The sequence below is a fragment of the Streptomyces sp. NBC_00690 genome, assembly GCF_036226685.1.
Lineage (GTDB): Bacteria > Actinomycetota > Actinomycetes > Streptomycetales > Streptomycetaceae > Streptomyces.
Genome location: NZ_CP109009.1, coordinates 5390910 through 5615588, shown reverse-complemented (window position 1 = coordinate 5615588; position 224679 = coordinate 5390910). Strand labels below are relative to the sequence as shown.

At 69.0% G+C, this 224679-nt stretch carries 230 protein-coding genes and 2 pseudogenes (1 of these 232 cut by a window edge); 103 read left to right on the top strand and 129 right to left on the bottom strand.

The window, feature by feature from the left end:
- Positions 1-24 precede the first annotated feature (24 nt).
- The 3 genes from OID54_RS24795 to OID54_RS24785 are packed head-to-tail and all read left to right on the top strand — an operon-like array spanning position 25 to position 3720.
- Positions 25-549 (top strand): PadR family transcriptional regulator, encoded by a 525-nt coding sequence (locus OID54_RS24795; RefSeq protein ID WP_329022894.1) that lies wholly within the window; start codon positions 25-27, stop codon positions 547-549.
- Positions 546-1232 carry an ABC transporter ATP-binding protein gene (locus OID54_RS24790; protein WP_329022892.1) on the top strand — a complete coding sequence of 229 codons (687 nt, stop codon included), beginning with the start codon at positions 546-548 and terminating at the stop codon, positions 1230-1232. Before OID54_RS24795 ends, OID54_RS24790 begins: the two co-directional genes overlap by 4 nt.
- A 58-nt stretch (positions 1233-1290) precedes the next feature.
- A complete protein-coding gene (locus OID54_RS24785; protein WP_329022891.1) occupies positions 1291-3720 on the top strand; it encodes an FtsX-like permease family protein in 2430 nt (809 codons plus the stop codon).
- A 30-nt stretch (positions 3721-3750) separates the two neighbouring features.
- On the opposite strand, the gene OID54_RS24780 is transcribed toward OID54_RS24785, so the two are convergent.
- A complete protein-coding gene (locus tag OID54_RS24780; RefSeq protein WP_329022889.1) occupies positions 3751-4692 on the bottom strand; it encodes a LysR substrate-binding domain-containing protein in 942 nt (313 codons plus the stop codon).
- A 150-nt stretch (positions 4693-4842) separates the two neighbouring features.
- Positions 4843-5823: a GlxA family transcriptional regulator gene (locus OID54_RS24775; RefSeq protein ID WP_329022888.1), complete on the bottom strand. Its 981-nt coding sequence runs from the start codon at positions 5821-5823 to the stop codon at positions 4843-4845.
- Positions 5824-6023: 200 nt separating this feature from the next.
- On the opposite strand from OID54_RS24775, the gene OID54_RS24770 reads away from it, so the two are divergent.
- A complete protein-coding gene (locus OID54_RS24770) occupies positions 6024-6440 on the top strand; it encodes a nuclear transport factor 2 family protein (RefSeq protein ID WP_329022886.1) in 417 nt (138 codons plus the stop codon).
- A gap of 120 nt (positions 6441-6560) precedes the next feature.
- Here OID54_RS24770 and OID54_RS24765 read toward each other — a convergent pair whose 3' ends face one another.
- Positions 6561-7382: an SDR family NAD(P)-dependent oxidoreductase gene (locus tag OID54_RS24765; protein WP_329022884.1), complete on the bottom strand. Its 822-nt coding sequence runs from the start codon at positions 7380-7382 to the stop codon at positions 6561-6563.
- Between the two features lie 89 nt (positions 7383-7471).
- On the opposite strand from OID54_RS24765, the gene OID54_RS24760 reads away from it, so the two are divergent.
- Together OID54_RS24760 and OID54_RS24755 are read left to right on the top strand one after the other, a co-directional pair.
- On the top strand, positions 7472-8032 hold the full coding sequence (locus OID54_RS24760; RefSeq protein ID WP_329022882.1) for a TetR/AcrR family transcriptional regulator: 561 nt from the start codon (positions 7472-7474) through the stop codon (positions 8030-8032).
- A 495-nt stretch (positions 8033-8527) separates the two neighbouring features.
- Positions 8528-9541 carry an EcsC family protein gene (locus OID54_RS24755; protein ID WP_329022881.1) on the top strand — a complete coding sequence of 338 codons (1014 nt, stop codon included), beginning with the start codon at positions 8528-8530 and terminating at the stop codon, positions 9539-9541.
- 70 nt (positions 9542-9611) lie between these two features.
- Here the strand turns inward: OID54_RS24755 and OID54_RS24750 are convergent, their stop codons facing one another.
- Positions 9612-10466, bottom strand: a complete 855-nt coding sequence (locus OID54_RS24750) for a phosphotransferase (protein WP_329022879.1) — start codon at positions 10464-10466, stop codon at positions 9612-9614.
- Positions 10467-11248: 782 nt separating this feature from the next.
- Entirely contained in the window at positions 11249-11503 is a 255-nt protein-coding gene (locus OID54_RS24745) for a hypothetical protein (protein WP_329022877.1), read from the bottom strand.
- Between the two features lie 185 nt (positions 11504-11688).
- Between OID54_RS24745 and OID54_RS24740 the strand changes: the two genes are divergently transcribed.
- Positions 11689-13008, top strand: coding sequence for a tetratricopeptide repeat protein (locus OID54_RS24740; RefSeq protein WP_329022875.1), 1320 nt, complete (start codon positions 11689-11691; stop codon positions 13006-13008).
- Between the two features lie 87 nt (positions 13009-13095).
- Here the strand turns inward: OID54_RS24740 and OID54_RS24735 are convergent, their stop codons facing one another.
- From OID54_RS24735 to OID54_RS24720, 3 genes are all read right to left on the bottom strand, one after another.
- Positions 13096-13416, bottom strand: coding sequence for a hypothetical protein (locus tag OID54_RS24735; RefSeq protein WP_329022873.1), 321 nt, complete (start codon positions 13414-13416; stop codon positions 13096-13098).
- Between the two features lie 364 nt (positions 13417-13780).
- On the bottom strand, positions 13781-14074 hold the full coding sequence (locus OID54_RS24725; protein ID WP_329027760.1) for a hypothetical protein: 294 nt from the start codon (positions 14072-14074) through the stop codon (positions 13781-13783).
- On the bottom strand, positions 14067-14291 hold the full coding sequence (locus tag OID54_RS24720) for a hypothetical protein (protein WP_329022868.1): 225 nt from the start codon (positions 14289-14291) through the stop codon (positions 14067-14069). The genes OID54_RS24725 and OID54_RS24720 overlap by 8 nt, the downstream gene beginning before the upstream one ends.
- Positions 14292-14490: 199 nt before the next feature.
- On the opposite strand from OID54_RS24720, the gene OID54_RS24715 reads away from it, so the two are divergent.
- Together OID54_RS24715 and OID54_RS24710 are read left to right on the top strand one after the other, a co-directional pair.
- Entirely contained in the window at positions 14491-15045 is a 555-nt protein-coding gene (locus OID54_RS24715; protein WP_329022866.1) for a peroxiredoxin, read from the top strand.
- 3 nt (positions 15046-15048) lie between these two features.
- The gene (locus tag OID54_RS24710) at positions 15049-15585 is read left to right on the top strand and encodes an alkyl hydroperoxide reductase (RefSeq protein ID WP_329022864.1); all 537 of its coding nucleotides are present in this window, start codon (positions 15049-15051) and stop codon (positions 15583-15585) included.
- A gap of 101 nt (positions 15586-15686) precedes the next feature.
- Here the strand turns inward: OID54_RS24710 and OID54_RS24705 are convergent, their stop codons facing one another.
- From OID54_RS24705 to OID54_RS24685, 5 genes are all read right to left on the bottom strand, one after another.
- Complete coding sequence (locus OID54_RS24705) at positions 15687-16409, bottom strand: hypothetical protein (protein WP_329022862.1); 723 nt, start codon at positions 16407-16409, stop codon at positions 15687-15689.
- Positions 16406-17764 carry an AI-2E family transporter gene (locus tag OID54_RS24700; RefSeq protein ID WP_329022860.1) on the bottom strand — a complete coding sequence of 453 codons (1359 nt, stop codon included), beginning with the start codon at positions 17762-17764 and terminating at the stop codon, positions 16406-16408. The genes OID54_RS24705 and OID54_RS24700 overlap by 4 nt, the downstream gene beginning before the upstream one ends.
- Positions 17765-17907: 143 nt before the next feature.
- Positions 17908-18645: a transglycosylase SLT domain-containing protein gene (locus tag OID54_RS24695; RefSeq protein ID WP_329022858.1), complete on the bottom strand. Its 738-nt coding sequence runs from the start codon at positions 18643-18645 to the stop codon at positions 17908-17910.
- Between the two features lie 357 nt (positions 18646-19002).
- Complete coding sequence (locus OID54_RS24690; RefSeq protein ID WP_329022856.1) at positions 19003-20325, bottom strand: PhoH family protein; 1323 nt, start codon at positions 20323-20325, stop codon at positions 19003-19005.
- 641 nt (positions 20326-20966) lie between these two features.
- Positions 20967-21731 carry an isoprenyl transferase gene (locus OID54_RS24685; RefSeq protein WP_329022855.1) on the bottom strand — a complete coding sequence of 255 codons (765 nt, stop codon included), beginning with the start codon at positions 21729-21731 and terminating at the stop codon, positions 20967-20969.
- A 223-nt stretch (positions 21732-21954) separates the two neighbouring features.
- Here OID54_RS24685 and mgrA point away from each other — a divergent pair, with 223 nt between their 5' ends.
- On the top strand, positions 21955-23010 hold the full coding sequence (gene mgrA, locus OID54_RS24680; RefSeq protein ID WP_329022853.1) for an L-glyceraldehyde 3-phosphate reductase: 1056 nt from the start codon (positions 21955-21957) through the stop codon (positions 23008-23010).
- A 622-nt stretch (positions 23011-23632) separates the two neighbouring features.
- Here the strand turns inward: mgrA and OID54_RS24675 are convergent.
- Positions 23633-23986 (bottom strand): winged helix-turn-helix transcriptional regulator, encoded by a 354-nt coding sequence (locus OID54_RS24675; RefSeq protein WP_329022851.1) that lies wholly within the window; start codon positions 23984-23986, stop codon positions 23633-23635.
- Positions 23987-24099: 113 nt separating this feature from the next.
- On the opposite strand from OID54_RS24675, the gene OID54_RS24670 reads away from it, so the two are divergent.
- Entirely contained in the window at positions 24100-25254 is a 1155-nt protein-coding gene (locus tag OID54_RS24670) for a winged helix DNA-binding domain-containing protein (protein WP_329022849.1), read from the top strand.
- Between the two features lie 42 nt (positions 25255-25296).
- Here the strand turns inward: OID54_RS24670 and OID54_RS24665 are convergent, their stop codons facing one another.
- Together OID54_RS24665 and OID54_RS24660 are read right to left on the bottom strand one after the other, a co-directional pair.
- Positions 25297-26868, bottom strand: coding sequence for a DUF2079 domain-containing protein (locus OID54_RS24665; RefSeq protein WP_329022847.1), 1572 nt, complete (start codon positions 26866-26868; stop codon positions 25297-25299).
- Between the two features lie 108 nt (positions 26869-26976).
- The gene (locus OID54_RS24660; protein WP_329022845.1) at positions 26977-27912 is read right to left on the bottom strand and encodes a prepilin peptidase; all 936 of its coding nucleotides are present in this window, start codon (positions 27910-27912) and stop codon (positions 26977-26979) included.
- Between the two features lie 246 nt (positions 27913-28158).
- On the opposite strand from OID54_RS24660, the gene OID54_RS24655 reads away from it, so the two are divergent.
- On the top strand, positions 28159-28524 hold the full coding sequence (locus tag OID54_RS24655; RefSeq protein WP_329022843.1) for a DUF192 domain-containing protein: 366 nt from the start codon (positions 28159-28161) through the stop codon (positions 28522-28524).
- A gap of 100 nt (positions 28525-28624) precedes the next feature.
- Here OID54_RS24655 and OID54_RS24650 read toward each other — a convergent pair whose 3' ends face one another.
- The 15 genes from OID54_RS24650 to OID54_RS24580 form a co-directional block, all read right to left on the bottom strand.
- Positions 28625-29953: a hypothetical protein gene (locus tag OID54_RS24650; RefSeq protein ID WP_329022841.1), complete on the bottom strand. Its 1329-nt coding sequence runs from the start codon at positions 29951-29953 to the stop codon at positions 28625-28627.
- 121 nt (positions 29954-30074) lie between these two features.
- Complete coding sequence (locus OID54_RS24645; RefSeq protein WP_329022839.1) at positions 30075-30731, bottom strand: OmpA family protein; 657 nt, start codon at positions 30729-30731, stop codon at positions 30075-30077.
- Positions 30731-31330 (bottom strand): hypothetical protein, encoded by a 600-nt coding sequence (locus OID54_RS24640; protein WP_329022837.1) that lies wholly within the window; start codon positions 31328-31330, stop codon positions 30731-30733. Before OID54_RS24640 ends, OID54_RS24645 begins: the two co-directional genes overlap by 1 nt.
- Positions 31331-31359: 29 nt before the next feature.
- Positions 31360-32034, bottom strand: a complete 675-nt coding sequence (locus tag OID54_RS24635; RefSeq protein ID WP_329027758.1) for a pilus assembly protein TadG-related protein — start codon at positions 32032-32034, stop codon at positions 31360-31362.
- 8 nt (positions 32035-32042) lie between these two features.
- Positions 32043-32336 carry a hypothetical protein gene (locus tag OID54_RS24630; protein ID WP_329022836.1) on the bottom strand — a complete coding sequence of 98 codons (294 nt, stop codon included), beginning with the start codon at positions 32334-32336 and terminating at the stop codon, positions 32043-32045.
- A gap of 174 nt (positions 32337-32510) precedes the next feature.
- Positions 32511-33449 carry a response regulator transcription factor gene (locus OID54_RS24625; protein ID WP_329022834.1) on the bottom strand — a complete coding sequence of 313 codons (939 nt, stop codon included), beginning with the start codon at positions 33447-33449 and terminating at the stop codon, positions 32511-32513.
- A 153-nt stretch (positions 33450-33602) separates the two neighbouring features.
- Positions 33603-35081: a sensor histidine kinase gene (locus OID54_RS24620; protein WP_329022832.1), complete on the bottom strand. Its 1479-nt coding sequence runs from the start codon at positions 35079-35081 to the stop codon at positions 33603-33605.
- Positions 35082-35145: 64 nt separating this feature from the next.
- Positions 35146-36033: a DUF5936 domain-containing protein gene (locus OID54_RS24615; protein WP_329022830.1), complete on the bottom strand. Its 888-nt coding sequence runs from the start codon at positions 36031-36033 to the stop codon at positions 35146-35148.
- A 10-nt stretch (positions 36034-36043) separates the two neighbouring features.
- Positions 36044-36985: a type II secretion system F family protein gene (locus tag OID54_RS24610; protein ID WP_329022828.1), complete on the bottom strand. Its 942-nt coding sequence runs from the start codon at positions 36983-36985 to the stop codon at positions 36044-36046.
- 127 nt (positions 36986-37112) lie between these two features.
- A complete protein-coding gene (locus tag OID54_RS24605) occupies positions 37113-38453 on the bottom strand; it encodes a CpaF family protein (protein ID WP_329022827.1) in 1341 nt (446 codons plus the stop codon).
- A 71-nt stretch (positions 38454-38524) separates the two neighbouring features.
- Positions 38525-38884, bottom strand: coding sequence for a TadE/TadG family type IV pilus assembly protein (locus OID54_RS24600; protein WP_329022825.1), 360 nt, complete (start codon positions 38882-38884; stop codon positions 38525-38527).
- On the bottom strand, positions 38881-39384 hold the full coding sequence (locus OID54_RS24595; protein ID WP_329022823.1) for a TadE/TadG family type IV pilus assembly protein: 504 nt from the start codon (positions 39382-39384) through the stop codon (positions 38881-38883). The genes OID54_RS24600 and OID54_RS24595 overlap by 4 nt, the downstream gene beginning before the upstream one ends.
- Entirely contained in the window at positions 39381-40628 is a 1248-nt protein-coding gene (locus OID54_RS24590; protein WP_329022821.1) for an AAA family ATPase, read from the bottom strand. Before OID54_RS24590 ends, OID54_RS24595 begins: the two co-directional genes overlap by 4 nt.
- A gap of 7 nt (positions 40629-40635) precedes the next feature.
- Positions 40636-41349, bottom strand: a complete 714-nt coding sequence (cpaB, locus tag OID54_RS24585) for a Flp pilus assembly protein CpaB (protein WP_329022819.1) — start codon at positions 41347-41349, stop codon at positions 40636-40638.
- Between the two features lie 339 nt (positions 41350-41688).
- The gene (locus OID54_RS24580) at positions 41689-42567 is read right to left on the bottom strand and encodes a hypothetical protein (protein WP_443055670.1); all 879 of its coding nucleotides are present in this window, start codon (positions 42565-42567) and stop codon (positions 41689-41691) included.
- A 378-nt stretch (positions 42568-42945) separates the two neighbouring features.
- Here OID54_RS24580 and OID54_RS24575 point away from each other — a divergent pair, with 378 nt between their 5' ends.
- Together OID54_RS24575 and OID54_RS24570 are read left to right on the top strand one after the other, a co-directional pair.
- Complete coding sequence (locus OID54_RS24575; RefSeq protein ID WP_329022818.1) at positions 42946-44640, top strand: chitinase; 1695 nt, start codon at positions 42946-42948, stop codon at positions 44638-44640.
- Positions 44641-45037: 397 nt separating this feature from the next.
- The gene (locus OID54_RS24570; protein WP_329022816.1) at positions 45038-46981 is read left to right on the top strand and encodes a serine/threonine-protein kinase; all 1944 of its coding nucleotides are present in this window, start codon (positions 45038-45040) and stop codon (positions 46979-46981) included.
- Positions 46982-47113: 132 nt separating this feature from the next.
- On the opposite strand, the gene OID54_RS24565 is transcribed toward OID54_RS24570, so the two are convergent.
- From OID54_RS24565 to OID54_RS24555, 3 genes are all read right to left on the bottom strand, one after another.
- On the bottom strand, positions 47114-47524 hold the full coding sequence (locus tag OID54_RS24565) for a RidA family protein (RefSeq protein WP_329022815.1): 411 nt from the start codon (positions 47522-47524) through the stop codon (positions 47114-47116).
- A 63-nt stretch (positions 47525-47587) separates the two neighbouring features.
- Complete coding sequence (locus OID54_RS24560; RefSeq protein ID WP_329022814.1) at positions 47588-48340, bottom strand: IclR family transcriptional regulator; 753 nt, start codon at positions 48338-48340, stop codon at positions 47588-47590.
- Positions 48337-49488, bottom strand: coding sequence for a sugar kinase (locus tag OID54_RS24555; RefSeq protein ID WP_329022813.1), 1152 nt, complete (start codon positions 49486-49488; stop codon positions 48337-48339). The genes OID54_RS24560 and OID54_RS24555 overlap by 4 nt, the downstream gene beginning before the upstream one ends.
- Before the next feature lie 131 nt (positions 49489-49619).
- Between OID54_RS24555 and OID54_RS24550 the strand changes: the two genes are divergently transcribed.
- Positions 49620-50894, top strand: a complete 1275-nt coding sequence (locus OID54_RS24550) for an amino acid deaminase (RefSeq protein WP_329022811.1) — start codon at positions 49620-49622, stop codon at positions 50892-50894.
- Between the two features lie 19 nt (positions 50895-50913).
- Entirely contained in the window at positions 50914-52527 is a 1614-nt protein-coding gene (locus tag OID54_RS24545; protein WP_329022809.1) for an N-acyl-D-amino-acid deacylase family protein, read from the top strand.
- Here the strand turns inward: OID54_RS24545 and OID54_RS24540 are convergent, their stop codons facing one another.
- Positions 52528-52728, bottom strand: a complete 201-nt coding sequence (locus OID54_RS24540) for a hypothetical protein (protein WP_329022808.1) — start codon at positions 52726-52728, stop codon at positions 52528-52530. It lies immediately after the preceding gene.
- Between the two features lie 263 nt (positions 52729-52991).
- On the opposite strand from OID54_RS24540, the gene OID54_RS24535 reads away from it, so the two are divergent.
- Positions 52992-53255: a chaplin gene (locus tag OID54_RS24535; RefSeq protein ID WP_329022807.1), complete on the top strand. Its 264-nt coding sequence runs from the start codon at positions 52992-52994 to the stop codon at positions 53253-53255.
- Between the two features lie 95 nt (positions 53256-53350).
- Here the strand turns inward: OID54_RS24535 and OID54_RS24530 are convergent, their stop codons facing one another.
- Entirely contained in the window at positions 53351-54229 is an 879-nt protein-coding gene (locus OID54_RS24530) for a tyrosinase family protein (protein ID WP_329022804.1), read from the bottom strand.
- Between the two features lie 19 nt (positions 54230-54248).
- A complete protein-coding gene (locus OID54_RS24525; protein WP_329022802.1) occupies positions 54249-54725 on the bottom strand; it encodes a tyrosinase family oxidase copper chaperone in 477 nt (158 codons plus the stop codon).
- A gap of 443 nt (positions 54726-55168) precedes the next feature.
- Here OID54_RS24525 and OID54_RS24520 point away from each other — a divergent pair, with 443 nt between their 5' ends.
- Entirely contained in the window at positions 55169-56569 is a 1401-nt protein-coding gene (locus OID54_RS24520) for a cytochrome P450 (RefSeq protein ID WP_443055790.1), read from the top strand.
- Positions 56570-56696: 127 nt separating this feature from the next.
- Here OID54_RS24520 and OID54_RS24515 read toward each other — a convergent pair whose 3' ends face one another.
- Both OID54_RS24515 and OID54_RS24510 read right to left on the bottom strand, forming a co-directional pair.
- Positions 56697-57200 (bottom strand): DUF5949 family protein, encoded by a 504-nt coding sequence (locus OID54_RS24515; RefSeq protein WP_329022800.1) that lies wholly within the window; start codon positions 57198-57200, stop codon positions 56697-56699.
- Between the two features lie 45 nt (positions 57201-57245).
- A complete protein-coding gene (locus OID54_RS24510) occupies positions 57246-57836 on the bottom strand; it encodes a DUF4352 domain-containing protein (RefSeq protein ID WP_329022798.1) in 591 nt (196 codons plus the stop codon).
- Between the two features lie 494 nt (positions 57837-58330).
- On the opposite strand from OID54_RS24510, the gene OID54_RS24505 reads away from it, so the two are divergent.
- On the top strand, positions 58331-58531 hold the full coding sequence (locus OID54_RS24505; RefSeq protein WP_329022796.1) for a hypothetical protein: 201 nt from the start codon (positions 58331-58333) through the stop codon (positions 58529-58531).
- Between the two features lie 42 nt (positions 58532-58573).
- On the opposite strand, the gene OID54_RS24500 is transcribed toward OID54_RS24505, so the two are convergent.
- On the bottom strand, positions 58574-59845 hold the full coding sequence (locus tag OID54_RS24500) for an NAD(P)-binding domain-containing protein (protein WP_329022794.1): 1272 nt from the start codon (positions 59843-59845) through the stop codon (positions 58574-58576).
- A gap of 33 nt (positions 59846-59878) precedes the next feature.
- Positions 59879-61396, bottom strand: coding sequence for a carboxylate--amine ligase (locus tag OID54_RS24495; protein ID WP_329022792.1), 1518 nt, complete (start codon positions 61394-61396; stop codon positions 59879-59881).
- A gap of 179 nt (positions 61397-61575) precedes the next feature.
- Between OID54_RS24495 and OID54_RS39255 the strand changes: the two genes are divergently transcribed.
- Complete coding sequence (locus OID54_RS39255; RefSeq protein ID WP_443055669.1) at positions 61576-63402, top strand: hypothetical protein; 1827 nt, start codon at positions 61576-61578, stop codon at positions 63400-63402.
- A gap of 18 nt (positions 63403-63420) precedes the next feature.
- Here OID54_RS39255 and OID54_RS24485 read toward each other — a convergent pair whose 3' ends face one another.
- The 9 genes from OID54_RS24485 to OID54_RS24445 form a co-directional block, all read right to left on the bottom strand.
- Positions 63421-64572, bottom strand: a complete 1152-nt coding sequence (locus tag OID54_RS24485) for a GNAT family N-acetyltransferase (protein WP_329022790.1) — start codon at positions 64570-64572, stop codon at positions 63421-63423.
- Positions 64572-65276 carry a lipopolysaccharide biosynthesis protein gene (locus OID54_RS24480; RefSeq protein WP_329022788.1) on the bottom strand — a complete coding sequence of 235 codons (705 nt, stop codon included), beginning with the start codon at positions 65274-65276 and terminating at the stop codon, positions 64572-64574. Before OID54_RS24480 ends, OID54_RS24485 begins: the two co-directional genes overlap by 1 nt.
- The gene (locus tag OID54_RS24475; RefSeq protein ID WP_329022786.1) at positions 65273-66454 is read right to left on the bottom strand and encodes a glycosyltransferase; all 1182 of its coding nucleotides are present in this window, start codon (positions 66452-66454) and stop codon (positions 65273-65275) included. The genes OID54_RS24480 and OID54_RS24475 overlap by 4 nt, the downstream gene beginning before the upstream one ends.
- Before the next feature lie 5 nt (positions 66455-66459).
- Positions 66460-67212, bottom strand: a complete 753-nt coding sequence (locus OID54_RS24470) for a polysaccharide deacetylase family protein (protein ID WP_329022785.1) — start codon at positions 67210-67212, stop codon at positions 66460-66462.
- Positions 67202-68941 carry a lipid II flippase MurJ gene (locus OID54_RS24465; RefSeq protein ID WP_329022783.1) on the bottom strand — a complete coding sequence of 580 codons (1740 nt, stop codon included), beginning with the start codon at positions 68939-68941 and terminating at the stop codon, positions 67202-67204. Before OID54_RS24465 ends, OID54_RS24470 begins: the two co-directional genes overlap by 11 nt.
- On the bottom strand, positions 68938-69741 hold the full coding sequence (locus OID54_RS39250) for an O-antigen ligase family protein (RefSeq protein WP_443055789.1): 804 nt from the start codon (positions 69739-69741) through the stop codon (positions 68938-68940). The genes OID54_RS24465 and OID54_RS39250 overlap by 4 nt, the downstream gene beginning before the upstream one ends.
- Before the next feature lie 575 nt (positions 69742-70316).
- Positions 70317-71825 carry a sugar transferase gene (locus OID54_RS24455; RefSeq protein ID WP_329022781.1) on the bottom strand — a complete coding sequence of 503 codons (1509 nt, stop codon included), beginning with the start codon at positions 71823-71825 and terminating at the stop codon, positions 70317-70319.
- Entirely contained in the window at positions 71822-73057 is a 1236-nt protein-coding gene (locus OID54_RS24450; RefSeq protein ID WP_329022780.1) for a glycosyltransferase, read from the bottom strand. The genes OID54_RS24455 and OID54_RS24450 overlap by 4 nt, the downstream gene beginning before the upstream one ends.
- Before the next feature lie 62 nt (positions 73058-73119).
- Positions 73120-74214 (bottom strand): DUF3344 domain-containing protein, encoded by a 1095-nt coding sequence (locus tag OID54_RS24445; RefSeq protein WP_329022778.1) that lies wholly within the window; start codon positions 74212-74214, stop codon positions 73120-73122.
- 534 nt (positions 74215-74748) lie between these two features.
- Between OID54_RS24445 and OID54_RS24440 the strand changes: the two genes are divergently transcribed.
- A complete protein-coding gene (locus tag OID54_RS24440; protein ID WP_329022776.1) occupies positions 74749-75039 on the top strand; it encodes a hypothetical protein in 291 nt (96 codons plus the stop codon).
- Between the two features lie 238 nt (positions 75040-75277).
- On the opposite strand, the gene OID54_RS24435 is transcribed toward OID54_RS24440, so the two are convergent.
- Complete coding sequence (locus tag OID54_RS24435; RefSeq protein WP_329022775.1) at positions 75278-75517, bottom strand: chaplin; 240 nt, start codon at positions 75515-75517, stop codon at positions 75278-75280.
- A 242-nt stretch (positions 75518-75759) separates the two neighbouring features.
- On the opposite strand from OID54_RS24435, the gene OID54_RS24430 reads away from it, so the two are divergent.
- From OID54_RS24430 to OID54_RS24405, 6 genes are all read left to right on the top strand, one after another.
- Positions 75760-76170, top strand: coding sequence for a rodlin (locus tag OID54_RS24430; protein ID WP_329022774.1), 411 nt, complete (start codon positions 75760-75762; stop codon positions 76168-76170).
- 503 nt (positions 76171-76673) lie between these two features.
- Complete coding sequence (locus OID54_RS24425; protein ID WP_329022773.1) at positions 76674-77084, top strand: rodlin; 411 nt, start codon at positions 76674-76676, stop codon at positions 77082-77084.
- A 323-nt stretch (positions 77085-77407) separates the two neighbouring features.
- The gene (locus OID54_RS24420; RefSeq protein ID WP_329022771.1) at positions 77408-77641 is read left to right on the top strand and encodes a chaplin; all 234 of its coding nucleotides are present in this window, start codon (positions 77408-77410) and stop codon (positions 77639-77641) included.
- Positions 77642-77932: 291 nt separating this feature from the next.
- Entirely contained in the window at positions 77933-78586 is a 654-nt protein-coding gene (locus OID54_RS24415; RefSeq protein WP_329022769.1) for a DUF4360 domain-containing protein, read from the top strand.
- 346 nt (positions 78587-78932) lie between these two features.
- Positions 78933-80144 (top strand): pyridoxal phosphate-dependent aminotransferase, encoded by a 1212-nt coding sequence (locus tag OID54_RS24410; RefSeq protein ID WP_329022767.1) that lies wholly within the window; start codon positions 78933-78935, stop codon positions 80142-80144.
- Positions 80145-80425: 281 nt separating this feature from the next.
- Positions 80426-80812, top strand: coding sequence for an SCO4983 family protein (locus OID54_RS24405; RefSeq protein WP_329022764.1), 387 nt, complete (start codon positions 80426-80428; stop codon positions 80810-80812).
- Positions 80813-81176: 364 nt separating this feature from the next.
- On the opposite strand, the gene OID54_RS24400 is transcribed toward OID54_RS24405, so the two are convergent.
- On the bottom strand, positions 81177-82997 hold the full coding sequence (locus tag OID54_RS24400; RefSeq protein ID WP_329022762.1) for a phosphoenolpyruvate carboxykinase (GTP): 1821 nt from the start codon (positions 82995-82997) through the stop codon (positions 81177-81179).
- A 305-nt stretch (positions 82998-83302) separates the two neighbouring features.
- Between OID54_RS24400 and trhA the strand changes: the two genes are divergently transcribed.
- Together trhA and OID54_RS24390 are read left to right on the top strand one after the other, a co-directional pair.
- Entirely contained in the window at positions 83303-83989 is a 687-nt protein-coding gene (gene trhA / locus OID54_RS24395; protein WP_329022760.1) for a PAQR family membrane homeostasis protein TrhA, read from the top strand.
- A gap of 137 nt (positions 83990-84126) precedes the next feature.
- On the top strand, positions 84127-84786 hold the full coding sequence (locus tag OID54_RS24390; RefSeq protein WP_329022758.1) for a TetR/AcrR family transcriptional regulator: 660 nt from the start codon (positions 84127-84129) through the stop codon (positions 84784-84786).
- Positions 84787-84908: 122 nt separating this feature from the next.
- Here the strand turns inward: OID54_RS24390 and OID54_RS24385 are convergent, their stop codons facing one another.
- A complete protein-coding gene (locus tag OID54_RS24385; protein WP_329022756.1) occupies positions 84909-86918 on the bottom strand; it encodes a thioredoxin domain-containing protein in 2010 nt (669 codons plus the stop codon).
- A 231-nt stretch (positions 86919-87149) separates the two neighbouring features.
- Here OID54_RS24385 and OID54_RS24380 point away from each other — a divergent pair, with 231 nt between their 5' ends.
- From OID54_RS24380 to OID54_RS24355, 6 genes are all read left to right on the top strand, one after another.
- Complete coding sequence (locus OID54_RS24380) at positions 87150-87716, top strand: Uma2 family endonuclease (RefSeq protein WP_329022754.1); 567 nt, start codon at positions 87150-87152, stop codon at positions 87714-87716.
- A 292-nt stretch (positions 87717-88008) separates the two neighbouring features.
- Positions 88009-88308, top strand: coding sequence for a hypothetical protein (locus tag OID54_RS24375; protein WP_329022752.1), 300 nt, complete (start codon positions 88009-88011; stop codon positions 88306-88308).
- A 76-nt stretch (positions 88309-88384) separates the two neighbouring features.
- Positions 88385-91594 carry a tetratricopeptide repeat protein gene (locus tag OID54_RS24370; protein WP_329022751.1) on the top strand — a complete coding sequence of 1070 codons (3210 nt, stop codon included), beginning with the start codon at positions 88385-88387 and terminating at the stop codon, positions 91592-91594.
- Between the two features lie 31 nt (positions 91595-91625).
- Complete coding sequence (locus OID54_RS24365) at positions 91626-94232, top strand: hypothetical protein (RefSeq protein WP_329022749.1); 2607 nt, start codon at positions 91626-91628, stop codon at positions 94230-94232.
- Between the two features lie 5 nt (positions 94233-94237).
- A complete protein-coding gene (locus OID54_RS24360; protein WP_329022747.1) occupies positions 94238-95515 on the top strand; it encodes a CHAT domain-containing protein in 1278 nt (425 codons plus the stop codon).
- Positions 95516-95627: 112 nt separating this feature from the next.
- Entirely contained in the window at positions 95628-96605 is a 978-nt protein-coding gene (locus tag OID54_RS24355; RefSeq protein ID WP_329022746.1) for a hypothetical protein, read from the top strand.
- Between the two features lie 79 nt (positions 96606-96684).
- Here OID54_RS24355 and OID54_RS24350 read toward each other — a convergent pair whose 3' ends face one another.
- Positions 96685-97389: a TetR/AcrR family transcriptional regulator gene (locus OID54_RS24350; RefSeq protein WP_329022744.1), complete on the bottom strand. Its 705-nt coding sequence runs from the start codon at positions 97387-97389 to the stop codon at positions 96685-96687.
- Positions 97390-97631: 242 nt separating this feature from the next.
- Between OID54_RS24350 and OID54_RS24345 the strand changes: the two genes are divergently transcribed.
- Positions 97632-98852, top strand: a complete 1221-nt coding sequence (locus tag OID54_RS24345; RefSeq protein WP_329027752.1) for a saccharopine dehydrogenase family protein — start codon at positions 97632-97634, stop codon at positions 98850-98852.
- A 22-nt stretch (positions 98853-98874) separates the two neighbouring features.
- Here the strand turns inward: OID54_RS24345 and OID54_RS24340 are convergent, their stop codons facing one another.
- Positions 98875-99594 (bottom strand): TetR/AcrR family transcriptional regulator, encoded by a 720-nt coding sequence (locus tag OID54_RS24340; protein ID WP_329022743.1) that lies wholly within the window; start codon positions 99592-99594, stop codon positions 98875-98877.
- 185 nt (positions 99595-99779) lie between these two features.
- On the opposite strand from OID54_RS24340, the gene OID54_RS24335 reads away from it, so the two are divergent.
- From OID54_RS24335 to OID54_RS24290, 10 genes are all read left to right on the top strand, one after another.
- On the top strand, positions 99780-101519 hold the full coding sequence (locus tag OID54_RS24335) for an amidohydrolase (protein ID WP_329022742.1): 1740 nt from the start codon (positions 99780-99782) through the stop codon (positions 101517-101519).
- Positions 101516-102502 (top strand): PDR/VanB family oxidoreductase, encoded by a 987-nt coding sequence (locus OID54_RS24330; protein ID WP_329022740.1) that lies wholly within the window; start codon positions 101516-101518, stop codon positions 102500-102502. The genes OID54_RS24335 and OID54_RS24330 overlap by 4 nt, the downstream gene beginning before the upstream one ends.
- Positions 102499-103137 (top strand): MSMEG_1061 family FMN-dependent PPOX-type flavoprotein, encoded by a 639-nt coding sequence (locus OID54_RS24325; RefSeq protein WP_329022738.1) that lies wholly within the window; start codon positions 102499-102501, stop codon positions 103135-103137. Before OID54_RS24330 ends, OID54_RS24325 begins: the two co-directional genes overlap by 4 nt.
- Before the next feature lie 36 nt (positions 103138-103173).
- Positions 103174-104847, top strand: coding sequence for a CocE/NonD family hydrolase (locus OID54_RS24320; RefSeq protein WP_329022736.1), 1674 nt, complete (start codon positions 103174-103176; stop codon positions 104845-104847).
- A 31-nt stretch (positions 104848-104878) separates the two neighbouring features.
- On the top strand, positions 104879-106549 hold the full coding sequence (locus tag OID54_RS24315) for an ABC transporter substrate-binding protein (RefSeq protein WP_329022735.1): 1671 nt from the start codon (positions 104879-104881) through the stop codon (positions 106547-106549).
- Between the two features lie 13 nt (positions 106550-106562).
- On the top strand, positions 106563-107510 hold the full coding sequence (locus OID54_RS24310; RefSeq protein WP_329022734.1) for an ABC transporter permease: 948 nt from the start codon (positions 106563-106565) through the stop codon (positions 107508-107510).
- Positions 107507-108433 (top strand): ABC transporter permease, encoded by a 927-nt coding sequence (locus OID54_RS24305; protein ID WP_329022732.1) that lies wholly within the window; start codon positions 107507-107509, stop codon positions 108431-108433. Before OID54_RS24310 ends, OID54_RS24305 begins: the two co-directional genes overlap by 4 nt.
- Positions 108430-109422, top strand: coding sequence for an ABC transporter ATP-binding protein (locus OID54_RS24300; protein WP_329022730.1), 993 nt, complete (start codon positions 108430-108432; stop codon positions 109420-109422). The genes OID54_RS24305 and OID54_RS24300 overlap by 4 nt, the downstream gene beginning before the upstream one ends.
- Positions 109419-110234, top strand: coding sequence for an ABC transporter ATP-binding protein (locus OID54_RS24295; RefSeq protein ID WP_329022728.1), 816 nt, complete (start codon positions 109419-109421; stop codon positions 110232-110234). The genes OID54_RS24300 and OID54_RS24295 overlap by 4 nt, the downstream gene beginning before the upstream one ends.
- A 127-nt stretch (positions 110235-110361) precedes the next feature.
- Positions 110362-111879: a class I adenylate-forming enzyme family protein gene (locus tag OID54_RS24290; RefSeq protein WP_329022726.1), complete on the top strand. Its 1518-nt coding sequence runs from the start codon at positions 110362-110364 to the stop codon at positions 111877-111879.
- A 309-nt stretch (positions 111880-112188) separates the two neighbouring features.
- On the opposite strand, the gene OID54_RS24285 is transcribed toward OID54_RS24290, so the two are convergent.
- Positions 112189-112422, bottom strand: a complete 234-nt coding sequence (locus tag OID54_RS24285; protein WP_329022724.1) for a hypothetical protein — start codon at positions 112420-112422, stop codon at positions 112189-112191.
- Positions 112415-113296, bottom strand: coding sequence for a mycothiol conjugate amidase Mca (gene mca, locus OID54_RS24280; protein WP_329022722.1), 882 nt, complete (start codon positions 113294-113296; stop codon positions 112415-112417). The genes OID54_RS24285 and mca overlap by 8 nt, the downstream gene beginning before the upstream one ends.
- A 174-nt stretch (positions 113297-113470) precedes the next feature.
- Between mca and OID54_RS24275 the strand changes: the two genes are divergently transcribed.
- A complete protein-coding gene (locus OID54_RS24275) occupies positions 113471-113872 on the top strand; it encodes a DUF4307 domain-containing protein (RefSeq protein ID WP_329022720.1) in 402 nt (133 codons plus the stop codon).
- Between the two features lie 351 nt (positions 113873-114223).
- Positions 114224-114721 carry a transcription elongation factor GreA gene (gene greA / locus OID54_RS24270; protein ID WP_329022719.1) on the top strand — a complete coding sequence of 166 codons (498 nt, stop codon included), beginning with the start codon at positions 114224-114226 and terminating at the stop codon, positions 114719-114721.
- 136 nt (positions 114722-114857) lie between these two features.
- Here the strand turns inward: greA and OID54_RS24265 are convergent, their stop codons facing one another.
- The 4 genes from OID54_RS24265 to OID54_RS24250 all read right to left on the bottom strand — a co-directional run bounded on the left by OID54_RS24265 (position 114858) and on the right by OID54_RS24250 (position 118571).
- Positions 114858-115709: an ABC transporter permease gene (locus OID54_RS24265; protein ID WP_329022718.1), complete on the bottom strand. Its 852-nt coding sequence runs from the start codon at positions 115707-115709 to the stop codon at positions 114858-114860.
- The gene (locus tag OID54_RS24260) at positions 115706-116725 is read right to left on the bottom strand and encodes an ATP-binding cassette domain-containing protein (protein WP_329022717.1); all 1020 of its coding nucleotides are present in this window, start codon (positions 116723-116725) and stop codon (positions 115706-115708) included. Before OID54_RS24260 ends, OID54_RS24265 begins: the two co-directional genes overlap by 4 nt.
- 326 nt (positions 116726-117051) lie before the next feature.
- Positions 117052-117855: a phosphotransferase gene (locus tag OID54_RS24255; RefSeq protein WP_329022716.1), complete on the bottom strand. Its 804-nt coding sequence runs from the start codon at positions 117853-117855 to the stop codon at positions 117052-117054.
- A 548-nt stretch (positions 117856-118403) separates the two neighbouring features.
- Complete coding sequence (locus OID54_RS24250) at positions 118404-118571, bottom strand: hypothetical protein (RefSeq protein WP_329022715.1); 168 nt, start codon at positions 118569-118571, stop codon at positions 118404-118406.
- Positions 118572-118633: 62 nt separating this feature from the next.
- Here OID54_RS24250 and OID54_RS24245 point away from each other — a divergent pair, with 62 nt between their 5' ends.
- The gene (locus tag OID54_RS24245) at positions 118634-119404 is read left to right on the top strand and encodes a helix-turn-helix domain-containing protein (protein WP_329027751.1); all 771 of its coding nucleotides are present in this window, start codon (positions 118634-118636) and stop codon (positions 119402-119404) included.
- Positions 119401-119601, top strand: coding sequence for a DUF397 domain-containing protein (locus OID54_RS24240; RefSeq protein WP_329022714.1), 201 nt, complete (start codon positions 119401-119403; stop codon positions 119599-119601). Before OID54_RS24245 ends, OID54_RS24240 begins: the two co-directional genes overlap by 4 nt.
- Before the next feature lie 109 nt (positions 119602-119710).
- Here OID54_RS24240 and ilvA read toward each other — a convergent pair whose 3' ends face one another.
- Positions 119711-120946: a threonine ammonia-lyase gene (gene ilvA, locus OID54_RS24235; RefSeq protein WP_329022713.1), complete on the bottom strand. Its 1236-nt coding sequence runs from the start codon at positions 120944-120946 to the stop codon at positions 119711-119713.
- Positions 120947-121104: 158 nt separating this feature from the next.
- Here ilvA and OID54_RS24230 point away from each other — a divergent pair, with 158 nt between their 5' ends.
- From OID54_RS24230 to OID54_RS24215, 4 genes are all read left to right on the top strand, one after another.
- Positions 121105-121650 carry a MarR family winged helix-turn-helix transcriptional regulator gene (locus tag OID54_RS24230; protein ID WP_329022712.1) on the top strand — a complete coding sequence of 182 codons (546 nt, stop codon included), beginning with the start codon at positions 121105-121107 and terminating at the stop codon, positions 121648-121650.
- 326 nt (positions 121651-121976) lie between these two features.
- Positions 121977-122495, top strand: coding sequence for a sigma factor-like helix-turn-helix DNA-binding protein (locus tag OID54_RS24225; protein ID WP_329022710.1), 519 nt, complete (start codon positions 121977-121979; stop codon positions 122493-122495).
- The gene (locus OID54_RS24220) at positions 122492-122764 is read left to right on the top strand and encodes a hypothetical protein (RefSeq protein ID WP_329022709.1); all 273 of its coding nucleotides are present in this window, start codon (positions 122492-122494) and stop codon (positions 122762-122764) included. Before OID54_RS24225 ends, OID54_RS24220 begins: the two co-directional genes overlap by 4 nt.
- Positions 122765-122852: 88 nt before the next feature.
- Positions 122853-123044 carry a DUF1059 domain-containing protein gene (locus OID54_RS24215; RefSeq protein ID WP_329022708.1) on the top strand — a complete coding sequence of 64 codons (192 nt, stop codon included), beginning with the start codon at positions 122853-122855 and terminating at the stop codon, positions 123042-123044.
- A 206-nt stretch (positions 123045-123250) separates the two neighbouring features.
- Here the strand turns inward: OID54_RS24215 and OID54_RS24210 are convergent, their stop codons facing one another.
- Entirely contained in the window at positions 123251-124408 is a 1158-nt protein-coding gene (locus tag OID54_RS24210) for a cystathionine gamma-synthase (RefSeq protein WP_329022707.1), read from the bottom strand.
- A gap of 155 nt (positions 124409-124563) precedes the next feature.
- Between OID54_RS24210 and OID54_RS24205 the strand changes: the two genes are divergently transcribed.
- Both OID54_RS24205 and msrA read left to right on the top strand, forming a co-directional pair.
- Positions 124564-125670 carry a hypothetical protein gene (locus tag OID54_RS24205; protein WP_329022706.1) on the top strand — a complete coding sequence of 369 codons (1107 nt, stop codon included), beginning with the start codon at positions 124564-124566 and terminating at the stop codon, positions 125668-125670.
- Positions 125671-125805: 135 nt separating this feature from the next.
- Positions 125806-126471, top strand: coding sequence for a peptide-methionine (S)-S-oxide reductase MsrA (msrA, locus tag OID54_RS24200; RefSeq protein WP_329022705.1), 666 nt, complete (start codon positions 125806-125808; stop codon positions 126469-126471).
- A gap of 135 nt (positions 126472-126606) precedes the next feature.
- On the opposite strand, the gene OID54_RS24195 is transcribed toward msrA, so the two are convergent.
- Complete coding sequence (locus OID54_RS24195) at positions 126607-126891, bottom strand: hypothetical protein (RefSeq protein ID WP_329022703.1); 285 nt, start codon at positions 126889-126891, stop codon at positions 126607-126609.
- 305 nt (positions 126892-127196) lie between these two features.
- Here OID54_RS24195 and OID54_RS24190 point away from each other — a divergent pair, with 305 nt between their 5' ends.
- Together OID54_RS24190 and OID54_RS24185 are read left to right on the top strand one after the other, a co-directional pair.
- On the top strand, positions 127197-127880 hold the full coding sequence (locus OID54_RS24190; RefSeq protein ID WP_329022702.1) for a ClpP family protease: 684 nt from the start codon (positions 127197-127199) through the stop codon (positions 127878-127880).
- 1 nt (position 127881) lies between these two features.
- On the top strand, positions 127882-128484 hold the full coding sequence (locus tag OID54_RS24185; RefSeq protein WP_329022700.1) for a ClpP family protease: 603 nt from the start codon (positions 127882-127884) through the stop codon (positions 128482-128484).
- A gap of 54 nt (positions 128485-128538) precedes the next feature.
- Here the strand turns inward: OID54_RS24185 and OID54_RS24180 are convergent, their stop codons facing one another.
- A complete protein-coding gene (locus OID54_RS24180; protein WP_329022699.1) occupies positions 128539-128991 on the bottom strand; it encodes a helix-turn-helix domain-containing protein in 453 nt (150 codons plus the stop codon).
- Positions 128992-129374: 383 nt separating this feature from the next.
- Between OID54_RS24180 and abc-f the strand changes: the two genes are divergently transcribed.
- The gene (gene abc-f, locus OID54_RS24175) at positions 129375-131045 is read left to right on the top strand and encodes a ribosomal protection-like ABC-F family protein (protein WP_329022697.1); all 1671 of its coding nucleotides are present in this window, start codon (positions 129375-129377) and stop codon (positions 131043-131045) included.
- On the opposite strand, the gene OID54_RS24170 is transcribed toward abc-f, so the two are convergent.
- Positions 131042-131170, bottom strand: coding sequence for a hypothetical protein (locus tag OID54_RS24170; RefSeq protein ID WP_329022695.1), 129 nt, complete (start codon positions 131168-131170; stop codon positions 131042-131044). The two genes, abc-f and OID54_RS24170, sit on opposite strands and share 4 nt — an antisense overlap.
- A gap of 72 nt (positions 131171-131242) precedes the next feature.
- Here OID54_RS24170 and OID54_RS24165 point away from each other — a divergent pair, with 72 nt between their 5' ends.
- Positions 131243-132874: a hypothetical protein gene (locus OID54_RS24165; RefSeq protein WP_443055668.1), complete on the top strand. Its 1632-nt coding sequence runs from the start codon at positions 131243-131245 to the stop codon at positions 132872-132874.
- 138 nt (positions 132875-133012) lie between these two features.
- Here the strand turns inward: OID54_RS24165 and OID54_RS24160 are convergent, their stop codons facing one another.
- Positions 133013-134284, bottom strand: a complete 1272-nt coding sequence (locus tag OID54_RS24160) for a L,D-transpeptidase (protein ID WP_329022693.1) — start codon at positions 134282-134284, stop codon at positions 133013-133015.
- A 259-nt stretch (positions 134285-134543) separates the two neighbouring features.
- Here OID54_RS24160 and OID54_RS24155 point away from each other — a divergent pair, with 259 nt between their 5' ends.
- On the top strand, positions 134544-134816 hold the full coding sequence (locus OID54_RS24155) for a hypothetical protein (RefSeq protein WP_329022692.1): 273 nt from the start codon (positions 134544-134546) through the stop codon (positions 134814-134816).
- A 262-nt stretch (positions 134817-135078) separates the two neighbouring features.
- On the opposite strand, the gene hutH is transcribed toward OID54_RS24155, so the two are convergent.
- The 6 genes and pseudogenes from hutH to OID54_RS24125 all read right to left on the bottom strand — a co-directional run bounded on the left by hutH (position 135079) and on the right by OID54_RS24125 (position 141595).
- Positions 135079-136632 (bottom strand): histidine ammonia-lyase, encoded by a 1554-nt coding sequence (gene hutH, locus OID54_RS24150; protein ID WP_329027748.1) that lies wholly within the window; start codon positions 136630-136632, stop codon positions 135079-135081.
- Between the two features lie 113 nt (positions 136633-136745).
- Positions 136746-137561 (bottom strand): annotated as a pseudogene (locus OID54_RS24145) (diguanylate cyclase domain-containing protein); the annotation flags it as partial.
- A gap of 465 nt (positions 137562-138026) precedes the next feature.
- Positions 138027-138371, bottom strand: a pseudogene (locus tag OID54_RS24140) (diguanylate cyclase); the annotation flags it as partial.
- 72 nt (positions 138372-138443) lie between these two features.
- The gene (locus tag OID54_RS24135; protein ID WP_329022690.1) at positions 138444-139238 is read right to left on the bottom strand and encodes an enoyl-CoA hydratase/isomerase family protein; all 795 of its coding nucleotides are present in this window, start codon (positions 139236-139238) and stop codon (positions 138444-138446) included.
- A 195-nt stretch (positions 139239-139433) separates the two neighbouring features.
- Positions 139434-140606, bottom strand: a complete 1173-nt coding sequence (locus tag OID54_RS24130; protein ID WP_329022688.1) for an adenylate/guanylate cyclase domain-containing protein — start codon at positions 140604-140606, stop codon at positions 139434-139436.
- A gap of 128 nt (positions 140607-140734) precedes the next feature.
- Positions 140735-141595: a biotin--[acetyl-CoA-carboxylase] ligase gene (locus OID54_RS24125; protein ID WP_329022687.1), complete on the bottom strand. Its 861-nt coding sequence runs from the start codon at positions 141593-141595 to the stop codon at positions 140735-140737.
- Between the two features lie 131 nt (positions 141596-141726).
- On the opposite strand from OID54_RS24125, the gene OID54_RS24120 reads away from it, so the two are divergent.
- The 4 genes from OID54_RS24120 (at position 141727) to OID54_RS24105 (ending at position 144640) form a co-directional block, all read left to right on the top strand.
- A complete protein-coding gene (locus OID54_RS24120) occupies positions 141727-143319 on the top strand; it encodes an acyl-CoA carboxylase subunit beta (RefSeq protein ID WP_329022685.1) in 1593 nt (530 codons plus the stop codon).
- A 37-nt stretch (positions 143320-143356) separates the two neighbouring features.
- Positions 143357-143563: an acyl-CoA carboxylase epsilon subunit gene (locus tag OID54_RS24115; RefSeq protein ID WP_329022683.1), complete on the top strand. Its 207-nt coding sequence runs from the start codon at positions 143357-143359 to the stop codon at positions 143561-143563.
- Between the two features lie 316 nt (positions 143564-143879).
- Positions 143880-144008, top strand: a complete 129-nt coding sequence (gene mmpB, locus OID54_RS24110; RefSeq protein WP_383535877.1) for a morphogenic membrane protein MmpB — start codon at positions 143880-143882, stop codon at positions 144006-144008.
- A 20-nt stretch (positions 144009-144028) separates the two neighbouring features.
- Positions 144029-144640 carry a nucleoside triphosphate pyrophosphatase gene (locus OID54_RS24105; RefSeq protein WP_329022680.1) on the top strand — a complete coding sequence of 204 codons (612 nt, stop codon included), beginning with the start codon at positions 144029-144031 and terminating at the stop codon, positions 144638-144640.
- A 137-nt stretch (positions 144641-144777) separates the two neighbouring features.
- On the opposite strand, the gene OID54_RS24100 is transcribed toward OID54_RS24105, so the two are convergent.
- Complete coding sequence (locus OID54_RS24100; RefSeq protein WP_329022679.1) at positions 144778-145230, bottom strand: hypothetical protein; 453 nt, start codon at positions 145228-145230, stop codon at positions 144778-144780.
- 468 nt (positions 145231-145698) lie between these two features.
- On the opposite strand from OID54_RS24100, the gene OID54_RS24095 reads away from it, so the two are divergent.
- Both OID54_RS24095 and OID54_RS24090 read left to right on the top strand, forming a co-directional pair.
- On the top strand, positions 145699-147453 hold the full coding sequence (locus OID54_RS24095; protein ID WP_329022678.1) for an acetyl/propionyl/methylcrotonyl-CoA carboxylase subunit alpha: 1755 nt from the start codon (positions 145699-145701) through the stop codon (positions 147451-147453).
- 323 nt (positions 147454-147776) lie between these two features.
- Positions 147777-148361 (top strand): TetR/AcrR family transcriptional regulator, encoded by a 585-nt coding sequence (locus tag OID54_RS24090; RefSeq protein ID WP_329027747.1) that lies wholly within the window; start codon positions 147777-147779, stop codon positions 148359-148361.
- Between the two features lie 87 nt (positions 148362-148448).
- Here the strand turns inward: OID54_RS24090 and OID54_RS24085 are convergent, their stop codons facing one another.
- Together OID54_RS24085 and OID54_RS24080 are read right to left on the bottom strand one after the other, a co-directional pair.
- Positions 148449-149387, bottom strand: a complete 939-nt coding sequence (locus tag OID54_RS24085; protein WP_383535904.1) for a DeoR/GlpR family DNA-binding transcription regulator — start codon at positions 149385-149387, stop codon at positions 148449-148451.
- A 204-nt stretch (positions 149388-149591) separates the two neighbouring features.
- Positions 149592-151031, bottom strand: a complete 1440-nt coding sequence (locus OID54_RS24080; protein WP_329022675.1) for an NAD(P)H-quinone dehydrogenase — start codon at positions 151029-151031, stop codon at positions 149592-149594.
- Between the two features lie 179 nt (positions 151032-151210).
- Here OID54_RS24080 and OID54_RS24075 point away from each other — a divergent pair, with 179 nt between their 5' ends.
- Positions 151211-151648, top strand: a complete 438-nt coding sequence (locus OID54_RS24075; RefSeq protein ID WP_329022672.1) for a gamma-glutamylcyclotransferase — start codon at positions 151211-151213, stop codon at positions 151646-151648.
- A gap of 459 nt (positions 151649-152107) precedes the next feature.
- Here OID54_RS24075 and OID54_RS24070 read toward each other — a convergent pair whose 3' ends face one another.
- Both OID54_RS24070 and OID54_RS24065 read right to left on the bottom strand, forming a co-directional pair.
- The gene (locus tag OID54_RS24070) at positions 152108-152455 is read right to left on the bottom strand and encodes a hypothetical protein (protein ID WP_329022671.1); all 348 of its coding nucleotides are present in this window, start codon (positions 152453-152455) and stop codon (positions 152108-152110) included.
- Positions 152455-152850: a hypothetical protein gene (locus OID54_RS24065; RefSeq protein WP_329022669.1), complete on the bottom strand. Its 396-nt coding sequence runs from the start codon at positions 152848-152850 to the stop codon at positions 152455-152457. Before OID54_RS24065 ends, OID54_RS24070 begins: the two co-directional genes overlap by 1 nt.
- A 265-nt stretch (positions 152851-153115) precedes the next feature.
- On the opposite strand from OID54_RS24065, the gene OID54_RS24060 reads away from it, so the two are divergent.
- The 4 genes from OID54_RS24060 (at position 153116) to OID54_RS24045 (ending at position 157852) form a co-directional block, all read left to right on the top strand.
- Positions 153116-153892 (top strand): purine-nucleoside phosphorylase, encoded by a 777-nt coding sequence (locus OID54_RS24060; protein ID WP_329027745.1) that lies wholly within the window; start codon positions 153116-153118, stop codon positions 153890-153892.
- 423 nt (positions 153893-154315) lie between these two features.
- The gene (locus tag OID54_RS24055) at positions 154316-155992 is read left to right on the top strand and encodes a phospho-sugar mutase (RefSeq protein WP_329022667.1); all 1677 of its coding nucleotides are present in this window, start codon (positions 154316-154318) and stop codon (positions 155990-155992) included.
- A gap of 62 nt (positions 155993-156054) precedes the next feature.
- The gene (locus OID54_RS24050; RefSeq protein ID WP_329022665.1) at positions 156055-156423 is read left to right on the top strand and encodes a hypothetical protein; all 369 of its coding nucleotides are present in this window, start codon (positions 156055-156057) and stop codon (positions 156421-156423) included.
- Positions 156424-156643: 220 nt separating this feature from the next.
- Entirely contained in the window at positions 156644-157852 is a 1209-nt protein-coding gene (locus OID54_RS24045) for a hypothetical protein (protein ID WP_329022663.1), read from the top strand.
- A gap of 41 nt (positions 157853-157893) precedes the next feature.
- Here the strand turns inward: OID54_RS24045 and OID54_RS24040 are convergent, their stop codons facing one another.
- The 3 genes from OID54_RS24040 to OID54_RS24030 are packed head-to-tail and all read right to left on the bottom strand — an operon-like array spanning position 157894 to position 160040.
- Positions 157894-158523 (bottom strand): PH domain-containing protein, encoded by a 630-nt coding sequence (locus OID54_RS24040; RefSeq protein WP_329022661.1) that lies wholly within the window; start codon positions 158521-158523, stop codon positions 157894-157896.
- Positions 158520-159065, bottom strand: coding sequence for a hypothetical protein (locus tag OID54_RS24035; protein WP_329022659.1), 546 nt, complete (start codon positions 159063-159065; stop codon positions 158520-158522). The genes OID54_RS24040 and OID54_RS24035 overlap by 4 nt, the downstream gene beginning before the upstream one ends.
- A complete protein-coding gene (locus OID54_RS24030) occupies positions 159066-160040 on the bottom strand; it encodes a helix-turn-helix transcriptional regulator (RefSeq protein ID WP_329022657.1) in 975 nt (324 codons plus the stop codon).
- A gap of 79 nt (positions 160041-160119) precedes the next feature.
- On the opposite strand from OID54_RS24030, the gene OID54_RS24025 reads away from it, so the two are divergent.
- Positions 160120-160854, top strand: a complete 735-nt coding sequence (locus OID54_RS24025) for an alpha/beta fold hydrolase (protein WP_329022655.1) — start codon at positions 160120-160122, stop codon at positions 160852-160854.
- Positions 160855-160880: 26 nt separating this feature from the next.
- Positions 160881-161957 (top strand): winged helix DNA-binding domain-containing protein, encoded by a 1077-nt coding sequence (locus OID54_RS24020; protein ID WP_329022653.1) that lies wholly within the window; start codon positions 160881-160883, stop codon positions 161955-161957.
- A gap of 93 nt (positions 161958-162050) precedes the next feature.
- On the opposite strand, the gene OID54_RS24015 is transcribed toward OID54_RS24020, so the two are convergent.
- On the bottom strand, positions 162051-162488 hold the full coding sequence (locus OID54_RS24015) for a hypothetical protein (protein ID WP_329022651.1): 438 nt from the start codon (positions 162486-162488) through the stop codon (positions 162051-162053).
- Positions 162489-162691: 203 nt separating this feature from the next.
- Complete coding sequence (locus tag OID54_RS24010) at positions 162692-164182, bottom strand: FG-GAP and VCBS repeat-containing protein (RefSeq protein WP_329022649.1); 1491 nt, start codon at positions 164180-164182, stop codon at positions 162692-162694.
- 256 nt (positions 164183-164438) lie between these two features.
- On the opposite strand from OID54_RS24010, the gene deoC reads away from it, so the two are divergent.
- Genes deoC through OID54_RS23995 form a run of 3 tightly spaced genes read left to right on the top strand, consistent with a single transcriptional unit; the run spans position 164439 to position 167757 of the window.
- Positions 164439-165386, top strand: coding sequence for a deoxyribose-phosphate aldolase (deoC, locus tag OID54_RS24005; RefSeq protein ID WP_329027743.1), 948 nt, complete (start codon positions 164439-164441; stop codon positions 165384-165386).
- Positions 165387-165392: 6 nt separating this feature from the next.
- Positions 165393-166829 (top strand): aldehyde dehydrogenase family protein, encoded by a 1437-nt coding sequence (locus OID54_RS24000; protein ID WP_329022646.1) that lies wholly within the window; start codon positions 165393-165395, stop codon positions 166827-166829.
- Complete coding sequence (locus OID54_RS23995; RefSeq protein ID WP_329022644.1) at positions 166822-167757, top strand: aldehyde dehydrogenase family protein; 936 nt, start codon at positions 166822-166824, stop codon at positions 167755-167757. Before OID54_RS24000 ends, OID54_RS23995 begins: the two co-directional genes overlap by 8 nt.
- Before the next feature lie 127 nt (positions 167758-167884).
- On the opposite strand, the gene OID54_RS23990 is transcribed toward OID54_RS23995, so the two are convergent.
- Positions 167885-168286 (bottom strand): hypothetical protein, encoded by a 402-nt coding sequence (locus OID54_RS23990; protein ID WP_329022642.1) that lies wholly within the window; start codon positions 168284-168286, stop codon positions 167885-167887.
- 118 nt (positions 168287-168404) lie between these two features.
- On the opposite strand from OID54_RS23990, the gene OID54_RS23985 reads away from it, so the two are divergent.
- Entirely contained in the window at positions 168405-169109 is a 705-nt protein-coding gene (locus OID54_RS23985; protein WP_329022640.1) for a uridine kinase family protein, read from the top strand.
- Positions 169110-169347: 238 nt separating this feature from the next.
- On the opposite strand, the gene OID54_RS23980 is transcribed toward OID54_RS23985, so the two are convergent.
- A complete protein-coding gene (locus OID54_RS23980; protein ID WP_329022639.1) occupies positions 169348-170094 on the bottom strand; it encodes a SigE family RNA polymerase sigma factor in 747 nt (248 codons plus the stop codon).
- A gap of 194 nt (positions 170095-170288) precedes the next feature.
- On the opposite strand from OID54_RS23980, the gene afsQ1 reads away from it, so the two are divergent.
- From afsQ1 to OID54_RS23955, 5 genes are all read left to right on the top strand, one after another.
- Positions 170289-170966 carry a two-component system response regulator AfsQ1 gene (gene afsQ1 / locus OID54_RS23975; RefSeq protein WP_175257369.1) on the top strand — a complete coding sequence of 226 codons (678 nt, stop codon included), beginning with the start codon at positions 170289-170291 and terminating at the stop codon, positions 170964-170966.
- 64 nt (positions 170967-171030) lie between these two features.
- The gene (locus OID54_RS23970; RefSeq protein ID WP_329022637.1) at positions 171031-172632 is read left to right on the top strand and encodes a HAMP domain-containing sensor histidine kinase; all 1602 of its coding nucleotides are present in this window, start codon (positions 171031-171033) and stop codon (positions 172630-172632) included.
- Positions 172629-173360: a hypothetical protein gene (locus OID54_RS23965; protein WP_329022635.1), complete on the top strand. Its 732-nt coding sequence runs from the start codon at positions 172629-172631 to the stop codon at positions 173358-173360. The genes OID54_RS23970 and OID54_RS23965 overlap by 4 nt, the downstream gene beginning before the upstream one ends.
- A gap of 168 nt (positions 173361-173528) precedes the next feature.
- Positions 173529-174110 (top strand): VanZ family protein, encoded by a 582-nt coding sequence (locus OID54_RS23960; RefSeq protein ID WP_329022633.1) that lies wholly within the window; start codon positions 173529-173531, stop codon positions 174108-174110.
- Between the two features lie 102 nt (positions 174111-174212).
- A complete protein-coding gene (locus OID54_RS23955) occupies positions 174213-174422 on the top strand; it encodes a PspC domain-containing protein (RefSeq protein WP_329022631.1) in 210 nt (69 codons plus the stop codon).
- Positions 174423-174516: 94 nt separating this feature from the next.
- On the opposite strand, the gene OID54_RS23950 is transcribed toward OID54_RS23955, so the two are convergent.
- Positions 174517-174888: an ATP-binding protein gene (locus OID54_RS23950; protein WP_329022629.1), complete on the bottom strand. Its 372-nt coding sequence runs from the start codon at positions 174886-174888 to the stop codon at positions 174517-174519.
- A 125-nt stretch (positions 174889-175013) separates the two neighbouring features.
- Complete coding sequence (locus OID54_RS23945; protein WP_329022627.1) at positions 175014-176168, bottom strand: adenosine deaminase; 1155 nt, start codon at positions 176166-176168, stop codon at positions 175014-175016.
- Between the two features lie 253 nt (positions 176169-176421).
- On the opposite strand from OID54_RS23945, the gene OID54_RS23940 reads away from it, so the two are divergent.
- Positions 176422-177111 carry an alpha/beta hydrolase gene (locus tag OID54_RS23940; RefSeq protein ID WP_443055667.1) on the top strand — a complete coding sequence of 230 codons (690 nt, stop codon included), beginning with the start codon at positions 176422-176424 and terminating at the stop codon, positions 177109-177111.
- Between the two features lie 57 nt (positions 177112-177168).
- Here OID54_RS23940 and OID54_RS23935 read toward each other — a convergent pair whose 3' ends face one another.
- Positions 177169-178122 carry a LysR family transcriptional regulator gene (locus OID54_RS23935; protein ID WP_329022624.1) on the bottom strand — a complete coding sequence of 318 codons (954 nt, stop codon included), beginning with the start codon at positions 178120-178122 and terminating at the stop codon, positions 177169-177171.
- Positions 178123-178185: 63 nt separating this feature from the next.
- Here OID54_RS23935 and OID54_RS23930 point away from each other — a divergent pair, with 63 nt between their 5' ends.
- From OID54_RS23930 to OID54_RS23920, 3 genes are all read left to right on the top strand, one after another.
- The gene (locus OID54_RS23930) at positions 178186-179472 is read left to right on the top strand and encodes an MFS transporter (RefSeq protein ID WP_329022622.1); all 1287 of its coding nucleotides are present in this window, start codon (positions 178186-178188) and stop codon (positions 179470-179472) included.
- A 234-nt stretch (positions 179473-179706) separates the two neighbouring features.
- The gene (locus OID54_RS23925; protein ID WP_329022620.1) at positions 179707-180432 is read left to right on the top strand and encodes a L,D-transpeptidase family protein; all 726 of its coding nucleotides are present in this window, start codon (positions 179707-179709) and stop codon (positions 180430-180432) included.
- A gap of 68 nt (positions 180433-180500) precedes the next feature.
- Positions 180501-181535, top strand: a complete 1035-nt coding sequence (locus OID54_RS23920) for a sigma-70 family RNA polymerase sigma factor (protein ID WP_329022618.1) — start codon at positions 180501-180503, stop codon at positions 181533-181535.
- 45 nt (positions 181536-181580) lie between these two features.
- On the opposite strand, the gene OID54_RS23915 is transcribed toward OID54_RS23920, so the two are convergent.
- The 8 genes from OID54_RS23915 to OID54_RS23880 all read right to left on the bottom strand — a co-directional run bounded on the left by OID54_RS23915 (position 181581) and on the right by OID54_RS23880 (position 190953).
- Complete coding sequence (locus OID54_RS23915) at positions 181581-181904, bottom strand: STAS domain-containing protein (RefSeq protein WP_329022616.1); 324 nt, start codon at positions 181902-181904, stop codon at positions 181581-181583.
- A gap of 123 nt (positions 181905-182027) precedes the next feature.
- On the bottom strand, positions 182028-183305 hold the full coding sequence (locus OID54_RS23910) for a thymidine phosphorylase (RefSeq protein ID WP_329022614.1): 1278 nt from the start codon (positions 183303-183305) through the stop codon (positions 182028-182030).
- 97 nt (positions 183306-183402) lie between these two features.
- A complete protein-coding gene (locus tag OID54_RS23905; RefSeq protein WP_329022612.1) occupies positions 183403-183801 on the bottom strand; it encodes a cytidine deaminase in 399 nt (132 codons plus the stop codon).
- Positions 183798-185087, bottom strand: coding sequence for an ABC transporter permease (locus OID54_RS23900; RefSeq protein ID WP_329022610.1), 1290 nt, complete (start codon positions 185085-185087; stop codon positions 183798-183800). The genes OID54_RS23905 and OID54_RS23900 overlap by 4 nt, the downstream gene beginning before the upstream one ends.
- The gene (locus OID54_RS23895) at positions 185084-186196 is read right to left on the bottom strand and encodes an ABC transporter permease (protein WP_329022607.1); all 1113 of its coding nucleotides are present in this window, start codon (positions 186194-186196) and stop codon (positions 185084-185086) included. The genes OID54_RS23900 and OID54_RS23895 overlap by 4 nt, the downstream gene beginning before the upstream one ends.
- On the bottom strand, positions 186193-187953 hold the full coding sequence (locus OID54_RS23890) for an ABC transporter ATP-binding protein (protein WP_329027739.1): 1761 nt from the start codon (positions 187951-187953) through the stop codon (positions 186193-186195). Before OID54_RS23890 ends, OID54_RS23895 begins: the two co-directional genes overlap by 4 nt.
- Before the next feature lie 238 nt (positions 187954-188191).
- On the bottom strand, positions 188192-189235 hold the full coding sequence (locus tag OID54_RS23885) for a BMP family lipoprotein (protein ID WP_329022605.1): 1044 nt from the start codon (positions 189233-189235) through the stop codon (positions 188192-188194).
- Positions 189236-189699: 464 nt separating this feature from the next.
- The gene (locus OID54_RS23880; RefSeq protein WP_329027738.1) at positions 189700-190953 is read right to left on the bottom strand and encodes an amidohydrolase; all 1254 of its coding nucleotides are present in this window, start codon (positions 190951-190953) and stop codon (positions 189700-189702) included.
- Positions 190954-191426: 473 nt separating this feature from the next.
- On the opposite strand from OID54_RS23880, the gene OID54_RS23875 reads away from it, so the two are divergent.
- From OID54_RS23875 to OID54_RS23865, 3 genes are all read left to right on the top strand, one after another.
- On the top strand, positions 191427-192113 hold the full coding sequence (locus OID54_RS23875; protein WP_329022603.1) for a CBS domain-containing protein: 687 nt from the start codon (positions 191427-191429) through the stop codon (positions 192111-192113).
- Positions 192110-193045 carry a universal stress protein gene (locus OID54_RS23870; RefSeq protein WP_329022601.1) on the top strand — a complete coding sequence of 312 codons (936 nt, stop codon included), beginning with the start codon at positions 192110-192112 and terminating at the stop codon, positions 193043-193045. Before OID54_RS23875 ends, OID54_RS23870 begins: the two co-directional genes overlap by 4 nt.
- A gap of 158 nt (positions 193046-193203) precedes the next feature.
- Positions 193204-194211, top strand: a complete 1008-nt coding sequence (locus OID54_RS23865; protein WP_329022599.1) for an Acg family FMN-binding oxidoreductase — start codon at positions 193204-193206, stop codon at positions 194209-194211.
- A 133-nt stretch (positions 194212-194344) separates the two neighbouring features.
- Here the strand turns inward: OID54_RS23865 and OID54_RS23860 are convergent, their stop codons facing one another.
- The 3 genes from OID54_RS23860 to OID54_RS23850 form a co-directional block, all read right to left on the bottom strand.
- Positions 194345-194644: a DUF1876 domain-containing protein gene (locus OID54_RS23860; protein ID WP_329022597.1), complete on the bottom strand. Its 300-nt coding sequence runs from the start codon at positions 194642-194644 to the stop codon at positions 194345-194347.
- An 80-nt stretch (positions 194645-194724) separates the two neighbouring features.
- Positions 194725-195387, bottom strand: coding sequence for a leucine efflux protein LeuE (gene leuE, locus OID54_RS23855; RefSeq protein ID WP_329022595.1), 663 nt, complete (start codon positions 195385-195387; stop codon positions 194725-194727).
- A gap of 92 nt (positions 195388-195479) precedes the next feature.
- Positions 195480-197060, bottom strand: coding sequence for an acyl-CoA mutase large subunit family protein (locus OID54_RS23850; RefSeq protein ID WP_329022593.1), 1581 nt, complete (start codon positions 197058-197060; stop codon positions 195480-195482).
- A 173-nt stretch (positions 197061-197233) separates the two neighbouring features.
- Here OID54_RS23850 and OID54_RS23845 point away from each other — a divergent pair, with 173 nt between their 5' ends.
- Positions 197234-198133: a L,D-transpeptidase family protein gene (locus tag OID54_RS23845; RefSeq protein WP_329022591.1), complete on the top strand. Its 900-nt coding sequence runs from the start codon at positions 197234-197236 to the stop codon at positions 198131-198133.
- 245 nt (positions 198134-198378) lie between these two features.
- On the opposite strand, the gene OID54_RS23840 is transcribed toward OID54_RS23845, so the two are convergent.
- The 28 genes from OID54_RS23840 to OID54_RS23705 form a co-directional block, all read right to left on the bottom strand.
- Positions 198379-199545, bottom strand: a complete 1167-nt coding sequence (locus tag OID54_RS23840) for a hypothetical protein (RefSeq protein WP_329022589.1) — start codon at positions 199543-199545, stop codon at positions 198379-198381.
- Positions 199545-200351 carry an RNA polymerase sigma factor gene (locus OID54_RS23835; RefSeq protein ID WP_329022587.1) on the bottom strand — a complete coding sequence of 269 codons (807 nt, stop codon included), beginning with the start codon at positions 200349-200351 and terminating at the stop codon, positions 199545-199547. The genes OID54_RS23840 and OID54_RS23835 overlap by 1 nt, the downstream gene beginning before the upstream one ends.
- 345 nt (positions 200352-200696) lie before the next feature.
- The gene (locus OID54_RS23830; protein WP_329022585.1) at positions 200697-201971 is read right to left on the bottom strand and encodes a tyrosine-type recombinase/integrase; all 1275 of its coding nucleotides are present in this window, start codon (positions 201969-201971) and stop codon (positions 200697-200699) included.
- Positions 201972-202037: 66 nt separating this feature from the next.
- Positions 202038-202193, bottom strand: coding sequence for a helix-turn-helix domain-containing protein (locus OID54_RS23825; RefSeq protein ID WP_329027736.1), 156 nt, complete (start codon positions 202191-202193; stop codon positions 202038-202040).
- Positions 202194-202216: 23 nt separating this feature from the next.
- Positions 202217-202486 carry a hypothetical protein gene (locus OID54_RS23820; RefSeq protein ID WP_329022583.1) on the bottom strand — a complete coding sequence of 90 codons (270 nt, stop codon included), beginning with the start codon at positions 202484-202486 and terminating at the stop codon, positions 202217-202219.
- Positions 202483-202710: a hypothetical protein gene (locus OID54_RS23815; RefSeq protein ID WP_329022581.1), complete on the bottom strand. Its 228-nt coding sequence runs from the start codon at positions 202708-202710 to the stop codon at positions 202483-202485. Before OID54_RS23815 ends, OID54_RS23820 begins: the two co-directional genes overlap by 4 nt.
- Positions 202711-202726: 16 nt before the next feature.
- Complete coding sequence (locus OID54_RS23810) at positions 202727-203161, bottom strand: hypothetical protein (protein WP_329022579.1); 435 nt, start codon at positions 203159-203161, stop codon at positions 202727-202729.
- A gap of 139 nt (positions 203162-203300) precedes the next feature.
- Positions 203301-203891, bottom strand: a complete 591-nt coding sequence (locus OID54_RS23805; RefSeq protein ID WP_329022577.1) for a deoxynucleotide monophosphate kinase family protein — start codon at positions 203889-203891, stop codon at positions 203301-203303.
- Between the two features lie 5 nt (positions 203892-203896).
- A complete protein-coding gene (locus OID54_RS23800; protein WP_329022575.1) occupies positions 203897-204148 on the bottom strand; it encodes a hypothetical protein in 252 nt (83 codons plus the stop codon).
- 17 nt (positions 204149-204165) lie between these two features.
- The gene (locus OID54_RS23795; RefSeq protein ID WP_329022573.1) at positions 204166-204522 is read right to left on the bottom strand and encodes a hypothetical protein; all 357 of its coding nucleotides are present in this window, start codon (positions 204520-204522) and stop codon (positions 204166-204168) included.
- Positions 204519-204728: a hypothetical protein gene (locus OID54_RS23790; protein ID WP_329022570.1), complete on the bottom strand. Its 210-nt coding sequence runs from the start codon at positions 204726-204728 to the stop codon at positions 204519-204521. The genes OID54_RS23795 and OID54_RS23790 overlap by 4 nt, the downstream gene beginning before the upstream one ends.
- A gap of 52 nt (positions 204729-204780) precedes the next feature.
- Entirely contained in the window at positions 204781-205143 is a 363-nt protein-coding gene (locus tag OID54_RS23785) for a hypothetical protein (RefSeq protein ID WP_329022568.1), read from the bottom strand.
- 16 nt (positions 205144-205159) lie between these two features.
- Positions 205160-205666 carry a hypothetical protein gene (locus OID54_RS23780; RefSeq protein WP_329022566.1) on the bottom strand — a complete coding sequence of 169 codons (507 nt, stop codon included), beginning with the start codon at positions 205664-205666 and terminating at the stop codon, positions 205160-205162.
- Positions 205663-206232 (bottom strand): hypothetical protein, encoded by a 570-nt coding sequence (locus OID54_RS23775; protein ID WP_329022564.1) that lies wholly within the window; start codon positions 206230-206232, stop codon positions 205663-205665. Before OID54_RS23775 ends, OID54_RS23780 begins: the two co-directional genes overlap by 4 nt.
- Before the next feature lie 14 nt (positions 206233-206246).
- Positions 206247-206666, bottom strand: a complete 420-nt coding sequence (locus OID54_RS23770) for a hypothetical protein (RefSeq protein ID WP_329022562.1) — start codon at positions 206664-206666, stop codon at positions 206247-206249.
- 13 nt (positions 206667-206679) lie between these two features.
- Positions 206680-207933 carry a hypothetical protein gene (locus OID54_RS23765; RefSeq protein WP_329022560.1) on the bottom strand — a complete coding sequence of 418 codons (1254 nt, stop codon included), beginning with the start codon at positions 207931-207933 and terminating at the stop codon, positions 206680-206682.
- A gap of 72 nt (positions 207934-208005) precedes the next feature.
- Positions 208006-208554 carry a hypothetical protein gene (locus OID54_RS23760; protein WP_329022558.1) on the bottom strand — a complete coding sequence of 183 codons (549 nt, stop codon included), beginning with the start codon at positions 208552-208554 and terminating at the stop codon, positions 208006-208008.
- On the bottom strand, positions 208547-208891 hold the full coding sequence (locus OID54_RS23755) for a hypothetical protein (protein ID WP_329022556.1): 345 nt from the start codon (positions 208889-208891) through the stop codon (positions 208547-208549). Before OID54_RS23755 ends, OID54_RS23760 begins: the two co-directional genes overlap by 8 nt.
- Positions 208892-208956: 65 nt before the next feature.
- Positions 208957-209271 (bottom strand): hypothetical protein, encoded by a 315-nt coding sequence (locus OID54_RS23750; RefSeq protein ID WP_329022555.1) that lies wholly within the window; start codon positions 209269-209271, stop codon positions 208957-208959.
- Positions 209271-209492 carry a hypothetical protein gene (locus OID54_RS23745; RefSeq protein ID WP_329022553.1) on the bottom strand — a complete coding sequence of 74 codons (222 nt, stop codon included), beginning with the start codon at positions 209490-209492 and terminating at the stop codon, positions 209271-209273. Before OID54_RS23745 ends, OID54_RS23750 begins: the two co-directional genes overlap by 1 nt.
- A 101-nt stretch (positions 209493-209593) precedes the next feature.
- Complete coding sequence (locus OID54_RS23740) at positions 209594-210130, bottom strand: antirestriction protein ArdA (RefSeq protein ID WP_329022551.1); 537 nt, start codon at positions 210128-210130, stop codon at positions 209594-209596.
- Positions 210131-210250: 120 nt separating this feature from the next.
- Positions 210251-210592: a hypothetical protein gene (locus tag OID54_RS23735; protein ID WP_329022550.1), complete on the bottom strand. Its 342-nt coding sequence runs from the start codon at positions 210590-210592 to the stop codon at positions 210251-210253.
- 82 nt (positions 210593-210674) lie between these two features.
- Complete coding sequence (locus OID54_RS23730; RefSeq protein ID WP_329022548.1) at positions 210675-210995, bottom strand: hypothetical protein; 321 nt, start codon at positions 210993-210995, stop codon at positions 210675-210677.
- 1 nt (position 210996) lies between these two features.
- Complete coding sequence (locus OID54_RS23725) at positions 210997-211425, bottom strand: hypothetical protein (protein ID WP_329022546.1); 429 nt, start codon at positions 211423-211425, stop codon at positions 210997-210999.
- A 25-nt stretch (positions 211426-211450) separates the two neighbouring features.
- A complete protein-coding gene (locus tag OID54_RS23720; RefSeq protein WP_329022545.1) occupies positions 211451-211768 on the bottom strand; it encodes a hypothetical protein in 318 nt (105 codons plus the stop codon).
- A gap of 69 nt (positions 211769-211837) precedes the next feature.
- Positions 211838-212641: a hypothetical protein gene (locus OID54_RS23715; RefSeq protein ID WP_329022543.1), complete on the bottom strand. Its 804-nt coding sequence runs from the start codon at positions 212639-212641 to the stop codon at positions 211838-211840.
- A 65-nt stretch (positions 212642-212706) separates the two neighbouring features.
- Positions 212707-213102, bottom strand: a complete 396-nt coding sequence (locus tag OID54_RS23710) for a hypothetical protein (protein WP_329022541.1) — start codon at positions 213100-213102, stop codon at positions 212707-212709.
- Positions 213103-214576: 1474 nt separating this feature from the next.
- Complete coding sequence (locus OID54_RS23705) at positions 214577-214807, bottom strand: hypothetical protein (protein ID WP_329022539.1); 231 nt, start codon at positions 214805-214807, stop codon at positions 214577-214579.
- Between the two features lie 690 nt (positions 214808-215497).
- On the opposite strand from OID54_RS23705, the gene OID54_RS23700 reads away from it, so the two are divergent.
- The gene (locus tag OID54_RS23700) at positions 215498-215722 is read left to right on the top strand and encodes a hypothetical protein (RefSeq protein ID WP_329022537.1); all 225 of its coding nucleotides are present in this window, start codon (positions 215498-215500) and stop codon (positions 215720-215722) included.
- A 2-nt stretch (positions 215723-215724) separates the two neighbouring features.
- Here OID54_RS23700 and OID54_RS23695 read toward each other — a convergent pair whose 3' ends face one another.
- The gene (locus OID54_RS23695; RefSeq protein WP_329022535.1) at positions 215725-216258 is read right to left on the bottom strand and encodes an HNH endonuclease; all 534 of its coding nucleotides are present in this window, start codon (positions 216256-216258) and stop codon (positions 215725-215727) included.
- 73 nt (positions 216259-216331) lie between these two features.
- On the opposite strand from OID54_RS23695, the gene OID54_RS23690 reads away from it, so the two are divergent.
- Entirely contained in the window at positions 216332-216760 is a 429-nt protein-coding gene (locus OID54_RS23690; RefSeq protein ID WP_329022533.1) for a phage terminase small subunit, read from the top strand.
- A gap of 9 nt (positions 216761-216769) precedes the next feature.
- Here OID54_RS23690 and OID54_RS39245 read toward each other — a convergent pair whose 3' ends face one another.
- A complete protein-coding gene (locus tag OID54_RS39245) occupies positions 216770-216931 on the bottom strand; it encodes a transposase (RefSeq protein ID WP_329559514.1) in 162 nt (53 codons plus the stop codon).
- 193 nt (positions 216932-217124) lie between these two features.
- Between OID54_RS39245 and OID54_RS23685 the strand changes: the two genes are divergently transcribed.
- The 10 genes from OID54_RS23685 to OID54_RS23640 form a co-directional block, all read left to right on the top strand.
- Positions 217125-218684 carry a terminase gene (locus tag OID54_RS23685; protein ID WP_329022531.1) on the top strand — a complete coding sequence of 520 codons (1560 nt, stop codon included), beginning with the start codon at positions 217125-217127 and terminating at the stop codon, positions 218682-218684.
- A gap of 35 nt (positions 218685-218719) precedes the next feature.
- Positions 218720-220141 (top strand): phage portal protein, encoded by a 1422-nt coding sequence (locus OID54_RS23680; RefSeq protein WP_329022529.1) that lies wholly within the window; start codon positions 218720-218722, stop codon positions 220139-220141.
- Positions 220138-221190 carry a VG15 protein gene (locus tag OID54_RS23675; RefSeq protein ID WP_329022528.1) on the top strand — a complete coding sequence of 351 codons (1053 nt, stop codon included), beginning with the start codon at positions 220138-220140 and terminating at the stop codon, positions 221188-221190. Before OID54_RS23680 ends, OID54_RS23675 begins: the two co-directional genes overlap by 4 nt.
- 288 nt (positions 221191-221478) lie before the next feature.
- Positions 221479-221694, top strand: a complete 216-nt coding sequence (locus OID54_RS23670) for a hypothetical protein (RefSeq protein WP_329022526.1) — start codon at positions 221479-221481, stop codon at positions 221692-221694.
- 66 nt (positions 221695-221760) lie between these two features.
- Positions 221761-222843: a hypothetical protein gene (locus OID54_RS23665; RefSeq protein ID WP_329022525.1), complete on the top strand. Its 1083-nt coding sequence runs from the start codon at positions 221761-221763 to the stop codon at positions 222841-222843.
- A gap of 66 nt (positions 222844-222909) precedes the next feature.
- A complete protein-coding gene (locus OID54_RS23660; protein ID WP_329022523.1) occupies positions 222910-223368 on the top strand; it encodes a hypothetical protein in 459 nt (152 codons plus the stop codon).
- Positions 223369-223400: 32 nt separating this feature from the next.
- Entirely contained in the window at positions 223401-223700 is a 300-nt protein-coding gene (locus tag OID54_RS23655) for a phage head completion protein (RefSeq protein WP_329022521.1), read from the top strand.
- Complete coding sequence (locus OID54_RS23650; RefSeq protein WP_329022519.1) at positions 223700-224080, top strand: DUF5403 family protein; 381 nt, start codon at positions 223700-223702, stop codon at positions 224078-224080. The genes OID54_RS23655 and OID54_RS23650 overlap by 1 nt, the downstream gene beginning before the upstream one ends.
- Entirely contained in the window at positions 224080-224577 is a 498-nt protein-coding gene (locus tag OID54_RS23645; RefSeq protein ID WP_329022517.1) for a hypothetical protein, read from the top strand. Before OID54_RS23650 ends, OID54_RS23645 begins: the two co-directional genes overlap by 1 nt.
- A gap of 58 nt (positions 224578-224635) precedes the next feature.
- Positions 224636-224679 carry the start of a phage tail tube protein gene (locus tag OID54_RS23640; RefSeq protein WP_443055665.1) on the top strand. Its footprint extends 715 nt past the window's final position, so 44 of the gene's 759 nt are visible here — the first part of the coding sequence; it begins with the start codon at positions 224636-224638; the stop codon falls past the right edge of the window.

Genomic DNA, 224679 nt, shown 5'->3' with positions numbered 1-224679 from the left:
TACTCACCACGTACAGTGCTGGACATGTCGATAGGTCACACCCTCCTCGCGCTCCTGGAATCCGGGCCGCGCCACGGTTACGACCTCAAGCGCGCCTTCGACGAAAAGTTCGGGCAGGACCGTCCTCTGCACTACGGGCAGGTCTACTCGACGATGTCGCGGCTGCTCAAGAACGGGCTGGTCGAAGTCGACGGCATGGAGGCCGGCGGAGGGCCGGAGCGCAAGCGCTACGCCATCACCGAAGCCGGGATCACCGATGTGTCCCTCTGGCTCACCCAGCCGGAGAAGCCGGAGCCCTACCTCCAGTCCACTCTGTACACCAAGGTCGTCATCGCCCTGCTCACCGGCCGGAGCGCCGCGGCCCTGCTGGACACCCAGCGCGCCGAGCACCTACGGCTGATGCGCGTGCTCACCGACCGCAAGCGGCACGGCGACCTGGCGGACCAACTGATCTGCGATCACGCGCTGTTCCATCTCGAAGCCGATCTGCGCTGGCTGGAGCTGACCTCCACCCGGCTGGACCGGCTCGCTGCGGAGGTCGGCGCATGATCCCCGAGGGATCCCTCCTGGTCGCCGAGGACATCCACAAGTCCTACGCCCACACCCCGGCGCTGGCCGGTGCCTCCTTCTCCATCCACCCCGGCGAGGTGGTGGCGGTGCTGGGCCCGTCCGGCTCGGGGAAGTCGACGCTGTTGCACTGTCTCGCGGGGATCGTCCCGCCGGACGCCGGCAAGATCCGCTACGCCGGACAGGACCTGTGCGCGCTCTCAGACGCCGAGCGCAGCGCCCTGCGACGTACCGAATTCGGGTTCGTCTTCCAGTTCGGGCAACTCGTCCCGGAGTTGAGCTGTACGGAGAACGTGGCCCTGCCGCTGCGGCTGGCCGGGGTCCGTCGCAAGGCGGCCGAGGCGACCGCCGCGGAGTGGCTGGAGCGTCTGGAGGTCGCGGACGTGGGCGCCAAGCGGCCCGGGGAGATCTCCGGTGGGCAGGGGCAACGCGTGGCCGTCGCCCGTGCCCTGGTGACCTCGCCGCGGGTTGTGTTCGCCGACGAGCCGACCGGAGCCCTGGATTCCTACAGCGGTGAGCGGGTCATGGAGTTGCTGACCGAGGCGGCGCGGTCCACGAACGCCGCCGTCGTCCTTGTCACCCACGAGACCCGGGTGGCCGCCTACTCGGACCGGGAGATCGTCGTCCGCGACGGCAGGACCCGGGACCCCGACCACACCCTGTGACACTCCGCCGCCCGAAGCTCCCCACCCCCACAGATCACATGATCCGGACCCCCACGCAATGATCCTCACGGAAGAGCGCAGCGACCGCGCCCCCGCTCGGTACCACCGCCCCGGTCGTATCCGGAGTTGGCTTCGGGACCTGGCGTACGGCCTGCGCTTCGGGGCCTTCGGCGGGCGCGAGGGGTGGTTGCGCAACGCTTTGACCGCCGCGGGTGTCGGACTCGGCGTCGCACTGCTGCTGATCGCGGCGTCGGTGCCGCAGATCATGGACAACCGGGATCGACGGGCCGAGGCCCGTACCCCGTCCGGGGCCATGGTCGTAGACCCCGTGACGTCGGCAGCGTCGGGGGCGTCGGGGGCGTCCACGCCAAAGTCAACGGCCACGGCCACGGCCACATCGATGGTTTGGGCCGATGCGTCGACCGAGTACCGCGAAGAGGTCGTCGAGGGCGTGCTCCTGCGCGCGGAGGGCGCGCGGCCGACGCTTCCTCCCGGCATCGGGGAACTGCCCGGGCCCGGCGAGATGTTGGTCTCCCCCGCCCTCCGGGAACTGCTCGCGTCCGACGAGGGACGGCTGCTGGCCCACCGGTTGGACCACCGGGTGATCGGCACCATCGGGGACACGGGACTCCTCGACCCCGGCGAGCTCTTCTTCTACGCGGGAAGTTCCAGCCTGGCGCCGGGCGACGGGGCCGAAAGGACCGACGGCTGGGGCGGCCCGACGGCGGAGTCCCTGCCCTACGATCCGCTCCTCGTGGTCGTGATCACGCTCGCCTGCGTTGTGCTGTTGGTGCCGGTGGCCGTGTTCATCGCCACCGCCGTGCGGTTCGGTGGCGATCGACGCGATCGAAGGCTGGCCGCACTACGCCTGGTGGGAGCCGACGCACCCACCACCCGAAGGATCGCCGCGGGCGAGGCCCTGTTCGGCTCGGTGCTGGGGGTGCTCTGCGGCGTCGCCCTGTTCGCACTGGTCCGGCAGTTCGCCGGATGGATACGCATCTGGGAGCTGAGCGCCTTCCCATCGGACGTGGTGCCGCTGCCTGAACTCACCGCGGCGCTGCTGGTGTCCGTACCCGCCGCCTCGATCCTGGTCACCCTGGTCGCACTGCGTTCGGTGGTGATCGAACCGCTCGGTGTGGTGCGCCGTTCCACCCCACCGCGCCGCCGGTTCTGGTGGCGCCCGTTGCTGCCGGCCGTGGGGCTGTTGCTGCTGCTCAACGTAGACGGCGTCGGTGACGTCGAATCGCCCCGGGTGGTCGATCCGCTCCCCATCGCCCTGGGCTCGATCCTGATGCTCCTCGGTGTGGCCGCCCTGCTGCCGTGGCTGGTCGAGGCCGTGGTGGGGCGGATGCGGGGCGGTCCGCTCCCTTGGCAACTGGCGACCCGCAGACTCCAGCTGAGCAGCGGCCCGCCGACCCGCGCGGTGAGCGGGATCATGGTCGCGGTGGCGGGGGCGATCGCCCTCCAGATGCTGTTCGCCGGAATGCACGACGAGTTCAACAGGACGCTGAGCAAGAATCCCGGCTGGAACCAGCTCAATGTCTCATCGGACCTTCCCAGCCGGCCGCTGGCGGACCGCATGGCCCGGGAACTGGAGCGGACCGAGGGGGTCCGGAAGGTGATCACCACCGTTCGGGCGGCGGTGCAGCACCCCGAGGGGAACACGGTGACCTCGCTGACCATGGGCAACTGCGCCACGTTGCAGCAGTTGGCCACGATCGATTCCTGCGCGGACGGGGACACCTTCGTCATCCACAGCGCCCACAGCCGCGAGCAGAACAAATGGGTGGACGTCACCGCCAGGAAGGGAACGGCCCTGCTCCTGAGCGACGGCGAGGGCAAACGCTCACCCCTGTGGACCCTGCCGCGCGACACACGGACCGTCGTCGCCAAGGACCCTGAGGACTGGGAGACCATCGGCGTCTTCGCCACCTTCGGCGCACTGGACGTCGCACTGCTGCCCAGCGGTACGACGACGGCCCAGGTGAGCCTGGACGGGGGCCTCCCCGACGCCCGGGAACACGTCCGCAACACGGCAGCGGCCATCGACCCCGCGATGCGGATCTGGTCGATCCGGATGATCGAGCGCGATGCCCGGTACGAGAGCCTCCAGACCGGCCTGCTCGCAGCCGCCACCGCCACCCTGGGACTGATCGCCGCCTCGATGCTGGTGTCCCAGCTCGAACAGCTCACGGAACGGCGACGGCTGCTGGCATCGCTGGTCGCCTTCGGCACCCGCCGTACGACCCTGGCCTGGTCGGTGCTGTGGCAGACGGCGGTGCCGGTGGTACTGGGTACCGCGGTGGCCATCGCCGGCGGCCTGGCGCTGGGGGCCGCCATGCTGGCCCTGACCGGCAAGGAGGTCACCCGCTGGTGGCTGTTCCTCCCCGTGGCCGGGGTGGGGGCCGCGGTCATCCTGCTCGTGACACTGCTCAGCCTGCCGCCGCTGTGGCGGATGATGCGTCCGGACGGCCTGCGCACGGAGTGACCGCGGGCGGCGGCTCGCTCCGTGCGCGCCTCAGGATGCGATCCGTACCGGCAGTGGGCGCAGCGCCTCACGCAGTGCCCCGGCGAACTCGGCGAACTCGGCGTGCCGTGCGGCTCCGGGGCGGGCGACCAGGGCGATCCTGCGGGTGGGAGCGGGCTCGGCGAAGGACGCGGTCTTGAGCCCGCCGCGACCGGCTTCGACCTCGACGGCCGTACGGGGAAGCAGGGTGACCCCGAGGCCGCCGGCCACCAGTTGGACCAGGGTGGAGAGCCCGGCAGCCGTGGTGGTCACCGAGGCGTCGTCGCCCCGGCCCGCTTCCCGGCAGATGTCGAGGGCCTGACCGCGCAGACAGTGCCCCTCGTCGAGGAGGAGCATCGGCAGTTCTCTGAGCGCCCCCGGCGCTATGTCCGGACGGCCGCCGAGTGGATGGCTTTCGGGGGTGACCAGGACGAAGTCCTCGTCGAAGAGCGGGAACTCCGCCAGTCCTGGCAGCCCCAGCGGCAGCGCGAGGAGCAGGAGGTCGAGCCGTCCCGCGGTCAGTCCGTCCAGCAGCGAGGCGGTCTGCTCCTCGTGGACCTGGAGCTCCAGATCCGGATAGGCGTCCTGGACCAGGCGCAGGACCGTCGGCAGCAGATAGGGCGCGACGGTGGGGATCACCCCCAGCCGCAGTACGCCGGTGAAGGGCGCCCGTGCCGCCTCGGCCTCCTCCATCAGCGCACCGACGGCCCGTAGGACGGCATGGGCCCGGGCGGCGAGCCGCTCGCCCGCAGGGGAGAGCAGCACCTTGCGGGTCGTACGCTCGACCAGCTGCACCCCGAGGGCGTCCTCCAGGGCGGAGACGGCACCGGAAAGGGCGGGCTGGCTCATGCCGATGGCCGCGGCGGCATCCCGGAAGTGCAGATGCTCGGCGACGGCGGCGAAGGCACGCAACTGGGTGAGGCTGGGCTGCTTGCCCCGGTTCACTACGCCCACTGATCAGCCCTTTCGATCATTCCCCAGGAGTTTAATCGACTTCTCGACATCGCTTTCCCACTCCCCTCCCCTTGATCCACATCGGGCGAACATGCCCCACCGGCCACGCGGCGGTCCCGTGGGCAAAACAGAGCGACGAATTGCCCGCCGCTAGCGGGCCGACCCGGCTGCGGGCGCAGGACGGAAGGTGCGGCGGTATGCCTGAGGTGTGACGCCGATGGCGGCATGAAGGTGCTGGCGCAGGGAGACACCGGTGCCGAACCCAGCACGGTCGGCGACCAGGTCGACGGGCCAGTCGGTGCTCTCCAGCAGGTGCCGGGCGAGATCGACCCGCTGACGGATGAGCCATCGACCGGGGCTGGTGCCGACCTCGTCACGGAAACGGCGGGTGAAGGTACGCACACTGACGCCTGCATGGACGGCCATGTCGACCAAGGCGATGGGTTCGGAGAGTCGTTCCATGACCCACGCCTGTGTGGGGGCGGTGCCGGGTGCGGTGGGGTCGGGGACGGGGCGCCGGATGTACTGGGCCTGGCCGCCGTCGCGCCAAGGCGGTACGACGCAGGAGCGGGCGACCTCATTGGCGATATCGCTGCCGTGGTCACGGCGGACGATGTGCAGGCATAGATCGATTCCTGCGGCCACCCCCGCCGAGGTGAGGATTTCACCGTCGTCGACGAAGAGGACGTCGGGGTCGATGCGCACGGTGGTGAACATGCGCTGGAGACGGTCGGCTTCGCGCCAGTGCGTGGTGGCGGGGCGGCCGTCGAGCAGTCCCGCGGCGGCCAGTACATAGGTGCCGGTGCAGATCGCCACGATCCGGGCGCCCGGACGAATGGCGGCCAGGGCCTCGCGCAGGGCGTCGGGCAGCCGGCCCTCCTCACGGATGGGGCCCAGCGCGTGGGAGGGCGGGATGACGACGGTGTCGACGGTGGCCAGCAGGGATGCGTCGTGGGAGACGGTGAGTTGGTAGTCGGCCTCTGCACGGACGGGCCGGCCGTCCAAGCTGCACGTGGTCACGGAGTAGAGCCGCTTGCCCGTGCTGTCGCGGGCGGCGCCGAAGATCCGCGCGGGGATTCCGAGTTCAAAGGGGACCACGCCATCCAGGGCCAGAACGCCAACGCGGTGCATGACCCGATCCTTTCACTCCTTGACCATCGGGCCACTACTGGGGCGCTCTCCGCCCGGGCAGTCTGGGGACACACCCGAGGGAACTCGCACAAATCCCAAGAAACTCCCGCGGCACAGCCTCACCGCCGACTCCACCCATCACCCATCACCCATCACCCATCACCCATCACCCATCACCCATCACCCAGAACGGAACCACCATGAGCACCAGCACCGCCCCGACCAGCACCCGTGATGTCGTCGACGCATTCTTCGCGCGCTTCGGCGAAGGCGACGTGCCCGCCCTGCTGGACCTCTTCGACGACGGCGTCGACTTCCAGGTCGCCGGCGCCCCCAACATCCCGTGGGCCGGCAGCCGCACCAGCAAGGACGACATCGCCGCGTTCTTCGCCTCCTTCGGACAGCATCTGACTCCCGCCGAGGAGTACGTCGTCGCTACCACCGTCGTCGACGGCAACCACGCCGTGGTCATCGGCCACAACCGCTTCGGAGTCCTGGCCACCGGCAAGTCCTTCACCAACCACTTCGCCCTCCACATCACCGCGGCCGACGGCAAGATCACCGGCTACCGCATGCACGAGGACAGTCACGCCATCAGCGAAGCCTTCACCTCCTAGATGAGTGCTTCCGCCCTGCCCCTGCCTCCTTGGTCACCTACGGGCGGGGACTCGGGCTCGTAGATGATCGGCGGTGGTTCCGTCGGGCTTCCGTCCGACGGCAGCCGTAGCCCCGAGCCGTCACAGGCCCTCCTCGACCGCCGCAGCCAGCCGTACGGCGTCCGTCCCGTCCTGGCGGCCGACGTTGAGGGCGCGCTCGGTTGCGCCGCGGTAGGCGGCTCGTCCCGGGCTCGGATCATCGATGATGCGGATGATCGGGCCTACCGCGGCTTCCGGGCGCTGGCCCAGTAGGCGCCCGAGGACGGCGGCGGTGATGCGCATGACCCCTCCGACCTCGCCCGCGAAGCTGGAACGCACCAGCCGGGCCGGGCCCCAGGTGATGTAGGCGAGGTTGGGAATGCCGTCGGCGGCGAGGACCCCGAGGAGTTCGTTGGCGCGACGCTGCTGGGCATTGGAGCGTCTGAAGGTGAACTCATGGACCATCTCCAGGTCCTCGAAGTTCACCGCATCCACTCGCGCACCCGGGACGGCGGTGTTCACGATCACCGGCCGTTCGGCGACACGAAGCAGCGGAGCGAGTCCGGTGACGAAGAGGTACTTGCTGAGGAAGAACAGCGCCCAGGACGCCTCATGTCCTTCGGTCGTGGTCTGCCTGCGCTGCCGGATGAAGGAGGCGGCCAGCACCAGGGAGTCGATGCGCTCATGGTGCGCCAGGAGGTGATCGACCACCCGCCGGCTGTCGGCGACCAGGGACAGGTCAGCTGGGACGAACTCAGCCCGCGCCGCTGCCGACGGATCCACGCAGGACACGGCCGTCACCAGCGCATCGAACTTGCTGCGGCTCCTTCCGATCACCGTGACGCGCTCCCCGGCCGCGAGGTAGTGGCGGGCCAGGGCCGCGCCCATACCGTCGGTGCCTCCTGTGATCACCATCGTGTGCATCGCGCCCACTCCCCTCCGTAACGGAACATGTGTTCCGAATCAAGATAGCATCAAACGGAACACGTGTTCCGAATCGCTATAGTGGAGGGATGTCACAGGATCGCAAGCAGCGCCGAGACGCCGCAGCCAACAGGGAACGCATCCTCACCGCGGCGGGCGAGGCGTTCCGACGGTCCGGCATGGCCGTTGACATGCGGGCCGTCGCCACGGCGGCCGGCGTCGGCATCGGGACCCTCTACCGGCACTTCCCCACCCGCGAACACCTCGTGCAGGCCGTGACCGGGACCGATCTCGCCGCACTCGCACGGGCCCCCCTGCCAACGGGGTCTTCCGCAGTGGACGGCCTCCGCGAGTTCTTCACCGCCACGATCACCGGCCTGGTCGCCAACCAGGCGATGATCGATGTACTGGCAGGCGGATCGCCGTCGGATGCAGACCTCCAGCGCTGCCTGGCGCATCTCACCAAGATCGGCCAAGAGGCCGTTGACCGCTCCCAAGGCGATCGGACCCTTGCTCGCGATGTGACAGCGGACGACATCGCCTATCAACTCCTCGGACTCATCCGCATCGCGCAGTTGCTGCCCGACGATGAGCCAGCCGCTATCGCCCACCAGGTAGAACTCGCGCTCCGCGCGCTCGCCGCACACTGACCGCTCCCGTACGCCGGTGTGCGAACCGCTCACGAGGCCAGCTCCCAGTTGATGTGACGCCGTGCTCTCCAGCCGGGTCCGAACCAGATACAGCTGGCCCTGGGCAGAGTTCTTCCGCATCCAGATCCGCGGGGAAATGCATCTGGTCTCGGCGGGCGGATCCCAGCGCGGGCAGCCGCCGTCCTGACGTTGGGTGTGTGGGCAGACAGCTCGCGGACGCCCGGCAGATGAACGTGGGGGCTCGTCGCCAGGCGCCCCCAACCACCCTGGTCGACGGGTACAGAGATCTCAACAAGGCCAAAGCCCTGCCCCAACCTCCCAAAAGAGGCCAGAATCATGGATCCTGACCGCTACTTCGCGGCAGAGATGAGTTGCCAACCCACAGGTGCGCGGCGCAGTCGGCTCTGGACATCGCCACCCTCACCGCGGTGTCACCCGTGTGTTGGCTGGTAAGGCATCGCGCACCAGCAGCAACGGTCACCATGGAGAACCTCGATGAGCTCTTACACCGCCCCACTCGCCCTCGGTGCAGTCCCGATGAGTGCGTACGACAAGCAGGTGTGGGACACCCTCAACGAACACTGGCAGCGCCGCAACAACCGCCGTGGTCTGCCGAACTGGGCGAGCACTGCACTCGGTCGCACCGGTGAAGTTGCGGGGATGGCCGCGAGACGGGTGAAGGACGCCGTGCCGGAGACGGTCACGGAACCGATCCGTCGCGCAGGCGACGCGGTCGCCGACAAGGCCATGCGCCCGGCGCTCGCAGGCGCGGCGGCGCTGCTCGAACTGGTCAACGACTGGGCGATGGACCTCAACGACCCGAAGAACGTCGAGAAGCTCGCCCGCAAACGAGGAGTCGAACTCGACAGCTTCACCGAACTGCGACAGCAGGACCTCAAGGTCTGCGACCGGCTGCTGACCTCCAACACCCTCAGATGGCGGACCGCCGGCGCGTTCGAGGGTGGCGCCATGGGCCTGCTGGCGATGGTTCCCGTCGCCGGGATACCCGTCGCGATGACGGCGGACATCCTCGTCGTCCAGGTCCTGAGCACATCGATCGCAACGCGCGTCGCGTACTCCTACGGCTACGACGCCAAAGACCCCGACGAGCAGTTGTTCATCCAGCGCCTGGTACGCCGGTCCTTCATGGCCCAGGCGGCAAAGGCCGAGCCGTTGCGTGATACCGCACGGGCGGCGAATGCGATCAAGGGGCGCATAAGGTGGTCCGACAAGCTTCGCCAGGACCATCGTCTGCTGGCCGCCCTGGAGAAGTTGATGCAGCAGTTGGGCCCGGCCGGCTCCAGGGTGCCGGTGCAGAACGTCGCCAAGGTGGTCCCGTTCGTGGGTGTCCTCATCGGTGCCGGTATGAATGCCGCGATCCTCGGCAGGGTGGCCGCCGACGCCCAGCGGTACTGCCAGACCCGATTCCTGTGCGACAAGTACGGGCTACCACTGCCGGCCGCACTGACCACCGACCAGGACGACGACCTCCAGACCGACGCCACGTAGATGATGGCCGTTGAAGGCCACGATGTCGCCGCTGCGGGTCCCACCTTGGGGCGGGCACCCGTAGCGCCGACTACGACCGGTCGATCCGATGCGACGCCAATGGAACGCCCTGCAAGGAGCCGGAACCCAACGACCATTCATGGGGAAAGCCCAGGAGCCGCGTAAAGCGCTCGTTTCGTTCCTTCGCGTCGGCCTCCCCCACCTGGTCCGTCCACTGCCGGCACGAGGCGGCCACGAACGCCTCCACGGCTCTCGGGTCCGCCTGTCGCCAACTGGTGAAGTTCGACAGCCACTTGAGGGCATCCCCCGGAGGGCACCCGTACGTCATCAACCAGGTCGCCATGTACACGGGGTCCACCCATGCCGGCCCGAGGGCCGCCCTCGCCCAGTCCACGAAGTGGGCTCGTCGGGGTGTGACGAGCACGTTGTGAGGGTTGGAATCCATGTGGAGCAGACACGACCCCGTCAGCAGCTCGGCCTCTGCGGGAGAAAGGAACCCCTTGAACTTCCCGGCAAGGCTTTCCACAGGTGTCCTCAGGTTGCGGAGAGTCCCCATTCGCCGAAGTGTGAGCGTGATGGACGGCAGGTCCTCCGTACCAGGGGTGAAGTCCGCGTGGCGCCCGTCGATGTAGGCGAAGGCGAGGCAGTACCACCCCGCGGCCTCAACCTGGAAGTTGATGGGCGGGCAGACTCCGGTCAGGATGCCATTGATCTCCTGTTCGAACTTGAGACCCGCGAGCCCGGGCCCATCGGTGAGCCGCACCCCCTTGAGGAACAGGGATTCCCGTTCCGTACGGAGCTTCAGCGCAGCGGTGCAGTGCAGGCCCTCGGGAACGACGTGAGCAGAAGTGACCTCCCCCGCTCGTGCCGTGATTGCCGCGCGTAGGTCTGAGGGCAACTCGTCCCAGCGGACTCTTTCCATCATGATCACTCCCATGAGCGAGGAAGGGCACCCGTCCCGACACCCCTCCCCTCCTGACTATCGCTGAGTTGCGCCACACTTCGCACAGCGCCGTTCGCCACTCCACGGCACCCAGCGGTGTTCACAGTCGTCCGCATCAGTCACCCAAGACTTCATGCTGAGTCTTCCGTTCGTTTCATGTTTCGCGGATTCCCCAGGTGCACTCCTCGGGGAGCGATGACTAGGGTCTTGTAGGTCCGCGCCCTCACCACCTGCAACGGCATGGTGGGGGCGTCGAGACGTACGTACCTCTTGGCGAGAGGGAGGTCATCTCCGCAGAAGGGAGAGTGACGCTCCAAGACGTGTTCAGGTGTAGGTGTGGGCCACGGCTTCGCCCAGACCCCCAGCTCCGCCTGAATCCGTTGGGTTCGGGGAATGCCGTGTCGGCGTTGTGTTCGGTCCAGGAGGTCCAGCACACGCACAACGGCACGGCGAATGACATCACGCATTCGTGGTTCGCTTCCTCAGCGGTTGTACGCCGTTCCCAACCAAGGCGATGTAGATGCGCCTCACGGGGACACCCGCGCGCTCGTTCCATGCGCCGTACGACAGGGACCCTCAGCCCTGCCGTACGGCGCCTTCACCGCTCTCAGGATGTGCAGTCCTGAGCAGCGGGAGTCTCGGGGATGATCAGAAGACCCGCTGGAGCAGGGCCCACAGAAGGCAGGCCGGTGGCGGAACCACCAGGAGCCAGCAAGCCCAGGAGTGCCAAAGCCGGCGCAGGCCACTGACCAGGGTGCAGTGACTCACTGACCTCTGCTCCGGGCGTTGACCTGGGACAGTTCATCTGACATAGCGTCAGACTGCCGGGCCGGCACCAGGTACTCGGGTTCCACCTCCCACTCCACTCCCCCCTTGAGGGGGCGGAGGTAGCAGAAGGGCTCCACATGCCCCATCACCCGACCCACGCGGCTCGTACGGGTGTCACGCACCACGTCGCCTTCCCTGGGCACATAGCTCTCCCCTGGGGGTTCAAAGCCTTGAGCGGTACGGTGGGTCATGTCGACGCTCCTCAAGCGTTGTCCACACCCCCGGACCGTTCGCGCGGTCGCGGGGGCCTCTTGCGTCTGTGCTGCATTCCGTGCTCGCTCTAGGCAACAGCTTGACTACGCTCGGGGGTACCTTTGGATCGGAGCCCAGGGGTAAAAGTGGTAAATGGGCTATGGGTGCGAGGAGTTGAGGTCGCATGTCTACGCGCAAGCCGAACGAACGGTTGGCCCGACTACACCGCGAGGCGGGTTGGACCCATCGACAGTTCGCCCAACTGGTCAACCGCCTGGGAACGGAGCGCGGCACCCCGACGGCGTACCAACGACCGTCCATCAGCCAGTGGCTGAGCGGCCAGGCACCCAAGGAGGAGACACGACCCTTGATTGTCGAGGCCCTCTCCCGTCGCCTCAGGAGGCCAGTCACCTACGCGGACGCCGGCTTCCCCACACCGCCAGAGGATTCGGCCACTCGTACGGTGGACGGCCTGATCGACTTGGGCAGCCAAGATATGTCGCCATCCCGCCGCGGCATCGTGGGTGCGGGCTTGTTCTCAGTGGCGCTCACCGTTCCCAACTGGCCGGACATTGTTGGGCGAATGGAGGCTACCCAAGCCGGCACCAGTCAGCGTGTGGGCATGTCCGACGTCCGCATGGTCACCAGCATGACGGAACGGATTTCCGAACTTGATGACCAGTTCGGCGGTCGGCACGCCCGCCCGATGGCCGCCGCGTTCCTGGTGAACACCGTGGCCCCCTACCTTCGAGCTGAAGCCTCAGAAGAGGTACGCAAGGCGATGCTGTCAGCTGCGGCCTTCCTCAGCTATCTGACCGGCTATATGGCGGTCGATGAAGGCTTGCAGGGACTGGCCCAGCGCTACTACGTCAAGGCTCTGGAGCTGGCCGGAGCCAGCGCCGATCATATGACTTACTGTCACGTGCTGCGGGGAATGTCAGTGCAGGCCGCAGACCTAGGCCATGGGACCACCGCTGCCCGGCTCGCCGATGCCGCAACCGTTGCCGCCCCCTCCCCCACCCCGCGCATGACTGCCTTTCTGGCGGCGCAGCAGGCCCATGCCTACGCCGTGGCTGGAGAGCGTGTTCATGCCATGCGTAGCCTCAGGGACACGGAGGCGGCCATGGACAAGGCCGAAAGCGCCGCGGGAGCATTCGGTGGCTTCAGCCCTGCCACCGTCGCCTACACGGTCTCCCAAGTCCGCTATGCATTGGGTGACGTCCCGGGCAGCATCTCGTCCCTGAAGCTGCACTTTCGCTTGCGGGATTCCCACGACAGCCAGAGGTCGCGGCTGCGCTTCGGCGCCATGCTGGCGGAGAGGCAACTGGAAATGGGACACCTCGAAGAGGCGTGCAGTGCCTGGTCGCAGGTCCTGGATCAACACCCGGCGATGCACTCAGGCAGAGTGGACCGGCATGTCGCGAGCATCAGCCCACTCCTCAAGCCCTACCGCGCGAACCCCATGGCCAGGGCGATTTACGATCGTGCCGTCCAGGCCGCATAGGGCCACCGCCCACATGCCCTCGGGCCATAGAGGCCAACAATCCAGGGCCCGCTTCACAGGCTGTGCATCCGGACTTTGGCGACAGCTCTATTCGGGCACCCGCACGACGGCCGGCGTCGCCATCCCGTTGTACTCAAGGGCGATCGGGTCCAGCTCAACGCTTTGGACCAGGACGCTCGGGAGGTCTTTGAATCGCGCCAGGGCATCAGCGATGGCCTGCGTCATCGTCTCCGCCTCGAACGAGCAGGTGAACCAGGAGCGCTCGGGAGACTCGACCAGCGAGATCCTTCCGTCGTGAAAGCTGGCCAACTGTGCCAGCGCATCGGACTGCTCCTCGGTCATGACATCCTGCAGAACCAGATTGAAGTACCAGTTACGCGCAAGCGCGGTGCTGCCTGACGAATCCATCGATATACCTCGCTTCTTCGCTCGGGTTCTGCGGAGTGCACGACACCGTGCGCCGCTGGTTGCACGGACAGCACAGCACGTATCCCCACCTGTGCCCGCCTCCCGTGCGAGTCACCTTGAGCCCAGCAGCCTCCGCCCTCTTGAGCGCCGCCTCAACATCCTTCTTCTGATGCCGGTCGCCGAGTGCCATAGCCCTGGTACTACTCGCCGACCGCAAGGAAGATACGAAGCACAATGCGAAACCGCCCGATCGGGCTACCTGGCACTAGTCGTGGTCCTCGACTTCAGACAGGTGGCCCGTGCGATCTCCAGTCCGGAGTACGCGGGCCAGGTCGCGGCTGCGCTTCGGCGCCAGGCGACAGCTCTATTCGGGCACCCGCACAACGGCCGGCGTCGTCATCCCGTTGTCCTCCAGCTCCCGTGGCCCCAGTTCCACACTACGAACCAGGACACCAGGAAGCTGCTCAAAGAGGCTCAGCGCCTCCGCGATGGCTGCGGTCAGCGCCTCGGCCTCGAAGGTGCACCAGAACTCGGCCGTGCCCGGCCCTTCGACGAGGCTCATGCGCCCGTCATTGAAGTCGTAGAGACCGTCCACAGTGTCCGACTGCGCGGGGGTCAGCGGCTCCTGAAGATGCAGGACGAAGTCCCACTCACGCACAGCCACGGTGGTCCTTGATGAAGCCATCGATCTTCTTCGCCTCGCTTCCTTGACTCTGGGGCGTGCAGTGAACGCGGAACTTCATAGCGCACGGACAGCAGATCACCCACCCCCATCGATGTCGATTCTTGTCATGTGTCACCTTGAGCCCAGCAGCCTCCGCCCTCTTGAGCGCCGCCTCAACATCCTTCTTCTGATGCCGGTCGCCGAGTGCCATAGCCCTGGTACTACTCGCCGACCGCGGGGAAGACACGAGGCTCAAGGCGAAACCGCCCGATCGAGCTACCTGAACCCAGTGCGGCCCCGAGCATTGATCGGCCCACCGGATCACACTGACCACATTGATCAATTTCATCCGCGATCAAGGGTATGACAGGGTGCATTTGTCCAACACCCTCATGTACATGGAGTAACACGTGCTCACTGTCGGCGACCAGTTCCCCACCTATGAGCTCACTGCCTGCGTCTCCCTGGAGACCGGTAAGGAGTTCGAGGTCATCAACCACAAGTCCTACGAGGGCAAGTGGAAGGTCGTCTTCGCGTGGCCGAAGGACTTCACCTTCGTCTGCCCCACCGAGATCGCGGCCTTCGGCAAGCTGAACGACGAGTTCGCCGACCGTGACGCCCAGGTCCTCGGGTTCTCCGGCGACTCGGAGTTCGTCCACCACGCCTGGCGCAAGGACCACGCCGACCTGCGTGACCTGCCCTTCCCGATGCTGGCCGACTCCAAGCACGAGCTGATGCGCGACCTCGGCATCGAGGGTGCCGACGGTTTCGCCCAGCGTGCCGTCTTCATCGTCGACCCGAACAACGAGATCCAGTTCACCATGGTGACCGCCGGCTCCGTCGGCCGTAACCCCAAGGAGGTCCTGCGGGTGCTGGACGCCCTCCAGACCGACGAGCTGTGCCCGTGCAACTGGACCAAGGGCGAGACCACCCTGGACCCCGTCGCCCTGCTGGCCGGTGAGTGACCGATGTCCCTCGACGCGCTGAAGTCCGCCATACCGGACTACGCCAAGGACCTCAAGCTCAACCTCGGCTCGGTGATCGGCAACAACGACAAGCTCTCGCAGCAGCAGCTGTGGGGAACCGTCCTCGCCACCGCCATCGCCTCCCGTAGCCCCATCGCCCTGCGCGAACTGGAGCCCGAGGCCAAGGCCAACCTCTCCCCCGAGGCGTACACCGCCGCCAAGTCCGCCGCCGCGGTCATGGCGATGAACAACGTCTTCTACCGGACCCGGCACCTGCTGTCGGACCCGGAGTACGGCACCCTGCGCGCCGGTCTGCGGATGAACGTCATCGGCAACCCGGGCGTGGAGAAGGTCGACTTCGAGCTGTGGTCGCTCGCGGTCTCGGCCGTCAACGGCTGTGGACAGTGCCTCGACTCCCACGAGCAGGTGCTGCGCAAGGCCGGTCTGGACCGCGAGACGATCCAGGAAGCCTTCAAGATCGCGGCGGTCGTCCAGGCCGTCGGCGCCACGCTGGACTCCGAAGCGGTCCTGGCCCAGTAGCCGACCCCGTTGTTCCACCACGAAGAAGGACCCCGCCGATGTGCGAACGGCGGGGTCCTTCGTCGTCCGTCCGGGCCCGTGCACCAGCGGTCCGGACGTTCTCAGCGCTGGAGCTCGACCATCAGCGCCTTGGTGTCGGCGATCATGGACGCCTTGATCCCGGAGAGGTTCGTGGGCGGGCGGGCGCCCGTCTTGGCGTACAGGTCCATCTGGACGGTCAGACCGAGCACGGCCTGACCGTCGAGCACATGGATCGTCAGTTCCTCTCCACCGCTCACGGTGACGAATGCTTTCTCCCCGAGCCGTTCGACGCGCCTCAAGGTGGCGGGCCGTTCATCGGCGCTGAGGGTCGGCATGAGCTCCGCCTCGAACTCCGGTCCGGGGTCGATCTTCTTGTGCAGGGTGTACGTGAGGCTGACCGTGGCCGGATATCGGCCCTTCGACTCGTCCCCCTCGAAGGCGAGGAAGCAACTCGCCCGATGCTGGTCCGGATGGACCCGGGTCAAGGGGCTGGGAGCGGACGGCGGGGCGCCGAGTTCTGTCGTCAACGCATTGAGTTTCGCGTCGGCGCAGAGGTTGCGGCTGGCCCGCCAGTCGCCGGTGTCGGGTACTGGCGTCGGCTCGTCGTGGAGGGAGAGGCCACCGGCCCAGACCGCCGAAGCGGCGATCGCTCCGCCGAGCGCCCAGAGCCAGGGCCGCCGACGTACACCCTCGTCCGAAGCACCGGGTTCAACGGGTACGGGTGCCTCGGTGCGCTGTTCTGGAATCGTCCGCGCGTCGGTGTAGGGCTCGTCCCCGTCGAATAGTTCCGGCTCGGATATCACGGCACTTCCCTCGTCGGCGCCTCAGGCGACACGGTGGGCGAGGAGCCCAGTGCCGTGGCGCCGTGCGGCGGTGACGTGCCTTTCAGCGCCTCTTCCCTGCTGTACGCGCGAAGATAGCCCACCACCGTGTTCGTCACGGCGACGAGGGGCACCGCGACCACGGCGCCGCCGATTCCCGCCGTCAGCCCGCCGACCGCGACCGCGAGCACCACGGCCAGCGGATGGACGCGTACGGCACGGCCGAGAATGAACGGCTGGAGCACATGGCCTTCGATCTGCTGTACCGCCAGCACCACGATCAACACCATCAGGGCGCTGAACACGCCCTGGGTGACCAGTGCGACGACGACGGCCAACGCCCCCGAGATCACCGCTCCGACCAGGGGGATGAAGGCAAACAGGAAGATGAAGACGGCGAGCGGCACGGCCATCGGCACATCGAGAATGTAGATGCCGAGACCGATGAAGATCGCATCGATCAGGGCCACCACCACCGTGCCCCGCACATAGGCGGTCAGCGTGCGCCAGGCCCGGGGACCTGCGCCGGCGACACCGGCACGGGCCTGGGCCGGGACCAGTTTGAGGCTCCAGTTCCAGATCCGCTTCCCGTCGTAGAGCAGGAAGAGCGTCGAGAACATCGCCAGCAGTATCCCGGTGAGGATCTCCACCATCACGGTCACACCCTGAAGCCCCGCCGAGGTGATCTCCTCGGTGTTGGTGCCGATGGTGTCGCTCAGATTGGCGGCGATGTCGTTGATCTGGCTTTCCGTCACATGGAAGGGGCTGTCGAGGAGCCAGCGCTTCAACTCGTCGATGCCGTCCCTGACCCGGTCGGAGAGGTCGCCGAGGTTCTCCAGGACCTGCCAGACGACGAACCAGCCGACCAGCCCCATGATGACGAATCCGGCCACGGCAGTGACCGCTGTGGCCAGCCCGCGCGGTAGTCCGAGCCTGCGCAGCCGGGCGACGGTGGGCTGGAGCAGTGCGGTGATGAGCAACGCGGCGACGAAGGCCAGGACCACGAGTTGTACGGCACTGATCACCCGCATCAGCACCCACAGGGTCCCCGCCAGTACCAACAGCCGCCATCCCGCCTCGGCCGCCACCCTCATCCCCCATGGAATGGCGGCCACCGGATCGGGGCGGGGCTGCACGGCAGGCGCGTACGGAGGTGGCGCGGGCACGCTCCGCGGTCCGTCCGCAGGGGCCGTGAGGTCCTCGTCCACGGGGAGCTTCTCGACGTTCACGTCCAGGTCAGCTGGGTCGCGGGAGCGCTCCTGGCGTTCGCCCATGCGCTCGGACATCCGGTTGAGTGCATCGCCCCAACCGGCGAGCCACCCTGGCACTTTCGACATGATGGTCCTTCTTCCCCCCATAACTCCTCCCGAGACCCCGGGATCGACGACGCTACACGCAACGGAGCCCCTCACCGTAGGGACGGTGAGGGGCATGCCGAAGTTGAGCGGGAGTCATGGCGGACCTCAAGGCCCGGCGAACTCTAGTACCAGCGGTTGGCCTGCCAGAAGCTCCAAGCGCCACAAGGGCTGTCGTACCGCTCGTTCATGTACTTCAGGCCCCACTTGATCTGGGTCGCGGGGTTCGTCCGCCAGTCGGCACCGGCCGAGGACATCTTCGAGCCGGGCAGTGCCTGGACCAGTCCATATGCGCCGGAGGACGGGTTCTGCGCCAGATAGTTCCAGGTGGACTCTTTCTGGACGATGTTGCTGAAGCACTGGAACTGGTCGCCCGGAATCATCTGTCGGGCCATCGCCTTGACTTCGGCGACGCTGTACGAGCCCTTGGCGGTGAAGCTGGAGGCGTCGCGGACCGAGTCCCGGCTGGCGCGCTCGGCTGCCTTGGCCTTCTCCTTGGCCTTGGCAGCGGCCTCCGCCTCCTTCTTCGCCTTGGTGTCCGCGGCGTCCTTCTTGGACTTCGCGAGCTGGGCCGCCTGGATGCGGGCGGATTCCTCGGCGGACTTGCGCGCCGAAGCCTCGGCGGCTGCCGCCTGGGCATCGGCCTGCTCGGTCAGCGAGGAGACCTGGACCTGGGCCTGCTGACCCATGGGTATTTCAGCGAGGAGGGTCGTGTCGGCAGCCGCCGCCTCGAAGTTGTCACTTGAGGACTGGGGGTCGCCCGAGGCCACGCCCACGACTGCTCCGACGGTGGTGACCGCAGTGGCAGACGCCACCGCGAACCCCCGGACCGAGATCCGGCTCACACGGTTTCCTTCCAGCATCGCCTGAGGTGACCCCGCGGGCGAATCGTGCCCCTGACGCTGGCCTCCACTGTCTTGGTCACAGGAGGCGCGGGCCCGTGGTCAACTCCCAGCGGGAGAGCCGGTGAAACTTGCGGGCGGCATACGACGGCAGGTGTTGAGTTGTGTGTTGCTAGCACCACGAGTGGTGCCGGTGCCGTATGCGGGGCCTGACGGAAGCAAGACTCTGCCCCAACGTCACGCCGCAAGGCAATTATTCATTACGTGGGATAGCTCACACGCCGTTTGGCGCAGAACCTTCCCGGAAAGAACCGCGCAGCACAGCGCCGCCCCGCTACGCTGCTGCGCTTGCGGGGCGGCGCCGAGGACCAATTCCTCCTAGATCTGGCCTTCCTCCAGCATTTCGGTCACCAGTGCGGCGATCTGCGAACGCTCGGAGCGCGTGAGGGTGACGTGGGCGAAGAGCGGATGCCCCTTCAGTTTCTCGACCACGGCGACGACTCCGTCGTACCGGCCGACCCTGAGGTTGTCCCGCTGGGCCACGTCGTGGGTGAGCACGACCCGGGAGTTCGCCCCGATCCGGGACAACACCGTGAGCAGGACGTTCCGCTCCAGTGACTGGGCCTCGTCCACGATGACGAACGCATCGTGGAGCGAACGGCCACGGATGTGTGTCAGCGGAAGGACTTCCAGCATGCCGCGTCCCAGGACCTCCTCGATGACCTCTCGCCCGGCGACGGCCGAGAGGGTGTCGAAGACGGCTTGCGCCCAGGGGCTCATCTTCTCGGCCTCGGTACCGGGCAGATAGCCCAGTTCCTGCCCGCCCACCGCGTACAGCGGACGGAAGACCATCACCTTCTGGTGCTGTTGCCGCTCCAGGACCGCTTCCAGACCTGCGCAGAGCGCGAGCGCCGACTTTCCGGTACCGGCCCGGCCGCCGAGGGAGACGATGCCGACGTCCGGGTCGAGCAGCAGATCGAGCGCGATGCGCTGTTCGGCGCTGCGGCCGTGGATGCCGAACGCCTCCCGATCGCCCCGCACCAACCGGACGTTCCCTTCCGCCGTGACCCGGCCGAGTGCCTTGCCCCGTTCGGACTGGAGGACCAGTCCGGTGTGGACGGGCAGTTCGGCGGCCTCGGGAACGTAGAGCGTCTCCTCCCCGTAGAGCAGGTCCACTTGATCGGCGGAGAGGGATAGCTCCGACATTCCGGTCCAGCCGGAGTCGGTGATGGCCAACTCCGCGCGGTACTCCTCGGCGAGGAGCCCGACCGAAGACGCCTTGATCCGTAGGGGTAGATCCTTGGAGACGACCGTGACGTCATACCCCTCCGCCTGGAGGTTCCTCGCCACCGCCAGAATCCTTGAGTCGTTGTCACCGAGCCGAAAACCGGCCGGGAGGACCCCTGGATCGGAGTGGTTGAGCTCGACCCGGATCGTGCCGCCGAGGTCGCCCAGCGGAATGGGGGCGTCGAGACGTCCGAACCGGATGCGGAAGTCGTCCAACAGGCGTAGTGCCTGCCGAGCGAAGTAACCCAGTTCTGGATGGTGCCTCTTGGCCTCCAACTCCGTGATGACCACGATCGGGAGCACGACTTCATGCTCCTCGAAACGGGTCGGGGCGCTTGGATCGGCCAGCAGGACGCTGGTGTCGAGAACGTAAGTGCGCCTATCGGGCATCCGGCGCTTTGTGCTGTTCACCACGGAAGGACGTACCCCCTCGGATGAGGTCGGCGGTGCGACGCCGTCGCGGGCCTTGGTGTCTGCCGCCGGAGGACAGCAGACAGATCTCCCCGCCCGAGGCGGGGAAGGGACCGGGTCATCGGCCACGATGCACGGGCCGAGCACCGGCCCCTGTCCAGGTCCGCACGAGGAGTGCGATCCATCGAGTGCAAAGGGCCTCCCGGGTGAGCGGTCACGGCCACTCACTGAGATACGACGTTCGTGGTTCGGACGTCGACCTGCAAGGGGTATTCCCTCGAACACACGTGACCATGCCCGATGTGCCACGACACCTGGATGAACGCGGGGTTATCAGCTCTGGTGGGGGCATCGGTTCGGGTGTGTCGAGCAACCCTCGGCGGGAGGTGCATGGGCGGCGCGGGGCCCACCCCGGTCAGCCGGTCGGCGAAACGATCCGGGCCGCCCCGGTTGCCGTCCGTGACGACGGTGGACACGGGGCCGGACGCAGGGAAGGACCCGGGAGACCGGGTGGGACGACACCGTGGGCGGTCGGCCGCACAGGGGGGCGCATGAATCGGCGGGACGCGCGCCTCGGCGGTCCCGCGGCAATCGGCTGCCCGCCCGGATGCGAGGGCGCACCACCCCTCGGGCCGACCGCGGTGTCAGCTGCCGTAGCGGCGGTGCCGCGCCGCGTAGTCACGCAGCGCGCGCAGGAAGTCCACCTTGCGGAAGGCGGGCCAGAAGACTTCGCAGAAGTAGTACTCGGAGTGGGCGCTCTGCCAGAGCATGAAGCCCGACAGCCGCTGCTCCCCGCTGGTGCGGATGACGAGATCCGGGTCGGGCTGACCACGTGTGTAGAGGTGCTCGGAGATGTGTTCGACGTCGACGGTCTCGGCGAGTTCCTCGACGCTGGTGCCCTTCTCGGCGTGTTCCAGCAGGAGCGAGCGGACCGCGTCGGCGATCTCCTGGCGCCCCCCGTACCCAACGGCGACGTTGACGAGTATTCCGCCGCGGATGCCGAGCGTGGCCTGCTCGGCTTCCTTCAGCACCGACTGCGTACGGGCGGGGAGCAGGTCGAGGGTCCCGACGTGGTGGACCCGCCAGCGGCCGTCCGCGGCCAGGGCCCGCACGGCGTCCTCGATGATCCCGAGGAGAGGAATGAGTTCGTTGTCCGGGCGGTCGAGGTTGTCCGTGGAGAGCATCCAGAGCGTGACGACCTCGACATCGGTCTCCGCACACCAGCCCAACAGTTCTTGGATCTTGCTGGCGCCCGCTTTGTGACCCGATTCGGGGGTGTTGCCGGACGCCTTGGCCCAGCGACGGTTGCCGTCGAGGATGACTCCGATGTGCTTGGGCACCTGGGCGTGGTCCAGTCGGCCTTCCACCCGGCGTGCGTAGAGCCTGTACACCAGGTCACGCAAGTTCACAGAGTTCACCTCTCGGTTCTGGCGGGCGCATCAGCCCTGGGTGCCGGGGGTCGGGGGTCCGCTGCCGGGGCCCGTTGCGTTGAACGGCGCGATGGCCGGTACAGCCATCGCCATGCGGCAATTCGCCCGCGCCGTGCGGCATCCCCTGAAGCGGCCACATTACTGCGCATGGGGCACAGTGACCCAACCCGGTCTGTCACAAGTCCGTGATAAGCAGACAGGTGTGACTGATTCCAACGCGGTTCCTTCGCCGTCCCTCTATCTCGCCTCCACCGACCGCTACGACTCCATGGAGTACAGGCGCAGTGGTCGCTCGGGGCTCAAGCTGCCCGCGATCTCCCTCGGTCTCTGGCACAACTTCGGTGACGATCGGACCCTCGATTCCCAGCGCGCCATCCTGCGTCGGGCCTTCGACCTGGGAGTGACCCACTTCGACCTCGCGAACAACTACGGCCCGCCGCCGGGTTCCGCAGAACTGAACTTCGGCAAGATCTTCGCCCGGGACTTCGCCCCGTACCGCGACGAGCTGATCATTTCCACCAAAGCGGGCTATCTCATGCACCCCGGACCCTACGGGGAATGGGGCTCGCGGAAGTACCTCCTGTCCTCGCTCGACGCGTCGCTGCGCCGAATGGGTCTGGAGTACGTGGACATCTTCTACTCCCACCGCTTCGATCCGGACACTCCGCTGGAAGAGACCATGGGTGCGCTGGCGTCCGCGGTGCGTCAGGGCAAGGCCCTCTACGCGGGCGTCTCCTCCTATAACGCGGAGCAGACGGCCGAGGCCGCCCGGTTGCTTCGCGAGATGGGGGTCCCCGCACTGATCCACCAGCCCTCCTACTCGATGATCAACCGCTGGATCGAGGACGACGGGCTCCTCGGCACGCTGGAGGCGGAGGGCATGGGCTGCATCTCCTTCGTCCCCCTCGCCCAGGGCCTGCTCACCGGGAAGTACCTCAAGGGCATTCCGGCGGGCTCACGGGCCACCCAGGGCAAGTCGCTGGACCCGGATCTGCTCTCGGACGAGGTGGTGCGCCGGCTCAACGGGTTGAACGACATCGCGGCGCGCCGGGGGCAGAGCCTGGCGCAGTTGGCGTTGGCCTGGGTCCTGCGGGACGAGCGGATGACATCGGCGCTGATCGGTGCGTCGAGCGTGGCGCAACTGGAGGAGAACGTCGGTGCGCTCGCCGGAGAGCCACTGACCGATGCCGAGCTGGCGGAGATCGATGCCTTCGCCGTGGACACCCAGGGCACGAACATCTGGGCGGACCGGGGCTGAGGGGCGGGAGCCCTCCCCGTCCATCGGTGCTTCCGGGGCCGTAGAGAGGCCCGGCGAACGGCGCCGACCGAGCTGCGGGGCGGGGTTTCACCCCCGGGCCGGAAAAGAAACCGGGCCGGTCCGTGGGGGGGGATACGGACCGGCCCGAGGGGGGGCTTCCACCATAACGCTTCGCCGGTCGTGCTGCTCGCCACCGCCGCGCCGGTGGCTTTGACCAGGTTGTGAGGCAAGGATCGCGCCCCTTGCCATGAGGTCACGGGACGGGCGGGGAGCACAGTCCCGAGGGTGCTCACGGGCTGCTCAGGGCGTACGCGAAGGGTGTCCAGGGGGTGCCGTTCCCGCGTTTTCGTCGTTCTCGGAGTGCTGCCGTCCCGATGGCCGTAGGTGGTGAGGTGGCCCCTCGCTCGGCTGGTTTCCGCACCGCATCCGGATGGGCTAACCCGCACGGGTGACCCGGGGAAGTGGCGTCGGATTGACCGGTCGATCCGGTCCGGCAGCGGAGGCGAAGAGGACGTACGGGATCGCGCTCGGCTGTGCGGCTGTGAGTCCGGGCAGCTGTGAGTCCGGGCAGCCGGATGGGCGCCCCTGTGCGGGGACGCCCGGCTCAAGGCGGCGCGATCGTTCAGACCGCGCACTCCTTCGTCTTGTGCTCGATGATCTCCTGCATGAAGGTCTCGCCCCAGGCGCCCAAGGGCTCCAGCGCCCGATTGAGCGCCTCTCCCAACTCGGTCAGCGAGTACTCGACGCGCGGCGGCACCTCGCGGTACACCTCGCGATGGACGATCCCGTCCGCCTCCAGTTCTCTGAGCTGCTGGATCAGTACCTTCTCGGTGACCCCGACCACCTCGCGCCGCAGTTCGCCGAAGCGATAGGTGCGCTCATGGAGAGCCCACAGGATCAGGGGCTTCCACTTTCCGCCGACGACATCGACCGCGGCGTCGAGGCCACACTGGTAGACGGGCTTGGCCTTGGGCACGGCAACTCCTCGGATGTCCCTGACACTTACCGTCCGGGAAGTACACCATTTCCCTTCGAACGCCTGCATTAACTAGGCCAGAAGCTGTCCTATATGGACCCTAAAGTCGAGCCATGACGACACGCACCGTGACCTGGACACAGTCCAATGCCCGCACCCTGTCGCGTCAGGGGCTGGACACACCCCTCCGGGCAACCCCGGCCGCGGTCACCTCGGCCATGCTGGCCGCACAGGCACAGGTGCTGTCGGCAGCCGAGCTCTCGGTGGCGCTCAGGCTCGGTGGTGGGGCGACACGCACCACCGTTCGCGATGCGCTGTGGACCGACGGCTCCCTGGTGAAGACCTACGGTCCCCGCGGCACCATTCATCTGCTGGCCAGGGACGACCTACCGATGTGGACCGGTGCGCTGACGGCGATCCCGGGCACCGCGAGCCGTGCACCGGAGGCCGTGGGCCTGACCGCGGCCCAGACCGAGCAGGTCATCGACGCGATCGCCGACGCCCTGACGGACGCCCAACTGACCACCGACGAACTCACCGAGGCGATCGTCGCGCGCACCGGCCCCTGGGCCGGCGACCCGGTGCTGGAGGCGTTCCAGGGCAAGTGGGCGCGCTGGCGGCAGGTGACGCACCTCGCCGCCCATAGGGGCGTGCTCGCGTTCGCGCCGAACAAGGGCCGCCGAGTCGCCCACACCAATCCCCAAGCCGTACCCCTAGAGCAGGGCGAGGCACTGGGTCGACTGGTCGTGCGGTACCTCCGCGCCTACGGTCCCGCCACCTCAGCGCACTTCGCCAAGTGGCTGGCAGCCCCGCAGGGCTGGGCGAAGGAGGTGTTCCGGTCCTCGGCGGCCGAGGGCCGCATCGAACCCGTGCGGTACGAGGGGGATACGGCCTTCGTGGCGGCCGGTGACGGCGAGTTCCCGGCCGCCGAACCGCGGGGCGTTCGACTGCTCCCGTATTTCGACGCTTATACCATCGCCTCACAGCCGCGGGAACTGCTCTTTCCCGGGCCGGCCCGCGAAAGGGCGCTGGCGGGCGGGCAGGCGGGGAACTACCCGGTCGTCCTGGTCGATGGAACGGTGGCGGGCGTATGGCATCAGAAACGGTCCGGAAGGCGGATCGCGGTGACCGTCGAACCGATCGGGGAGTCCCTTGACCGGCCGGCCGCCCGCGAGGAGTTGGCGGAGCAGGTGGAGCGCGTCGCGGAGGTGCTGGAGGCACAGTCGACGCTGACGGTCGGGAAGGTCCTGGTGGGGGCGCACGCCTAGGGAACGTCATCGCTCAGTGGTCGCTGGTGATCCGTAGTCGGTTCAGCGGGTGCGCCGGAGCAGGGTGATGCCGTCCCGCTCCGCCACGAGCCGATAGCCGTGGACCTTCCGGGCGGCGGCGAGCTCCGCGGCCTGCTGCTCCGGCGGGTAGGGCCAGTGCCCCGTGCGGTAGGGCCATGCCTCGGGCGCCCTGGCGTCATGGATGATCCACTGCGCCGTGGGGCGCGGCAGCTTTCCCTTGTTGTACTCGTACAGCCGGGCGTCGACCGGGAAGGTGGGGAAGAGCACCACATCGCAGCGGGAGGTGAGTTGCGGCACCAGCCGGTTGGATGCGGCGACCGACGCACCGTCCGGGATCTCGTCCAGCAGCGCCCGGGCCGCTTCGATGTGCGCGGTGGTCCGCCAGGTGGCGCGGTGGGCGAGTTGGGCGAGCGGGAAGGACGGCAGCAGGACGGCGGTCACCGCAAGGACGGTGGCGAGCGAGGCGCGGACGTGGCGGGCGCCGAGCGGATGCCCGCTGCCGCGCCACCTCCGCAGGGAGTCGATCAGCCCGGCGCACACGATCGGCATCAGCACGGCGCTGTAGTGGAAGGAAGTGCCCCAGTGGAAGCCGTTCTGCGACAACATCCGCCAAGCCAGGGTGGGCACGGCGAGTAGGGCGAGCGGTGAGCGCAGGGCCAGCAGGGCGGACGGGGCGAAGACGAGGACCAGGGTCATGGCCTTGATGTCCGGCCGCAGTGCGTCGAGGGGCGCGAAGGCGATGGTGGCCAGCCAGGAGGAGTGGAGGTCGGCACCCAGGTTCTCGCCGTGCGCATAGCCGCCCGCCGGGTTGAAGGCGGGCAGGAGATAGGTGATCTCGATCAGCGATGCGCCGACGCCGACCGCCGCGGTGACCAGACCGAGCCGGCGCGGCCCCTGGAAGGCGATGAGGCAGCCGAGTGCGGCCAGGGTGAGCCCCAGGTCCTCCTTGATCAGTACGAGGGGCGCGGCCCAGGCGACGGCAGCGCGCCAGCGCTGCCGTCCCACTGCGGCGAGCGCGTGGGCGAGCAGGGGAACGGCGAGCGCCACCTCATGGAAGTCGAAGGCGGCGGCGGATGCGATGCCCCAGCTCAGGCCGTAGGAGAGGGCGATGACATGGGCGGACCTGCGTCCGAGCGCACGGGCCGCCCAGGCGACCAACGGCACGGCGGCGACGGCGAGGAGCGCTGACTGTACGAGCAGGAGACAGAGCGGGGAGGGCCAGAGCCGGTAGAGCGGTGCGAGGACGGCGAGTGCGGGGTGGAAGTGGTCGCCGAGCAGGTTGAAGCCCTCGCCGCGCAGCGGGACGATCGGGGGCCGGAGTTGGGCATAGGCGCGAACTGCCTGTTCGAAGATGCCGAGGTCGTACCCGGTGGTGCGCATCAGCTGATGGCGACGGACGGCGACGGTGGCGTAGAGGGCGAAGAGGACGGCCGCCCAACTCCACGGCAGCGACACCCGACGGCCGGTGCGGAACGTCGTCGGGCGGGGCGTCCCGGTGCGGGCGGGCGGGTGCGGGGTGCGGGCCCGGATGGGAGTGACGGCCCTCAGCAGTCCCTCACGCCACACAGTTGAGTTGTCCAAGAACGTCCGCATACATCCGGATGCTAGACGGGGGCGAACGGTCGGCCGTACACCTCAGAGGGGGGCGTGTCCTCGCGCCTTCCGACCGGAGTCGGCGGCAGGAGCCGATCCGACCTGATGTCAGCGCAGGGCGGCGAATGCTCCCCACACGACTCCGAAGAGTGCGCCGAGGATCATGAAGGGACCGAACGGGATCGCGCTCTTGCGATGGGCGCGGCCAAGGGCGATCAGCCCGAATCCGTACAGCGAACCGAACAGGAACCCGGCGAACGCACCGGTGATCAGCACCCCCCAGCCGTACCAGCCGAGTACCACCCCCAGCGAGAGCGCAAGTTTGACGTCGCCGAACCCCATGCCGCCGGGGTGGATCACGAACAGCAGACAGTAGAAGGCGCCCAGGGCGAGCCCGCCGAGGAGGGCTGTGGTCCAAGAACCCCCGTCCGACGGCAGCACGGAAGCGAGGCCGAGCAGGACGACCGCGGCGGCGGCCAGCGGGAGGGTGAGGTGGTCGGGCAGCCGGTGGACCCGGGCGTCGACGACGGCGAGCAGGGTGGCGACGGGCGTGAGCACCAGCCATACGGCGAGTTCCGGCCGGCAGCCGGTGGCGACCGCGAGCACCGCACAGACCGCGGCCGTCAGGAGGGGAATGACACCGGGCGTGATCCGGCCGGAGGCACCCCGCCAAGGACCGCCGCCATCCGCTGTGGACTTCCGGCCGGAGGCCGGGGCCGCACGCAGCACGGGCGGCGGGTCCGACGGTGTCGCGTTCGCCGCGGCTGACCGCACATCGGATGCCGTGCGCCCGCCCGTCCCGCTGCTTCCGTACGATCCGTCGCCCGGACCGGGCGGGAGCGAACCGCCCCCCGCAGCCGCGCAGTCGGGGCACCGCGCCGGGCCCAACCAGCCTCCGAGGGGACCGTGGAACGGATGGCCGGCGGGGCATCCGTTCCGCCAGGGGTCCGTCGCCGGGACGGCCAGCCGGTACGCGGCCCGGGGTATGAGGAGTCCGGTGGCGAGGCCCCACAGGACGGAGGCGGCGATGAGCGTGGCGTACACGGCTCAGAGACTATTTGCTCGGGTGAGTCGGGTCATGGGCCTTCGCTGATCCGGTTCGGGACAGGCCCGTGGGCCCGGTGGGACCCAGGGCCTGGGCCGGATCCCTGGCACCGGCACTGTGGGACCGGCACTGTGGGACCGGCTCTCTGGCACTCGGGACCTGGGGCGTGCGGGGGTGCGCCCGTGGCACGGTTCCGTACACCGGCACGGCCCATACAGTGACCCGGGCGGGCTACGGTCTCGACCATGCGACGAGGACACCAATGGCAGGACGGCAGGGGCGTGTTGTGGGTACCGGAGAACGAAGCCCTGCCCCTGGAGATCGCGGCGAGCCGGGGAACCCGACGCCGGGGCCTGCTGGGGCGGCCCGGAATCGACGGGGCCCTGCTGATCACCCGATGCAGCGGAGTGCACACCTTCCAGATGCAGTTCACCATCGACGTGGCCTATCTCGACCGGGATCTGAAGGTGGTGGACGTTCACACGCTGAAACCCGGACGGCTGGGCAGGCCGCGGCTGCGCGCCCGTCATGTGCTGGAGGCCGAGGGCGGGGCGATGGCGGCTTGGGGCGTGAGCAAGGGGGTGCGATTGAGGGTCGACGGCAGCGACTGAGGACCGTGTCGCAACCTCTGCCGGTCCCGCCGGGCTCGTCTGCGCGCCGGCCGAGTGCCCCCGTACCGCCGTCTGTCCGACGACGCCATCGGGTAGCCGATCAGTGGGCGCTCGGCCTGAACGGCGTACGGGCTGTGGTGCGTCTGCGTCGGCCGCGGCGGCTCAACACCGCCCATACGACGAGCCAGAGCACCAGGAGCGTCCCCATGACGAGCCCCACGACACCAATGATCAACAGCATTTCCGCACGATCGTCGTCATCGTCGAGGAAGGCGTTCTGCTGGGCAGCCGCGCGTTCGAGTTCGGAGATGCCGAACCCCGCGTCCGTCGCATCGCCCTCGTACTCGGGTCCGTCCTGCGGCTCGCCGGATATTCCCACCCGTAGGGTCACCGGCAGGGGGCTGGAGATGCGTTGGGCGAGCGATATCCGGAGGTAGTACCAGCCGGAGAAGCGCATGGCGCTCCGGTCGTCCTGGTCGGATATCCGGTTGGCGAAGGCGGCCGGTGCCGTGCTCATCGACAAGGTGGTGGGGGTGCCGCGGTAGTCGCCTCCGGTGTCGTCGACGAAGCCGCGCGCCGTGTTGAACACCGTCATGCGCAGACCAGCCGCGACCGACGAGGCTTCGGACGTCGCGTCCCCGAAGTCACCGTCGACGAAGAGTTGCTGGCCCCAGTCGATCGGCACCCGGTAGAAGCGGCTCTCGCCGGGGTTGAGCCGGTCGCGCCACACACCGTGGCCCACGGGGGTCGCATCGTAGAAGCCGGATCCGCCGCTGGCGCCCTTCGCCTCCCCCTTCACCCGCTGGGGCAGTCGGGTGTTCCAGGACGCGGGCGCGGACGGCATGACGGCCCCGGCCTTCAGCCCGGGCTCCTTCATGTACTTCAGTTCGACGGGCCACCGGCTCGCCGTGGACGCACCCGAAGAGCCGATCCACTCCACCGAGTAGACGTAGTCCCCCGCGGTCTGGCACTCACGGCCCTTGCCGATGCGACGGGTGGAGTAGTCGGCGACGGGCAGCGGGGTCGTACCGCCGAAGGTGATGTCGTTGCTGACGCTGCAATGCGCACCCTCGGCCGAACGCAGGGAGACCCTGATGCCGTCGGTCGCGCTGACCGTTCCATCGCGCGGTGGTGCGAGGACGGCCGAAACATACGCATTGGATGTGCCGTCGAGCGCCACTCGGTAGAACTTCCGCTCACCGCCCGAAATGGTGTCGACGTATGTGCCGGGCGTGAGCCGGGGCCCGCCGGCCGAGGCCGAGGAAGCGCCCTTCACCGGCTGCGCGTCGGGCGCCGTCTCATAGGAGCTGAGCCAGTCGGGATTGGCCGCCGCGGCGGGAAGGGGCGCCTGGCCAAGGGCGAGTATCAGCCCGCAGGCGATCCCCGCTCCCGTGGTCCTGACCCCTGCCGCCGTGCCGCCCCGTCCCATTGCATGCTCCTCAGCCCATCAGTCGATCAGCTCACGCATCGACAGTCGGCCCGCAGCGTACTGCGGCTCCCACCTGCCTCGTATAGCTGGCCTCACATACGACTGACGGGATATGGCGTACTCAACCGGCCCCGCCCGTGGGGAAGGAGACCTCGACGCGGCGGTTCTTCCTGCGCCCTTCCTCATCGGAATTGTCCGCGATCGGGTAGTCCTCGCTGTAGCCGCGGACCACATAGGTGATGGAGGCGTCGTTGAGTTGCTGACTGAGCACTCCATGGACGGCGTCGGCGCGCTTCTTGGACAGCACCTTGCCGTGCTCATAGGTGCCGAGGTCATCGGTGAAGCCGAAGACGCGCAGACTCTGGGCCTTGTGCCGACGGATCTCCGCCACGATCGCAGAGATCCGGCCACCCGCCTGAGGGGTGAGCTTCGCACTGTCCTTGCCGAACAGAACCTCGGCCTGAAGGGCGAACTTCAGTGAGGTGGGGGTCTCCTCACGGCGCTCCTCGCCCCCCTCGGTCTCCACGATGGAGACGATGTCCAGCACCCGCGACGAGGCGAGCTTGGCTCCTTCGCGCATCCTGAGACCGGGGCTGCTGCTGTCGATCGCCGGTGCCGCGGACGTGGGCACGCTGTCGGGCGGCGCGCTCGGATCGTCCTTGGCCGCGGCCCCGGAGGCGCCGCCGAGTTGGAGCCCGGTGAACAGCAGCACCACGGCGACGGACACCGCCACCGAGGGACGTGGGTCTCTCCGCCTCCGGGCGGCCTCCGCACCCATCAGGAGAGCTCAATCGTGGCGGTGGGCATCAACGGGATCTGGACCTCGACCGTGTCCGTCTCTGCGGGAGGAGAGGGGAACTGGGCGAAGAAGTCCACGCTCTGGCCGGAGGTGAACATGCTCAACCCCGTGGTGGTCAGTGGGTAGTCATCGGTGTCCCGCAGGACGTAGTAGCGCTTCTTGGCCTTCTTGTCGACCAGGGTCATGCCCGCCAACGAAGGCCCCGTCATCGTGACTTCGTTCTCCGTGCCGTTCCACTGGACCGGAGTGGTCAGCCCCTTTCCTGTGGTGTTCTTCAGCACCCCGGAGATCGTGAGGAATCCGCCCTCGTCCCGTACGGCGCTGTTGATGGTGAACTGGAACCCGTTGCTCCCGTTGATCGTCGCCAATACCTTGCCGGGCTCCGACTCACCACCTCCGTCGCCCTGGTCCGGCTGCTGCGGCTGCTCCGGGGCGCCCGCGGTGGACGATGGGGACTTGGCGTTCTTCTTGTCCGAACCGTCGTCACCACCGCCGCAGGCCGTCAGAGAGAGCGACAGTGCCGCGGCCAGCACGGCCCCGACGGCCCTGCGGTTCTTCGCTCTGTGCCGAATGCTCATCAGTGCTGTTCCTTTGCGTTCGGTCGCGGTCAGTCCTCGGCCAACCGGACAGTGAAGAGTTCAGACATGTCAGGAAGAGGGTCCGGACTGTCCGGGTCGAGCGGGAACTCCTCACCGTCGCAGAAAAACACGCCCGCCAGGATCGGTTCGTCCGACGTCGAGGGGGTCGGTGGGGTCGGTTCTGCTTCCTCACCCTCGCCGCTGTCCGGCGGGGGCTCCTCATCAGGAGCCTCGAAAGTGCACCGGGGCGTCACGATGGCGGTTGCGGTGGCCTTGGCCGTCTCGCTCTCGGTGCCGGGCAGGATCGTGTCACCGACCGGCTCCTGGGTCCTGACGGTCACGGTGTAGCCCCAGCGATCGCCGCCGAGGGCCTGGCAACTGCCCGGGACCACCACGGTGCCGTTGGATTCCGCAAAGGCGTGCGCCGCGGGGCATCCATCACCGGGGTCGCCGAAGATCTCGCCGTCGAAGAGCTGCTCAAGGAAGTCGGCATCGGAGAGTCGGCCCGCGAGTTCGACGCCGAACTGATCGCGGGAGTCCATGGCCGCGGCGAGGGCCGCGGCATCGGCGCCTGACTGGGCACCGTTGCGCGTGGCGCCCGCCTGCCCCACCGCGAAGAACGCGAGCGCCAGGGCCAGGATGCCGACCACCACGGCCACGTAGAGCGGAGCAGCCTGCCCCGCGTCACCGTCGCGGGGAGGCAGGAGATCGGCTACTCGCCGCCGCCTCCGCCGCCCAGGATCTTCGACACCTGGCTTTTCAGACCATTGGCGATATCGCCGGCCACGCCCGAACCCACGAGGGCCGCGATGATCGCCGCCACCAGGACGATCACGCCGACGTACTCGACGGAGTCCTGGCCCGCGTCGCGACGCCTGCGCATCGCCTCGGTGACTGCTGCCGTCCGGGCCGAAATGAACAGACGGGCCTTGACCGCGGCCTTCAGCGTCACGTTCTGCATGGTGTTCCCCTCCGGCGCCGACGGCCCGATCACCGGCCGGCTCATACGACTCCATGGCACCGCCCGCCATATCGCTACTCTCCGTATCGACATAGATGGCAGCGTGAGAAATGTACGCCGGGACGGCTCTGTCGTGAATGGGCCCGAGGGCCCAACTCCGGGCCCAATGGCGGATTCGACGTCTTTCGCTAAACGTGCCGGTGGTATCCGTATCCCTGCTCACTGTGGACCGGCCTCCCTCCGGACGGCACCGCGCCACACTTCGATGGCCTCGCCCCTACCTTGGGCGTTCAGCTTGCCGAAGATGCGGTTGATGTGATTCTTGACCGTCTTCATGCTGATGAAGCAGGAAGCGGCGATCTGTTGATTCGTCAGCCCGGATGCGATCAACTCCATCACCTCCACCTCCCGACGACTCAACTCGCCCAGCACGCCCTGCGGTCGGCCCGGGAGCGCGTCCATCGACCCCACCGCAGACGAATGTCCCACATTCGCTTGCTTAAGCGAAGACTGTTGCGAAAACTTTCCCCAATTCGCGCTGTACGCCAGTCGACTCCAACCGGGTTGAGCAGCGCGGTATCGAGGATGCGAGGGAGAATCTGCACCGGCAGGAATCGATTCCAATTGCGAAGGGTCGATGCGGCTCATGGAAGGAGGGCGGGTGCCGAGTCCATCCGGAAGCGGTCCCGCGATCCGATCCGCCAACTGATCTCCACGGATCCCGGCCAGCAGCGCACAGGAAACGGAAGGGGAGAAAACAGCCCGCCCCGCAGTGATGTCATGGATGGCCGAAACTAGCTGTTCCACGGTGAACTCACCATGGACGAGATAGCCGCCGGCCCCTCGACGAAGGGCCTCGTGGACGACCCGGCTCTCACTGCTGTACGTCAGCATGAGGACCGGGGCGAGGTCCACCAGATGGGGCAGGACCGAGATGCCGTCCACTCCGGGCATCCGGACGTCCAACAGGACCAGATCAGGTCGATGGTTGATCACCGCCTCGTACGCCTGGACACCGTCCACCGCCTCCGCGACGACCTCCAGGCCCTCGTGTCCCCGCAACAGGGCGGCAAGACCGGCTCGTACGACCGGATTGTCGTCGGCGATCACGATCCGCACGGCGGCGGACGGCGGTCGGGAGACGCCTGGTTCGGCCACCGATCCTCCCTGAACTCGCGGTATCTCCTGCGCTCCCTGCGCTTCCTGTCTCGTCTGTGTGCTCTGTACTCCCCTTGCTCCCCTTGCTCCTTGCGAGGCATGAGGGCGCTCGGGGTGCGGGGGGTGGGTGTCCCACATGATCCGGACCTCCTCTCAGTGGACGACGGGGGACGAGAAGGGCGACGCCGAACGGGACGGTCCGGCCGGAAGGGGCAGTTCAAGACGGACCTCCGTGCCCCGGGTCGCCTCGCCCTTGCCTATCCGGATGCGCGCGCCGATCGCGGCGGCCCGCTCGACCATGCCGACGAGCCCGAAATGGCCGTTCCTGCGGAGCGCTGTCAGGGAGGTGCCCGCTGGCAGCCCCGTACCGTCGTCGTACACGCTGATGCGCAGTACGCCGTGCACGACGCCGGCCGATACCTCCACCCGTGCCGGGTTGCCGTGGCGGCGGGCGTTCTCCAGTGCCTCGGAGACGATGGTCAGCACCTGACGGGCCACCGTCGGCGCCAGGAGGACCACCGTCGGCCGGCCGAGGGGACGGAACTCCCAGCGCACGGTACTGTGACGGCCGAAGTCAGCGGCCCTCGCCCGCAGTTCGGCCAACACGTCCACCGCATCGCCGCCGGGTGCGCTGTCCACTCCGGTGGAACGACGCAGGTCGGCCAGGATCTCGCGGGACTCGGCCGCCGCTCGGCGGGCGGAGCGGGCCACCAGTTCGGCCTCGCCCCGCACCGTGTCCGGGTCCGAGCGGGCTGCGGAGCGGGCGAGGCCGTCCGCTGCGAGGGCGAGCCCGTGCAGTGTCTTGGTCACCGAGTCATGCATCTCCCGGGCCAGTCGGGCGCGTTCCTCCTCGACCGCTCCGCTGGCCGCCAGCCGGGACCGCGCCTCGGTCAGGGCCTGGCTTGCCGTTCCGAAACCGAGCACCAGATTGCGCAGGGTCGTCCCGAGGACCCCGGCCAGGGCACAGAGCCCGGGCAGGAACAGGGCGGTGAAGCGGGCTTCCGTCCCGTCGTTGAGGGCGTACGCACCGGCGACGATCAGGGACTGGAATACGGCGAAGACCACAGCGCCCCGCCAACCGGAGATCAGTCCGGCCAACAGGGGCGTGCAGATGGTGACGTACGCCAGGGTCGAGTCGGGCGACGCGGTCACCAGCAGCAGTGCCCCGAACGCCATGTCGGCGCCGAGGAGCCAGGGGTGTCGCAGCAGGACGGGCCCGAAGCGCTCCCAGTCACGCAGCAGGGCGTACGAGGTCATGAAGGTGACGAGGACCGCCGCGCCTATCAGCCAACTGGCCGGGCCCGATGCGGCACCGGCGAGCGCGAAGGGCGCGGCCAGCGCGATCATGGCGAGTCGGAAGCCGAAGACCTGACGGCACAGCGCTTGCAGGGCGTTGACCTGGAGCGGCAGCGAGGGCGCCGGGGCGTTCGGGTCGCCTAACAGGGCCCTGCGGATCCGGGCCGACGCGGTGGCTGCTGGCGGTCGGTCATCGGAGGGCGGGTCGGTCGGCGGTGTTCTGCGGCCCGTGGGGACCAGGGCGCTGCCGCTTCCCGTCGGACGGGGCAGAGGTCCCTGGGCGCTGCCCGCGGAGGGCAGGGCCTTGGCCACGAGTGCTCGGCGGGCCGAGGGCATCGTGTGTCACCTCCTGTCTGGGGCTTTCCATGACTGTCTGGGGAGCGTGCGCTGGGCGGTCGGATCAGCCGCCCAGGACTTCGGCGAGGTCCACTCCGGAGCCGTAGTAGAAGCTCATCACGATCAGGATCATCGTGGCCGGCAGCATGATCAGGGTGACGACGAGGGTGGATTTGGGTACCGCACGGGCCGCGTTGCGGCGGGCGTTCTGGGCGTCCGTGCGGCGCATGTCGGTCGCGATCTGGATGAGGGTCTCGACGATCGGCGCACCGAGTTCCTCGCCCTGCTGGAGCGCGGTGACGAACTTGGACACCTGGTCGGAGTCATTGCGCTTCCTCAGTTGGTCGAAGGCGTCACGACGGCTGACGCCCATGTCCATCTGGCGCAGGGTGATGCGCAGTTCATCGGCCCAGGGCCCCTGGTACTTCTCCGCGACGCGCTCCAGGGCCTGCCGGAAGCCGAGTCCGGCCGAGACGACGACGGCCAGGACGTCGAGGAAGTCGGGCAGCGTGCGCTCGATATCGGCGCGGCGGCGCCGGATGGCCGCCTTGATGATGACGTCCGTCCAGAACAGCCCGTAGACGAAGAGCAGGGTCGCCAGGACGAACTGGCCGCGCGCCAGCATGGAGAGGGCGGCCAGCACACCGAGGAATCCATAGACGGCGCGGCGGGCGGCATACCGGTCGACGGTCATGCCGCCCGGGTTTCCGGCCATGTCCAGGCGTCGGCGCAGGGCGTCGACGCGCGTGGGGCCCATCGTGCGGAGGATCGCGGGCGCGTACCGGATACCGAGCCTGTCGATGACCGAGCCGACCGCGGTGGTGCGGGTGGCGCCGACTTCCAGGGCGAGTTGGAGGTCGCCTGGAAGCTTGGCGTCCGCGCGGTACATGCGGATGCCGTGGAAGACCCCGTACACCGAGAGGGCGAGCAGCAGAGCGAGCAGCAGTCCCATGTGTGTCCTCTCAGACCTGGATCCGCGAGACGCGGCGGATCAGGAAGGCGCCCAGTACATAGAGCCCGACGGCGAGCAGGGTGGCTGCCTGGCCGGTCACCGAGCTGGTCATCTTGTCGAGTGCGCCCGGTGTCATGCTGTTGATCATCAGCAGGAAGCCCAGCCCGAGGAGGGGGACGGCGATGGCGGTGACCTTGATCTGGGAGAGCACGGTGGTGACCTCCCGTCGGGTCTCCTTGCGCTCCTCCAGTGACTCGGTCAGGTTCCGCAGCGAGGTGACGACCTGGCCGCCCGCCCGGTTGGCCAGGATCAGGGTGGTGACGAGGACCATCAGTTCGCGGGACGGGAGCCGGTCGGCGAGTTCCCCGAGGGCGTCGTCCAGGCTCTGGCCCACGGCGAGTTGGTCGGCGACGATGCCCAGTTCATGGCCCGCGGGCTCGTCGAGTTCCTCGGCGGCCATGGCGAGCGCGGTGCGCAGGGCGAGGCCCGCCTGGGTGGCGTTGGCGAGTACGCGGGTGAACTCGGGCAGCTGACCGATGAACGCCTCGGTGCGCTTGGTGCGCTGCCAGTTGAGGAAGGCGTTGGCGCCCCAGATGCTGGCGACGGCGGCGATCAGGCCGAAGAAGGGGGCCAGGATCGCGCCGATGACGAAGTAGACGGCCAGCAGTACGGCGATCACGTAGACCATGTACTCGCCGGTGGTCAGGTCCAGTCCGGTCGCCGCGATCTTGCGTTCGATGCGACGGCCGAGTCCGGTGGTGCGCAGTCGGCGGTCGAAGCCGCCGAAGCGGCGTTTGCGGCCCGACCGGCCGAGAGCACCACCGGTCTGGGTCATGCGTTCGACCAGCGCCTGTTGTTGGGCCCTGCCCGAGGAGTAGGCGTGTACGCCGATGACTCCGAGCACACCGGCGAGCAGGGCCACTCCGGTCGTCAGTAGCGGGAGGTTGTCCATGTCGGGCGGGCCTTTTCGGTGGGCTGGCGGTGGGCGGGCCTGGTGCTTTCGGTGGTACGGCGGGTGTGCGGGCCGTACCACCGGGATTGGGGGGCGGTCGGGGTGGACGGCGGCGGTCAGGGGCCGGTCATAGGACGGTTCTCCGTACGGCGAGTTGGTCGTCGCGGTCGGCGACACCGAAGACCGCGGGGAGCGTCTCGTTCTTCATGTAGAGGCGTTCGGCGATCCGACGGGGCACGGGGTAGTAGCCGAACTCGCCGTGGATCCGACCGTCGGCGGCCATGGGGCGGGCGTGGAAGCGACAGACGGAGACGATGCGGTAGTCCTCGCGCCCGTGGGAGTCGACGACGGCGACCTCGGTGACGCGTCGGGAGCCGTCGGCGTGCCGGGTGAGTTGGACGATGACGTCCACGGCACTGTTGATCTGGTCCTTGATCGCCGCGAAGGGGATCTCCACCTCGGCCATGGACGCCAGGGTCTGGAGCCGCATCAGCGCGTCCTCGGCGCTGTTGGCGTGGACGGTGGCGAGTGAGCCGTCGTGGCCGGTGGACATGGCCTGGAGCATGTCGAGGGTCTCACCGCCGCGGACCTCACCCACGATGATCCGGTCGGGTCGCATGCGCAGGGAGTTGCGGACGAGGTCACGGATGGTGATCCGTCCCTTGCCCTCCACATTGGGGGGCCGGCTCTCCAGCGTGATCACGTGCGGCTGCTGGAGTTGCAGTTCGGCGGAGTCCTCGATGGTGACGATGCGCTCGCCCTCGGGGATGAGACCGGAGAGGGAGTTGAGGAGGGTGGTCTTGCCGGTACCGGTGGCCCCGGAGACGATCACATTGAACTTGGCGCGCACCAGTCCGGCGAGCAGCAGGGTCATCTGCTCGTCGAGGGAGCCGATGGCGATCATCTCTTGCAGGGTGAAGGCGCGCGGGAAGCGTCGGATGGTGAGGATGGGGCCGCTGAGGGAGAGCGGCGGAATGATGACGTTCACCCGTTCGCCCGAGGGGAGGCGGGCGTCGACCATGGGATTCGCCTCGTCGACCCGTCGGTTGACGGTGGAAACGATCCGCTCGATGGTCTGCATCAGCTGTTCGTTGGACGAGAAGCGCAGCGGCAGCATCTCCAACCGCCCGGCGCGCTCGACATAGACCTGGTCATGGCCGTTGACCATGATTTCGCTGATGGAGGCGTCTTCGAGGAGCGGTTCGAGGATGCCGAGGCCCAGCGCCTCGTCCACGACGCGTCGGATCAGCTGGGAGCGCTCAGCGGTGGAGAGCACGGGGCCCTCGCGGCTGATGATGTGACCGAGGACCCGCTCCAGCCGTATCCGCCGGTCGGCTGCGGCGAGCGAGGACATTTCGGCGAGGTCTATCTCCTCCAGGAGCTTGGCCCGGTAGACGCCGACGAGTCGGTTCTCCTCCCCGTGGCCGTTGACCGGCTCGGGACTGTTGATGCGTGCCCGCAGACTCATGTCGCCATCTCCCCAACTCCCCGCTTGGTGCTGTGTCCCCCGGTGTGTGCGTGGCCGGCCCGGCCCTCCCTTCAGTCGCAGGGCATGGTGACGCTCCGGTGGGCGCTGCCGAAGTCGAAGATCGGCAGGACCTGGGGGATGTCGACCGTCACCTCGACGGTGACCTCCACACCGCAGCTGCCCGATTCGGTTCTCGGCCTGAGCCATTCGCTGACGGCCGCAGTCGCCGCGCGACCTGCTTGACCGTCTCCGTCAGGCATGGAGGCCGCACGGGCTCCGGCGCGGGCGGCGGTGCCCGCCTGCTGGGCGGCGTAGGCGGCGACGCCGAGTTGGATGGCGGCGAGGGCGACGAACAGCAGCAGGGCTATCACGCCCGCGTACTCGACCGCGGCCTGTCCGCGCTCCCGTCGGCGCTGGCGCTGTCGGCTCATGGCTCGTCCTCCCGGGGGGCTGCGGCTTCGCCGGGAACGGTGACCGAGAAGCTCACTCCGGGGAAGAGCAGGGGGACGTCGAGGTCCACGGTGGCCCGGTAGTAGTCCCCCGAATCGCCACAGGAGAAGCCGGAGCCCTGCCAGGCCGACGGTAGATGGGCTTCCCCCGCCGCCTGGCACGCGCCGTCCCCGCCGACGACCCCGGCACGGACGGCTTCGTCCGCCGCGTTCCCGGCGAGGACGAAGGTGTAGCCCGTCAGGGCGGCCTGCCACATCAGGACGATGGTGACCAGGATGAGCGGGATCGTGCCGGTGAACTCGACCGCGGCCTGCCCCCGGTCGTCACCGAGGCGTCGTCGGACGTTCCATGTGCGGGCGTCGGTGGTCTGCGGGCAGCCTTCGTCGGTCCCATCGACGCGGGGGGACTCCACGGTCCGCCCAGAGCCCGACCTGTCCGCCGCCGATGGGCCTCCCGGCAGCGCTGCCCGGCCGCCGGTCATCGTGATCGTGTCCTTCGCAGCCCGATCGAGCCCCGATCGCCGCGGAACTTCCCCTGACGCTGCTCCCCCTCCGCCACCGCGACGAGCGAGAGTTCGGCCGCGAGTTGCCACAGGGCCTGCTTCACCGCGGACTTGGCCTCCAGGTCCTGCATCCGGCCGGCGTCGACGACGGGCTGGAGTTCCTTGAAGCCGGCGGGGACGGTCGTCCGGGCGATGCGGGTGCCGGTGATCTTCTCGATCAGCGGGGGTTGGATCTCGGTGGAACGGCTGTACCGGTTGACCACCGCCACCGTCTCCTCGGCCTTGCGGATCTGAAGCCGGTCCCAGAGCCTGATCATGCGCTTGGCCGCGCGGACGGCGATCACGTCGGGCGTGGTCACCAGCAAGGTGGTATCGGCCATTTCGATGGCGGCGGCGTTCGCGCTGTTCATCTGCGTACCGCAGTCGACGATGACCACGTCGTAGCGGTGGCGCAGGACGCTGACGATCTGGCGTACGGCCCGGTCGTCCACCTCCTCGCCGCGTTCGCCGTCGGTGGGCGCGAGGAGCAGCCCCAGCCCGGTGTGGTGGGCGAAGACCGCGTCCTGGAGCACCCGGGGCGAGATGTCCTGGATGCCCGCGAGGTCGACGATGGAGCGCCGGAACTGGACGTCGAGGTAGGAGGCGATGTCGCCGGCCTGGAGATCGAGGTCGGCCAGGGCCACGGACCGGCCGGACGCCTGGGCGGCCAGGGCGAGCTGGACCGCGGTCACGGTCGCGCCGACCCCGCCCTTGGCTCCGCTGACGGTGACGACCGTGCCGCCGGGTCCGGTGAACACATCAGCGCCGTGTCCCAGGTGGCGTCGCACCCCGGTGGACCAGCCCGCCGCCGCTTGGACCCGCTGGGCCAGTTCCTCGTACGAGAGGGGGAAGCCGATCAGTCCGCGGGCTCCGGAGTCCATGGCCGCCGAGTACAGGCCGGGGGTCGCGTCGACCGTGACCAGGATGACGCCGACGGCGGGGAAGCGCAGTGCCACCTCCCGGATCAGTTCCAGTGCGGGCACGGGTCCGATCCGCTCATGGACCAGGACGACCTCGGGCAGTTCGTCGATCGACTCGGCGGCGAGCCGGGCCAGCAGATCGAGCAGTGAGGTCGAGTCCGCTACCGGATTTGCTGGTTCCGTCTCCGGTAGCTGGCCGAGCAGGGTGGTGATGGACCGGGCCGCGTCGAGATCACCGACGGCCGGGAGGATGCGTATGGTCATACAGCCCTCACCTGTTCTTGTCTTCGCCGAGGGTGTACGTGCTGTCCCCGGGGCGCAAGGTGGCCGGGCTGCCCTTGGCAAGGAGGGCGAGCCGCACGTTTTCGGCGAAGGACTCCGCGTACGCCAGACGCTGGGCGTCCGTGGTGTTGAGCGCGAAGGTGATGGGCACGGCCTCACGGGCGGTGCTGCCGCGATCGCCTTCCTTGCGCTCCAGCGGGGTCAGCCTGCCGACGTCGATGACCTTGGCGTTGGGAACGATGATCCGGGACTGGTCCGGATCGCCCTTCTCCTTGCCGGCGAAGGTCGCGAAGATATTGACCAGATCACCGGGGGTGATCTTGCCCGCGACCCCGGTGGCCGCGTCGATCATGATGGCGATCTCCTGTTCGCCCGCGGCCAGTTCGGGCCGCTTGACGATCATGTCCTCCTGGAGCAGGGACCCCTTGCGCAGCTGGGTGACGGCGATCTTTCCGCGCAGCACCGACAGTTCCGATACCGCGCTGCTCGGCAGCCAACGCTGCGGTATCCGCACCTTGGTGAACTGAGCGGGCTTCAGAGCCGTATAGGGAGACACATCCGTCTTCAGCTCGTACGCCGTGGCCTCTGGACCGACCTTCGAATTCACATTGTTGATCACGGAGATCACGCCGGCGAACGCGGCGAGGGCGCACAGCACCGAAAGGAGCAGGAGGAGAACGCCACGGCGTTGGCGTGAATTCATTGGTTGGACGACCTCGTTCGCAGATCATGGGCTGACGGAGCGGACAGAGTGGGACGTACGACAGGAAGCGGGTTGCGCGCCGCAGTGGGGCGGATGCGCGATCCCTTGCGACCCGGATCGGTGGGTGTGGATCGCAGGCCCGTCGGACGTCCCACCGTCGGCGGTCGCGGTCCTACGGGTGGCCACCCGAGGGGTACGAACCGCCGTGGCGAAGGCGAACGGACGGGTCTTTGGTCACGGTGGGAGCGCCGCTGGGCCCTGCGCACCGAGCCGCACGGGACGGCCGCACCCGGTGGGGGCGGCTCGGCCGGGGCGTGGGCGAACCCGCCGGCACCCGACTCACGAACCGCGGTGCGCGACTGTTCCATGGTTCAGTACCCGGGAATCCCGACCCTGACCTTCGGCGACGGCGAGCAACGCCGAACAGAATCCGCAGCGATCGCCGATGATGTCAATTCCGCACCAGGTGCACACCTCTCTCCGTACGGACGAGACCAGTTGGTAGAGGATGGAGATGTCCGGCAGGAAGGCCGCGAATTCAATGAGCTTGCCGGTGCCCCACCAACCGGGCGAGTCCGCCGGCAAGTCGTTCTCCTCCAAACTCTGCGTGCGCCATTGCGGGATCAGCGTCTCGCTGATCCATTCAGACTGCAACTGTCCTTTGGCGACGACCAGCCGGGTGGCGAAGTCTGGACCGGAAAGCTCCCCCGTCCCGATCCTGATCAATTCCGGACGAGGATTGGCCAGTACCCCGAACTGCGAGCCGGGAACCCAGGACTTCGCATGGGACTTCAGACTGACCGGCACCCGGTCGAGCCTGGCCACCGAGTTCAACTGGGCGCCCGCGTAGATGTAGTGCGACAGCAGCCGGGCCGCGGATGCGACGATCCCCGCGCCGAAGTCGCAGATCGACAACTGCCTCAGTTGGCGCACGAGGACGCCGATCGCCAGCGGCGGGAGATCCAGCTTCAGCAGGGCGATGCGATTGCTCTCCAGCACGGACCGCACGGTGTGCAGTCGCCGCTCGTGGGCGAGGCCGATCGTCGACGGATAGATCGCGATCACCGAACCGTGCTGCTCCAGCAGTACGGTCATGTCGGCGAGTGCCGCGTCGAGCGGCTGGTCCTGCGGCGCGGCGAGGAGAGCCGCCGTGGGCGTGTGCTGGTCCATCGCCGGTAGCACCAGATCTGCGCTGGTGACAGCTATTGCGGTCGGCACGCTGGTTCCCCGTTCGGCTCCGGCCGCCGGGGGCTCCCGTGACCGCAGATACGTACTCGCTGCTCCTGCACCAGCACTTTATCTGCGACTTTGACGGCAGAGAACACCTTCTTGAACTCACAGCCCCAGTCCGTGCACGCTCCGCACACACCAAAGGGGGCGAAAAGCTGACGATCCACCATCCCGCCCCATCAGACCCGTCAGGGGGTCTACGCTCCGCTGTGGCCGAAAAGCGATGACCACGTCGTAGGACGAATCAGCGTCAGAGGACTTGACAAGCCTATTGGTCTGGACCAGCTTTACGGGCAACAACGGTGGCCACCGTACGTACCTCTTTTCTTCCTCCATCCCCCCAACTCCCCCACCTGGAGGCAGCAAGTGGAACCCTTCACGCGCAAAAAAAGATGGCTTGGCGGTGTGCTGGCGCTCGCCGTCGGCGCCGGCGTGGCCATCGTGGGCACCACGGGAACCGCACAGGCAGCCGACGTCAACGTCGCCAAGAACGCCGGCTTTGAGTCAGGACTCTCCAACTGGACCTGCTCCGGCGCCTCCGGCGCCAATGTGTCGACGCCGGTGCGCACCGGGGCCTCCGCCCTCAAGGCGACGCCTGCCGGGCACGACAATGCCAAGTGCACCCAGACCGTCACGGTGAAGCCCAACTCGACCTATGCGCTCAGCGCCTGGGTCCAGGGCGGGCACACCTACCTGGGAGCCAGCGGCACCGGCACCACCGACGTGTCGACGTGGAGCCCCGGCTCCACCGGTTGGACCCAGTTGAACACCACCTTCCGTACGGGTGCGAGCACCACGTCCGTCACGGTGTACACCCACGGCTGGTACGGCACTCCCGCCTACCAGGTGGACGATGTGAACGTGTACGGCCCCGACGGCGGTGGCGGTACCGAGGAGCCCGTGGTTCCCCCCACGCCCACCGGGCTCGCAGTCGGCGCCGTGACCCCCTCGTCCGTGGCCCTGAACTGGACCGCGACCGCCGGTGCCACCGGCTACAACGTCTACCGCGACGGCACCAAGGTCCAGTCGGCGACCGGCACATCGGCCAATGTGACCGGGCTCACCCAGGACACGCTGTACCAGTTCCAGGTGACGGCGACCAACGGCGCCGGCGAGTCCGGCCGCACGGCCAACGTCGCCGGACGTACGTCCAAGGGTTCGGTGGAGCCCAACCCGAACGTGCCCAAGCACGCGGTGACCGGCTACTGGCAGAACTTCAACAACGGCGCGACCGTGCAGAAGCTCCGCGACGTGCAGTCCGAGTACGACATCATCGCCGTGGCCTTCGCCGATGCCACCACAACGCCGGGTGAGATCGTCTTCAACCTGAGCCCGGCCGTCGGCTACGCATCGCCCGCCGACTTCAAGGCGGACATCGCCGCGAAGAAGGCCGCGGGCAAGTCGGTCATCATCTCCGTCGGCGGCGAGATCGGCAACGTCACCGTCAACAGCGATGCCTCGGCGACCGCCTTCGCCAACAGCACCTACGCGCTGATGCAGGAGTACGGCTTCAACGGTGTCGACATCGACCTCGAACACGGCATCAACTCCACGTACCTGACGAAGGCACTGCGGCAGCTCTCCGCCAAGGCGGGCCCGGGCATGGTCCTGACCATGGCCCCGCAGACGCTGGACATGCAGTCCACCGCCTCCGAGTACTTCAAGCTGGCGCTGAACGTGAAGGACATCCTCACCGTCGTCAACACGCAGTACTACAACAGCGGAGCGATGCTCGGCTGTGACGGCAAGGTGTACTCGCAGGGCTCGGTGGACTTCCTCACCGGTCTGGCCTGCATCATGCTGGAAGGCGGCCTCGACGCCTCCCAGGTCGGCCTCGGCACCCCCGCCTCCACCCGCGGTGCGGGCAGCGGCTACGTCAGCCCGACCATCGTGAAGAACGCGCTGGACTGCCTGGCCCGCGGCACCAACTGCGGCACCTTCAAGCCGGCCAAGACCTACCCGGGCCTGCGCGGTGCGATGACCTGGTCCACCAACTGGGACGCCACCGCCGGGAACGCCTGGTCGAGCGTGGTCGGCCCGCACGTCCACGGACTGCCGTAGCACCTGGAGACTCTGATTTCGGATCAAGTCGGTCCCTAGCCGGCCCGATCCGGATGAGGAGCCCAAGGGCCTTGCTCTCCGGCGCGGGCCGGGTGAACCCGACCCGATCCGGAAGAGGGGCCAGCGGCGGAACCTGTCGTACGCACCGTCCAACCCCACGCCCAGGTCGTACGACGTAAACAGCAGCGCCACCGTCTCCGGTGGCGCTGCTGTCCGTTGTGGGGGCGGCCCCAGGCGTCCGGGCGCGGCGGCGTACGGCGAGGTGCCCGCTCCCCCGCGGTGTCCGCACCGCCTCAACCGACCGGCACAAAAGCGGCCCGGTCCGTGACACAACGGGCGCTGCCCCGAACCCCGTTGGTCGGTACGCTGCACTCCGGCATCACGGCAGGGGGAGAGGATGACCGGCACGGGGGCGCGGCTGTTGCCGCTCAGCGGGGAAGATCCGGCGGAACTGGGGCCCTATCGGCTGCTCGTACGGCTCGCAGCGGGTGGGATGGGCCGGGTCTATCTGGCCCGCTCGACGGCGGACGACGGACTGGTGGCCGTGAAGTCGCTCCTGGCCGAGGGGGTCATCAGCGACATCGACCGTCGCAGGTTCGCCCGCGAGGTCCTGCTCGCCCGGCGGATCAACAGCGCTCACACCGCCCGGGTCCGGGCGGCCGACGCTTCGGCCGAGCGGCCCTGGATGGCCATCGACTACATTCCGGCGCCCTCGCTCGCCGAACTGGTACGGGTGGCGGGCGTCCTGCCGGCGCGTGCGGCGTGCTGGGTGGCGGCCGGGATCGCGGCGGCGCTGTTCACGCTGCACCGGGAGGGCATAGTCCACCGGGACGTGAAGCCGCAGAACATCCTGCTGCCCGGGTCCGGGGCCCGGGTCATCGACTTCGGCATCTCGCACGCCACCGATCTCACCCGCACCAGTCTGACCCTGGGCACGATCGCCTTCACCTCGCCTGAGCAGGCGCGCGGCGAGCCGTCCACCGCCGCGTCCGACGTCTACTCCTTCGGTGCCACCCTGTTCCACCTCGCCGTGGGTCGATCGCCCTACCCGGAGGGCGAGGACACGCTGCAACTCCTGGCCAGGGTCGGCCGTGGGGAGATCGACGCCACCGGTCTGCCGGCCGCCCTGGAGGAGGTCGTCCATCACTGTCTGTCCCTGGAGCCGACGCAGCGCCCCGGCCCGGACGAACTACTGGCCCGGTTCACGACCGAGTTGGCCGCGCCCTCGGCCTCCCAGCCGGGACGGCACTGGCTGCCGGGGAGCTGGGCACAGCTGATGGCGGCGTACGAGCGGCAGGGGGCGGAACTCTCGGCGACGCTGGGCAGGGAGGCGAAGGGCACGCCCCCGCGCCCCACCAGGGCTCCCAGCGCACCGGTGCGGTCCACATCGCCTGCTCCGTCCACGGCCGTCGCCCAAGAAGCGGTGGCACAAGAGGTCCTCGCGCAGCCAGCCGTCGTGCAGGTCGAGAAGCCCGTGGACGTGCAGCAGGCGAATGCCGGCCCGGCGCCCGTACCACCGGCGCAGACACCACCCGCACCTGCGGTGGACGCCCGTCCCGCGCCGAGGCCCGCCCCGCGCGCCCCGCGCCGGGCGCGGGCCACCACGCGAACGCCTGGCTCGACGCCCCCGACCGCCTCGACGCCCCCGACCGCCTCAGCTCCCCCGGTACCGCCCGCAGTCGGTGCCGGTGCGCTTTCCCCCCGGACGGCAGAGCACCGAGCCCTCGTGGACCGCGCCCCTTCGCCCGCAGTGAAGGCACCCACCAAAGCGCCGCCCGCCGAAGCACCCGTCGAAGCGCCGCCCGCCGAAGCACCCACGGCAGACCCCGTCCGGGGCGAACAGCCCGAGCCGGAAGCCCGGCCGCGGCCCCGTCGGCCAGTGGAGCTGCACCACTATCCGGCGCCACCGCCCGCGCCGATCCGTCGCTATCCCGTCGTACCCGCCGCGTCTCGGTACACCGAGCTGAATCCCAGGACCCGTTGGCTGCTCGGCTGCGCGGTGGCGCTCGTACTGGTGCTCGTCGGCGTCTTGTTGGTGACCCTGTCCGACGACGCCGACGGCAAGGCCGACGATCGCAGCAACAGCTCGGCCACCTCCTCCGCCCGCCCCATCGACCGGGCCAGGCACACGGACGTCGGCGACTGCCTTGCGGCGTCGTTCCAGTCCGTCGAGGCCGTCTCGTGCGACTCGGAGCGTGCGAGTTGGCGCGTCGTCCTGGCCCGGACGGAGAAGTACAGCGGTGCGCCGATCACGATGTGTCCCCCGGGCCCGGGCCGGCAGTCGTCCGAGTACATCGACGCGACACGGCTGCGGACCCTGTTGTGTCTGCAATCCCTCTGATCGACGGCTGGGTGTGTACGTACGAGCGGGCCGGCCCGGAGGGTGTCCGAACCGGCCCGCTGACATCCGACCCACCTCGGGCACGCCCCTGCACGGCCAGTGGTGTGATCAGGGGTGCGACCAGCGGTGTGATCAGCTCAGCACGGCGAGCGCATCGATCTCGATGAGGAGCCCCGCGGGCAGCCCGACGTACACCGTGGTCCGGGCCGAGGCGGGCGCCTTGAGGCCCTGCTCCTCGAAGTACGCGTTGTAGATCTCGTTCATCTCGGCGAAGTGGTCCACGTCGGTCAGGTAGACGCGCGTCATCATCACGTCGTCCCAACTGGCGCCGCCCTCCTCCAGGATCGCCTTGACGTTGGCGAAGGTCTGGAGGGTCTGCTCACGCAGGGTGGGGCCCGCGGGCGTCGGCGCCTGGCCCTCGACGGCGGGCAGGAATCCGACCTGGCCGGCGACCTGGAGGATGTTGCCCTTCTTCACGCCGTGGGAGAACTTGGCGGGCGGGGTGGTGTGGGTGGCGGGGGTGAGCGCGATCTTCTCGGTCATGGAACTACCTTCGGGACCTTTCGTACGGGGTGCCGGGACTCGGCTGGGACTCGGGGCTGGGACTCATTGGGGCGTGACGGAGCCGGAGTACTCGCGGCTGATGGTGTCGGCGGTGCGGCGCACCAGCGGGAGGAGCGTGAGGAGTTCCTCGGCGGTGACGACCACATTGGGCGCGGACACGGACATCGCGGCGACGACCCGGCCGGCGGCGCCGCGGATGGGCGCGCCGATGCAGTTGATGGACTCCTCGTGGCCGCCGAGGTCGGTGGCCCACCCCTGCTCGCGCACGGCGGCGAGTTCCTTGAGGAAGGCCGCGGCGTTCGGCGTCGAACGGGAGGTGTACATCGGGTAGTCGAGCTTCTCGGCGATGATGCGCCGCTCCGACTCGGGGAGGTCGGAGAGGAGGAGTTTCGCGACGGCCGCGACGGTGATCGCGACGGGCTTCCCGATGCGGGAGTACATCCGTACGGGATAGCGGCTCTCGACCTTGTCGATGTAGAGGACTTCACTCTCCTCGTAGACGGCGAGGTGGACGGTGTGCCCGATCTGCTCGTTGAGAGTGATGAGATGGGGATGGGCGATCTCGCGTACATCGAGATTCTCCACCGCTTCCTGGGCCAGGGCGAGGAGCCGTGCTCCGAGGCGGTAGCGCTGGTCCTGCTGGCGGTAGACGAGCCCATGGTCGTGGAGGGTACGCAGCAGTCGCAGTGCGGTGGACTTGTGTACGCCGAGGCTCGTCGCGACCTGTCCGAGGTCAGCGGGCCCCTGTGCGAGCAGCGGCAGGATGCTCAGGGCGCGGTCAACGGTCTGGCTCATGGTGTGCGTACCTCCTCATCCACGGCTGAGGTCCAGCCGGGGCCGAGACGAAGTCTCTCCCAGTCGGCGTCGTCGAGTGCCACGAGAGCGTCCGCACGGGCGGTGGCGGGCGGCTGCCCGACGTCTCCGGGGACGGTGAGCGCTGCGGCGGCCATCAGATGGCCGTGGCGGATGCGGTCCTTGATCGGCAGTCCGCGCAGGGTGGCGGAGAGGAAGCCGGCGGCGAAGGCGTCCCCCGCGCCGACCGCGGCGACGATCTCCACCCGGGGGGCGGGGACGAAGGTGACCGAGTCCACCGGGCTGCCGCGGCCCTGCTCGGCCGTGGTGCCGTCGAAAGCGAGCACGGTCGGGTTCTTCCTGCCGGGCTCGGGTCCCGTCGCGGGGATGGTCGCGAGCCGCTCGTCCCCCTCGGCGGCGAAGACGACAGCGCCCTTGCCGCCCTGTTTCACCACCAGGAGCGCGGGCTGCGGCAGCGCGTCCCGGATGGCGCGGGCCCCCCGCAGGCCCCAGGCGTGCTCGGCCTCGTCCTCCCCGACGAAGACGAGATCGGCGCCGCGGGCGAGTTCCAGGAGCACCTCGGCGCCCCGGTCGTCCGCCCACAGCCCGGGGCGGTGGTTGATGTCGAAGGAGATGAGGGGGCGGCCCGGGCGCGGCGCGGTGAGTTCCCGCATCAGGGCCAGGCAGTCGTCGGAGAGCGCGGCGGTGATGCCGGACAGATGCAGTACGCGGGCGCCGCTGAGGTCCGCGGCGGGCACGGTCGCGGGGGACATCGCGGAGGCGGCGGAGCCGGCGCGGTAGTAGACGACCTCATGGGTGGCGGCGGAGCGGTCGGTGGCGGTGCGGAAGTAGATGCCGGTGGGTCGGCGCGGATCGCGGCCGACGGCGGAGGTGTCCACTCCGTAGGAGGAGATCGCCTCGATCAGATGGTCTCCGAAGCCATCCCTGCCGACCCTGCTGACCCATCGCACGCGGTGGCCGGCCGCCGCGAGGGCGCAGGCGACATTGGATTCGGCGCCCCCGATGGCGCGGGCGAAGGAGGGGACGTCGGCGAGGCGTCCTGGCCGTGATGGCAGGAAGGTGACCATGGACTCGCCGAGGCAGATGACGTCAGTCGTGGCCACGGTTGCCGTTCCGGTCGGGCTGCTCACCCTGGGCTCCTCGCGGGATGGGGGCGGTCGAGTCCATTGACCCGGCACTGTGCCGGATGTTAGACAACATCGAGCAATATGCGCAATGACTGTTGCAAGTAGTGCAACGGCCGTCTCAATGAGGAGGCTCTATGCCCGCCGACCAGCTCGCCCTGCTCCGGCACGAGCGCGTCGACCACCGGTTCAAGGCGCTACCGCCGGACGCCGTGGGCCTGACGGTCGGCGAACTGGCGTCCGAGCGCCTCAACCTCTTCACCGGCGGCTTCACCACCCCCGTGCTCGCACTCTCCGCAGAGTCCCTCGAACACAATCTCACCCTCCTCCAGACCTACTCCGAGCGCCACGGCCTGGCCTTCGCGCCGCACGGCAAGACCTCGATGGCCCCGCAGCTCTTCGCCCGGCAACTGGAGCACGGCGCCTGGGGCATCACGGTCGCCCAGCCCCACCAGGCCCGCGTCTGCCGGGCCCACGGCATCCAGCGCATCTTCCTCGCCAACGAGGTCGTCGACGCCGCCGCCCTGTGCTGGCTCGCCGACGAGCTCGCCGACCCCGACTTCACGTTCATCTGCTACGTCGACTCCGTACGGGGCGTGGAACTGATGGACGAAGCGCTCACCAGGGCAGGCGCCGCCCGCCCCCTGGGAGTGGTGGTCGAACTCGGCGCCGGCGAGGGTGCACGCACCGGCGTGCGCACGGAGGCCGAATGCGCGGCCGTCGCGGACGCCGTCGCCGCCGCGCCGAGCCTGCGGCTGGTCGGGGTCGCCGGATACGAGGGCGAAGTACCGGCCGCCGACGGCACGAGCGTCCGCGCCTGGCTGCGGCGCATGATCGCGCTCGCCGTCGACTTCGACAAGGCCGGGCGGTTCGCCGACACCGAGGAGATCGTGATCAGTGCGGGCGGCAGCGCCTGGTTCGACGCCGTCGCGGACGTGTTCGCCGAGATCCCGGAACTGTCCCGCCCGGTGCTGAAGCTGCTCCGCTCCGGTGCGTACGTCTCCCACGACGACGGCCACTACCGCCATCTGACGCCGTTCAACCGAGTCCCCGAGGAGGGCGCGCTCCAGCCGGCTTTCCGGCTCTGGGCACAGGTGGTCTCCCGCCCCTCCCCCGAGCAGGCGTTCATCAACGCGGGCAAGCGGGACGCGGCGTACGACCTGGACCTGCCCGAGGCGCAGGTGGTGCGCGACGGGCGCACGGGTACGATCCGACCGGCGGACGGCATCACCGTCAGCGGACTGTCCGACCAGCACGGCTGGCTGCGCACCACGGCGGAGGCCCGCTTGGAGGTCGGCGACTGGATCGGTCTCGGTCTGTCCCACCCCTGCACCGCCTTCGACAAGTGGCAGCTGATCCCGCTGGTCGAAGCGGACGGAACGGTCAGCGACTACATCCGCACATTCTTCTAGGCCCGGGGAGTCCGGAACCATGGATCTCGTCATCCGTGACACACGTGTCATCGACGGCACAGGCGGCCCCTCCTACCGCGCCGACGTCGGTGTGCACGAGGGGCGGATCGCCGGGATCCGCCGCGAGGGCGACCCGGCCCTCTCCGCGCCCCGCACGCTCGACGCCGCCGGGCTCGCCCTCGCCCCCGGCTTCATCGACATGCACGCCCACAGCGACCTCGCGCTCCTGCGCGACCCGGCCCACGAGGCGAAGGCGGCCCAGGGCGTCACCCTGGAGGTCCTCGGCCAGGACGGGCTGTCCTACGCACCGGTCGACGACCGCACCCTGACGGCCGTGCGCCAGGCCATCAACGGCTGGAACGGCGGCGGACCGGGCGATGCGTCCGTGGACTTCGACTGGCGCACGGTCGGCGAGTACCTCGACCGGCTCGACCGCGGCATCGCCGTCAACGCCGCCTACCTGGTCCCCCAGGGAACGGTCCGGATGCACGTCGTGGGCTGGGACGACCGCCCCGCGACCCCCGCCGAGCTGAAGCGGATGAAGCAACTCGTCGCCGAAGGGCTCCAGCAGGGCGCGGTCGGCATGTCCTCGGGACTGACCTACACCCCCGGCATGTACGCGCCCGACGCGGAACTCACCGAACTGTGTCGCGTCCTCGCCCAGTACGACGGCTACTACTGCCCCCACCACCGCTCGTACGGGGCCGGAGCACTGCGCGCCTATGAGGAGATGGTCACCCTCACCCGGGACGCCGGCTGCGCCCTCCATCTGGCGCACGCCACCATGAACTTCGGAGTGAACAAGGGCAAGGCCGCCGAACTGCTCGCACTGCTCGACGGGGCCATCGACGCCGGGGCTGACATCTCGCTCGACACCTATCCGTACACCCCAGGTTCCACCACGCTCGTCGCCGTCCTCCCCAGTTGGGCGAGCGAGGGCGGTCCGGACGCGACGCTGGCGCGGCTCATGGACGACGAGATTGCCGAGCGGATCCGGCACCATCTGGAGGAGATCGGCTCCGACGGCTGCCACGGGGTGCCGATCGAATGGGAGACGATCGAGATCTCCGGCGTCAGCGACCCGGCGTTCGCCTCCCACGTGGGCCGCACGATCGAGCAGAGCGCCCGGGACCACGGGGAGAGCCCCTGGGCCACGGCACGGCGGCTGCTGATCGGCGACCGGCTCGGCTCCACCATCCTCCAGCACGTCGGCCATGAGGAGAACGTCCGCGCGATCATGCGCCACCGGGTGCACACCGGTGGCAGCGACGGCATCCTCCAGGGCAGCAAGCCTCATCCGCGCGCCTACGGCACCTTCCCGCACTACCTCGGTCGGTACGTGCGCGAACTCGGCGTCCTCGGTCTGGAGGAGGCCGTCGCCCATCTGACCTCGCGCCCCGCGGCCCGGCTTCGGCTGCCGGACCGCGGGCTGGTGCGCGAGGGTTACCGCGCCGACCTCGTCCTGTTCGATCCGCTGACGGTCGCCGCGGGATCGACCTTCGAAGCCCCGCGGACCCTGCCCGTCGGCATTCCGCACGTACTGATCGACGGCCGGTTCGTGATCGAGGACGGGGTGCGCACGGACGCACTGGCGGGCCGTTCGGTACGCCGGGTCCCGGGCCCGAAGGGTTGATCAGCGGCGGGGTAGGAGCTTCGCGGCTGCGTCGGTGACGGGAGCGAGCACACCGCCGGGCGGCGGCTTGATGAGATTGCGGTCGACTTCCCCGGCCGACTGCACGGTGGTCCGGGGAGCTGCATGGGCGGTGGTGACCGCCGGAACGGCGAGCGCACAGGCGAGGACGGCCACTGCGGTGGCCTTCTTGTAGAGGGTCATGTGTTGTGCAACGCCCGTGCGGGCGAGTGGTCACCGTGTACGCGTCGACAGCGCCGGTCCGCGCCCCGGCGCACCCGCCGGGGCGCGGTTCGGCGTCCTCCGTTGTGACACCTCGCCCACCTGGGCGGACCCGCTCATGACCGTTCGTTACGGCCAAGGGCGGGCACTTTGCCTTCGATCCGTTACCGCCCAAGGGTTCGGGCGTTGTAGCAGCGTGAAGGCCGCAAGTCCTGCGGCCGAGTTCAGATCTGCAAGGAGAACTGATGTCGCGTATCGCGAAGGCCGCTGCCGTCGTCGCCGGCTCGGGCGCCATCCTGGCCGGTGGCGCCGGCCTGGCTGTTGCCGACGCCGGAGCGCACGGTGCCGCTACCCACTCCCCCGGTGTGATCTCCGGCAACGCCATCCAGGTGCCGGTCAACATCCCGGTCAACCTGTGCGGCAACACCGTGAACATCATCGCTCTGCTGAACCCCGCGTTCGGCAACACCTGCGTGAACGCCTCCGAGGGCAACGCCTACGGCCACTGAGCCGTTTCACACCCCGAGCACCGAGGCCCCCCTTCCGCGGAAGGGGGGCCTCGGTCTTGCTCCGTCTTGCTCCGTCCTGCTGTGGACGCGGCCGGCTACGCGTAGCGGTACCAGCGGGTGTGGTCCAGGAGATCCGCCGTGGTGGTCCCCCACGGCGGCAGCGGCTCATCGCGCGCGAAGACCCGACCGCCCTGGGGGTCGGACGCCGGCAGCGGGGTCCGTGGCAGGTACTCCGCGTCCGGGTGTGCCTTCTGCCAGCGGTGCCAGAGCAGATCGATGAACGAGTGGTGCAGCCAGAACACCGGATCGTTGGGTGAGGTGGCACCCAACATCAGTCCGCCCACCCAGCGGTGGACCCGGTTGTGGTTGCGCCAGCGCACCGGGGCGTCCATGCCGTCCATGCCGTCGGTGGACCACCCCTCGATGCGGTTGCGGAAGCCGCTCGACACGGTCGAGTCCCAGGGAGCCTCGTCGTAGACGGACTCCTTGAGCGCGTCGGCCACGTCCTGCTTGGTGGGCAGGGTGACGGGGTCGGATGGACGGCCGAGATTGCGGGTGAGGTACCTGCCGTCGGTCACTCGGGAATTGATGGGCCAGTTCCCGTTGCCGTAGGCGAAGGGGCCCGTCATCACCTGCCGGTCGCCGACCCGGCCTGTGCCCCCGAGGAAGTCGTCCGCCCACAGCGACGAGGCGGGCGAGTTATCGACCGTCCAGTCCCAATAGGGGATGGTGACGTCCGCATCGACCTTCTGGAGGGCGCGTTCGAAGTCCAGGAGGAAGGCGCGGTGCCAGGGGAAGAACGAGGGCGTCATATGGGCCGCCCGGGGGGCCTCCTCCGCATCGGTGACGTAGAAGTCCCCGTGCATCCGTACGAACTCGTCGTACCGTCCCGACCGTTTGAGTGCCAGCAGCGCGTCGACCAGCCGCCGCTTCTCCGTACGGGTCAGGTTCCGCTGGTTCTTGCGGGTGTACACCGGTGCCGGACCTCCGGGCTCAGTGGGTCTGCGGGACGGTGGAGTGGCCCCGGGACGAAGTGGACGACAACTGTGCGGGGCCCAGATCGTCGACCGCGGCCCGTGCCACGTCACGCAGCGTCGGAAAGGACTCGTAGTGGTTGACCAGGCTGAGGTAGCTGCCGTCGGCCCGGCGCATCACATGCAGGGGGCGGCCGTCGATCCGCACCTCGACGCTCGGCACGGCGACGGGCACCGCACGCGCCCGACCGTCTGCGCCGACGGGGACCATCACGGTCGCGGTGCCCTCGATGTGCCGGCCCCGGTACACCTCGGCGAACCGTTCGAGACCGGGCGGCCTGGCGACGCCCCGCCGCGGGGGCCGTACCGGCCGGTTGCGGGCGATGATCGGCGCAAGCGCTCCGGCCGTACCCGCGACGACCCCGATGGTGAAGGCGGTGCGCAGCAGTGTGCGGCGGGTCAGGAAGCGCGCGGTCGGGCGGTCGAGCAATGGCATGGACGAGCTCTTTCGCTGGGGTTGTGCGTCGGTCTGTCAACGAGGTCGCCGCGAAAGGGTTGCTCGTCCGAGTGGCGGGACCGGTGCGTTGTGGTGTGCCGGGTTCGGTGGGGTGCCCCATGCCGGGCGGGGGCGGGGGCGGGGGCGGAAGGCGGGGTCCCGGCTGTGTCTGCGCGTGTCTGCGCGTGTCTGCGCGTGTCTGCGCGTGTCTGCGCGTGTCTGCGCGTGTCTGCGCCTGTTGACAGCTAAGGAGTGGTCGGCACGGTGGCGGCGCTGGCGCGGAGGGCCGGACGCCACGGGAAGTTCCCCTGTCCGCAGCAACGCCCGTCGTGGCGTGCACGCCCGTCCCGGGGCGGTAAACCAGCATGTTGCCCGTCGTGTTGGACCGTGCGGCTGTCACGTCGTGGTTCGGCGCGGTCGCCCTACTCCAGGAGGTGGTGACCATGACGGTCCCGATGCAGCCGTCCCCGTCGATGTCGTCGAGCTCGACGGGATCAGCAGCGGGATTGACGGTCGACGATGTCGATCTCGCCGATCCGTCGTTCTGGCGGCTGCCGCGTCGCCAGCGGCTGCGGTCGTTCGCCCTGCTGCGGCAGTTGGATGCGCCGCGGCACTTCGGGTCGGAGCCGGGCTTCTTCGCGCTGGTGAAGCACGCCGATGTGCAGGAGGCGAGCCGCACCCCGGGGAACTTCGCCAGCGCCCCCGGGGTGACCACGCCCGAACCGGCCGCCTGGGCGAAGGCCGTGTTCGGGAACTCGATGGTGAACATGGACGGCGCCGAGCACGCGGCCCTGCGGAAGATCGTCGCCCGGGCGTTCACTCCCCGGCTGCTGGCCGCCGCCGAGGACAATGTGCGCGAGGTGGCCCACCGCATCGTCGCCGAGGTGGTCCGGGACCGACCGGGGGACTTCGTGGCTTCCGTGGCCTCCCGGATGCCGTTCGAGGTCATCTGCGATCTGATGGGCATTCCACCGCTGTACCGCCGACAGATCGCCCGACGGGTCGACGAGGCGTCGCAGAACGTCGGAGTACGGCGCTCACGGCTGCGCGTCCCCGGTCGCGGGCTGCGGGCGCTGGCCCATATGCAGTGGATGATGGCGCGGTTGGCGAGGGAACGCCGTCGACAGCCCGCCGACGACCTCGTGTCCGCACTGGTCTGTGCTGACATCGACGGCCAGGCGCTGACCGCTCGCCAACTGGGGGCGTTCTTCTCCCTGCTGCTGGTCGCGGGCGTGGAGACCACCCGCAACGCCATCGCCCACGGGCTGGTGCTGTTGAGCGAGCACCCGGAGCAGCGCGAGCTGCTGGCATCCGACTTCGACCGGTACGCCGATGGCGCGATGGAGGAGGTCGTACGCCATTCCACGCCCATCATCCAGTTCCGTCGCACGGTGAGCACCGCATGTGAACTGGGCGGTAGGGAATTCGCACCGGGCGAGAAGGTGGTGCTCTTCTATGCCTCGGCCAATCGCGATGAAAGGGTGTTCGAAGATCCCGATGCGTTCGACATCACCCGGAATCCCAATCCCCATCTGGGATACGGGGGCGGCGGACCGCACTACTGTCTGGGAGCCCATCTGGCCCGGCAGGAAATGAAGGCGATCTTCCAGGAGCTGTTGACGGTTCCACCGGCGCTCAGGGCCGTGGGGGCGGCGGAACTGGTGGATTCCAGCTTTGACAATCGAGTCAGATCCCTGCCGTTCGCATTCGGTCCCACTCACACCGGTGGTGACGCCGGTGCGGATCTTCGTGCGGATCTCGGTGCGGATCTCGGTGCGATCGACTTCGGGCCGGTCGACGGTCGAGGTGCCGTACCGAAGCGGGCCGTCGACCGTCCATGTTGAGTGGGGTTTCCCGGCCCGGATCGGGATTTCCCGGCCCGGTCCGCGAGAACTGCCCGATCCCGGCACCGGGCCCGTTCCACGGCGGTTCCGTGCTTCGGCTCTCGGGCCGGGAAATCAGCCGTTGCCGTCAGCGGCGGAGTTGACTCACCGGCAGCAGGACATGACCGGATGCGAGCAACGTCTCCTCGTCGCCCAGGAACGCCTGGAGGGTCTCCTCGCTGATGGGCTCCCCGGGGGTGGCAGCGGCCCACGGGCGGGCCGCGATGATGAGGTGGACGTGTCCCCGCTGGTCGACCGCGGCCAGCCACTCCTTCGGGGCGGGGCACTGGGCGCTCAGGTACGGCATGGTGAGGACGGCGTGGCCGCCCTCGACGAGCAGTCTGATCGGTGAGTTGACGGAGCCCGCAGTCACATCGGTCATCGCCGATCCGACTTTCAGTCCCACCTTTTCGATGAGCGCACGCAAGGCCGTTTCACTTCCGCCGTTCGCGCCCTCACCGTCGCCCAGGGAATAGACGAGCAGATACGGCATGTCGTATCCGGCTTCGGGGTCACCGGTCCAGGCGAGTACGGAAAGGGTGCCCAACTGGCTTCGCTGGACGGATGGTTGGGTGGGGTTCGCAGTGGTCATGGATGGGCACCTTAGTGCCCGATCCGCCGTGGTCGGGCCTTGCGTTCACCTGGATGGTGGAAAGTGGAGTTGCCAGGAGACGGTCGTGGTCCCCAAAGTGCAGAAGAACTGCGTGATGCGGGCATTCTCCGGGACTTCGAACACCAACCAACCCTGTGTTTGTTCACCCGCCGCAACCGTGTTCCATTTCAAGGGAATCCCGGTGGTGATCCTTTCCGTTTGGCTCGCCGCATGGCGCTTGCCCTGCTCGTCCACGACCCATGCCGTGGCCTTGGATGCGTCATAGGACTTGCCACCGACATTGGCGAGCGTGACGTCCACGCCGAGTCGACGGTTTCCCGCGGCCGGCTCCTTCGCGGCTTTGCCGGTGGCGACGGCCGGATCGACGAAGCCGAGTACGGAGATGCGCAGGTGTTCGCCGAACGCCCGTCCTCCGATGTTCACTGAGTCGCCGATCCAGGAGGTCCCGGCGCGATTCCCCTTGGCATCGGTCGCGGGCGGAGCGGGAGCGGTGGCGGGTTCGCGCTCGCCTCGGGTGGTCGTTGCGTCCTGGTCGCTCCAGATGCTCTGGCAGGCGGTGGCGGTCCCCATCACGAGCGCCGAAGCCAACAGCGCGGAAGTGATGTGTCGTCGCATCGGTCCCCTTAGGACGGGCGTGGGCGAGCCGTCGGGCGGCCCGGGGCTCTGAGTGGCGATCCGTGGGGTGCCCCCGCTGGGGCCCCGACGGCGCGGCCCGCTGGATGATGGGCCGTTTTCCGTATCTTCTCGGCCCTCCGGTCCGAAATCCCCTACCGGCGGGCCGTGTCGTGGGACGTGTCACCCGCAGGGGGCACACCACGGGCCGGGGCGCACATGATCGGCGCGCATCTCCGGGGCACGCTCGGGGGGCGCACTCCGAGTGGTCTTGCGGGCGTGAAGTCCGATCAACGGGAGGGGCAGTGGCCACGGGCTCGAATTATCGTTCCTTCGGTACTCCGTCGTCGGCCTTCCTCAGTGACTTCCCGGACGGGCCGGGCGTTGGCCGACATATGGCGAGGACAACCGGGCCTGCCCGATGGCAGCGCGTTCAGACGCTTCAGCACCCTCCACGGGCGCATTCCCAACCGCACCCCCAGCCGTCCCCCCGGCCGATGGGCCCACCCCCCGAGGAGATCCCGATCTACGAGCAGCTCTCCCAGGAGTGGACGGCGGCAGGACGTACCCTCCCCGGGGTTCCCGACTTGGAGTGGGCGCGTCTGATCCAGTTCCCGGTGCACCAGCCCCTGCCACCCGACCGTGGCGCCGCCCCCGCCCCGCACCTCGGCTGGTTCCAGGGCAGACCTCCGTACTGAGTCCGGGGCTGCGGAGCGTGCGGACCCACAGCCCCGGCGCGGTCAGCCCTCGCGCAGCGCAGCGGCCCCGTCCACCGAGGAGACGGGCGCCGCAGGGCGGGGCAACAGCTGGGTACGTCGGCCCCGTAGCCGCCCACGGGCTGCCGCCACCAACCGACCGGCGGTGTACGTGGCCCCGTAGACGAAGCGCATCGAGGGCCCGAACGAAGGGGCGCTCAGCAGCCCGGTGAAGAAGAGTCCCGGCCAGGAGGACTCGAAGCCGGCGTTGAGATCGGGGGCACGGCCGGCACCGAGGGTGGTGATCGCCCTGCGCAGCGGGGCGTCCAGGAGGGCGAGCCGATCGAGGTCGGGCGTGAAACCCGTGGCGGCGATGACATGGTCGGCCTCGACCACGGACGTCGTGGTGTCCGGTTCGACGAGCGTCAGCCGCACCCGTCCGTCGTGCACTTCGGCACCGTGCAGCCGATGCCCCAGCAGGGCGGGCACCTGTCGTTCGTAGCGTTCCTTCAGCCACCACGCGCCCGCCGGGCCCAGTGCGGTGCGCGCGATGTGCTCGCGGGTCGTCGCGGGCAACGTCCGTACCGCCCAGGGCAGCTGTGCGTAGGCCCAGCTGGTCCAGCCGCTGCCGAGGCCGCTGATCGGGGTTCGCGCCGAGCGCAGGGCGCCGCGGTCCAACGGCAGCGGAACGGTGTTCCAGCGGACCCGATCGGCACGGGCGACCAGCCGTGGGCGCGCGCCCTGTTCGGCGAGGAGGGTCGCGGTCTCCAGCGCTGCCTGGCCCGCACCGATGACCGTGACCTCGCGCCCCCGGAAGGCGGAGAGGTCGTGGTGCGCGCTGCTGTGGGTGGCGTGCTCGGGACCCAGGTCGGCCAGTGGCTGTGGCACCCGGACGAAGGGCAGTACGCCAACGGCGACGACGACCGTACGGGCGCCGATGCTGTCCCCGTCGGCGGTTCGCACCGCGAAGCCGTTCTCGGCGGAGGTGACCAGGGTGACCGTTCGCTCGTCGACCTCGGGGACCGCCCGCCGGGCGAACCACAGTCCGTACTCGGTGAATGCGCCGATCGGCAGTGGGCTGCCGTGCACCGCCTCAAAGCCTCGCTCGGCGCTGAAGCGGCCGAGCGTGTGGCGGCCGGCCGGGTCGCAGAGGTTCGACGCCCATGGCTCGGACTTGAGGAACATGCCGCTGGGCATGTGGTCCCGCCAGGACTCCATGCTTCGGCCGAAGATGCGGATGCTCATTCCGGCAGCCGCCGCGTGCGCGGCGACGGACAGGCCGTAGGGTCCGGCGCCGATCACTGCCATGTCGTACATCGTGGTTCCTTAACGGGGGTTCGGGTGAGCGGATCAGGGAAGCGGGGGCACATGGTCCGGCTCGCGGGGGCGTGGCGCCGGGCGCCGGGTGCGATAAGGGAGGAGCGGCGGTGGGCGCAGTCGCCGGCCGGCCTTGACCGCACCCCGGCCGAACCAGGCGCGGAGCATGGCGAGGAAGGGCCTCGGGTCGTCGCCGGCGAACCAGGCGACCTCCCAGTCGCGTCCCCCGGCTCCTCCGCGCTCGACGAGGGTCCTCCTCCTGCCGACCGCACTGGCCGCGGTGACCGCGCCTGCCTGCCGCGGCCCCTCGACACGCGCCGTGGAGCGGTCGTCGTCCCGAGGTCGTTCGTCCGTTGGCCCGGCGGCGGTTCCGGGGTTCTGCTGGAAGCCTGCGCCGGGGCCGGTCGCCCGCATCCGCCGTACTTCCCCGGGCCGGTTCCGCACCCCCAGTGACATCGCCGCGGAGAGCAGCGCATAGTTCTCGGCCATGAACACCCGCCCCGGCCGACCGACCGAGTGCGGCACCCGCTGACCGGTCAGATCGAGGTACTGCGCCCTGACGACATCGACACCGCCGACGTCGGTGAAGAGTCGGAACTGCGCCCCGGGACGCGGGTTGACGTCCAGGAGTTGATAGGAGCCGGTGCCCTCGTCCCGACGGAAGTCGAGATCGAGGATGCCCCGGTAGCCGACCTGGTGGACAAGCCGCCGGGCCGCTTCCTCGACCTCCTCGTTGGGTTGCCAGCGGCCCTTGGCGGTGAGCCCCGTCCGAGCGGGCCAGGACAGTTCCTTGATCCCGCTGCCGCCCACCAGACAGCGGGGCCCTTCCGGTGCGCCCGTGTCACCGGTGGCGGCCTGTGTGTCGGTGAAGTAGCCGTGGAAGAACCAGTCCGTGCGCGGTGCGTCGGGCACATAGCGCTGAAGGAGCAGTCGGCTGCCGGCGCACTCGGCACGTGCGTAGAGGGCTCGGGCAGCGGCGGTCGATCGCACCAGGGTCGTACTGCGCAGTCCGCTCACCGGGGTGAGCAGCCACGGTCGACTCCACTTCGCCACCAGCGGCAACCCCAGCGCGCCCGCTGCCTCGGCGGCTTCGTCGGCGCTTCGCGGGACCACGCTCGGTGGATGGCCGATCCCGGCGCGGGCGCAGACCGCCGCGAGTTCCGCCTTGTCAGCGAGGAGACCGGGAAGCCCTACGGGTTGGTTCGGCAGGAGGTAGCGGTCCTTCAGCAGGGCCCCGTGTGCGGCGACGTGGATGGCGCTTGCGTCGTCCATGGCGATGAGCACGGCGGTCGTGCCGATCCGATCGGAGACCCGCAGGAGCAGTTCGGTGAACTGTCGTGCCCCGAGCGGGCCGGGCGGGACGAGGTGGGCACCCCGCAGAAAGCGGGAGCGCACCACGGGGCTGTCGGCAGCCTCCACCACGGCATGGACCTCGACACCGGCGCGCCCCAGCGATCGGACGGCGCCGAGGGTGCCGTGGTGAAAGGGGTTGCGGTCGAGGCGGAGCACCAATGCGGGCACTTCTGCGTCGAACGTTCGAATCAGCGTCATGACGTTCACCTGGATGGTCCTGAATATCGCTAGGACTTATCGCGAATGGGTTACTGACGTGTCGTCAATAAGCTCACTAGTAGGACTTTCTGTCTACGGTCTGGTACGCCGTTAAATCAGCGGCGGGTTCGCCTCCGCAGAATGTTTTCGGAGGCGAACGGCCTTCCTAAGGAGGAGCTATGAACCGTCGGCGCCGCCTCACGGGTACCTCTATCGGGACGATCGCCGTCAGCCTCCTCGCCTCAACGGGCGTATGGGGCCTACAGGCGGCAGGCGTGGCCCGCGCCGCGGAGGTCGACCCCGTCCCGCCCGCGGCCTCGTCCACCGCCATGGGCGCCTATCTCACCTATGGGGCCGACGGCGTGCGACGCATCGAGCAGTTCTCGCGCTGGCTCGGCGGTGCACAACTTCGGGTGGGGCACACCTATCTGCCCGGCGATCGCTGGAGCAACATCGAGGGAGCCCCTCAGTTCCTGCAGGACTGGGCGCACTGGCGGCGCGGTGCGGCCGATCGGATGCTGGTGCTCAACGTGCCCATGCTGGAACGGAACGAGGCGCGGCTCAGCGACTGGGAGGTCGCCCGTCTGCTCAGGGCCGGTGCGGCGGGCCACTTCGATCACCATTTCCGGACGCTGGCCGAACGACTGGTCAATCTGGGGGTTCCGGACACGGTGCTCGTGCTCGGCTGGGAGATGAACGGCACGACGTACAGCCACCGCTGCGGTCCCGACCCCCGCTCGTGGCGAACGTACTGGAACCGCATCGTCACGACGATGCGCTCTGTTCCGGGGCAGTCATTCCGCTTTGATTTCGCCCCGAACAGGGGTACGGACGCGATTCCCTGGACCGATTGCTACCCCGGTGACGACGTGGTGGACATCATCGGGATGGATTCCTACGACCAGGCCCCCGGAAAGACATTCGAGGAGCAGGCGTCGGCACCGTACGGACTCTACAAGCAGGTGGAATTCGCAGCGGCCCACAACAAGCAGATCTCATACCCGGAGTGGGGACTTTTCCGGAACGGCGACAACGCCGACTATATGCGGGGCATGCTGGAATGGATTGCGCGGCACAAGCCGCTGTACCAGACCATCACGGACTACTGCCCGCACGGCGTCTGGCAGTGCGGCAACAACCCCGAGTCGTCCAAGATCTACCGCTCCATGCTGCTGGGGCAGCCGGGCACGGTACCGCCGATCCCGCCCGTACCGACCGTGCCGCCCGTGCCGCCCATGCCCACCCTGCCGACGCCGTTCCCCACACCGTCGATTCCCACGCCTCCCGTGCCGACGGTTCCCACGGTTCCGACGCCAGCCGTTCCCGCACCAGTAGTTCCGTCGCCCGCCGTCCCCACGCAGGCAGGTCCGACTCCGGCTGTTCCGCCCGTAGCCGTGCCCTCCACACCGACGCCCTCCGCTCCGACCCCGCAGGTGCCCGCTCCTCCGGTGGCCACCCCCACCGCAGCGACCCCGCAGGTACCGGCCCCCAGCGCACCGGCGCCCGTGTCGAGCGGAACGCCCACACCCACCCCGACGCCGACACCGAACCCGGTGGACCCGACTCCTGTCCCGAGCACACCGACTGCTCCCACCCCCGCAACACCGACACCGACATCCACACCGACACCGACACCGACCAGCGCGCCACAGGAGCCGACTTCACCGCCCGCTCCCACGCCCACTCCCACTCCCACTCCCACACCGACTCAGCCTCCGACCGTCCAGCCCAGCCCGCTGCTGCCCGTACCGCTCGGACCCGTACTTCCGCTCAACCCCAGGAAGTGGTGCGTCCCGCTCAACGTCGCGGACTGGATCAAGAGATGGGTCGCCGAGGACACCTTGTGCGTCACGGTCCCCTGGCCTGCGACCTGGCCCTTCGGACCGAGCAGCCCGAGCAGCCCCAGCACTCCGGAACCCGCAGCCGGGGCGGAAGCCCCACCAGCAAGCACGGCCAACACGGGCAACACGCTCAGCACAGCCAGCACGATCAGCACGGACGACTGACACCAGACCGGGCATCGATCAGCGCGAACGTAGGTCCGCCCGCCAGTCGTTGAGCCGGGCCCGCCACTCCTGCGCGGCGGGGAACCGTGACACCACGGTCTCCGCCGCGCGCCTGCGCGCCTGAGCCCGCGCCGCGTGCAGCCGAAGGACCGGCTCCCACGAGGCCGGGGCCATCAGCAGCCGCAGATTGGTCACGGCCCGTGGACGCCAGTGGTTCTTGTAGGACTCCTGGCCGCGCAACAGGCTCACCACCCGGCGGTCCGTCGCGGCGGCGAAGTCCGCGTCATGGCGCAGCAGCATCGTCGCCACGTCGACCTTCTGCTCCCGCAGTCCCGGATGGGCGCCGTACAGATACCCCCCGGAGAGGTTCGCGGAGAGCAGGGTCACGCTGGCGGCGACCACTTCGCCGTCCTGTCGGTACTCGATGAGCGAGGCGTTCCCCTCACGGATCATGCGGCGGGTGGCCCGCACCAGATGCTCGGCGAAGCGGGGACGCAGATGTTCGAGGGTGACTCCGCGGCCTCGCCACTGGAGTTCATGGAGCCGCAGCAGATGCCCGATGGCGTCCGGCACCTCGTCCTCGCCGACCCCGTAATCGTCGATCTTCAAGGAGTCGATCTTGCGGAGTTTGGCGCGCACCCGTTGGGCGCGGTGCGCGGGCAGTCGTTTGACCAGGTCGTCCATGGGTTCGGCAGGCAGTTCCAGACAGATCGAGTCCGCCAGTTGTCGCTTGGCACCGCGCCAGTGGTCGTAGAGGCCCTCGGCAGCGGCCCCCGGGCGCACTTCCCTGAGGTCGATGACGGCATGCCGGGCGGCGTTTCGCAGTCCGCGTTCCAGGGCCGCGAGTGCCCCCTCTGCGTGATCGTCGTCGACGAGGACGTCACCGTAGTCGGAGATCGTTCCGCCGAGCGGTACTAGGACCGGCATGGGCCGGTGGACCAGCATCAGCGGCGCCGCGGCGATGAGTCGGCCGTTCCGTCGTACGAGGACCACACGCAGTCGCCCGGAGGTTCCGTACGAGAGCCACCATGAGTCCAGCCAGGCGTGGCTCTGGAAGGGTGTGGCGCTGGCGCAGCGGCGTTGGAGGTCGTCCCACTCCTCCCGGAGTCGGGTGAAGGCCCGTGGGTCCCGGCAGAGGGTGACGGCCGCCGGGGTGTGCTGCGAGGTCATCAGACGCGCCCGCGCTGCTTGCCGGTGGCTTCCCCGGCGGGTGCCGGTACCACGGTGGCCGCGACCGGTTGACCGGCCTCGGGGCCGGGTGCGCTGTCCGATCGGTCGGTGCGCCGGGGGCGTACCAGCAGGACGAGACCGCCGAGCAGTCCACCCGTGCAGCCGCCGACCGCGGTGGCCACCCGCGCCGACGGGGAGGTGGGTGACGCCGGGGGGATGGCCTGGGAGAAGCTGAGCAGCCGTACCCCGGTGTTCTTGGCGACCTGGTTGCTGCTCACGAAGAGGGCGTCGGCGACGGCGTTGGCGATGTCGGCGGCCTCGCCGGGTCGGTTCGAGGTACCGGTGATCGCGATCATGGGCGAGTCGGGCGAGGTCTCGGTACGCACCTGGCTGCGGAGCTTCCGTACGGGCATGGCGGCGGCGACCCGGGCGTAGGCGAGGGTGGAGTCGCTGGTGGCGATGCGGCCGTACGCCTGGGCGAAGCCGAGCGCCGCTCCAGGTTGGGCGTCCTTGGCGGGTACGGCGATGGCGTAGCTGGTGGCCGTGTACTGGCGGGGGGCGAGGAGCCCGTACGCGGCTCCGCCGACCGCGCCGACCAGTACCCAGACGGGCAGTGTCCACCAGCGGAGCAGACGGGCGAATCGAGCTCGGACCCGTCCCTTTCGCCGGTGGGGCGCGGGCTCTTGTTCGGGCGAATCGGTCATGGGCGTGCTCTCTCGGTCGGGGTGGGGTGGGGATGGTCGGCGGGGTACCGGTCGGCTGACCGGGCGAGGGCACCCGCATAGACCTCCATCAGGAGTTCGCCGCTGCGGGTGATGTCGTAGTGGCCCACGGCGGCCGGTGGCGGCTGCCGGCGCTGCCCGGCCGCGAGTTGTCTGCGCAGTGCGGCGGTGAGTTGTTCCGGGGTGCCGTCGCAGCGCAGCGCGCCGGGTGATTGGTGGGCGGGCAGGTCGTCGATGGCGGGGCAGGGGCCGTGCAGTACGGGGAGTCCGGCGGCGAGCGCTTCGACCACGGCCAGCCCGAACGCCTCTTCTCTGGAGGCGGAGACGAAGACGTCGACGGCGGACAGCAACTGCGGGACGGTGGGTGCGTGCGACGGGCCCTGGGCGTCCGCGTCCCCGGCGCACTCGCCGAGCAGCCGTACGCGATCCGCCACACCCAGCCGGGCGGCGAGGGCGGCGAGGGCGGTGCGCTCGGGGCCGTCGCCGGCGAGGACCAGTTGGACACCGGGGAGCGCGGCCACCGCCCGTACGAGTGCGTCGAAGCGCTTCCCGGGCACCAGTCGTCCCACCCCGCCCACCACGAATGTGTCCGGTGCGATGCCGAGTCGGGCCCGCACCGCCAGCCTGGCCTTCGGGTCGTAGCGGAAGTGTGCGGCGTCGATCCCGTTGGGGACGACATGGATGCGACCCGCTGGTACGCCCCAGTCCCGCAGTCGGCGGGCGACCGTCTCGGACACGGCGACCGTCGCCGAGCCGATCCGTTCCGAGCCGAGGTAGAGGGCGCGCGTGGGGCGGGTCAGCGGCCGGCCTTCGATCTCGGCGGTGCCCAGGGAGTGTTCGGTGGCGACGGTGGTGCGCACCCCGGCGAGCCGGGCCGCGAGGCGCCCGTACACACAGGCCCGGTAGAGGTGGGTGTGGACCAGGTCGTACTGGCCGTGCCGGATCAGTCGGGTGAGCCGGGGCAACGCTCCGAGGTCTCGGTTGCCGCGCATGCCCAGATGCGTGACGTGGACGCCATCCGCGCGCAGTCCTTCCGCGACGGCCCCCGGATTGGTCAGGGTGACCACGTCGCAGCGCACGGGCAGTCGGCGCAGCAGGAGCCGCAGTTGTTGTTCCGCACCGCCCGCTCCCAGCCCGGTGATGACATGGAGGACACGCATCCGGTTCACCTGCCGAGCCGGTGCCGCAGGCGCTTGACCCCGAGGCGTACGGCCCGGTCGGCCTGGCTGATGTGGGTGCGGGCGAGGGCGTAGGTGCCGGCGACGGCGGTGGGTGGGCGGATGGCGCAGGCGTAGGTGTATCCGGCGTCCCGCACCGCGCCGGCGACCCGGGCGTCGACCGTGCCGTAGGGGTAGCAGAAGCCTTCGGGCGCCCTTCCGGTGAGTTCGGCCAGCCATCGGCGGCTGAGCCAGGTCTCCCGGCGCAGTTCCTCGTCGTCGGCGCGGGTCAGATCGGTGTGGGCGAGTCCATGGGAGGCGATCTCGGTACCGGCCGCGACGGCGGTACGGATGCCGTCCTCGCCGATGAGCGGGCGGCGCGGCCCATCGGGATCCCACTCGTTGGTGCCGCCGATGCGTCCGGGCAGGACGAAGAGCGTGGCGGTGCAACCGTGGTGGCGCAGTACGGGCAGGGCGGCGTCGATGAAATCGGCGTACCCGTCGTCGAAGGTCAGCCCGACGAGTTTGGCGGCGTTGCCGTGGGCATGGGCGCGCAGGAGGGTGCCCACGCCCACGCCGATCAGACCTCGGCGGCGCAGCCACCGCAGTTGGAGGTCGAGGCGGTCGCGGGCGACCGTGATGCCGTACGGGTCGTCGGTGGGGTCGGCGACCGAGTGGTACATCAGGATCCAGGGCCGGGTGAGGGGTTCGCGGGTGGTGGTGTCGGCGGCGCTGTGGGCCGTCGCCGTGTCAGCGGACATGACGGATCCTCTGTCGGGTGAGTGCCAGCAGATGGACGACTTCCGGGGCCCGGACGGCGAGTCCGGTGACAGTGAAGACCGCGGGTACCAGGAGGCACCCGACGGCCAGGGCGGTCAGGGGGTGGGGGGTGAGGGTGGAGGCGAGTCGGCCGGCCAGGGCGGCGGCGACGGCTGCGACGGCCAGTCGGGCGAGGGCCAGACTGATGGCGGGTACGTGGATGGAGACCACGCGGGTGCCCAGACCGTGGAGGAGCAGCAGGGCGGTGGTGGTGATGCCGGCGGCGTTCGCGGCGGCGATTCCGTAGACGCCCCACGGGCCGACCGCGATGGTGCCGGCGGCGACGGTGACGAGGAGCCCGGCGGCCATGGCGGCTGCGGGGTACCAGGTGGGGCGTCCGGAGGAGAAGAACGGTCGGCCCAGTGCACCGACCAGGGTGTGTCCCAGCAGACCGGCCGCGTACACACGCATGACGGTGGCCGTGGTCGCGGTGTCCGCCGCGTCGAACTGACCCCTTTGGAAGAGAACTTCGATGATCTGGGGTGCGTATCCCAGGATGAGCGCGGTGCCGAGGAGGACAACGAGGCCCGCGAGGGCGAGGTCGTTCTCCACCCGACGGCGGGCCCGCTCGCGGTCTCCTTCCGCCATGGCCTTGGCGACGGCGGGGAACGTCACCGTGCAGAACATCAGCGACAGCACCATCGGCATCTGTGCGACCTTCTGCGCATAGTTCAGATGCGAGATCGCCCCGCCCGGGAGGGAGGAGGCGAGGAACCGCTCGACGAGCACCTGTGACTGACGGCTGATGGCGAACAGCACGATCGGCGCGACGACGGCGAAGCCGATGAGGGGGGCGTGCTCGCGCTGGCGCGGGACGCGCCGACGGCGGGGGGCCGGGGCCGGGTGGTTCACCTGGCGCAGGAAGGCGGGTAGTTGGGCAAGGACCATCAGCAGCCCGCCGACGGCGACCCCCGCCGCGGCGGCCCGCACACCCCACACGGTGTGGAGGGCGAGGATGGTGGCGATGATGCCGGTGTTGTAGGCGACGTACACCCCGGCGGGGGGCAGGAAGCGGCCGTGGGCGCGCAGCACGGCGCTGAAGTACCCGGTGATGCCGAAGGTCAGGACGGTCAGGGCGGTGAGCCGGGTGCAGTCGACGGCGAGGTCCGGATCGGCGAAACCGGGGGCGAGGACGCGGACGAACTGCGGGGCGAGTGCGATGAGCAGCACGGTGGCGAGGGCGAGCCCGGTGAACAACCGCGGCAAGGTGGCGGCGACGAGGTCCCGCACCGCGTCCCGGGTGGGGTCGGCCCCGGGCGCTGCGTCGCGCGAACGGTCGGCGGCTCGGCGGGCGATGGCGTGGCTGAAGGCGGGGACGAGGAGGAGGGCCATCGCGTCCTCGATGAGGAGGGTGGCGGCCATCTCGGGGACGGTCCAGGCGATGAGGAAGGCGTCGCTGTCGGTGCTGGCGCCGTAGAACTGGGCGATGGCCTGGTCCCGGACGAGCCCGAGGAGGGCGCCGGCGACGGTGAGGGACGCGGTGACTGCGGCGGCGCGGGCGAGGAAGTTTCCCAGCCGGGGGGTGGTGTCCGCGGTGGCCTCGCCGACCGGCACGGTCGCCTTCGGTGGCGGGGCCTGCCATTCGGTGGGTCCGTCGGCCTGCTGCGGGTCCTCCGCGGGGCGTGCCGGGGCCTGCGGTGCCCCTTCGGCCTGTGCGTCCCGATCCTTCACGCGGTCTTCGCCCCGTCGGGTGCGGCCGGGGCCAGCGCCCACCAGGCGGCGAGCCCGAGGACCACACCGGTGAGGACCGTGGACGGCCCGCCGATGTCGGCGTACAGGAAGTCCACTGTCTGCCAGATCATCAGGGCGACGGCGGCGAGACCGCAGTCGGCCGCCCCGCGGCGTTCGCGCAGTCGCCGGAGCGAACCGAGGAGGATGGCTCCCCAACTGCCGATGAATGCGGTCGCGCCGATGAGGCCCTGCTCGCTGAGGATCAACAGGTACATGTTGTGCGGCGAGAGCAGCGGCTGGCGTTGGAAGGCGCGGCCGGCGCCCGCGGTGTCGCTGCCCGATGACAGACCGATGGAGGCGTGGCCGTCCCGATGGGTGGGGAATCCCTTGAGGCCGACCCCGTGGACCGGTTCCTCACGCCACATGCTCGCGGCGGCGGACCACATGGTGTAGCGGTCGGTGACGGACCGGTCGGGGGCGTCGGTGACCTGGGTGATGCTGGTCAGTCGCTGTGCGACCAACTCGGAGCCGACGCCCAGACCGCCGACGAGCACCACGGACACGGCGGTCAGCACCAGCAGGACCCGTACGGCGCGTGCCACCCCGGTGAGCACGATGACGGCGAACGCGGCCAGTGCGGTCGCGATCCAGGTGCCCCGGCTGAACGAGAGCGCGAGCGGTAGGACCAGCGCGGCCGTCGTCGCGACCGCGAGGGGGCGCAGCCAGCGGGGTGCGCCGTCGGGCGGACGCAGTGCCACGGCGGCGGCGGCGAGCAGCCCGTACGCGACGACCGTCGCCATTCCCATGACGTCGGTAGGCCCGAAGGTGCCGACGGCCCGGATGTCCTCGCCCATGTAGGAGGCCCCGGTGCCGGTGGCGTACTGCTGGACGCCGATCGCCCCCTGGGCGAGGGCGAGGAGGGCGAGGGCGCCGGTGACAACGCGGAAGTCGCGGGTGTCGCGCAGCAGGAGGACCACAGCGGTCGGTACGAGGACGAAGACCTGGAGGTAGCGGACGTACCCGGTGAGGCCGGCCATCGGATCGGCGGCGGTGACCGTGGCGACGGTCACCGCGAGGGCGGGCAGCGCGAAGACGACGGCGCTGACCGCGGTCAGCGGACGGGCACGCTGTCGCAGCGTGCGCACCAGGGCGAAGCCGACCAGTCCCACGGATGCGACGTCGGCCGGGGCGAGACCGCCGGCGCCCGCCTCACTGCCGGCGGGCAGGGGCGCGGCGAGCAGCAGCACCGTCACGACCAGCGGCAGCAGCGGCCACCAGCGGGCGATCGAGCGCGGCATGCCCTGCCGGCCGGGTGATGGCCATGCGAGCGGGAGGGCGGGCACGGCGGACTGCACCGTGGACTGCACCGTCATGGTCAACTGCCTCCGAGCCGGAACAGCGCGGTGGCCGTGCGCGCCAGGATGCACACGTCCCGCCAGGGCGACCAGGTGGCGATGTAGTGGTTGTCGAAGCGGGCCCGCTCCTCGATGGAGGTGTCTCCGCGCAGACCGTTGACCTGCGCGAGTCCGGTGATCCCGACCGGCATGCGGTGGCGGTCGCGGTAGCCGGGGTGGGTGTGGCTGAACTGGGAGACGAAGTAGGGCCGTTCGGGTCTCGGTCCGACCAGGCTCATATCGCCGCGCAGTACGTTCCACAACTGGGGCAGTTCATCGAGCGAGGTGCGCCGCAGCAGATTCCCGGTGCTGCTCATCCGTCGGTCGAGTGCGATGCTCCAGCGGGTGGCGGACTCCTGTTCGTCGGCCGGGCGCAGGGTGCGGAACTTCAGGAGGGTGAAGGGCCGCCCGCCCAGGCCGATGCGTTCTTGCCGGAACAGGACACCGGGCCCGTCGGCGATGCGTACGGCCAGCGCGCACACGGCGAGGACCGGTGCGGCGCAGACCAGGACGAGCGCGGCAACGAGGGTGTCGATGGCCCGCTTCACCGCCCGGGCGAGCGGGCGGTGCAGTCCACTGTGCAACGGGGTCACGGAGAACCCCCAGAGGTGGTCGTGACCGGCTGCCCGCCGCCAGGTCTGCCCCACGGCCGCACCGCCGTCGACCAGCCACAGCGCACAACGATGCTCGGCGAAGAGGGCGAGCAGTGCCTCGGATTCGACATCCGATGCGGGTGGTTGGGTGAAGACCGCATGGCGTACGGCGTTTTGGATCACGGCCCGGCTGACGTCCTGGATGGAGGTGAGCAGGGGTGGTGAGCCGGGGTCGGACGCGGGCGCGGGCACGGTGTGCGCCTTGCCGATGTCGACGTGCCCGACGGGACGCATCCCGTACTCGGGGTGGTCGTACAGGGCGGTGGTGACCTGTTGGGTGAGCGCGGTGCGACCGACGACGAGGACCGACTGCGGGGAGCGTTGTGCCGACCAGCGTCGGACGCGGTGGACGAGCGCACGGGCGGCACAGCACAGCACGGTCTGGGCGGCGACGGCCAGCACGAGGTGTCGCCAACCGGCGGTGTAGCGGGGGTCGTAGGCGGCGAAGCCCTCGGCGATGGCGAGCCACTGCAGCAGCGCGAGACCGCTGATCGCGGGCGCGTCGAACAGGGGGGACGGGGAGAGAGCGGGCCGGTACAGCCCGCGGCAGGCGTGCAGCGCGGGCGGTACGAGGGCCAGGAGCGCAAGGAGGGGACCGGGCCAGTTCCGCGGGGCCAGCAGGGCTGTGGTCACCGCGAACGCCAGCACATCGGCGGCGAGCAGTCCGGCCAACTGGCCGTGGCGGCGCAGACCGGGGGCTCCCCACGCATCGAACGTGCCGTGTGGGACGGGCGGGCGGCGGACTCCGCGTCGCGGAGGATGGACGGTGGTCTTGACGGCCGTGGTGACCGCCATCGTGCGGGCGGTGTGGTGCGCTGGAACACTCTCCGTCGTCATCGTGTGGCGCTCTTCCTCGTCAGGGTGTGGGGCGAGTTCAGAAGGTCCTGGTAGAGGCCGGACACGGCGGCGGCGGTCGCCCTGAAGTCACGGGTGGTCCGGGTGTGGCCGTGCGCCTGGCGCCCGAGGGCGGTGCGCAGGACCGGGTCCCTGAGCAGGGCGATCACGGCGTCTGCGAGCGCTCGGGGGTCATCGGGCGGTACGAGGCCGTGGGTCTCCTGGCCCGGGGGCAGGCTCTCGCGGGCCCCGCTGACATCGGTGACCACCACCGGCAGCCCACAGGCCATGGCCTCCAGCGGAGCCAGGGCCATGCCCTCCCAACGGGACGGGAGCACCATGAGGTCCGCCGTGTGCAGCCAGGGCCGGACGTCGGGGCTGGCACCGGCGAAGGTGACGTGCGGTGGGGCGGCGCGGGTGAGTCGTTCGCGTTCGGGACCGTCGCCGAGCAGCACCAGGTGTGCCGAGGGCACGGCGGCCGTGATCCGGGGCCAGGCGGCCAACAGCACGTCCTGGCCCTTCTGCCGACAGAGCCGTCCCACGCACAGGACCAACGGAGCATCGGCGGGGATGCCGCTCAAGTCGCGCGGTTCGGGTCGCAGCTGACTCTTGCCGCCCTGACTCTTACCGCCCTCCCCTGCGTCGGAAAGGTCGGCGCGATCCGGGCGATCTGTGTGATCGGTGTTGAAGCGATCCAGGTCGATGCCGTTGTGGATGACGGCCCAACGGGCGTCGATGCCGGCGGCCTGCCCGGCGCGGCGTTCGGACTCGCTGACGCACAGGGTGCGGGTGCTCCAGCGGGCACCGTGCCGCTCCCAGGCCAGCGCGAGACGGGCTCCGGTCGGGCCGACGGCGTCGAAGGACCAGGCGTGCGGCTGGAACACGGTGGGGATGCGTCCACGGACCGCGAGGCGCGCGACCAGTCCGGCCTTGGCGCTGTGGGCGTGCACCAGGTCGGGTGCGAGTCTGCGGATCAACCGGGCCGCGGTGAAGACTTCCCGGGCGAGCCGCGGGCCGGGCGCGCGTCCGGCTTGCCAGCGGTGGACGGGGACGCCCATCGACTCGGCCGCGGCGGCGAGTTCACCACCGCCGGGGCAGGCCACGACGGCCCGTAGCCCTTCCTCGGTCTGCGCCTTGACCAGATCGATGACGACGCGGGCGACACCCCCCTCCACCGGCTGCACGAGATGGAGGATGGTCGGTGGGCTCGGCTCAGTCCGGCTTCGTTGCGGCACGTGCGGCTCTCTTGGTACGTGGGCTGGGGACCTGCTCGGGTGAGCAGCGCCGCGGTCGGGACTCAGCGGCGCGTATCTGCCTGCACGAAGAGAACGCCGAGGAAGTATCCGAGGTTTTCGGCGGAGAACGTGAAATTCAAACGACTACCGCCGGATGCCAGCGCGGGAGAGATGTCAAACACGTCCGAGTCATAGCCCAGGGTGTTCACATGAGCAGGCTGTCGTTTCATCGGATTACCGGGACCGGTGATGGTGGAGTTCATGACATCGGTCGCCGGATTGGTCGAACTGGTGAGCCCGAACGTCTTTCCTTGGTCAGCCACCACGTTCACCGCATCGCCGCTGACGCCTCGGTCGCCGTCATAGGAGACGAATCCGGCGCGACCGGTGGCGCGGACGGGAATGCGCAATCCGGAGAGCGTGAGGTCATGGCTCTTGCGTGCGGAGTCCAGGGTCTCGAAGCCGTCCCAGATCGAGATGTGGCGCAGAGGCTCCGCGCTGTTCTCATAGGCGACAACGAGAGTCCAGCCACCCCAGGAGCCGACACGGGAATGCCCCATCGCCACATTGATCTGGGTCACGGTGTAGAGGCCCGAACCGCTCTGACTGACCAGGGGCGTGACATCCGCTGAGGCTTGGAACGCATCGCTGCCGTCCGTGTCGCGGTGCGCGATCTGCGTATCGGCGAGGACTTCCTTGTACTTGCCGCCGGGTTCGGTGATCAGAATGCGGCCGTTGTCCTTGGGCGGCTTCTGTTCGCCGACCCTCAGGTTTCCGCCCCAGTAGAGCCGGGCGTACGTCACCCGGGAGTTCTTGGGCAGGGCGAGTTCCGCCCGGCTGGAGTTGTACGTGTTCGCGTCGTCGTCCTCGTCGATGTAGAACATGTCGAAGTCGCCGTTCGTCCCGTCCGCGCCCGTCTTGACGGAGGAACAGGAGGCGGGAGCGGTGGACTTGGCGGTCCGGCAGGTGATCGAGGAGTTCGCGGCGCGCACGACGCCGCCGTGGTGAACCGCCTGGTACCGCTGGGTGAAGGGAATTCTCGAAGATTCCTCCACGGCCGACGGGGCGCCGGCGGCCGACAGCGGAGTGCCCGAGAATGCAAGAAGGATCAGCGCACCCAGGATGCCTCGCGCGGCGAAGCCCGTCGATGTCTTCATGAGGCTGGCTCTCCATGCTTGGTCAACATGCTTGGTCAACAATGACAAAAGCAGGAGTGCACTTTGTCAGAAAGCTAGTTGGAAATCACGCAGACTCGCTTGTAGGGCCATCTGGAGGTTATCCGAGCTGTAGGTACTATGACCGGCAGCTCAGCAACATAAAAGGCGACCGGGATTGCCTGAGGGATACCGAGAAGAAATATCCCTTCGAGTGATTCCGCACATCCCTTTCAGACGACGCTCGTTGAGGACCCTCCGGGAGTCTCCGTCGACCGACCGAACTCGGCGGGCAGGCAGCGGAAAGCAGACAGCCGCCGGCCCTGCGTCCTGGCATTCCCCCCGCGTCCACCGGGCGAGTCAGCTTCTCGCACTCCCTCAACGCCCGGCGTTCACCACACCAGTGGACGATCCGGCATACGGAAGAACACATGAGCCTTTGATACGAGAAACTCCGCAAGGGTTTCTCCGTCGTCCGCATCTCGTTACCCAGGAGAAGGCGGCGACGACCGTCGCCGGAGAAGGGGATGCGAAGAGATGAAGTACACGAGGGTTGCCGCGATCATCGCCGGCTCGGTGGCCGCGCTCGGCGCGGCGTCTCCGGCCATGGCCGCCACGTCGGGCATGCCTCCCATGAGCCTGAACGGCGGCCTCGCCCACGCGGTGAGCGAGACGCCGCTCCTCAACGGCGGTAGTGGTGACGCCGTGAAGGACGTCGCCGACACCGCGACCGGACTGAACCAGATCAAGGGCGACGCTCCCCAGCACGTGCTCCGGACCGCGAGCGAGCTCACACCGCTGCTCGGCGGAGTCGAACTGGGCGGCTGACGTACGGGCCCCGCCCGAGCACCACGATGAGGGGGTGCGGCAGTTGCTGCCGCACCCCCTCATCGTGCGCCCGTACGCCCGTCCCCACGTGTGCTCGTATTCCTCGTGCGCCCGTGCCGAGTGCGCGGCGGGCCCGATTCACACTGATCACCTGCACAGCCCTGAGCCCGGACGACGACAGTGGCGCCACCAGCTGGTGCCGGTGACGCCACTGTCGATGTGTGACGCGGGTGGAACGTCAGGCGTTCACACCGGTGTTGCCGAACGCCGGGTTCAGCAGGCCGATCACGTTGATCGTGTTGCCAACGACGTTCACCGGCACATTCACCGGGACCTGGATCAGGTTGCCGGAGAGGACACCCGGGGAACCGACGGCGGCACCGTGGGCCGAGCTGTCCGCGAACGCGGAGCCCGCGGCGGCACCAGCGGCCATACCGGCAGTGGCCAGGACCACGGCGACCTTCTTGGCAGTCTTCATGGGAGATAGCACCTTCTGTTCGATGTTCTGCCCAGCGATGGGCTCACACAGATCGAAACGGACGACCGGGCAAGACGACACGGGCGACATCCCCGCTACCCCCTGTTCGGCGGATTGTTCCGATGAACGGCCCGCAAAAGGCCAAGAAGGCCCATTGGAGTGAACCGGGAGAACCAAACGACCGACGACGTAGTTGCTCAGGGCGCTCCAGCAGTGGGCATCCACGAACAGAAGGACGGAACATGTTCAAGAAGGTTATGGCGACCGCGGCGGTCACCCTCTCCGTGGCGGGCGCGGGCGCAGCAATGGCGCCGCAGGCTATGGCCATCGGGGACCACCAGGGCACGACCTCGGTCAGCGGCAACGGCTCCTCCCAGACGTACGGCAACTCCGAGACCTACGGCGACCTGAGCCCGCAGCTCGGCCTCGTCCAGGGCTCGCTGAACAAGCCCTGCATCGGTCTTCCGCTCAAGGCCAACGTCGGCTCCCTGATCGGTGCCATCCCGATCGCCGTCCAGGACATCCCGATCCTCTCGGCCCCGCAGAACCAGCAGTGCACCGAGAACTCCACCCAGGCCAAGGGTGACGAGCCCCTCTCGCACATCCTCAGCAACATCCCGGTCCTCTCCGGCAACGGCGTCGCCAACAGCTGACCCCGTTCTGTTTCCGATCGGCCCCTGGCGCTCCCGGCCATCGGAGACAGCGGTTACGACAGCAGCACGAGTACCTCGACTCCCTTTGGGCGTCGAGGTGCTCGTGTTGTTCGGGCACCTCTGGCAATTCCCGGAAAAAAGCCGTTCTGGATTCGTTCCGGATTCATTCTGCAGACGGGTGAAGTCCACCCTGCGGGCGCCGTGCGCGCTGGTTGAATGGGATGGGCGGATCGCCCATGGATCCTTTCCTGCGCAAGCCTCCAGCCGGCGGCGCATTGCGTCGTGGGGCAGTCGTGCTTCCTGTTGGCATGGCGCGCGGGGAGACGCGCGGCGGTCCGCCCCATCCTGTCGGGGTCCTTTTATATGACCCTCCGCTGATCTTCCGTTCGTCATCGCCATCGAGGGCCGTGCCGCATTCGAGTGAACGGGCGGAACCAAACGGGTCGAGGGCAGTTGATCAGTCTGCTCCACGATCGATCGTTCATAGCGAAAAGGGACATCAAGTGATCAAGAAGATTCTGGCTACCGCAGCGGTCACCGCTTCGATGGTGGGCGCCGGTGCGGCCGTGGCCTCCCCGGCCCTGGCCATCGGCAACGACAACGGCACCACCTCCTTCAGCGGCAACGGCGCCTCGCAGACCTACGGCAACTCCGCCACCCACGGCAACATGAGCCCGCAGTTCGCCCTCGTCCAGGGGTCGCTGAACAAGCCCTGCATCGCCCTGCCCGCGAAGGCCAACGTCGGTTCGCTGATCGGTCTCATCCCGGTCGCCGTCCAGGACGTCTCGATCCTCTCCGCGCCGCAGAACCAGCAGTGCACCGAGAACTCGACGCAGGCCAAGGGTGACGAGCCGCTGTCGCACATCCTCAGCAACATCCCGATCCTGTCGGGCAACGGCGCGGGCAACAACTAAGCGCCGAACTGCGTGTGCCCCTGAGCGCAAGGCGTTCGGGGGCACACGCATTCCTCCCCGCCATGGGCGGCTCCGGCCCTCGCGAAATTTGAACGACGTCACCCCATCGCTTTACGTTGAGTTATCACCTAAAGCAATTTGCTGCCGATCTGAAGAAATATAGTGCGGCATACGAGTGACATTTCGAACGATTAGCCATATGGCGGTTTCCTCGCGGGAATCCACTCGTTACTAGATCTGCGGGGGTGCGAATGCACAGAAAACTGTCGACGCAGCGCGAAGGCCGTGGCTGCGTACCGCACCGCCACTGAAAGGATCACAAGATGAAGCACAAGAAGGCTGCTGCCGTCATCGCTGGTGTCATCATGGCGCTGGGCTCTGCCGCCCCGGCCATGGCCGACGCCGACGCCACTGGTGCCGCGATCGGTTCGCCCGGCGTTCTGTCCGGCAACCTGATTCAGATCCCCGTTCACGTGCCCATCAACGTCTGTGGCAACTCGATCAACGTGATCGGACTTCTCAACCCCGCCTTCGGCAACACCTGTGTGAACGCCTGACTACTTTCTGTCTTCGCTACCGAAAATTCGTCAGTAGCGAATAACTGACAATGAGTCAGAGAATCACAGCCCCGGGGCATGCGAAAGCGTGCCCCGGGGCTGTTTCACGCCAACTCATTGCCGATAACGACCAGAGTTGCTAACCCTCTGGCAACAGCACCTCCCGGTATCTAGCATTCCGCTATCCGCTCCTTCAGGAAACTGTTTCATTTCCTGAAGGATTGTCATGACCCTGCCCGGTCATGGGCTTTCCCGGATGAAAGAATTCTCATTCCCATCGAACGGAGAATCATGTCCCGTGCACTTTTCGCGAGTGGTGCTGCGGCGGCCATATTGGCGTCACTGCTCGGCGCTTCGAACGCCTCCGCGAAGACGGTGACTTTTGCCGCACCGCCAGAGAAAATCACCATCGACATCGCAACCATCAATGGATCGGGCTGTCACCCCGGCACCGCGGCCGTGGCCGTCTCCGAGGACAACACCGCCTTCACCGTGACCTACAGCGACTACCTCGCCAAGGTGGGAGTCGGCGCCTCACCGACCGACTTCCGGAAGAACTGCCAGCTCAGTCTGGTGCTCCATGTACCGCAGGGCTTCACCTACGCGATCGCCAGCACGGACTACCGCGGCTTCGCCAGCCTGGAGCCCACCGCGGTCGGCACCCAGAAGGCGTCGTACTACTTCCAGGGCTCACCGGTCACGGCCTCCCGCACCCACAACTTCCGCGGCCCTCTGAACGACAACTGGCAGGCCACCAACAGCACGGAGTGGGGCCAGATGGTCTGGGCGCCCTGCGGCGTGAAGCGCAACTTCAACGTGAACACCGAATTGCGGGTGAGCCCCGGACTCTCCGACCGGACGAAGACCACCAGCTTCATGACGATGGACTCCACCGATGGCGCCATCGACACCGTCTACCGCCTTGCGTGGAAGGAATGCCCCTGAACCGCTGATCACCCCGCGCTGACCTAACGAGCAATCCCGCCCCGGCCGCTTCCTTCCAACGGTCGGGGCGGTGGCTTTCCGCCCCTTTCATGGACTTCGACCTCGTGGCGCACCCCTCATTGGGGCCCTTACGGGCGAGGTGACGAGCGCAACATTCACCCGTCGCTCTCGGTCACCCAAGGGGCGAACCGCAGGTGTCGAGCTCATCCGGGGAACGTTTTCCAAGGACGTGAGGCACTCTCGCCAAATGAAGCACTAAAGAGGACATTCCCCTACCGGGACCCCTTGTCGCGAGCCACGGAAAAACGAACAGCACACGCCGATACGCGGCCGTAAGCTCACCGTCATGCAGGTGATCCAGTCGACGAAGCTCGCGAATGTCTGTTACGAGATCCGGGGTCCGGTCCTTGAGGAAGCGATGCGGCTGGAAGCAGCAGGGCACCGCATCCTCAAACTCAACACCGGCAACCCGGCAGCCTTCGGGTTCGAATGCCCACCCGAGATCCTGGAGGACATCCTCCGCAATCTCGGCAGCGCACATGGATACGGCGACGCCAAGGGGTTGCTGTCCGCACGGCGCGCGGTGATGCAGCACTACCAGACCAAGGGCATCGAGTTGGACGTCGAGGACGTCTACCTCGGCAACGGCGTCTCGGAGCTCATCCAGATGTCGATGCAGGCACTGCTCGACGACGGTGACGAGGTGCTCGTACCCGCCCCGGACTACCCGCTGTGGACCGCATCGGTTTCGTTGGCCGGCGGCACCGCCGTGCACTACCGGTGCGACGAGCAGTCCGACTGGATGCCGGACCTCGCCGACATCGAACGGAAGATCACGGACCGCACCCGAGCGATCGTGATCATCAACCCCAACAACCCCACCGGCGCGGTCTACGACGACGAGATGCTGCGCGGGTTGACCGAAATCGCCCGGCGCCATCAGTTGGTCGTCTGCTCCGATGAGATCTACGACAAGATCCTCTACGACGGCACCACCCACACGCCGACCGCCGCGATCGCACCGGACCTCCTCGTCCTCACCTTCAACGGCCTCTCGAAGAACTATCGGGTGGCCGGATATCGCACCGGATGGATGGCGGTCTGCGGACCCAAGGAGCATGCCGCCTCCTACATCGAGGGGCTGACCGTCCTCGCCAACATGCGGCTGTGCGCCAACATGCCCTCCCAGCACGCGGTGGCCACGGCGCTCGGCGGCCGACAGTCGATCGAGGACCTCGTACTCCCGGGCGGACGCATCCTGGAGCAGCGGAACGTCGCGTACGACCTGGTCACCCAGATCCCCGGGGTGACCTGCGTCAAGCCGAAGGGTGCGCTCTACCTCTTCCCCCGGCTCGATCCACAGGTCTACAAGATCAAGGACGATCGACAGATGGTCCTCGACCTCCTGCGCGCCGAGAAGATCATGGTGGTGCACGGAACCGGGTTCAACTGGCCGGAGCCGGATCACTTCCGGATCGTGACCCTGCCAGCCGCGCCGGAGCTCGCGGATGCGATCACCCGGATCGGATCGTTCCTGGATGGCTACGGCCAGCCCTGAGGCCCTTGGCCCGCGCCCGTCGCCGCTGACGTGCGGAAGGGCAACACACCTGAAGGCCGCCCTCCTGGCCCGGCGCTCAGCCGTATGTCGTGCCCCCTCCTGGGGCGTACGCCGGCGCTGAGACTGGCCCTGGGAGGCGGCCTTCCGGTGCATTCAGATGCCTTGGGGCGATTTACGGGCGAAGTGTGGCCCGTAAATCGCCAGCATCTCCGACCGAGCTCAAGTTTAGACTTGATCTAAGCTAGGATGGTCTCCTGGAAGTGAGCAGGAGGCTATCCCCCATGTACGAGCCGATCCGCACCAAATCCGTCCACTCCGCTACCCCGTCCGACGGCTATCCGCACCGGACGCGCGAGGAGGAGTTGGACATCCAGCTGGCGGGCCATCTCTGCGCGCTGCTGACCGTCACCGATGAGCTGGCCCTGAGTGAGCCGGCCGAGCGCATCGCCGCCCAGATCACCCGACTGCGGGGCGCCGCCCCCGTGCGCCGTACGGCGGTGGGCACCGGCGATCCGCACGTTCTGCACCGTAGGGCTCATGCCCTGGCCGGCCGGGCTCTGGTCGTCGCGGCCTCCCGCGCCGACACCACGGTCGCCATCCTCGCCGCCGAGCGCATGGACGCCCACGCGGCGGCCCTCGACGCGCCTCGACTGGTCGGGGCCCACTGACGGCCCCGGTCCACGGGCCGCTCAGGCGCGTGGACCGGGCGCCACGCACGGTTGCCTTCCGATGGTCACCCTCGCGCGGCTGACCTCCCGTGGCCGTCCGCACGGGAATGTCCGCACGGGATGTCCGGAGGAAATGAGCGACCCCCGGAAGCCGTGAGGGGGCTTCCGGGGGCCTGGGGCCCGTCATGGATCGTGTCTGCTGATGCAGCCCGACCGCTGTTCAGCCCGACCATGGGTCAGGCCCCTGTCACGGCAGACCGTGGCGACCCCACGGGTCAGGGCGGATGTCGAGATGTCCTGCCGCGACGTCTTGGGACGCCGGACCGCTGCCGCCCGTGGCCCCGGACGGCAGCGGAGTGCGGCGTCAGCCCAGTCGGGCCACCAGTGCGCGGTACTCGTCCCACAGCTCCTTCGGCGTGTGGTCGCCGAAGGTGTTGAGGTGCTCCGGCACGAGGGCCGCTTCTTCGCGCCAGACCTCGGTGTCCACCTTCAGCAGGAAGTCGAGGTCGTCCGCGCCCAGCTTCAGACCGTCGGTGTCCAGCGCCTGCGCGGTCGGCAGGATGCCGATGGGGGTCTCGACGCCGTCGGCCTTGCCTTCGAGCCGCTCGACGATCCACTTCAGCACCCGGCTGTTCTCGCCGAAGCCGGGCCAGACGAACTTGCCGGCGTCGTTCTTGCGGAACCAGTTGACGTAGTAGATCTTGGGCAGCTTGGCCGGGTCGGCGCTCTCGCCGACCTTGAGCCAGTGAGCCATGTAGTCGCCCATGTTGTAGCCGCAGAAGGGGAGCATCGCGAACGGGTCGCGGCGCAGCTCGCCCACCTTGCCCTCGGCCGCCGCGGTCTTCTCACTCGCCACATTGGCGCCCAGGAACACGCCGTGCTGCCAGCTGAAGGACTCGGTGACCAGGGGAACCGCGCTGGCGCGACGGCCGCCGAAGAGGATCGCCGAGATCGGTACGCCCTTCGGGTCCTCCCACTCGGGGGCCACGGTCGGGCACTGTGCGGCGGGCACCGTGAAGCGGGCGTTGGGGTGGGCGGCCGGGGTGGTGGACTCGGGGGTCCAGTCGTTGCCCTTCCAGTCCGTGAGGTGCGCAGGAGTCTCCTCCGTCATGCCCTCCCACCAGATGTCGTTGTCGTCGGTGAGCGCGACATTGGTGAAGACCGCATTGCCCCACAGGGTCTTCATGGCGTTGGCGTTGGTGTGTTCGCCGGTGCCGGGCGCGACGCCGAAGAAGCCCGCCTCGGGGTTGATCGCGTACAGCCTGCCGTCCTCGCCGAACCGCATCCAGGCGATGTCGTCGCCGATGGTCTCCACGGTCCAGCCGGGGATTGTGGGCTCCAGCATGGCCAGGTTGGTCTTGCCGCAGGCGGAGGGGAAGGCGGCGGCGATGTACTGGGACTGGCCCTTGGGCGGGGTGAGCTTGAGGATCAGCATGTGCTCGGCGAGCCAGCCCTCGTCGCGGGCCATGACGGAGGCGATCCGCAGGGCGTAGCACTTCTTGCCGAGCAGGGCGTTGCCGCCGTACCCGGAGCCGTACGACCAGATCTCACGGCTCTCGGGGAAGTGGGAGATGTACTTGGTGGAGTTGCAGGGCCACGGGACGTCCTGCTGGCCCTCCGCGAGGGGTGCGCCCAGGGTGTGGACGGCCTTGACGAAGAATCCGTCGGAGCCGAGTTCGTCCAGGACTGCCTTGCCCATGCGGGTCATGGTGCGCATGGAGACGGCGACATAGGCGGAGTCGGTGATCTCGACGCCGATCGCGGACAGCGGCGAACCGACCGGTCCCATGCAGAAGGGCACCACGTACATCGTGCGTCCGCGCATCGCACCGCGGAAGATGCCCTGCTCACCGGTGAAGATGTCCCGCATCTCGGCGGGGGCCTTCCAGTGGTTGGTCGGGCCGGCGTCCGCCTCCTTCTCGGAGCAGATGAAGGTGCGGTCCTCCACCCGGGCGACGTCGGAGGGGTCGGACGCGGCGTAGTACGAGTTCGGGCGCTTGATCGGGTCGAGTTTTTTGAAGGTGCCCTTGGCCACGAGCTCCTCGCACAGGCGCTCGTACTCGGCCTCGGAACCATCACACCAGACGACGCTGTCCGGCTCGGTGATGGCTGCGATCTCGTCGACCCAGGAGATCAGCTCCCGGTGGTGAGTGGGGACGGTGGGAGCCGCGATGTCGCGCGCCACGATCGCTCCTAAATGAGGTGTTTGAGGGTTGTTGCCCCGTGGGGGCTGCGACCCGGATGCTTCGTAGCCGCTCATCCGGTGCCGACCGCACTCATCTGATCATCCGTGGCTCGCGCCCATATGTCCAGAGGGCATCTCACGTGAGCATCACCACTCGTGTCGCCACCCTGCCACGCCCCGAAGGGCCACTACCCCAGGCGAACGGCCATCTTCATAAAGGTCGTATAAGCGCTGGTCACATCGATCTGGGCGGTTAGGCCCGGTAGCTGTGTGGGACCTACGGTTCCGTAGGTACCATCCAGAGCATGACCTCTGCCGCGAGCTCCGCCGCGCCCGAAGTGACCGAGATAGAGCCAGTGCCCGTCAAGCCGAGGATGCGCGGCTGGATTCACGCCGGGATGTTCCCGGCGGTGCTCGTCGCGGGTCTGGTGCTCACGGCGTCCGCCGGCACCTCACGGGCCCGGCTGGCGTGCGCGATCTACGTCCTGACCGCCTGCCTGCTGTTCGGCGTGAGCGCGCTGTACCACCGCGGGAACTGGGGACCGCGCGGCGAAGCCATCCTGCGCAGACTCGACCACGCGAATATCTTTCTGATCATCGCGGGCACCTATACCCCGCTCACGATGCTTCTGCTCCCCGATTCCACCGCACGGCCCCTTCTGTGGGCGGTCTGGGCGGCGGCCGCCGCCGGTATCGCCTTCCGGGTGCTGTGGGTCGGCGCGCCGCGATGGCTCTACACCCCCTGCTACATCGCGATGGGCTGGGCGGCGGTCTTCTTCCTGCCCGACTTCATGCGGACCGGGGGGATCGCGGTACTCGTCTGTGTGATCGTCGGTGGGCTCCTCTACAGCGCCGGCGGAGTGGTGTACGGGATCAAACGGCCCAACCCCTCACCGCGCTGGTTCGGCTTCCACGAGGTCTTCCACTCACTGACGCTGGCGGCATTCGTGGTGCACTACGTCGGCATCTCGCTGGTCGCCTACCAGCACTGACCTCCCGGCCCCCACGAGCACGAGGCCGTGGCGACATCGCCACGGCCTTTTCGCTCGCCTGCCGTGCGGCTCGCACGGCCCTGCTCCGCGGCCTGTACGGCGGCGGGCGCCGATGACCGGTGCCCGACAATGAGCACATGGCCGCCTCCGCACCCGACTCCGCCCCGAAGCCCTCGGGCGACCGACTCGCCGAGTCCCAGCAGTCGGCCTCGCCACGCCCGGGATTGCGGGAACGCAAGAAGCTGAAGACCCGCCTCGCCATCCGCAAGGAGACGTACCGACTGATCGCGGAGCAGGGGTACGAAGCGACGACGGTGGAACAGATCGCGGCAGCGGCCGAGGTCTCGCCTTCGACGGTCTTCCGCTACTTCCCGACCAAGGAGGACATCGTCCTCACCGAGGAGTACGACCCGATCGTGGAGGCCCAACTGCTGGCGCGACCGGTCGACGAACACCCGCTCGACTCGATCCGCCAGGTGATCGTGCACTCCCTGGCGTCCCAGGTCCGCGCGGAGCAGGACGAGGTGGTGCAGCGCACCCGGCTGATGGTGGAGCTCCCCGCCATGCGAGCCCGTATGACGGAGACGATGACCGCCACGTCCGCGGTCCTGGTCCGCGTCCTCGCCGACCGCGCCGGCCGCCCCCATGACGATCTGGACGTACGGGTGCGGGTGGCGGCCGTGATGGGGGTACTGCGGGAGGTGCTGCTGTACTGGGCCGAACGGGAACACCGGGACGATCTGGCAGAACTGATGGATGCGGCGCTACGTGGGCTCGACTCCGGCTGGCGACCCTGAGCTGACCCGATCGCCCCCGCCTGGGCACCCGACCGACGGCTGACATGCCGATCGGGCTCCCCGGCCCCGCGGATCCTTGCGCCTGGGGCTCTTGGCTCTTGGCCCTTGACCCGAGCGAGTCCCTATGGCTGGAGTTCGCGCTCCAACTCCTCTGATGTGGTCACCGGCATCCGGCAGACGAAGCCCCGGCACACATAGGCCGCCGCCTCACCCGCCACCAGCGGGCGGTCCTTGAGCAGCGGGAACTCATCGCCGCCCGGTTCACCCCGCGCGATCACCGCACCGGGGGCGTGGCCGAGCAGCGCCGTGCGGTGGAGTTCGTCGGTGAGTGGATCGGCTTGCGCCCCCACCACCGCAACCTCGCGGGGGCCGTCCAAGTGGGCTTCGGCCACGGCCAGGCCCCAGCCGATGAAACGGGGAGCCTTGGGCGCGAGGGCCTTCACCACGCCGAGGGCGTCATCGGCGGCGGTGCGGTGGGCGGTCGAACCGGTGTGTGCGGCGTACGACAGCAGGGCGCCCGCCGCCGCCGTCCAGCCCGAGGGGGTCGCGTTGTCCGTCGGATCCTGTGGACGGCGGATCAATCGCTCCGCGTCGTGGGCCGTGTCGTACAAGGTGCCGTTCTCGCCCCTGAACTGGTCGAGCACGATGTCCAACAGGAACCCCGAGAACTCCAGCCACACCCCCTCACCCGTCACACCGGCGAGGGCGAGGAATCCCTCCGCCACATCCGCGTAGTCCTCCAGCACCCCGGCGTTGGACCCCACGCGTCCATCCCGTGAGGTGCGCCGGAGCCTGGCGTGCGGATCGAGGTGGAGCCGGACCAGGAGGTCCGCGGCCTCGGTGGCGCGCTCGATCAGATCGGGCCGGTCGAAGTAGGCACCGACCTCGGCGAGCGCAGCGATGGCGAGACCGTTCCAGGCGGCAACCACCTTGTCGTCCCGTTCCGGACGCGGACGCTCCGCACGAGCCGCGAGCAGCCGGCGGCGCAGTTCCGGGTCGGCTTCCGCACCCGGGAGTTGAAGCACCGACGCGCCCTCTTCGAAGGTGCCTTCGGCCGTGACGCCGAACAGGTCCGCAGCGCGCCCGGCGTCCTCGTCTCCGAGCGCCGCGCGCAGTTGCTCGGGCGTCCATGCGTAGAAGGCGCCCTCGACGGTGCGGCCCGTACCGTCGTCACTGTCCGCGTCGAGGGCGGATGCGAAACCGCCCTCGGGCGTGCGCAGTTCACGCACCATGAAGTCCGCGGTCTCCAACGCGATCCTGCGGGCCAGGTCCGATCCGGTGGCGCGCCACAGATGGGCGTACACCCGGCACAGCAGTGCATTGTCGTAGAGCATCTTCTCGAAGTGCGGAACGACCCACTCGCGATCCACCGCGTAGCGCGCGAACCCACCGCCGAGTTGGTCGTAGATACCACCGCGCGCCATCGCCTCGCAGGTTTCGGCGACCATCTGGAGGGCGCCGTCCGCGCCGGTGCGGGCGTGGTGGCGCAGCAGGAACTCCAACACCATCGACGGCGGGAACTTGGGCGCCCCACCGAAGCCGCCGTGCCGCTCGTCGTAGTCCCGGGTGAGGTTCAGCAGTGCCTGCGCAAGTTGTTCCTCGCCGGGCGCTCCATCCCCTCCATGGGTGAACGAACGCTCGGACAGATCGCGGGCGATCCGCTGCGCGACCTCCGCGACCTCCGTGCGGCGGTCCTTCCAGGCCGCCGCAACCCCTTCGAGGACCTGCCGGAAGGACGCCATGCCGTGGCGCGGCTCGGGCGGGAAGTAGGTGCCGAAGTAGAACGGCTCGGCATCACCGGTGAGAAAGACGGTCATGGGCCAACCACCCTGACCGGTGGCCGCCTGGACGGCCTCCATGTACACGGCGTCGACATCGGGCCGCTCCTCGCGGTCGACCTTGACGGCGAGGAAGTGCTCGTTCAGATACGCGGCGGTCTGCTCGTCCTCGAAGGACTCGTGGGCCATGACGTGGCACCAGTGGCAGCTGGAGTATCCGACGCTGAGCAGCACGGGCACCTCGCGTCGCCGTGCCTCCTCGAAGGCCGCCTGCGACCAGGGCCACCAGTCGACGGGGTTGTCTGCGTGCTGGAGGAGATAGGGGGAGGTCTCGTGGGCGAGGCGGTTCGGCATGGGCCCATCCTCGCGCACCAGCCCGGAAGCACGGGACTCGGGAAGCGTCCGTACGGGTGCAAGCCCACGCGCTGGCGGATCTTCTTGACCGAGTCGTCCCCTCCCGCCCACGCTCTTCCTGCCCGAACCTTCGCGGCGCCCTTCCGCATCGGGCGCCCCAGCATCGCAGAACAGTAGGCTGAGTCCAGCAGCAGCGCTGGAAGTGTCAGGGCTCCCCGAAGGAGGCACACCATGACCGCCGAGATGGTCGCGCCCGCGTGGATGCACACCCAGATCAGCGCGGAGCAGTACGACTCCTGGTCCGAGGAACAGAGTGCCGGCATTGAGATCGTGGACGGAATGGTCGTCGTGAGCCCGAGCGCCTCCAAGCGCCACAACCGGCTGGCCCGCATCCTGGCCAACGCCTTGGACGCCGCCGCGGGCCCGGACTGGAACGCGGACACGGACTTCGATGTCCGCCTTCAGGACGTTCCCCTCACCAACCGCCGCCCTGACGTCGTCGTCTACCGGGCGGAGACCATCGACCTCACGCCCACCCGCCCCGAACACGTACTCCTGGTCGTCGAGGTCGTATCGCCCGGCTCGGAGACCACCGACCGGATCGTGAAGGTGGACCAGTACGCCAAGGCCGGCATCCCCTTCTACTGGCGGGTCGAACAGGCCGCCACTGGTGTCCCGATCGTCTACACCTACGTTCTCGACCCGGCCACCCATGCCTACAGGGACGGCGAAATGTTCACCGGCGTGATCGAAGCTGCCGTGCCCTTCTCCGTCGCCGTCGATCTTGGAGCCGTCTGACAGCGCTGGAAACCCATTCCGTCCTGGCTGACCTCGCCGTGGATCACCTGGGCCCCCCGCCCCCGGGAGCTCCTATCGGGTGGCGCTCGGCAGTGCTCCCTAACCCCAGTAGCCACACCAGGAACCAGGTAGGGCAGGGGTTGCGTCCCCTTTCGGGGTGGGAGGGGTGTCTGTCGTGGAGCGGATCGGGCGTCGGCCGCAGTGGGCCGGGGGTTGTCTGAGTCTGGTGGGTGGTGGGGTTGCCGGGTACGGGATTCATCGGCTCTCCCTCGCGGCCCGGCGGGAGTGTCGTGTGGCGCAGGAGCACCGGCTCGGCGTCCTGGACTGGTGGATGTGGGAAGCGCCGCTCACCGTGCTGGCGGGTACCTTCGGTGGGCTGTTCGCCTGGGCGCTGGCCGCTGCCGTGGTGCATCGGGCCGGGGGTGCGGTGAGGCGGCTCGTCCCGCCGTTGGTTTTCATCGGCGCGCTGGTCGCACTGGCCCTGGTGCACTTCTCCTGGTTGGGGACCCCTTACGCCCTGGGGACCATCAGCGACGGTGCCTGCGCCGATGACAACGTTCCGCCCTGGTGGCCCGGCTGGCTGCCCGCGTAAGGCTCTCTCGCGCGAATGCCCCGCACACAGGACACTTGGACCCGAAACGGGAACCGAATCTTGAGGGGGAACCGCTATGCGGGACAGCCATCGGACCGAAGCCGAGCGGCTGTTGGTACGTGCCGTGGAAGAAGAGTCACGGCGGACGGGCGGACGGGCGGACAGTGGAGCGCTGTTGGCGCGGGGGCGGGCGGCGCTCGACGGGATGGCGTCCAACGCAGCCGATGAGTACGCGGCGTACGAACAGGCCCTGAGCGCTGCGGAGTCGGCGAGACGGCCGCTGGGAGCGCAGTTCAGTCGGAAGAACCTGTCGACTCCGCTGGTGGTGACGGCTGTGGCTGCTGCCGCCGCGGTCAGTGCCGACATGGCGTTGGGGACGACGACCGGTACGGCGCTCGGTGCGGGGGCGATCGTCGCAGCCGCGGGGGCGGCCACCACGGTGGCCAAGGTGACCGCGTCCCACTGGCCGGCGGCCCATCGTCGGGCGGGGGCGTTGAACCAGCCGGGGGGTACCGAGCAGTTGCGTCTCCAGTGGCTGACCGCCCTGGAGGTGCGCGGGATCAGGCCCTTCCTGGACCAGCAGCGGATGCTGGCCGGCGCGCTTCCCGGCCCGCGGAACGCGGCCGGTGCATCGGTGCGACTGCGAGGTGCGGACCGTAGCGCTGCGGCACGTATGCGATCGGTGCTTGCGCAGTCGTTCGGGCATCTGCCGCAGCCCAGTGGGGTGTTCAGCGGGCGCCGCGATGCGATGGCGCAGATCAGCCAGTGGGTGCAGGCCGGTCGCGCCGCTACCGAGACCAAGCCGACGGTCGTCGTGTTGTACGGGGAGCGCGGGGCGGGTCGCACCGCCCTTGCGATACGCGCGGCACACCATTTGAAGGACCAGTTCCGTGGTGCGTGCGTGGTGGGTCTGCGGGGTGACAGCGAGCATCCGCTGACCACCCGGGAGGCGTTGTTGCACCTGTTGAACCGGTTGGGCGCGCCGCGGGAGCAACTGCTGTTCCGGGAGCGTTCATCGACCGAGCAGCAGGTGCGCAGATTGAGCGAGCTGTACCACCAGCAGTTGACCGGACTGCCCGTGACGGTGATCTTGGATGATGCGGGCGATGCCGAGCAGGTGCGGACCCTGCTGCCGGAGCGCTCGGACAGTCTGGTGCTGGTCACCTCCCGGACCCGTCTGGAGCTGCCGGCCGACACTCCGGCGTGGGTGCACCAACTGCCGGTGGTGGCGTTGGACACGGCGAGCGCCGAGGAGTTGTTGCGGGGCCAGGAGCCCGAGCCCTCGTGGGGCGTGTACGACGGCCAGTCGGTGGAGGAGATCCGCGAGTCGTGCGGCGGGTTGCCGTTGGCACTGCGGATCGCGGGTTCGTCCCTCGGGTCGCGCACGCCGCAGCAGTTGGTCGCAGCTCTCGGGGAGCGTGGCGAGGCGGGCCCGGTGGAGCGTGTGCTCTGGCTGCGCTACACGGATCAGCCGGACGCGGCACGACGGCTGCTGCGGCGTCTTGCGCTGGCCGGCCGGGCATCGCTCGGTTCGCCGGCAGCGGCGGCGCTGCTGGGCACCGACCAGCAGGAGGCCCAGCGACTGTTGGGGGAGTTGGCCGCGGCGGGGCTGATCGACCATGTGCGTGGGGACCGCTACCGGCTGCACGACTCGGTACGGGCCTTCGCCCGGGCCCGCTTGCTGGAGGAGGAGGCGGCCGATGAGCGCACGGCCGCACAGGGCCGGCTGATCCAGAGCTACGCGGATCTGGCGGGCGCCGTGATCCGTATGGTCGACGGCAAGCTCTCCACCCGCGCCGGCAAGTTCGGGGCGCACGGTTTCTCCTCGCTGGAGTCGGCACTGCGCTGGCTCGACGACGAGTCCAGCTTCATCACATCGGCACTGCGCCATGCGGAGGGAGTGGAGCAGCAGGCAGTGCTCAATCTGCTCGGTGCGCTGGCCGACTACTGTTTGCTGCGCGGTGACCTCTACCGCCTCGGGGAGATCAGCGAGCTCTCGCAGGCCGTTGACCAGGGGTTGTTGGAGCGGTCGGTGCAGTGGCGCACGGGCATCGCGGCTCGGCAGTTGGGCGAGTTGGACAAGGCGCGTACGACCCTGTCGTCGGTGGTGGGCCTGTACCGGGAGGCGCAGAACGACTCGGGTACGGCGTTGGCGTTGTGTTCGCTCGGAATCACACTGCACCACCAGGGCAATCTCACGGAGGCCGCGGCCCGGTTGACGGAGGCGGTGGGGCTCCAGTCTTCGGACGAGCGCGCGGAGGACCGGGCGTGGTCGTTGCACGCATTGGCCGCGGTGCGTCGGGATCAGGCGCGGCTCGCGGAGGCGCTCGATCTGCTGGCGACCGCTCAGCGGTTGCACCACGAGGGCGAGTCGGTGCACGGCGCCGCCTGGACCCACTTCCAGCTCGGACAGGTGTACCTGCGGATGGGCGATGTGCCGAGCGCCGATGAGGAGTTGCGTACCGCACTCGACCTCTATGGACGTACGGGTGACGCCCGAGGTGGGGCGTGGGCGCTGACCCAGTTGGCGCGCGGTCGTCTGGTGGACGGTGAGGCGGCGCCGGCGGTGGACCAGTTGCGGCAGGCGCTCTCCCGCCACCGTGAGAACGAGGACGCGCGGGGTGAGGCGTGGACCCTCTACTACCTGGGCCAGGCGCTGGAGGAGCGTGGCGACGGCGATCAGGCGGTGCGGGAGTTGGAGCGGGCGCGGACGATGTTCTCGCGGATGCGCGACGTTTATGGGCTGGCATGTGCCCGTCATCACTCGGGGCGGCTCACCCGTGATCTGCGCGCGGCCCAGACGGGCAACCTCCGCAACTCCGGCTTCGCGCGTCAGTTGCTGATGGACGCACGGGCGGACTTCCGCCGTATCGGGGTGGCTCACGGGGAGGGTTGGTGCACTTTGGAGTTGGCCGTGGTGGACGCGGGCAACGGCAAGCCGCAACAGGCGCTCGCCCTGTGCGACGAGGCGGTGGAGCTGTTCGCTTCGTACGGGGACGAGCGGGGCGGGGACTGGGCGCGGTTCCTGCGCTGTACGGTGCTGCCCTTCGCCTCTCCCGGTGGGATCGAGGTCGGGACGGTGGTGGCGCAGGAGGAGTTGGCGCGACTGCGGGAATCGGGACACGGTACGCGGGACGCCAAACTGGACGACTGTGCGCAGGCGCTGTCGGTGATGCTGGAGCGCGGTCTGCGACTGGAGGACGGCTGGCAGGCGTGGACGCTGGGGATGGTGCCCGGTCGGCATGCGCGGGAGGTGATGGGCGTTTCCGTGGTCGCGGCGAACTGATGCGGTGATACTGGATGGTCGGGGGTGCGCGATGGCCGGAGTGCTGGGCGATGAACTCGACGCTGGGCGATTGGTGGGGCGGGACTCGCTGATCACGCAGGTGTCAGCCGAGGCGCTGACGGGTCCGCTGCCGTACTTTCGCAGGCACGTTTCGGTACCTCGTCGACCCTGGCTGATCGAGTTGCACGGCCGTGCTGGCTCGGGCACCTCCGCCGTCGCCCGAAAGGTGGCGGAGGTGATCGGTGGTGAGCGCGGCCAGCCGGTGCACCAGCTCCCGTACACAGGAGATGACCCCCGATCGTTGCTGCTGCTGCTCGCGGCCCGGGTCGGTGTGCCGCCGAAGGACCTGATGGAAACGGTGTGGGAGCAGCGCGACATCTCCTGGCTCAGTGGGGTGTGCCAGGAGGCGTTGGCGCGGCGGCCCGCCGTGGTGGTGGTCGACGGGTTGCCGCCGGGGGCTGGTGGACTGCCTCTGCTGAGGGCGGTGGACGATGCCTTGGCGACCACGGAATCACTGATCCTGGCCACCTCCCGAGCGGATGCCTCGTCCTACCCGGGGCACCCGTCCGTCTGGGAAGTACCCCCGCTGCCTCCGCATCACAGCGCGGATCTCCTAGGACTGCCCGACACGGTCGCCGAGCCGCTGCACCGTGCCTGCCGTGGGCTCCCCGTCCTGCTGCGAGTGGCACGGGGGCTGCTGCACGATGGACGGTGGGAAGGGCCGGTCCCCGGGACTCCCGAGGAGTTGTTCCGCCAGGTGCAGAACTCACTGGCCGCGGACGCGAAGGCGATGCTGTCGGCGTTCACCGTGCTGGACCTGGCAGAACTCCCGGACGCCATGGCCCGGGCACTGCCCGTACCGGACGCGAACGGTGCCCTGCAAGAACTGCTGATGCGAGGTGTGTTGCACCACCCGCGCCCCGGGTACTGGCGGCTGCCCTCCGTCCTGGCGGAGCTCGCACGGCGCGGACGGCCCCTGTGGCGGGCGGCCAGCTTGCGCCGGTTGGAGCGGGCGGTGCTGAGGGAGATTCCCTCAGCACCCCTGGAGCCCTCGGTGTTGTTGGCCGAGCGGATGGTGATCTCGGGCGCTTCCCAGGCCCGAGGGCACATCGACCCCATCGCCCGGGCCCTCGTCCGGCGTAATGACCTGGCCCGGTTGCTGCTGCTGGCCCAGGCCACCGATGTGGCACTGCCGCTGGCGGCTCTCGCCCGCCAGACCGGTCATGTCGACCTGGCCCATCACATCGTCGATTCCATCGATGAGCCGGCCGTCACCAGGTCCGAGTCGGCCGTGTTGGCACGGGAGACGGGACAGCTCGGGCGCGCCGATTGGTCGCTGTTCACCCTCGAACCCGAGGGGCCCAGAGATGAGAACGCCCGGCTACGGGCGGCCGTCAGCCTGGACCAGGGCCGGGTGCGCGGCGCGGCAGGACTGATCAGGTCCGCCGTCGAGCACCACCAGATCACCGGGGACGAGAGCGGCGAGGCGTGGGCAGCGTACGAGTACGGGCGGCTGCGGCTGGTGGTGGGCGACCCCCGGGGCGCCGAGGTGCATCTGCGCACCGCCCGTCGACTCTTCGGGCTCGGGGGTGAGCTGCGCGGGGTGGCCTGGGCCGATACGGGGCTGGCGTGGGCCCTGTTGTTGGGCGGCGATCCATCCCGTGCCGTACCGGCGCTCCAGCGGGCGGTGACCGGTCACCGGCGGGCCCACGACCCCCGTGGAGAGGGTTGGGCACTGCTCCGGTACGCGCTCGCGCTCGCCGAGGAGGGCTCCGCCGACTCCGCGGACCACTCACTGAACCGCGCCCTGGACCGCTTCGAAGACGTCGACGACGCACTCGGCGCGGCCTGGACCCGTCACCACCTCGCCCTCCAGGATTCATCCGGCGAGGTGTCGATGCCCGCGTTGTGGGACGTGGCGCACGACTTCCAGGCGATCGGCTGCACCGGTGGACTGGCGTGGACCCGGTTGGAGATCGGACGACGTACCGCACAGCCGTCGTTGGTCGCCCAGGCGCGCGGGCTCTTCGTGGGCACGGAGAACGAAGCCGGGGAGCACTGGGCCGACTTCACCGCCGCCGTCATCGAGCGGGACGGCGCCGCCCGGGTGCGGGCCCTGAAGGAGTTGAGCCGCTTCCACCCGCCCGCCCTGATACCGCGAACACCCACGGCCCACATTCCGCGCGCCGCGCGTTACACGGTTCCCGAACGACTTCCCGACGGTTCGGGATCGGTGGAGAACCCTCGCCCCGAGGACCGGTGCAGGGTGCTGCTCACGCTCCTGGACGAGGTGTACGAGGGCGGCACCGCGCGGATCACGGTCGGCGTCGAACCGGGTACGGCACACCCATGGGCGTTCGTCGGCCCCGAGGACACTCCGCTGCTGAGTGTGAGCGCGACTCCGCTCGGGGACGCCGAACTCCGTCCCGAGCATGCGGTGACGGTCTGGCCCTCCTTGGCCGGGGCGGCCAGGGAAGGGGGCGGCTCGGAGTTCCGGATCACACCGCATCGCGCCGGTCCGCTGGGGCTGCGGTTCACGGTCGAGGACCGGCGCAGCGGCGTGGTGCTCCAGCAGGTGGAGACGGAAGTCCAGGTGCTCACGCCCGCCCTGGTGCCGTCGACGCGGGGGGAAGGATGAGCCGGATGGTCCGCGAGTTGCCCGTCAGGATCGTCGAGGACCCCAGCCGGGGGTTCACTTCGTTGCCGCGGCGCGCCCCGGTCGCCCCCGATCTGGTACTCGCCCTCGATCTGCTCGGGGACGATCGCATCCAGGTGCGGATGTACGGGTCGGCGGTGCCGGTCATCGGCTCGGAACACCGGGTGGTCGTCCACCGCAGGCCCGGCGAGATCCGTGGCGTGGCGGGCCGGCTCCGGCATCTGTGGAAGCGGGAGCTGATCGACCTCCAACCGTTGGACGGCCGGGGCCGGCCGGCTCGCGGCCGGGCCGTGTTGCCGTACGCCTCGCAACTCGACCTCACCGGTGAGCCGGCGGGCGAGTTGGCCGCGGTGCTGGCGGAACTCGCCGATCAGGGGGCACATCTGCTGTTCGGGCTGCTCCTGGCGTCCGAGGGTCGAGAAGACGTGGAGCAGTTCCGGGAGGTGCTGCTCTCGGTGCTGGCGGGACCGCCCCTGCGCATCCGAGTCGACTCGGAGCTGCTTCTGCCCTGGGGAATGCTGGCACTGCCGCGGCGGAACGGGGAGGGCGGCGAACTGTCGGCGCTGTTCCACCGGTTCCTCGGCTATCGCCATCAGATCGAGCAGGCCAGTCCGAACTACACCAGGGCCCCGGAGGGGCTCTGGCCGCCGCCGCGGATTCCCTCCGTGTCCCTGAACCATGACACCACGATCGATCCGACCGGACGTACGAGGGCGGGGGACGTCGCCGCCGCGCTGGCGAAGAACACCTCCTTCACCGAACGCACCACGCGCGCCGCGTTGTTGCGGGCGTTGGAGGACGGCACGCTCGACGAGCAGTTGATGTACTTCTGGTGTCACGGCAGCTTCCGCAGCGACGACGGGCAGACGTCCTGTCTGGTGGTGCGGCTCACCGACGGCGGAGAGATCGACGCCTACACCGTGGCCGCCCGCCCGGTGTCGGGCGACGAACCGGCGGCGTTCAGGCCGCTGGTGCTGCTCAACGCCTGCTACGCGGGGCTGTCGGCCGGAGCCGATCTCGCCTATCTGGGACGGGCGTTGATCGAGCGCGGTGCGCGTGGGGTGATGGGGCCACAGATCGAGATGCCGCAGGTCTTCGCCGCCGAGTACGCGTTGGCGTTCGTCACCCGCTATCTGGAGGGGCATCGGACGGCGGGGGCGATCGCCCACGAGTTGGCGCGGCACTTCGCGGACGAGTACGGCAACCCGCTCGGATTCGCCTACGGGCTGCACGGCGGTATGGACGAGCGGCTGGAGCGCGGCTGATGGAACAACCCTCGCCGGTGACAGGGCCGGTCACACCGACCGTACTCCCCCATGGATCGCCCGGGCCCGACTCGATGTCGACCCATCACCGACACTCCTTGAGGCAGGCGCCATGACCACGATGCACATCGTCGACCTCGATGAGAGCGGCTGGCTGCTCGACGGCGGCGAACCCGTCGCGGCGGACCGGCTGGACGAGCACTTCGCTGCGGTGCTGACACCGCCGTCCTGGGCCAGCGACATCATCGTCTACGTCCACGGTTGGCAGACTGCTCCCGATGCGGCGGCTGCGGCGGCGAACCGACTGCTGGCGCTGGCCGACGAGCAGTACGAGCGCCGACGGGCGCTCTATCCCGCGCTCGCAGCCCGGTTCGCGCCCTGGCTGGTGGTGCTGCGGTGGCCGTCGCGCAGCGGGCCGCACCTGGGCGGATACCGTCGGATCCGGGACCGTGCGCACGCGTTGTCCGGTGAGTCGGGGCACGCGGGGCGGGTCATCGGGCAGTTGCTGGGCTACCTGGACAGCCAGCGTGCCGACCCGGTGGCAGCGCCCGTCCTCGCCAACCGGGCCGGGCAGTATCTGCATCTGGTGGGGCACTCGTTCGGCTGTCGGGTGTTGTGCGAGGCGGTGCAGTGGGCGGCGGACGATCGGCCGGGGGCCACGCTGGGATGGAGTAGGCCGGGACCTGCCGGGCGGGCGTTCACCGTGGATTCGATGCTGCTGCTCCAGATGGCCGCGCCACGCGACGCCTTCGCCACCACCTTCACCGCACTCGCGGACGCACCGCTGCGCGGCCCGGTGGTCGCCACCTATGCCGAACGCGACTGGGCGACGGGGCTGTGGCACCGGATCGCCGAGCAGCGGCGCGGCATCGGGAGCCAGGGCATCGGGACGGCTCCCGAGCCGGTGTCATCCATCAAGATGCGGCCGGCCACCGAGGCGTACGACCTGGCTGCGCTCGACCACTGGTTCGTCAGTGTGGACGCGGGAGCGGTCTTCACGGCCGGCCGGGGACCGTCGGGCTCCCACTCGGACCACCTCCGTGCGGAGACGGCCCATCTGCTGCTCTCCTTGGCGGACCACAGCCGCTGAACGGCGAAGCCCCCGCCGCCCCGCACGACGCGACGCACCGCACGACGCACCGCCCGGCGCTTCTCACCGCTGGCGCTGCTCACCGTCCGGCGGGGAGGCGGCTCGCGGTGCTGTCCAGGAGCATGTCGAGCGTCGCCGGGTAGGCGCTGCCCTCGACACAGCCGACCAGCAGCCCAGCGGTCGCGGCGATGTGGGGATGGGTCCGGGCGGTCAGTCCCCCGTAGCGGCTGCGCCATACGGCCCGGTCGGCGTCCCGCTTCTCCTCGGGCAGGGCGAGCGCCGCGCCGTCGAGCGCGGCGAACGCCAGGCTGAGGTCGACCAGACTGCGGTAGACGCGCACGGTGTCGCTGTCCGCGAATCCCGCGGAGCGCAGCACCCCGAGGATCGCCTCGATCGCCGCCGCCTCATGGGCCCGTCCGGTGATGCGGCTCGCCGCCAAGACGGCCGCTTGGGGGTGGGCGAGGTAGGCGGCGTGCAGTCGCAGCCCCAGCGCGCGCAGATCGGTGCGCCACTGACCGCTCGGCCGCCAGCCCTCGATGGCACGGCCGATCAGTTCATCGGCGATGGCCAGGGTGAGGTCGTCCATGCCGCGGAAGTACCGGTACAGGGCGCTGGGGTCGGCGCCGAGCGCACCACCGAGTCGGCGCACGGTCAGGCTCGCGCCCGAGTGGTAGCGCAGCAGGCGCAGTGCGGTCTCCACGATGAGCCGCTCGGAGAGCACCGCGCCCTGTCGGGTGGGCCGCCTGCGCCGCCGCTCCCCTTCGGGCACCACTTTCTTGGCCATGGTCAGCTCCTTTCCCTGTTGTGGAATCCCCTGCTGTGGAATCTCCAGCCGTGCACTTCCCCGGCGGGGGATCCCCCGCCGGCAACCGGGGATACCACCGTTCCTCGGTGACCCGTGGGGATTCGGGCATCCACGCGGCTTATGCCAACACCGTTGCGCCGGGATGTCCGCAAGGCGTTGTATCTGCCTCCGGGCTCCTTGGTACGGGCCCGATGACCCGAGCGACGGATGGGATGAACGCGATGAGAGTTCTGCTGGTCGGCGCAGGAGGCGTGGGCAGTGCGATCACCAAGATCGCCGCCCGCCGCCCGTTCCTGGATCACATGGTGGTCGCCGATTACGACCTGGGACGGGCCGAGCGGGCGGTCGAGGCGCTCGGTGGCACCGCCGACCGCTTCACCGCGGCGCGCGTGGATGCGAACGATCGGACGGCGGTGGCGGCGCTGCTCACCGAGCACCGCTGCGATGTGTTGCTGAACGCCACCGATCCGCGCTTCGTGATGCCCCTGTTCGAGGCGGCGGCCACGGCGGGCACCCACTACCTCGACATGGCGATGTCGCTGTCCCGGCCGCATCCGGAGCGCCCGTACGAGGAGTGCGGCGTCAAGCTCGGTGACGAGCAGTTCGCGGTGGCGCAGGAGTGGGAGGACGAGGGCAGGCTCGCCCTTGTCGGTTTCGGTGTGGAGCCTGGGCTCTCCGATGTCTTCGCCCGTCATGCCGCGGACGAACTCTTCGACGAGATCGAGGAGATCGGCATCCGCGACGGCGCCAACATCACCGTCGACGGCTATGACTTCGCCCCTTCGTTCAGCATCTGGACCACGATCGAGGAGTGTCTGAACCCGCCCGTGGTCTACGAGGCGGATCGCGGTTGGTTCACCACCGAGCCGTTCAGCGAGCCGGAGGTCTTCGACTTCCCCGAGGGCATCGGTCCCGTGGAGTGCGTGAACGTGGAGCATGAGGAGGTGCTGTTGGTCCCGCGCTGGGTGAAGGCGGGGCGGGTCACCTTCAAGTACGGCCTGGGCAATGAGTTCATCGAGGTACTGAAGACGCTGCACAAGCTCGGGCTCGACGGCACCGAACCGGTCACCGTGAACGGTGGTTCGGGACCGGTCCAGGTGTCGCCGCGGGATGTGGTGGCGGCTGCCCTGCCCGATCCGGCGACGCTGGGCGACCGAATGCGCGGCAAGACGTGCGCGGGGACCTGGGTCAAGGGCACCAAGGACGGGCAGGCCCGTGAGGTGTACCTGTACCACGTGGTCGACAACGAGTGGTCGATGCGCGAGTACGGCTCGCAGGCCGTGGTGTGGCAGACCGCCGTCAATCCGGTGGTGGCCCTGGAGTTGGTGGCGACCGGTGTGTGGAGCGGCACCGGTGTGCTGGGTCCGGAGGCGTTCGCACCGGGGCCGTTCCTCGATCTGCTGACCGAGTACGGATCCCCCTGGGGGATGCGCGAGCAGTGAGCGGTCGCGGGGCGCGCGCCCGTCAGCCTGAGGGGTCCGGTCGGGCGCCTCGGGGGGCGCGGCGCTCCATGGAGTCCAGCAGCAGTTGGAGCGCGGTTTCGAAGACGTCGGCCGAGTCCACTTCGAACAGCGGGTCGCGGACGCGGTGGATGTGCGGGTACTCCGCAGGGTCGGCGGCGCGGTAGGCGCGCTTCCAGCCGTCGGCCTCATGCGCCTGGGTCTCGGCGTCGAGGCTGTGAAAGGCGGCCTCACCGCCCGACCAGAGCAGGGCGAAGTCGGCCACGACCCGGTACAGCAGGGCCGCTTCGGCCGGATCGAATCCGGCGTCGCCCAGGGCACCGATCACCGCGTCCGCCGCATGCATCTCGGCGGGTCGTCGGGTGGTGCGGGGCCCGGAGAGCGCCGCGGCTGCGGGGTGCGCGAGGTAGGCGCCGCGCACCCGTCGGCACACATCTGCGAGGGTGTCGGCCCAGTACGGCTGGGCCGCGAAGCCCTCGAAGGCTTCTTCGAGCAGCCGGTCCGCGACCGCGAGCAGGATGTCGTCCTTGCCGGAGAAGTGGCGGTAGACCGCGGTCTGGTCGGCGCCGAGCGCCTTGCCGAGGCGCGGCATGGAGAAGCCGTCGGTGCCGTGTTCGTCGAGGAGTTTGAGGCTCGTCTCCACGATGCGTTCCGGGGTGAGTGCGCCCCGGGGCAAGCGGGTGCGACTGGCTGCGCGGGTGGTGCGGCCGGATGTGGTGGTCACCGCTTCATCATCTCGCTTCACGAAGTCCTGTGTCACGGCTGGCGCACATCAGGCTACATCACGTTGGACAAAGCCTTAGTCCAAGGCATTGACATGAAGGAATCGCGGGTGTTTCCTCAGACCCATCAGCCCGATAAGACCCTCCCCAACCCGATTCGCCCCTCCCACGGAACAGGCCGAACCGCATGACCGAGACCCGTATCCAGCCCCGGCCGAGCGCCGCGCGGGGCGCCACGGCCCCGCAGGACCGGGCTGACCTGGTGCTCACCGGCGGCCCGGTCTTCACCGGGGACGCGGCCCGCTCCTGGACGGACGCGGTCGCGGTGCGAGCGGGCCGGATCGTCGCCGTCGGCGCCCCCGCGGCCCGTGCGCTGATCCGCCCCGGGACCGAGGTGGTCGAGCTGGCCGGGCGGCTCCTGGTCCCCGGCTTCGTGGATGCCCACGCCCACCCCGTCTTCGGCGGCCTGGAGCGGGCGCGCTGCGACCTCCTTGGGGCAACCGGCCCCACAGCCTGCGCCGAACTCGTCGGCGCCTACGCGAAACGCCACCCCGAACGGCCCTGGGTGGTGGGCGGCGGCTGGTCGATGGACCACTTCCCATCCGGCGCGCCCGACCGGGCGACGCTGGACGCGGTGGTCCCCGACCGCCCCGTCTTCCTCCTCAACCGGGACCGGCACGGGGCCTGGGTGAACAGCCTCGCCCTGCGCCTGGCGGGCATCGACCGCGACACCCCCGACCCAGCCGACGGCAGGATCGAACGGGCCGCGGACGGCACGCCCACCGGCACCCTCCACGAGGGCGCGGCCGACCTGGTCGCCCGACACCTCCCCGCGATCACCGCGGACGAGTACGAGGAAGCGCTCCTCGAAGGCCAACGGCACCTCCACTCCCTGGGGGTCACCGGCTGGCAGGACGCCCTGATCGGCGCCTATCTGAGCTACCCCGACCCGCTGGACGCCTATCAGAGCCTCGCCGGCTCCGGCCAGCTCACCGGCCGGGTCACCGGGGCCCTGTGGTGGGACCGGGAACGTGGTGTGGAGCAATTGCCCGAACTCGTCGAACGCCGGGAGCGCAGCCACGTCGGCCGCTTCCGCGCCACCACCGTCAAGGTGATGCAGGACGGCGTCTGCGAGAACTTCACGGCCGCCCTCCTCACCCCGTACCTCCACGGCCCCGGGCACGACGCGAGCCCCGGCAGTGGACACAGCTATCTGACGCCCGCCGAGCTCAACCGGGCGGTCACCGCTCTCGACGGAGCCGGATTCCAGGTCCACTTCCACACCATCGGCGACCGTGCCGTGCGCGAGGCGCTCGACGCCATCGAGGCCGCCGAGGAAGTGCGCCGCAACACCCCCGGCGCCAGCGGGGCCGGGCACCGCGGCGACAACCGGCACCACCTGGCCCATATCCAACTCGTGCACCCGGACGACGTACCCCGGTTCCGGAAGTTGCGGACCACCGCCAACATGCAGCCGCTGTGGGCCGTGTGCGACGAGCAGATGTCCGAGCTGACCGTCCCCTTCCTCGGCGGTGAACGAGCGGCCCGCCAGTACGTCTTCGGTGCGCTGCGGGCCTCGGGCGCCACCTTGGCCGCGGGCAGCGACTGGCCCGTCTCCAGCGCCGATCCGCTCGCCGGCATCCACGTCGCCGTCAACCGGACCATGCCGGGCATCGGCCCCGACACTCCGTTCCTGCCCGAACAGCGGCTGCTGCTGGCCGACGCCCTCGCGGCGTACACCTCGGCCGGCGCCTGGATCAACCACATCGACCACGTCACGGGCACCATCGCCCCGGGCAAGTACGCCGACTTCGCCGTGCTCGACCGCAATCCGTTCGACGAGTCCCTGCACGAGATCGCCGACACCCGGGTCGACCTCACCTTCGTCGAAGGCGTCCCGGTCCATCGGCGAGAAGGCGCACCGTGAGCACCCCGGCGCTCCCCGGCGCGCAGGACGAGTTGCGGTTGCGCGTGCACCAACTGCGCTGGGAGGCGGCCGGCGTTCTGTCGCTGACGCTGGTGGACCCCGGCGACGCACCGCTGCCGCCCTGGCAGCCCGGTGCCCATCTACGGCTCGGCCTGCCCACGGGCGTGGAACGGCACTACTCCCTCTGCGGCGACCCCGCCACCACCGACAGCTATCGGGTGGCCGTGCTGCACGAGCCCCGCGGGCGCGGCGGCTCCGAGTACATCCACCGCTTCCTGCGACCCGGCGCGATCATCCCGGTCGGCCCGCCCCGCAACAACTTCCCGCTGCTCCCGGCGGCCCGCTACCTCTTCGTCGCGGGTGGCATCGGCATCACCCCGATCCTGCCGATGCTGCGCGAGGCCGATCGGCGGGGCACCCCCTGGCGGTTGCTGTACGGGGGGCGCAGCCGGGCGTCGATGGCGTTCCTGGACGAACTGGTCGGGCACGGAGATCGCGCCAGGGTCTGGGCCCACGACGAACACGGCCGTCTCCCGCTCGCCGACGCACTCGCCGAAGCCGCACCCGGCCCGGGCGAGGAGCCGGTGGCCGTCTACTGCTGCGGCCCCGAGGGACTGCTCGACGCGCTGACGGAGGCGTGCAAGGGCCATGACGGGCTGCGTCCGCACACGGAGCGGTTCAAACCGCCCGCCACTGCGGGCGCCGCGGAGCCCAACACTCCGGTGGAGGTGCGTTGTGTGCGCTCCGGAACCACCGTGGACGTCCCCGCGAACGAGAGCGTCCTCGATGCGCTCCTCGGCGCCGGAATCAAGGTCCACGGCTCCTGTCGCGAAGGCATCTGCGGCACCTGCGAGGTCATCGTCCGCGCCGGTACCCCCGACCACCGCGACCACATCCTCGATGCGGCCGAACGAGAGACGGGCCGGTTGATGTACCCGTGCGTCTCCCGCTCCCTGACCCCCGTACTGGAGCTGGACCTATGACCACCGCCCCGCTCGCCACCCGCCCCGGCCGGATCGACCTCGCCCGGGTCCGGGAGATCGTCGGCACCCCGGACCCGGTGATGCGGCAGAAGGTCCTCGACCGTCTCGACGACCACTGCCGGCTCTTCATCGCCCACTCGCCGTTCTGCTGCGTCGCCTCCGCCGATCTCGCAGGTCGCACCGACTGCTCGCCGCGCGGCGACCACCCGGGCTTCGTCCGCGTCCTCGACGACCGGACCCTCCTGATCCCCGACCGTCCCGGGAACCAGCTCGCGGACACCTTCACCAACATCTGTGAGAACCCCGGTGTGGGGCTGCTCTTCCTGGTGCCCGGTTACGCGGAGACCCTGCGGGTCAACGGGCGCGCCTATCCCACCGACGACCCCGATCTGCTGCCCATGCTGGAGTCCCGGGGTCGCCCGGCGAAGCTGGCGACCGTCGTCGAGGTCGACGAGGCATATCTGCACTGCGCCAAGGCCGTCATCCGATCCGGCCTCTGGGACGACGAGCCACGCGAACTCGCCGCCCAGCTTCCTTCCGGCGGCACCATCGCCGCCGCACACTTCGGCATCGCCGGACTCACTGCGGCCCTCCTCGACGACGATCTCGCCGACGACTACCGCCACAACCTGTAGCCGGACCCTTCCATCCGTCGCCCCGAGAGGAATCCCATGACCGTCCCGTTCCTGCGGATCGGCCCGTCCCCGCTCCACGAGGGCGCCGAACAGCACCTGATCTCCATGCGCGACGGCACCCGCCTCGCCACGGACGTCTATCTGCCGGCGTCCCCGCGCAAGCACGCCGCGGTGGTGAGCCGTCTGCCCTACGACAAGGCCAGTGCCTATATGGCGGTGCACAAGATCGCACCGCTCTATCTGGAGCGCGGTTACGTCTTCATCGCCCAGGACGTGCGCGGCAAGTTCCGCTCCGAGGGCGACACCGTGCCCTTCGTCCACGAGATCGAGGACACGTACGACACGCTCGACTGGGTCGCCGCCCAGCCCTGGTCCAATGGATCGGTCGCCATGGTCGGTGACTCCTACCACGGCTACACGCAGTGGGCCGGGGCAGCGGGCGGACATCCGGCGCTGCGCGCCATCGTCCCCCGGGTCACCAGCATGGAGATCTCCGACCTCAGCGATCTCGCGGGCAGCGGCACCGATCAGGCGCTGTGCCTGTACTTCGCCAACTACTTCGCCCATATGTGGGTGGACAAGAACCTGTACGCCTATGAGGTGGACTGGTCCGTACGACCCTTGCGGGACCTCTTCGAGGACGCGTTCGCCGCGATCGGTCACCGCTCCGCCGCGGTCGACAGCGTGATCTCGGGGCGCCCGCTCGTCGACCCGTTCCGCACCCGGGCGCCGCTGGCGGGTCGGCCCGTGCCCGTACTGCACCGCGTCGGCTGGTTCGACAACCTCATCGACGCGTCGATGCGCGACCACACCGCGCAACTCGCCGACCCGCGCTGGCGCGAGCACACCTACCTCGACGCCGACGCCTGCGACCACCACACCTACCACCTCGACCAGGCGCCCGTACCGCCCGAGTTGGACCACGGGGTCCACGAGTCGGTGCTGGACGCGGTCCTGCCGCGTTACCTCGGTCGTACCCTCGACTTCCTCGACGCCTTCGTCGGCGGGCGCGGCGACCCCGGGAGCTTCCCGCGGGCCGTCTGGTACCAGGGGCACGAGGGCGAGCGCACCGCCGCTTCCTGGCCGCCGCCCGCCACCCGGGAACTGCGGCTGCACCCGGCCGGAGCATCGCTGGCCACCGCGAGCGCCGACGGCGGCACCCTCACCGAGACCGCCGAGCAGCGGCCGACAGCCGTCCGCTGGACCCATGACCCGCTCGATCCCGTACCGTCCCCGGTCCGTGACCCGTGGGTGCACCTCCAGGAATACCCTGACGAGCAGGGTCTGCACGGCCGGCCCGATGTGGCGACCTTCACCGGTGCACCGGTCGAGGTCCCCCTCGACCTGGTCGGCCCGGTCGGTGCCACGGTCGACATCGAGACCAGCGCCGCCGCCGGACACCTCTTCGTCAAGCTCCACGACGTCTCCCCCGACGGCTCCGCCCGCATGATCGTGCGTGGTCAGTGCCTGATCTCGGGTCAGGGACCGCAGAGCGTCCGGATCGACCTCGGCCACACCGGCTACCGGCTGCGCCCCGGCCACCGGCTGCGCCTCCAGATCTGCGGCAGCGACTTCCCGCTGTACGCGCCGCACCCCGGCACCGACGGGGACCTGTGGCAGGCCACCAAGTTCAGTCCGGCCGAGCAGACCCTGCGTATCGGCGGCGACCGCACGCATCTGACCCTCACCGTCTCCGACGGCTCCGCATAGACGCTCGACAGACGCTAAGGAGACATCCCTCATGAATCTCCACATATCACCACGCACCTCAAGACCGGCGCGCACCGCGCTGGTCGGCCTGGTGGCCGGCGCCCTCGCCCTGACCGCGTGCGGCGGCGGGGGCGGCGACACCGACAAGCCGGAGTCCTTCGCCAAGGGCCGCACGGACACCCCGACGGCCACCGGCGGCCTGGACTCGTACACCTGGTACGGCGACTACCGGGCCCCGTACAGCCTCGACCCGATCAAGAACGCGGACTATCCCGAGCAGACCGTGCTGCCCAACATCTGCGAGTCGCTGCTGCGGGTCAAGAGCGACTACACCCTCGCGCCGGGGCTGGCGTCCTCCTGGAAGCAGCCCGATCCGCAGACCCTGGCCTTCACCGTGCGCGAGGGGGTCAAGTTCACCGACGGCACCCCGATGACCATCGACGACGTCGTGTTCAGCCTCAAACGCAACATGAACCCGGCCGTGGTGTCCTCGTACAGCTCGCTGTACGCCAACGTCGCATCGATCACCGCGGGCACCGGCGCATCGGCCCGGTCGATCACCATCAAGTTCAAGAAGCCTGACGCGGTCTTCGTCAACGTCCTGGCGACCCTCGGCGGTTCCGTCCTCAACAAGAAGCACGCCGAGGCGAAGGGTGCCGCACTCGGCACTCCGGCGGGCGGGGTGCTGTGCACCGGCCCCTACCGGGTCACCTCCTTCGACGGCACCAACGATCTGGCGCTGGAGCGCAGCGACCACTACTGGGACCCGTCGGCCGTGCGCTCCAAGAAGGTCACCTTCGTCTTCCCCGCCAGCGCCAAGGCCCTGTCGAACGCCATCGCCGGCAAGTCCGTCGACGGCGGCTTCAACATCCCCTCGCAACTGGTGCCCACCCTCGGCAAGGCGAGCGGCGGGAAACTGTGGACCGGCGCCGAGGGCAGTTCGCCGCAGAACCTCGATCTGATCGTCAGCGACCTCAAGGGCGGTCCACTGGCCGACGCCCGGGTGCGTCAGGCGCTCTCCGCCGCCATCGACCGCGAGGGCATCGCCCGCAGCATCTTCTCCGGTGCGGCCGACCCGCTGTACACCGTGGCCGGCCCCGGCACCTGGGGGTACGCCCGCAACCAGTACCAGAACGCGTACGACGAACTCACCATCAAGAAGGACCCGGCCCGGGGCAAGAAGCTCGTCACCGAAGCGGGCGCCACCGGCCGCAAGGTGAAGCTCGCCTACCCCACCGGCATCGACCTGTACTCCAGCGTCGCCACCACCCTCCAGCAGGCGGGCAAGGCGATCGGCCTGGACCTGGAGATCGTCGGGCTGCCACTGGCCCAGTACGGGGAGATGTTCATCGACCCCGCCGCCCGCAAGCCCTACGACGCCTTCCTCACCATGAACTACATCCAGGTCATGGAACCGGCGTTCCTGTACGGCTTCATCGCCACCCCCGACGGCCCGCAGAACTACGGCGGCTACAACAACCCGACGGTCACCGAGAAGATCAGGAGCGCCTTCGGCACCACCGACGACAAGGCCAGGGCCGGCCTGTTGATCGAGGCCCAGAAGCAGTTGGCGAAGGACCTGCCCTGGATTCCGATCGTCGCCCCCCGCGCCACGGTCTACCTCAGCGACAAAGTCGCTGGCGTCCCCTTGACCTTCGCCTACATGGGCCGCCCCTGGGCCGCCTCCGTCGGCGCTCCCTAAGGCGGCGCGCACCATGATGCGATTCTTCGCCGGCCGCCTGGCGGGGCTGTTCGTCACCTTGTCGGTATCGAGCTTCGTCGTCTTCGCGGCGCTCTACCTCGCGCCGGGCAGCCCCGAATCGGTCCTCCTCGGCAACAGCACCCCGACCCCGGAACGCCGCGCGGCGGTCCGGGAGCAGTACGGTCTCGACGACCCGTTCATGGTGCGCTACCTGCACTGGCTCGGTGACGCCCTCCAGGGCGATCTGGGCACCTCCTTCGTGGGGAACCAGCCCGTCGCCACCCGGATCGGCGCGGTGTTCGACACCACGCTCGCCCTGGTGGCGGTCACCGCGGTGCTGATCGCCGTCATCGGTCTGGGTCTGGGGCTGCTCTCGGCCCTGCGGCCCGGCCGGATCGACGACCTGGTGTCGGCCGTGACCGCGGTGACGGCCGGTGTCCCCGCGTTCGTCGCCGCTTCGATCGGCATCTCGGTCTTCGCGGTCCAGCTCGACTGGTTCCCGGCCTACGGCGCCGGTGACGCCGGGTTCATCGGCCGGCTGCACGCCCTGGTCCTGCCCGCGCTCTCACTCGCCCTGATCTCGTCCGCACTGCTCGCCCGGGTCACCCGGGCCGCCGTGCGCGCCGAGTTGGACAAGGAGTACGCACAGACCGCCCGGGCGCGTGGCATCCCCCACCGGCAGGTGGTCCGCCGGCACGTCCTGCCCAATGCGGCGCCGCCCATCGTGACCGTCGGCGGGCTGCTCGTCGCCGCCCTGTTCGCCGGCACGGTGGTCGTCGAGAACGCCTTCGGGCTGCCGGGCCTCGGCTCGCTCCTCATCGGCTCCGTCAACCAGAAGGACTTCCCGACCGTGCAGGCCGTCACCCTGCTGATGGTCACCGCGTTCGTCCTGGCCAATCTCGCCGTCGACATCGCCCAACAACTCCTCGACCCCCGACTGCGGCAGAAGGGCACGGCATGACGACGACCCAGCCCCCGTCGGTGGCCGAATCGACCCCGGCGCCCCCTCCCCCGGCTGCCACCCCGGCCGTGAAGCGCCTGCGCGACCGGTTGGGGATCGCCGGCCTGATCGCGCTCGGGTGGATCGCGCTGATGATCGCGACAGCGCTGCTGGCCCCCGTGGTCGCACCGTACGACCCCGACGCGCAGGACCTGCTCAACGTCTACGCCCCACCCGGCGGCGACCACCTCCTCGGCACCGACGGCACCGGCCGGGACATCCTGTCCCGGCTGATCTGGGGCGCCCGCACCAGCCTGTTGGGACCCGCCCTGGTCGTGCTGCTGAGCCTGGTGATCGGACTGCCGCTCGCCCTGGCGGCGGCCTGGCGGGGCGGCTGGCTCGACGCGGTCGTCGGTCGCTTCCTCGACATCGTGTTCTCGCTGCCCGCCATCCTCCTCGCCGTCCTGGCCGTCGCCGTCTTCCGCCCCGGCCCTGCGCCCGCGGTCCTCGCGCTCGCCGTCGCCTATCTGCCGTACGTGGCCCGGGTCGCCCGCAGCGCGGCCCTGCGTCAACGCGCCATGCCCTACATCGCCGCGCTCACCGTCCAGGGGCACAGCGGCACCGCGATCTGTCTGCGCCATCTGCTGCCCAACATCAGCCCCGTGGTCGGTGCGCAGATACCCATCGCCTTCGCCAGTGCCCTGATGGATCTGGCGGCCCTGTCCTTCCTCGGTCTGGCCGTCCAATCCCCCCAGGCCGACTGGGGCGTCCTCGTCAACGACGCCCAAGCGGTCCTCCAAGGCCACTCGTCCCAGGTCGTGTACGCCGGCACGCTGATCGTCGCGACCGTCGTCGCGCTGATGCTCCTCGGTGACCGCCTCGGCGGCGACACCCGTCCCCGGCGCACCCGTCGGGCGTCCAAGTCGACCGGGAGGACCCCGTGAACCCCCTGCTCCACCTCGACGGGGTGTCCGTGAGCATCCCCATCGACGGCGCCCCGCGCCCGGTGATCACCGATCTCACGCTCACGGTCGCCCCCGGCGAAGCACTGGGCGTCGTCGGCGAATCGGGTTCCGGGAAGTCGATGACCGCCCGGACCGTCATGGGCCTGCTGCCGCCCGGCCACACCGTGACGGGCGACGTTCGGTTCGACGGCACCGACCTCTACGGGCGAAGCGCCGAGGGCCGGGCCGGGCGGGCGGCAACGGCCGTGGCCCGCCGTCGGATCGGGATGGTCTTCCAGGACGCCAGGGCCCATCTCGATCCCCGCCAGCGCATCGGCGACTTCCTCACCGAGATCGACCGCGGCACCGCATCCCGCAAGACCGCCGTCGAGATGCTGGACCGGGTCGGCATCGAGGACCCGTCGCGCCGGATGCGCCAGTACCCGCACGAGATGTCCGGCGGCATGCTCCAACGCGTCATGATCGCCTCGGTGCTCCTCGCCCGCCCCGGGCTGATCCTGGCCGACGAACCCACCACCGCCCTCGACGTCACCACTCAGTCCGAGGTCGTCTCGCTCCTCGATGAACTGCGCCGCGAGGAGGGCACCGCACTGGTCTTCATCACCCATGACCTCGATCTCGCCGCGACCTTCTGCGACCGGATCGCCGTCATGTACGCCGGCTGCCTCCAGGAGGTGCGCCGGGCCGAGTTGCTCGTCCGCACACCACTCCATCCGTACACGCGCGGGCTGCTCGCCGCCCGCCCCGCCCCCGACGTCCGTGCCGCACGTCTGCCCGTGGTGCCCGGCCGCCCACTGTCCGCGTTCGAAGCGCCGCCCGGCTGTGCGTTCGCCACCCGCTGCGCCCACGCCGTGGACACGTGTCGGCAATCCCGGCCTGCGTTGGCCGTACGACAGGACGGGCTGGTGCGCTGCGACCGGCTGGCCGACATCTCCACCGCTCCCCCTTCCCGGCAGGTGACCCGATGAGCGCACCCCCGGAGCCCGTCGTCGACGTACGGGACCTGCGCAAGGTGTATCCGACCGGTACCCCGGGGCCCTTGGGTCCCCCGCGGGGCGAGTTCGTCGCACTCGCCGGGGCGACCTTCCAGGTGGCCGCAGGTGAATGCCTGGGCATCGTGGGCGAATCCGGCTCGGGCAAGAGCACCACCGCCCGGATGCTCGCCGGGCTGGAACGCCCCACCGCCGGAACGATCTCCGTACTGGGCCACGACCGCAGCAGACCCGCCCGGAGGACCGCCGAGCGCCATCGGCGCGGCGGCCAACTCCAGATGGTCTTCCAGGACCCCTACACCTCGCTCGATCCCCGCCAGAGCGCCCGGGACACCATCGACGAGACCCTGCGCTTGCACACCCGCCTCAGCCGAACCGACCGTGCCGACCGCGTCATGGAGATCGCCGCCTCCGTGGGCCTCGACGAGCGCCAGGCCGCGGCACTGCCCTCGGGCCTCTCGGGCGGCCAGCGCCAACGGGTCGCCATCGCCCGTGCCCTCGCCGCCGACCCCCGGGTCATCGTGCTGGACGAGGCGGTCTCCGCGCTCGACGTCTCCATCCAGGCCCAGATCCTCAATCTGCTCTGCGACATCCGCGACACCACCGGGGTGGCGTACGTCTTCATCACCCACGATCTGGCCGTCGTACGACACATGGCCGATCAGGTCCTGGTGCTCCAGGCCGGCCACATCGTGGAACAGGGCCCCACCGAAAGGGTCCTGGACCACCCCCGGCACGCGTACACCCAGCGGCTGCGCGAGAGCGTCCCCGCTCGGGGCACACCATGAGCCCCTGCCCCGCCCGCCGGGTGCCGGCCCGTCGCCCCGCGTGGACCCTTACCACCCGGCCGGCGTGCCGAACGCGCCACTTCTCGATCCCGACCCGACCGTGTACGCGAGCTCGACGGAGGCACCAGTGAACGGACCCGGAGACATCCTGCGCCGGGCAGCGGCCCGGTTCGGAGCGAAGACCGCACTGATCACCGCGGACCGGACGCTCAGCTTCACCGAACTCGACCTGCTGGCCGACCGGGTGGCGGCGGCCCTCGCCGACCGCGGCGTCGGGCCTGGTCGAACGGTGTCGCTGTACGCACAGAACCGATGGGAGTGGGTCGCGGCCTATCACGGCGTGCTCCGTACGGGTGCGGTCGTCAACCCCGTCAATGTGATGCTCACCCGGGAGGAGCTCACCTACGTCCTGCGCGACTGCGGAGCGGCGGCGGTGTTCACCTCGGTCGAGCAGGCCGCCGCGGTGGCCGAGCTGACCCGGGACCTGCCGGAGCTACGGACGGTCGTCTCGTTCGGCGGCCCCGCGGACGGCGCGGTCGACTTCGCCGAACTGACCGCCTTCGAAGGGCCGGCCCCCCAGATCACCACGGACCCGGACCAGCCCTGCACCATCGGCTACACCTCCGGGACGACCGGCCATCCCAAGGGAGCGGTGCAGAGCCATCGCGCCGTCCTGCTGAACTGCGCCATGACCGCCACCATGCACGCCCGCACGGAGCACGACGTGGTGGTCACCGCGCTGCCCGCGCCCCATGTGTACGGCAACGTCGTCATCAACGGCACCTTCCTCGTCGGCGGCACCGTGGTCCTCATGGAGCGCTTCGCCCCGGCCGCCGCGCTCGGACTGATCGACGAGCATCGGGCGACCCTCTTCGAGGGCGTACCGGCCATGTACGCCATGATGCTGGCCGATCCCGCACTCGGGGATGCGGACCTGTCGTCGCTGAGCCGGTGCACGGTGGGCGGCCAGACGATTCCCACGACGACGATCAACCGCTGGGAACAGCGCAGCGGCGCCCCCCTGATCGAGTTGTGGGGAATGACGGAGATCTCGGGTCTGGGCACCACCCACAGCCCGTACGCGCCCGCGGTGCCCGGTTCCATCGGGGTGGCGCTGCCTGGGGTGGAGGTGCGGATCGCCGATCTCGACGACCTCAGCCGCAGTACCGCCCGCGGCGTACCGGGCGAACTCCTGGTCCGGGGTCCGATCGTGATGCTCGGCTACCACGGCGATCCGGAGGCCAGTGCCCGAGCGATCGACGCCGATGGCTGGCTGCGTACGGGGGACATCGCGACGATGGACGCCACCGGGCACGTCTTCATCGTGGACCGCCGGGGGGACATGGTCATCACCGGGGGCTACAACGTCTATCCCGCGGAGATAGAGCGGGTGCTGGCCGCGCACCCCGCGGTGGCGCTGGTCGCGGTCGGCCCGGTGCCCGATCCGGTGAAGGGCGAGCTGGCCTGTGCCTATGTGGTGCTGGCGCCGGGTGCGCACACCACGGAGGAGGAGCTGTCCGCCTTCGCGGCGGACCGGCTGGCCGCCTACAAGCGGCCCCGCCTGATCCGCTTCGTATCCGATCTGCCGAAGACATCCACCGGGAAGATCATGCGGCGGGCGCTGATCACCACGTTCGACCACTGACTCCCCGTACGCGCGGGAGGGTCTGAAAGCCACGAGGACCGGCCGGTTTCCCCGGCCGGTCCTCGTCGTTGCTCGCTTCCGTCCAGGCAGGGTCTCCAGCGGGGTCTCTCGCCGCGTCAAGGGCGGGGGCCTTCGCGGGCGAAAAGGCGCGACGAAAGCCGTACGACCGAAGACCACGACCGAAAGACCACCACCGCAGGACCCGTCCGCCCCCATGCCGTCACTGTGGGTGACCGCCAAGGGCAGTCGGAGCCGGGGCCACCGCCCCGGGCCTCTCGGCCGCACGGGGACGGCGGCGCTCCGGCCGACTCAGGCGCTGTTGGCCCGTGGGGTCCGCTCCGCCTTCGGGTCCTCGGCCTCTTCGAAGTTGACCCGCTGCATATGCCGGTTCATCGACTTCATCAGGAACCAGACACCGAGGGCGAGGGCCGCGAAGACGAGGAAGCCGAGGACACCGGGGGTGACCTTGTTCTCGTCGAGCTCCTTGGCGAGGGTCGCCGCGTGCGTCATTGCGAGGTTTGCGCTTGCGCTCATATCAGGCATTGTCGCGGATGCCCGCGAAGAGGTCGTCCTCGGGGAGGGAGGTATCGACCAGAGACTTCGCCAACTCGTACTCCTCGGTCGGCCAGACCTCGCGCTGGAGGTCGAGCGGCACCCGGAACCAGCCGCCGTCCGGGTCGATCTGAGTGGCGTGCGCCAGCAGCGCCTTGTCCCGGATCTCGTAGAACTCCGAGCACGGCACGTGCGTGGTCAGCGTCCGCTCCACGCGCTCGAACTCCTTCCAGCGCTCCAGCCACTCCCCGTAGGGGGACTCCAGACCCCGGGCGAGCAGCGCCTCGTGCAGCGCGACCGTACGCGGCCGGTTGAAGCCCTGGTTGTAGTAGAGCTTCAGCGGCTGCCACACCGGGCCGAACTCGTCTTCGGGGAAGCGCTCGGCGTCCGTCGCCCCCTCGAAGGCCACCATCGTGATCTTGTGGGTCATGATGTGGTCGGGGTGCGGATAGCCGCCGTTCTCGTCATAGGTGGTGATCACCTGCGGACGGAAGGCGCGGATCGACCGCACCAGGCGTCCCGCGGCACGGTCCACGTCCTCCAGGGCGAAGCAACCGTCGGGCAGCGGGGGCAGCGGGTCGCCCTCGGGTAGTCCCGAGTCCACGAATCCCAGCCACTCCTGGTCGACGCCCAGGATCTCGCGGGCCTCGTCCATCTCCCTCTTGCGGACCTCGTGGATGTTCTCCTCGATGTAGGAGTCGCCCACCAGCTTGGGGTTGAGGATGGAACCGCGCTCGCCTCCGGTGCAGGTCACCACCAGCACGGCCACCCCCTCGGACACGTACTTGGCCATGGTGGCCGCGCCCTTGCTCGACTCGTCGTCGGGGTGGGCGTGAACGGCCATCAGCCTCAGCTGCTCAGTCAAGACTCAATCCTCAATGACTCGTAGCGATATAGCGCAACAAAAATGGTTCTGTCCGGCGGGGCCGGCTGCCGAGACGTCATACGGGGCGGCGGTCGGGACGTCTCGGGAGGCTTCTATAGTGACCGAATCGGGGGAGGGAAAATTCCGGCGTCCCCCAGTCCTGGAGGAAAGACCATGACCGCCGTGCGCGACCAGCTTCCCGAGGGTCGTTACGGGCGCTCCGCTGACCAGCGCGCCGACCACAAGCTCAAGGTGCTGGGCGCGATCTTGGGCGTGGGGCTCGTCGGCATGGTCGGCTGGTTCGGTTACGACTACGTCGCGGGGCAGAAGATCAGCGCCGAGGTGATCAAGTTCTCGGTGGTGTCCAAGACCGAGGTCCAGCTGCATCTGGAGATCCGCAAGGACGAGTCTGCGGAGGGCAGCTGCACCGTGCGCTCCCGGTCCGAGGACGGCGCGGAGGTCGGCTGGCTCGAAGTGCCGGTACCTGCCGGTGAGACCCGGATAGACCAGGTGGTCAAGATCCGTACGACGGCACTGGCGACCAGCGCGGAGCTGGCCGGCTGCACGGTCGGCTAGGACCTCTCGACCGACTCCTGCCAGGGTCCGAGACATGGATCCGACGGGTCCGACACGCCAGAGCGGTGTCCCGGACTCGCCCCATGAACCACAGCTCTCCCGGCCACCCCAGCGGCAACCCAGGGTGGCCCCAGGGCAGCAACCAGTGAGATGAGCCGTCCCGGCCGCTGTCGAAATCTCGACGCCGAGGGCTGGATTCCGACACTGACCTGCACAGACGCATGTCTGATGGCTTTTGTTCTCCCCCTTCCGCCACGAAATTGTTAGGGTCGTGGTTTCGCCCACCCGGGAAGGCATCATCCTTCTGGGTAGGGCGATGCTTTGTATTCCCAGTACCTACGAGGAGCACCTGTGACCCAGACCAGCGAGAACGTCACCTGGCTCACCCAGGAGGCGTACAACCAGCTCAAGGCCGAGCTGGAGTACCTGTCTGGTCCCGCGCGCATCGAGATCGCCAAGAAGATCGAGGCTGCGCGCGAGGAGGGGGACCTGAAGGAGAACGGCGGGTACCACGCTGCCAAGGAGGAGCAGGGTAAGCAGGAGCTCCGAGTGCGCCAGCTGACCCAGCTCCTGGACACCGCGAAGGTCGGCGAGTCGCCGGCCGACGACGGCATCGTGGAGCCCGGCATGGTGGTGACGATCGCCTTCGACGGTGATGAGGACGACACCCTCACCTTCCTGATGGCGTCACGCGAGTACGCGAGCTCCGACATCGAGACCTACTCCCCGCAGTCCCCCCTGGGCAGAGGCGTGAACGGCAAGAAGGTCGGCGACACCGCGCAGTACGAGTTGCCGAACGGCAAGAGCGCTTCGGTGAAGATCCTCGCCGCCAAGCCCTACGGCGGCTGAGCAGCCGCCGCCCGACCGGTTCGGTTGACGGTCGGGGCGCGTGGTTCACCGAGCCGGATGAACACAGGGGCCGGATCGCATCAGCGATCCGGCCCCATTGCGTACGTCCTGCGGGGGCTTGGCGCCCCGGAGGAGGTCAGACGGCCGCCGAGCGGTACTTGCGGACCGCCAGCGAACGGAAGACCACGATGATCAGGACGGACCAGATCAGCGAGGCCCACACCGGGTTCTGCATGGGCCAGGCGTCGGACTGCGAGACCCCGGGGTTGCCGAACAGTTCGCGGCACGCCTGAACGGTGGCGCTGAAGGGGTTCCAGTCGGCGATGTGCCGCAGCCAGGGGGTCATCTGGCTGGAGTCCACGAACGCGTTCGAGATGAACGTGACCGGGAAGAGCCAGATCAGCCCGCCCGATGTGGCGGCCTCGGGGGTGCGGACCGTGAGCCCGATCAGGGCACCGATCCAGGAGAACGCATACCCGAGCAGGAGCAGCAGACCGAAGGCGCCGAGCGCCTTGGGGATGCCCTCGTGGATGCGCCAGCCCACCAGCAGGGCCACGATCACCAGCACGACGATGGTGAGGGTGGTCTGGACGAGGTCGGCGAGCGTACGTCCGGTCAGCACCGCACCGCGCGCCATGGGCAGGGACCGGAACCGGTCGATCAGCCCCTTGTGCATGTCGTCGGCGATGCCCGCGCCCGACCCCGCCGTGGCGAAGGTGACGGTCTGCGCGAAGATGCCCGCCATCAGGAAGTTGCGGTAGTCGACGGCGCTGGTGCTGCCGCCGACGCTCACGGAACCGCCGAAGACGTAGCTGAACAGCACCACGAACATCACCGGCTGGATGAGCCCAAACAGAATGACCTCGGGAATCCTGGTCATACGAATGAGGTTCCGTCGGGCGACGACGAGTGAGTCGCGTACGGACTGCACGATGCCGCCACGGGGCAGGGGGGCTGCCGGGTTGGCGGCCTCCGTCGTGGTGGTCACTTCGTCCTCCCGTTCTGGCCGTCACGGCCGTCCTGCCGACCGGCGGCGTCCGCCTCTTCGGCTTCTTCGGCCGCGATCTCGGCGGCGTGTCCGGTGAGCGAGATGAAGACGTCGTCGAGGGTCGGCCGACGCAGTCCGATGTCGTCGATCTCCACCCCGCGGGCGTCGAGGTCCCGAATGACCTCGGCGAGCAGCTTGGCGCCGCCCGAGACCGGGACCGTGAGCTTGCGGGTGTGCTCGGCGATGGCCACTTCGCCCTTGCCAAGGCCGGCGAGCACCTCACGGGCGGGGGCAATCTGATCGCGCAGATGGACGACGACCTCCACGCGCTCCCCACCGGTACGCGCCTTAAGTTCATCGGCGGTGCCGCGGGCGATCACCCGACCGTGGTCGACGACGCAGATGGTGTCGGCGAGATGGTCGGCCTCCTCCAGGTACTGCGTGGTCAGCAGCAGTGTCGTACCGCCCCTGACGAGTTCCTGGATGACCTCCCAGAGCTGCTGCCTGTTGCGGGGATCGAGACCGGTGGTGGGCTCGTCCATGAACATCACGGGCGGGGAGACCACAAGGGCGGCGGCCAGGTCGAGCCGGCGTCGCATACCGCCGGAGTAGGTCTTGGCGGGCCGGTCGGCGGCGTCAGCGAGGTTGAACCGCTCCAAGAGCTGCGCGGCCCGCGCCTTGGCGTCGCGCGAGCTCATTTGGTAGAGCTGGCCGACCATGTGGAGGTTCTCCCGGCCGGTCAGATACTCGTCGACGGCGGCGAACTGGCCGGAGAGGCCGATGGATCGGCGGACTTCGTTGGGGTGCTTGAGGACATCGATGCCGCTGACGACGGCCTTGCCGCTGTCCGGTTGGAGCAGGGTGGTGAGAACGCGCACGGTCGTGGTCTTGCCGGCGCCGTTGGGGCCGAGCAGTCCGAGAACCGTACCTTCGGGTACGTCGAGATCGACGCCGTCCAAGGCCCTGACCTCGCCGAAGGTCTTGACCAGCCCTTCGGCATAAATCGCGCCTGGCATATGGGGACTCCCATGGTGGCAGATGGCTCGGGGCATGGTGGTGGAGCTGCGGGCCCCACACCAGAATGCCCTGTATCAAAACATTTCTACGGATATGTCGCGCCCGATTCAACGTCCACTGGGGGCGCAACGAGGAGCACACTAACGCGATGTATCGCGAGTCTCAAGATGGATATCGCGATACATCGCGCCTTCCACCGCCGAGGTGTCGCCTCAGTGGAGGGTCCTCCCGACCGCGCCAGGAGGCTCCCGCCCAGGTCCGGGCATCAGCAACGCCCGGACCCGTCGGCGCTCGCCGCAGACACTATCTGCCGAGCAGAAAATCGCTACAGGGTTTTATGCGGGAAGCCGAGCAGCCGCCGGAAGCGGGCATTGCTGCCGGCCGCACCCCGTTCGCCCACCCGATCGCTCCAGTGCCTACAGGTGACCTCCACGAATGCCGCAACGGCCCGTGGATCGGCGGACCGCCAACTGGCGAAGCCCGCGAGCCACCGCAGGGCAGTCTCGGGCGACTGCTCGCACTCCATGATCCGCACGGCCGTATTGGCCGCATCGACCCAGGCCGGCCCCAGCGCGGGCATCGCCCAGTCGATGACGGAGGCACGCCCTCCGCCATGGCCGATCATCAGGTTGTGGGGGTTGGTGTCAGTGTGCAGCAGATGCCCACCGACGAGTAACTCCTTCTCCCCCGGCTTGAGATAGCCGACGAACCTCTCGACCAGCGGCGGTACCGGGAAGTCGGGAACGCGCAACTGCTGCATCGCCCTCAGGGTGTCCCCGATCGCCTCCCGGTCCGCCGTCGCGCCCAGATCGGCGTGTCGGCCATCGAGATACGAGAACGCCAGGCAGTACCAACCGGCAGCCTTGACGCTGTGCCGAATGGCCGGGGCGACCCCCCGAACCGTCTCATTGATGAGTTCCTCCCGGCACAGGGCGGAGACCTCGTCGAGATGGGATTCGTGCACGCCCTTGAGGAAGAGTCGCCCGTGCCGCCGAACGTGCAGGACCAGGGCGGTTGAGCAGTTCAGCCCTTCAGGCACGGTTTCGGACCCGGTCACCTCCCCCGTACGCTCCTCGATCGCTGCGCGCAATGCCCAGGGAAGGGCATCCCAACCGACACGTTCAGACATGCTTACCTCTCGGGGTGTACAAGGCCGCCTCGCTGCGACGGCCCCACCTGCTCAGTCGCCGAGCCCTGCGTGGCACCGCACTTACGGCACCTGTTCTTCCCGCTCCAGCCAACCCACTGGTGGTCGCACTGGCTCAGAATCCAGGGCATCATGCATCGCTCCTCGGCCGATTCTGTCGTGTTCAGCTGTTCGAAGATCTCCTGCCAACTATCTCTTTCCCGACTGTCGTTGGCATGGTGTATAGCCCCCCCACGTCTAACGGTCCCGCCCGCCACCGGGAAGGCCCGCACATGCGCTCGGGCAGTCGTGACGGGGGGCTGTTGCGTTCCGGGGTTCGTCCGGCCGGGCCCCTCAGCCCGACCGGACGAACCCCCTTCACCGGCTCCCACACACGAAAGGCGAGGGGGCCGGGAGCTCATGGCGCAGGGGTCAGAGAACCCGGGAGAGCGCCGCCCACAACAGCGTTGCGGGCACCACGGCGATCAACGGAAACCACACCGCACGCCCCCGCCCGAGCCGACGCACCCCCGCAACGACCGGACACACCTTCACAACGCCGCCCCGGACCGCGCACTCCGGCTCTGCGCATTGGCCTTGGCCACTTCGGCGCTCATCGCGTCCGATTGCTCGGCGGGCACCACGTGCTCGGGCAACGCATCCCACTCCACACCGCCGTTGAGCGGTCGTAGCTGGATGTAGCCCCCTTCGCGGTCCATCACCCGCCCCACGCGCCGATGGAAACGGAGCCGGCAATCCGCGGCGGGCATTCGGAGATGCACTGCGTGACGCCAGGGAACTGCGGCATGCCGGGAAGTGGACCCAGATGCAGTTGGCCAAGGCTGTACGCACTTCCAGTTCGACGATCTCGCGCCTGGAGAGCGGGGAGGGTCCGGTACCCAGCGACCTACCGCCGCTGCTCGATCAGGTCTTCATGACCGACGGGCTGTTCAAGCGCCTGTACGGGGAGATCCAGCGGGAGGGATTTCCCGTCCACTCACGGCGACGCATCCGGCTGGAGCCCGATGCCGCAGCCATCGCGGAGTGGTCCCAGACCGTCGTTCCCGGGCTCGTGCAAACCCCCGCCTACGCCCATGCACTTTTTCGTCAGGGCGATCCCAGAGCCGGCGATTCCGAGATCAGAGCCATGGTCGACAAGCGAATGGCCCGGCAGGACGTGTTCCTGCGCAGTTCTCCGCCGGACTTCTCCGTTGTGATCTGTGAGTCCGTGCTCAGACGCACGGTAGGGGGAGAGGATGTGATGCGAGATCAACTCGGCGCTCTCCTCTCTCATGGAGCAAGGCGCACGAGCGTTGTGCAGGTGCTCCCACTGTCAGCGGGTTGCCACGGCCTCATGGATGGCCCTATTTCGATACTCACAGCACTCGACGGATCAGTGATCGTGTACGCAGAGGGAGTCAGATCGGGCGCGATCATCGAGGATCCCAACGCGGTCAAACAACTGACGCGGTCATACAATCTCGTGACCGCATCGGCGCTTTCGCCTGACGCGTCCGCTCAGCTCATCCTGAAGCTAATGGAGGCGCCATGAGCCACAGTTGGGTGAAGTCCAGCTACAGCAGCCAGGACGGTGGCAACTGCCTTGAGTGGGCCCCCGGCCGGGTTTCGGCGCAGGGTGCCGTCCCCGTACGAGACAGCAAGGTCGTAGATGGCCCCGCCATCACCATCACGGAACCGGCCTGGTCCTCCTTCGTCAACGCCATAAAAGACAACGCCCTCCCCGCATAGGACACGGAGGAAGCCACCGACGAACGACGGAGGGTCCCCCGCGGCTGCGGGGGACCCTCCGTTGTGTCGTGGCATCCGACTCCGGGCGAGGCGCACGAGCGGGGTGGGCTCAGCCCATGACCGTGACCGTGTATCCCGCCTCGCGCAGCGCCGCGGCGACCTGGTCGCAGTGTTCCGGCCCCTTCGTCTCCAGTTGGAGTTCCACCTCAACCTCCGTGAGCCCGAGGCGGGGGTCGGTCCGCACATGACTCACGTCGAGGACGTTGGCGTCGAGCACGGTCAGTGCCCCGAGCATCGCCGCCAGCGCACCGGGGCGGTCGGTGAGTCGCAGTCGTAGCGAGAGGTAGCGTCCGGCCGCAGCCATGCCGTGGCGCAGGATGCGTTGCATCAGCAGCGGGTCCACGTTCCCGCCCGACAAAACGGCGACCACCGGGCCACGGAAGCTCTTGGGGTCGCTCAGCAGGGCCGCCACCGGGGAGGCCCCGGCCGGCTCGACGACCAGCTTCGCCCGCTCCAGGCAGAGCAGGAGCGCACTGGACAGTGCGTCCTCGGAGACCGTGCGCACCTCGTCGAGAAGATCTCCGATGATCTTGAACGGTACGTCACCCGGACGGCCCACCTTGATCCCGTCGGCCATCGTCACCGGGGCCTTTATCGACACCGGTCGGCCCGCGGCCAGGGACGGCGGATAGGCAGCGGCACCTTCAGCCTGTACGCCGATCACCTGTACATCGGGACGCACCGCCTTCACCGCGACCGCGATGCCCGCGGCCAGACCACCGCCACCGACCCCCACCACGATCGTGCGCACCTCGGGGCACTGCTCCAGGATCTCCAGACCCACCGTGCCCTGCCCGGCGATGATGTCGGGGTGGTCAAACGGGTGGATGAAGACTGCGCCGGTCGCCTCCGCGTAGTCCTGCGCTGCGGCCATCGTCTCATCGACGACCTGCCCATAGAGCCTCACATCAGCGCCGTACTCCCGTGTCGCCGCCACCTTCGGCAGCGGCGCGCCCACGGGCATGAAAACGGTGGAGCGCACCCCCAGCAGGGAGGAGGCGAGAGCCACTCCCTGCGCATGGTTCCCAGCGGACGCGGCGACCACTCCCGCGGCTCGCTCCTCCGGGCGCAACCCCGCGATCCGCACATAGGCGCCGCGCAGTTTGAACGAGCCCGTTCGCTGGAGGTTCTCGCACTTGAAGAGCACCGGAGCCCCGACCAACTGGGACAGATGCCTGCTGCCTTCCATGGCGGTCATGCGCGCTACGCCGGAGAGCATCTTCTGCGCCCCGCGCACATCGTCGAGGATGACAGGGCGAAAGGTGTCAGGCGTACTGAAGGTCATGACGCCAAGTCTCGCAGCTCTCACGCTGGACGGCCCACGCGCACCAATCGCCGTCGCGACCACTTGTTATGGGTTTCCCCAGGCCCCGTACGCACCGCCCCACGTCCGCGTACTCTGTCCCCCACCAATCGACCACCGCACGAGAGAGCCCCCTGGCCATGCCCACTTCTCAGGACATGACGACTCATCTCGAACCTGGCCTCCTCGATGCTCTCCAGCACCAGGTCGCCCTCTTCGCACGTCGCGCGGAGCAGACCCGGCTCGGCGGGGTCGGCCAGGTCCGCAATTCCATGGACCGTGCCGCCTATCTGCTGCTCAACCGGCTCGACCGGGAGGGTCCGATGGGTGTGAAAGCACTCGCAGCAGGGATGGGCATCGACTCATCCACCGTCACCCGCCAAGTCGCCCCCCTGGTCGACACCGGTCTGGTGAAACGCACCTCGCACCCGGAGGACGGCAGGGCCGTCGTCCTCCAACTCTCCCCCCGTGGCCAAGCTCGCCTCGAAGAGGTCCGCAGCTCGCGTCGGGAACTGATGGCCCAGGTCACGGACGGTTGGACGGAGTCGGAACGCGAGTCGTTCTGTAGCCTGCTCACCCGTTTCAACACCGCGCTCTCAGCCCGTCAGGCCGGGATGTCCCCGATGGACCAGGGGGTGGCCGGACTGCCCTCGATCAACGCACAGAACCCATCGGCCGTGTCATAGGCCACGACTGCACCCGGCCCTTTCGGGTGTCACACGCACCACGTTCGATTCCATGCCCCAACGCCCCTAGGTCGTCTCATCCGGCCCTTGGGGGCGCACGTCAACCAGGGCTCATACGGCTCGATCGACCCGTAGGCCCCCTGCTTTTCCCCGGAAGCCCGCCCCGTTGAACAGGACGGATACGGCCTCACAGGCCCGTACGACTCCTGACGGCAACCGCTCGGACTCCCGCACCACAACCCCGGTGCCCGGGTTCCCGGCACAGGCGCACGAAGGGCTGCGCCGACCTCTTGACCGGGACTGCACAGCTGCCTCTATATGAGGACGTGAGCGAGCGGCGGTCGGCACTGGCGGATCGCCGCGTCCGGGAGTTCGAGGCATTCACCGCGGGCGCGGCGGGACGGCTGCTCCATGCCGCGACACTGTTGACGGCCGAGTCCCCGACTGCCAATGCTCGTGCACAACACCTGCTGACGGCCGCACTGGCGCTGACCTTTGCGCAGTGGGACCGGTTGCGCGGTGAGGACCCGTACGACTGCACCCGTCAGGAACTCGTCCACCGCTTCGCCCGCTGCTCCTGGCGTCGGCACCGCACGGAGGGCGGGGTGCTGGCACGGCTGACACCTCAGGAACGCCTGGTCGTGGTGTTGCGACTGTACGAAGGGGTGGCGGAGGAGCAGACCGCAGCACTGCTCGGGCTCTCCGAGGAACGGGTCCGCACCGTCTGTCGCCGTGCGGTCGCCGCGTTGTGTGCCGACCGCGCTGCGCGTGGGGGCACCCCGGACAGCCCGGACACCCCGAACCCCCCGGATACCCCAGACGCATCGACGAAGTCGGCGTCATGACCGGGCCCAGTCGGATACCCGGCGGTACTCCGAGCCGCAAGGAACGCGAGGTCCGTCGGATGTTGGAGCCCCGCCCCCCGGCCGTCCCCAAGGAACTCGTCGCCCGGGCCGTGACGCGCGGGGCCGCTTTGCTGCGCCGCCGTCGCGCACTGCGCAGGACGGGATGGTTGCTGCTCGTGGCCGTGGTGGTCGCGGCGGCGGTGTGGGCGATGGCCGTCGAGCCCTGGAATGTGCGACCGGTGGACATGACTCCACCGACGGACGGCTGACACATCCATTACGCCCTTTTTGTGTGGATGAATCCCGCTCGGAACTACCCTGGAGTTGCGGTGTACCGACAGCTCCGAGGAGGTCACCATGACCAGGAAAGTCGCTGACTGCCGCAAGTTCCCGAGCGAGATGGACTGCACCCTCACCATCACGGGCGAGGAGGAGGAAGTCGTACGGGCAGCGACCGAGCACGCCGTGTCCGTGCACAGCCACGAGGACACCCCCGAGCTGAGGGAGCAGGTCCGCGCCTCGCTGGAAGACGAACGGGTGCCGGCCTGACCCGCGCCGCGACATCACACCGATAGCGCCGGGGCGCAAGGCCGCTAAACGGCACTCAAGGAGAGCACTGTTCACGGAAAGTGACGATGCCAGGACCGGAACCCATGTCGGTCGATGACCCCGTCCGGCCTAGGAACGGATGGAGCCGGCACCCCGCGGTCGGGGTGCCGGCTCCGGTACGTCGAATCCGGGGGCGTCGGGATGCTTTAGCGTCCCAGTGCCTGGTGCAGGTCGGACAGGAGATCGTCGATCGCCTCAAGGCCCACGGACAGCCGCACCAGATCGGCCGGAACCTCCAGCGCCGAGCCCGCCACCGAGGCATGGGTCATCCGCCCCGGGTGCTCGATCAGGGACTCCACCCCACCCAGCGACTCACCGAGAGTAAACAGCTGGGCCCGGTTGCAGACCTCCACCGCGGCCTCTTCACCACCCTCGACCCGGAAGGAGACCATCCCGCCGAAGGACTTCATCTGCTTGGCGGCGATCTCGTGCCCCGGGTGCTCGGGCAGCCCCGGGTAGAGGACCTGGGTGACGCGCGGGTGGCGGGTCAGCATCTCCGCGACCCTGCCGGCGTTCTCGCTGTGCCGGTCCATCCGGACCGGCAGGGTCTTGATCCCGCGCAGCACCAACCAGGAGTCGAACGGGCCCGCGACAGCGCCCATGGCGTTCTGGTGGTACGCCAACTCCTCGCCGACCGCGGCATCGGCGGCGACCAACGCCCCGCCGACCACGTCGGAGTGGCCCCCCATGTACTTGGTCAGGGAGTGGACGACGATGTCGGCACCCAACGCGATGGGCTGCTGGAGATAGGGGCTGGCGAAGGTGTTGTCCACGACCAGTCGGGCGCCGGAGCTGCGCGCGATCTCGGCGAGCGCGGTGATGTCCGTGATGCCGAGGAGGGGGTTGGACGGCGTCTCCACCCAGATCAGCTTGGTCTTGGGGGTGACCGCGGCCCGTACCGCCGCCAGGTCGGAGGTGTCGGCGACCGACCATTCGACGCCCCAGCGCGCCACCACCTTGGCGAAGAGCCGGAAGGTGCCGCCGTAGGCGTCGTTGGGGATCACCACGTGGTCGCCGGGTTCGAGGAGCGCTCTCAGCAGGCAGTCCTCGGCCGCGAGCCCGGACGCGAAGGCGAGCCCGCGCCGACCGCCTTCCAGCGCCGCGAGGTTCTCCTCCAACGCGGTACGGGTCGGGTTGGCGCTGCGGCTGTACTCGTAGCCGCCACGCAGTCCCCCGACACCGTCCTGCTTGTAGGTGGAGACCTGATAGATGGGCGGGACGACCGCGCCGGTCAACGGGTCGGCGGTGTTGCCGGCGTGAATGGCGAGGGTTTCGAGGTTCTGGGAGCTGTGCTGGTGGCTCATAAGTCCCTCAGGGTAGTCCCGCCGCGCGGGTGGGGCGTCTACCGTCCACGGGCGTGGCCCGCGTCCGCCCGATCCATGGACAGGCCCCGCCCCCTGCGCTGTGCACGGCCCGCGGGACGTGGCCCGTTACCCGGGCGGTCCGGGACAATGGCGTCATGGAGATTCTGTGGTTCCTGATCGCGATGGCCATGCTGGCCGCGGTCATCGGTCCTTACGTCATGCGCCGGCGCCGTGGTGGCATCCAGCAGGTGGCTCCCGGCTCACCCGATGCCGCCGACCCGCAGAGCTATGGATTTATGCGGCAGGAAGAGCTCGACATTCGGCTTCCCGGCCCCGATCAGGATCTCCTCGATGTGCTCGACGTGGTCCAGCGGACGCAGGACTGGCGGGCCGCCGCACAGTTGCTGTCCGGTACGCCGAAGGACGGCGAAGTGCGCTGGCAGCGGGTGCAGGCGTTCGCCGGCGCCGCATCGCTGGAGCTCCAGGAGAGGCCCGGCGTTGGCGGGGCGTGGCTGCGGGCGTGGCGCTCGGAGTCCCCGAAGGACGCGGGCGGTGCGCAGGTCCATGCGGAGTTCCTGGTCCAGCAGGCGTGGCGGTCGTCCGCCGTGGGCTCGGACGACTTCCGGATCATCCTCGAAGAGGCCCGTACGGTCTGCGGCGAAGCCGCGCTCCTCGGTCCGGGCGACCCGGTTCCGTACATCGTGGAACTGGCGGTCGCCCGTGGCCTCGGCTATCCGCACGACCAGTTCGACCAGCTGTGGGCCAAAGTGATCGACCGCGCTCCGGAGCACATGGGGGCGCACCTGGCCGCCCTGCGGTACTGGAGCGAGAAGTGGCACGGCAGCCGGCAGGAGGCGGACCACTTCGCCACCACGGCCGCGGCGCGGGCCCCGCGGGGTTCGTTGCTGGCTTCGCTGCCGCTGTTCGCGGTGCACGAGCACATGCCCGACCTGGTGATGGTCCAGGGCTTCTACCAGACCGCCGTCGTGTCCAAGGCGATGGAGGGCGCGCTGTACGCGGTGCACTCGGCCCGCGCCGACGACCCGATGCTCGCGCACGTACGCCATCTGCTGATCCAGTTCCTCGTACGCTCCGAGCGGTGGGCGGAGGCGATGCACCAGCTCGTCCGCGTGGACGGGCACGTCGGTGCGGTGCCGTGGACGGAGAGCTCAGACCCGGCAGCGGAGTACACGGTCTACCGGAACCTCGCGGTGGCCGGGTACGAGGCGAACGGCGGCAGCCCGGCGACCCTCTCCCACTGAGGCCCGCGGGGTCACGGACGGCCGGGGGCACGGACTACCGAGGGGGGACGGACGGCCGGGGAAGGGCGGTCCGGGGAATGCGGAATCGCTTTCGTACGTTGGTCAATAGGCCCAGCAATCTCAAGGAGCCCTCTTATGTTCCTGTCCCGCCGTCCCCCTCAGCTGCCGACCCCCGACCAGGCGCTCAAGGGACGCCCCGCGCCCGCGTTCGAGGTTCCCTCACGCCATACGGTCCTGGGCAATCCCCTGCTGGGGCCCTATCCCGCGGGCCTGGAGGTCGCTGACTTCGGTCTGGGATGCTTCTGGGGTGCCGAGCGCAAGTTCTGGCAGACCCAGGGCGTCTGGACGACGCTGGTCGGCTACCAGGGCGGGGTCACGCCCCACCCCACGTACGAAGAGGCATGTTCGGGCCTGACGGGTCACACCGAGGCCGTCCGTGTCGTCTTCGACCCGTCCGTCGTGTCGTACGAACAGCTCCTGAAGGTCTTCTGGGAGTCCCACGACCCGACGCAGGGCTTCCGACAGGGCAATGACGTGGGCACCCAGTACCGCTCCGCGATCTACACCCACACCCCGGACCAAGCAGCCGCCGCTGCGGCGTCACGCGATGCCTACCAGCAGGTTCTCAACGGTTCGGGCTACGACGACATCACCACCGAGGTGCTCCCGGAGGAAGGCCGCCCCTTCTATCCGGCGGAGGCGCATCACCAGCAGTACCTCGACAAGAACCCGACGGGCTACTGCGGCATCGGCGGCACGGGTGTGAGCTGCCCGATCGGTGTCGCCAAGGCGGATGGCTGATCCTTCTCCACGGGGATCGACGGAGGCATTGGCAGCACAGGGGCGGACCCGACGAGCGTCAGGTCCGCCCCTGGCACACACCTTCCGCGGGCCATCCGACGCCCCGCCGGACGCTGCACTTCGCCCCTCTTTCGTCTACGGGAACTCCCGGGCCGAGGGGTCCAAGTGCACGAGTAACGGCCCGGTGGCCGTGCTCCATGACTCGCCCCGCGCCAGCGCGCCGGCTCCCTGACTGCGCAGGGCCTCGACCGTGGGGGTGAGGAAGGCTTCCCGCCAGTCCTGCACGGCCTCGGGCTTCATTCCGCTCGCTCCCACCACCGAGCCGACCTTCGCCTCCAATGCTGCTGCGCCCGTGGCGACATCCTCACCGATCCATTCGTCGACGTGAACGTCCATGAGTGCCCATGAGATCTTGATCATGCGTTGAATCGTAGGCATGGGCAGGGTTGGGTCCGGAAGACCGGGTGCGGTGATATCTGCCGGGCGACCGAATCCGGGCCACTGCCCAACGGCGCCACGGCCGTGATGACTCCCGGCACAGCTCCTGCCGCACAACTCCCGCTGGTGCGAATCCTGTTGGTTCCCGGCGAACTCGTTCGGGACCGCAGCATCGGCCCACTCTGCTCTCGGCCGATCTGCCACGGGCAGAGAAAGCCGACCGTCGTGTGTCAGCCCGCGGACAGTGGTGAGTGCGGCACCAAGGGCCGCCATCACGAGGAGGTTCCATGTCAACGTTGTTGTCCCCGTGGGAACGGCCAGGGAGCGCACAGGACCGGTACGCCGGGAGCGACGGTCCGCGGGCGGCCGAAGGCGAGACGCCCGCCACCCCCTTCGACGATCAGCTCGCCGGCCAACTCCTGGCACGGCGGATCGTCTTCCTCGGCACCCAGGTCGACGAGGTGTCCGCGAACCGGGTCTGCGCCCAACTGCTGCTGCTCTCCGCCGAGGACCCGCAGACCGATATCGCGCTCTACATCAACAGCCCGGGCGGATCCGTGACCGCAGGGCTCGCCATCTACGACACGCTACGGCTGATCCCCAACGACGTGTCCACGCTCGCCATGGGATTCGCCGCGAGCATGGGGCAGTTCCTGCTCACCGTGGGCACCCCGGGCAAGCGCAGCGCACTTCCGAACGCGCGGATCATGATGCACCAGCCGTCCGCCGGCATCGGGGGAACCGCTGCGGACATCGCGATCCAGGCCGAGAACCTCGAATTCACCAAGCGGACCATCGAACGGATCACGGCCGAGCACACCGGGCAGAGCGTGGAGACGATCTCCCGGGACAGTGATCGGGACCGTTGGTTCACCGCGGAACAGGCCAGGGAGTACGGCATGGTGGATCGCGTCGTCGCCTCGCTCGACGACATCCGGCCGGCCGGTGCGCGACGACGGATGGGGCTCTGACATGGCCCAGTACACGATTCCGACCGTCATCGAGCGCACCGCACAGGGCGAGCGGGCGTACGACATCTACAGCAGGCTGCTCTCCGAGCGCATCATCTTCCTCGGTACGGAGATCGACGACGGTGTGGCCAATGTGGTCATCGCCCAACTGCTGCACCTCGAATCGTCCAACCCGGAGAGCGAGGTGGCCATCTACATCAACTCGCCCGGTGGCTCCTTCACCTCGCTGATGGCGATCTACGACACGATGAGCTTCATCCGCGCGCCCATCTCGACGTTCTGCGTCGGCCAGGCGGCCTCGACCGCCGCGGTGCTGCTGGCGGGTGGCGATCCGGGACGGCGGTTCGTGCTGGAGCACTCGCGGGTGCTGCTCGGACAGCCCTCCAGCCGGGGCAGGCAGGGCGTGGTGTCGGATCTCAGCCTGGAGGCGAAGGAGATGCTGCGCATCCGCTCCCAGGTGGAGGAGGTGCTGACCCGGCACACCGGGCACGACGGCGCCGCGCTGCGGACCGCGATGGACCGGGACCGGGTGTTCACGGCGCAGGAGGCGGTGGCGTTCGGGCTTGCGGACGAGGTGATCAGCAGGCGGCAACTGCCGGGGTGAAACCGCGAGGGCAGGGCGCGCCCGCCCTGCCCTGCGTTGATGGGGTTTGCGGCGTCAGGCCGCGAGGCTCACCTGGCCCTGGTAGCGGGCAGGGCCGCCGCTCCGGTGCTGGGGCCGGATCTGGTGCTGGTGCTGGCTCTGCTGCTGGTGCTGGAGCGCCGGGTTGGACGCGCCGATCCGCTGGAGTCGTCCGGTGGATCCGGTGCGACGCGCCAACTCGTCCTGGGTCAGTGCGAGGAGTTCGGCCAAGCGCAGTCCCAGGGCGCCGGCCGCCGCCGCAAGGACTTCGGACGAACCCTCCTTGCGTCCTCGCTCCAATTCGGAGAGGTAGGGCATCGAGATCCGGGCCGCGTCCGCGACGTCCTGGAGGGTGCGCTCCTGTGCGAGCCGTTCACGACGCAGCACGCCGCCGACGACATCGCGCCAGAGTGGCTCCCGCTCGGCAGGGCCCGGGGACGCCTGGCGCAGGGGGACGACACGGGCCGGGTTCGACGCTTGGCTACTCACCTTGCCAGCGTAGGAAGTGCATCCGCCGAAAGGGAGACGGCTGCGTTGCGCCCCGCGCGAAATCCCCGCGCGAAAGCGGGGGGCGGGCCCGGCAGCCGAGCCGTTCGTGACGGCAGAGCAACCGGATCGGCACCCCGGATGCGGTACGAACAGACCGCCACCCGTACCGGCACCACCGGAGGGAGCGGGCGATATCGGCACGCGTCCATCGGGCGGGTCTGGTTACAGTGGAGGCATGGGTTCGCACAAGCACTACTTCTTTCTCTGATTCCGGGCACGGACGCCGCGTCCGTGGCGCGCATGGTCGCGCCGCGCTGATCTCGCATGCCGTCCGCCTCGCCCGTTGAGTCCGAACCCTCATCTCTTCTTGTCAGGGAAAGATCATGCGCGAACGCGCCCAGTTGTCCATGAAGGACGTCTCGAAGTCTTACGGGGACCACGGGGACCGCTCCGTCCTCGATCAAGTGACCCTCACCGTCCAGCCCGGCGAACGCGCCGGAGTCATCGGTGAGAACGGCTCCGGCAAGTCCACCCTGCTCCGCCTGATCGCGGGAGTGGAACCCGCCGACACCGGTGAAATCACCGTGCATGCGCCGGGAGGCGTCGGCCATCTCGCCCAGACCATCGCCGAGACCTTCGGGCTCGGCCCCGATCACACCGTCGATGACACGATCGATGCGGCCCTGGTCGAGCTCCGGTCGATCGAGCGTCGGCTGCGCCAGGCCGAGCAGACCCTCGCCGACACAGACACAGGTGCAGGTGCAGAAGCACTCGCCGTCTATGGCGACCTCCTGACCGCCTTCGAGGACCGCGGCGGCTACACGATGGACGCCCGGGTGGACGCCTCGCTGCACGGGCTCGGCCTGTCCGGACTCTCCCGGCAGCGCCGCCTCGGCACGCTCTCCGGCGGACAGCAGTCCCGCCTCGCCCTGGCATGCGTCCTCGCCGCCTCCCCCGAACTGCTCCTCCTCGACGAACCGACCAATCACCTGGACGAACAGGCCGCGACCTGGCTCGAAGAACGGCTGCGCGCCCACCGCGGCACAGTGGTCACGGTCACCCATGACCGGGACTTCCTCGATCGCATCGCCACCACCATCCTGGAAGTCGACCGGGACACCCGTGCCGTGTCCCGGTACGGGGACGGCTGGCAGGGCTACCGCACCGCCAAGGCGGCCACGCGCCGGCGCTGGGAGCAGCGCCACCAGGAGTGGTTGGAGGACGTGGCGCGCACACAGGAGTTGGTCGCTGCCGCGGGACAGCGGCTCGCTTCGAGCGGCAAGGACCCGCGGGAGGGTTTCGGCAAGCACCGCCGATCCCATGAGGACAAACTCTCCGGGCAGGTCAGGGCGGCGCGTCAGCATCTGGAGCGGCTGCGGAGGGAGCCGGTGCAGGCGCCGCCTGAACCCTTGCGCTTTCGGGCCCGGCCCACCTCGTCGGCCGGTGCCGGGCTGCTGGTCGAACTGACGGACGTGAGCGTCGGTCGACGGCTGCGCCTTGCCGGGCTGCGGGTGGAGTCCGGAAGCCGATTGCTGGTCACCGGCCCCAACGGCGCGGGGAAGACGACCCTGCTGGGTGTGCTCGCGGGAGAACTGCGCCCCGATTCCGGGACGGTGACGCATCGAACGGGGGCCGCGGTGGGCTACCTCCGCCAGGAGTTGCCCGCACAGCCGTCCCGACTTCCGTTGCTGACCGCCTATGCGGCCGGCCGACCCGGGCTGCCCGAGGAGTACGCGGACGAACTGCTGGACGTCGGCCTCTTCCACGAGGCGGACTTCACCGTCCCGGTGGCCGCGCTCTCCGTCGGTCAGCAGCGGCGGCTGGAGTTGGCCCGGCTGCTGGCCGCACCGGTGGACCTCCTCGTACTCGACGAGCCGACGAACCACATGGCGCTGAGTCTGGTGGAGGAGCTTGAGGCGTCGTTGGCCGACTACGCCGGTGCGGTGGTGGTGGTCTCGCACGACCGCAGGTTCCGAAGGGGGTTCGAGGGGGAGCGTCTGGAGCTGAGGGCGGGCGCCAGCGTGTCGGACCGGACGACGTACGCCTCGATCTAGCGGCGGACGGCCGTCGCCCCCGTGCCCGGGTCGAACGAGGGCTGCGGGTGACGGTCCGTCGTCCCCGGATCGCCGCTGCCATGGCTCGATGTCTCGGTGGGGCGATGGAGCACGATGTGGCGCATGAGCTCCTCGCTTCGATGTGCGGAGGTCGACGGCCGCCGAACCGGCATTCACCCGACAGTAGGGTTTGTGGCGTGGGGTTCAGTGAACAGGCAACAGCGATCAGACCGGCAGCGACCACCGTCGAGCGGGACGCACCACCCGAGTGGCGCGTCCCGCTCCTGGTGACGGGGGTGATCCTGCCGTTCTATGTGGTCTGGGCACTATGGCTGGCCACCGGCGGCGGGGATCTGGCGGCTCAGTTCGCCTGGACGGGCTTTGTGGAGCGCCACCCCTGGTCCGCGTACAACCTGTCCTGGTACGGGGGGATGCACACCGCGAACTACAGCCTCCTCGCGCCTCCGTTGATGGCGGCCTTCGGTGTCCCGGCGGTGTCCGTCGGTTCGGGGCTCGTCGGTACCTGGGCGTTGGCCCGTCTCCTCCAGCAAGCGAAGGTGCAAGCGCCCCTGTGGCCGGCGCTGCTCGGCGCGGTGGCGATCTGGTGCAACGTGGCCTCCGGGCGCACGACGTTCGCCCTGGGGCTGGCGATCGGGATGCTCGCGCTGGTGTGGATGCGACGCACGCTGCTCGCCGCGCTGTTCGCCGCGCTCGCGACCATGGCGAGCCCGGTCGCCGGGCTGTTCCTCCTGGTGGTGGGCGCGGCCCTGGCGCTGGAGCGGCACTGGCGGCGGGCTGCCGCCCTCCTGGTGCCACCGACCGTGGTGGTGGGCGCCGTCACCCTGCTCTTCCCCTTCGCGGGGGAGATGCCGATGCCTTCGGGAAAGTTGTGGCTGCCGCTCCTGGTCTGCGCGATCGTGGTCCTCACCGCGCCGGACGAGTGGCGCATCGTGCGGTACGGGGCGGGCATCTACGCCCTCGGCGTGGTGCTGACGTTCTTCATACCGTCGCCGATCGGGACCAACGTGGAGCGGTTGGCCGGTCTCGCCGGACCGCCCGTGCTGCTGGCCGCTGTGCTGGCGCACGGTGGTTTCGGCCGCCTTCTGCGTTCGGCCGGCGGTGGGCTCACGGGTGCGCTCCGCGCGGCGCTCGTCGTCGTACTCGCCGTCAACACGTTCTGGGTGCTGGAGAAGACGAAGGACGACCTGGTCGTCTCGGTGGATGTGCCGTCCTGGGCCAAGAACACGGAGGGCGTCGTCGGCGCCTTGACCCGACTGGGCGCCGATCGGACCCGGGTGGAGGTCGTCCCGGCGCGCAACCACCGGGAGGCCGACGTCCTCGCCGAGCACGTGAACATGGCGCGGGGGTGGAATCGTCAACTCGACGTGGAGCGCGGACGGCTCTTCTACGACGGTTCGCTGAGCACATCGACCTACCGTCAGTGGTTGGACCAGCGAGGGGTCGGCCTGGTGGTGGTGCCGCACGGTCAGATCGACGGACCGGCCGAGGGCGAGGCCGAGGTCGTCAGCAGTGCGCCTGCGTGGCTGGAACGGGCCTGGGGCGACAACGACTGGACGGTCTACCAGGTGCGGGACGCCGTACCGCTGGTCTCGTCGCCCGGTACGGCTGTACGCAGTGATGCGGCCGAGCTCGTGGTGCGGATGCCGTCGGCGGGGTCGGTGACGGTACGGGTCGCGTACTCGCCCTGGCTGCGGGCCGATGGGGCGTGTCTGCGTCCGGAGGGCGAGTGGACACGGCTGACGGTGGAACGCGGCGGGGAGTACCGGATGGGCTCTCGCTACGGGTTGACGCGCCAGTCGGAGTGCTGAGAGTGGGTCGCTGAGAGCGGATCACTGGGGGCGGATCAGCAATGAGCGGCGGCGACAACCCCGGGTGGGGTGTCGCCGCCGCTCGTACCGTCCTGTGGGGCTCATCGGCCGGCCCCTGGCGGTTGGTCAGGCGGTTGGTCAGACCTTGGAGCCCGCCTTCCAGTCCGCCCAGTTCATGTTCCATCCGTTCAGGCCGTTGTCCGGCTTGATCGTCTTGTCCTTCGAGTTCTTGACGATCACGACATCACCGATGATCGAGTTGTCGTAGAACCAGGCGCCGGGCTGCTTGGAGTCGTTCGCACCCTTGGCGTCGTTGAGCCCGACACAGCCGTGACTGGTGTTGTTGCGACCGAAGATCCCGTCGTCGCCCCAGTAGTTGCCGTGGATGAAGGTGCCCGACGTGGACAGCCGCATGGCGTGCGGAACGTCCTTGATGTCGTACTCGCCCTTGCCGTCGTCATCGGTGAAGCCGACCGTGGCGCCGTTCATCCGGGTCTCCTTGAACTTCTCGGAGATCACCATCTGACCGTTGTACGTGGGGGTGGTCGGCGCTCCCGCGGAGATCGGGATCTCGCGGATGGTCTTGCCGTCCTGGGTCACCGTCATCATCTTGGACTTGGCATCCACGGTGGAGACCTGGTTGCGGCCGATCTTGAAGGTGACCGTCTTCTGCTGGACGCCGACGACACCGGGTGCGCCCTCGACGCCGTCCAGGGCGAGCTTGAGGGTGACGGTCGAGTCCTCCTGCCAGTACTGGTCCGGCCGGAAGTCGATGCGCTGCGAGTTGAACCAGTGGCCGACGACTTCCTGTCCGCTGCTGGAGGAGACGGTGATCCCCTCCTGAACGGCCTTCTGGTTCACGATCGGCTTGTTGAAGTTGATGGAGACGGGGTGTCCGACTCCGACGGTGGAACCGTCCTCCGGCGTGAAGTTGCCGATGAAGCTGTTGTTCGGGGACACAGTGGTGAAGGAGGTGTTCTCGTGGGCGGTGAGCCCGGCGGAGTCCTTCGCGGTGACAGCGATCTTGTAGCTGGTGGACCTCTCAAGCTGTCCGTCCGGGGCCCAGCTCTTGCCGTCGGCGGCGAGCGTGCCCTTGACCGTCTGACCGGCCTCGGACGTCATGGTGACCTCGGTGAGCGTGCCTTCCTCGACGGTGACCTTGGCGGCGTTGTTGATGCTCGCGTTGGTCGCACCGTTCTTCGGGAGAATGGCTATTCGCGCCTTGGAGGTCTCCTTGGCCGCCGCCTCGTCAACCTGTGCCTGGGACTTCTTGGAGCCGTCGGAGCTGTCCCCGCCCTTGTCCCCGCCGTCGCTGCTGCAGGCGGACAGCACCAGCACCCCGCTCAGCACCGCTGACACGGCCACAAGACCCTTGCGCCGCCTGCTGTCCGTCATCACACGCTTCTCCATCGTCCCGTTTTCCCCTGACCGAACTACTGAGTTCAACACCCATTTCGGGCTACCCGGTTCCTACTCCCCCACAGATGTGGGGAACGCCACTCGCCGGATGCCTACACGGCCGCCTTCTTGGTGTATCACCATCTTCCCTGGTGGGGTCCCGGCATTCACGGGTGGGTCTTGCGAGCTCCCGGCTTTCCTCCGAACCGCTGCTTTCACTAGCATCAGCGCATCCGGCCAACTCCAGTACGTCTCAAGGGAGATCGTGTCCGTGTCCGTCGCACGCCGACCGCTTCTGACCGCCGCAACCGCAGGAGCCCTTCTCTGTGCGCTGTGGTTCGTTCCGTCAGCGAACGCCACAGCAGACCAGGACGGGACGGGGAACCAGCGAACCACAGCAGGGGTGACCGGCGAGGAGCTGAGACTTGCCGACACCGGCAGCCCCGACACCACTCCGTATCTGATCGGTGGCACGGCTTTCCTCGGCATCGGCGTGGGCTTTGTGACCTACGCCGTGCGCCAGCGTGCGTCCTTGGTGACCTGAGGGTCCTTCGGGCCTGTACGTAGCCGGCTGGGCCCAGGGAGGACCGAACGACGGGTCCAGCAGGGCCGCGAGGAATGCTCGCCGCCTGTCCCCTCTCATGCAGAAGGGCTGTCCCCGCAGATCCTGCGGGGACAGCCCTTCTGCCATGCGGCGCCGGAGCGAAGGTTCGAGGCAGGAGCCCAGCTCCAGGTCAGAGCCAAGGCCCGGGCCAGAACAGCCGGCTGGAGGAGAACAGTCGGCCGGTTCAGCGCAGGGGGAAGGTTCAGACCAGGGGCCCGGTGACCTCTTCCACGGCCGAGACGAGCTTCCCCTCCCGTACGAACGCCTCCGCTGCGGCCAGATCGGGCGCGAGGAACCGGTCCGGGCCGGGGCCCTCGACACCGGCCTTGCGCAGGGCGGCGATGGCGGCGACGGAGGCGGGCGCCGGGGTGAGGCCGTGGCGCAGTTCGATGGCCCGGGTCGCGGCGTACAGCTCAACGGCGATGATCTTCCCGAGCGCATCCACGGCGGTCCGCAGTTTGCGTGCCGCGGACCACCCCATCGATACGTGGTCCTCCTGCATCGCGGATGACGGGATCGAATCGACGGAAGCGGGTACCGCGAGCCTCTTCATCTCGCTGACCAGCGCGGCCTGCGTGTACTGGGCGATCATCAGGCCGGAATCGACGCCCGCGTCGTCCGCGAGGAAGGGCGGAAGGCCGTGGTTGCGGTTCTTGTCGAGCAGCCGGTCGGTGCGGCGCTCGGCGATCGAGCCGAGGTCAGCGGCGGCGATGGCGAGGAAGTCAAGGACGTAGGCGACTGGTGCGCCGTGGAAGTTGCCGTTGGACTCGACCCGTCCGCCGCCTTCGTCGTCGAGGAGGACGACGGGGTTGTCGACGGCCGCGGCCAACTCGCGCTCGGCGACCAGTCGGGCGTACGCGACGGTGTCCCGTCCCGCGCCGGCGACCTGGGGTGCGCAGCGTACGGAGTAGGCGTCCTGGACCCGAGGGGCTTCGTCCTGCTGGAAGTGGCCGGTGAGACCTGACCCCTGGAGGACGGAGGCCATCTGGGCGGCCGAGACGCTCTGGCCGGGGTGGGGGCGGATCGCATGGAGTTCGGGTGCGAGGACCTTGGCGGTGCCGAGGAGCGCTTCCAGGGAGAACGCGGCGGTGATGTCGGCCGAGGTGTAGAGGCGTTGGAGGTCGGCGATCGCCATGATCAGCATGCCGAGCATGCCGTCGGTGCCGTTCAGGAGGGCGAGCCCCTCCTTCTCCCGCAGTTCGACGGGGGTGATGCCGTGCGCGGCGAGGAGTTCGGCCGCGGGTCGCACCTGTCCGTCGGGGCCCTCCGCTTCGCCTTCGCCCATGAGGGTGAGGGCGCAGTGGGACAGCGGGGCGAGGTCTCCGGAACAGCCCAGGGAGCCGTACTCGTGGACGAGGGGGGTGATACCGGCGTTGAGGAGTTCCGCCATGGTCAGCGCGGTTTCGGGGCGCACTCCGGTGTGTCCCGAACAGAGGGTCTTCAGCCGGAGGAACATCAGGGCGCGGACGACCTCGCGCTCGACGCGGGGGCCCATGCCGGCGGCGTGGGAGCGGACGATGTTGCGCTGGAGGCGGGCGCGCAGGTCGGGGCCGATGTGCCGGGTGGCGAGGGCACCGAAGCCGGTGGAAACGCCGTAGACGGGCTCGGGTTTGGCGGCGAGTGCGTCCACGATCGCGCGGGAGGCGGCGAGGGCGGCGAGGGCATCGGCAGAGATCTCGACGCGGGCGTCGGCGCGGGCGACGGCGATGACCTCATCGGCGGTGGTACCTGAGGTTCCCACCACGACGTTGTGCATATCCATATTCAGCAGCGTACGGACTGCATTGGACTATGTCACCAGGGATGGGGGACCCATCCTGGGGACGTGCCCTGCGGAGCGAGCCCCCCGGCCGGGTGGGCATCGGCGGCTCACGGCTCGCTCCAGGGCTCGGCCACGTCCTCCGGTGCGACACCGCGGAAGCGGCGGCGTTCCTGCTGGTGCTGCGGCCGGGGCGGGGTGTCGGCGAGTTGGAGCACCGTTCCGTCGCGGCCCGCGACCACCGGCTTGACGGAGCGTGCGGCCTTGGCCCGGTACTGGGCTGCGTCAGCGAGCCGAAAGAGCCTGCGGGCGCTGCGCACCTGGCCGATGGGGTCGCCCGTCGATGCGACACCGCAGGCCACCCCGTCACCGAGCTCCATCTCCGCAGCCCGTACGCACAGTTCGTCGGCGACCCGGACGACCTCGTCCGACGACGGCCCGATCGAGACGAGACAGAATTCGTCCCCGCCGAGCCGGGCCACGAGCGCACCCGGAAGCATCGCCCCGCATAGGGAGAGCACGGAACCGAACCGTTCCAGCAGACGGTCCCCGACCGCATGGCCATGGGTGTCATTGACCTGTTTGAGTCCATTGAGGTCGCACACGACCAAGCTGACCACGGAGTCGTCATCCCGGTGGCGTTCCAGGGCCTCATCGAGGCGGGCGTCCACTGCGCGGCGGTTGGCCAGCCCGGTCAGGGGGTCGGTGAAGGCCAGCCTGCGGACCTCTTCGAGGCGTTCCGTCTGGGCGATGCCCGAGGCGATCACCGAGGCGAGGACGGTGGCGAAGTCGGCGTCCTCCCGGCCGAAGACGGGGGCGCCGAGCGGTCGGGCGACGTACAACTCGCCCCAGGCACGACCGTGCAGCACGATCGGGGCGACCACGCAGCAGCCGCGCCGGCGTCGACGGAGTGCGGCCACCCGCGCTTGCGGTCCGGTGGGTCCGGGCGGAAGCGAGGGATGCCGATAGCCGCGGGAGAGGGGCGGCCGGTCGGCCGTGGACTGCTGGACGGGTCCGGACGGCGGCGCGGACTCCTCCCGCGGGGGGAGGCCCTCGGGAGCGAAGGGGTCTGCGGACAGTGCGTGCCCGGGCCAGAGCGCCCCGGAGGCGGAGTCCTCCGCCCGGGAGTCCTCAGCGGCCGATGGGGCGTCTGCACCCCGAGCGCCGTGCGCGTCGGATGCGTCGGATGCCTTGTGTGCATCGCCGGTGTCCTGCGTGGTGAAGGCGCGGCCAGGGCGATCCGCTTCATTCCCGCCCCGCCTCCCGGACGATGGGGCAGGCGACCCGCCGTGCGTACCCGAGGCCGGCGGGGGCGCACCGGTCGCGTCCGCAGCCTCGGGAGCGCCCGTAGCGCCTTCGTCCCCGTCGCCCCGGCCCGGCTCCCATTCCTCCCCCGGCTCGGGCAACAGCGGGCCGTCCGCCGACTCCACCCAGGCGTCCGGCTCTCCGCCGCCCGCCCAGCGCTCGTGCAGGAACTCCGTGATCTCCGGGAAGCGGTTCACCGGATACGTCTCCGATTCGGGGAACTCCTCCTCGTCGGGCGCCCGGTCCCCCGCGTTCACCAGTACCCTCAGCCGCCCCCGCTCGCGCTCCCACACCGAGAGCGCCGCGAAGGAGCCGGCCAGCGCCGAGCACGCGCCCACTGCCGCCGCCCGCCAGGACTCACGCGGAGTGTGCGCGGCTGCCATCGCCTGCGCCAGCGCCACCACGGCCCGCAACTGCCGATCCTCAGCCATCACCCCAGCTTAGGGACGATTGGCTGGATTTGATCGGTTGGAATGAGTCGCGGTTCTGATGGTCACTCAAAGTCACTGACCGGGCCAGTCAGGCTTCCGCTTCTCGTTGAACGCCGCAACACCCTCGGCCCGGTCCCCCGAGAAGGCGACGGAGCGCCAGGCGGCATCCTCCACCTCAAGTCCCGCACGCAGGTCGAGCCCGTGCCCCAGCCGCATCGCCCGCTTGGCGGCCCGCAGTCCCACCGGTGAGTTCTGGGCGATCCGCGCCGCGATTTCGAGTGCTCCCGTCCGGGCGTCCGCCGCCAGTTGATCGACGAGCCCGAGGCCCAGCGCCTCCTGAGCCTCGACCCTACGGGCGGTGAAGACCAACTCGGCGGCACGGGCCGCGCCGACCCGGCGCGGGAGCAGTTGGGTTCCACCGCCACCGGGGATCACCCCGACGGAAACCTCGGGCAGTCCGACCACCGTCGTGTCGTCGCCGACGATCAGATCGCAGGACAGGGCCAACTCGAAGCCGCCGCCGAGGGCGAATCCATGCACGGCCGCGACGGTGGGCATGGGCAGCTCCAGGACACCGGTGTAGGCGGCCCGGGCGGTGGGCCGCTGTCGTACCAGGTCGGCATCGGTGAAGGAGTTGCGCTCCTTGAGGTCCGCGCCCACGCAGAAGGCCCGGTCGTGGGAGGAGCTGACGACCGTGACGCGTACGGCGGGGTCGGCGGCGAGCGCATCGCAGGCCGCGGCGATGGAGCGGGCCATGGCCGTGGAGACCGCGTTCATCGCCGCGGGGCGGTCGAGGACCAGTTCGGCGACATGGCCGCTCTGGCGGGTGACGACGAAGTCACCGAAGCGCTGCTCGGCATCGGACATGGAGGCCCTCCCGGTTAACGTTGGTTCACCGGATCATAGGGGCAGCCCAAAATCCGACCCACGGAAGGCCCTGAAAGGCCCTGAAAGGCCCTGAAAGGTTCTGGAATACCCAGAAAGGCCAGCAAGGCCAGCAAGGGCCGAGCCGGTCCCAGGAGAAGACGATCCGGGTCGACACCCGGCGCCCGACGACTCCCCTCAGCGGCGGCGCGTCAGCAGCCAGGGCTCGACCACACCAAGCCCGCGCACCGGACGCTGCCACATCGGCTGGAGTGCGAAGCGGTACGAGGGCGGCACCTCGCCGTCCTTCTCGGCCGCAGCCGCTTCCTCGGCCGCGGCGGCCTCCGACGCCGGAGCGTCCCCGGTGCGAATCAGCCCCTCGGCGAACGCCCCGTCCACGAGGACGGCGTCCTTCGGCGCTATCGACGTCAGTCGGCTCGCCAGGTTCACCGTCGTGCCGAAGACATCACCCATCCGCGTGGTGACCGTCCCGAAGGCGATCCCCACCCGGAGCGCGGGCATCGTCTCGTCCTGGGTCATGGCGTCGATCAGCCGGAGCGCTATCTCGGACGCGGTCCGAGCGTCGTCGGCCGCGAAGAGCACCTCGTCGCCGAGGGTCTTGATCAACCGTCCACCGTGCGCGGCCACCAGATCGGCCGCCGTGGTCTCGAACGCCTCTACCAGCTCGCCCAGTTCCTCTTCCTCCAGTCGCCGGGTGAGCCGGGTGAAGCCCACCAGGTCGGCGAAGCCCACGGCGAGCCGGCGATCGACCATCTCCTCGTCGTCAGCGGCCTGGACGACCCGCCCGGTGGCTGCGGCGAGCTGCCGCCGCCAGACGTACACCAGAAACTCTTCAAGCTCCGGAAGGAGCAGTTCCACCAGTGGATAGGTGACTTCGGTGCGCGTCATGCCGGGCTCGGGCGGCTCGGTCAGCCCCTCCAGGAAGGAATCGATCTGCCACTCCGCGAGCCGGGCCGTCGTCTGTCCCGTCGAGCGGGCCACCTGGATCGCCATGGGTTCGCTCAGCAGCCCGGCCTCCACCAGGCCCGCGAGCCGGCGCAGCGCCAGCACGTCCGCCTCGGTGAGCGCCTTGGCCTGCCCGATGTCCGCAAAGCCCATGGCTCGCCAGAACCGGGAGGCCAGTTCCATGGAGACTCCCGCGGTGCGCGCCGCCTGGAACGGCGTATAGCGGCGGTCCGCGCCCAGGATCAGCTGTTCCAGCCGGATGGCCAAGGGGTCGTCGGTGGGCTCCGCGGTGTGGTCGACCGCATGGTGCGGGGTCGGATGAGCGGCCCCGGAGCCCGTGGCACCGCGGGAGCCGCCGGACCCGTCCGGCGCGTCCGCGCCGGAAGTGGTGTCGTCGACGGTCACCACCCGCCTCCTGCCCGTTCCCTGCGCGCTGCCCTGCCGGTCTGTCGCTCGATCGCCTCAACGATACGGCAGGTGTGCCCTGGCTCACGTGCCAGTCGCCGTACCCGTTCACCCGGGAGCACGGAAGATCAGCCGGCCGGTCTCAGATGCACGATGTCACCGGCACCGATCGGGTGCCGTTCACCGTCGGGCAGGGCGAGCACCAGCCGCCCGTCGCCGTCGAGCGCCACGGCCTCACCGGTGAGGGAACGCCCGCCGGGCAGCTCGGCCCGGACGGTGCGACCGAGCGTCGCGCAGCCGGCGGCGTACGCCTCCTGGAGTTGGGAGAGCCGGGGGTCGCCGTCCGTCGCACGCCACTGTCCGTACCAGTGCTCCAGGGAGCGCAGGATCGCCCGCAGCAGAGTGTCACGGTCGGTGGAGACTGCGTTCGCGAGGGCGAGGGACGCGGCCGTCGGCACGGGGAGCTCATCGGCGCGCAGGGTGACGTTGATGCCGATGCCGATCACGATCGCGCCGTCTCCGGCTCGCTCGGCGAGAATGCCGCCGACCTTGCGTTCTTCGCCGTCGACGGTCACGAGCAGGTCATTGGGCCATTTGAGCGACATATCGATGCCTGCGGACCGGCTCAGCCCGCTCGCGGCGGCGACTCCGGCGAGCAGCGGCAGCCACCCCCACCGCTCAACCGGGATCTCGGCGGGTGGCCGGAGTAGTACGGAGAGGAAGATTCCCGAGCGCGGGGGTGCGCTCCACACCCGGTCGAGCCGCCCCCGCCCGGCGGTCTGCTCCTCCGCGACGAGCACCGCGCCCTCGCCCGGCAGCGAGGCGGCCCTGCGGACCAGTTCGGTGTTGGTGGAACCGATCGCGGGCAGCAGCTCGAAGGAGGTCCACAGGCCCTCGGGCTGGATCAGGGCACGGCGCAGCGCGGCGGCGTTGAGAGGGGGTCTGTCCAGGTCGGACCAGGGGCTGAAGTGCGCATTCCGGGGCGTCATGCAAGACAGGTTAGGTGTGGTAAACACCGCACTGCCGAACGGTATCCACGCGGATACGCTACGAAACAGAGCCAGGGAGTTCCGCCAAAGGCCGCCCGCAGGCGGTTGACCAGCCAGGGAGCCACATCCCGATGTCCGAGCCGGCACAGATCGACATCCACACCACCGCGGGAAAGATCGCGGACCTTCAGCGCCGTACGGAAGAGGCCACGCACGCCGGGTCCGCACGCGCAGTGGAGAAGCAGCACGCGAAGGGCAAGCTGACGGCCCGTGAGCGGATCGGTCTGCTGCTGGACGAGGATTCTTTCGTGGAGTTCGACGAGTTGGCCCGGCACCGCTCGACGAACTTCGGTCTGGATGCGACCCGCCCCTACGGGGACGGCGTGGTCACCGGCTACGGCACGGTCGACGGCCGTCCGGTCGCCGTCTTCTCCCAGGACTTCACCGTCTTCGGCGGCGCTCTGGGCGAGGTGTACGGCCAGAAGATCATCAAGGTGATGGACTTCGCGCTGAAGACCGGCTGTCCGATGATCGGGATCAACGACTCCGGCGGCGCCCGCATCCAGGAGGGTGTGAGCGCGCTCGGCATGTACGGCGAGATCTTCCGCCGCAACACCCACGCCTCCGGTGTGATCCCGCAGATCTCGCTGGTCGTGGGTCCATGTGCGGGCGGCGCCGTCTACTCACCGGCGATCACCGACTTCACGGTCATGGTCGACCAGACCTCGCACATGTTCATCACGGGCCCGGACGTCATCAAGACGGTCACCGGCGAGGACGTCGGCTTCGAGGCGCTCGGCGGTGCACGTACGCACAACACGACGTCGGGCGTGGCGCACCACATGGCGGGGGACGAGAAGGACGCCATCGAGTACGTGAAGTCGCTGCTGTCCTATCTGCCGTCGAACAATCTGTCCGAGCCGCCCGCCTTCCCGGAGGAAGCGGATCTGTCGGTGAGCGGCGAGGACCGCGAACTGGACACCTTGATCCCGGACAGCGCCAATCAGCCCTACGACATGCACACGGTGATCGAGCACGTACTGGACGAGGGCGAGTTCCTGGAGACACAGGCGCTGTTCGCTCCGAACATCCTGACCGGCTTCGGCCGGGTCGAGGGCTTCCCGGTGGGTGTGGTCGCCAACCAGCCGATGCAGTTCGCGGGCTGTCTGGACATCAATGCGTCCGAGAAGGCCGCGCGTTTCGTCCGTACCTGCGATGCGTTCAACATCCCCGTGCTCACCTTCGTGGATGTTCCCGGCTTCCTGCCGGGCGTAGACCAGGAGTACGGCGGCATCATCCGCCGCGGCGCCAAGCTGATCTACGCCTACGCCGAGGCGACCGTGCCGCTGATCACGGTCATCACCCGCAAGGCGTTCGGCGGGGCGTACGACGTGATGGGCTCCAAGCACCTGGGGGCGGACATCAACCTCGCCTGGCCCACCGCGCAGATCGCGGTGATGGGCGCCCAGGGCGCGGTGAACATCCTGCACCGGCGCACGATCGCAGCGGTGGACGACGCGGACGAGGCTGAGGCCACCCGGGCGCGGCTGATCCAGGAGTACGAGGACGCCCTGCTCAACCCGTACACGGCGGCCGAACGGGGCTATGTCGATGCGGTGGTCATGCCGTCGGACACACGGGCCCAGGTGGTCCGTGGTCTGCGACAGCTGCGGACCAAGCGCGAGAGCCTGCCGCCGAAGAAGCACGGCAACATCCCGCTCTAGGCCCACGAGGCTCCAGGCCGTCAGAAAGGGCGAGGCCATGATCAAGGTCATTCGGGGCAATCCCACGCCGGAGGAGTTGGCCGCCGCACTGGCGGTGGTTCAGGCACGGGCGGCGGCATCGACATCCGCCGCCGCGGATACCGCGTTGCCGCCCGAGCAGTGGGCGGACCCGGCACGGATCGCCCGTGGCGGCAGGCCGCTGCCGGGCCCGCGGGCCTGGGCTCGGACGTACTGGCCGGTGTGAGCGTTGAGCGCGAGCCCCCGGACGCCGTGGGAAACCCGGCGCCCGGGGGTTGGTGCCGTCGTGCCGCGGCCCGGCAGGTCCCGGCCGCCCGGAGCCGCGGCAAGGGGTGACTCCACGCGGGGACGAGAATCCTGGGAATCCCCTATTCCATGCCATGCCGCGCCCCTGCACAGGTGGATCGGCGGCACAAGGATTCCGGGCGAGAACATCTGGTTATCACGCGATAACCGGGCTCGATGATCTGGTCTTGGGCACGGTCGCGATTGAGTACCGGTACTCAGGCGCCCGGCGGCGTCACGACCGCAGGATCGAAGACATGCTGTGGTCGGACCCCCAGAACGAACCGCCCGAGGAACTGCGCGAGACACAGGCGATGATGCGCCGCGTCGGCGTGGTGCTTGCCCTGGCCATGGTGCTCGCCATGTTCGTGGTGGGCCTGCACTGACCACCGCCTACGATGGCGACATGACCGCCCCCACCCCCCGCCTGCGCCTGATCCTCGCTTCCGCGTCGCCCGCCCGTCTCGGCCTGTTGCGGACCGCCGGCTTCGCCCCCGAGGTGATCGTCAGCGGTGTCGACGAGGACGCTCTGAGCGCTCCGACCCCCGCCGAACTCGCCCTGGTCCTCGCCGAGGCGAAGGCCGCGGTCGTCGCCGCGCTGCCCGAGGCCGCCGGCGCCCTCGTCGTCGGCTGTGACTCGGTGCTCGAACTCGACGGTGAGGCCCTGGGCAAGCCCTCCGACGCCGAAGAGGCCACCGCGCGGTGGAAGTCGATGCGCGGACGCTCGGGCGTGTTGCGTACGGGGCACTGCGTCACCGACACGGTGACCGGGCGCATAGCGTCCGCGACGGCGTCCACGACGGTCCGCTTCGGCGAGCCGTCGGACGCCGAGATCGCGGCGTACGTCGCCAGCGGTGAACCCCTCCACGTGGCGGGGGCGTTCACCCTGGACGGGCGCTCCGCGCCGTTCATCGACTCGATCGACGGCGACCACGGCAATGTGATCGGTCTTTCCCTGCCGCTGCTGCGCACCCTGCTCGCCGAACTGGACCGTTCGATCACCGATCTGTGGACCTGAGGACCGGCCCCGACCTTGCTCCCGGGCAGGATGTGGGCCCGGATGTACGGAGGGACAGTGCGACCGGGCAGACGGCCTCCTGACCTGCCCTGAGCCCCAAGTGCAACGTCTGCGGGAGGTGCTGGCCCGGTGTTTTCCTACGCCGGCGCGACCCCGCTGCTCGGCAGTGCCCCGTCTGCGGGGGTGCACGCCTGCGGCTGCCGCCTCCCGTAGGACACAAGCACCCACACCAACAGCGCGAGCACCGCCATGAGCAGCACGAATGCGGACCAGCCCACGAGTCCCACGGCGAGGGCGCCGAGCACACCGTGCAACACGGCGGCGCAGACCAACAGGGCGTGTGCGAACCGACCGGGCGCCCGGTCGCGTACGCCCAGTCGGAGGGCCACCAGTGCGCACGCCCCGAGAAAGACGCCGAGGGCGGCCCCTGCCGCCCAGGTCGCGGTGACCATCGTGTCGGGGGCCAGGCCGTCCAGGGACATGTTCTGCCCCTCGACGACGACGGCGAGGACCCCATGGATCGCCACCGCCCCGACGGCCTCCATCAGCAGCACTCCCGCGGTCACCATGGCCACCGTTCGACGCCCCATGCCGCCCACCCCCTCGTTACCGTCGGTACATGCGGTGAATGCCCGCACGTTACTAACGGGTAGAAGCGGAGACAAGGCTTTGCGCAAGGGCCGAACACGCTCGGTCACACCGCAAAGAATCATTCGCCCATTCGTAGGGACTCCACAAAGAAACCCATTCTTCGGCTGGCCCCTCGAACAGAGACCTCTACCACATATCGGGGCTAGTGTTCGGAGAGGAAACCCGCCGCACCACGGTTCGACAAGGGGTTTCCTGCTGTCCGTGCGTCTTGGATAACGCTCTGTGTGGGCAAGCTCACCCTTGTGGACGGGTCGAAAGGCCGTGTCGGCAGTCCCTAAACTCAGCGTGATCCGGGAAGCCATCGAAGTCATCGGCACGGTGACCTTTCGAGCGCCCTGGCTCGGGTGTGTCCGACCAGGGTCCCCGGGGCCGCCCCCCGGGAAAAACACTGCAAGGAGGGAGCCATCGTGCGCAAGGTGCTCATCGCCAATCGAGGCGAAATCGCTGTCCGTGTCGCCCGTGCCTGCCGGGACGCCGGGATCGCAAGCGTAGCCGTCTACGCGGACCCGGACCGGGACGCCCTGCACGTCCGCGCGGCCGACGAGGCATTCGCACTGGGTGGTGACACACCGGCCGCGAGCTATCTCGACATGGCCAAGGTGCTGCAAGCCGCGAAGGACTCCGGCGCGGACGCCATTCACCCCGGATACGGATTCCTTTCGGAGAACGCCGAATTCGCGCAGGCCGTCCTGGACGCCGGTCTCATCTGGATCGGCCCGCCGCCGTCCGCCATCCGCGACCTCGGCGACAAGGTCGCCGCCCGTCACATCGCGCAGCGCGCCGGCGCCCCCCTGGTGGCTGGAACCCCCGACCCGGTCTCGGGGGCCGATGAGGTCGTGGCGTTCGCCCAGGAGAACGGGCTGCCCATCGCGATCAAGGCCGCATTCGGCGGTGGCGGTCGTGGGCTCAAGGTGGCCCGCACCCTCGAAGAGGTGCCCGAGCTCTACGACTCGGCCGTCCGCGAGGCGGTCGCCGCCTTCGGCCGCGGCGAGTGCTTCGTCGAGCGCTACCTCGACAAGCCGCGCCACGTCGAGACCCAGTGCCTGGCCGACAGTCACGGCAATGTCGTGGTCGTCTCGACCCGTGACTGCTCGCTCCAGCGCCGCCACCAGAAGTTGGTCGAAGAGGCGCCCGCGCCCTTCCTCAGCGACGAGCAGAACGCCCAGCTGTACTCCGCGTCCAAGGCCATCCTCAAGGAGGCCGGCTATGTGGGCGCCGGCACGGTGGAGTTCCTCGTGGGGGTCGACGGCACGATCTCCTTCCTCGAAGTGAACACCCGCCTCCAGGTCGAGCACCCCGTCACCGAAGAGGTCACCGGCATCGACCTCGTACGCGAGATGTTCCGGATCGCCGACGGCGAGGCACTCGGCTACGACGACCCGCAGCTGCGCGGCCACTCCTTCGAGTTCCGCATCAACGGCGAGGACCCGGGCCGCAACTTCCTGCCCGCCCCCGGTACGGTCACCGTCTTCGACCCGCCGAGCGGCCCCGGTGTCCGGCTGGACGCGGGCGTGGAGTCGGGCAGTGTGATCGGCCCCGCGTGGGACTCCCTGCTCGCCAAGCTGATCATCACGGGCGCCACCCGGGAGCAGGCACTCCAGCGCGCCGCCCGTGCCCTGGCCGAGTTCAATGTCGAGGGCATGGCCACCGCCATCCCCTTCCACCGTGCGGTGGTCGCCGACCCGGCGTTCACCAGTGATCCGTTCCGGGTGCACACCCGGTGGATCGAGACCGAGTTCGTCAACGAGATCCCCGCCTTCGCGGCGGTCACCGACGCGGACACGGAGGACGAGACGGGCCGGGAGACGGTCGTCGTCGAGGTCGGCGGCAAGCGGCTTGAGGTCTCGCTGCCCGCGTCGCTGGGGATGACCCTGGCCCGCACCGGCCTCGCCGCCGGCGCCCGGCCCAAGCGGCGGGCGGCGAAGAAGTCCTCGTCCGCGGCCTCGGGGGACACCCTCGCCTCTCCGATGCAGGGCACCATCGTCAAGGTGGCCGTCGAGGAGGGCCAGGAGGTCAACGAGGGCGATCTGATCGTCGTCCTGGAGGCCATGAAGATGGAGCAGCCCCTGAACGCGCACCGCGCGGGCACGGTCAAGGGACTGAGTGCCGAGGTCGGCGCGTCCATCTCCTCCGGTGCCACCATCTGCGAGATCAAGGACTGACCTCCGGGTCGCTCCCCCACCGATTCCCGCACCGATCACCAGCCCGTGGTCATGAGCCCGCCCGAAGCCGAACGGCATCGGGCGGGCTCTGTCAACTGCCCCAGCAGCGGGCACGACCGATGGCATCCTTAGGTGCTGGGGCTGACCCGGGGGAGGGTGGTAGACGGATGGCGACTGATACGGCGGCGGGCGGGGCACGGACGGGTGATGACCCGGCGCGCCCGCACACCGAACCGGTCAGTGGGGAGTGCTTCCCGCTGACCGCGTTGGCCGCGAGCCCGAGCGCCATCCGGGAGGGTGCGCCCGCCGGTGCCGTGCGGCCCATGCGCGCCGATGCCCGGCGCAACTACGAACGGCTGCTCGTCGAGGCCCGTACGGTCTTCTCCCAACACGGCACGGACGCCGCGCTGGAGGAGATCGCCCGCCGATCGGGAGTCGGCATCGGCACGCTCTACCGCCACTTCCCCAACCGTCAGGCGATCATGAACGCCGTCTTCCAGGAGGCGAAGACCGCCCTGTTGGAGCGCTCGCGGGAGTTGGCCCACGCCGAGCAGCCGTGCGGCGCCCTGATCGAGTGGCTGCGCGCCCTGATCTCCCATGCGAGCGAGTACCGGGGACTGGCGGGGGCCCTGATGTCGGCCTCCCGCGACGACAGCCTCGCCCTGTCCCAGTGCTGTGTCCCGTTGGCCGAGGCGGGGAACACCCTGCTCGCCCGGGCACGGGAGCGCGGGGCCGTGCGCTCGGACGTCTCCATCGACGATCTGATGCAGTTGACGAACGCGATCGCTCTCGCGGCCGAACAGGCCCCCGACGATCCCGAACTGCCGGACCGTCTGCTGCTGCTCACGCTGCACGGACTACGGGACGACCAGCGGTCCTACGCATCGGCGACCGCGTCGACCCGCTAGCGGTCCACGCCATCGGCCCCGTCCACCGAGGGTGGCGGGGCCGATGTATAGGGACCGACAGGTCACAGGCTGCGGCGGACCAGCGCCTCAGCGTCGACGCAGATCGGCCACCCGGGCCCGGCGCTCGATCCCGCCGGACCCCGTGCCCGGCTCCAGTCCGCCCGCGGCACTGAGCCGCGTCGGCCCGGGACCTGCGCCACCGCGCGTACGACGCTGACCGGGCAGCGGCACCTCACGGCGGGAACGTCCCGGAGCCGTATCGGCGTCGGAGCCGGGGTCACCCGAACCGGCGATGGCGATCTGCACACCTTGGTCGGCGAGGGCCTGGAGTTCCGTCGCCGCACGGTCGTCGTGGGGCGGCGGCTCATCCGTGACCAATCGGGTGATCACATCGGTGGGCACCGTCTGGAACATCGTGTCGGCGCCGAGTTTGGTGTGGTCGGCGAGGACCACCACTTCGGCCGCGGCCTGCACCAGTGCACGATCGACACTGGCGGAGAGCATGTTGGAGGTGGAGAGTCCCCGCTCTGCGGTGAGCCCGCTCCCGGAGAGGAAGGCACGCGACACCCTCAGACCCTGGAGGGACTGCTCCGCGCCACTGCCCACCAGCGCGTAGTTGGAGCCCCGCAGGGTGCCACCGGTCATCACGACCTCGACGCGATTGGCATGGGCCAATGCCTGCGCGACCAGCAGGGAGTTGGTGACGACGGTCAGGCCCGGAATGCGAGCCAGCCTGCGGGCCAGCTCCTGAGTGGTCGTGCCTGCCCCGACGACGATGGCCTCGCCCTCTTCGACGAGGCTCGCGGCGAGATCGGCGATGGCCGTCTTCTCCGCGGTGGCGGACAGTGATTTCTGCGGGAACCCGGACTCCCTGGTGAAACCGCCCGGTAGCACCGCACCGCCGTGCCGGCGGTCGAGGAGTCCCTCTGCCTCCAGTGCCCGCACGTCGCGTCGTACGGTCACTTCGGAGGTCTGGACGACGCGGGCGAGCTCACGGAGCGATACGGCTCCGTTGGCGCGCACCATTTCTAGGATCAGTTGGCGACGTTCTGCAGCGAACACGAAACTGACAGTAACCTGCGCGGCAGATAGTTTTCAGCAGTATGCGCCGAATAACAAGTATTGCGCTCAGCAAGGGCGGTCAAGTGGTATACGCAAGCGCATAGTTGATCATCCGTCGAGGCATGTGCCCGGGGTTCGGTGGATTTCGTCCCCCCGGGCGCTCGTACCTCAGCCCTCGCCTGCGGATTTACGGGTGTGCAACTGCCGTGCCACCTCGGCGATCGACCCCGACAGGGACGGATAGACGGTGAAGGCGTTTGCGATCTGTTCCACCGTCAAGTTGTTGTCGACCGCGATCGAGATGGGGTGGATCAGCTCACTGGCCCGGGGAGCGACCACACAGCCGCCCACCACGATCCCGGTGCCCGGGCGGGCGAAGATCTTGACGAAGCCGTCCCGGATCCCCTGCATCTTGGCGCGAGGGTTGCGCAGCAGGGGCAGTTTCACCACCCGGGCGTCTATGCGGCCGGCGTCCACGTCCGCCTGGGTGTAACCGACGGTCGCGATCTCCGGATCGGTAAACACGTTCGAAGAGACCGTCTTGAGGTTGAGCGGAGTCACCGCGTCACCCAGGAAGTGGTACATCGCGATCCGGCCCTGCATCGCGGCGACGGAGGCGAGGGCGAAGATTCCGGTGACGTCGCCGGCCGCGTACACGCCGGGCGCGCTGGTGCGGGAGACCCGGTCCGTCCAGATGTGGCCCGACTCCTTGAGCCGCACGCCCGCGTCCTCCAGACCCATGCCCGCGGTGTTGGGGATCGCGCCGACGGCCATCAGACAGTGGCTGCCGGAGATGACCCGACCGTCGGAGAGGGTGACCTCCACCCGGTCACCGACCCGCTTGGCGGATTCGGCTCGGGAGCGGGCCATGACGTTCATGCCGCGACGGCGGAAGACGTCCTCCAGGACCGCGGCGGCGTCCGGGTCCTCGCCGGGGAGCACCCGGTCCCGGGAGGAGACGAGGGTGACCCGCGAACCGAGGGCCTGGTACGCACCGGCGAACTCGGCACCGGTGACACCGGAACCGACCACGATCAGTTCCTCGGGCAGTTCATCCAGGTCGTAGACCTGAGTCCAGTTGAGGATGCGCTCACCGTCGGGGAGTGCGTCCGGGATCTCCCGGGGATGGCCACCGGTCGCGATCAGCACGGCGTCGGCGGTCAAGGTCTCCTCGCTGCCGTCCGCGGCCCGGACGATGACCTTGCGGGAGCCGTCCATGGCCTGCTGGCCCTCCAGCCGCCCCCGGCCGCGCAGCACCCTGGCACCCGCACGGGTGACCGAAGCGGTGATGTCGTGCGACTGGGCGAGAGCGAGCCGCTTCACCCGTCGGTTCACCTTGCCGAGATCGACGCCGACCACGCGCGCCGCCTGCTCCATCGGCGGGGTGTCGTCGGCGACGATGATGCCCAGTTCCTCGTACGAGGAGTCGAACGTGGTCATCACCTCAGCCGTGGCGATGAGGGTCTTGGACGGTACGCAGTCGGTCAGCACGGAGGCGCCACCGAGTCCGTCGCAATCGACGACGGTCACCTCCGCGCCTAGTTGGGCGCCCACCAGGGCCGCCTCGTATCCGCCGGGTCCGCCGCCGATGATCACGATCCGGGTCACTGGGGTTACGCCTCGCGCTCTCGTTGTGCCGGGTGGGGGGAGTTCCCGCTGGGCTGGAGTACGTACACCATTGTCCCGCACGCATCAACCATCGCGCCCCCGGGGCCCACATTCGGACCAGTGGCCTTCGCCACGTCGGGAAAGGCGTTCACCGCCACCCCTCCCGTACCCTCAATCTCATGTCGCTCTACGCCGCGTACGCCGGCAACCTCGACGCGCGGCTCATGACCCGCCGCGCACCGCACTCACCGCTGCGCGGCACGGGCTGGCTCAACGGCTGGCGGCTGACGTTCGGCGGCGAGCAGATGGGCTGGGAAGGCGCGCTGGCCACCATCGTGGAAGCGCCGCGCTCGCAGGTCTTCGTCGCGCTGTACGACATCGCCCCGATGGACGAGGACTCAATGGATCGTTGGGAGGGTGTCGGAATGGACATCTACCGGCGGATGCGCCTGCGGGTGCACACGCTGGACGGCGAGGAACCGGCCTGGGTGTACGTGCTCAACGGCTACGAGGGCGGGCTGCCGTCCGCCCGCTATCTGGGCGAGATCGCGGATGCCGCCGACTCGGCCGGGGCGCCCCACGACTATGTGATGGAGTTGCGCAAGCGCCCCTGTTGAGGGCGGGCGAGGGGCCGTGGGGGATGCGGGCGGGAGCCGCTCGCGAACCTCGGGACAGTGCCCCGGGCCGGGGTTGCGGACCTTCGCGTCCGGCAAGCGGACCGTCCTCCTTCGTTCTGTGGCCCACCGGCTCGAAGGTGGACCCGGGTCGTGCTGTCGGCGCCCCCTCAGGCAGGTGGGCTCGTCCTGGGCGAGCCCCAAGCGATCTGCCCGTGCCCAGGGCCGCTTCAAGAATTCGCTCAGTGATGGAACCGGTGAGTTGACGGGGAATCATCCGGACGGCTGGCCATCGGCCACCACCACGCTCGGAACATGACCGGAAAAGGCCGGGGCACGCGCTCGACGCCGACGCCCATGCGCCGCCACCTCGGCACCCTGACGGCCCGGGGACGAGCTGGCGGCCTCGCCACACCGAGGGCAAGGGCTTAGCGACCCCGCACCAAGTGCGGCGGCGATGGATCACCCACGGGGGCCGCGCCCCGGTCTGCGCCCGCCCCACCAGCGCCGACGCGACCGTGGCCGACGCGATCGCCGCGCCGGCTCGTTCGACCGGCGGTCGACATCGGCGACCGAACGCCAAGGATCGTCAGGCGACGGGGCCGGCGCCTTGCGCTCGGTCTGCGCCCGAATCTCGTAGTGCGATTCATGTGCGGTCACCCGAAATGCCTCGTCGTACGAAGCGAGGGCCGCACTGATGGCCGTACCGGCCGCACCCCGTCGGCGCACGATCGATGCCAGCCAGGTGAAGAAGCCCATGACCACGGCGAGGGCGCCTGCGATCACCAGCAGGGAAACGGCCTCTCCCATCACGCTGCACCTCCGTCGGACGACTCTGGACGGTACTCGGCCGAATGTCGTCGGCTTCCCGATCGCGGCGCGACCTCCGCCGACTCCCCTCCCCCACCTCGGGCAGGCCGGGTGCGGATGCGCACCACTCCCGTCTCCAGGTCCACCCGCACGGGCTGGGGCTCGTCCGCCGGTCGCACGCTCTTGCGCACCCGCTCCTGCTCCATGCCCCGCACGACCGCCCGCGCCGCGGGGTCGCCCTCCTGGAGGAAATCGACCCCCAACGCGGACAAGCCCTTGCGACGGCGCCAGTAGATCCAGCCCCTGGCTTCCATCGCCAGGAGAGCCCTGTCCACCAGGAACAGGGCAGCGATCAGGCCGAGGGCTCCCCCGGCCACCTGCCACGCCACGCTCATGGCGGACGAACGCGCGGCCGGTTGCCGGCGTTCCTCGGAGGGGGGCGATCAGGCCAACGCCGACGGGAGTCGGGCCGCCCCCCCGAGGCCCGAGCGGTCCCCGGCCACCCGCCCGCCCGACACCGCTCGCCGGAAACGACAACACAACGATCCGGGAGGCGATGGCCACAACATCTACGCGCGTAGGGAATCTCCGGCTACCCTCATTCGCGTGAACGCAACTGTGAAGCCGGATACCAACGGCGCTACCGCCTCTCCCCTCGACATGGCCGATGCCGCCGCCGCGCGACTGCGCGAACTGACCGGCGCCGAGACCCACGACGTCGCCCTGGTGATGGGCTCCGGCTGGGCACCCGCCGTGGACGCCCTCGGTTCGCCGGAGGCCGAGTTCCCGGTCACCGAGCTGCCCGGCTTCCCGCCGCCCGCCGTCCAGGGCCACGGCGGCAAGATCCGCTCGTACCGCATCGGCCCCAAGCGGGTGCTGGTCTTCCTCGGCCGTACGCACTTCTACGAGGGCCGGGGCGTCGCCGCGGTCGCGCACGGTGTGCGCACGGCGGTGTCCGCCGGCTGCAAGACCGTGGTGCTGACCAACGGCTGTGGCGGGCTGCGCGAGGGCATGAGCCCCGGTCAGCCCGTACTGATCAGCGACCACATCAACCTCACGGCGGCCTCGCCGATCGTGGGCGCGAACTTCGTGGACCTGACCGACGTGTACTCGCCGCGGCTGCGCGCGCTGTGCAAGGAGATCGACTCCTCGCTGGAAGAGGGGGTCTACGTACAGTTCACCGGACCGCACTACGAGACGCCCGCCGAGATCAACATGGTCCGTGTGATGGGCGGCGACCTGGTGGGCATGTCGACCGTGCTGGAGGCCATCGCGGCCCGCGAGGCGGGCGCCGAGGTGCTCGGGATCTCCCTGGTCACCAATCTGGCAGCGGGTCTGTCCGGTGAGCCGTTGAACCACGAAGAGGTGCTCCAGGCCGGCAGGGACTCCGCGGCCCGCATGGGTGAGCTGCTGACCCGGGTGCTCGACCGCATCTAGTGCGGATCCAGGACGGGCCGTGGCAGTCCCGCCCCAGGACTCCTCACCCCACGCGTGGGACGGCACCGGGCCGGGTAGCAGGAACCGGGTAGTGCACACAGCGGTCCCCGCACACGTACGCCGGGCAGCGGTCGGCCGCACCGACCGCCCCCGGCCGGTCCGGCACGCCCCAGCTCCCGAAGCACAGCGCGAGACCGCCGACCGATCAGCGACATCCGGGGGCGAATGGACGCGGGTCCACCGCACGGGCGCCGCGATCACGAACAGACTGGCCCTGCCCGCCCCCACCGAGCGACCCCGAAGAGTCTTCAGTCCCACCCGGATCACATCCCACCCGGACCGAGTCCTCTACGGATCACGTCCCCATCGGACCCGGTCCCAGCCGGATCAGATCCACACAGATCATCGAGAGGCGGAGCGACCGTGCAGCAGCAGGACCTCATCGCCCGAGCCCGGACGTGGCTCGCGGAGGACCCGGACCCCGAGACACGGGCCGAACTGGCCGCGCTGATCGAAGGGGAGCGGCTGGACGAGTTGGCGGCGCGCTTCAGCGGGACGCTCCAGTTCGGGACGGCCGGGCTGCGCGGCGAGTTGGGCGCGGGCCCGATGCGGATGAACCGCGCCGTCGTCATCCGGGCTGCCGCCGGGCTCGCCGCCTATCTGCGCGCCCAGGGCCACGGGGAGTACGCGCCCCATCCGAAGAGCAGCGGTCTCGTCGTCATCGGATACGACGCCCGGTACAAGTCCGCCGACTTCGCCCGGGACACGGCCGCCGTCATGGTTGCGGCCGGGCTGCGCGCCGCGGTCCTGCCCCGGCCGTTGCCGACGCCCGTCCTGGCGTTCGCCATAAGGGAGCTGGGCGCGGTGGCCGGCGTGGAGGTGACGGCGAGTCACAATCCGCCGCGGGACAACGGCTACAAGGTCTACCTCGGTGACGGCTCGCAGATCGTGCCGCCCGCGGACGTGGAGATCGCCGCCGAGATCGCCGCGATCCGCAGCCTGTACGACGTGCCGCTGGCCGAGGCGGGCTGGGCGACCCTCGGGGACGAGGTGCTGAACGCCTATCTGGCCCGTACCGACGCGGTCCTCACCGAGGGCAGCCCCCGCACCGCAGAGGTCGTCTACACGGCGATGCACGGCGTGGGCAAGGATGTGCTGCTCGCGGCGTTCGCCCGGGCCGGCTTCCCCACCCCCGTACTGGTGGCCGAGCAGGCGGAGCCCGATCCGGCGTTCCCGACGGTCGCATTCCCCAATCCGGAGGAGCCGGGGGCGATGGACCTGTCCTTCGCGACCGCGCGCCGGGCGGCCCCGGACCTCATCATCGCCAATGACCCGGACGCGGACCGCTGCGCGGTGGCGGTGCCCGACAGCAGCGCCGCGGCCGGCTGGCGGATGCTGCGCGGTGACGAGGTGGGCGCCCTGCTCGCAGCCCATCTCGTACGGTCCGGGGCGCGCGGCACCTTCGCCGAGTCGATCGTCTCCTCGTCCCTGCTGGGCCGGATCGCGGACGCGGCCGGGCTGCCGTACGAGGAGACGCTGACCGGCTTCAAGTGGATCGCCCGCGTCGAGGGCCTGCGCTACGGCTATGAGGAAGCCCTCGGCTACTGCGTGGACCCCGACGGCGTGCGTGACAAGGACGGCATCACGGCCGCCCTGTTGGTCACCGAACTGGCGTCGGTGCTCAAGGAGGAGGGGCGTGAGCTCACCGATCTCCTGGACGACCTCGCCCTGGAGCACGGCCTGCACGCCACGGACCAGTTGTCGGTGCGGGTGGACGACCTGGGTGTGATCGCCGAAGCCCTGCGCACCCTGCGGGAACAGCCCCCGACCGAGCTTGCCGGACTGAGGGTCACGAGCGCCGAGGACCTGTCCGAGGGTTCGGCGAAACTGCCGCCGACGGACGGTCTGCGGTACTACCTGGACGGTGAGTTCACGGCCCGGGTGATCGTCCGACCGAGCGGTACCGAGCCCAAGCTCAAGTGCTATCTGGAGGTCGTGGTCCCGGTGACGGGCGCGGACGGTCTGCCAGCCGCCCGGGCGCGCGCAGCGGATCTCCTCGCCGCACTCAAGCGGGACTTCGCGACGGCGGCCGGCCTGTAGCCCTGTCGTCAGGACCGTGACGACCGGAGTCCGCCGCCTCGTCCACCGGTTACCGTGGGCGCATGTCCACGGTTCCCCCTGAGGTGGCGGCCTTCGTCGCCGCGGCGTCCGGGCTGCCCGAGCGGACGCTGGACACCATCCGGCAGGCCGCCGCCACCGCGGTGGCTTCGGGTGTGTACGACCCTTCCGCCGTCCCGAAGCTCTCCGCCGCACAGTTCAGCGCACTGAACAAGCAGGTCCGCGACGCCTTCGCCCCTCGCTGCACGGAGCTCAGCGCAGGCCGCCCGGGCGGCCTGCGGTCGGCCATCTCCCGTACGACGCAGACCGCCCAGGCGATCTGGAAGCGCGACCGGCTGACCGTCGACGAGTACGTCGGTTTCACCGAGGCGTTCGCGGCCCACGGCGTCCCGCTGCCCCACCACGCTCTTTAGGCACCTCCGCACTCGCTCCTTGGGCCCTGTCCGCCAGGCGCTTCCGGGCCCTGCGAGGCCGTCCCGAACAGCCGCTCACACGGCACCTCGTGCGGCGGACCGTACGGGTGAATCTCGTCCGGCTCCACCGGAGCGCGGCCCGCTGGGTGGCCCCCGCGGGCAATGGTGGCCCGGTAGTCCCACGGATTCAGTCCCTCCGGATTCCGAGGAGCAGCCGCCGTTGTCCCCCGCCGCGACCATCCGTGCCTTCGTCCCCGCCTCCCGTCGGCCCCCGGCCCCGGGAGGCGGCGCCACGCCGGGGGTCCGCGGACGACTGCTGCGATCGCTTCGGTACGCGGCGCCGGCCCTCGGCGGCTATCTGGCGGTGCGGCTGTGCGGCCTCGCCGTGCTGGTCCGGCTCTCCGCAGCAACCGGCGACGGCGTCTGGCGGACCCTGGCCGCGTCCTGGGACTCGAACTGGTATCTGGGCATCGCCGATCACGGCTACACCGACACCCTCGGCACCCGCATCAACGAGAACAACCTGGCCTTCTTCCCCCTCTACCCGCTGCTGGTGAAGGCCCTGGCGGCGGTGACTCCCGGCTCCCGCGCCTCGGTGGGGCTGGCCCTGGCGATCGGTTGCTCGTTCATCGCCGCGTGGGGGGTGTTCGCGGTCGGGGCACGCCTCTACGGCCGGCGCACGGGGACCGTCCTCACCGTCCTGTGGGGGGCGCTGCCGGTCGGGATCGTGCAGTGGATGGGCTACACCGAGTCGCCCTTCACCGCACTGGCCGCCTGGACCCTGTACGCGGTGCTGACGGGCCGCTGGCTGTGGGCGGGGACGCTGGCGTCACTCGCGGGTCTGACCCGGCCGACGGGGATCGCGGTCGCCGCGGCGGTGACGGTGGCGGCGGCCCTGGCGGCCCGCCGGTCCCCGCCGGGAGGGCGCTGGCCTGCGGTGACCGGTGGGCTGATCGCTCCGCTGGGCTGGCTGGCTTTCCTGGGCTGGGTGGGCCTACGGGTGGGGCGACTCGACGGATACTTCGCCGTCCAGCGGCTCTGGAAGAACGAGTGGGACGGCGGCCGGGCGACCCTGCTGGAACTACGACAGCAGTTCCTGTACGCGGGCGGCCCACCGCTCTTCCTGCTGCTCGTCTCGACCGTGCTGGTCCTCTCGGCGGTGCTGTTCGTCCTGGGTGTCACGGACCGACAGCCCCTCGCACTGCTGCTCTTCACCGGGGTACTGCTGGTGGTGGTGCTGGGCAGCGCGGGGGTGTACTTCCCCCGGGCCCGCTTCCTCCTGCCGGGCTTCCCCCTGCTCCTGCCGGTGGCACGGGGGCTGGCGCAGGCACGGCGGACGGTCACCGCATGGGTGGTGCTGGGCACGGCGACGCTGGTGTCGTCCTGGTCGGGCGCCTACATGCTTCTGGTCTGGAAGGGGCCTCCGTGACACGCCGGAGCCGTATCCACAGCCGTAGCTGAGCCCGCGCCCTATCCGATGGCGAACAGCACGATCATCAGCACGGCCCCGATGACGGCGGGGACGATCAGCTCGAACGCCCAGCGGACCTGCGGTTCGCCCTGGGCGGTGGGCCGGCCTGCATTGTGCTCGATCAGGCCCCGCAGATCGCTGATGGTCTGATCGGCGGGAGCCAACTGGGAACCGTGGTCGGGCAGCTGAGTGCCGACGGTGTTGGCCCGCCCGGCCTTCCCCTGCCGCTCCCGGCGCCGCGCCGCGCGGTTGCGCTGCCTCAGCGACACGGGCACCGCCCACAGCTGGAACTTGCCGCCCGCCTTCGTCCAGACCTCGCTGGAGTAGCCGGCGCGGAAGTCCTCGATGGCGCCCCACGGCAGGTTGACGGTCCGGAAGGGATTGCGGATCAGCACCCGGTCAGCGCTGACCAGGACCGCGGGGCGGAGGCTGAGGGCGACGACCAGCGGCACCACCAGCAGCACGGCGGCCACCGCGAACCACGGGGTGCGGCCGGTGCCCCGGACGATGGCGTCGATGGCGAGCCAGGTGATGAGACCGAGCAGCAGTGTGCCGCCGATGATCCCGCCGAGCGATCGATAGACACGATCGGCGTAGGTGGGCTCCACTGGAGACTTCGGGCTGCTCATACCCCCGATTCTGCCCCACGGGCCCGGGAGACCGCGCTCCGGGCACCCGACCCACCGGGCCCGGGGCCGCATACGGGGGTGTGACCGAGATACGCGCCAAAGGGGGCAACGGGATGATCTTGAAGCCCTGAACTGCTCGGATTTACGTGCGGCGGCGTGCAGCGGGGTCGCGTTCGACGACGTGCCGGGCGACCAAGTCGACGCCGGGACATTGCGTATCTCGCCAGGGAGCGGACGGAGGCGTGGCGGGAGCGGGCCAGCATCGGGGTCGAGGTGCCGTCCTCGGCGTCGTACGTCAGAGCGCTGTGCCGGAGCCGGTGCAGGGTCCAGCCGTCCAGGTCCTTGATGTCGTCGATGCCGTCGATGCCGTCGATGCCGTCGGGCGAGGCGAGCGGGTTGGCCGGCAGCCGGGTGTTCTCCTCGATGTCGGCGTCCATCTCGTCAACCCGTGCGACGGCCAGTTCAGCCAGGACTCCCAGCAGAGCCGGGTCGTCGATCGCGGCGGTGATCACGTAGGGGCTACGCCGCAGTAAATCCGGCATTTACTGCGGTAGTTCTTCCGGCCCCCGCTGGGCGGCTGCAATGAGCTGGGCGGCCAGATCCTTGAGCGCCTGCCGTAGTTCGTCGGGATGGTGGATGGTGAAAGGCCATTCCAGGGAGGCGAGCAGGTGGGCCATGCCGTCCAGCCGTTCTGCCCGTGCGTGCATCAGGACGCCGGTGGGCTGGGCGGTGAGGGTCACCACGGAACGCGGCAGTCGGCGGGCGATCTCATCGAGGGGGCCGTGGATCGTCACCTCGACCTGCCAGCGGTAGGGCCCCTGGGCCAGGGTCGAGGTCAGGTGGGCCACGGGGTCGAAGCCGACGGGTGCGGTGAAGCTGTCGGCTCGGGAGGTGACGGAGGCGATGCGGTCGATGCGGAAGGTACGCAGGCTGTCGCGGAGGTGGTCGTGGCCGACGACGTACCAGCGGCCGGTGTGGAAGACCACGCCGTAGGGGTCGATGTCGCGTTCGGTGTGTTCCTGGCGCCAGGACTGGTGGCTGATACCGACGGTCGTGCGGGCGCGGGAGGCATGGGCCAGTGCCAGCAGGACGCCGGTTCCGGGTGCCTGCCCGATTACTGCGTTGGCGGTGAACGACAGGGTCTCCCGCATGGCGGCGAGCGGTTCCCGCAGGGCGTGCGGAAGCACCCGCTCGATCTTGGCCAAGGCACCGGCACTGGCCGGCGCGGCCGTCCCCATGCCCGAACGTTCTGCGGCGAGCAGGCCAAGGACGACGGCGAGGGCCTCGTCGTTGGTGAGGACCAAAGGTGGCATGCGATAGCCGCGGGCCAGTCGGTAGCCGCCGTGGCGGCCGCGTTCGGCTTCCACGGGGATGCCCAGTTCCCGCAGGTGGGCGGTGTACCGGCGCACCGTGCGCACGTCGGTGTCCAGCCGTTCGGCCAGCTCCGTCCCGGTGAGCCGGGCATGGGACTGGAGGAGTTCCAGCAGGGTCAGCACACGGGTGAGGGGATGCGACATGGATCACTCAGCATTTCAGGGCGGATTCTGTCCTGTATTGACTTTACGCTCCCCGCAGCACCTACTTCTGGGAGATCACATGGCCACCTTCGTACTCGTTCCCGGCGCCTGGCTCGGGGCATGGGCCTGGGAAGACACCGCCCGCGCTCTGCGGGAGCGCGGCCACACGGCGCTGCCGCTGACACTGACCGGCCTGGCCGAGCGCGCCGACCAGGGCGGCCCTCAGACAGACCTAGACACGCACATCGCGGACATCACGGGATTCGTCGAAGAGCACGATCTGCGCGACGTCACGCTGGTCGCCCACAGCTACGCAGCTGCCCCAGTCACCGGGGCAGCCGGACGTCTCGGCGACCGGCTGGAGCGCGTGATCTACGTGGACAGCGCCCCGTTCGCCGCAGGCATGTGCATGCTCGACCTCATGCCACCGCAAGCAGCGGACCAGCTGTGCCAGCAGGTCGACGCTTCCGGCGATGGGTGGCGGCTACCGATGCCGTCGTTTGAGGTCCTGGGTTTGTCCAGCAGCCTCGACGGGCTCGATGAGGGCCAGCGGAACGTTCTGCGCTCGCGTGCCACCCCTCAGCCATTCGGCACCTATACCCAGCGTCTCGCTGGCCAGGCCGAGCCCGGCCCTGGTGTGGACCGTGTCCTGGTTGCGTGCCATGACTTCACGGGGCTGCTGGATGCCGGGGTGCCGATGCTGGCCTACCTGAACCAGCCGCCGTGGCGGCGCTTCGACCTGCCCACTGGGCACTGGCCGATGCTGTCCGCGCCCGCCGAACTCGCCCGCGCCCTCGACAAGGCCGTCTCCTGACCGCGCCGGCCGAGAAGCACAGCCCGATGCCTGACCAGGAGAGCATCCGCAGGCTGCGGGCCTATGCGCAGGCCCTGGCCGGCGGAGCACAGGAGGACTCTGCCGAGGCGGTCGTCCGACGGGTCTTCGCCATCCAGGCCCAGGACACCACGGCCGCCGACCTGGGCATCCGGGTACGCGGCCGGGACATCACCGCCCAGGCCATCCGCACGGCATACGAGGACGAGCGGAGCATCGTCCGCGGCTGGTACATGCGCGGCACCCTGCACACCATCCCCGGCGACGATGCCCGCTGGGTGTTGCCGTTGCTGTCCCCGCGGATCCTTGCCGCAACCAGCCGCCGCTACCAGCAGCTGGGCCTGGGCGATGATCTGCGCCAGCGCTCCGACCAACTCATCCGGCGCGTTCTTGCCGCGCTCGGCCCGCTTACCCGGGCCGAGCTGACCGAGCGTCTCACCGCCCTCGGTATTCCGCCGGACGGGCAGGCGCCCTTCCACCTGATCCGCCACGCGGCACTCACCGGCGTCCTCTGTCACGGCCCGCAGCGCGCCGGTGAGGCCACGTATGTACTGCTCGACGACTGGCTGCCCACCAACGGGCGCTTCCGGTGTGAGGGCGACGATGCTCTCGCCGAGCTGGCCCGCCGGTACCTGGCCGCGCACGCCCCCGCCACCTTGGAGGACTTCGCCGCCTGGTCCGGACTGCCAGTCACCTGGGCCCGCAGGGCCTGGAAAATGCTGGCGGAATCCGGCGTGATCACCGAGTACGACGCATTGACCATGCTCGCCGGGCGGGTGAAAGAACTCCCAAGCCCGTCTGACACCCCGGACGTTCGCATGCTGCCCGCCTACGACAACTACCTGATCGGCTACCGCACCCGCGAGGCATCCGTCCCCGCTCTCCACCAGGCCCGTGTCTGGCCAGGAGGCGGCCTCATCCGCCCCACCGTCATCGCCGATGGCCTGGCCATCGCCACCTGGAGCCGTGGTCCCGGCTCGCGCTCCATCCAGGTGGATGCCTTCGAACCTGTCCCGCCTCAGATCGAGCAGGCTATCGACATGGAAAAGGAGGCCATCGTCGGCTTTCTGCGGCCCACCACATAGCCGACCCGCATCTCGATCCAAAAGGGGCGGGCCGCATAGGCGAGAGCGTGGGGTCAAGCGGCCTGATCGAGGCCGGCAGCGGTCAGACCCTGCTCATGTAGCGGGTCCAGGCCCCTGAAGCGCCTGGCGGGCGTCGGCGGTCATGGCCGCGGCCTTCGTGAGCGCCTCCTGGGCCGGGCCGCCTTGGCCTTCTTGATCTTCGTCGCCACACGCGTCGGTGTCGCCGAGCTCGTCCAGCCATTCCAGACGCTTGGTCAGGTTCTTGAAGTGCGACCAAGTAGGGCCCTTGGCGGGCTTCTTCAGCCGGTTGAACAGCACCGTCCCGTCGCCGTCACGCTCCTCCAGCAGCCGCTTGGGCCCTGCCCGCAGCCGGTACGACTTCAGCATCAGCGCCAGCAGATGCTCATCACAGTCCGTGGCATCGGACGCCCACTCCAACTCATCGCGGCTCGGGGAGAAGAACAGATGCAGCTCATGCGCGGTGATCAGTCGCTTGAACCGTGGATACGCGGTCCGTTCAATCGATGTCACAACCCGCCTCAGGCCCCAGACGACGCTCAACATCACCACCAACGACACTAGGCCGAATGGGTGACGGGCGACGAGCACTCAGGTTCAAGATCATCTCGTTGCCCCTTGGGCGCGTATCTCGGTCACACCCCAATACGGGTCCCGAAGGCGCCGTGCCCCCGACCCGGCACACGGGTCGGGGGCACGGCGAAGTGCCGAAGCCCTTACTCGCCGAACGACCAGCCGAACCCGTTCTCCGCATATCCGGGGAGACCCACGTCGGTGGGGCCGAACACCTTGGCACCGACCACGGTGCTGCCCGTCGCAGAACCGGGCAGCAGCGAGATCCGCCCCTGGTCCTTGTTCGCCTTGGGGGCGCCGACGAGGAGCTCTGCACGGCGGTCGCCGTTGAGGTCCGTCAGCTTCACCTCGGCACCGAACAGGTCGTAGATGTGGTTGCCGGCCGTGCCGAGGGCGGCCTGGTCGTAGACCTGGCTACCTGCACCGGTGAGCCCCTGCGCGGATCCGAAGAGGGTGGTCACCTCGCCGGCACGAGGGCCCTCGTCGTAGTCGGCCGTGGCGCCGACCGCCACGTCCGCGTAACCGTCGCCGTTGATGTCGTCGACCGCCACGGACTGACCGAAGCCGTCGTAGTCCTCGCCGACGCCCGGGACGCCCTCGGTGTCCGGGGAGAGCACCTGTACGGGCCGGTCCGTCGACTGGCCGTTCTTGCCCCCGTAGACGACGGTGATCTGCCCCACGGCCTTGAGCCCCGCGGGGGAGATGTGTCGCTGGCCGATGACGATGTCCGCGTGTCCGTCCTTGTCGAGGTCGCCGACGGCGGTGCGCCCCGCGCCGAAGCTCTCCAACAGCTTCCCCTGGGCGTCCTTGAGGTTGCCGGTCCTGATCAGCCCCTTCTTGGTGCCCCGGTGGACCTCGATGCGGCTGAGGGTGCCCGCACCCGAATAGACCTGAACCACCAGGTCGGAGATGCCGTCACCGGTCACATCGCCGCTGTCGAGCGAGGGGTGCACATAGGGCTGGCCGTCCTTCAGCCCGAGGTTGATGGTGGACTTCGGCTGGCCCTGGCGGGTGATGGGTCCGTAGAGCACTTCGCCGCCGCGGCCCTGGCTGTAGTCGCCGGTCGCCAGATCGGTCTTGCCGTCGCCGTTGAAGTCACCGGCCGCGAGCGCGCTGCCGCGGCGGACGTCGGCGCCGGTGATCGGGAGTTGCTTCACCGTCGTGGTGCCGTGCTTGACGAGCCCGTTCTTTCCACCCCAGACGATCACGATCTGACCGGCGTTGCGGCGGTAGACACCGCCGATGGTCATGTCCTCGCCGTTGATGGAGACGGCCAGGTCGGCGTAGCCGTCCCCGTCGTAGTCCCCGGAGGCCGTCCGGGTGCCGAAGCGGTCGGCGTACTCGGAGGATCCGGGAACCCCCGTGCTCTCCTGGCTGATGATCTGGCGCTTGGCCGGGTCGACGCCCTTGGCGGAGCCGTAGAGCACGACGACCGCGCCGCCCCCCGCAGGTGCACCGGCCAGCGCGTTCGTCGGCGCGGTGATGACCAGGTCGCGGTAGCCGTCGCGGTTGAAGTCCGCCGAGTTCTTCGCGGGCGCCGGGGCCGCGGCCGGGGCGGCGATGGCGGGTGTGATGGTGCCGGCGAGACAGGCGGACGTCACGGCGATCGCGGTGACGAGCGTGCGCTTGCGCAAGGTGGTTCCCCCCACAGGTACGGATCAACGATCTTCACGTTCATGCGAGAGACCAACGAAACTGGTAGAAGGTTGCACATCACATCGGTCGTTCCCGGCCGTCGAAATGAACCGCCGGACAACCAGTTCCCGTGCGGGCGGGTACCGAGACCCGACCCCTGCCGGACGGCGGCCCCCCGCCCTCACGAACGGCCCCGAATCACCCCCACCCCCCTGTACAGGCCGCTACGCGCGTAGATATGCTCATCTGGTGAGCATGTCCACCAATACCCTCGCCCTCCCGGACGTCACCGCCTCCGACCAGGCACTTCGCCGGTTCCTTCATGGACTGCCCGGTGTCGACCCCGTCGGTCTCGAAGCCCGGGCCGCCTCCCTCGGGACCAGGTCGATCAAGACCACGGCCAAGGCGTACGCGATCGATCTCGCCATCTCGATGATCGACCTCACCACGCTCGAAGGCGCCGACACCCCCGGCAAGGTGCGCTCCCTCGCCGCCAAGGCCGTACGACCCGATCCGACCGACCGGGACACGCCTGCCACCGCCGCCGTCTGTGTCTATCCGGACATGGTCGCCACCGCCAAGGAGACCCTGAAGGGCTCCGCCGTCAAGGTCGCCTCCGTCGCCACGGCGTTCCCCGCCGGTCGGGCGGCGCTCGATGTGAAGCTGGCGGACACACGGGACGCCGTCGCGGCCGGGGCGGACGAGATCGACATGGTCATCGACCGCGGTGCCTTCCTCGCGGGGAAATACCTGAAGGTCTACGACGAGATCCGCGCGGTCAAGGAAGCCTCGGGGTCGGCCCGGCTGAAGGTCATCTTCGAGACCGGCGAGCTCTCCACGTACGACAACATCCGTCGCGCCTCCTGGCTCGGGATGATCGCGGGCGCCGACTTCATCAAGACGTCGACCGGCAAGGTCGCGGTCAACGCCACCCCCTCCAACACCCTGCTCATGCTGGAGGCCGTGCGCGACTTCCGGCAGCAGACCGGGGTACAGGTGGGAGTGAAGCCCGCTGGCGGCATCCGCACCACCAAGGACGCGATCAAGTTCCTCGTCCTGGTCAACGAGACCGTCGGCGCGGACTGGCTGGATAACCACTGGTTCCGCTTCGGCGCCTCCAGCCTGCTGAACGATCTGCTGATGCAGCGCCAGAAGCTGGCCACCGGCCGCTACTCCGGCCCCGACTACGTGACTGTGGACTGAGCGGACATGACCAAGCCCTTTGAGTACGCCCCCGCCCCCGAATCACGGGCGATCGTCGACATCGCCCCCTCGTACGGGCTGTTCATCGACGGTGAGTTCGTCGAGTCCACGGGCGCGGACCGGAACAAGACCGTCTCCCCCGCCACCGAGGAAGTCCTCGCGGAGTACGTCCAGGCCAACGCCGAAGACGTCGACCGGGCCGTGAAGGCCGCCCGCAAGGCATTCGAGAAGTGGTCGGCGCTGCCCGGTGCCGAGCGGGCGAAGTACCTGTTCCGCATCGCCCGGATCATCCAGGAGCGCAGCCGTGAGCTGGCCGTGCTGGAGACCCTGGACAACGGCAAGCCGATCAAGGAGACGCGGGACGCGGACCTCCCCCTGGTCGCCGCCCACTTCTTCTACTACGCCGGCTGGGCCGACAAGCTGGACCACGCGGGCTACGGCGCGAACCCCCGCCCGCTCGGAGTCGCCGGCCAGGTCATCCCGTGGAACTTCCCGCTGCTGATGCTGGCGTGGAAGATCGCTCCGGCGCTCGCCACCGGAAACACGGTGGTGCTGAAGCCCGCCGAGACCACGCCCCTTTCGGCCCTCTTCTTCGCGGACATCTGCCGTCAGGCGGGGCTGCCGAAGGGCGTCGTCAACATCGTCACGGGCGACGGCCGCACCGGCACCGCCCTGGTCCAGCACCCGGGGATCAACAAGGTCGCCTTCACCGGCTCGACCGGGGTGGGCCGGGCGATCGCCCGAGAGCTCGCCGGTACGGACAAGAAGCTGACGCTGGAACTCGGCGGCAAGGGCGCGAACATCGTCTTCGACGACGCACCCGTCGACCAGGCGGTCGAGGGCATCGTCAACGGCATCTTCTTCAACCAGGGCCAGGTCTGCTGTGCGGGCTCCCGGCTGCTGGTCCAGGAGTCCGTACAGGAAGAGGTGCTGGACTCCCTGAAGCGCCGGCTCTCCACACTGCGCCTCGGCGACCCGCTCGACAAGAACACCGACATCGGGGCGATCAACTCGGCCCAGCAACTGGCCCGGATCACCGCACTCGCCGAAACGGGTGAGGCGGAGGGCGCCGAGCGCTGGTCCGCACCCTGCGAGCTGCCGTCGTCCGGCTACTGGTTCGCGCCCACGCTGTTCACGAACGTGACGCAGGCGCACACCGTCGCCCGTGACGAAATCTTCGGCCCGGTGCTCTCCGTACTGACGTTCCGCACGCCGGACGAGGCCGTCGCCAAGGCCAACAACAGCCAGTACGGGCTCTCGGCCGGCATCTGGACCGAGAAGGGCTCCCGCATCCTGGCGGTGGCCAGCAAGCTCCGGGCGGGTGTCGTCTGGGCGAACACGTTCAACAAGTTCGATCCGACCTCGCCGTTCGGCGGCTACAAGGAGTCGGGCTTCGGCCGTGAAGGCGGCCGTCACGGCCTGGAGGCGTACCTCGATGTCTGAGCGCAATGACCGTCTGAGCGTGTTCAAGACCTACAAGCTGTACGTCGGGGGCAAGTTCCCCCGCTCCGAGAGCGGCCGGGTGTACGAGGTGACCACGAGGACATCCGCCGCTGGCGCGGCGGGCAAGGGGAAGGACCGCGGCAAGGGCGTCTGGCTCGCCAACGCCCCGCTGTCGTCGCGCAAGGACGCGCGGGACGCGGTGGTCGCGGCCCGCAAGGCGTTCGGCGGCTGGTCGGGCGCGACCGCGTACAACCGCGGGCAGATCCTCTACCGCATCGCCGAGATGCTGGAGGGCCGCCGCGAACAGTTCGTACGGGAAGTGGCGGACGCGGAAGGGCTGTCCAAGTCCAAGGCCGCGGCCCAGGTGGACGCGGCGATCGACCGCTGGGTCTGGTACGCGGGCTGGACCGACAAACTCGCCCAGGTCCTGGGCGGGGCGAACCCGGTAGCGGGTCCTTACTTCAACCTCTCCACCCCGGAGCCGACCGGTGTGGTGGCCGTCCTCGCGCCGCAGGAGTCGTCGTTCCTCGGGCTGGTCTCGGTGGTCGCCCCGGTGATCGCCGCCGGCAACACCGCCGTGGTGATCGCCAGCGAGAACGCCCCGCTGCCCGCCCTCTCCCTCGGCGAGGTGCTGGCCACGTCCGATCTGCCGGGCGGAGTGGTCAATGTGCTCTCCGGTCGTACGGGAGAGATCGCGGCCCCGCTCGCCGCGCACTTGGACGTCAACGGGATCGACCTCACCGGTGCGGACCCCGCACTGGCGAAGGAGTTGGAGATCGCCGCCGCCGAGAACCTCAAGCGGGTGCTGCGCCCGGCTCCGCTGGACCTCGCCGCCGACCCCGGCACCCATCGGATGACGGCGTTCCTGGAGACCAAGACGGTCTGGCACCCGACGGGCGCCCTGGGCACGTCCGGCTCGTCCTACTGACGTGACGCACTGACGCAGGGTCGTACTGAACGGACGGCCCCGCGCAGTCGTACTGGGCGTAAGAACGCCCCCTTGATCGGGAGTCCCCTGCCGTCCCGTCCGGCGGCAGGGGGCTCCTCCTGCTGCCCTACAGGGGCAGGGCGTCGACGACCTTCCCGACCAACGGCAGATCCGTGAGCGATCCGCCGTCGGAGAGCGGACCCGTGACCAGGTCCGTACCGATCGGCTTGAAGTCGGCGATCTGCGTCCCCACTCCGTTGGCCAGCGGGTCGACCCCGGTCTTCGCCAGCGGGTTGAGCTGGAGGTGCTTGAGGTAGCCGATCCCGGAGACCGAGTTGGTGAGTGCCCCGGTCACCCCGCTGCCGGGCAGGGCCGTGTCGAGGGTGTCGAGTCCCACCGGTGCCACCGGGGCGGCGGGCGCCGCCTGTGCGGTGCCCCCTGCGCCGAGGGCCGCGGCTGCTGCCGCAACGGTCAGGCCGGCGCCGTATGCGAGGCGCCGACGAGGGTGGGGAGCTGCGTGACGTGCCATGAAAATCCCGCCTGGGGTAGTAATCGGACGAGTACGCAGCGTAGTTGAGCAATGATTCCAGAGCTACCGGACACCCGACGGGTCCCCTTCACGGGTCAATGCCTCACACTGGTGTCCTGTGACCGCCTTCCCAGCCTCCCGCGCCCTCTCAGCGCGCGTCGTACTGCTCACGGGCCCCTCCGGATCGGGCAAGTCCTCTCTCGCCGCCCGTACGGGACTGCCCGTACTGCGCCTCGACGACTTCTACAAGGAGCACGACGACCCGACCCTCCCGCTGGTCGTGGGCAGCGCGGACATCGACTGGGACTCGCCGCTCTCCTGGGACGCGGACACCGCGGTGTCCGCCCTCGCGGAACTGTGCGAATCCGGAAGCACGGCCGTTCCGGTGTACGACATCGGCTCCAGTTCACGAGTCGGGCGCGAGGTCTTCGACCTCGGTGGTGCGCGGCTCTTCATCGCCGAAGGCATCTTCGCCGCGGATCTGGTGGCGCGCTGTACCGAGTTGGGTCTGCTGGCGGATGCGCTCTGTCTGCGCGGACGCCCTTCGACCACGTTCCGGCGCCGGCTGGCCAGGGATCTGAAGGAGGGCCGCAAGTCGGTGGCGTTCCTGCTGCGCAGGGGCTGGCGGCTGATGCGCACCGAGCGCGGCATCGTGGCGCGGCAGGCGGCTCTAGGCGCTCATCCCTGCGCCAAACGGGAGGCGCTGGCGCGGATCGCCTCCGCTCTGGCCGTGCCGGTGCCGCCGCGCCCCCGAGCGGCCGTCGATCCGGCTGGGGAGAGTCCTGCGTCAGCGCCGGTGGCTTCGTCGGGACCGTCCGTTTGACGCCTTCGGCACTCGGGCCCGGTCAGCTCTCTCGACGGCCGGTTCTCCTGACGGCCGGCTCTCTTGACGGCCTACGCCAAGCCCGCAACGCAAAAAGACGCGGGACCGAACAAGACCCCCCGGCCCGTTCGGTCCCGCTCTTCCCCCGTGGCTCCCATGAGGTCCCCCATGACCTCACAGCCCCCCACCGTCGCCGTCTCCCCCGAGACGGCGTCCCCCCGGTCTATCCCCCGTGCCTTCAGGCCACCAGCTCGCCGAAGGACTCTTCCTCGTCACGGCCGAAGCTGAGGACGTCGTCCTCGCGCAGCCGGCGAAGCGACCGCCAGATGCTCGACTTCACCGTGCCGACACTGATGTCCAGGATGTCCGCGATCTCCGGGTCGGTACGGCCCTCGTAGTAACGAAGGACCAGCATCGTCCGCTGGAGTTCGGGAAGCCTGGCGAGCGCCTGCCAGAGCACCGCGCGCAGTTCGGTACCCCGCATCGCATCGGTGTCGCTCGCCGTCTCCGGCAGCTCCTCCGTGGGGTACTCGTTGAGCTTGCGCCGGCGCCAGGCGCTGATGTGCAGATTGGTCATGGTGCGGCGCAGATATCCGCCGACCGCCGCCTTGTCGCTGATGCGGTCCCAAGCGCGGTACGTCGAGAACAGCGCGCTCTGCAAGAGGTCCTCGGCCTCGAAACGGTCCCCGGTCAAGTGGTAAGCGGTCGCGTACAGGGAGGAGCGACGCTCCTTCACATAGGCGGTGAACTCCGCCTCGGAAAGGCTGACATCGCTCTCCCGGTACGCTTCCCCGCTCCCTCCGGTGGTCCCCCCACCGGCCCCCGTGGGCGCGTCAACCACCGTCATGTACGACGGCTTGTGCTGACGCCCGGTGCCGCGAACGCACCCCCGCCCGTTCACGGCACCGGACTTTTCCGTGATCCTCCCGACGTCATGGAGACGCGTGACAACTGCGCTTGTGGCGGTGCTGTGCAGTGCGTTCATCTTGCGCCCCCCGTCGAGTGGAGTCCGTTTCCGTCCGTGTGTCGAAAATCTTGCCCAGGCGATTTCATGGGGCTGTCCGCCGACTGTCACAGGGCTGTCACAGGGGCCACTGCGGGGCGGATGCTGAGGTCGCGGAGTTGCCCGGTCCTTCTCCCAGTCGAACTCCGCCGCAGCCATACGCCAGAATGGCCCCTGTGCCTTTCCTGTTGCTGATCGAGGACGACGACGCCATCCGCACGGCCCTCGAACTCTCCCTGTCGCGCCAGGGCCACCGTGTGGCCACTGCGGCGACGGGCGAGGACGGCCTCAAACTGCTGCGTGAGCAGCGACCTGATCTGATCGTGCTGGATGTGATGCTGCCCGGGATTGACGGCTTCGAGGTGTGCCGCCGCATCAGGCGCACCGATCAGCTGCCAATCATTTTGCTGACCGCCCGCAGCGACGACATCGACGTCGTCGTGGGCCTGGAATCCGGAGCCGACGACTACGTCGTCAAACCCGTACAGGGTCGGGTGCTTGACGCCCGTATCCGTGCCGTACTGCGCCGGGGCGAACGGGAGTCCACGGACTCCGCCACCTTCGGGTCTCTGGTGATCGACCGTTCTGCCATGACCGTCACCAAAAACGGCGAAGATCTGCAGCTCACGCCGACCGAGCTGCGCCTTCTGCTGGAACTGAGCCGCAGACCGGGGCAGGCCCTGTCCCGGCAGCAGTTGCTGCGACTGGTGTGGGAACACGACTACCTCGGTGATTCGCGGCTGGTGGACGCCTGTGTCCAACGGCTGCGGGCGAAGGTGGAGGACGTCCCGTCCTCGCCGACGCTGATCCGAACCGTACGTGGTGTGGGCTATCGGCTGGACGTTCCCCAGTGACCCTTGCTCATCCTCCGAACCACCACGACATCACCGCCCTTCCCCATGAGTTCGGCAGCGCGCGGTGAGCGGTGCCGTGAAGCGCGCGGTGCTCGCCAGCCTCCGTTGGACGAGCCTGCGGCTGCGCCTGGTCGTCGTCTTCGCCGTGGTCGCCCTGACCGCGGCGGTTTCGGCATCGGGCATCGCCTACTGGCTCAATCGCGAAGCCGTGCTGACGCGGACGCAGGACTCGGCGCTCGGGGACTTCCGTCAGCAGATGCAGAACCGGGCGGCCTCGCTGCCCCTGCATCCGTCTCAGAGCGAACTACAGATCACCGTCGACCAGATGTCCCAGGGCAAGGCCGGGTTCACCGTGCTCCTGATCGGGGAGCGCGACGAGGGCAAACCGATCGTCGCCACCTCGGACCCGGACGACTTCACCTTCGACGATGTGCCCCGGCGACTGCGGGAGGCGGTGAACGACCGCCAGGAGACGGTCGCCGGGAACTCCTCCCCGTACCACCTGTACTGGCAGCGCATCCAGTTGCGCGGCAAGCCCTATCTGGTCGGCGGCACCCGGATCGTGGGGGGTGGGCCGACGGGTTACGTCCTCAAATCGCTGGACCAGGAGCGGGAGGACCTCAACACCCTGGCCTGGTCGCTGGGGATCGCCACGGCACTCGCGCTCGTCGGCTCCGCGCTGTTGGCGCAGGCGGCGTCGACGACCGTGCTCAAGCCGGTGCGTCGGCTCGGCGAAGCCGCCCGCAGGCTCGGTGAGGGCAAGCTGGACACCCGGCTGAGGGTGTCGGGCACCGACGAACTGGCCGAACTCGCGCGCACCTTCAACAAGACGGCGGAGTCGCTGGAGAAGAAGGTCGCCGACATGAGCGCCCGCGAGGAGTCCAGCCGTCGATTCGTCGCCGACATGTCCCACGAACTGCGGACCCCGCTGACCGCGCTGACCGCCGTCACCGAGGTGCTTGAGGACGAGATCGACAACCTCGATCCGATGATCGCGCCCGCGGTGAACCTCGTGGTGAGCGAGACCCGGCGCTTGGGCTACCTCGTCGAGAACCTCATGGAGGTGACCCGCTTCGACGCGGGCACCGCCAGACTGGTGCTCGACGACGTCGACGTCGCCGACCAAGTCACGGCCTGCATCGACGCGCGGGCCTGGTTGGACGCGGTCGACCTGGACGCCGAGCGCGGACAGATGGCCCGGCTCGATCCACGTCGACTCGATGTGATCCTGGCGAACCTGATCGGCAACGCCCTCAAGCACGGCGGCTCACCGGTGCGCGTCTCGGTGCGACCCGTGGGCGGGGAACTGTTGATCGAGGTGCGCGACCACGGGCCCGGCATCCCCGAGGACGTCCTGCCCCATGTCTTCGACCGCTTCTACAAGGCCAGCGCGTCCAGACCGCGGTCCGAGGGCAGCGGACTCGGGCTCTCCATCGCCATGGAGAACGCGCACATCCACGGAGGGGACATCACGGCCGCGAACTCGCCCGACGGCGACGGCGCCGTGTTCCTTCTGAGACTGCCGCTGGACCCGTCGGCGCCCAAGGACGAAACCGCCGGTTCGGCGGGCCCCACCGGCGCGGACACCGGGGACCTCGACGGGCCGGGCCCCGACAGTCCCTCGGACACCGAAAGCCCCGGACGGGGAGAGGAAGGCCAGCGGTGACGGATCAGGTCCGGGGGCTGCGCACCAGGCGGAAGGTGGCGGGGCTCGCCGCCCTGCTGGGCGTACTCGCGCTCGGCGGCTGCGGGATCAGGCCCACGCACGTGCCGGTGGACGGCGGTCCCGCGCCCTCACGGGTGCCGTGCGAGGTCAACGGCGAGGACATCACGCAGCAGTCGCAGTCCCGGGACGTGCCGGTACGGATCTACCTGGTCTGCGCCTCCCAGTTGGAGCCGGTGGACCGTACCGCGGAGATACCCGAGTCCAAGTCCGTGGAGGGCCGCATCCAGGTCGCGCAGGCACTGCTCGAAGAGTTGCAGCGGGAACCGTCGGCGGCAGAACGGGAGGCGGGGTTCGCGACCTACGTCCGGGGGCCGATCGCGGTCAGCGGTCAACGTCGCAGCGACCCCGACGGCACACTGCGACTGAGCCGACAGCCGGAGGACCTGCCGGCGGCGGCGCTCGCGCAGATCGTGTGCACGTTCTCGGAGAGCCAGGCATCGGCCACGGGCGGGGCCGTGATCCTCGGTGGGCCCGGCGAGTACGCGCCGCGTGGGTACGGCTGCTCCGGGAAGGCCAAGGACCGGCCGGAGGACGTACTGCCCACGGTCGGCCCGCTGCCGTCCCCCTCGGCGACGCGTGGTTCAGCCACCACGACGGAGTCGGTCCCTCCGGGTGCCGGGGCGGCGCTCTCCACACCGCCGGCCACCGGTCCGACCACGGTCGAGTAGCCATGGCGTGCCCGGAACGGGAACGACGGGAATAGCGGGAATAGCGGGAACATCGGGAAGCAACGGGGAAGGGGGACGGAGTGGACGACGAGCCGGGGCGGGACGGGCGGGGCACGCGATGCCGCGGGCGGCGGAACCATTCCGTACCCGCGGCGCGTCTTGTGCATCGTGCAGCGTCAAGGTAAAGGCGGCAGTGCCGTCATCCGCTTCCGTGTGGCGGGGGTCGTCCTCCTCCTCGTGCACCTGTTGCTCGTCGGATGGCTGACCCTGCGCCCTCTCGATGTGCCATGGGTGACGGCCGCCAATCTGGAGCCGTTCGCGGGCATCAGGGCCGATCTTCGACTCGGGCCGGTGGAAGCCGCGCGGCAACTCGGCGGCGGACTTCTGCTGCTCGCCCCGCTCGGAGTGCTCCTCCCGATGGTCAGCGGTCGGATCGCGGTCTCCCCGCTGGCGTCCCTGGCCCGCACGGTGACGGCCGGCGCCCTGCTCTCGCTGGGCATCGAACTCCTCCAGACCGGGGTGCCCGGTCGGGTGGTCGACGTGGACTCGCTGCTGCTGAACACGACCGGAGTGGCGGTCGCCCATCTGCTGGTGGTGCCCGCTGGCCGGGCGCGGCTACGGCGGCGTCGGCTGCGCCCGCCAAGCAGGGGCAGCGGCATCCGGCGCCCCGAGCGGGCCGGCCAGTCCGCCGCTACGGAGGGGCCTCAGGGGTCGACCCCGACGATTTCCAGGGTCGGGATCGCCCCCTAGAGCGATGCTTTGCCCCTCTTCGTGGAGGAGGCTGGAGTCATCGGAACGTACGAAGAAGCGTTCCGGCGAACCGACCGCCACATCTGCGAAGGAGAGTCCGCCATGGCCGCACTTGTCCGCCCTCGCGAAGGACGCATGATCGGCGGTGTGTGCGCGGCGCTGGCAGGGCGCTTCGGCACCTCCGCCAACACCATGAGGGTGATCTTCCTCGTCTCCTGTCTGCTGCCCGGCCCGCAGTTCCTCGTCTACGCGGCGCTCTGGCTGTTCCTCCCCGCTGAGAAGGGCGGGAAGACGGCCGCGACGGCCTGGTGACACACGCGTGGGGCGTCGTACCGGAATTCCGGTACGACGCCCCACAGCTGTGCCGTACTGCCGTCTCAGGGGAAGTGACGGTGGACGGGACGGGTCAGGCGATGCCGCCGAGACCACCGGTCGGCAGGGCCTTGGTCAGCTGGGCCACCGGCAGGCCGCCGAGCAGCGAGCCGACGACGTCCTTCGACGCCTCGGGGGCCAGCACTCGCTGCCCCGCCCCCTGGAGGGTGCCCGGCAGCGTGGCGGTGCTCTCGATCAGGGCGGCCTGGCCACCGGCGAGGACTTCCGCACCGGCCGGCACCTTGGTCAGGGTGTCCGTGAGGGGCACCACGTGACCGATGGTGTCGAGCGAGGTGGCGGAGTCCGGGAACGGAGCGGGCTCCGCGACGGCCGAGCCCGCGGCGACCGCGGCGAAGGCGGCGCCGAGGGCGACGACGCCAAGGGACTTGGCAGCAGACTGCTTCATCAGGGGTGTGTCCTTGGGACGGGGAATATGAGCGGCTCCGCAAGCTAGCCACCGTCGCGACGCGGAAGCAAACACCTCGAGAAGAGGGAGTGTTGACGTCTCCGACGATCCCCGAACGGCCCAGTTCAGCTCTGTTCGGGCAGAGATTCGCTGGTGGTGGCCGTCTGTCGGAACAGCCATTCGGATTTCAATTCGGCATACCCGGGCTTGATGACGTCATTAATCATCGCGAGCCTTTCATCGAAAGGGATGAAGGCGCTTTTCATCGCGTTGACGGTGAACCACTGCATGTCGTCGAGCGTGTATCCGAAGGTGTCGGTCAACAGCTCGAACTCACGGGACATGCTGGTCGCGCCCATCAGTCGGTTGTCCGTGTTGACCGTGGCCCTGAAGTGCAGCTTGCGCAGCAGACCGATGGGGTGCTCCGCGTAGGACTGGGCTGCTCCGGTCTGGAGGTTGGAGGTCGGGCAGAGCTCCAACGGGATGCGCTTGTCCCTGACGTACGCGGCGAGCCGACCGAGTTGCACCTGGCCGTCGTCCGACACCTGGATGTCGTCGATGATGCGCACGCCGTGGCCGAGCCGGTCCGCACCGCACCACTGGAGGGCCTGCCAGATCGACGGCAGGCCGAACGCCTCTCCCGCGTGGATGGTGAAGTGGTTGTTCTCCCGCTTGAGGTACTCGAACGCGTCGAGGTGGCGGGTGGGCGGGAAGCCCGCCTCCGCGCCGGCAATGTCGAATCCGACGACGCCCAGATCGCGGTAGCGGTTGGCGAGTTCGGCGATCTCCAAGGCCCTGGCGGCGTGCCGCATCGCCGTGAGCAGGGCGCCGACCCGGATGCGGTGACCGTTGCCGCGGGCGATCCGCTCGCCTTCGCGAAATCCCTCGTTGACTGCTTCGACGACCTCTTCGAGCGTGAGGCCACCCTCCAGGTGCTGTTCCGGGGCGTACCGCACCTCGGCGTACACCACGCCGTCCTCGGCGAGGTCCTCGGCGCACTCGGCCGCGACCCGGAACAGCGACTCACGGGTCTGCATCACGGCGCAGGTGTGCGCGAACGTCTCCAAGTACCGTTCCAGCGAGCCCGAGTCGGCCGCCTCCCTGAACCAGGTGCCCAGCTTGTCGACGTCCGTCTCGGGGAGGTCGCCGTAGCCGGTCTCCCGGGCGATTTCGATGATCGTGCCCGGACGCAGCCCGCCGTCGAGGTGGTCGTGGAGAAGCACCTTCGGAGCGCGACGGATCTGATCCGCGGTGGGCGTGTGGAGGGTCTGGCTCGTCATCTGCGCACTCTAGCCCCTACGCGCGTAGAGAGCGCCTGGCCGATACGTAACAGTGACCGCGCGTACGGGTGGCGTAGACCAGGGCTTCTGACACTGTTCTGCCATGGCACACCGTGCACTGCCCCCCGGGCGGGGGCGTCCTGGAGATCGTGAGCGAAACGCAGCGGACAAAGGGGAAAGGCGGGGAGGCGGCGGGCAGCGACCACGACTGGGCAGGCCCTACGGCGGGCGACGGGGCGGGACGGGCCCCTTGGTGGCGGGAGTGGTGCTGATCCTGCCGGACGGCGATCGGGAGTCACCGCGCAGACCGTCGGCGCTCTCGCTCGCGCGGGCGCTGCCGCTGGGACGGGCACTGGCGCGGGCGGGACGCCAGGACGGACTGGTGGTGCACACCGTGCACTACCGCACCCGCGGTTGGAACGGTGAGGCCGCGCAGCACGCGGCGGACGCCTCCTGGGCGGCGGAGGAGGTGGTCCGGCGGTACGGCGATGTGCCGATCTGTCTGGCGGGGCATGGGTTCGGCGGGCGGGCGGCCCTCCGAGCGGCCGACCATCCGGCGGTCAGCACGGTGTTGGCGATGGCCCCCTGGCTGCCCGATGAGCAGCCAGGTACCGAGGCCGAGCCGGTGAAGCAGTTGGTGGGCAAGCAGATCCTGGTCGTGCACGGCACCAATGACGCGCGCACCTCACCCGAGTTGTCGTACCGACTGGCGGAGCGGGTCAAGAAGGTGAACCGGAACATATGCCGGTTCGAGGTGCACACCGACGGCAACGCACTGCGGCAGCACCACTTCGAGGTCCTGGCGCTGGCGACGGACTTCGTGCTGGGTTCGCTCTTTCCCCATCCCTACTCCCGGCCGGTGACGGACGCATTGGCCGCGCCACCGCCGCTGGGGCTGCGGATGCCGTTGGCGGCGGGGTTCGGGAAGTCGCTCAGACAGTGAACGACGGCTGCGGGGCGGTGGGTTCACGGCGCCCCGCATCCGGCGGGGTCCCGGGGCTCACTCGGGCAGGAGTTGGCCGCGGCGGGAGAGCAGGAACTTCTTGAAGGCGGCGACCGGTGCGGTGTCGGGGTGTCCGTCCAGCCAGGCCACCCCGATCTCCCGGACGGCGCGCGGTGCGGTGACCGTCAGTTCGGCGACTCCGGGCCTGGCCACCGCGGGCGGCGGCAGCAGGGCCACCCCCAGCCCGGCGGCGACCAGACCGCGCAGGGTCTCGGCCTCCTCGCCCTCGAACGCCACCTTCGGGGTGAAGCCCGCCTGTGCACAGAGGTCGTCGGTGATCCGCCGCAGCCCGTAGCCGGACTCCAGGGTGACGAATGCCTCGTCGGCGGCTTCGGCGAGCCGGACGCGTTTGCGGCCGGCCAACCGGTGGTCGTCGGGAACGACCAGCCGCAGCCTCTGTTCGTCGAGACGACGGGCCACGAGGTCGGGTGCGTCGGGAACGGGCGAGGTGAGGCAGAGGTCGAGTTCACCGGTGCGCAGACCGCCGAGCATCGCCTCGCCGTAGTTCTGCACCAGGGTGAACCGGACGCCGGGGTGGTCGGCACGAAAGGCGCGCAGCAGCCCGGGGACGGTCTCGGAGCCCATGGTGTGGAGGAAACCGAAGGCGACCTTGCCCCCATGGGGGTCGGCGTCGGCCCGCACCGACTCGGCCGCCCGCTCGACCTCGCCGAGCGCGCGCTCCACGGAGGCGAGGAAGGTGCGGCCCGCGGGGGTGAGGGAGACCGTGCGGCCCTTGCGGGCGAAGAGGGTCACCCCGAGGTCCCGCTCCAGCCGCACGACGGCCCGGGAGAGCGTCGACTGGGGCACTCCCAGCTCCTGTGCGGCCCGCGTCACATGTTCGTGTCGGGCCACTCCCGCGAAGTACGCGAGCCGGGGCGCAAGCAGCAGCGCCATGTCTTCTTCGTAACTACCGTGTGACAGGCGAGGCTGTGAACTGGAGTCATGCACCATGGGAACGATTATGCCCGTTCCATGCATTGGACGCATGAATCTCAACGGGCATACGTTCTCGTCATGCCTGCCAGTACCAAGGCGTCCACCCCGGTGGGCGCCGTCTTCACCGAAACGTCCTCCACCGAGCCCCTCCCCGAGCCCATCGCCCCCGGGCGTCCCGGCTACCGCCGGATGAACCTCGCCCTCTTCGCCGCGGGCATGGCGGCCTTCGCGCTCCTCTACTCCACCCAGGCACTGCTGCCCGCGATCTCCACCGCGTTCGGTGCGAGTGCCTCCGCGGCCAGTTGGACGGTCTCGGCGGCGACGGGCGCACTGGCCCTCTTCGTCCTCCCGATGAGCGTCCTCTCCGAGCGCTTCGGTCGACGGACGTTGATGACGGTGTCACTGACCGTGGCGGTGGTTCTGGGGCTGCTGGTGCCTTTCGCGCCAAACCTGGAGTGGTTGGTGGCCCTGCGGGCGATGCAGGGCGCGGCGCTGGCGGGGCTGCCGGCCTCGGCGATGGCGTACCTGGCCGAGGAGGTCCGCCCCAAGGCACTGGTGGCCGCGATCGGACTCTTCGTCGCGGGCAACAGCATCGGCGGTATGAGCGGCCGGATCGTCACCGGCTGGGCCGCGCAGTTGTGGGGATGGCGAGCGGGGCTCGCCGCAGTGGGACTGCTCGCGCTGGTGGGCGTTCTGGTCTTCCGGGTACTGCTGCCGAAGGCCCGCCGCTTCACCCCGGGAACGCTGAACCCGAAGGTCCTGGCGGCGACCGTGCGCGGTCATCTGGCCGATCCGCTGCTGCTGCGGCTGTACGCGATCGGCGCCCTGTTCATGACGGTCTTCGGTGCGGTCTACACGGTCATCGGCTACCGGCTGATCGGTGAGCCGTTCAACCTGCCGCAGGGTGTCATCGGTTCGATCTTCCTCGTCTATCTGGTCGGTACGATCTCGTCCGCCACGGCGGGCCGACTGGTGGGCCGCCTCGGTCGTCGTGGAGCGCTGTACGCGGCGGTCGCCACCACCGCTCTCGGCCTGGGGCTCTCACTCTCCGAGTCGCTGACGGCGGTCCTTGCCGGTCTGGTGCTCATCACGGCGGGATTCTTCGCGGGCCACGCGGTCGCCTCCGCATCGGTGAGCCGGACGGCGAAGACGGGTCGGGCGCAGGCGTCGGCGCTGTACCAGTCCGTGTACTACCTCGGCAGTAGCGTCGGTGGCACGCTCGGTGCGATCGCCTTCCACTCGGCCGGCTGGGCGGGGACCGTCGGGCTGGGCCTGCTCGCGGTGCTCGGGGTCGTGTCGATCACGCTGTACGGGACCAAGGTGGCCCGTCAGGAACGGCTCGCCGTGGCCGTGGCAACGCGCTGAACTGGGCTTCTCGGGCCGGCACCGCTTCGGTGCCGGCCCTTGGCGCGCTCTCGCACCGGCCCGGGCGGGCGCCGAGGTCTCAGCGTTCGGGAGCACCAAGGGACTTTCCGTCGTGGGGCCCGGCGCACGCCGTAGCGCGATTGAGACATGTTCCGTACAACTACCCGTCCCCCACGAGCGTCACATGGACAGACTGCCGCAATCGCGGCGGTAGACGGAGGGGAGTGGGGAACGGTGAGAGTCGGCACGCACAAGACGCTCGGGGGACGGCGACTCGCGAGGCGGGCGGGAATCACCCTCGCACTGACGGGACTGATCGTCCCGCTGACGACGGCGCTGGGCGCGGGTACCGCACAGGCGGCCTCGTGCACCGCGGGGGTCGGACCGCACCAGAAGCAGGTGGAGAAGTTCCTCGGTCGCCCCGTGGACGGAAAGCAGTCGCAGACCGACTGCAAGGCGATCAAGGCTTTCCAGGCCAAGCACGGAATCACCCCCACCATCGGCTACGCCGGGCCGCTGACCTGGCGCACGATGAACACGATCCTCCAGCAGCGCGCGGCCGGCAGCAATCCGAACAAGGCCGGCACGTGTCCCACCAACAAGGGCCGCATCGCCTGTGTGGACCTGACCCGGCAGCTGAGCTGGATCCAGGACGGCAAGACGCTGAAGTACGGCCCCGTGCCGGTGCGCACCGGACGGGACAAGGCCGAGACCAGGACCGGCGCCAAGAAGATCTACTGGCGCAACATCAACCACGTCTCGTCGCTGTACAACGTGCCGATGCCCTACGCCCAGTTCTTCGACGGCGGCCAAGCGTTCCACTCGACGACGAAGTCGATGTACAACCCGCCGGGCTCCGCGGGCTGCGTCAACCTGCGACCCGCGGACGCGAAGTCATACTGGAACCTGTTGAGGAACGGCGACGACGTCTTCGTCTACGGCACCAAGCCGGGAACCTGAGTCCCACTGTCAGTGGCCTCCTGTAGGTTCCCAAGGGCTGGTGCCAGTGGGCGACAGGGGTGGACCCGATGAGTGATACGGCAACGACACAGGACCTCGACAGGGAGCTGGAGCGGTATCGGCGAGAGCTGACCGGCTACTGCTACCGCATGCTGGGCTCGTCCTTCGAAGCGGAGGACGCGGTCCAGGACACCATGGTGAGGGCCTGGCGGAACATCGAGAAGTTCGAGGGGCGTTCGTCGCTGCGGTCGTGGTTGTACCGCATCGCGACGAACGTCTGCCTCGACATGTTGAACGCGGGCAACCGCCGGGCCCGCCCGATGGACCTCTCCGGGCCCACGCCCGTCGCCCAGGCGCAGCTCAGTGCTCGCCCCGAGGCGACCTGGTTGGAGCCCGTCCCGGACGGGCGGGTGCTGCCATCGGTCGCGGATCCGGCGGAGACGGCCTTGGAGCGGGAGTCGATTCGATTGGCGTTCATCGCGGCGCTCCAACATCTGCCGCCCAAGCAGCGGGCCGTGCTCATCCTGCGTGAGGTGCTGGCCTGGAAGGCCGCTGAGGTCGCCGAGCTGCTGGACACCTCGGTCGCCTCGGTGAACAGCGCGCTTCAGCGGGCGAGGGCGACGCTCGCCGAGTCACCGCCGAGCGAGTCCGACGCGGCGAACCCCCTCGACGAGGAGCAGCAGAAGCTCCTTGAGCGCTATGTGGCCGCCTTCGAGGGGTACGACATGGCGGCGCTGACCGCGGTCCTCCACGATGACGCCACCCTCTCCATGCCGCCGTACGACCTGTGGCTCCAGGGCCACGAGAACATCGTGGGCTGGATGGAGGGCGTCGGCTCGGTCTGTCGTGGTTCGCGCCTCGTCCCGACCGTGGCGAACGGCATGCCGGCGTTCGCCCACTACCACCCGGCAGAGGACGGAAACGGGCACACCCCGTGGGCCCTGATGGTCATGGAGATCCGCGACGGCAAGATCGCGGGGATCAATTCCTTCCTGGACACCGCGCGCTGGTTCCCACTGTTCGACCTGCCGGAGCGGTTGGAGCCCGAGCCGCTGGAGCCCGAGCGGTGGGAGCAGGAGCCGTCTGCGAAGGAGAGCGGCTGATCGATCGGGCGGCCCGGGGGCGATCGGTCCCCGGGCGGACCTCGATCAGGTGGGGGCTGCGCCATCCGGTCGGGTGAGGCCGTCGAGGCCCATCAGGGTCAGCAGGGCCAGCAGTTCCGGTCCTGCGTTCCGCATGCGGACGGTGCGTCCGGCCCTGCGGGCGGTGAGCCTCAGCCTCGCCACCGCCTCCACCGAGGCGAGGTCGGCTCTGGTCAGCTCCGCGAGATCGCACACCACCTCGTCGGCGCCCGCCCCGTACAGCGCTTGCAGCCGTGCGCACAGGGGCGGCACGTCGGCGAAGGTCACCGGCGCGGACACGATGAGGACGACGGGGCCGGAGCCGACCGGGTCAGCGGTTTCCACACTCATGTCTGATGAGACCGGCCCATCAGGTGGAACTCATCGGTACGCCCTCTGCCGCGCCGGTGATACCGACCACGGCAGAGGCGTCCGCATGCCCTTTCGCGCGCCCCTCCAGGGGAAATCGGTCGGTCAGGCGATGCGGTCCCGGACGATCGGGGGCGCGGTGAACTCCGTACCGGCCGGGGCGATGTCGTACGACGACTCCAGCGAGCGGAGCGCGTAGTCGAACTTCTCCGGGGTGTCGGTGTGGAGGGTCAGGAGCGGCTGGCCGGCGGTGACGGCGTCACCGGGCTTGGCGTGGAGTTCCACCCCGGCGCCCGCCTGCACCTGGTCCTCCTTGCGGGCGCGGCCCGCGCCGAGCCGCCAGGCGGCGATGCCGACGTCGTAGGCGTCGAGACGGGTCAGTACGCCCGAGGCCGGGGCGGTGACCACGTGCTGCTCCCGGGCGGTGGGCAGGGCCGCGTCCGGGTCGCCGCCCTGCGCGGTGATCATGCGACGCCAGACATCCATCGCCGAGCCGTCGGCCAGCGCCTTGGCGGGATCGGCGCCTTCGATACCGGCCGCGGCCAGCATCTCGCGGGCGAGGGCCAGGGTCAGTTCGACGACATCGGCGGGGCCGCCGCCCGCGAGGACCTCGACGGACTCGCGGACCTCAAGGGCATTGCCGGCGGTGAGACCGAGCGGGGTGGACATGTCGGTGAGCAGTGCCACCGTCTTCACTCCGCTGTCGGTGCCGAGGGCCACCATGGTGGAGGCGAGTTCCCGGGCGTCCTCGATGTTCTTCATGAAGGCGCCGGTGCCGACCTTGACGTCCAGGACGAGGGAGCCGGTGCCCTCGGCGATCTTCTTGGACATGATCGAGGAGGCGATCAGCGGGATCGCCTCGACCGTGCCGGTGACATCGCGGAGGGCATAGAGCTTCTTGTCGGCGGGGGCGAGGCCATCACCGGCGGCGCAGATCACGGCTCCGGTGGTGTCGAGGACGTGCAGCATCTCCTCGTTGGAGAGCAGGGCTCGCCAGCCGGGGATGGACTCCAGCTTGTCGAGGGTGCCGCCGGTGTGGCCGAGGCCCCGGCCCGAGAGTTGGGGCACGGCCGCGCCACAGGCGGCGACCAGCGGCGCGAGCGGCAGGGTGATCTTGTCGCCGACGCCACCCGTGGAGTGCTTGTCCGCGGTGGGGCGGGAGAGCGCGTCGAAGCTCATGCGCTCGCCAGAGGCGATCATCGCCGCCGTCCAGTGGGCGATCTCGGTGCGGTTCATGCCGTTGAGCAGGATCGCCATCGCCAGCGCCGACATCTGCTCGTCGGCCACCGCACCGCGGGTGTAGGCGTCGATCACCCAGTCGATCTGCTCGGGGCTGAGCTCACCCCGGTCCCGCTTGGTGCGGATGACGGAGATGACGTCCATGGCATTCCTCCAGAGTGGCAGCTCATCGCGCTCTACGCGCATAGAGACGAGGGTAAGGGAGCGGCCCCTCCGCCGGAACGGAGGGGCCGCAGGGGATTTACGCCGGAAGGTGCTGTGGGCCGAAGGGCTGCGGCAGTATCTCCGCGAGCGGGACGATCCCCTGGGGGGTGTCCAGGAGCAGTTCCGAACCGCCGAACTCATAGAGGAGCTGACGGCACCGGCCGCACGGCACCAGGCTCTCGCCCTGGCCGTCCACGCAGGTGAAGTGGGTCAGCCGGCCGCCTCCTGTGGCCTGGAGCTCGGAGACCAGACCGCATTCCGCGCACAGGGAGAGTCCGTACGAGGCGTTCTCCACATTGCAACCGGTGATCGTCCGACCGTCGTCCACCAGGGCGGCGACCCCGACCGGAAAGCCCGAGTAGGGGGCGTACGCACGCGTCATGGCCTTACGCGCATGCTCCCGCAGGGCCGCCCAGTCGACCGCCGCGGCCGTCATTTGCCCTGGCCCTTGCGGTAGCGCATGCCGTCCGCCTTGGGCATGCGCAGCCGTTGCGCGGACAGGGAGAGCACCAGGAGGGTCACGACGTACGGGGTGGCGGTGACGAACTCGTTCGGAACGGTGTCCGTGCCCAGGTACCAGACCAGTACGCCGAGGGAGAGGACACCGCTGATCGCGGCCGTCAGATAGCTCTTGCGGTAGAGCTTCCACAGCGCGAGCCCGGCGAGGACCACGACGAGGAGCAGCAGCAGGGCGTGTACGGACTGGCCGCCGTTGCGCAGTTGCAGCGCATCGGCGAAGCCGAACAGCCCGGCACCCATCGCCAGTCCACCCGGCCGCCAGTTGCCGAAGATCATCGCGGCGAGACCGATGTAGCCGCGGCCTCCGGTCTGGCCCTCGTTGTAGATGTTCGAGGTGACCAGCGCGAGGAACGCGCCGCCGAGACCGGCCATGCCGCCGGAGATGATCACCGCGATGTACTTGTACTTGTAGACGTTCACGCCGAGCGATTCGGCGGCGATCGGGTTCTCACCGCAGGAGCGCAGGCGCAGACCGAACGACGTCTTCCACAGCACGAGGAACGTCAGGACGAACAGCAGCACGGCGACGATCGTCAGCAGCGACAGATTGGTGACCAGACCGCGCAGTACACCGGCGATGTCCGAGATGAAGAACCAGTGGTGCTTCTCGATGTCACCGAGCCAGTCCGAGACCCCGGGCACGGTGACGGTGGTGATGTCCTCGGACGGCGGCGACTGTTTGGGGCTGCCGCCCTTCGCCGAAGCCTCCTCGGTGTTGAACCACAGCTTGGCGAAGTAGGTGGTGAACCCGACGGCCAGGATGTTGATGGCGATGCCGGAGATGATGTGGTCGACGCCGAAGGTGACGGTGGCGATCGCGTGCAGCAGACCGCCGGCCATGCCGCCGAGCACACCGGCCAGGACACCGATCCAGGGATCGGTCTGCCAGCCTGCCCAGGCACCGAAGAAGGTGCCGAGGATCATCATGCCCTCAAGGCCGATGTTGACCACGCCCGCGCGCTCGGCCCACAGACCGCCGAGACCGGCCATGCCGATGGGCACGGCCATGGCCAGGGCGGCGCTGATCTGGCCGGCCGAGGTGATGTCCTGTGCGCCGGTGATGGCGCGCACCGCGGACAGGGCGAGCAGCCCGCCAGCGATGATCAGCAGGATGACCGGGAAGGAGAGGCGGGTACGCCCTCCCTTGCCGCCACTCACCTTGGGTGCCGTGGGCGGCGGGGTGGAAGTCGCCGTGACGGTCACGCCGACACCTCCTGCTTCTCGGAGTTACGGGCCTGGGCGGCGAGTTTGGCGCCGACCTGCCGCTGCTGGCGCTTCAGGCCGTAGCGGCGCACCACTTCGTACGCGATGACGACACAGAGGACGATGACGCCCTGAATGACGCCGACGATCTCCTTGTCGTAGCCCTGGAACTCCAGTTGGCCGCTGCCGCGCTCTAGGAAGGCCCAGAGCAGTGCACCGAGCGCGATGCCCACCGGGTTGTTGCGGCCGAGGAGCGCGATGGCGATGCCGGTGAAGCCGATGCCGACCGGGAAGTCGCCGCCGTACTCGTAGGAGTCGTTCAGAAGGGTCGGCATGCCGATCAGACCGGCCATGGCGCCGGAGAACAGCATGGAGGTGACGATCATCTTCTTGACGTTCACACCGCTGGCCTCGGCCGCGCTGCCGGACTGGCCGACCGTGCGCAGGTCGAAACCGAAGCGGGTGCGGGCGAGCGTGAACCAGAACGCGATGCCCGCGATGATCGCGACGACGATGAAGCCCCAGACGGGTGCCGGTTCGGTCGGGAACTCGAAGAAGTGCGACGACTCGGGGAGCGGCTTGGTGGAGATCTTCGTCCCCGCCTCGTCGAGCTGTCCGAGTCGTCCCACCTGGAGGAGGTAGCCGATGACCGCTGTGGCGATGGCGTTCAGCATGATCGTGGAGACGACCTCGCTGACCCCTCGGGTGACCTTGAGGACACCGGCGATACCGGCCCACATGGCGCCGACGATCATCGCGCAGAGAATGATCAGCGGGATCTGGACGATGCCGGGGAGCGTGAGGGCACCGCCGAGGGCCGCGGCGAAGAAGGCCGCGAGGCGGTACTGACCGTCCACACCGATGTTGAACAGGTTCATCCGGAAGCCGATGGCCACCGCGAGTCCGGCCAGGTAGTACGTGGTGCCCTTGTTCAGGATGTAGACCTGGCTGTCCGACTTGGAACCGTAGTCGAACATGATCCGGAAGGCGTTGAACGGCTCCTTGCCGGTGGCGGCCAGCACCACGGCCGTCACCAGGAACGCGACCACGATGGCCAGGACGGGGGCCGCGAGCCCCAGGAGCACGCGCTCCTTGTCGAACTTCTTCATCGGTCCTCTCCCCCGTCGGTGTTGCCGTCTGTGCCGCTGTCGGGGCGGGGAGCGCGAGTGTCGGCAGTGTCTGTAGCGTCCGCAGTGTCCGCAGTGTCCGCAGAGTCGGCGGTGCGCTCGGGGGAGGCACTGCCGGATGGCGCGGAAGCGTCGGTGGACGTGTCTGTGTCTGTGCCTGTGTCGGCAGAAGGCTCGTCGGCGGAAGGCTCGTCTGCGGGGACTTCGAGATGGCCGGTGGCCGCACCCGTCATCGCCGAGCCGAGTTCCTCCGGGGTGATGGTGGCCGGGTCGGCGTCGGCGACCAACCGGCCCCGGTACATCACGCGCAGGGTGTCGGAGAGCCCGATCAGCTCGTCCAGGTCGGCGGAGATCAGCAGCACGGCCAGGCCCTCCCGGCGGGCGGCCCGGATCTGGTCCCAGATCTGCGCCTGTGCGCCGACGTCCACACCGCGGGTGGGGTGCGCGGCGATCAGCAGCTTCGGTGCGTGGCTCATCTCCCGGCCGACGATCAGCTTCTGCTGATTGCCACCGGACAGGGACGCCGCGGTGACCTCGATGCCGGGGGTGCGAACGTCGTACTCGCGCACGATCCGCTCGGTGTCGGCGCGGGCGGCCTTGGGGTCGAGGAAGACGCCCTTGCTGTTGGGCTTCTCGGTGACGTGACCAAGGATGCGGTTCTCCCACAGCGGCGCTTCGAGCAGCAGGCCGTGTCGGTGGCGGTCCTCGGGGATGACCGCCATGCCGTCCTCACGCCGCTTGCGGGTGGGACGGTGCGAGATGTCCGCGGAGTCCAGGTGGAGTGAGCCTCCGTTCAACGTCCGCATGCCCATGATGGCCTCGACCAGCTCGGACTGACCGTTGCCCTCCACTCCGGCGATGCCCAGGACCTCGCCCTTGTGGATGGTGAAGTCGATGCCGTCGAGCAGGGAGCGCACGACGCCGTCGGGGTCGGTGGCCGTCAGCCGGAGGTCTCGGACCTGGAGCATCGGCACATCGGTGACGGTGGACTCACGGGTCTCGGGCGAGGGCAGTTCGCTGCCCACCATCAGCTCGGCGAGCTGCTTGGTGGTGGTGTTGGCCGGGTCGGCGGTACCGACCGTGGTGCCGCGTCGAATGACCGTGATCTCGTCGGCGACCGACAGCACCTCGCCGAGCTTGTGCGAGATGAAGATGACGGTCAGACCCTCGGCCTTGAGTTCGCGCAGGTTGTCGAAGAGTGCGTCGACCTCCTGCGGCACGAGGACCGCGGTCGGCTCGTCGAGGATGAGGGTGCGGGCACCGCGGTAGAGGACCTTGAGGATCTCCACGCGCTGACGGTCGGCGACTCCGAGGTCCTCGACATAGACGTCGGGGCGGACGTTCAGACCGTACGCGTCGGAGATCTCCCTGATCTTGGCGCGGGCCTTGTCGCCGATCCCGTACAGCTTCTCCGAGCCGAGGACGACGTTCTCCAGGACGGTGAGGTAGTCGGCGAGCATGAAGTGCTGGTGCACCATGCCGATGCCTCGGGCGATGGCGTCGCCGGGGTTGGAGAACGTGACCTGTTCGCCGTCGACCTCAATGGTTCCCTCGTCCGGCTTCTGCATGCCGTAGAGGATCTTCATCAGGGTGGACTTGCCCGCGCCGTTCTCGCCGATGAGGGCGTGGACGGTGCCGCGGCGCACGGTGATGTCGATGTCGTGGTTGGCCACGACGCCGGGGAATCGTTTGGTGATGCCGCGGAGCTCTACGGCATGGGAACTGCTGGACGCGTTGATGGCGCACTCTCCCTGGGCAGGAGCGGAGGAGGAGCAGAGGCGGGCCGGTAGCGGGGGCTGCCGGTGGTGCTGGGTGTTGCCTGGTGTGTTGCCTGATGCGTGGTGGCGAAAACTACCGTGCACAGGGGAGAGCTACGCGCGTAGCGCCAGCAACTTGTTGAGGCGATGGACGCACGACGTACATCGGGGCCCGCGAGAGCGGCACGGCCACTCTCGCGAGCCCCGGTGAACGGACCGGTCAGGTCGTGGTCTTGACCTTGATCTGGCCGTCGATGATCTTCTTCTTCGCCTCGTCCAGCTTGGGCTGGATGTCCTTGAGGTGGTCACCGGTGGTGGTGAGGCTGACACCGTTCTCGGCGAGCGAGTAGGTGTGGACGCCGGTCAGGGGCTTGCCGTCCTTGACCGACTTGGCCAGCTCGAAGACGCCCGTGTCGACGTTCTTCACGACCGAGGTCAGGATCGAGGCCGCGTACTTGGAGAGCGCCGGGTCCTTGGCCTGGTCCGAGTCGACGCCGATGCCCCAGGTGCCGGGCTTGGCGGCGACGGCCGCGATGGCGCCCGCGCCGGAGCCGCCCGCCGCCGTGTAGATGACGTCGATGTTCTTGTCGAGCATGCCCTGCGCGGCGGCCTTGCCCTTGTCCGGGCTGGTGAAGCCGGAGGTGTCCGTACCAGTGGAGAGGTACTGGATCTGGACGGTCGCCTTCGGGTTCGTCTCCAGGACGCCCTGCTCGAAGCCGGCGGCGAACTTCTTGATCAGCGGGAGGTCGACGCCTCCGATGAAGCCGATCTTGCCGTCCTTGGACTTCAGCGCGGCGGCCACACCGGCGAGGTACGAGCCCTGCTCCTCGGTGAAGACGATGCTGTCGACGTTCTTCGCGTCCGAGACGGAGTCGACCAGGCCGAACGTGGTGTCCGGGTAATCCTTGGCGATCTTGTCGACCGCGCTCTTGTAGAGGAAGCCCACGGCGAGGACCGGGTTGTAGCCGTCCTTCGCGAGCGAGGCGAGACGGGTCTCGCGGTCGGCCGGGGTCTCGCTGGTGCGGGCGGTGAGTTCCTTGGTCTCCGCACCGAGTTCGGCCTTGGCCTTGTCCAGACCACGCGCGGCGGAGTCGTTGAAGGAGTTGTCGCCACGGCCGCCGACGTCGTAGGCCATGCCGATCTTCAGCTTGCCGCTGTCGTCCGAGCTGCCGCCGTCAGTCGACGATTCGCCACACGCAGTGGCGGTAAATGCCATGGCCGCGGCTGCGATGGACGCGACCGCGATCTTCGATACCTGGCGCAAGAGGAGGGTCCCTTCGAGGCTGACCGAAAGCGCCTCTTCCGGCGCTGGTTTCGCGGCGATCGTAACGCGCGTAGATGTCAGTTAAAACCACGTTCATGAGTCGTTATCGGATCGTCGCAAGAGGGCGTCGGGCGGGGAGTCGACGGGAAGCGAGGAGCCCGCCCGGGCCGCCGGGTGCCTTGATCTTGACCCCGGGGAGGTGGTGGGCGAACCGGATCAAAGGGGGCAGGGGGTCGAGAGGGCCAACACTACGGAGAGTCAGGGGCATCAGCAGAGCCCCCAGAGCCTCACGAAACCCAACGGTCTGGGTCGCACGGACAAACGCGAGCGGTCTCGGGGCGCGCGGCCACATGCCGGCAACCTCAGCCGCACCGACGAACGTCTGGGCCACACGGACGAAAAGGCGGTGGGCACCCGCACCCGGGTGGCCACCGCCTCGGCACTCCGCCCGCACTCCCATGCCGTCAGGCGTGCAGGGCCTCAGGTCGTACAGAGTCGAGTAGTTCCGCGTCGAGGAGCACGGCCGCGGTGAAGAGCTCCACACCGACCTGGATGGCGTCCTCGTCGGCGTCGAAATCACCGCGGTGGAGGTCCCGCTTGGTGGTGTCGCCTGGGGTGCGCACTCCGAGCCTGGCCATCGCACCCGGCACGTGCTCCAGGTACCAGGAGAAGTCCTCGCCCCCCAGGCTCTGCTCGGTGTCCTCGACGGCGTGCAGCCCGCGGCGGGCGGTCTGGGCCGCCCGGAGGAGCTCGGTGACGTCCGGGTCGTTGACCACGGGCGGAACCCCGCGGATGTAGTTGATCTGCGACTTGGCGCCGTGCAGGGTCGCGATCTCGTCGATGGCCGCGTGGACGAGGTCGGGGGCGGCCCGCCACCCCGGGAGGTCGAGGCAGCGAACGGTGCCGGAGAGTTCGGCGTGCTGGGGGATGACGTTGCAGGCGTGGCCCGCCTCGATGCGGCCCCAGGTGACGGCGAGCCCGGAGCGTGCGTCCACCCGGCGGGAGAGCACCGCAGGGACTTCGGTGGCGACCTTGGCCGCCGCCGTCACCAGATCCGTAGTGAGGTGGGGTCGGGCGGTGTGTCCACCGGGGCCGTCGAGGGTGACTTCGAGCCGGTCGCAGGCCGAGGTGATGGGTCCGGGGCGCAGCCCGATGACACCGGTGTCGACCTTGGGGTCGCAGTGCAGGCAGATGATCTTGCCGACGCCGTCCATGACACCTGATTCGATGGCGTCGGGGGCGCCACCGGGCAGTACCTCTTCGGCGGGCTGGAAGATCAGTCGCACCGGTTGCGGCAGGAGCCCTCGGCGATCCAGCTCCGCGAGTACGAGCCCGGCGCCGAGCACCACGGCGGTGTGGACGTCGTGTCCGCAGGCGTGGGCCCGGTCGGGAACGGTGGAGCGGTACGGAACGCCGGTCTTGGTGTCCGGGATGGGCAGCGCGTCGATGTCCGCGCGGAGGGCGAAGAGGGGGCGTGAGCCGTCCGAGACGCCGATGTCACACATGAGTCCGGTGCCGATGGACAGGACGCGCGGTTCCAGTCCGGCGCTCTCCAGTCGGGCCTTGAGCGCCGCGGTGGTGCGGAACTCCTGGTTGCCCAGTTCGGGGTGCATATGGAGATCCCGACGGAAGGCGATCAGCTCAGCACGGAGTTCCGGGGACAGGATGCCGGGCAGTGCGCCGCTCCCGGGCAGGTCTGCTGCGGACTCACGGGACATCAGTTGGTTCACCTGTTGAAGGGTAAGCCCAGGCAAGGCCCAACTGGCCACTGATCAACAAAAGTTCAATCCGTTAGGGGAAGGAAAAACGACCCCTAGCGGCATGAATACCCGGGCGTGTGGGTAAACTCACGGCTCTTTATCGACGGTACCGCAACCCATCGCTGCCGGCCTTCGGGAAGCCCTCCCGCCACCGCGCGGAGGGGGCCGAACAGCCCGCGCCCGAACGACCGGGGACAGAGCCCGGGGACTGAGCCCGGGGACTGAGCCCGGCGGCGACGGCCGCTACCGCGCCCCGCACGGCTCGCTCACCCGGTCACCGGCGTCGAATCGAGCGTCCGGGAAGGCATCGGGGCCCTACGAATGCACCAAAGGGTCCAAGGTCCCTGTGCCTGTGATGCGCACCGGGTCCACCCTTGTGATCAGATCATGTGTTCACAGGCGAATGTTTTGATATGTCGGAAAGGCCAGCCATGAGGCACCGCAGGGTCACCGACCTGATGACGCCCACCGCCGTGAGCGTCCAGCGGGGAACCGGGTTCAAGGAGATCGCCCGCCTCCTCGACGAGTACGGGATCACCGCCGTACCCGTCGTCGACGAGGACGAACGACCGGTCGGTGTGGTCTCAGAGGCCGATCTGCTGCGCCGACAGACCTCGCAGACGACCGGGAACACGGCCGAGTCGCTGATGTCCAGCCCCGCCGTCGTCGCCCAGCCGCACTGGAGCGCGATCCGGGCAGCCCGGGTGATGGAACAGCACCGCATCAAGCGGCTGCCCGTGGTGGACGGGGACGGCCGGCTGACGGGGGTGATCAGCCGTAGCGATCTGCTCCAGCTCTTCCTGCGCCGCGACCGGTCCATCCAGGAGGAGATCTTGGAGGACGTCCTCACCCAGACACTCGGACTGTCCCCCTCGGCCCTGACGGTGGATGTCACCGACGGGGTCGTCACCCTCAGTGGAGCGGTGGAGCGGAGCAGCCTGATCCCGGTGACCGTACGGCTCTGCGAGAGCGTGGACGGCGTGGTGGACGTGGTGAACCGACTGGTCTACGAGGTCGATGACACCGGTGGAACGGCATGGGAGCCGGTGGCGGGGGCGGCGCCCCACACGATGGGGACGAGTGCCGAGGCGGCGGCGGGCGGGGGGTGGGAGCGATGACCCACCATGTGGCCGTCGGAGTGGATGGCAGCCCTGAGGGCTTCGCCGCGGCCGAGTGGGCGGCGACGGAGGCCCTGCTGCGCGATGTGCCCCTGCGGCTGGTGCACGTGGCGGACAAACCGCTCACCCTGGTCGTGGCGGCGCTCGCGATCGCAGCGAGCGACGACAGCGCGGCTGGGGACGCCCTCCTCCAGGAGGCCGCAGCGAACCTGCGGGCACGGCACCCGGCGCTGGAGGTCACCACCCGCAAACGCTCGGGCCGGACCCCCGCCGCCCTGGCGTCGGAGGGCGACGAGGCCGGTCTGCTGGTGCTGGGTTCACGCGGGCTGGGCTCGGTGTCGGGTTTCCTCGTTGGCTCGGTCGGAACGGCGACGGTGGGGGCGACCACCCGTCCGGTGGTCCTCGTGCGCAGCGCCGACGGGGGCACCGCCGACGCGGTGAACGGGGGTACTCCTGCCCCGGGCGAGGCGGTGGAAGGACACACCGGGACGGCAGCCGATTCGGGCCAGCCCCTGGGCGAGGTGGTGGTCGCCGTGGACGTCCACGACCCCGTGGACGCACCGTTGGCCTTCGCCTTCGAGGAGGCCGCGCGCCGCGGTTGCAAGCTCCGCGCCGTGCACGGCTGGCGTCCACCCTTCGTCCATGGGCTGGCCTTCGACGCGGCGACCCGGCTGGAGGTCGAGCGGGAGTTCACCCGTACCCTGCGCGATCTGCTGCTCCCGTGGCGGCAGCGATATCCGTCGGTGAAGGTGGTCGAGGAGGCACATGCCGGTTCCGCCGCCCGTGCCGTGCTCGGCGCCACGGGAGATGCGGCCCTGGTGGTCGTGGGACGACGGGCCCGGCGGTCTCCGCTGGGCGGCCACATCGGCCCGGTCGCCCATGCGGTGATGCACCATGCCACCGCCCCGGTGGCGATCATCGCGCACGGTTGAGGACCCATCGAGAAGAAAGGTTTCACCGCAGACCACGGAGGGTGCGGCACCCCTAGCGAAGAAACGATTCTTCACCGCTGTCGCCCAGCAGGGCACCACCCACTCCGGGGATCGCACCCGGACCGCACGCGCAGAACCGCTCACCCCGAGGAGGACCCGTGCCCGCACGACCACTCGACCCGGCCACGGTGACGGCCGTCGTCCAGGACGCGGCAGCCGCCCCTTCACTGCACAACGCCCAGCCCTGGAAGTTCCGGCTGCTGCGCGAGCGCAGCGTCCTCCAGGTGCGGGTCGACCCCACCAGGGCACTGCCCGCCGAGGACCCCGCGAACCGGGCCCTCCACCTGGGCTGCGGAGCCGCCCTCTTCAACCTGCGGGTCGCGGCGGCCCATCAGGGTTGGGAACCCGTCACCGCACTGCTCCCCGACGGCTCGGACCCGGCGCTGCTCGCCGAGGTGCGACTCGATCAACCGGTCCGCGCCGATGACGATCTGGCCCCGCTCCACCCCGCCATCAGCCTTCGCCACACCAGCCGCCACCCCTTCACCCACGAGGCTGTTCCGGTCGAGGTGCTGGACGGCCTCAGCGCCGCCGCACTGCTGGAGGGGTGCCGTCTGGTCTTCCCCGACGACTGGCACGTACAGACGGTGCTGGACCTGGTGCACGAGGCAGAGGAGCGCGCGGTGCTGGACCCCGAGGCTCGGGCGGAGTTGGCCTCGTGGACCAGGACCGAGGTGCGGACCGAAGCCGGAGACGGCGCTCCCCAGCCGGGCGACGGCATTCCCGTGAGCGCCTTCGGGCCCCGGCCGCGCGGGACCACCGGCCCGATGCGGGACTTCGCCCAGGGCCGGCCGATCCCCGGCCGGGAGTCGGTGGAGTTCGAGCACTATCCGCGGCTGGGGCTGCTCGGGACCGCCGAGGACCGGCCGGTGGACTGGCTGCGGGCGGGCCAGGCGCTGGAGCGCGTACTACTCCAAGCCACCCTCGACGGGCTGTCCACCTCGTTGACCTCGCAGGCCCTGGAGTGGCCTGAGTTGCGGTGGGCGGTACGGGAGCCGGGTGCGGCATCGGGCGGTCAGATCCAGATGGTGATCAGGTTGGGGTACGGCCCCCACGGCACGGCGACCCCCCGAAGGTCCGTGGACGACATGCTGGAGATCCGCTGAGCGCTCGACAGCACCGCACGATCCGAACGCGGTCGGCGGTGGCCCGGCTCCGCGCCGCGGGGCGTGCGATGCCGAGCACCCGGTCGTGAGCGTCGAGCCCGCTACGGGCGGCAGGCCGGGCGGACCGGGCGCCCTATCCGGCGGCCGGTGACCAGCCGGTGTCGGGCACCGAGGGCTGTGCCGGCGGTGCGGCGCCCATCGCCTCCAGATCGCGGTCCGCCACCCGCATCAGTTGCCCGGACAGGTCCCGCATCGCCCGCGCAGCCGCCAGTTCGTCCCCGATCTTCGGGATGTCGGCGTCGGCCGGGCTGCAACGGGCCGTACCGCGTCCGGTCAGCCGCCCCGAACCGGTCTCCAGCATCGCGCGGGCTCTGGTCGTGCCGTCCTCTTCCGACAGAACGAGATCGACTTTCCACTCCAGGGTCCGTGTCATGGCACACCTCCTCGACCGCGCCCGGCCCTGGTCAGCCGCCGGGGCGCGTTCCTGCCTTCAGGATCGCACCCGGGCCCGATTCAGGTGCTGCTGAGCGAGAGCTTCACGGCGAAGCCGAGGAACAGGGCGCCCGCCGCCGATGTGGCCCCCGCGGACAGTGCCCTGCGGCGCCGGAAGGCTGCGGCGAGATGGGTGCCGGTGAAGATCAGCAGGGTCAGATAGAGGAAGGACGCCAGTTGCGCGAAGGCTCCGAGGACCACGAACGACAGCGCGGGATAGGCGTAAGCGGGATCGACGAACTGTACGAAGAAGGCGATGAAGAAGAGGATCGCCTTGGGGTTGAGGAGGCTGATCACCAGGGCCCTGCGGAAGGGGCGTTCGACGCTCGCGCCGTCCTCTGCGCCCTGCTGGGACATGGTCGCCTCGGGCAACTCGCGCCGCGCCCGCCACATCGACCAGGCCGCCCGCAGCAGCCCGATCGCCAGCCAGGTCAGATATCCGGCACCGGCGAACTTCACGATGCCGAAGAGGACGGCGTTCGCCTGGAGCAGGGAGGCGACACCCGCAGCGGAGAGCACCATCAGCACGGCGTCGCCGCACCAGACGCCGGCTGCGGCGGTGTATCCCGTACGCACGCCGCGTCGGGCCGCGACCGAGAGCACATAGAGCGAGTTCGGGCCTGGCAGGAGGACGATCAGTATGAGACCCGTCAAGTAGGTCGGAAGATCGGTGACACCCAGCATGAAGCGGAGTTTCGCACAGAGTTGCGATGGTTCATCAGTGTGTTTCCGGTCACGCCCCGAGATGCCGGGACGGTCGGACTTCATTACCGGCGTCAGAACGCGTCCGCCGGCACATAGGCACCCCAGACATCACGGAGTGCGTGGCACACCTCGCCCACGGTGGCCCGCGCCCGCAGAGCCTCCTTCATCGGAGGCAGGACGTTGTCGGTGCCCGCAGCCACCTGTCTGAGCGCGTCCAGCGCGGCCGTGACAGCGGATCCGTCGCGTTCTTCCCTCAGCCGCGCCAGCCGCTCGATCTGGCGCGCCTCGATGAGCGGGTCGACGCGCAGCGGCTCATAGGGCTCCTCGGCATCCAGGGTGAAGCGGTTGACTCCCACGACGACCCGTTCGCCACTGTCCGTCTCCCGGGCGATGCGGTACGCGCTCCGCTCGATCTCCCCCTTCTGGAATCCCCGCTCGATCGCGCCGACCGCACCACCGAGGTCTTCGATCCGTCCCATCAGTGCCAGGGCGGCTTCCTCCACCTCGTCCGTCAGCTTCTCCACGGCGTACGAACCGGCGAAGGGGTCCACGGTCGCGGTCACATCGGTCTCGTACGCGAGGACCTGTTGGGTGCGCAGGGCCAGCCGGGCCGACTTGTCCGTCGGCAGGGCGATCGCCTCGTCGAAGGAGTTGGTGTGGAGCGACTGGGTGCCACCGAGGACCGCGGCGAGGCCCTGTACCGCGACCCGTACCAGATTCACTTCGGGCTGCTGGGCGGTCAGCTGTACGCCGGCGGTCTGGGTGTGGAAGCGCAGCATCATCGACTTGGGGTTACGCGCCCCGAACTCCTCCCGCATCACCCTGGCCCAGATCCTGCGGGCCGCGCGGAACTTGGCCACTTCTTCGAGGAGGGTGGTCCGTGCGACGAAGAAGAAGGAGAGCCGAGGGCCGAAGTCGTCCACGTCCATGCCCGCGGCCAGGGCCGTGCGCACGTACGCGATGCCATTGGCGAGGGTGAACGCGATCTCCTGTACGGGTGAGGCGCCGGCCTCCGCCATGTGGTAGCCGGAGATGGAGATGGTGTTCCAGCGCGGGATCTCGGTCCGGCAGTGGCGGAAGATATCGGCGACCAGCCGGAGGGACGGCTGTGGGGGAAAGATGTACGTGCCCCGGGCGATGTACTCCTTGAGCACGTCGTTCTGGATCGTGCCGGTGAGCCGATCGGCCGGGATGCCCCGCTCCTCGCCGACGAGTTGGTAGAGCAGGAGCAGCAGTGCGGCGGGGGCGTTGATGGTCATCGAGGTGGAGACCCGATCCAGGGGGATCCCGTCGAAGAGTGCCCGCACGTCGTCGATGGAGTCGACGGCGACCCCGACCTTGCCCACCTCGCCGTGGGCGATCTCCGCATCGGAGTCGTGGCCCATCTGGGTGGGCAGATCGAAGGCGACGGACAGACCGGTGGTTCCGTGCGCGATGAGCTGCCGGTAGCGGGCGTTGGACTCAGCGGCCGTGCCGAAGCCTGCGTACTGGCGCATCGTCCAGGGCCGGCCGGTGTACATGGAGGGGTAGACACCGCGGGTGTAGGGGTACGCACCGGGTTCGCCCAGGCGCTCGGCGGGATCCCACCCGCTGAGCGCGTCCGGTCCGTAGACCGGATCGATGGGCAGTCCCGATTCGGAGTGGTGGGCCATGGCTGTGCCTCTCCCCGGAATCGAACTCGTCATCACAGCTCTTCCCGCATCGCACGGGGTTCTGCAACCGAACCGGACGGGAATCCATCTCCTGGGGCAGAGTCTCCATTTCCGGGTTTCTAGAGACTCTGCGGGATGGATCATCGTCTTTGGTTCACGGGGGGACACAAAGGATGAAGAGGTTTCGAGGATTCGATGTCCGGGGTCGGCACACCACCATCGTCGTTCGGCGGAGCCTGGCCGCGGTGGCGGTTCTCGCGCTGACCGCGGGCTGTTCGGCGCAGGCGGCCGTCACTCCTTCGGTGCGTACGGATGACAGACCGCGGGAATCGGCGGCGCCCGATGGGACCCCGACCCCGACCCCGAGCGCGACGCAGTCGAGTCCGCCGACCGTCGATGCACGGCCTGAGCCGAGCGAGGAGCAGAGTGCCAGCCCGGCCGAGGTGCTGATGTCGGAGGGCGCCCAGGGCGGTCGGGTACGGGAGCTACAGGCCCGCCTCGCCCAGATCGGCTGGTTCGACGATGCGCCGACCGGGGTCTACGGACGGATCACGGTCGCCGCGGTGAAGGGGTTCCAGGCCAAGCGCGGACTGCCCGCCGACGGGGCGACGGACACGATCACCTGGCAGCGACTGCTGGGGATGACGACCGAGCCGACGCGCGGCGAACTCGACGGCAAGGCGGTCAACAAGCCGGCCACCAAGCTCGATCCGCGCTGTCTCAACGGGCGGGTGATGTGCGTCAGCAAGACCACGCGCACCCTGTCCTGGGTGGTCGACGGCACGGTGCGCTCGACGATGGACGTGCGCTTCGGCTCCCAGTACACCCCCACCCGCGAGGGCTCCTTCAGCGTCTTCCTGAAGTCGAAGGACCATGTGTCCACGCTCTACGACACCCCCATGCCGTTCGCCATGTTCTTCAGCGGCGGCCAGGCGGTGCACTACTCGTCGGACTTCGCTGCCCGCGGCTACAACGGCGCTTCGCACGGCTGTGTGAACGTGCGCGACCGGCAGGCCGTCGCGGCTCTGTACGCGCAGGTGCGCAACGGCGACAAGGTCGTCATCCACTGGTGAGGGCTGCTCGCTCGCGGGGCTGCGAGAGATGGTCGAGAAGGGCGCGGGCGGGACCGGGGGAACGTGTCCCGCCCGCGCCTTATGCGCCCAGCCGTAGGTACGGGGGGAACCCCGGCTTCTGGCGCCGCCGATGACCAGTCGGCTCACTTACTACTGCGCCGTAGGCTCCAGAAACGTCACACCTGACCGTACGGTCGCAAAGAATCGCTGGTCACACGCGTGATGCGAAGTGCTCGGCCAGTACCTCAGCGCTGCGGCCGGTACATCCGTACAACGGGGTCGGCACTTTCCGGGCCCGGGCCCGCGGCACGAATACTCCGGCCGTTCTGCGAACCGCTCGCATGCTGCTTCGGCTTGCCGTTGACCTTGCTGGTGTCTCTCGGGTGACTCTTGTCGGGCCGGCCGTACGGGCGGTCGACGGCGGTCGCGCCGGCGCCCGTCGCAGAGCCGCTGGTGTGCGAGCCGTTGGTGTTCGGCCCGCCCTGGATCCCCTGGCCGCCCGGCGCTCCTTGGTTGCTCTGGCCGCTGCCGCCGTTCTGACCGTTCTGGCTGCTCTGACCGTTCTGGCTGCTCTGATCGCTCTGGCCGTGGGAACCGTTCTGGCCACTGCCCGAGGCACCATTGAGGACGTCGGCGCAGAACTGGTCCACCGTGACGCCGTGCTTCTGCGCGGCCTTCTCCAGCCGCTTCTGCCGCTTGCGGTCGATCGTGCCCGCCCGGTGATCACGGCAGGCGGCCTCCAGCTTGCGCTGTTTGCCGCTCTTCGCCGGAGGCTCCTCGGTCACCGTCACGCCCGGTGTCCCGGGCGGTGGTTCGGCCGGTTCGGTAGTGGCCCCCGGTACGGAGGGCTCGGTGGTGGTCCTCTCCTCGTGTGGCCGGACCCTCGGGGGCGCAGCGCCCCCCTCGGTGGCGTGCGGGGTCGGTTGCCCGCCCCGGGCCCGCGGCGGCTCCTCCCCCGGAGGTGCTCCGGTGGGCGCGACCGACACCGAGGTCGCGGGCGTCGAGCCCTCGTCGAAGGGCGAGGGCAACAGTCCGGTGGTCGCCCCGACGGCCACCCCGCCGAACGCGAACCCGGCGAGCGCGGCGATCACCCCGTACCGCACGGGCTGCATCAACCGGGCCGCGAGCGAGGGGCGGGGAGCGGGAAGGACCCGTACGATCCCGAAGTCGTGTTCCTGGCCCGCAGTGCTCCGGTCCCGGGCTCGACGGAAGGCGATCAGGGCGGCGGCCTCGCCCGCCAACTCGCCGTCGTCGACACCGGCAGGAACCTCCGGTTGACGCGCGTTGCGCAGCGCTGCGGTCAGTCGTGCGGCCTGTGTGCGAGCGGGTTCGTCGGGGACGTCGACCGGCTCACCGCGGAGCAGTCGCTCCGCCGCTTCCTCGTCGAGCCACTCGTACCGCTCATCGGCCATCACATGTCCTTCTGCGTCCGCAGCCGTGTATGCGTCACACCGGCGGGTGCCGTCGCACCCGGCCGTGGTCCACGCTGCGGAGGCACGCCGTTGAGATCCGCACCGCACTCCGCGGGGTCGGCAACCGGCTGCCCATCGGCGTCCGTGGCACCACCCGGACCGTTGGCACCGTACGCGCTGGTGGCCCTTTCCCGGTAATCGGCCTCCTGTGCGGTGAAGTCGGGCGGACCTTCGGTGAACTCGGCTTCCTCCAGGCTGTCGGCGCCCAGGAGTTCGGCGAGCCGCTTGAGCCCGCGGTGGGCGGCGGTGCGCACGGCTCCGGGCCGCTTCCCGAGGGTCTGGGCGGCGCTCTTCGCGTCGAGCCCCACCACCACCCGCAGTACGACGGCTTCCGCCTGATCCTGTGGGAGTTGGGCGATCAGCGCCAGGGTGCTTCCGGTGGAGAGTGCCTCCATGGCCTCGTCCGCGGTGTCGGAATCCGCCGGTCGACCGGTGAGTTCGCTCTCGTCGCCTCCGACCGCGGGGCGGCGACCGCGCATGCGGACGTGGTCGAGGGCCCGGTTGCGGGCGATCCTGGCGGCCCAGCCCCGGAATCTGTCCGCGTCACCGTTGAACCGGTCGAGATCGCGGGCGATCTGCAACCACGTCTCGGACGCCACGTCCTCGGCATCGTGCTCCCCGACGAGTGTTCGTACATAGCCGAGCAGCCGCGGATGCACGGCGCGGTACACAGTGCGGAAGGCGCACTCGTCCCCGTCCTGCGCCGCGAGCACTGCGGCGGTCAGCTCCGCGTCGTCCCCCAGCACTACCTCTACCTGTACCTGTTCAGATTCGCAGCTGGTCATCACTGCCCGCGTCCCCTGTACGCGAGTGAGCACGCTACGGCTTGCCCAGGGGCCACGTCCATGGCTTGTACAACTTGCAACAATATGCCGACTCGCCCGACACGAAAGGGTGTGTGACAGAAATCGCCTGCTTGACGCTGAATGGAGTACGGGGGCGCTTTGCGGCCCCGATGGACGGCGACCGGGGCCTCTCCTGTGGGGGGTGGCGGCCCCGGTCGTCGTTACTAATTCTGCGGCCCTGACCTGCGGCTTTACTGGTCCCACGGGGGTGGCATGACCAGCAGCGTGACCAGCGCGTCAGGCGACTCACGTGACCTCCCCCAGGCCGATGCGCCGGGCCGTTCCTGACGCCAGTTTTCGGGCACCTGCGACGCGGGGCTTGCCATACTGGGCCATCGTGTATCCGGGTGAGTGGTGCCTCACATTTGCCGATACTTCCACCGGGTTCTCCCCGGCGTCCAGGTCGTTGGTCACCTTGCTGTGTCTCCAGTCGTGAACACGGAACCGCTCCGGCAGGCCCAGCCTCTTCCGAACCGTCCGCCACCGGGCGCTCACCTGGCCGGCGTCCTGCGGATCGCCGGGTCTCAGGCCGCCCTTGCGGGGCATGTACCCGTCGCGGGCGAAGACAAGGCCGTGGTCGGTCCAGAGCGGGCCAACCTTCTCCTTCCACATCTCCTGACGCTCGCGCTGAACCTTCAGCACACTCATCAGGGCTTGATCAACGTAGATGATCGCGTTGTCGTCGCCATCCTTGGTCAGGCGGCGCAAGACGCTCTGGTTGCCGACTTCGACGACGACCCACTCCAGCTCTATCGCGCACTCGTCCCAATGGACGAGGTCCCACATCATCCCCAGAGCCTCGCTACGCCGGACGCCGGTCGCGGTGTAGACGGTCCACAGCGGCGCGTCGCGCGTGCAGCCGTGCAGGGGGCCGCACCCCCGCCTTCCGCAGGGTGCCCAGATGTCGGTGAGGAAGCGGGAGGTGTCCGCATCGTCGAGCGTCTGGAATTTGCGTCCCTGCGACTTGATCTGCCGAAGCGTGGGCGGGTTGGCCGTGGCCGCCGGGTTCGCCGGGATCAACTTCTTTTGGACTGCGGCGTCGAAGGCACCCGAAAGGATGTTGTGAATGTGGCGAACCGACTTTGCCCCCAGGGGCTTTCCCCCGTTCGACGAGCAGGGCGCAGTTTCGAGCATTCGATAAAGGGCATCCAGATCGTCATCGGTAATGTCCCTGAGCTTCTTGGACCCGATGTGCGGCTTGATGTGGAGCCTGATCTTCGGCTCGTAACCGGAGCGAGTGGTGTCCTCAACTCGATGTCCGGCGAACCACTTGTCCAGCCAGTCGCCCAACTTCATGTCGGAGCGAGGTACGACAGCTCCGCTGTCGTGTTCTGCCATCCACTTGTTGAGGGCTCGGCTCGCCTCGGTCTTCGTCGAGTAGTCGCGGCCGATCCAGAAACGAATCTTCTTCCCCTGCACCGGATCGTAGTGGAGGGGCGTCCTCACCCCCCAGGTGTTCGGCCGGCCGCTCCTTATGATCTCGACCGGGGAGCCTCCCAGGCCGTTACCCTTTCTCGCCACCCATGGGCCTCCTTACTCTCGCGCCCGATTGCCTCGGACTGATTTACGCTCGACCGCTGCCTCTCTCTAGGGGCTTTGGCGGTCGAGCCACTCATCCAGGTCTGAAGGTCGGCAGCGAAGGGCATTCCCGACCTTCTTGAACGGGATTCCCCGCCCCTTCCAGTTGCCGTAGACCCAGCTCTTCGGTACTGCCAGGTACCTGGCAACCTCATCGAGCGACATAAGCCCGGAAGGTTCGGCAGTGCTCACGCGGTCTCCCCCCTTCCCTCCTGGAGGAGATGGTGTACGGCTGACCAAGCTTTCGCCGCTGATTCGAGAGCCCGCTTCCGATCCTGCTGAAGCTGACGGACGACGGCCGGAACTCGCGCCGGGTCGTCGACGCCGAGGAGTTCCGCGACCTGGGCAAGGGTCTGCACGGGGCTGGGGTCGGGGTGCCGCCGCACGCGACACTCCTCGCCCGACAAGCCGAGAACCCAGCTCCATCCGTTGTTGATGGCCTGGGGGGTGGGCTTCATGCGACTACTCCTCGGTGACGCCGGTTCTGCTTGGTGAGGTGGAAAAGGCCGTGTTCGCATCCGTAGATGCGGTGTTCGCGGGCGAGTCCTCGGCGGACGCCCAGGCGCTCGGCGTGCCGATCGCGCTTCGCCTGCGCTCTGCCAAGGGCCTTCTCGGCGGCGAAGAGGTCGGCAAAGCCGCGCTTCGGGCTGCACCCGCACGACCGCCACTCGACGGGCTTCATCAGGGGGCTCTCTGTTCTACGCGGGCTGGTACTTGTTACAGGGGCAGGTGGGGATCTGACAGGCGCCCCGGGCCGCCGTGGCGGCGGAGTGAGTGAACGGGGCGTGAGTGCACTGCTCGTTCTGGCAGTAGCCCTTCCACTTCTTGCCCTTGCCGTCGTGGTTGGCGAGCATCACCCCTGGGGAGTGGAGCGGCACCAGGCGGCCCGTGCCGCCGAACGCCATCTTGGAGGCGAAGGAGCGAGCCTCGGCCTCGGAGGCGAAGGGAGCGAAGTTCAGTCCGCGGTGGCCGCTTTCCCAGGTGTGGACCAGGGCGACCCAGTCCCTCATCTGGAGGATCTCGCCGACTTCCTTGATTACAGCCTTCGCCAGGTGGCCGGCGCTCTCGAAGGAGTCGTCCTCCAAGAGCGCCACCACGGCGGCCACCTCCTCCTTGCGGGGGGTGATTCTCACGCAGCCGCCAACGGATCGTCCGACTCCGGCTGCCAACGGGCATCTACGTCAGGTGACAGGTACACGGGTCTTCCTTCTTCAGCCGTCTCTGCTGGGGGTCGCTTTCACGACCCCTTCCTTCTTGTCACAGGTTAACACATCAGTCACAGGTTGACATGCTGGTGAGACTGATCACGGATCGACGGAGGCTTCCGATGTCGCCGCCGTTGATCACAGTGGCGTCGAAGGCCCAGCCCCCGAGTGCGTTCTCGCTGACATGGTCCGACCCGTCGATGAGCAACTGTCCCGGGCGGTGAAGGAGGACAACGAGCCCTCCCCTGCTCTTGATCGCCTCCGCCTCGTTGGGAAACCGCACGTCGGTGACCACAGTCGGCCGGCCCCGCCATGTGTCGAGGTCGCGGAAGAGCGCATCGACCCATACGTCCTGGCCGAGGACTTCCCGCCCTCCCTCGGTGCCGAGGCGCTGGTGGTAGCCGCGCACCTCCGGGTGGACCTGCTTGACCTTCTCCCAGCCGTACGCGTCCACCAGCTCACGCAGGCCGCGTCCGCCGAAGGCGTCATGCCGGTCAATAAGGACCGGGTCGAGGGCGTACAGCATGTCCCGCACTTTGTCCGCGAAGGCTCTCCGTTGCCAGCCGCGCTCGACGAGAACGGAGGCGGCGGTGTCCTTCCCTGAGCGGGCGGCGCCCGCGAAGCCGATGAGAGTGGGGGTGCCTGTGATCACGTTCATGTTCCCTACTTCTGCGTCCTTGCCTGCCGCGGCCGGGGATGGTTGCGGACGGCGAGCTGAGGGGCTCGATCCCCGCGCCGACCGATGATGAGGTCCCGGGAGGTGTATCCGTGCCGTGCCTTGTCTAGCGAGTCCGGCTCGAACAGCTCGGCCGCCTCCGGGAACGCGCCGCTGCGGCGGAGGCCGTCGAACCATTCGAGCGCTTCTTCGGGGCTGCTGAACGGCGGGAGGTGGAGGCGGTACTTCGGGGTGGGCATGGTGGTCCCTTTCGGTGTCAGACTTCGCGGCTGTCGATGAGCCGGTACAGGCCGGGGGCGGTGGCGCGGCCCTCGCACACGTCGCAGTCGCAGTCGTGCAGGCAGGTGCCGCAGGCGGTCTCGTCGCAGAACGGGTCGGGCCCGTGGAAGTCGTGGGCGGGGTCGGGGTCGGGGCAGCCCCAGGTTGAGCAGGAGCGGTCCTTCGACCAGGTCGGGTACACAACGTGCTCGCGCTGGCCAAGGAGTCCGTGCGCCAGCGCCTCATCGGGGCAGTCGAAGCGAGCCCGGCCGGCGCTCTCGCGGGTGACGAAAGCCGCCCGGCATCGGGTGCACTGAAGGCGGCCTTCGGGGCGCTTCCGCAGGTGATGACTCACTTGGCCTTCATTGCGCGGATGATCGAAGCGAAGTCATCAGCGTGCAGGCCGCAGCAGTCAGCCAGCCCGCACCTGCCGTCGTCGGTGTAGTCGAGGACACTCGCGGCCTTCTCAAGAATCGCGTTGCGAAAGTCCTTCATCAGCGTCTGGCGCTCGTCTTCGCTCAGGTGGTCCAGCGCCGCCGCGAGCTTCTCGTGCACGTTCACGATCTCTCTCTTCAGGGTGTAGGGGGTGCGGGGGGTGTCAGGCGGGAGCTGACTAGGAGGCTGCGTCACCGGGAGGGGACGCCTTGCCCGCTGACGGCTCGCGGGGCACCCTCTTCTGCACGGTGACGAGGTCGCACCAGAGGAAGGCGACGATCTCCCTCTCAGGTTCGTCGGTCGCGCTGGGACTGTCGTCAATCAGTGCGACTGCTATCCATCTGTTCCCGGCGCGGCTGATGATCCCGAAAACCTGCTGGAGCGCTGGGTCCCAATCGCAAAAGTCGTACGTGGGGTCGTCGTTCCAACGGTAGTGATAGAGCACCTCGCGCCATCGTCCAGCCAAGAGGGCCACATCGTTGGGCTGGAGGTCTTCGGCACGGATCTGTTCGGTGGTCCAGGTGTCGCGGTTCGGGCTCATGTAAACCTCGCGCTTGTTACAGGTTGACATAGTGGGCGTAGCAGTGCTCAACGGGGATGCCTTCGGCTCGGGCGTGCTGGATGCTGACCTCTGCGCACTCCGCGAAGAAGGCGATGGCCAGCTCTGCGGCGTCATCGGCGGTACCCGCAGTCTCGAAGCGAGGGTTCTTCATGGGGATGAGGGGGGTCTCGTCGCCCACCGCTAGGTGGAGCCTGCCGCCGCACCAGTAGATCCGGCTGCGGCCGGCCAGGTGGTATGGATTCCTCTCGTGAAGCATCACGTCCCCGGCAAGTCCCTGCTCGACGCGGACGCCGAGGAAGGCTCCGGTCGAGAGGGGGACGGTCTGATGAGATTCGCGATGGACGGTGATGGGCGGGCACTCGTAACCCCAGCATTCGCAGACTTGGAACTCACCCCATGTGCCGCCGTACGAGCAGGCGGCGCAGCGGGCCCACTCGCGGGGCTGGAGGGCAATGGCGGTTGATCGGCACTTCGGGCAGCCGAGGTGTGCGGTGGTGTTCATGCGGCCAGCTCCGGGGTGCCGGCGTGGCGCGCGAGGGTTCGCCGGGCTTCGGCGGACGCCCAGGTGTACCCGTAGTACCCCCAGGTGGAGTCGACTTCGGCCCAGGTGGTGAGGGCCCCGCTGCGGCCGTCCGTCCGCTGCCATTCGACGGACTGCTCGATGATGATGCCGAATGCCTCTCCTGCGGCCCATGCCTCGTACTCTTCGCGCTCGGCGTTGAGGTACGCCTCGGGCAAGAGCCCGAGGTCTTGAGCGTCTTCGGGCATCAGGTACCAGAGGGAGACGGCGCCCTGCGGGGGACGGGACTCAACAACGATGGCGCCGTGGAAGATCCGAGCCCAGCGAGTGAATATCTCGACTCCCTTCCACCGGTTCCAGCTCACCCGGCTCCAGCCGTGCGCCAGGGGGCCGCCTTCCTCGTCCACGGGGGCGTAGTGGCCAAGATGGGTGTCGATAGTGATCACGTAGCCCAGGTGGTCGTGGTTCTGCCGCGGGTTCGTGGCGTACTCGTCGGTGACGAGTCGGGCCCGGAGTCGGGCATCGCCAGAGGTGATGATCTCGGTCATGGCGTTCCTCTCGATCAGGGGGTGGGGTAGTGAACGACGCAGTTGTCCCTGCGGCACGGACGGCCGAGGGCGGCGACGTGCTCGCGGTGGGCGTCGTACGCGGCGGTCAGCCAGTCGTCCTCGACGAAGTCGGCGCGTATCCCGGTCCACTTATCGCGGGCCTCGGCGATGTCGCAGACCTCGTGGAACTCGCTGGCACCGTGCTGGCGTATGAGGTCGATCCAGGACTGCCGCGCACGCCGGTACGCGCTGTGGGAGTGGTTGTAGCCGGTGGTCGGGTCGATGTCGTCGATGGCGACGCCGGTCGCCGTACAGATCGCTGTACGGGCGTCGGCCATGGATGTGAGGCGGTCGGCCTCACACACAGCGCAGTCCAGCGGGGCTCGGGCGATGGACATGAGCAGCAGGTTCGGGCGGTGCCGGAAGCCGGACATGATCTCTCTTCGGTCATGCGGCGAGCGCGTGTCCACGCTCGCTGGGCGTGTGGTCATAGATGTCGGCGAGGTACTGACGGAGCCGGTCTTCCCACGGGCGTGAGAGGAGGCTGCCGACAACGACGGCGCCCATGGGCGGAGCGACCACGTCGCCGATCTGCTGGGTACAGCCGGACCGGGAGCCGGTCCACGGGTATCCAGGGCGGAAGCCGACGAGAAGGGCGGCCTCGTCAAGGCTGAACCTGCGTGCCGGGTCGTGCTCCCAGTACCAGCCCCTGATCTTGCTGGTGATGGCGGTGGCGGGCTTGTCCGCCGACCAGCAGTTCCCGCCAGCCGTCTTGCGCTCGCCCCTCGTGTTGACGCGGATGCCTTCGGGCCAGCCAAGGGCGCTGGCCGCGCTGGTGGTGGGGATGTCCGCGACGGGCTTGACGTGGTCAGGGTCGAGGAAGGTGTGCCGGGAGGCGAGCATGAACGCCCGCTTCCGGCGGCTGGCAAGCCCGTAGTCGACGGCGTCGAGGACGTGGAAGTCGGTGGAGAGCCACCCGGCGCAGACGAACTCGTCGCGGATGCCTTCGATGATCTCCTCGGGAAGGGCGCTGGACTGCTCCATGGCGATCCAGCGGAAGTCGTCGCTGGCGACGGAGAGGCCGAGGCCCCAGATGACCACTTCGGCGAGGAGGCCAATGCGAGCGTCGGTCAACTCGACTGCCATACCTCGTACTTCATCGAGCCCATAGATCGGGCCCGACCAGCCTTCAAAGCAGTCGAAGCAGGTGGTCGGGCAGTCTTCGGAGCACTCCTGGTCCTGCCAGACACCGATGGTCGCCTCCCATGCGCAGGTGAGCATGTCGAGGAAAATCTGCTGGTTGTGAGGGTCGAGTCCGGCGCGCTTGCCGGCCGGGGTCCAGCACTGGCACGGGGCAGTGAGCAGGAGTCCGGTAGTCCATCGGAGGGCCGGATGGTGGGGGTCAAGTGTCCGGATGTCCGCGACGATCCGCTGGAACCCGGCGCTGACGGCGGTGGCGGATGCGTCGGCCTTCAGTTCGATGCCGACGATGTCGAGGTCCATCCCAAGCACGTCCCTGATGCCGGTCTCCAGGCCGCCGGGTCCGCTGAAGGGGTACACGACCCGTGGCGGGTCGCCGGGATTCGGGGGGAAGAGCCAGCGCACGGGCCATGGTCCGGCGACGGCTTCGAGCTGCTTGGTGGTCCACTGTTCCGCCAGCCAGGGCGCGTCCGGGCAGGGGGCATTGACAAGGGTGAACATGAAGGGCTTCTCCAGCGCGGCCCGCCCCTCCATGCCTCCAACGCGGGAGGGGCGGGCCACGCGCGGTGTCGATCAGACGGGGTACATGGCAATCTGGACGCGGAGTCTGACAGCGCGAGACTCCGCCTTCACCACGGACTCTCGGGCGATGCTGATGGCGGCCTCGGCCTCACGGAGTTCGTTCTCGATCTCCAGGCGTTCGCTGGTGAGGCGCCATTCGGGGTGGTCGTTCTCGAAGCGCAGGGCGGCTTCTGCGGCAATCTCCGCCAAGCGCTCCCGGGCGGCGGTGTTCCAGCCCAGCTCCTTGCCGTCCCCGTTCGTCATCGACCAGCGCCGGAGGGAGTTGTCCCACTGGAACAGCTCGGGCTCGTCGCTCCGGGCTCGTAGCCAGACCTCTGCCTGGGCGGGAATTCGAGCGAAGGCGATACCGAGCTGGTAGCGGCGCCCGCGGATCTTGAGGGGCTCATCGTCCCGGCCGGACGAGCTGACAGACAGCCGGTGGTTTGTCACGCGCTGCCACTCGTCGCCCCAATGCTCCTTGCCGGACCTCGCAGGGAGGATGTTGATGTAGAGCTTCCCCTCGGGGAACTCGTACACGGCTTCGTACTCGGGGTCAGTCATGGGCGGGTCCTCGGTGTGGCGCTAGGGCAGGGCGCAGGCCGACGTGTAGCGACGCGGACAGTTCGGCGACGAGGCGCCTGTAGTGACCCAGGGCTTCTTGGGCCTTGGCCCAGTCCCCCGTGTCCCAGCGGGCGATGTCGTCCAGCGCGGCCAGGCAGGCATCTGGGTTGAGGTACTGCTGAAGCAGCATGGAATCGGACACGTCCCAGGTCGTGTCGGGGTTTTGGTAGAGGTCGCTGATGGCCGTCGTTCGCCTGCACTCGGTGCATTGGACTAGGCCGCCGGGGCGTACCAAGTACCCTCCGAGGTCACAGTCTCGGCAGGTCATCTCGCTCATGGGTATCCTTTCGGGCAGCCCTCGTCCTTCCCTCCTCCAACGGGAGGGACGAGGGCGTGTCGGTTTCAGGGGAAGAGCAGCCGGTGAAGCTCGCCGACTGTCGGCGTTTCGGCATCGGCATCGGCATCGACATCGACATCGACGGAACGTTCCTGCGACTCGGTTTCCGGCTCGACGAACCATGACGACGGCCAGATGCCGGAGGGGAGGGCGAGGATCAGCGCCTCAGCCGCGTCGGCAACATTCAGCCCCGCCGCGTGCTCGTCCGCCCAGGACCAGGACTGCCCTTCTTCGGGCTCCTGGCGCATGGCCTTGATGGTCTCGTCCAGCTCGTTGACGAGATGCTTGATCTGTTCGGTCACGGGGATCGCCGGGCGCATCAGTAGACGTTGGCGATCTCGATGACTTCCTGGGACTGGATCTCCTCGAAAGCCGGGACGATGTCATGCCATGTGCTCGGGTTGTCGTTGAGCCAGTCGCGGAGGCCGTCTTCGTCGAAGACCTCGCCTTCCTCGGTGAGGAAGTCCTCGGGCACTGCGACGGTGATCTCGATCTCGCCGTGTGTGACGATCTCGACCGGGAACTTGACAGTCTTCTTCACAGGGATTCCCTCCAGATGGATGCGGGTGCGGCAAGGGGTGCAGGTCAGGTCTTCGTCAAGCAATTCGGGCGTGTGGCCGCACTCGACGCAGGGCTCGGTGATCATTCGCACCAGAAGACGTGGACGCCGCCGGCCGACGCCTCGGCGTGAAGGTCGGCAAAGAGGACTTCGGCAGCGCGGTCCCAGTCGATCTCGCTGAACGGCCAGGTGTTCATACGGGCCACCTCCTCCGGGCTGGCCATCTCCTCGGCCCACTCCTGGGCATATTCGGCCTCGCTCCGATGGAATCCGCGGTAGGCGTCGCGGAATTGATCCACCCACTCGTCTCGATCCGCGTACATGCCCCAATGGCGCATCCAGATGGCGAACGCCTCCGCATCCCCTTCGTCGAGTTCAGCCAGGGCCTCGGCGACCTCTGCGGCGTGCGAGGGAGAGCACTCGCCCGTGATCGCGCCGCAGTAGTTCTCGTGGTCCATGACCCACATCTCTTCGTGGGTGGTGGGGCGGCCATGGAGGTCTTCGGGCGTGACAAGACCGGCTACATCGCCGTCGTGCCAGTCGCCGACGAGTCGGCCCGCGTTGTAGCAGGCCAGACAGCCGATCCAGGCGCGGGGCCGGACGGTGGTGGTTGTGGACATCGCATGTTCCTCGCTTCGGTACAGGCCCGCCGAGCACGGCGGTATGCGGGCTGGCATCTTCAGGGGGGAGGAACCGCCTCCCGCCGACCCCCGAAGGGGGTTTCGCCTTTGCGCCTGTGATCAGTTGGCCGCGAGGTGGTTAGCCAGGTCGCGGCGGATTCCGCCCCAGGCTGCGATGGCGAAATCGGCCACCGTGCGGTCCTTCTCCGCGAGGCTGCGGGAGAAGGCGGTCCGGGCAGTGGAGAATCGATGCTCGGCCTCGGCGTGGGCGGCCTCCAGCTCGGCGGTGATGGCCGCCTCTGGCCTTCCGTTGATCCGAGCCACGGCGAATCCGTTCAAGATGATGGGCAAGCCGTCGCGGAGGAGGCGCGCTGCCTCGGCCCGGCGCATCCGGCCTTCACGGACGAGACGCTTGGTGACCTCGCGGGCGGCCTTCTCGGCCTCGGGGGCAGGGGGGTTCATGTTCTTCTCCTGGCTCTGTCGGGAAACAGCCCCTCCCTGCCTCCAACGCGGGAGGGGCTGTTGTTACAAGTTGACACCCTGGTCAGAGGTCGACCTTGCTCGTGCCCTCGACCATGAGGGGGGCGTATTTGCCGATGAGAAGTGCGTGGAAGAGGGGGTCCTCGACAAACGCCACTCGGCGGGCACGGGCGCTGGCGAGGACATGGGCCAGCAGCCCAGCCATGTCCTTCCGATCCACAAAGGACGCGCAGGTGGCGCAGGCCGCCCACAGACCGTCGTCAGCGGGCAGGGCGACGGCACTCGACTGGCCCTCCGCGACCAGGAGTGGGATGTTCTCCTCGGGCACGGTGTAGAGCAAGGTCGCGGACCGGGAGCCGCAGAAGTCGCAAGTGGTGACAGTCATCTCAGGCCGCCACGGCGTACTCGGCGGGCTCCTTGATGTGCAGGTCACCCTCGTCGGTGTCGCCTTCCGCGTGGCAGGTCAGCCAGAGATCGGCGATGTCCTCACGCCCGGCGGCAAGGAAGCCGTCGGCGAGCTGATCCACCTCGGCACAGGTGAGCCCTGCGGCAAGATGGCACGCGAGCATGGAGTCGTCAAAGAGGGCGGAGAGGGTGTCCGTCGCGGTGCGCAGGCTGCTGATCTCCCGCTCGTAGCTGTTGACGATCTCGCCGGAAGCGCGGACCAGCGCCATGATCGCCTTGCGCTGTCTGCGCAGCTCAGCCCAGGGGTTCAGGGTGAGGTTAGATCTAGCCGTGGCGGCCGACGCGATCCCCACCAGGTGCTTCAGCTTGGGGAAGAGCGAGTAGGACCAGGCGCGCTTGAAGTTGCGCACAGGTATGCCTTTCTTTCAGGGAGAGTTAGAGGCAGAGCAACGGCGGCGTGATCAGCGAGACCTCGCCGTCCACTTCTTGGACCGAGATGCCGTGCGGCTCCCACACGCCACACTCGGGGTCGCCTTCACACGGGCAGTCTCGGCGGGAGGTCTCGGCGAGCGCCTCCGCGCCGAAACGGGCGAAGTCCAGCGCGGCACCCTCGTCTTCGAACGGGGTCTCCTCGTGCCGATCGTCGGTGACGACGTACCGGCCGCGTCCGGCTCGCCGGATGTTCCACAGGCCGATGAGGTCCGAGGATTCGTTCCAGACGCGGACCTCGTAGGGGCGGGCGATGGTAGGCATATGTCCTCACATTCGTGGCTAGGGGCCGCCCCTCCCGACGGGGGCGGAAGGGGCGGCGGAACAGGGGAGTCAGGCGGGCATGAGGGCGGTCTGCCCGGGAATCTCGTTGCGCAGGACTGTGCGGCCCAGGTCGAGGAAGTGCTCCGAGCGACCCTGGTCATACGCGTCTCGCGCGGCGTCCCAGTCCACATAGCCGTCTGGCTCGTAGTGGTACAGCTCCCACAAGGCATCGGAGGCGTGCTCGACGATGCTCCGATGGTCGCCCTCGGTGTCGTACGGGTAGTGCAGCTTGACGTCTTCCAGCACCTCGTCGAGGTTCGCCTCAAATACGTCGCGCCGCTGCTCGTGGTAGTCGTCCTCACTGAGGAACGGATGATCGTTCTTGACGTACTCGGCGAGGGCAACGGCCGTGCGGAAGGCGGGGGTGAACGTCTGGGTTCCGTGGCAGTCCCCCTCGCATTCCTGCCCGTGGCAGAAGTCGACGTACGGGTCACACCCAGGCCGGCATTCCTCCGTGTGTGTCCCGGGGCATTCCGCGGGACACCCGCCCTCGTAGACCTGGACGTAGAGCTGTGCCACGTCCCATGCGGAGGAGCCTCCGCCGCATTCGTAGACCTGCTCGTCCGACAGCTCCGTATCGGTGCGGCGCTCATCGGCTACCCCGCGAATCAGGTCGCGGGCAGTCTCGAAGTTCGACTTGTCGCCGATCCACCCGGCCTCGTCGCCGCGCCAGAAGAACATCTCGACGTGCGTGGGCTCGTCTCCGGGGAGCGGTCCCGTGTAGTACGAAGGCCAGGAGCGGTTAGCGTCGCTGAGCAGCTCGGCGTATTGGGCCATCGCCTCGTCGGATGGCGGATCAGTCCTGAAGTACATGGGGTCGCAATCGTTCGGGGCCCGCCCCTCCATGCCTCCAACGCGGGAGGGGCGGGCCATGACGGCTAGGAGGAGGACGCGAGCGCCCGGTAGCACTCCAGCTCGTCGCGGAGTACCTGTTCCCGCTCGTCGCGGGTACGGCGGACCTCGACCAGGACATCCCGAAGGATCGCGATCACGCTCTCAGCCTCGGCCAGTGCGTCGCTGAGAGCCGCGACCTCGGCCTCCGCGTGCGTCAAGTTCGAGTCGGAACGGTCGAGTTCGGTGACCAGACACAAGCCCGCCAAGCGGTGCAGGTCGAGCAGTGCCTCGGCGCCCTCAAGCTCGCGGCGGGTGGCGTCCAGTTCCCGACCGAGCTGGAATGCACGCTCGCTGGTGTTGTGCGCGGACTCCATGGCCACGTCCAGCAGGGAACGACCGGAGTATGCGAGGGGGTTGTCCTTGATCAGGGAGACAGCCATGTGAACCAAGCCTTTCAGTTACAGGTTGACACTTTGAATCGAAGAAAAGGGGCCGCGAGGCCCGGCTCGAACCCCCGCCCGAAGGCGGAGGGAGCCCGTACCCCCCAGAGGTGTGACCCTGTGGGGGGCTATGCGGCCACTCGCCAGAGGCGAGCGACCCCGGCCGCTGTCGCTGACCGGTAGAACAGAGTGAGTGATTTCGCTTTTGGGACGGACGCCCACTCAGCGCCCGTCTCACCGTCCGCAGTCTTGCCGTTCACGTTCCTTCCAGGTGGTTTCCCTCCCGGTCGGTCCGTATCCGGCCGTCCGTTGGACGGTGAGCCCTGGATCGACAATCAGGCCCCTACCTCACGCACCCCTCGACCCCATACCGCGCCTGCATCGGGTGCCCTCCGCAGGTCAGCATGGGTTCAGCCGAAGAAGTACGCTCCCGTCGCGCCGGGATGGATAGTCCCGGCCGGTACGGCAGTTGCGTTCACTTGCGATCTGTACCCGAACCTCGTACCCGAACAGTCCAGCGCGCTTCCAGTCCGTACTACGCAGGGTCACCCCGCTAGACCTTCCACGCCCCTTGGCCGGGCGATGATTCCTCAGACCCCGAAGGGTCCGCGAGCTTGAGCTACACCCCCGGAGGGGTGCGGCTTTCAGCCCTTACGCTCGATCCACACCGGAGAGACCCGGTTGCGACATCCGGTGTCCCGCTTGCGGGACAGGGGCCGGATCGAGCGCCCATGCAACGTTGGTGCGCTGGGCTGTGAAGCCCGGCGATTTGATCAGTTACAGGTTAACACCTGCGGCCGATCGATACCCCCGAGGGGGCGGTTTCCCGTGGGACCAACCGGCGGCGACTCTCAGGAGCCCCGTTCTCAGCGGCCTTGCGGTGGTTCCGACTCTAGGCGGTCGGTCCGGCGAGTGTCAACCTGTGACTCCTGCCTGCCTTGGCTGACCAGCGTAAACGCGCTCCGGTTGCCCGTGGGTACTGGCTGCGTAGGACGCTCCCTGTGGGCGGTCTGCCTGCCGCTTCCCCCTGTCTGCCTTTCGGCCGGTCGGTGGTGGCGACATGGAGAACATTAGTCACATGTTGGCACTCTGTCCAAACGTGCAGGTCAGAGCTCCTTTTCGTTAGCTCGCTTGACCTCATTTCCACCCCTCGCGGAGCAAGAACGGGCCGCAAACGGCACTGCACCCCATCCCCGCCCCACGGTGCCCAGAGTGCGCGCGTTCCTCGGCACCGCGCGTCGCGTACGCGCACGCGTTCCCCCTGGGGGGTGTGGGGGGTGACCCCCGACGGCCGAAAGCCCGCACCGCCATGTCTTAGCAGCTCGAAAACTGCCACGGTTCCAAGGTCGCCGAATCACTCCGAACGCTACGCCCCGCACAGCGAAACGGCAGGTCAGGGGACCTTGGTGGCCTTTTGCACTGCCGCCATCACTGCACGGGAACGCTCACAGCCGGAGGCCGGCCGAAGGGCCACTCACTCGCCGGCCTCGCCATAGAAGCCATCCAGGCGAACATTCAGCTCGGCCAGGTCCGGATGCGCTGCCACCTGTTGAGCTTCGGCGGCGGTCTGAATGTCGACGACCTTTTTCATCGAGGCGGCCATGGCGATAGCCGTCGCTGAGAGGTCGTGTGCGGAGGCCGCCATGCGGTGCGCCGCCGCCCTCGTGCGATGGATTTGCGCATTGAGATTGGCGTCATCTTCCATGAGTTCCCTCTCCTTGATCCCCAGGGTGTCAGCGGGCCGCCGGCCGGGCGGTGGCGCCGAAGGGCCATCCTGCCCGAAGGACGGTCGCCGAAGCCTCAAGCACATATGTACGTTGGGCGACTTGCCTCTGCGCCGCCCTCCGGGCGGCCCTTCGTCTTCGCTGCTGGGCACCCTTCGGGTGCCACTGCTCTTCGCCGCTGCCTCACGTGAGTGTGAGCACGATCACGCACGTTCCCGTTTCCGAAATCAAGATCGTTTAGCGACTTATAAGTGTAAGTACGTTAGCCGCAAGGCTTGAGCCCCTGACGGGGCTCGCCCGATGAAGACGAAGTACGTATGTACGTACTTCGCAGGCTGGAGATCGTCATCCCAAACTGGGAGGGCTCCAGCAGGCGTGACGGACTTCCGCAGGACTGGCCGGAGAAACGCGTGCGCGTTCTGCGGCGAGACGGCCACCGTTGCACTCACCGCGATCAGTACGGGGACCGCTGCGAGGAGTTGGCCACGGACGTTGACCACATCGTGCCTGGTGATGACCATCGAGAGATCAACCTACGAGCGCTCTGCGGGCATCATCACCAGGCCAAGTCCTCTCGCGAGGGAGCCCTCGCACTCGCGGCGCGGCGGCGCCAGATGAACAAGCGCTTCAGGCGGACGGAAGCCCACCCGGGCCTGATATAGGGGGTGGCCGTGTTCACTGCCGCATGGGCCGGGTGGATCGTCGCGTTCTGCGTGATCGAGGGCATCGCCCTCTACCGGAAGCAGCCGGGCGACACCCTGTCCGAGCACGTCTGGCGCTGGTTCCACACCGCGAAGGACACTGCGCCGGACCGGACCACCCGACTGCGCCGCTTCGTCCTGGTCGCGTTCCTCGCTTGGCTCTCCGCGCACTTCCTGACGGGCGGGACGTTCTGATGTCAGTTCAGTGAGCGCGCCTCCGTGAGCCTAGACACAAGGTCTCGGCCCTTCTCGGTGATGGTGTAGAACTCCTGGGTCTTCCCCGTGAAGTCGATCGTTGCGCAAGCCCCGTTGGCGATCATGATGCCCAAGTTGGGCTTCAGCCCGCGCGCAAAAAGCCCGTCTTTCACCAGGTGCATCATTGCGATGTCGGAGGCAGCGGGCATCGGCACCGAGTTGATCTCTGGATTCTCGGCGAACAGCGCCAAGACACGGCGCTCGATCTCTCCGTACCGTCCGTTGATCACGCCGAGGTTCGCCTTGTACTGGAGCATCGCCTTGCGATCGATCTCTCCGCCGTCGAAGCGCGTGTGACACGTCGGGCAGAGCGCAATGAGGTTCTCGAACTTGTGCTCGCGCACGACGCGCCACGGCTTGATGTGCGCGATCTCCGTCGTACTGGTCTTGCACGTTGGGATCGCGCATCGGTGCCCCGCCTCAACGAGCACGGCCCGCTTCACTTCCGCGGGGACAGCCTTTCGAACTTGTGCCATGCCGTGAGGCTAACGCGCACCACTGACAACCAGGCCCCGGCCAGGACCGCTTGCACGCTTGGGGGTGAGGCTCATGCCCGGCCCCGTACCCAATCGCGAGGACGACCTCGCCCGCCCCCGCGAGCGCAAGGGTGGCGATGTCCAGTCGGTGTCGCGCGGGGTCGCCCGGCCCGCGAAGGTCCCGAACGGCGACCGCTCCTGGCACCCGATCGCGAAGCGCTTGTGGGACTCCCTGAAGGAGTCCGGTCAGGCGGATTTCTACCAGGCGAGCGACTGGGCCCTCGCCTACTCGCTGTGTGAAGACCTGTCCTACTACAAGGCGTCGGGGAAGCGCAGTGGTCAGATGCTTCAGACGATCTACTCCGCTTTCGAGCGGCTCCTCGTTGCCGAGGGCGACCGGCGCCGTGTGCGTATCGAACTGCACGAGCCTGTGCCCGACGAGCAATCTGCGGCGGTCCTCGCTATCGCTGACTACAAGAAGGATCTCGGACTCGCCGAGTAAGGCACCAGGTCAGAGCCCGAAGACGCTCTTGTCGTAGCGCGACTTGCACTTCGTGCACTGCAACTTGTTGGTGCTGACCCGCTGAACGGTGTTCGTACCGCACACGGGGCACTTGAATCCCTTAGGCATTTGGGCTCTCTCCAGCTCAAGGTCTGCGCCACCTCTCGTCACGCATTAGCTCCGAGCGTAGCGCCTGAGCTGCGGCTTACGGATGGAAATCGGCTAATGATTAATCGGGCAGTAGGTTGTGCGCCTGTGAGGGGGGAGGAGTCTCATCCCTACCCTCACCGACGAAGAGATCGAGGCCCTGGAGCCCGAGTTCCACGGGCCGACCTGGCGGAAGGATGCCTTCGGACAGTGGAAGTTGCCGGCGCGCACTCTCGGCTGGCAGGTCGCCGGCTGGTGCGCGGAGTACCTCGACGGCGAGGGCTCGACCGACGAGAAGCGTGTCCCCTGGCGCTTCACCCGCGAGCAGCTCCGCTTCCTCCTGTGGTGGTACGCCATCGGCGAGGACGGCGAGTTCGTCTACAGAACCGGCGTCTTGCAGAGACTCAAGGGCTGGGGCAAGGACCCGCTTCTCGCGGTGATCTCGCTCGTGGAGTTCGTCGGGCCGTCGCGCTTCTCCCACTGGGACGAGAACGGCGAGCCGGTAGCCAAGCCACACCCACAGGCGTGGGTGCAGGTGACGGCCGTCAGCCAAGAGCAGACGGTGAACACCATGGGCTACCTGCCGGTCCTGATGTCCGAGAAGCTGATCTCGACGTACGGCATCAAGCTTGGCGCCGAGCTGATCCGGGCGGACCGGGGGCGCAAGCGCCTCCAGGCCGTGACCAGCTCGTATCGCGCGATCGAGGGCAAGAGAACAACTTTCACCTTGCTCAATGAAACTCATCACTGGGTCTTGGGCAACGGCGGCGTCAAGATGTACGAGACCATCGACGGCAACGCCACAAAAATGGACTCCCGCTATCTCAGCATCACCAACGCCTTCATGCCGGGCGAGGACAGCGTCGCCGAGCGGATGCGCGAGGCGTACGAGAAGGTCCGGGAGGGCTTGGCGGCCGATGTCGGCGCGCTGTACGACTCGATCGAGGCTCACCCTGCGACGCCCCTGACGGCCGAGGCCCTGCGCATCGTCATCCCGAAAATCAGGGGTGACGCGGTGTGGCTCAAAGTCGAAACGATCATCAAGTCTGTCCTCAACCTGACGATCTCCGCCGCGCGTTCGCGGCGCATGTACTTGAATCAGATCGTCGCCGAAGAGGACGCGGTGCACGGTCCGGCCGAGTGGGATGTCCTACGGGACACCTCGCTTTCGCTGAAGCCCGGCGACGAGATCACAGTCGGCTTCGACGGCGGCCTCCGGGACGACGCGACCGCCTTGGTTGCCGTTCGCGTCTCCGACATGGCCGCCTTCCTGATCGGCCTGTGGGAGAAGCCAGACGGCCCGGCCGGGGCGAACTGGGAGGTTCCGAAGGCCGAGGTTGACTCGGCCGTGCACGACACCTTCCGTGTCTTCTCGGTGCAGGGCATGTATGCCGACGTTGCCCTCTGGGAGTCGTACATCTCCGAGTGGTCGGAGGCGTACGGCGAGGGCCTGGCCGTGAAGGCGCCCGGCAAGGACGCGATCGGCTGGGACATGCGGTCGAGCCTCAAGTCCTCGACCCTCGCGCACGAACGGCTCATGCGCTCCATCTTCGACAGGAAGCTCCGCCACGACGGCGACCTGAAGCTGCGTCGGCACGCGCTCAATGCGCGGCGCCGGGTGAACAACTACGGCGTCTCGTTCGGCAAGGAAAGCCGGGAGAGCCCGAAGAAGGTCGACGCGTACGCGGCGCTCATGTTGGCGCACGAGGCTCTCACCGATCTCCGTGCCCGCGGCAAGCGCGTCCGCAAGCGGACCGGCCGGGGCTTCTTCATTTGAACCAAGTGTCAACATGTAACTAGAGGTGGTGAACCGTGGCCGCTTCTTCCCCCATGTCGCTCGCTCGACAGCTTCTCGGCGTCCTTCATCGTGACGGTGACCGGCTGCGCCGGATCGACGACTATCTGCACGGTCGACATGGCGATCCGTACATGCCGCCCCAGGCGGACGACGAGTATCGGCTGCTGGCTCGCAGGTCGGTGTCAAATTGGATGCCCCTGCTCGTCTCGACCCCGGCGCAGGCCCTCTACGTGGATGGGCACCGGCCGGGTCGGAGCGGAGAGTCTGCGGTGCAGCCGGATTCGGCGACGCCGGAGTGGGAGCACTGGCAGCGGTCCCGGCTGGATGCTCGGCAGGCCGCTGTATATAGGGGTGCGCTCGCGTACGGGCACAGCTTCACCGTGACCGAGCGGTCCCGGGACGGCCAGGTGCGTACACGGGGTCTGTCCGCGTTGCGGACGAGCGCGCTGTATGAGGACCCGGCGAACGATGACGTGCCGGCCGCCGCACTGACGGTGACCGCCTGGCCGGTGGGTGAGTCGCTGGGCCGGGCCCGGCTGTGGGACGCCCGCCGGGTGTACGAGGTGGTCTTCCGGTCTGCGGCTGACGAGGACTCGGTGCGGGTCGACGGTGGGCTCGTCCACGGGGCGAGCGAGTGTCCGGTGACCCGGTTCGCGGCCTCCGTGGATCTGGAGGGTCGGACTGTCGGCGTGATCGAGCCGATGATCGCCACTCAAGATCGAATCAATCAAACGTCGTTCGACTTGCTCCTGGCGCAGAGTTACGGCTCCACCAAGGTCAGGACCGTTACGGGCATGGCGCCGCCAGTCCGGCGGGACCCCGAGACTGGTGAGCCGGTCCTCGACGAATCCGGCAACCCCATACCCCTGTCGATCAACCACAACGCCCGCCGATTCTTGTTCGCCGAAGATCCCGACACAAGATTCGGGAGCCTCGACGAGACGCCACTCGCTGGTTTCGTTGAGTCCCTGGAGATGAGCATCCGGCATCTCAGCGCGCTCGCGCAGGTGCCTCCCCACGCGATGCTGGGGCAGATCGCCAACTTGAGCGCCGAGGCGCTCCAAGCGGCCGAGACTTCGCTGTCCCGGATGATCGCGGAGTTCCGGACGGGCTTCGGCGAGTCGTGGGAAAGAGTTTTCAGGCTCGCGGGCGAGCTGTCCGGCAACACGGCGTCGGCCGAGGACCACCGGGGCGAGGTCGTGTGGCGGGACATGGAGTCCCGGTCGCTCGCCCAGGCCGCCGACGCCCTCGGCAAGTTGCGCGAACAGCTCGGCATCCCTGAGCGGGGCCTGTGGCGCCGCGTGCCGGGTGTGACCCAGACCGAACTTGAGGACTGGGAGGAGATGCGGGAGGACGACGACTCGGTGGGGCAGCTCGCGGGCGCGATCACCCGCGCGACCCCCGAGTCCCGCCCGGTTGAAGCGGTGGCGGCGTGACGGTGTCCGCCGCCCGGTCCACCGAGACGGACGAGGCCACCGCGGCTTTCCATGTGGCGCTGGCGCAGATCGGCGCGGAGACGGCCGTCGGGGCGATGGCCCTGTGGGCGGATGTGCCGACCGATCTGCGTGCGGCGACGGCCGGGGGCTGGCTGCGGCGGGCGATCACGCTCGTCATGGGTCAGCGGCGGCGGTCGAGGGATCTCGCCAGGGCGTTCTACCGTCTCGCCCGTGCTCTCCAGACCGGCCGTACGGTGGCCGATCCCTACCACCCCGAACCGACGCACGTCACCCTGGCCGATCTGCGCCGGGAGTTCGCGGCGCTGGCGGGGGCCGCTCGTCCCATGGCTCCGGCCGGGGGTGGGGCCGCGACCGGCGAGTCCGGGGAAGCCCCGCGTCCGGCCGTCGAGGACGAGCGGGTTCTTGTCGAAGAGCTGCCTGGTCTCCGGGAGGCCGAGGAGGCGATCGAGCGCCAGGCCGAGGAGGAACTCGCCACGGTCCTCGAAGCGCTCGGCATTCTGAACCTGCATCGCAAGGTGGCCGAGGTAGACGACGGGCAGCCCGCCCGGGTCGCCGACCGCGAGCGGGCCGAGGCCCATCGGCAGGCCGGTGCGCAGCAGGCCGCCGCCGCGTCCCGGGTCGCGATGAACGGTGCCCGGTCAGCGACGTGGAACCACATGCGGCGGGATGGGCGGGCCCTCGGCTACGTCCGGCTTTCCAAGTCGGGCACGCCGTGCGGCTGGTGCGCGATGTTGATCAGCCGGGGCGCCGTCTACAAGTCCCGCGAGTCCGCGACCTTCGCCGACGGTGACCGCTACCACGACAACTGCGTCTGCTACGCCGCCCCGGTCTTCAACCGGCAGCAGTTCCAGGGCTCCGAGCTGATGGCCCTGTCCCGCGAGTACGGGGCCCTGTGGCCCAAGGTCACCAAGGGTCTGTCCGGCAAGGCCGCCGTCTCGGCGTGGCGCCGGTTCATCCGCCAGAAGCACAGAGCCGCAGAAGCCCAGGAGGCCGAGCGGCAGTCCACGATCACAGCCCAGGAGGCGTGACCCCTGTCTGAACAGAACACCCCCGCGCCCGACGATGAGACCTCCCCGGCCGAGCAAGCGCCCGAGGCCGCCGCCATCCAGGATGAGCAGCCTGCGGCCGGCGCTCCGGAGGATGCCCTCCCGGAGTGGGCCCGCAAGGAGCTGACCAAGATTCGGTCGGAGGCCGCGTCGTACCGCACCCGGCTCCGTGACGCCGAGAACCGGCTGTCCGGCGCGAAGTCGGCCGAGGAGTTCGAGACCGCGCTCACCGAGGTCAAGGCGCAGAACGCCGCCCTGGAGCGTTCCCTCGTGGTCGCTTCGGTCGCTCGGCGCTTCGACCTCCCCGACGAGCTGGCCGGCCGTCTGCGCGGCGAGTCCGCCGAGGAGCTGGAGGCCGACGCGAAGGCGCTTCAGTCGCTTCTCGCTCCGGTCGCCCCTCCGGTCCTGTCTGGCGGGCTCGATCCCTCCGACGAGGACGACGGCGAGATGGACCCGCGCAAGCTCGCGCGTCTCACCCGCCGCTGACCCTTCCCCTTTCCATTAGCTCGCCTCCGGTATCCGGGGGCTTTTTTCATGCCCCCAGGAGGCTAAGTGACAGCCGAACACCAGGTAGTCAAGCCCGAAAAGCTCATTGCGACCGCCATCGGAATGCTTGAGCAGGAACTCACCGTTCCGAACCTGTTTATAAAGGAAGGCGTCGACCGGTTCAAGGGCGCCAAGAACGACACGGTGAATGTCACCGTGGAGGGTGTTCTTCCCTTTCACGACTACGAGTGGCGCTCCGGTTCGGCGGGCAGCTCGACCCCCGGTGTCCGTCAGCGGGTTGTGTTCGACGAGTACGCCGAGCGCACCATTCCCGTGAAGTTCGGCGGCAACGTCTACAACGGCGTCAAGCTGACGGACGAGCAGAACGATTTCGATATCACGCAGTGGGGCAAGCTCCTGCGCCCGCAGGTGAAGGCGGTGGCACGCGGCCTCCAGCGCAGGGCTGTGAAGACCCTGGTCGACCAGCCCTACGCGGTCACCATCGGCAACACTGCTCAGGCTATGCGGAAGGCACTCATCGAGGCCCGCCGTGTCCTGCGGAAGTTCAACGTCCCCGAGGGCGCCTGGTACATGGTCGTCGGCTCGGATTTCGAGACCGTGCTGCTTTCCGATCCGGATCTGAATCTGGCCTCGAACGTCGGCGACAACCAGGCCGAATCCGCTCTCGTGAACGCGACTCTCGGCAGCCGGTACGGCTTCAAGTTCATCGTGGACCAGACGATCCCGGCTGACTCGGCATTCGCGTTCGCGTCCTCGGCGTTCATTTTCGCGTCCGCCGCTCCTTCGGTGCCGCAGAGCGTTCCTTTCGGCGCTACCACATCCTTCGAGGGCCTGGCGCTGCGCTGGCTCCGGGACTACGACTCCGAGTATTTCCAGGACCGCAGCATCGTGAACTGCTACCAGGGTTTCCGCTCCGTCGAAGACATTCTCGTCGGCTGGGACCCGGTCGCGGAGAAGGAAATCATCTCCACGGACGAGCACTTCGTTCGCGGCATCAAGCTCACCCTCGACGGCAAGTCGGACTACCCGCCAGCCGCATCCGAGCTGGCGACGATCACCGGCATCAGTGACGCGAAGGTGTGGACCCCGACCGGCTCGAAGCCGGAGAACGACCCGGCCAACGCGTGACCTCCGCCCGGCAGGCCCGGCGCCCCTGGCGCCGGGCCGTAGCCGTCTGCTTGAAGGGAAGCTGCCGTGTACGCGACTCTCGATGAGCTGACGGATCGGATGGACTGGGAGCTGGACGCCGACGAGCTGCGGATCGCCGCCTCGGCGCTCCAGGACGCGTCCGACCTGGCAATGTCCTACGGCCGCGAGTGGCCGGCGCCCACCGTTCCCCGCCTGGTGAAGACTCTCGTCCTCAAGGCCGCTGCCCGCTACCTGCGCAATCCGAACGGATACGTCCAGTCGAGGGCCGGTGACGAGACGCTGGCCTGGGGCGACGCCCACGGCCGTGACGCCGGGTCGGTGTACTTCACCCGCGAGGAGATCCGCCTTCTGGAGGAGCTGGCTGGGCGTCGGCCGACCCTGGCGAGCGTCCCCGTGATGGCCTGGGGCACCGTCCTCGGCTCGGCCGTCGGCACCGGCCGCGTCCCCGTTGAGGGACCCGGGTCCTCGTTCCCGTTCTTCTCCGACGACCGGGGGCCGTGGTGAGCGTGCAGCGCCGCCGAGGCCAGAAGGCTCGCGTGTGGCGCACGGTCGAGGTCACCGATCAGCGCGGAAACACCGTCGCCATGGCCGATCCAGCCGGGCCCATCTCGGTGCGGGCCGCGTTCGTTCCCCAGCGGTCCGCCCGCGCGGAGGTCACCGGTCAGCAGCAGATCAACGTTGTCCGGATGATCGTCGACAGCCACCTGCCGGGCGTATCGCTGTGGTCCCGGGTCGAGTACGCGGGCCGCCAGTGGGACATCGTGTCCCCGCCCGCCTACCACCACGGGGACCGCCGCACCCGGCACTGGAGCATGGACCTGCGGGAGCGTCCCTGATGGCTGAGGTCTACGACCGAGTCCGCGGTGGACAGTTGGAGAAGGTTCTCGCCCTGCTGCCCGGCGTCCAAGACGCGCTCGACGCAGCGCGGTTCGAGATTGCCGCCCGCGCTGAGGAGCTACTCCTCCAGCACCGCAGGGAGGGCCACGCCTCCATCGACGTGGAGGACGGCCGGGTCGACAAGTACGTGGTCCTCGACGACGAACGCGGCAAGCGAGCCGCCCTGTCGATCGAGTTCGGCCGCGCTGAGTCGATCGTCGTTCGCCGCGCCCGTGACGGCTCCACCTACCTCGACGTGCTGCCGGCGAGCGAGGGCCTGTTCATCCTGGCCCGCGCCGCGAACCTGCCGAAGAAGCGGAAGGGGAAGGTGCACCTCTGATGGCCGGCATCCCCGACCACATCAAGGCCCTCGCCGAACTGTTCCCGGTCGAGGATCTTCTCCTGGCCGTGTTGAGGGATGGCCTGCCCGGCGTCCGCGTGAAGTCCCTGATCGACCGCCACGAGAAGTTCCCGCTGGTCCTGGTCCGCCGCGACCCCACCTGGGGCGAATGGGCCGGTGACCCCCGGTTCACCGACGCCGCCCGCGTGGTGATCAACGCGTTCGCGCCGGACCCCGACGGCGACCAGGACGCCGCGATCCTGAGCGAGGCCGTGCGGGTCGTCCTCCGCGACGCCTGGCTCAACCAGCAGGTCTATCCCCAGCTCGGCCACATCATCCGCGTGGACATGAACAGCGCTCCGCGCCGGTCGGCGGACTGGGCCTCGGCGACAGGTCCGGTGCAGTACGCGGACCTCCCGACCGGGGTCTGGCGCTACGAGGCCATCTTCGACGTACAGATCCGCAAGCCACGCCGCCGCCCCTACCCCCTCCCCTGAACGACTTACACAACACGAAGGGCCCGACGCTCCCCGTCGGGCCCTTTTTTGTGCCCGATTGAGGAAACGTTTCTTCTTGCCGATCAATGATTCTGCAACGCT

What these genes read in the sequence shown, in the direction of transcription:
- OID54_RS23645 (WP_329022517.1), top strand. Translation starts at nt 224,080, where the DNA reads ATGGCCGGCATCCCCGACCACATCAAGGCCCTCGCCGAACTGTTCCCG.
- OID54_RS24220 (WP_329022709.1), top strand. Translation starts at nt 122,492, where the DNA reads ATGACCGGGCCCAGTCGGATACCCGGCGGTACTCCGAGCCGCAAGGAA.
- OID54_RS23845 (WP_329022591.1), top strand. Translation starts at nt 197,234, where the DNA reads ATGAAGAGGTTTCGAGGATTCGATGTCCGGGGTCGGCACACCACCATC.
- OID54_RS24135 (WP_329022690.1), bottom strand. Translation starts at nt 139,238, where the DNA reads ATGTCCGATGCCGAGCAGCGCTTCGGTGACTTCGTCGTCACCCGCCAG.
- OID54_RS23760 (WP_329022558.1), bottom strand. Translation starts at nt 208,554, where the DNA reads ATGACTGACCCCGAGTACGAAGCCGTGTACGAGTTCCCCGAGGGGAAG.
- OID54_RS24440 (WP_329022776.1), top strand. Translation starts at nt 74,749, where the DNA reads ATGAAGTACACGAGGGTTGCCGCGATCATCGCCGGCTCGGTGGCCGCG.
- OID54_RS23730 (WP_329022548.1), bottom strand. Translation starts at nt 210,995, where the DNA reads ATGACTGTCACCACTTGCGACTTCTGCGGCTCCCGGTCCGCGACCTTG.
- OID54_RS24075 (WP_329022672.1), top strand. Translation starts at nt 151,211, where the DNA reads ATGTCGCTCTACGCCGCGTACGCCGGCAACCTCGACGCGCGGCTCATG.
- OID54_RS24505 (WP_329022796.1), top strand. Translation starts at nt 58,331, where the DNA reads ATGGGCCCACCCCCCGAGGAGATCCCGATCTACGAGCAGCTCTCCCAG.
- msrA (WP_329022705.1), top strand. Translation starts at nt 125,806, where the DNA reads ATGTTCCTGTCCCGCCGTCCCCCTCAGCTGCCGACCCCCGACCAGGCG.
- OID54_RS24090 (WP_329027747.1), top strand. Translation starts at nt 147,777, where the DNA reads ATGCGCGCCGATGCCCGGCGCAACTACGAACGGCTGCTCGTCGAGGCC.
- OID54_RS24035 (WP_329022659.1), bottom strand. Translation starts at nt 159,065, where the DNA reads ATGCCGGATTTACTGCGGCGTAGCCCCTACGTGATCACCGCCGCGATC.
- OID54_RS24345 (WP_329027752.1), top strand. Translation starts at nt 97,632, where the DNA reads ATGAGAGTTCTGCTGGTCGGCGCAGGAGGCGTGGGCAGTGCGATCACC.
- OID54_RS24785 (WP_329022891.1), top strand. Translation starts at nt 1,291, where the DNA reads ATGATCCTCACGGAAGAGCGCAGCGACCGCGCCCCCGCTCGGTACCAC.
- OID54_RS24370 (WP_329022751.1), top strand. Translation starts at nt 88,385, where the DNA reads ATGCGGGACAGCCATCGGACCGAAGCCGAGCGGCTGTTGGTACGTGCC.
- OID54_RS24445 (WP_329022778.1), bottom strand. Translation starts at nt 74,214, where the DNA reads ATGAAGACATCGACGGGCTTCGCCGCGCGAGGCATCCTGGGTGCGCTG.
- OID54_RS24100 (WP_329022679.1), bottom strand. Translation starts at nt 145,230, where the DNA reads ATGGGGCGTCGAACGGTGGCCATGGTGACCGCGGGAGTGCTGCTGATG.
- OID54_RS24360 (WP_329022747.1), top strand. Translation starts at nt 94,238, where the DNA reads ATGGTCCGCGAGTTGCCCGTCAGGATCGTCGAGGACCCCAGCCGGGGG.
- OID54_RS23840 (WP_329022589.1), bottom strand. Translation starts at nt 199,545, where the DNA reads ATGGCCGATGAGCGGTACGAGTGGCTCGACGAGGAAGCGGCGGAGCGA.
- OID54_RS24720 (WP_329022868.1), bottom strand. Translation starts at nt 14,291, where the DNA reads ATGGCACTCGGCGACCGGCATCAGAAGAAGGATGTTGAGGCGGCGCTC.
- OID54_RS24115 (WP_329022683.1), top strand. Translation starts at nt 143,357, where the DNA reads ATGATCAAGGTCATTCGGGGCAATCCCACGCCGGAGGAGTTGGCCGCC.
- OID54_RS23710 (WP_329022541.1), bottom strand. Translation starts at nt 213,102, where the DNA reads ATGGCTGTCTCCCTGATCAAGGACAACCCCCTCGCATACTCCGGTCGT.
- OID54_RS23935 (WP_329022624.1), bottom strand. Translation starts at nt 178,122, where the DNA reads ATGGTGCATGACTCCAGTTCACAGCCTCGCCTGTCACACGGTAGTTAC.
- OID54_RS24160 (WP_329022693.1), bottom strand. Translation starts at nt 134,284, where the DNA reads ATGGAGAAGCGTGTGATGACGGACAGCAGGCGGCGCAAGGGTCTTGTG.
- OID54_RS24475 (WP_329022786.1), bottom strand. Translation starts at nt 66,454, where the DNA reads ATGCGTGTCCTCCATGTCATCACCGGGCTGGGAGCGGGCGGTGCGGAA.
- OID54_RS24190 (WP_329022702.1), top strand. Translation starts at nt 127,197, where the DNA reads ATGTCAACGTTGTTGTCCCCGTGGGAACGGCCAGGGAGCGCACAGGAC.
- OID54_RS24070 (WP_329022671.1), bottom strand. Translation starts at nt 152,455, where the DNA reads ATGGGAGAGGCCGTTTCCCTGCTGGTGATCGCAGGCGCCCTCGCCGTG.
- OID54_RS24230 (WP_329022712.1), top strand. Translation starts at nt 121,105, where the DNA reads ATGCCCACTTCTCAGGACATGACGACTCATCTCGAACCTGGCCTCCTC.
- OID54_RS24455 (WP_329022781.1), bottom strand. Translation starts at nt 71,825, where the DNA reads ATGACGACGGAGAGTGTTCCAGCGCACCACACCGCCCGCACGATGGCG.
- OID54_RS23980 (WP_329022639.1), bottom strand. Translation starts at nt 170,094, where the DNA reads ATGAACGCACTGCACAGCACCGCCACAAGCGCAGTTGTCACGCGTCTC.
- OID54_RS24790 (WP_329022892.1), top strand. Translation starts at nt 546, where the DNA reads ATGATCCCCGAGGGATCCCTCCTGGTCGCCGAGGACATCCACAAGTCC.
- abc-f (WP_329022697.1), top strand. Translation starts at nt 129,375, where the DNA reads ATGCGCGAACGCGCCCAGTTGTCCATGAAGGACGTCTCGAAGTCTTAC.
- OID54_RS24205 (WP_329022706.1), top strand. Translation starts at nt 124,564, where the DNA reads ATGGAGATTCTGTGGTTCCTGATCGCGATGGCCATGCTGGCCGCGGTC.
- OID54_RS23995 (WP_329022644.1), top strand. Translation starts at nt 166,822, where the DNA reads ATGTCTGAGCGCAATGACCGTCTGAGCGTGTTCAAGACCTACAAGCTG.
- OID54_RS23775 (WP_329022564.1), bottom strand. Translation starts at nt 206,232, where the DNA reads ATGACCGAGATCATCACCTCTGGCGATGCCCGACTCCGGGCCCGACTC.
- OID54_RS24380 (WP_329022754.1), top strand. Translation starts at nt 87,150, where the DNA reads ATGACCGCCGAGATGGTCGCGCCCGCGTGGATGCACACCCAGATCAGC.
- OID54_RS23825 (WP_329027736.1), bottom strand. Translation starts at nt 202,193, where the DNA reads ATGTCGCTCGATGAGGTTGCCAGGTACCTGGCAGTACCGAAGAGCTGG.
- OID54_RS23695 (WP_329022535.1), bottom strand. Translation starts at nt 216,258, where the DNA reads ATGGCACAAGTTCGAAAGGCTGTCCCCGCGGAAGTGAAGCGGGCCGTG.
- OID54_RS24735 (WP_329022873.1), bottom strand. Translation starts at nt 13,416, where the DNA reads ATGGATTCGTCAGGCAGCACCGCGCTTGCGCGTAACTGGTACTTCAAT.
- OID54_RS24570 (WP_329022816.1), top strand. Translation starts at nt 45,038, where the DNA reads ATGACCGGCACGGGGGCGCGGCTGTTGCCGCTCAGCGGGGAAGATCCG.
- trhA (WP_329022760.1), top strand. Translation starts at nt 83,303, where the DNA reads ATGACCTCTGCCGCGAGCTCCGCCGCGCCCGAAGTGACCGAGATAGAG.
- OID54_RS24105 (WP_329022680.1), top strand. Translation starts at nt 144,029, where the DNA reads ATGACCGCCCCCACCCCCCGCCTGCGCCTGATCCTCGCTTCCGCGTCG.
- OID54_RS23945 (WP_329022627.1), bottom strand. Translation starts at nt 176,168, where the DNA reads ATGACGAGCCAGACCCTCCACACGCCCACCGCGGATCAGATCCGTCGC.
- OID54_RS39255 (WP_443055669.1), top strand. Translation starts at nt 61,576, where the DNA reads ATGAACCGTCGGCGCCGCCTCACGGGTACCTCTATCGGGACGATCGCC.
- OID54_RS24515 (WP_329022800.1), bottom strand. Translation starts at nt 57,200, where the DNA reads ATGACCACTGCGAACCCCACCCAACCATCCGTCCAGCGAAGCCAGTTG.
- OID54_RS24670 (WP_329022849.1), top strand. Translation starts at nt 24,100, where the DNA reads ATGACGACACGCACCGTGACCTGGACACAGTCCAATGCCCGCACCCTG.
- OID54_RS24325 (WP_329022738.1), top strand. Translation starts at nt 102,499, where the DNA reads ATGACCACCGCCCCGCTCGCCACCCGCCCCGGCCGGATCGACCTCGCC.
- OID54_RS23800 (WP_329022575.1), bottom strand. Translation starts at nt 204,148, where the DNA reads ATGCCCACCCCGAAGTACCGCCTCCACCTCCCGCCGTTCAGCAGCCCC.
- OID54_RS23720 (WP_329022545.1), bottom strand. Translation starts at nt 211,768, where the DNA reads ATGCCTACCATCGCCCGCCCCTACGAGGTCCGCGTCTGGAACGAATCC.
- OID54_RS23755 (WP_329022556.1), bottom strand. Translation starts at nt 208,891, where the DNA reads ATGAGCGAGATGACCTGCCGAGACTGTGACCTCGGAGGGTACTTGGTA.
- OID54_RS24335 (WP_329022742.1), top strand. Translation starts at nt 99,780, where the DNA reads ATGACCGAGACCCGTATCCAGCCCCGGCCGAGCGCCGCGCGGGGCGCC.
- OID54_RS23915 (WP_329022616.1), bottom strand. Translation starts at nt 181,904, where the DNA reads ATGAGTGTGGAAACCGCTGACCCGGTCGGCTCCGGCCCCGTCGTCCTC.
- OID54_RS24615 (WP_329022830.1), bottom strand. Translation starts at nt 36,033, where the DNA reads ATGGGACTGCTGCTCGCTCTGCTGCTCGCCCTCTCGGTGTACGGGGTC.
- OID54_RS23750 (WP_329022555.1), bottom strand. Translation starts at nt 209,271, where the DNA reads ATGCGCCCGGCGATCCCCGTGACCGAACAGATCAAGCATCTCGTCAAC.
- OID54_RS24260 (WP_329022717.1), bottom strand. Translation starts at nt 116,725, where the DNA reads ATGCCAGGCGCGATTTATGCCGAAGGGCTGGTCAAGACCTTCGGCGAG.
- OID54_RS24745 (WP_329022877.1), bottom strand. Translation starts at nt 11,503, where the DNA reads ATGACCCACCGTACCGCTCAAGGCTTTGAACCCCCAGGGGAGAGCTAT.
- OID54_RS24050 (WP_329022665.1), top strand. Translation starts at nt 156,055, where the DNA reads ATGTCCACGGTTCCCCCTGAGGTGGCGGCCTTCGTCGCCGCGGCGTCC.
- OID54_RS24640 (WP_329022837.1), bottom strand. Translation starts at nt 31,330, where the DNA reads ATGAGCATTCGGCACAGAGCGAAGAACCGCAGGGCCGTCGGGGCCGTG.
- OID54_RS24595 (WP_329022823.1), bottom strand. Translation starts at nt 39,384, where the DNA reads ATGACCGGCGGCCGGGCAGCGCTGCCGGGAGGCCCATCGGCGGCGGAC.
- OID54_RS23735 (WP_329022550.1), bottom strand. Translation starts at nt 210,592, where the DNA reads ATGAACCCCCCTGCCCCCGAGGCCGAGAAGGCCGCCCGCGAGGTCACC.
- OID54_RS24410 (WP_329022767.1), top strand. Translation starts at nt 78,933, where the DNA reads ATGCAGGTGATCCAGTCGACGAAGCTCGCGAATGTCTGTTACGAGATC.
- OID54_RS24085 (WP_383535904.1), bottom strand. Translation starts at nt 149,387, where the DNA reads ATGGTGCGCGCCAACGGAGCCGTATCGCTCCGTGAGCTCGCCCGCGTC.
- OID54_RS24320 (WP_329022736.1), top strand. Translation starts at nt 103,174, where the DNA reads ATGACCGTCCCGTTCCTGCGGATCGGCCCGTCCCCGCTCCACGAGGGC.
- OID54_RS24765 (WP_329022884.1), bottom strand. Translation starts at nt 7,382, where the DNA reads ATGCACACGATGGTGATCACAGGAGGCACCGACGGTATGGGCGCGGCC.
- OID54_RS24030 (WP_329022657.1), bottom strand. Translation starts at nt 160,040, where the DNA reads ATGTCGCATCCCCTCACCCGTGTGCTGACCCTGCTGGAACTCCTCCAG.
- mmpB (WP_383535877.1), top strand. Translation starts at nt 143,880, where the DNA reads ATGCTGTGGTCGGACCCCCAGAACGAACCGCCCGAGGAACTGCGCGAG.
- OID54_RS24630 (WP_329022836.1), bottom strand. Translation starts at nt 32,336, where the DNA reads ATGAGCCGGCCGGTGATCGGGCCGTCGGCGCCGGAGGGGAACACCATG.
- OID54_RS24665 (WP_329022847.1), bottom strand. Translation starts at nt 26,868, where the DNA reads ATGCGGACGTTCTTGGACAACTCAACTGTGTGGCGTGAGGGACTGCTG.
- OID54_RS23820 (WP_329022583.1), bottom strand. Translation starts at nt 202,486, where the DNA reads ATGAAGCCCACCCCCCAGGCCATCAACAACGGATGGAGCTGGGTTCTC.
- OID54_RS23815 (WP_329022581.1), bottom strand. Translation starts at nt 202,710, where the DNA reads ATGAAGCCCGTCGAGTGGCGGTCGTGCGGGTGCAGCCCGAAGCGCGGC.
- OID54_RS24355 (WP_329022746.1), top strand. Translation starts at nt 95,628, where the DNA reads ATGACCACGATGCACATCGTCGACCTCGATGAGAGCGGCTGGCTGCTC.
- OID54_RS24305 (WP_329022732.1), top strand. Translation starts at nt 107,507, where the DNA reads ATGACGACGACCCAGCCCCCGTCGGTGGCCGAATCGACCCCGGCGCCC.
- OID54_RS24500 (WP_329022794.1), bottom strand. Translation starts at nt 59,845, where the DNA reads ATGTACGACATGGCAGTGATCGGCGCCGGACCCTACGGCCTGTCCGTC.
- OID54_RS24385 (WP_329022756.1), bottom strand. Translation starts at nt 86,918, where the DNA reads ATGCCGAACCGCCTCGCCCACGAGACCTCCCCCTATCTCCTCCAGCAC.
- OID54_RS23850 (WP_329022593.1), bottom strand. Translation starts at nt 197,060, where the DNA reads ATGGCCCACCACTCCGAATCGGGACTGCCCATCGATCCGGTCTACGGA.
- OID54_RS23805 (WP_329022577.1), bottom strand. Translation starts at nt 203,891, where the DNA reads ATGAACGTGATCACAGGCACCCCCACTCTCATCGGCTTCGCGGGCGCC.
- deoC (WP_329027743.1), top strand. Translation starts at nt 164,439, where the DNA reads ATGTCCACCAATACCCTCGCCCTCCCGGACGTCACCGCCTCCGACCAG.
- OID54_RS24295 (WP_329022728.1), top strand. Translation starts at nt 109,419, where the DNA reads ATGAGCGCACCCCCGGAGCCCGTCGTCGACGTACGGGACCTGCGCAAG.
- OID54_RS24565 (WP_329022815.1), bottom strand. Translation starts at nt 47,524, where the DNA reads ATGACCGAGAAGATCGCGCTCACCCCCGCCACCCACACCACCCCGCCC.
- OID54_RS24610 (WP_329022828.1), bottom strand. Translation starts at nt 36,985, where the DNA reads ATGGACAACCTCCCGCTACTGACGACCGGAGTGGCCCTGCTCGCCGGT.
- OID54_RS24525 (WP_329022802.1), bottom strand. Translation starts at nt 54,725, where the DNA reads ATGCCATTGCTCGACCGCCCGACCGCGCGCTTCCTGACCCGCCGCACA.
- OID54_RS24415 (WP_329022769.1), top strand. Translation starts at nt 77,933, where the DNA reads ATGTCCCGTGCACTTTTCGCGAGTGGTGCTGCGGCGGCCATATTGGCG.
- OID54_RS24240 (WP_329022714.1), top strand. Translation starts at nt 119,401, where the DNA reads ATGAGCCACAGTTGGGTGAAGTCCAGCTACAGCAGCCAGGACGGTGGC.
- OID54_RS39250 (WP_443055789.1), bottom strand. Translation starts at nt 69,741, where the DNA reads ATGGCGACGGTCGTCGCGTACGGGCTGCTCGCCGCCGCCGCCGTGGCA.
- OID54_RS24020 (WP_329022653.1), top strand. Translation starts at nt 160,881, where the DNA reads ATGCCTGACCAGGAGAGCATCCGCAGGCTGCGGGCCTATGCGCAGGCC.
- OID54_RS24655 (WP_329022843.1), top strand. Translation starts at nt 28,159, where the DNA reads ATGCGACGAGGACACCAATGGCAGGACGGCAGGGGCGTGTTGTGGGTA.
- OID54_RS24390 (WP_329022758.1), top strand. Translation starts at nt 84,127, where the DNA reads ATGGCCGCCTCCGCACCCGACTCCGCCCCGAAGCCCTCGGGCGACCGA.
- OID54_RS24645 (WP_329022839.1), bottom strand. Translation starts at nt 30,731, where the DNA reads ATGGGTGCGGAGGCCGCCCGGAGGCGGAGAGACCCACGTCCCTCGGTG.
- OID54_RS24710 (WP_329022864.1), top strand. Translation starts at nt 15,049, where the DNA reads ATGTCCCTCGACGCGCTGAAGTCCGCCATACCGGACTACGCCAAGGAC.
- OID54_RS24000 (WP_329022646.1), top strand. Translation starts at nt 165,393, where the DNA reads ATGACCAAGCCCTTTGAGTACGCCCCCGCCCCCGAATCACGGGCGATC.
- OID54_RS24310 (WP_329022734.1), top strand. Translation starts at nt 106,563, where the DNA reads ATGATGCGATTCTTCGCCGGCCGCCTGGCGGGGCTGTTCGTCACCTTG.
- OID54_RS23765 (WP_329022560.1), bottom strand. Translation starts at nt 207,933, where the DNA reads ATGTTCACCCTTGTCAATGCCCCCTGCCCGGACGCGCCCTGGCTGGCG.
- OID54_RS24535 (WP_329022807.1), top strand. Translation starts at nt 52,992, where the DNA reads ATGTCGCGTATCGCGAAGGCCGCTGCCGTCGTCGCCGGCTCGGGCGCC.
- OID54_RS23910 (WP_329022614.1), bottom strand. Translation starts at nt 183,305, where the DNA reads ATGGACGTCATCTCCGTCATCCGCACCAAGCGGGACCGGGGTGAGCTC.
- OID54_RS24285 (WP_329022724.1), bottom strand. Translation starts at nt 112,422, where the DNA reads ATGCCTGATATGAGCGCAAGCGCAAACCTCGCAATGACGCACGCGGCG.
- OID54_RS23955 (WP_329022631.1), top strand. Translation starts at nt 174,213, where the DNA reads ATGGCCGCACTTGTCCGCCCTCGCGAAGGACGCATGATCGGCGGTGTG.
- OID54_RS24590 (WP_329022821.1), bottom strand. Translation starts at nt 40,628, where the DNA reads ATGACCATACGCATCCTCCCGGCCGTCGGTGATCTCGACGCGGCCCGG.
- OID54_RS23740 (WP_329022551.1), bottom strand. Translation starts at nt 210,130, where the DNA reads ATGTCCACAACCACCACCGTCCGGCCCCGCGCCTGGATCGGCTGTCTG.
- OID54_RS24740 (WP_329022875.1), top strand. Translation starts at nt 11,689, where the DNA reads ATGTCTACGCGCAAGCCGAACGAACGGTTGGCCCGACTACACCGCGAG.
- OID54_RS24405 (WP_329022764.1), top strand. Translation starts at nt 80,426, where the DNA reads ATGTACGAGCCGATCCGCACCAAATCCGTCCACTCCGCTACCCCGTCC.
- OID54_RS24620 (WP_329022832.1), bottom strand. Translation starts at nt 35,081, where the DNA reads ATGCCCTCGGCCCGCCGAGCACTCGTGGCCAAGGCCCTGCCCTCCGCG.
- OID54_RS23705 (WP_329022539.1), bottom strand. Translation starts at nt 214,807, where the DNA reads ATGGAAGATGACGCCAATCTCAATGCGCAAATCCATCGCACGAGGGCG.
- OID54_RS24065 (WP_329022669.1), bottom strand. Translation starts at nt 152,850, where the DNA reads ATGAGCGTGGCGTGGCAGGTGGCCGGGGGAGCCCTCGGCCTGATCGCT.
- OID54_RS24545 (WP_329022809.1), top strand. Translation starts at nt 50,914, where the DNA reads ATGGATCTCGTCATCCGTGACACACGTGTCATCGACGGCACAGGCGGC.
- OID54_RS24215 (WP_329022708.1), top strand. Translation starts at nt 122,853, where the DNA reads ATGACCAGGAAAGTCGCTGACTGCCGCAAGTTCCCGAGCGAGATGGAC.
- OID54_RS24120 (WP_329022685.1), top strand. Translation starts at nt 141,727, where the DNA reads ATGTCCGAGCCGGCACAGATCGACATCCACACCACCGCGGGAAAGATC.
- OID54_RS24470 (WP_329022785.1), bottom strand. Translation starts at nt 67,212, where the DNA reads ATGTCCGCTGACACGGCGACGGCCCACAGCGCCGCCGACACCACCACC.
- OID54_RS24275 (WP_329022720.1), top strand. Translation starts at nt 113,471, where the DNA reads ATGACCGCCGTGCGCGACCAGCTTCCCGAGGGTCGTTACGGGCGCTCC.
- OID54_RS24185 (WP_329022700.1), top strand. Translation starts at nt 127,882, where the DNA reads ATGGCCCAGTACACGATTCCGACCGTCATCGAGCGCACCGCACAGGGC.
- leuE (WP_329022595.1), bottom strand. Translation starts at nt 195,387, where the DNA reads ATGCTGGGTGTCACCGATCTTCCGACCTACTTGACGGGTCTCATACTG.
- OID54_RS23880 (WP_329027738.1), bottom strand. Translation starts at nt 190,953, where the DNA reads ATGTCCCGTGAGTCCGCAGCAGACCTGCCCGGGAGCGGCGCACTGCCC.
- OID54_RS24480 (WP_329022788.1), bottom strand. Translation starts at nt 65,276, where the DNA reads ATGACCGATTCGCCCGAACAAGAGCCCGCGCCCCACCGGCGAAAGGGA.
- OID54_RS23780 (WP_329022566.1), bottom strand. Translation starts at nt 205,666, where the DNA reads ATGAACACCACCGCACACCTCGGCTGCCCGAAGTGCCGATCAACCGCC.
- OID54_RS23715 (WP_329022543.1), bottom strand. Translation starts at nt 212,641, where the DNA reads ATGTACTTCAGGACTGATCCGCCATCCGACGAGGCGATGGCCCAATAC.
- OID54_RS23930 (WP_329022622.1), top strand. Translation starts at nt 178,186, where the DNA reads ATGCCTGCCAGTACCAAGGCGTCCACCCCGGTGGGCGCCGTCTTCACC.
- OID54_RS23785 (WP_329022568.1), bottom strand. Translation starts at nt 205,143, where the DNA reads ATGAGCCCGAACCGCGACACCTGGACCACCGAACAGATCCGTGCCGAA.
- OID54_RS24560 (WP_329022814.1), bottom strand. Translation starts at nt 48,340, where the DNA reads ATGAGCCAGACCGTTGACCGCGCCCTGAGCATCCTGCCGCTGCTCGCA.
- OID54_RS24770 (WP_329022886.1), top strand. Translation starts at nt 6,024, where the DNA reads ATGAGCACCAGCACCGCCCCGACCAGCACCCGTGATGTCGTCGACGCA.
- OID54_RS24125 (WP_329022687.1), bottom strand. Translation starts at nt 141,595, where the DNA reads ATGACGCCCCGGAATGCGCACTTCAGCCCCTGGTCCGACCTGGACAGA.
- OID54_RS24760 (WP_329022882.1), top strand. Translation starts at nt 7,472, where the DNA reads ATGTCACAGGATCGCAAGCAGCGCCGAGACGCCGCAGCCAACAGGGAA.
- OID54_RS24210 (WP_329022707.1), bottom strand. Translation starts at nt 124,408, where the DNA reads ATGAGCCACCAGCACAGCTCCCAGAACCTCGAAACCCTCGCCATTCAC.
- OID54_RS24775 (WP_329022888.1), bottom strand. Translation starts at nt 5,823, where the DNA reads ATGCACCGCGTTGGCGTTCTGGCCCTGGATGGCGTGGTCCCCTTTGAA.
- OID54_RS23870 (WP_329022601.1), top strand. Translation starts at nt 192,110, where the DNA reads ATGACCCACCATGTGGCCGTCGGAGTGGATGGCAGCCCTGAGGGCTTC.
- OID54_RS23990 (WP_329022642.1), bottom strand. Translation starts at nt 168,286, where the DNA reads ATGGCACGTCACGCAGCTCCCCACCCTCGTCGGCGCCTCGCATACGGC.
- OID54_RS24600 (WP_329022825.1), bottom strand. Translation starts at nt 38,884, where the DNA reads ATGAGCCGACAGCGCCAGCGCCGACGGGAGCGCGGACAGGCCGCGGTC.
- OID54_RS24750 (WP_329022879.1), bottom strand. Translation starts at nt 10,466, where the DNA reads ATGATGGAAAGAGTCCGCTGGGACGAGTTGCCCTCAGACCTACGCGCG.
- OID54_RS23905 (WP_329022612.1), bottom strand. Translation starts at nt 183,801, where the DNA reads ATGACGGCCGCGGCGGTCGACTGGGCGGCCCTGCGGGAGCATGCGCGT.
- OID54_RS24350 (WP_329022744.1), bottom strand. Translation starts at nt 97,389, where the DNA reads ATGGCCAAGAAAGTGGTGCCCGAAGGGGAGCGGCGGCGCAGGCGGCCC.
- OID54_RS23860 (WP_329022597.1), bottom strand. Translation starts at nt 194,644, where the DNA reads ATGACACGGACCCTGGAGTGGAAAGTCGATCTCGTTCTGTCGGAAGAG.
- OID54_RS24315 (WP_329022735.1), top strand. Translation starts at nt 104,879, where the DNA reads ATGAATCTCCACATATCACCACGCACCTCAAGACCGGCGCGCACCGCG.
- OID54_RS24700 (WP_329022860.1), bottom strand. Translation starts at nt 17,764, where the DNA reads ATGTCGAAAGTGCCAGGGTGGCTCGCCGGTTGGGGCGATGCACTCAAC.
- OID54_RS23950 (WP_329022629.1), bottom strand. Translation starts at nt 174,888, where the DNA reads ATGAAGCAGTCTGCTGCCAAGTCCCTTGGCGTCGTCGCCCTCGGCGCC.
- OID54_RS24255 (WP_329022716.1), bottom strand. Translation starts at nt 117,855, where the DNA reads ATGTCTGAACGTGTCGGTTGGGATGCCCTTCCCTGGGCATTGCGCGCA.
- OID54_RS24435 (WP_329022775.1), bottom strand. Translation starts at nt 75,517, where the DNA reads ATGAAGACTGCCAAGAAGGTCGCCGTGGTCCTGGCCACTGCCGGTATG.
- cpaB (WP_329022819.1), bottom strand. Translation starts at nt 41,349, where the DNA reads ATGAATTCACGCCAACGCCGTGGCGTTCTCCTCCTGCTCCTTTCGGTG.
- OID54_RS24040 (WP_329022661.1), bottom strand. Translation starts at nt 158,523, where the DNA reads ATGAGCAGCCCGAAGTCTCCAGTGGAGCCCACCTACGCCGATCGTGTC.
- OID54_RS24195 (WP_329022703.1), bottom strand. Translation starts at nt 126,891, where the DNA reads ATGATCAAGATCTCATGGGCACTCATGGACGTTCACGTCGACGAATGG.
- OID54_RS23920 (WP_329022618.1), top strand. Translation starts at nt 180,501, where the DNA reads ATGAGTGATACGGCAACGACACAGGACCTCGACAGGGAGCTGGAGCGG.
- OID54_RS24250 (WP_329022715.1), bottom strand. Translation starts at nt 118,571, where the DNA reads ATGGACCGCGAAGGGGGCTACATCCAGCTACGACCGCTCAACGGCGGT.
- hutH (WP_329027748.1), bottom strand. Translation starts at nt 136,632, where the DNA reads ATGCACAACGTCGTGGTGGGAACCTCAGGTACCACCGCCGATGAGGTC.
- OID54_RS24060 (WP_329027745.1), top strand. Translation starts at nt 153,116, where the DNA reads ATGGCCGATGCCGCCGCCGCGCGACTGCGCGAACTGACCGGCGCCGAG.
- OID54_RS23895 (WP_329022607.1), bottom strand. Translation starts at nt 186,196, where the DNA reads ATGAAGAAGTTCGACAAGGAGCGCGTGCTCCTGGGGCTCGCGGCCCCC.
- OID54_RS23770 (WP_329022562.1), bottom strand. Translation starts at nt 206,666, where the DNA reads ATGTCCGGCTTCCGGCACCGCCCGAACCTGCTGCTCATGTCCATCGCC.
- OID54_RS24025 (WP_329022655.1), top strand. Translation starts at nt 160,120, where the DNA reads ATGGCCACCTTCGTACTCGTTCCCGGCGCCTGGCTCGGGGCATGGGCC.
- OID54_RS24540 (WP_329022808.1), bottom strand. Translation starts at nt 52,728, where the DNA reads ATGACCCTCTACAAGAAGGCCACCGCAGTGGCCGTCCTCGCCTGTGCG.
- OID54_RS24795 (WP_329022894.1), top strand. Translation starts at nt 25, where the DNA reads ATGTCGATAGGTCACACCCTCCTCGCGCTCCTGGAATCCGGGCCGCGC.
- OID54_RS24695 (WP_329022858.1), bottom strand. Translation starts at nt 18,645, where the DNA reads ATGCTGGAAGGAAACCGTGTGAGCCGGATCTCGGTCCGGGGGTTCGCG.
- OID54_RS24650 (WP_329022841.1), bottom strand. Translation starts at nt 29,953, where the DNA reads ATGGGACGGGGCGGCACGGCGGCAGGGGTCAGGACCACGGGAGCGGGG.
- ilvA (WP_329022713.1), bottom strand. Translation starts at nt 120,946, where the DNA reads ATGACCTTCAGTACGCCTGACACCTTTCGCCCTGTCATCCTCGACGAT.
- OID54_RS24605 (WP_329022827.1), bottom strand. Translation starts at nt 38,453, where the DNA reads ATGAGTCTGCGGGCACGCATCAACAGTCCCGAGCCGGTCAACGGCCAC.
- OID54_RS24550 (WP_329022811.1), top strand. Translation starts at nt 49,620, where the DNA reads ATGCCCGCCGACCAGCTCGCCCTGCTCCGGCACGAGCGCGTCGACCAC.
- OID54_RS23690 (WP_329022533.1), top strand. Translation starts at nt 216,332, where the DNA reads ATGCCCGGCCCCGTACCCAATCGCGAGGACGACCTCGCCCGCCCCCGC.
- OID54_RS24365 (WP_329022749.1), top strand. Translation starts at nt 91,626, where the DNA reads ATGGCCGGAGTGCTGGGCGATGAACTCGACGCTGGGCGATTGGTGGGG.
- OID54_RS24510 (WP_329022798.1), bottom strand. Translation starts at nt 57,836, where the DNA reads ATGCGACGACACATCACTTCCGCGCTGTTGGCTTCGGCGCTCGTGATG.
- OID54_RS24430 (WP_329022774.1), top strand. Translation starts at nt 75,760, where the DNA reads ATGTTCAAGAAGGTTATGGCGACCGCGGCGGTCACCCTCTCCGTGGCG.
- OID54_RS24520 (WP_443055790.1), top strand. Translation starts at nt 55,169, where the DNA reads ATGACGGTCCCGATGCAGCCGTCCCCGTCGATGTCGTCGAGCTCGACG.
- OID54_RS23650 (WP_329022519.1), top strand. Translation starts at nt 223,700, where the DNA reads ATGGCTGAGGTCTACGACCGAGTCCGCGGTGGACAGTTGGAGAAGGTT.
- OID54_RS23875 (WP_329022603.1), top strand. Translation starts at nt 191,427, where the DNA reads ATGAGGCACCGCAGGGTCACCGACCTGATGACGCCCACCGCCGTGAGC.
- OID54_RS24420 (WP_329022771.1), top strand. Translation starts at nt 77,408, where the DNA reads ATGAAGCACAAGAAGGCTGCTGCCGTCATCGCTGGTGTCATCATGGCG.
- OID54_RS24170 (WP_329022695.1), bottom strand. Translation starts at nt 131,170, where the DNA reads ATGCGCCACATCGTGCTCCATCGCCCCACCGAGACATCGAGCCATGGC.
- OID54_RS24495 (WP_329022792.1), bottom strand. Translation starts at nt 61,396, where the DNA reads ATGACGCTGATTCGAACGTTCGACGCAGAAGTGCCCGCATTGGTGCTC.
- OID54_RS24485 (WP_329022790.1), bottom strand. Translation starts at nt 64,572, where the DNA reads ATGACCTCGCAGCACACCCCGGCGGCCGTCACCCTCTGCCGGGACCCA.
- OID54_RS24755 (WP_329022881.1), top strand. Translation starts at nt 8,528, where the DNA reads ATGAGCTCTTACACCGCCCCACTCGCCCTCGGTGCAGTCCCGATGAGT.